This window comes from Streptomyces sp. 351MFTsu5.1 (assembly GCF_000383655.1).
In the GTDB taxonomy this organism is placed as follows: domain Bacteria; phylum Actinomycetota; class Actinomycetes; order Streptomycetales; family Streptomycetaceae; genus Streptomyces; species Streptomyces griseorubiginosus.
Genome location: NZ_KB911790.1, coordinates 1 through 221,423, shown reverse-complemented (window position 1 = coordinate 221,423; position 221,423 = coordinate 1). Strand labels below are relative to the sequence as shown.

Sequence of the window (221,423 nt, the reverse complement as noted above, 5' to 3'; positions counted from 1 at the left end):
CTCCAGGGTGAGGTCGCCGGTCAGCGGCTGCAGGGTGACCAGGCGGGTGGGGAGGTTGGGGCCGAGTGCTGCCCAGGCCTTGAGCTTGCCCTCGTAGGAGTGGGCGATGTGCTCGATGACGATGGGGGTGGCGACGAACGTGGCCTCGGGGAAGGCGTCGGCGATGACTTCGGCGCCGAAGTAGAAGTCGGGGTCGCCGTGGGAGACGAAGACGGTGGTCAGCGTCTTGCCGGAGTCGAGGATCTCGGCGACCAGGCGGTGGCCGTCGGCGCGGGTGAAGGCGGCGTCCACCAGCAGTGCTTCGTTCTCACCGGTGACGAGGGTGGCCGTCTTGTTCTTGCTGCCGGCCGGGAAGTCCAGGTCGAGAACCTTGAAGGAGAGAGTGCTCATGCGTGCTTCCTCGGGTGAAGGGTGATGGTCGGGGAAATCGCCTCGCGGCGAGGTGTACGGCGTGAACCGGGGGAGGCTGAGGGCGTGGGGTCGGACGAGTCGGCGCCGCGTGCATCGCCGAGGCGGAGGCGGAGGCGGTCCTTGTCACGGCCGATGCGGTTCTTGTCACGGCGGAGGGCGGCGCGGTCGTTCGGGAAGCGGCCGAGGCCGTACGCCTTCAGGGGGGCCTGAGCGAAGACGCGCTCGTGGCCGACGAGTGGGGCGACGTCCGTGCGAGCGCGCTTGTCCGCTCCCACGCGAATCTGGACGGCAGTCCGCTCAAGTACCCCCGCTTGACGGCGGCTTGGAACGGCGGTCGCGGAGGTGGCGGCCAGGGGAGCTGCGACGCCGAAGGCGGCCAGGACGCGCTTTCCCATGGGGCGGACTCCACATCTGCGGGGTGGACGAGACGCGATCAAAGTATCTGCCGATGCAGACAATATATCTGCTGCGGCAGAGTTTACAACAGCAGCTTCTTCCCCTCACGTCTATCTGTCATCCTTGAGGAGTGAATGAACAACTGCTGAACGATGACGACGTGACACTCTTCGGGCTCTTCGTGGAGGCCCACAGCCGTATCAAGCCGCTGGTGAACCGCGATCTCGACATACCGCACACCTGGTTCGAAGTGCTGCTGCGACTGGGCCGCACCCCCGGCCACCAGCTCCGCATGACGGACCTGGCAGAGGCCGTGTCGTTCAGCTCGGGCGGCTTCACCCGGCTCGCGGACCGCATGGAAAAGGAAGGACTCATCCGCCGCGACCCCGATCCCGCCGACCGTCGAGCCGCCCTCGCCGTCCTGACCGACAAGGGCGGTCAGGCACTCGACACCGCACTGACCGCCCACGTCTCGCACCTGCGCAACCACCTCGCCGGACCACTCTCGGCCGAGGACCGTCGCCACCTGGAGCGCATCCTGCGCACGCTCCGCGACGCGAACGCGTAAGGCCCTGCCCTGGATCCGGATCGCCATCGCGGGCTTCGGACGCCTCCACCCTGAGCCCCGCTCGGCCTACGGCGGCCGTCAGGGCCGGGTGCTGCGCACCCGACCCCCGCCCCGAGACGTCGGCCCACCAGGTCAGCGGCGCCCGGGAGGCGGCCGACGGGCGGGGCGGGCCGACGGCCGGCCCCGGCCTCTAGAACATGCCGTTGCCGTTGGCGGAGGTCTCCGGGACGTTCTGGATGACATCCCAGTGCTCGACGATCTTGCCGTTCCGCACCCGGAACAGGTCCAGGATCGCCGTGCCCCGGTCCCCGGGGTAGTTGACGTAGTCGCTGTGGATGGCCACCAGGTCGCCCTCGGCGATGACCCGCTTCGGGGTCACCGTCAGCTGCGGTGCCGAGGCGAAGTAGGCGCCGAGGCCGGCCTTCGCGGCGGGCACACCGCTCTCCATCTGCGTGTTGTGTTGGAGGTAGCCGGGGTCCCAGTAGCGGTCGAGGGCGGTCAGGTCCTTGTGGACGATGAGCTCGTCGAAGGCCTTGACGACCAGCGCCTCGTTGGCCTTGGTGAGCCGGTGGTCCAGGGGCTGCGAGACCTGCGGTGAACTCAGCGTGGAGAACATGTCGTTGCCGCTGGCCGTGGTGTCCGGCACGTTCTGGATCACGTCCCAGTGCTCGGCGATCTTGCCGCCCTGGAAGCGGAAGATGTCGATGACCGCCGCGCCCTTGGTGCCCGGGACCAGCACCACGTTGGAGTGGAGCATCACGAGGTCGCCCTGGGCGATGACCCGCTTGACGTTGTAGCGGGCGTCGGGGAACTGCTGGTGGATCGAGGTGGCCAGGGCCTTGAGGCCCGCCGCCCCGTCGGCCGCGGTCGGGTTGTGCTGGATGTAGTCCGGCCGTACGTAGCGGTCGACGACCGCGGTGTCACCGTGTTCGAACACCCTCTTGGTGACGGTGACGGCGATGGCCTTCTGGCGGCTGAGGCGGGCGGCGTCGCCGTAGCCGCCGTAACCGCCATGACCGTACGCCGCGTGGCCGGCGGCCGGGCCGTGCGGGGCCGCCACGGCGGGTACGGCGGCCGCGCCCAGGACCGCGCCGGCGGCGAGGAGGGCGACGACGGTCCGGCGGGCGGGGGTGGTGGGGGCAAGGGGGGGCATGGTGCGCTCCAAACGTCTCATGCGCGTAACGCAGACTAAATTGAAGTTTCAAAATCTTCTGCGGCAGATAATCACCGGAGGGCGGGGCATGTCAACCGTCTTTGCCGCCCCTTGCCGTTCCTTGACCGACTCTCACGCGGGGGCAGTTGCCGACGAGCTCGCGCGGTCGCATCGCGTCCCGCCTTATAACGCGCCCCTATAAGGCACATCGACATTGCGTCTTGGACGCGCTGCCCGGCCCGCTGCTGGAATCGGCCCTACGACGAACCCGGGACCTCCGCATCACCCACGTCCCCGGACTCCTGGCGTGACGTGATCAGGCGCGACCGCGGCTGACGTTCCCCCTCAACCACTCGTAACAGAGCAGGAATTCGCCATGTCCCCACCCCTCCCACCCCTTCATGCCCGGACGGGGCCCGTCCCCGAGGCAGCGGTGCTGGAAGGGCTGCCTCCGGTCCACGAGGTGAGCGCCGCGGAAGTGGCCGCCCGCATATCCGGCGGCCCCCGTCTCGTCGTTCTCGACGACGATCCCACCGGCACCCAGACGGTCGCCGACGTGCCCGTCCTGACGTCCTGGACGGTGGACGACCTGCGCTGGGCGCTGCGCCAGGACAGCGCCGTCCTCTTCGTCCTCACCAACACCCGCAGCCTGTCCCCCGAGGACGCGGCCGCCCGCAACCGCGAGGTCGTCCGCGCCCTGCACGCGGCGTCGGCGGCCGAGGGCACCGGCTACGTCCTGGCCAGCCGCGGGGACTCCACGCTGCGCGGTCACTTCCCGCTGGAGACCGATGTCCTCGCGGAGGAGCTGACGGCGCTGGGCGCGGGTGCTCCGGACGGCGTGGTGGTGGTCCCCGCCTACATCGAGGCGGGCCGGCTGACCGTCGGCTCCCGCCACTGGATGGGGACCGCCGACGGGCTTCTCCCGGTCGGCGAGAGCGAGTTCGCCCGCGACGCCACCTTCGGCTACCGCAACTCCTCGCTGCCCGAGTGGGTCGAGGAGAGGACGGAGGGACGCATCCCCGCCGACGAGGTCCTGCGCGTCACCCTCGACGACCTGCGCGGCGGCGGCCCCGCACACACGGCGCGGTTGCTGTCCTCGCTGCGCGGCGGACGTACGGCCGTGGTCGACGCGGTGTGCGACGACGATCTGCGGGTGCTGGCCCTGGCACTCGCGGAGGCGGAGGAGAACGGCACACGGCTGCTGTACCGGGTCGGGCCGTCCTTCGTGCGGGCCCGCGCCGGACAGGCGGCGCGGGAACCGCTCACGCCCGCCGAACTGCGGCCGCTGCGCGGCGACGCACCCCACGGGCTGATCGCCGTAGGGTCCCATGTCGCGCTGACGACACGGCAGTTGGACCGGCTGCGGGAGCGAGGCGGGATCGCCGAGTACGAACTCGACGTGGCCCGGCTGCTCGACGAGGAGCGGCGTGACGCCCACATCGCCGAGGTCGCGAGCGCGGCCGCCGGCGCCCTGGACTCGGCGGACGTCGTGATCCGTACCTCGCGCGTGCTGGTGACGGGTGCCGACGCGGACGACAGTCTGGCGATCTCCCGCCGGGTCTCCGCCGCGCTCGTTCAGGCCGTGCGCCAGGTCAGCGCCTCGCGGCGGCCCGCTTTCGTCCTCGCCAAGGGCGGGATCACCTCCAGCGACACCGCCACTGAGGGTCTTCGGATCCGCCGTGCCTGGGCCCGGGGCACGCTGCTGCCGGGCATCGTCTCGCTCTGGGAGCCCGTGGACGGCCCCGCCGCCGGCATCCCGTACATCGTCTTCGCCGGGAACGTCGGGGGCGCCGACGCCCTCGCCGACGCCCTCGACCTGCTCAGGAGTGCCTGATGCTGCTGCACGGAACCGATGCCCTGAAGGAGGCCGCGGCCGCCGGTCACGCTCTGCCCGGGTTCGTCGCCTACAACCTGGAGACGGTCCAGGGCATCACGGCCGCCGCCGAGGCCACCGGACGGCCGGTCGTCATCCAGGCGGGCGCCAGTCCCTTCAAGCACGCCGGGCGCGAGGCCCTGATGTGGCTGGCGCTGGACGCCGCCGCACGCTCCACGGCCCCTCTCGGGGTGCACCTCGACCACAGCCGGGACCTGGACGAGATCACCGCCTGCCTGGAGGCGGGCTACACCTCTGTCATGGTCGACGGCTCCCACCTGCCGTTCGCCGAGAACATCGCCTTGACGAAGGAGGCGGTCCGCCGGGCCCGCAGTCACGGTGCCTGGGTGGAGGCCGAGCTCGGTGCCCTGCCGGGCGACGAGGACGTCTCCACCGACGCCGTCGCGCAGGCCGCGGCGATGACCGATCCGCGGCAGGCGGCCGCATTCGTGTCCGCGACGGGCGTGGACGCGCTCGCCGTCGCCGTCGGCAACGTCCACGGCTTCACCAGGCACCCGGTCCGCCTGGACCTGGAGCGGCTGGCCGCGATCCACGAGGCCGTACCGGTCCCGCTCGTCCTGCACGGCGCCAGCGGTCTGCCCCTCGACGAGCTGCACGGCGCCCTCGCGCGAGGCGTCGCCAAGGTCAACGTCAACGCCGAACTGCGCCGCGCCTGTCTGGAGGCCACCCGTCTGGCCCTCCCGTCCGCGTTGCCCGGCTCCGACGTCGTCTCCCTGTGGGCGGCCGGCCGCGACGCGGTCCGGGACGCCGCTCTGGATGTCATGAGCCGCCTGAGCCCTCACGCCGAAGCGAGAGATGCCTGACCTGAACTCAGCTCCGCCGACCTGGACCGCGGCCCGCCACCTCACCCTGTAGGAGACACCATGTCCACCCCTGCCTCGATAGCCGTGCTGCACACCAGCCTGCTGTTCATCGACCCCGACTCGGTCATCAACGAGTACCTCGCGGAACTCGCGCCGGACGCCAAGGTCCTGCACTTCGTCGACAGCGACGTGCTCGCTGCCGTGGTGCGTGACGGCGAGGTCTCGCCCGCCAGCACGCAGCGCATGGTGCACCTGGCCCAGGCCGCGGAGGCCGCGGGGGCCGATGTCGTCTTCTCCGCCTGTTCCTCGGTCGGTCCGGCCATCGACGTGGCCCGACGCCTGGTCTCCGTCCCGATCGTCAAGATCGACGACGCGATGACCGCGGCAGCGGTCGAGACCGCCGACACCGTCGGCGTCCTGGCCACGGTCCCCACGACGCTGCCGCCGACCCGTGCCCTCGTCGAGGAGAAGGCCCGGGCGGCCGGTCGCGACATCACCGTCCAGGAACGGCTCTGCGAGGGCGCCTTCTCGGTGCTGACGTCCGGTGACCGCGACCGCCACGACGCGATGGTCCTGGACGGGGCACGGGCGCTGGCCACCGAGGTCGACGTGATCGTGCTGGCCCAGGCCTCCATGGCACGGCTGGCTCCCGCGATCGCCGAAGCCGTCGGCAAGCCCGTGCTCTCCAGCCCCCGCAGCGGAGCGGAGGACGCGGTGCGGGTACTGAACGAGCAGGCGGGCTGACCTGTTCGTGCCACAGCCAGAGCCTTCCAGACCACCAGACCACTGCTCTGGGCCGTCCCCGGCCGGAACACAGGAGCCAGCATGCCGAGGTTCGCAGCGAACCTGTCCATGATGTACACCGAGCACGATTTCCTCGACCGCTTCGCCGCGGCCTCGGCCGACGGTTTCGAGGCCGTGGAGTACCTCTTCCCTTACGCGTACGACGTCGCCGAGCTGCGCCGCCGGCTCGACGACCACGGCCTGGAGCAGGTGCTCCTCAACGCCCCTCCCGGAGCGTGGGAGTCCGGAGAGCGCGGGATGGCGGCACTGCCCGGACGCGAGGCGGAGGTGCGTTCCGGGGTGGACCGGGCGCTGGAGTACGCGGCGGCGCTGGGCTGTCCGCGGGTGCACCTGATGGCCGGGCTGGTCCGGCCGGACGCGTCACCCGTCGAGCGGGCCGAGCACCGTGACACCTACCTGGCCAACCTGGCCTGGGCCGCGGGGCGGGCCGCCGCGGCCGGCGTCGACATCCTGATCGAGCCGATCAACGGCCGTGACATGCCCGGGTACTTCCTGAGCACCCAGGGCGAGGCGCACGCCGTCGTGCAGGAGGTGGGGGCCTCGCATCTCAAGGTGCAGCTCGACCTCTACCACTGCCAGATCGTCGAGGGCGACCTCACCACGACCCTGCGCCGCGACCTGCCCACCGGCCGGGTCGGTCATCTGCAGATCGCGGGCGTGCCCGACCGGGGTGAGCCCGACCGGGGCGAGCTCAACGTCCGCCATCTGTTCGACGTGGTCGACGAGTTGGGCTTCGACGGGTGGATCGGCTGCGAGTACCGCCCCCGTGCCGGCACCAGCGAGGGTCTCCGCTGGCTCCACGACCACCGGAGCCGGCGAGGGGAGAGCGCATGAGCACGTCAGCGCTCCGGCCTCCCTCCTGACACAACGTCCGAACACCGTGCCCGCGACGGACAGATCACGCATGGGCTCCGTGCGGGGCGCCGGAAATACTCGCAGGACGCCTCGATGCCGATCTCCGCTTCCGATTTCCCCCGTCGCCACATCCAGTAGAGGAAAAGAAATGTCGCTCCTGAAGACCATCGATCCCGACCCCTCCTTCGCGCCCCAGGAGTCCGGCCCGCTGCCGGAACGCCTGATCTCCGGCAACCCGACGTACAAGACCTGGGCCCAGGACGCCGCCCGCGGCGAAACGGTCAAGACGGGCGTCTGGGAAGCCACGCCCGGCGAGACGCACTCGATCAAGGGCGAGCTCTTCGAGTTCTGCCACATCCTCTCCGGCGTCGTCGAACTCACGCCGGAAGGCGGCGAGCCGGTGATCTACAAGGCAGGCGACAGCTTTGTCATGAAGCCGGGCTACGTCGGTGTCTGGAAGACGATCGAAACCGTGCGCAAGATCTACCTGACCGTTTCATAGACCGGGCGCAGCGAAGCAGCATGGAGGGGACCGGGCGGCTGCCGCCCGGTCCCCTCCATGCTGCTCGCCCTCAGGCCGGGCGCGGGTCGTCGACCACGTATCCGCGCCGCTTGTCGACCACGTTGCGCAGCGGCCGGCCCTCGATGCGGCGGGTGAAGTTGTCGAGGAACACCTCGATGAGCGCCTCCCGCTCGCTGGTGGTCTCGCCGGCCGTGTGCGGGGAGACGATCACGCCGGGCATGTTCCACAGGGGAGACTCGGCAGGCAGCGGTTCCTGGGCGAACACGTCCAGGGCCGCGCCGGCGAGCCGTCCGGCGGCGAGGTGGTCGACCAGCGCCTCCTCGTCGACGAGTCCGCCCCGGCCTACGTTGACCAGCCGCGCCCCCGGCTTCATGGCGGTGAGCACGGAGGCGTCGACCATGCCCCGGGTGCCCTGGGTGAGGGGGGCGGCCAGGACGACGTAGTCCGCTTCCGTCAGCGCCTGGCGCAGGGTTTTCGCACCGTGGACCGTGCCGAAGTCGGGGTCGTCCGTGCGGGACTCGCGGCCCGCGCCGGACACCCGCATCCCGACAGCGCGGAGCAGCCGGGCGATGGCCCGGCCGATCGGCCCCGTGCCCCAGACCAGCACGGTGCGTCCGGTGATGCCGTCACTGGGGCGGGGACGCCACTCGCGGCGCCGCTGGTGCTCCCATGTGCCGGGGAAGTCCTTGGCGAGGGCGAGGATCAGGCCCAGGACGTACTCGGCGGTCGGCTGCTCGTAGACGCCGCGGGCGTTGGTCAGGACAAGGTGCGGATCGTCGACCAGGGCGGGGAACAGGAAGGAGTCCACGCCCGCGGAGGACGCGTGGACCCAGCGGGGCGCCTTCTGCGGATCATCGGGCCACGCCTCCCGGATGGCCGGGGTGATGGTCACCCAGGCCATGAGGACGTCGGCGCCGGGGAGGAGGTACGGCAGTTCCTCCTCCGTGGCGTAGACGGTGTCGGCGAGGCTCTCGATGCGTGCGGCGGCGGGGGGCCGGTTGCCGCGGTAGAGGACGACGAGTCGCTCGCGCATGTCAGGCTCCGACGGGAACGGCCATGTACTTGTACTCCAGGAACTCGTCGATGCCGACGAGTCCGCCCTCGCGGCCCAGGCCGGACTGCTTGACGCCGCCGAAGGGGGCGGCAGGGTTGGAGACCAGTCCGGTGTTGATGCCGATCATGCCGCTCTCGAGGCGTTCGGCGACCCGCAGGGCACGGTCGAGGTTCTGGGTGAACAGGTAGGCGGCCAGGCCGAACTCGGTGTCGTTGGCGGCGGTGACGGCCTCGTCCTCGGTCTCGAAGGTACGGATCGCGGCGACGGGGCCGAAGATCTCGTTGTCGACGATCGCGGCGTCGGGGGCGATGCCGGTGAGGACGGTGGGCGGGTAGAAGCAGCCCGGTCCCTCGGGGAGTTCACCGCCGGTCAGGGCGGTGGCACCGCGCTTGAGGGCGTCCCGCACCAGGTCGTGGGCCTTGCTGCGGCCGGCGAGGTCGATGAGGGGGCCGACATCGGTGCCGGGTTCGGTGCCGGGCCCGACGGTGAGGGCGGCCATGCGGGCGGTGAGGCGCTGGGCGAACTCGTCGGCGACGGAGCTCTGGACGAGGATGCGGTTGGCCGCGCAGCAGGACTCGCCCATGTTGCGCATCTTGGCGACCATGGTGCCCTCGACGGCGGTGTCGAGGTCGGCGTCGTCGAAGACGACGAGGGGGGCGTTGCCGCCCAGTTCCATGGAGGTGCGGATGACAGTGTCGGCGCACTGGGCCAGCAGGATCCGCCCGACCTGGGTGGAGCCGGTGAAGGAGAGCTTGCGGATCTTCCCGCCGCGCAGGAGGGGTTCGACGACGCCGGCGGCGTCGGTGGTGGTGACGATGTTCAGCACCCCGGCCGGCAGGCCCGCTTCGGCGAGGATCTCCGCCAGGGCGAGGCTGGTCAGGGGGGTCTGGGGGGCGGGTTTGAGGACGATGGTGCAGCCGGCGGCGACGGCGGGGCCGATCTTGCGGGTGCCCATCGCGAGGGGGAAGTTCCAGGGGGTGATGAGCAGGCAGGGGCCGACGGGCTGGCGGGCGACCAGCAGACGGTTCCTGCCGTCGGGGGCGGTCATCATGCCGCCGTCGATACGGACGGCCTCCTCGGAGAACCAGCGGAAGAACTCCGCGCCGTACGCCACTTCGGCACGCGCCTCGGCCAGGGGCTTGCCCATCTCCAGGGTCATCAGCAGCGCGAGGTCCTCGGTGCGCGCGATGATGATGTCGTAGGCGCGGCGCAGGATCTCGCTGCGCACGCGCGGCGGGGTGGCGGCCCAGGCGGCCTGCGCGGCGACCGCCGCCTCGACCGCACGCCGGCCGTCGGCGGGTGAGGCGTCGGCGACCTGGCACAGCTCCTCGCCGGTGGCCGGGTTGTCGACGGACAGGGTCCGGCCGGACTCGGCGTCCTGCCAGTCGCCGCCGATGAACAGCTGCTTGGGAACATCACGGACGACAGTCATCGTGGGTCTCCTTGTAGGTGTAGAGAGGCTGCCGACCGGTCAGCGAATGCGGTCGAGCGTCTTGTAGTAGGCGCCCGCGAAGGGCAGGAACCAGGCGGTGCCGTTGTAGAGGGGGATGCGGGGCGGGGCGATGTCGCGCACGGGGTTGGCCTCGGGGTGGCCGTCCAGCACCTCGGCCATGACGTGCCCCATGTGGGTGGCCATCTGCACGCCGTGGCCGGCGTATCCCATGGAGTAGTGGACGCCGTCCTCGGTCTGCCCGGCGTGCACGATGCGGTCCATGGCGAAGCCGACGGAGCCGCCCCACACGTACTCGATTCTGGTGCGGGAGAGCTGGGGGAAGATCTCGCACATCTCACGGAACAGGACGGCCCCGCTCTTCTTGTCCGAGGTGGGGTCGGACGGGGCGAAGCGCGCGCGGCCGCCGAACAGCAGCCGGTTGTCCGGGGTGAGCCGGAAGTAGTGGCAGACCTTGTTGGAGTCGACGATGAGGCGGGCCTTGGGGATGATGTCCCGGGCGAGTTCCTCACCGAGCGGCTCGGTGACGATGATGAAGCTGCCCACGCAGACCTGCTGGCGGCGCAGCCAGGGGAAGTTCTTGTCGGTGTAGGCGTCGGTGGCCATCATGACCTGCCCGGCACGGATGACACCGCGCTCGGTGCTGACCTCGAACCGGCCGGCGGCGGTACGCCGTATGCCGATGGCCGCGTTGCGCTCGTGGATCTCGACACCGGCGCGCTCGCACGCCTCGGCCATACCGCGCACGAAGCGGCCGACGTGCAGGGCGGCACTGAACGGGTCGAGGAGGCCGCCGTGGTAGATGTCGGAGCCGATCTCGGACCGCAGCTCGGCCTTGCCGATCAGTTCGGTCTCGTGTCCGAAGTGCTTGGCCAGGGCGCGCTGTTGGGCCTTCTTGGCTTCGAAGTGGGCGGGGCGGGAGGCTACGCCCAGGCGTCCGACGCGGCGGAACTGGCAGTCGATGGACTCCTCGTTCACGAGCCGCTCGACGGTGTCCACGGCCTCTCCGTAGGAGGTGTAGATCTCGCGGGCCCGCTCCAGTCCGTAGCGGCGGATGGCCTGGCCCACGCCGATGGTGAAGCCCAGGTTGGCCATGCCGCCGTTGCGGGCGGAGGCCCCGGAGCCGATCTGGCCCTTCTCGACGAGGGTGACGCGGGCGCCCTTGCGGGCGGAGTGCAGGGCGGTGGACAGACCCGTCAGGCCGGCGCCGACGACCACCAGGTCGGTGTCCTCGGTCAGCGGCTTGCCGGATCGGTCGGGAAACGCCCCTGCGGTCTCTATCCAGTAGGGAATGGTCTTCATGTCGGGTCCTTAGCGGGGAGTTTCGAAGGGGCGCGGCCGGGCAGCACCAGGGGCCCGGCCGACGGCGATGTCAGCGACGGTCGGATCGACGTCCGACTGGAGGGCGTTGCGGACCGGGACCAACAGGGTGCGGACGTCGTCGGTCCCAGCCGCTTCTACAGGACCCTTTCGAGGAAGGCCTGGGTTCGCTTCTCGCGTGGGTTGGCCAGCACTTCGCGGGCGTCGCCGCGCTCGACCGCGATGCCTTCGTCCATGAAGAGGACTTCGTCGGCGACCTCGCGGGCGAAGGCCATCTCGTGGGTGACGAGCAGCATGGTCATTCCGTTGCCGGCGAGGTCGCGCATGACGGCGAGCACTTCGCCCACGCGCTCGGGATCCAGCGCGCTGGTGGGTTCGTCGAACAGCATGATGGTGGGTTCCATCGCCAGCGCGCGGGCGATGGCCACGCGCTGCTGCTGGCCGCCGGAGAGCTGGGCGGGGTACTTGTGGCCGCAGCCCTTGAGGCCGACCCTGGCCAGCAGTTCCTGTGCCTGTTCCCGGGAGGCGGCGCGGTCCTTCTTCTGCACCAGTACGGGTCCGGACATGACGTTGCTCTCGGCGGTCATGTTCGGGAACAGGTTGAACTGCTGGAACACCATGCCGATGCGGGCGCGCTGTTCGGCGAGCCGCTGCGGGCGGACGGCGTGGTAGGCGTCGTCCTTCTCGACGTAGCCGAAGTCCTCGCCGTTGACGCGCAGGACTCCGCGGTCGACGGTCTCCAGGCCGTTGATGCAGCGCAGCAGGGTCGACTTGCCCGATCCGCTCGGCCCGATGATGCAGGAGATCTCCCCGGCCGCGACGGTCAGGTCGATGTCACGCAGGACCTGGTGACGTCCGAAGCTCTTGCACAGCTTGCGTGCGACGATCGTTCCGTCCGGGTTCACAGCAGGGACTCCCTCGTGGTGGGAACGGGCTGGGCCGCCCCCGGCTCGGCCGACGTGGCGGCCGGGGTCAGCCGTGCCCGGGTCGAGCGGGAGAACCGGCGCTCGATCATGGACTGCGGCACGCTCAGCACCAGCGTCATGATCAGGTACCAGAGACTGGCCACGATCAGCAGCGGGATCGTCTGGTAGTTGCGGGCGTAGATCGACTGGGCGCTGTTCAGCAGGTCGGCGACGCCGAGCACGCTCACCAGCGAGGTCTCCTTGAGCATGCCGATCACCTGGTTGCCGGTGGCCGGGATGACCGCCGGCATGGTCTGCGGGATGATCACGTGCCGGAGCTTGGTGAATCCCGACATGCCCAGGGACTCCGCCGCCTCGTGCTGTCCGCGACTGACCGAGGCGAACCCGCCGCGGATGATCTCGGACATGTAGGCGGCCTGGTTGAGCGTCAGCCCCACGACGGCCGCGGTCATCGGCGTCATGATCGCGTTCACGTTCACCGGTGTGGAGATGTCGGTGAACGGGATGCCGACCGAGAGGTGCGGGTACAGCGCCGCGATGTTGAACCAGAAGACCAGCTGTACGAGCACCGGGGTGCCGCGGAAGAAGGTGATGTACAGCTGCGCGAGCCCGGACACGGGCCGCTGGTGCGACATGCGCATCACCGCCAGCACCAGCCCGAGCAGCGTGCCCAGACCCATGCTCGCCACGGTCAGCAGGAGCGTGATCAGCAGGCCGTTGAGGATGGTCTCGGTGGTGAAGTAGCTGAACACCACCGGCCAGCGGTAGTTCTCGTTCGTCACCGCGGTGCACACCAGACCGGCGACGATCGCGACCGCGACGGCCCAGGCGACGTAGTCGCGCGGTCGTTTCGGCGTGATCCGCTTCTTTTCCTCGGCCCGCAGTGGTGACATCGGTCGGCTCCTGGTCTTCGTACCGATCAGATCCGTGGACATGTCAGTCCTGAGGGACGGCCATGGCCGCGGTCTTGATGCCGAGGTCCTTGAGACCCCAGCGGCCCAGCGCCTGGGTGTACTTGGGGTCGTCGATGATCGACTGGAGGGCGGCCTTCACCGCGGGGGTCAGCGGCGAGTCCTTCTTCAGCGCGACGGTCGCGGGCTTGGTGGCCACCAGGGGCTTGAGGACGTCGAACGTCTTCGGCTGCTGCGCGGCCGCCCACTCGAGCGAGATGAAGTCGTACATCACGGCGTCGATCCGCTTGGAGACCAGCTGGGTCAGCGCGTCGTTCACGCTGGGCAGGGACACCGACTTGATGGCCGGCTTGCCCTTGCTCGTACAGTCCTGCTTGGACAGCTGGGGCAGCCACTGGAGCTCCGCGGTGCTGCCGGAGGGGACGGCGACGCGGTGCCCGCACAGCGTGTGGGTGCTCAGCTTCTGCGGGTTGCCGTAGGGGACGGACACCCCGGTCCCGGAGTTGACGTAGTCGACCATGTCGAGCACCTTCAGCCGGTCGCTGGTGGCGCCCATGGTGGAGGCGGTGAAGTCGTACCGGTCGGCCTGCAGTCCGGTGATGATGGTGTCGAACTTGACGTTGTTGATCCGGAGTTTCAGGCCGAGCTTGGCGGCGATCAGCCGGGACATGTCCGGGTTGAACCCGATCGGGGTCTTGTTGTCCGATGCCATGAACGTGGTGGGCGGGTACGACAGGTCCATGGCCACCGAGAGCGTGCCCTTGGCCTTGACCGCCGCGGGCAGCAGTTTCACCGCGTTCGCATCCGGCTTGACGCCCACCGAGATGTCGTCGGTGTGCTCGGCGGACGCGCCGGCTCCCCCGCCCTGCGTCGTGCCCTTCGCCGCCGCGTTCTCCGCCGTGCCGGTCGCTCCGCACGCGGCGAGCGCGAGGGCCAGGGCGGTGGTGGCGATCGGGATGCTCAGATGCCTGTTGACCTGCAGGGCGGCAGCCCGGGCGCCTGCGGTGCGGAGTACGGATCTGCGGCCTGTCCTGGTGTTTTCCATGGCGGTGCCTCCTGGGGAACGCTGGGGGTACGGGGGTGGGACGGGGGTGGGACAGCGGGTACAGGGGGTGCGCGTCAGATGCCGAGCATCTGGTTGAGCTCGTCCAGGGACTTGACGGTCACGTAGTCGTAGCCGTGGGTGACCGGGTCGCAGCCACGGTCCAGCAGGACGAGGTTGCGGAAGCCCATGTCGTGCATCGGCATCAGGTCGTAGCGGGTGTGCGAGGAGACGTGCACGAAGTCCTCGGGGGACGCGTCGAGCTGGTCGAGCATGTACTCGAACGCGGCGTAGCGGGGCTTGTAGTAGCCGGCCTGCTCGGCGGTGAAGACGGCGTGGAAGTCGGCGCCGAGCCGGGGCACGCTCTCGGCGAGGACGGCGTCGTCGGCGTTGGAGAGGATCACCAGCTTGTAGTTCTCGCCCATCTTCTTCAGCGGTGCGGGCACGTCCGCGTGCGGGCCCCAGCTGCGCACGCCGTCGGCGAGCCGCTTGCCGGCGTCCGGGACCGCCTTGATGCCCCACTTGCGGCAGACGCCCTCGAAGGCGGCCTGCAGCGTCTGCTCGTAGGGGTAGTACTTGTCGAGGACCGAGTCGTAGCGGTAGCCGCGGAACTCCTTGACGAACTGGTCCCACTGCTCGGCGGGGATCTGGTCGCCGACGAGTTCACGCGTGATGGGGGTCATCGGCCACTCGATCAACGTCCCGTAGCAGTCGAACGAGACGTACTTCGGGCGGAACTGGAACGAGGGAATGGGCATGGACGTACTCCGCTTTCTTGCGTCGGGGAATTTCTTGCGTCGGGGAACCGGTCGGGGCCGGCGCGACCTTTATTGACATGCTCACGACAGGAACGTCGGAAGGGGGGATGACGACATCGGCGACCGCCGGGGTCAGGCGGCGCCGGCTCCTGCCGGAGCGAGGAAGTCGACGGGGTGCTGCGTGGCGCCGTCGAGCGCCAGGTCGGCGGCGATCTCGCCCATCGCGGGCGAGAACTTGAAACCGCTGCCGGAGAACCCGGCCATGACGATGATGTCGTCCTCGCCGGGGAGATGACCGACGAGCGGGTTTCCGGACTCCGTGTAGCCCTCCATGTAGGCCGACGTCCTGATGGGGTCGGGGTTCAGGTCGGGCATGAGCTCACCGATGAGCTCGCGGAAGACACCGAGTTCCTCGGGGCGGACGGTGCGTTCGAGCCGATCGGGCTCGGGCACCGGCGCGTGGTACTTGAAGGAGAGACCGAGCTTGACGGAGATGCCGTCGGGCGATGGGATCCCGAAGCAGTCGTGGGGTGCGGCGCGCACGAAGGATGGGGCACCGCCCGCGAACCAGTCGTGACGGGTCGGCAGATGCCAGGTACAGACCACCCGGCGGACGTCCACGGTCCGGGGAAGGTCGGGAAGCAGGGTGTTGATCCAGGGGCCCACGGTCACCACAGCGGCGTCCACGTGGTCCGTGCCCAGGTCGGTGACGATCCGCACCCCGCCGCCCGCCGCGGGGACGACCTCGCGCACCGTGGTGTAGCGGTGCAGCCGGGCGCCCAGCTGTTCGGCACGGGCGGCGGCGGCCTGGATCGACGCCTCGGGCCTGATGACGGCGCCCAGCCGGTCGAGGAGAGCGGTGTGTCCGTCCGGGAGCCGGTGCTGCGGGTAGCGGCGGCCGAGTTCCTCCCGGTCCAGGACCTCGTGGTCCAGCCCGTGGGCGGCGCTGGTGGACAGGAGGAGGCGCATGGACGGAGAGGCGGCCTCTCCCATCACGAGGCTGCCGCTGCGGCGTCGCAGGGACCGGCCCGTCTCCGCCTGGAGCTGCTCCCACATCCGGTCCGCCAGCCGCAGCAGCGGAACGTACGCGGGCTCACCGAGGTGGGCGGCTCGGTAGATGCGGCTCTCGCCCCCGGCCGCGCCGCGGTCGTGACCCGGTGCGTACCGGTCGTAGCCGATGACCTCGGCTCCGCGGGCGGCCAGTCGCCACATGGCCTGGCTGCCCATGCTGCCGGCACCGATCACGGCGACGCGCTTCGGAATGCGCATGAGATCGCTCCGCTCGATGGTGTGGTCTGGGTGGAAGTCGCCCCAGCACGCTGCGGATACCGCGCGGACCTTCGCAGTTCGGATCCTGCTGGGGATGGCGTTCACTTTCCGCCCCGCGGAACCCGCAGGTCAACCCACACTGTGTTCCGCTTCAGGGCCTTCTCGAGACGGTCTGTCACTGCGGACGACCGGACTGCCCAAATGACGGCCCGCCTCTTGTCACGATGAGTGGCCGGTGCGAAGGTGAGCCCCGTTCCCTCGGATGAAAGACCCCCTATGCCGCCCAGACACCATGCAAACGGGCACTTCCCTACCCTTAGGGAGGTACTGGGCCTGCCCGTGCTCGCCGAGGGCATGCCTCGCGTGCTGGCCGGCGAGGCACGGCTGGACAGCCCGGTGCGCTGGGTGCATGTCACCGAGCTGCTCAACCCCGCGGACTTCCTGGAGGGCGGCGAGCTGATCCTGACGACCGGCGTGCCGCATCCGGAGGACGCCTCCGAGCTGCGCGGCTACGTCGACCAGCTCGCGGACGTCGGCGCGGCCGGCCTGGTCGTGGAGCTCGGTTACCGGTACCAGAAAGTGCCCCAGGAGCTGGTGGCGGCGTGCCGTGCCCGTGACGTGCCGCTGGTCGAACTGGCCCGGGGCGTCCGGTTCGTCGACGTCACCCAGACGGTGCACGCGCTCATCCTGGACGCCCAGGGGGCCCTGCTGCGCCGCGGGCGGGACATCCAGGACATCTTCACGGCCCTGACGCTGCGGGGCGCGGGCCCCGAGGAACTGGTGCACACCACCGCGGAGCTCACCGGAGCCCCGGTGGTGCTGGAGGATCTCACCCACCGGGTCCTGATGTGCGAGCTGCTCGGCCGGCCGTACGAGCCGGTGGTGTCGGCCTGGTCGCGGCGGTCGCGGGCCGCCCCGACGCCGGAGAGGCTCACGCCGAGCGGCCCGGAGGGGTGGCTGATCGCGCCGGTGCAGGACCACCACGGCCCGTGGGGACGGCTGGTCCTGCTGGAGGACCGGCTGAGCCCCGAGCCCGACCCGGAACATGTCCTGGTGCTGGAGCGCGCGGCGGTCGCGCTGACCATGGCGCGTCTGGCGGGGCAGGCCTGGTGGGAGCGCCGGGCCCACCGCTCCGTACTGCGGGACCTGTACGAACGGCGTTTCCGCTCCCCCGCGGACGCCCGCGCCCGCGCCGAGGCACTGGGACTGCCCACCCTCGGGCACCGCCTCTTCGCCCTGGTCATCCGCCACCCGTACACCGGCACCGAGGCGGAACACCTCGACGAACGGATCGCGAAGGCGCTGACGAACACCGGTGTCCGCGCCCTGGTCGGCGAGACGGCCCCGGGCCGCATCGGGGTGCTCATGGCTCTGGCGCAGGCGAGCGCCTGGCAGCCGGTCGCCGAGCAGATAGGCCGTCTGACCCGGGAGGAGCTCGGGCCGCGGGCCGTCGTCGCCGTCGGCCCCGGGGTGACCGACCTCGGCGGGATCGCCCGGTCGTGGCAGGAGGCGGAACAGACGGCCGAAGCCGTCACGCCCGCCTCCCCGGAACGGTGGTTCTACGTCCCCGCCGACGTCCGGCTGCCGGAGTTGCTGGGCGTCCTCCGGGAGGACACCCGTCTGCAGCGGTACGCGGAGCGGCAGCTGACCCGCCTCATCGAGCACGACAACCGCAACAACGGCGATCTGCTCCCGGCACTGCGCGCCTATCTGGCGGCCGCCGGGAACAAGTCGGTCGCGGCGAAACGCGCCGGCATGTCCCGGCAGGCCTACTACCAGCGCCTGCACACCATCGAGCGGCTCCTCGGCTGCGACCTGGAATCAGGCCTGGAGCGCACGTCCCTGCACGTCGCGGTGCTGGTTCTGGACGCGGGTGAGGCTCCACCCGGCGCATGACCCCTCGCCCGGCAGGGACGCGCAACGGCCCCGGGAGACGGCTCAGAGGAGCTCGATCAGCCTGTCGGTGAACTCGGCGGTGGTCGCGGTTCCGCCCAGGTCGCGGGTGCGGGTGTCGGTCTTGGCCAGGACCGACGCGATCGCGTCCGTGATGTCCTTGGCCGCGGCCGGGTGGCCGAGGTGGTCGAGCATCATGGCCGCGGACCAGATCGCGCCCAGCGGGTTGGCGATGCCCTGGCCCGCGATGTCCGGCGCCGAGCCGTGTACCGGCTCGAACATCGAGGGGAACTCGCCCCCGGGGTTGAGGTTGGCCGCCGGGGCGACGCCGATCGATCCGGCGACCGCGGCGGCCAGGTCGCTGAGGATGTCGCCGAAGAGGTTGGAGGCGACGACGACGTCGAAGCGGGCCGGGTTCAGGACGAACTTGGCCGCCAGCGCGTCGATGTGCTCCTGGTCCCAGGTGACGCCGGGGTGTTCGGCGGCCCGCTCCGCGATCAGCTCGTCCCAGAACGGCATGGTGTGGATGATGCCGTTGGACTTGGTTGCGGAGGTGAGCCTCCCCCGGCGGCGGGCGGCGAGCGAGAACGCGTAGTCGGCGACACGGGTGACCCCGGCCCGGGTGAACACCGCCTCCTGGACGGCCAGTTCCTCGGCCGTTCCCTGGTTCAGCCGGCCGCCGATCTCGCTGTACTCGCCCTCGACGTTCTCCCGCACCACGACGAGATCGACCTCGCCCGGCCGCGCGCCGCGCACCGGACTGTCGATGCCCGCGAAGACACGGACGGGCCGGAGGTTGACGTACTGGCGGAAGCTGCGCCGTATAGGGATCAGCAGGCCCCACAGCGAGACATGGTCCGGGACCCCCGGGTAGCCGACGGCGCCCAGCAGGATCGCGTCCTTGTCGCGCAGCTGGTCGATACCGTCGGCGGGCATCATGGCGCCCTCCCGCAGGTACCGCTCGCACGACCAGTCGTACGACGTGTAGGAGAGGCTGAAGCCGTGGCGGCGGCCGAGAAGGTCGAGCACCTGCTGTGCTGGGGGCAGTACCTCGGCGCCGATGCCGTCGCCGGGGATCAGGGCAATGCGGTGGTTCGTCGTCATGCCGTCGATTGCAGCAAGGCGGTCCGCGGGGCGTCCAAGACGCAAAGCGGATATCCCTGATAAGCGGCGCCTATCAGCTGCCCGCAGCCGGGACGGCGGCCGCGAGGAACGCGGCAGCCGCCGGCGACAGGCTGCCGCGGCGGCTGACGAGAGCGATGTCCAGGCTGCTCTCCGGCTCGATGTCCAGCACGCGGGCGCCCAGCTGCCGGGCCAGGTCCCGCCAGGAGTCCATGACCACCGCGAGCCCGACACCGGCCAGGACCAGGGGCATGAGCGACACCCGGTGCTCGGTCTCGGCGGCGACGGTGAACTCGATGCCCTGGTCCCGCAGCGCGTCGACGTAGGCACGCATCCCGGTGCCCGGCTGCCCGACGATCAGCCGCTGTCCCGCGAGTTCCTGGCACCCCACCGCCGTCCGGCCGGCGAACGGGCCGTCGGCCGGGACCATCAGAACGAAGCGCTGCCGCCCCAGCGCACGGGAGACGACCTCCTTGTCGGAGAACGGCCCGGTGGACGCCAAGAGGCCCAGTTCCACGGCACCCGTGCGCACCATGTCGATCACGTCACGCGCGGTGAACGCCGCTTTGATGGCCACGGAGACGCCGGGATAGCGGCGGCTGAACGCGCTCACCAGACTCGTCAACGGCTCCACCGCCTGCGACGGCACGGATGCCACGTCCAGGCGCCCCTCGCGCAGCTCGTGCACGGCCGCGACACTCGCCCGCGCCGTCTCCAGACTCCGCACGGCCTCGCGTGCAGGCTCGATCAGGGCCCTTCCGGCCTCCGTGAGCACTGCCCTGCGCCCGATGCGATGGAACAACTCGGATCCGAGATCACGCTCCAGTGCCCGCACGGCCTGCGACAGCGACGGCTGCGACACGTACAGAGCCGAGGCCGCACGGTTGAACCCCCCACGATCGACGATCGCAAGGAAGTACTCCAGCTGCCGGATGTCCATGACGCACACTCTGCCCCTCGATGAAGCGAGCGACGACCGGGAGCGGTGTCGAGGCCTGTGCGGTGGGTCTGTTATCCCCGCGCCGCTCCCGATGTACCAGCCTCCACCGCGGCCGCCCATGCCTGGAGTCCCTGGTCCACCGCCGTCTCGTCGATCACCAGGGCAGGGATCATCCGCACGACCTGGTTCCAGGCGCCGCACAGAAGCAGGAGCAGGCCCTGGTCGACGGCGGCACGCTGCACGCGGGCGGCGGTCCCGGGGTCCGGGCTGCCGTCCTCGGTGACGAACTCGGTGGCGAGCATGAGCCCGAGGCCGCGTACGTCGCCGATGCCGGGCGTCCGGTCGGCCACCGCCTCCAGGCCCTGGCGCAGGCGCTTGCCCATCGCCTCGGCGTTCTCGACGAGCCTCTCGTCGCGGACGACGTCGAGGGTGGCGCAGGCCGCGGCGCAGGCGACGGCGTTGGCGCCGTACGTACCGCCCTGCGATCCCGGCCACGCCTTGGCCATCAGCTCGCCGGAGGCAGCGATTCCTGACAGCGGGAAGCCGCTGGCCAGGCCCTTCGCGGTGACGAGGATGTCGGGTGTGACGCCGAAGTGGTCGTGTCCCCAGAACCGGCCGGTGCGGCCCACTCCGGTCTGCACCTCGTCGAGGATCAGCAGGAAGCCGTGCCGGTCGGCCCGCTCCCGCAGGCCCTCCATGAAGGCGCGGGTCGCGGGCACGTACCCGCCCTCGCCGAGCACCGGCTCGACGATGACCGCGGCCGTGTCAGCGGGTGAGGAGATCGTCTGGAGTGTGTAGTCCAGCTCCTGCAGGGCGAAGCGTGTCGCGGTCTCCTCGTCCCAGCCGTAGCGGAAGGCCGAGGGGAAGGGAGTGACGACGACACCGCTCATCAACGGGGAGAAACCCGACCGGAAGCGGGTGCCGGAGGTCGTCATCGAGGCGGCGGCCACCGTACGGCCGTGGAAGCCGCCGTGACAGACCAGGATGTTCGGCCGGCCGGTGGCCTGCCGGGCCAGCCGCAGCGCCGCCTCCACCGCCTCGCTGCCGGAGTTGGTGAAGAACAGGCTGTCGAGTCCCTCGGGCAGGACCTCGCCCAGCTTGCCGACAAGGCGCCGCAGGGGCTCGTGCATGACTGTCGTGTACTGGCCGTGGACGAGGGTGCCCACCTGCTCCTGCGCCGCCGCCACGACCTTGGGGTGGCAGTGCCCGGTGCTGGTCACGCCGATGCCGGCGGTGAAGTCGAGGTAGCGGCGGCCGTCATCACCGTAGAGGTGGACGCCCTCTCCCCGGACCGCCACCACGGGCGTGGCCTGGCGAAGGTGCGGCGACAGTGCAGTCATGTTCGTCTCCCGGCGGGTCGTCGGTCTGGCTCCGGTCCGGTCGAGCATCTCCACGTTCCCCGCTGACGCCAACGCCCGAACTGTCCGGCCGCGCCGCGGCATCTGGACGTTGTGTCAGCCGCCCCGGGCACCATGCCCCGCTCGCGCTGCCCCGCGCGCCCTGCTCGCCCTGCTCACCTTGCTCACAGCGGCCCTTTCCGAGCTCTTGCGCAGGTCAGCGAGGCTTGTCAGGGTGACGGAGCACCAAGGGAGGTCCCATGCGCGAGAAACACCACACGGCCGCGAGGTCCGTCACCGACGGGCCTGGCCCCTCCTTGGCGGGCCCGGACATCCCCACCGTCGGCCGTCCGCTCACCGTCGCCGACGTTCTGGCCCTGCCCGTCCTGTCCGCCGGGCAGCCGCAGGTCCTCACCGGAGCAGACCTGCTCGACCGCCCCGTCCGCTGGGTCCACATGACCGAGCTGACCGACCCGGCCTCCTTCCTCAAGGGCGGCGAGCTCGTACTGACCACCGGTATGCCCCTGCCCGAGGAGCCGGCCGGCGTACGCCGTTACGTGAACGAACTCGCCGACATCGGCGCGGCGGCCCTGGTCATCGAATTGGTCCGCCGATATCACCGCCCGCCCGACGCCCTGGTCCAGGCCTGCGAGGCCCGCGGGCTCCCCCTCGTGACCCTGGCGAAGGACGTCAACTTCCTTGAGGTCACCCAGGTCGTCCACGCTCTCATCCTCGGCAACCAGGCCGAGGAGATGCGCCGGACCCAGCGCATTCACGAGGCGTTCACCGCCCTCACCCTGCGCGGCGCCGTGCCCGAGGAGGTCGTCCGTGCCGCCGCCGAGATGAGCGGCCACACCGTCGTACTGGAGAACCTGGCCCACCAGGCACTGATCTGCGCGCCCTCCGCGGACACGGTCGAGGCAGCGCTCGGCGACTGGGAACGGCGCTCACGAGCGACACCTCCCGCCGGTCACGCAGCCGTGTCCGGACCGGACGGCTGGCTCGTGACGTCCGTGGAGTACCAGGGCGAGAGCTGGGGCCGGGTGGTCATGCTGCCCGCCCCGTCGGGTCGGCCCACCCCCTCGGTGTTCGGCCCGACGGCCGTGACGGTCCTGGAGAGAGCTGCGATGGCCCTCACCATCGCCCGTGTCATCCAGCCCGTGCCCTGGGAACGCACCGCACAGCGCAATCTCCTGCGCGACCTCGTCGGACAACGTCACCACTCCCCTGCGGACGCCGAGGCCCGGGTCGCCGCACTGGGCCTGCCCGCCAAGGACTGCGGCTTCGTGGCCGTACTCGCGGACCTCCCTCAGGAGACCGACGCGACGACCTGCGAGGCACTCCTCTGCGAAGAGCTGAGGAAGCAGGGGACACAGGCCCTCGTCGGCGCCCTCGTCGGCGCCCTCGGCCCCACGCGCCTCGGCATCCTGCTGCCCCTGCGCCCCGGCCGGCCCGGCCCATCCGTGGTCGAGCACCTGAGCCGCACCGTGCGCGAGGTGGCGCCGGGGGCCGGCGTCAGCGCAGGCAGCGAGGCGGCGGACCTCTTCGATGTCGCCCGGTCCTTCCGCGAGGCGACCCGCGTCGCCGAAGCCACCGAGCCCGGCCGGCCGCTCCCGCCGGGACGCTCCTACCACGAGCCGTCCGACATCGGCCTGCGCCGCCTGCTCTTCGCGCTCAGGGAGGACACCCGGATCCAGGACTTCACCGAGCGTCGGCTCAGCCGGCTCCTCGACCATGACGCCCGCCACGGAACGGACCTGCTGACGACCTTGCGCCACTACCTCGACGCGGCAGGCAACAAGACCCTGGCAGCCCGCTCCGGCTCTCTGTCCCGCGAGACCGTCTACCAACGTCTGCGCAGCATCGAGCGGATACTCGACTGCGATCTGGAGTCCGGCGAACACCGCACGGAACTCCACGTGGCACTCACCGCGCTCGACGTCCTACGGGCCGGGTGAGCCGGAACAGCAACTCGCTGACGGCCTTGAATCCACGGCCCGGCCCGGCCCGGGCGGGCCGCAGGCTGTCGTGCCTGCGGCCCGCCCGGGTGTCGGGATCAGGACGGGTCGCCGTACTGCAGACCGCGTCCGTTGGTGCCGATGTAGACGCGGCCGTAGGTGTCGGGGTCGCCGGTGATGATGCCGATGCTGACGATGGCGCCCCACTGGTGGGCGTCGTCGTTGATGCGGAGCCAGGTGGCGCCCTTGTCGGTGGAGCGGAAGACTCCGGTGACGTCCTTGACGGTGCCGAGCAGGTACAGCGCCTGGTAGGAGGTGCCCGGTGCGGCCTTGCCGAAGCCGAGCGCGGAGGCGGACTGTACCGTGCTGAGCGTGGTGAAGGTGCGGCCGCCGTCGGTGGAGTGCAGCAGTCCCTTGCCGCTGCCGGAGAGCCACAGGTCACCCGCGACACCGGGGACGGCGCTGAGCTTCCCGCTCGGCAGGCCCGTGGCGCGGGCACCGAAGGTCGCACCGCCGTCGGTGCTGGCGTAGAGCGTGCCGTTGCTCAGCGAGTAGAAGGTGCCCGCCGAGGACCGGTCGGCGACGACCACGGCGTCGTTGCCGAGGCCGTTGACCCTCGACCAGCTCGCGCCCCGGTCGGTGGAGCGGTACGGGGCCTGGCCGGCCTCGGCCCAGACGATGCTGGAGCCGTCCGCCGCGATCGCGATGTGGCCGCTGTCCGCGCTGGGCACCGGCTCGCCCTTGAAGCCGTTCCAGGTGTGGCCGCCGTCGGTGGAGAGGGCGCCGTCCTGCGCACCGCCCCGGCCGACCCGGACCACCAGCGAGGGGTTGGACTGGGCGAAGTCGACGGAGGTGCTGTTGTAGATCTCCGGGTTGGTCAGCCGCCCGGTGGGCTCCTTCGTCACGTCGTCGTACACGAAGCCGCCCTGGTCGCCCAGCGAGGTGATGAGGGCGGCGGCGCCGGGCGGGGAGACCGCGTCGTAGTACGCCGTCTCCTCCAGCCCGCGGGCTCCGATGAACCAGTGGCTGGTGCCGCCGTTGTCGGTCGCGTTGGCGTCGTTGCTGGCCCAGATGCCGTTGCCGGTGCCGTACAGCACGTGCCCGGAGTCGAACGGGTCGATGGCCAGCGCGGTCATCCAGTGCCCGATGCCGGTGCCGAGGTACGGGGCGATGGAGGCGCTGCGCACGGACCTGTCGGACTGGGTCTTCCAGGTCGCACCGCCGTCGGTGCTGCGGTAGACCTCGTCCTGCGGCCACCAGCGGTCCAGCGTGGTGACCATCACCGTGGACGGCTTCTGCGGGTCGACGTCCAGACCGGCGAACCCGTAGTTGCCCTGCGACGGCGAGATGTTCTTCCACGCCCCGCCGGCGTACTTCCACACCGAACCGCCCGACACGTTGTTCGGGCCCGTGTTGTTGGAGTACGACACGTAGAGCGAGCCGTCACCGGAGAGCACGCCGTGCTGCGGCACCTGCCCGGTGGGCTGCCCGGAGACGGCCTGCCAGGAGTTGCCGCCGTCGGTGGACCGGTACAGGTTGGTGGACTTGTCCGCGACGCCGACGTAGACCGTGTTGCTGCCGGCCGGGCCGTACGTCACGAAGGAGATGCCGGTGCCGAAACTCGCGCCGTTCTTGACCGGGAACGAGGAGACCTGGTTCCAGGTCTTACCGGCGTCGGTGCTGCGCCACAGGCCGTTCTTGCGGGTGCCCAGCAGCAGGTTGTCGTGGTTCGCGGGGTCGATCACCAGGCGCTCGCCCGCCCCGCGGGCGTCCTCGTTGCCGCCCAGCTTGAACGGCAGGTCGGTGCGCTGGAAGGTACGTCCGCGGTCGGTGGAGCGCAGGAGCGCGCCGTTGCCGGCCCAGTCGTTGGTGTAGGTGCCGGCGGCGAGGTAGAGCCGGTTCGGGTCGACCGGGTCGGTGGCCAGCGACTCGATGCCCAGCAGGTTCCAGTCCTTCTCGCCGACCCAGTCGGTCAGCGGGATCCACTGCTCGGCCCCGGTGTCCCAGCGGTAGGCGCCGCCCATGTCGGTACGCGCGTACAGCAGGCCCTTCTCCTTCTGGTTGAACACCAGACCCGTGACGTAACCGCCGCCCGCCACCGGCGCGTTCTTCCACACATACGGCCCGGAGGCGGGCTTGGCGTCCGTGCCGGCCGTGCCAACCGCCGAGGGGTCGGCCATCTTCACCAGCTTCCACTGCTGGTTGGTGCTTCCCAGGCCGGGATACTGGATGACGACCGCCCCGTTGGCCGAGGAGCCTCCGGAGACGTCCAGCACCTGGCCGCTCCTGCGGGAGGTGAGGGTGACGGCGTCGGAACCGCTCACGTCGTCGATCCGCCACTGCTGCGACGGGGAGGAGTTTTCGGTCTGCTGCTCGGCGGTGGCCGCCCGAGCGGTTGAATTGCCCTCTATGCCCAGGACCTTGCCGCTGTTGCGGTTCACCAGCTCGTAGTAGCCGTCCCCCATGGGCTTCAGCTTCCACTGCTGGTTGGCGGTGCGCTGGTCGGTCCACTGCTGGATCCGGGTGCCGTCGGCGGTGGAGAAGCCGTTGACGTCCAGCACCTTGCCGCTGCGCACGGAGACCAGCTCGTAGTAGGCATTGCCGTCGACCGTCGCGGCCTGCGAGTCCTCCTGCACGAACAGGAGATACGGCACGACGGCGAGGGGCGCGCCGAGCAGCACAGCGGTGGCAGTCCAGCGACGGCGGTGACGCCCGCGGCGCTCGCCGTGCGGGGGGTTCTTCATGGGGAGGGGCTCTCCTTGCATACCGTTCACGGAGGAAAAGCGGATCGGGACCACCGGAACTGGCCGGATCCGACTCCTTGTGGTCACAGGCACCGCAATGGTTGCCGCGAGCCGAAAACTTTTTCGGCGGGACAGGGCAGGTGCCGGCGGAGGTTCCGCGAAGGCTTTCCGGACCGCCGCTTCGGACCAGCCGACTCATCATCAGAAGCCCGCTCGCGCACGTCTCCCACGCCGCTCATCGAAGCCGTTCCCACGGCGTGCACGTACGAACGGTCGGCGGCGGTCAGCCTGAGAGCCGGTAAGCGGCCGCCCGATACAGGCCGTCGAGGATGCCCACAAGGGCGCCGGCCACAGGGGCGCCGAGGCGGGGCGCAGGCAGGATCCGGGTTCACTGCTTGGCCCCGCGCCACCTCACACAGGCGCGGCGTTTCAGCCGGTCGCCGCTTCGGCGAACTCGTTGGCGTTGAACAGGTCGTTGATGTGTCCGCCGAGTTCGGACCAGTGGCGCCCGGAGAGTTCGGCGGCGGCGTGGGCGTCGCCGCCGGCGCAGACGGCGATGAGCTGGTCGTGGTGTTCGATGGTGTTGCGGCCGCCGAGCAGGGTGGAGAACTTGCGGTGGAGGATGCGGTGGATCTGCGGGTGGAGCTGCTCGACGATCCGGCTGAGCACGGGGTTGTCCGCGGCCGTGATGGGGACGGCGTGGAAGCGGTCGTCGGCGGCGAGTGCCGCGGCGGTGTCGTTGGCGGCGACGGCCCGTTCGAAGTCGCGGTTGGCCTCCCGCATGCGCTGCAGGTCCTGCTCGGTCATGACCGGAACCGCTGTCTCCACGGCGAGTTGGTCGAGGGAGCGCAGGACGGCGAGGGTCTTCGCCACGTCGCGGCGGTTGAGGGTGGTGATACGGGTGTAGACGCCGGGTTTCGCTTCGACCAGGCCGATGTCGGCGAGCCGGGCGAGCGCCTCGCGCACCGGGGTGCGACTGAGACCGAGGCGCTCGGCGAGCTCACCGTCCTTGACCTTCTCACCGGGGACGAGTTCCCCGCGCACGATGGAGTCGCGGAGCCGGTCGAAGACCTCGTCACTGAGGAGGCGGCGAGAGACTGGTCGGTCGAGTGACATATTGCGTACAGTACATCGCCGTTTCGCGTCCTATCCGTGCTCGTTCCCTCCAGGTGGGCCCCCGGTCGTGGCCCGGCGGACAAGGGCCCGGGCCAGGACCATCGCCGGGTCCACGAGGGGGACGTCCACGCCGTCGGCCGACAGGCCGAGCGGAATCTCGGTGCAGCCGGCGATGACCGCCTGCGCGCCTTGCTCGGTCAGGCGGTGTGCCGCGCGGGACAGAAGCTCGGTCGCCGCGCCGCCGTGGGTGCCCGCCTTGACCATGCGGATGGCGGTCATGACCTCGTGGTCCTGACTGGTGGCGTCGGGGAGCACTAGGCGGATGCCGAAGCGGTCCAGCCACTCCTGGTACAGGCCGGCCCGGACGGTGCCGGTCGTGGCGAGCAGTCCGGCGGTGCGGATGCGGGGGCTGAGCGTGGTGAGATGCCGGGCGACCTCGCCGATCATGTGGACGATGGGCAGGCCGACGTGGTCGGCGATGCGCGGGACGAAGGCGTGAGCCGTGTTGCAGGGGATGGCGATGACGGTGGCGCCGGCTTCGCGCAGGACGCGGCTGCCGTCGAGGAGCCAGGGGGTGGGATCGGGGCCGTTGCCCAGCAGGGCCTCGGTGCGGTCGGGGATGGTCGGGTCGGACCAGATGACCGTCCGGAGGTGGTCCTGGTCGCTGGAGCCGGGGGTCGTCGACACGAGTTTGGCGTAGAAGTCGGCCGTGGCTGCCGGGCCCATGCCACCGAGGATGCCGATGACCTCGGTGGGGGAAGCGGGGGTGGTCACTGTGCGGGTTCCTTGTGGAGGACATTGGTCTCGGGCTCGGCCGGGGTACGGGAGGCTTCCCGCCTGCGGCGTCGGGCTTCGCGCCGGTTCTCGGAGCTGTCGACGACGGCGGCTGCAAGGGAGTTGCCGATGACGTTCACGCCGGTACGGGCCATGTCGACGACGAAGTCGACGCCGAGGAGCAGGGCGATGCCCTCGGCGGGCAGGCCGATGGAGTTCCCTGCGGCGATGAGGACGACGATCGAGGCGGAGGCGACGCCGGCCATGCCCTTGGAGAGGATCACCAGCACGCCCACCATGAGCAGCAGGGCGGGCAGGGAGGTGTCCGCGCCGTAGGCGTTGGCGAGGAAGACCAGCGCTGCCGCCTGGTAGAGGACGGAGCCGTCGGTGTTGAAGGAGTAGCCGAGCGGGACGACGAACGAGGTCGTGGAGCGGCTGAGGCCGAATGCCTCGAGCTTGCCCATCAGAGGGGCCAGGACTGATTCGGAGCTGCGAGTGACGAAGGCGATCCCGGCCAGCCCGGCGATCGACTTCAGCAACTCGACGTAGCGGATGCGGTAGATCGCTGCGATGAGCGGGAAGAGGACGCCGACGACGATGACCAGACCCGCGTAGACCACGGCGATGAAGCCCAGCAGACTGCGCAGGTTGCCGAAGCCGTAGTGGGCGACGTCGTACGAGATGAAGCCGAGCACACCCAGCGGCGCGACCCGGATGACGTATCCGACGACCTTGAACATCACCGCGGCGACGGACTCCAGGACCGAGGCGAAGGGCTCGGACTTCTCCCCGATCGCAGCCATCGCCACGCCCACGAGGAGGGCGAAGACGATCGCGCCGAGCAGGTTGCCCTCGCCGAACGCGGCGAAGATGTTCTTCGGTACGGCGTGCAGGACCAGTTCGTGGAAGTCGATGCCCTGGCTCAGACCGTCCAGGTCCTTGGCGTCGGCCCCGTGGACGGGGGCGCCCTTGCCGATTCCCGTGAGCTTGGCCAGCCCCACCGCGATCAGCAGGACGACGGTGGTGACGATCTCGAAGTAGAGGATGGCCTTGCCGGCGATCCGGCCGACCTTCCTGACCGACTCCATGCGGGCGATGCCCAGCACGATGAGCGGGAAGACCAGGGGCAGGACGACGACCTGCACCAGGTTCAGGAACACGTCTCCGAGGATCTTCAGCTGCTCGCCCGCGGACGGGGCGAGGGTTCCGATGAGGGCACCGAGGCCGACGGCGATGACCGACTGGATGCCGATCGGCATCCGGAGGGGATGAGCGGTACGCATGATGCAGCTCCTGCCATATGCAATATATTGCGTTCTGCGTGTTGGTCGGCAACACTGAGGCCGGACGCGGTGGCCTGTCAAGGGGACCCGCGGCGGCGACGAGGAGCAGGAGCAGATGGCTCAGGGCACACGCATCGAGCACGATCTGGTCGGGGACAAGGAGGTACCCGCCGACGCCTACTACGGCGTGCACACGGTGCGGGCCGTGGAGAACTTCACGATCACCGGGTCGACCATCGCCCGGTTCCCCGACCTGATCGTGGCGCTGGCCGCGGTCAAGCAGGCTGCCGCCCAGGCCAACCGCGACCTCGGCCTGCTCGCCCCGGACATCGCCGGAGCGATCATCGGCGCGTGCGCCGAGATCCGCGCCGGACGGTTCACCGAGCAGTTCGTCGTCGACCCCGTCCAGGGGGGAGCCGGCACCTCCACGAACATGAACGCCAACGAGGTCATCGCCAACCGTGCCCTGGAGATCCTCGGTCACCCTCGTGGCCGCTACGACGTGATCCACCCTCTCGACCACGTCAACCTCGGCCAGAGCACCAACGACGTCTACCCCACCGCCGTACGCCTGGCCCTGGTGAGCTCACTGCGCCGGCTCGGCGACTCCCTGGGGGCGCTGGCCTCGGCGTTCACCGAGAAGGCGACGGAGTTCGCCGACGTACTGAAGATGGGCCGCACCCAGCTCCAGGACGCCGTGCCCATGACGCTGGGCCAGGAATTCACCACGTACGCGGTCATGATCGAGGAGGACCGGCAACGCCTCACCGAGGCCGCCGCACTGCTGCTGGAGTCCAACCTCGGCGGCACCGCGATCGGCACGGGCATCAACGGCCACCCCCGCTACGCGGAACTCGCCTGCGCGTATCTCGCCGGGATCAGCGGCGAACCGGTCCGGCCCGCGGGCGACTTCATCGAGGCCACCCAGGACTGCGGGGCCTTCGTCCAGCTCTCCGGCGTCCTCAAGCGCGTCGCCGTGAAACTCTCCAAGACCTGCAACGACCTGCGTCTGACCTCGTCCGGGCCGACAACCGGGCTCGGCGAGATCAACCTGCCGCCGGTGCAGGCGGGTTCGTCGATCATGCCCGGCAAGGTCAACCCGGTCATCCCCGAAGTCGTCAACCAGGTCGCCTTCGAGGTCATCGGCAACGACCTGACCGTCACCATGGCCGCCGAGGCCGGTCAGCTCCAGCTCAACGCCTTCGAGCCCGTCATCGCCTACAGCCTGCTGCGCTCACTGACCCACCTGCGCGCCGCCTGCGACACCCTCGCCACGCGTTGCGTCCCCGGCATCACCGCCAACCGCGAACACCTCCACGACAGCGTCCACCGCTCCGTCGGACTGGTCACCGCGCTCGCCCCGCACATCGGTTACGTCGCGAGCACCGCCCTCGCCCGCCGGGCCCTGGCCACCGGCCGCGCCGTCAGGGACCTCGCCGCCGAGGCCGGCCTGCTCACCGCAGACCAACTGGACACACTCCTACGGCCCGAGAACCTCACCGGGCACTCCACCCGCCCCTCGACGGCAGCCGCTCCGTAACGGGTTCGTTGTCGGCAACCGAGGTCGAACCCCCGGGCACCGCATCGATGCGTTCGTGCGCGCGCACAAACCGCAGCTCAGGAGCCCTTCGCCACCGGCTCAAGGATCGCCACACACTCCACATGATGCGTCATCGGAAAGATGCGGGCCTGAGTGAGTCACGGAAAAGACCAGGTCAGAGCAGCGTTATCGGCTCGCCGCCCAGCGTGAGTGCAACCAGAGCGTCAAACGAGCGTCACGGCCGACAGACCATCCCGCCCACTCGGACCAGACCGAGCTGCCAGGACCAGTTGCCCAGCAGGCTCCGTCCCGCTCACTCCAGAGGCTGGCTGGCTCGTCAGACCGGCCGAGTATTACAACCGGGAGCGGCCTCACTCGACGATCGGCTACATCACGCCGCACCAGGCAAGGAGGTGCTTCCATCAACGGCTGGACTTCGCGGCAAAAAGGGAAGTATCCGCACTTTTAGGGTCGCCTCAATCAAGCACGCCACCTTCCCAGCTACACCGTTGCGTATTGAACTGCACGCTCGGGCCGCTCGCGACTGTCCGCCGACCCCACGATCGAATTCCGCGCCCAGGCGACGTAATGGCGTCAGATCGTCGAGTTCATTCGATCACATACTGATCAACATCCAGCTCTGCCCCGATGAAGGAGATGAATTCAAGCGTTGCGGAATCCAGCGAGAATCCGGGGCCAGTCCTGTCTGCAGCAGAAAGGTACTGAATGACACTCACCATCACCTCGCACCCAGCGTCTCGTAGAGACCGAATTTCTTCACGAACGGGGCTGAGGCGTCCGCAAACCTGCCGAAGCATCTCATCAACATCTGCTGAATCGTCTCCGGACTCTATGACCTCCCACATGTTGCGCGACGCAGGCTTGCGCAGAACCGATCCCGATGGGACTTGCCCGATAGTCACTGTCCTGTCTGGATCGAGCCCAAGCAGTGCTGTGATTTGCGCGATTTCGATCACAGGACTATCGATCGAGAATTGAACTCTACGCAATGCTGTCCCGCTACCCACCGTCAGCCTCCTACCAGTTCACATTGTAGTACGTCGGGATAGGCGTTCCGCCACCCTTTGGCATGAGGAATAGGTAACCGCTAGACGTATCCTTGTACGTATCGAAGTGTGCGACCCTACCCCCCACCAGCTCCTTTTTGAATTGATGTACGTCCCCTACGGCTTTCTTCAACTGGCTGTCATTCATCTTCTTGAGGGATGACATGTCTGGGTTCTCTGCGGGATCCGGAGCAGCTCCTCCCGAGGTTTCGTCGGCCTCGTTGAACACTTTGCCGATATCGCTCGATAGGTTGTCTACGCCGTTTCCAGTGAGGGCAATGCCCGCGCCTACGCCTACGACGCCAGCTGCCGCTGATGGGCAGCCCACTATGCTTCCGACTCCAGTGACGCAGACAGCACCCCCTGCGATAGCCAGGTCCGAGCCGCCATCGATCAGTATGATACCGAGCGCTGTTTCGCCGCCATGGAGGACCAGGTCGGGAGCATTGTCCGCGACGGCGGAGCCCCAGTTCTTGACGCTGGTCCACCAGTGTCCGTGGTCGGCGTTGCGGGAAGTCCCAGTGCTGTGCTTGATCGTCTGATTTCTGTCACTGGAGGAGCAACCGGAGACGCACCCGCCGCCCGGAAGTGTTGTGCTGCCGCATTTGTGCGTGTCGCAGTAGTGGCTGGAGCCCTTATATTTCTTTGATCCGGGGTCGTTTTCGGCGTGGTACGTGCCGTAAGTGCCGTTATTGCCTGAGCAGAAGTGAACCGGGCCGCAGCTTTCCATGCCTGTGGGGTCGCTCTGGACGACCGGGTTGCTGCTGGCGTAGTTGTAGCCGCCGAGTTCTTGTGGACTGGTGGCTTCGAAGACGGGGTCCAGGCTAATAAAGCGGCCGAGTGTGGGGTCGTATTCGCGGGCTCCGATGTTGGTGAGGCCGGTGGTGGTGTCGGTGGTTTTGTTGAGGAAGGTGCGGTTGTCGGCCCAGGTTGTGGTGGTGCCGCGGGGGTTGCCGTAGGGGTCGAACTGGCGCCAGGTGGGGGTCTGGGCGGTGTTGTCGAGGTAGAGGGTGTTGGTGCCGTGCTGGTCGGCGGCGAGTTCGAAGCCGTAGTTGGTGCCGGTGCCGGTGCGGACGATGGTGGCGTCGCCGGGGGCGCTGTAGTAGCGCACTCCGGTGGCGGTGCCTGCGGAGTTGTCGAGGGTGATCTGCTCGCTGCCCAGATACAGCGTGGTGGTGGTCGGGTCGATCTGCAGGAGCAGGTTGCCGGCGGCGTCGTAGATGTAGCTGGTGGTGGCGCCGGTGGTGCTGTTGGAGACGCTGGTGAGCTGTTCGGCGTTGTTCCAGACGAGGGTTTGGTCGCCGGTGCTGGTGTGGCGGTTTTGGGTGTTGCCGGCGGCGTCGTAGACGTAGCTGGTGGAGCCGGTCGTGCCGCCGGTGGTGCTTGTGCTGGTCAGGGTGTTGGGCTGGCTGGTGGAGTAGCCGCTGGTGGTGACGGTGTCGCTGGCTGTGCCGGAGACGGTGTGCTGAGTCTGGGTGAGGCGGTTGCCGATGTCGTCGTAGGCCCAGCTGGTCCAGTACGTGCCGCCGGTGATGCCGTCTCCGACGGTGCTGTGACTGCTGCTGGTGGGGGTGGCGGCGCAGTTGTCGGTGGCGGTCCAGGCATCGGTGAGACGGTCGAGAGGGTCGTAGGTGTAGCACTGGGTCTCGGCCGTGGCGCTGGAGCCGGAGCGAGTTTCGGTCTGGTGGGTTATGTTGCCGGCGAGGTCGTAGCTGTAGGCGGTTTCGTCCACGCTGGCCGGGGTGGTGGAGCGGGTGACGAGCTGGTCCGTCAGGTTCCCGGTGTGCGCGTCATAGGTGTCGGTGGCGGTCGCGTAGGAGGTGGAGGAGCCCAGCTGGACCTGAGCGACCTGGTTGTAGGCGCTGTAGCTGACGCTTTGCAGGTAGCTGTAGGAGGTGGAGGCCAGACCGGTGAGTTCGTCCTCGTTGTTGTAGGCGTAGCCGACAGTCTCGGCAGGTAGCCCGGCACCGAGGGGGTAGCTGTCGGAGCGCAGCAGGCCCAGGACGCTTGTGTAAGCGTGGGTGATCTTCCACGTCTTGCCGAGCACCGAACCCTGTGCGGCGGAGGGGATGATGGTCTCTTCGCCCAGGGATTCGCCGAAGACGTTGAAGTTCACGGCCTGCTGGACGTAGGCGTAGCCGCCGCTGTAGGAGGTGGCGGTGGTGACGTGGCCGACCGGATAGGTCATGCCGGAGATCGCGGTGTTGGCGTTGTCGTAGACCCAGGACGCTGTCTGGTTGCCGGGCGAGCTAGCGGAGCTGTAGGGGGTCTGGTTGGCGGCGGCTGCGGCGTACTCGCCGGTTTTGCGGTCGAGGGCGTCGTAGGTGTAGGAGAGGTAGTCGCCGCGGGAGTCCTTGCTCTGCAGCAGATTTCCGTCCGCGTCGTAGGTCATGTTCGAGGTCGTGCCGGCGGTGGGGTCGGTCTTGGTGGTCACCTCCCCGGCCAGGTCATAGGTGTTGGTCCACACCTGGTTCTTGGCGTCGGTGGTACTGGCCTGCTGGCCGTGGCCGTCGTAGCCGTAGGTGGTGGCGGTGGTGGTGCCGCCGGTGAGGTAGAAGATGCCGGTGGCGCTGTTCAACGGTGTGGTCAGCGTGGGTGCGGCGGTGTACTCGTCGAGTTCGGTGGCGCGGCCGAAGGGATCTGTGCGGGTGGTCTTGGTGACGCCCCCGGTGGGCGGGATGACGGTGGTGGCATCGCCGTTGTAGACCGTCGTAGCGGTGGAGACGATGACCCCGTTCTTCTCGGAGCTGTCGTAGACGGGCCGGCCGAGCCCGTCGTAGGTGTACACGTCCTGGTCGGCGACCTGATTGTCGGCCACCGACTTCAGCGACAGCGTGGGAGTGGTGGCGGAGTCCCAGTAGTCGGTGTTCTTCTTCGCCGTCCAGCCGCGTGAGTCGTACAGGGTGTCATCGATGAGACGGCCACCCTGCGGGGTGTAGGTCTGGCTTTGGCGGTCCCGTCCCAGCGAGTCGACGATGCTGACCGAGGTGAGGTAACCGTTGTTGTCGTTGAGGGCGTTGGTCACCACGCCCGAAACAGCGCTGTTGGTCAGGGTGTAGGCGTAGGTCAGGTTGGCGAGCGAGGTGGTGGGGCGGGAGTCCTTCCACACCGAGGTTGCCCGGCCCAGTGCGTCGTACTGGACGGTCGTCACCACATGGTTGGCGTCCGTGCTCGTCAGGGTCAGCCCACGCTCCGGGTCGAATGTCGAGCTGCTGGTATGGGCGACTCCGCCGACGGTCGGCTGGGTGACGCTCTGTCCGGTGGTCAGATAGGCGGAGTTGACCGTGTAGCTGGTCGTGGTGGTGTTGCCGTTGCCGTTGGTGGTGCCCGACAGGCGGTGGTAGGTGCTGTCGTAGGTGTTCTTCGCGGTGGTGCGCCAGGTGAACGCGCCCGCCCCGTAGTCGGTGGCGGTGCGGGTCATGGTGACCAGGCCCATGGTCGGGGCGCTGGACTGCGGGAACGTGGTGGAGAGTGTCGCGTCGTCATAGAACGTACGGGTGGCAGAGACGACCTGGTCGGGCCGGTTGACGCTGGCCGGTGCGGCGAGGGTGTTCAGCCCGGCGGGTACGGAGGCGACGGAGCCTTCGGTGAAGCCGGAGCAGGCGACCGAGTCCTCTTCCGTGGACGAGACGAGGCCGACGAGGTTGGCGCTGGTGTTGGCCGGCGCATAGGTGGTGGCGGTGCACTGGTCGTAGTGGGAGTCGACCGGCACGGTGTGCTTGTAGTTATAGGTCGCCAGGCCGAAGTCGTCGTCCGAGCGGGTGGCGTCGTAGGTGGTGTCGTCCTCGACGTAGCGCCAGTTCGTGGTGCCGCCGTCGGTTAGCCGCTGACGGCTCCACACTTCGGCCGAGCCCATCGCGTTGGCGGTCAGGTCCGGCAGCCCGGAGCGGGTGCGGGTGGCGGTGGCAGCAGAGATCCAGTACGAGGTGATCGTGGAACTGTCGACGCCACCGCCGTTGCCCAGGTAGGACGTGGACTCCAGTACCTGGCCAGCGAGTTGGGGTGAGTCGGAGTGGTGACCGCCCTGCGAGTCAGTCAGCGAAATGCTGCGGGTCGAGGTGGACGACAGCCAGTCTCCATCCATGCCCTGGTAGTAGGAGTCGACCTGCTTGGTCTTGGCATCACCGGATCCGTTGCCAGTGGTGGTGGTCACCTGCTGGTAGCCGCGCCACTGCCCGTAGGTGCGGTACTTCGGCTTGGTGTTCTCGTCGTCGTCGTAGTGCCAGGCCGCGCCGCTGTAGGCGTAGTCGGATTCCTTCGTGGCCGAGCCGCCGTAGGTGTCGGTCTCCAGGACCTCTTGCACCGCATACTTGTTGAACCAGTCCAGCATCGGGCTGATGTAACCGCTGGGCGTCCAGTACTCAGGGAAGCAGGATGCGGTGTTCGAGGAGGGCGTGGCGGAGGTCAAGCAGGCAGTCGGAAGACCGTACGAGACACCGGTGACCCCGCCCATCTCGTTGGTGATCGCCGTGATGCGGTAGCGGAACAGGCCCGGGTAGGTGGCCGTGCTGACGCGGTTCTCCAGCGCCGAACCCGCGAACTTGACCGGAGGCATGGTGATGGAGGAAGTGGAGCCGCCGGCGGTGGTGTCCGATCCGGTGCTCTGGACGGAGGACAGCCACAGCGTTGCGCTGGTCGCGTCCCCGGTATTGGGCTCGGTCTGCGTCAGAGCGTAGGAGTCGACCGTCACGTACCCGCTGGATGAGGTGGAGTACTGCTGGGTGGTGATCGAGGTCAGACGGACGGTGGAGAAGAATGAGGGCCCGTGCGAGCTGCAGGTGGCCCCGGATGCGCAGACCAGGTCGTACGGCACGTCGGGGTAGTAGGCGGCGTTGGAGGAGGTTTCCGCGCTGCCGCAGTTGGTGCTGGTGGAGGTGCAGCGCACCGATGTGCCGTAGACGATCTTGTCGGGGATGGTGCCGTAGGGGCCGGTGGCGGTGGTGAAGCCGTAGTCGATGTGCGCGAGGTAGGAGTCGCGCACGTACTTGACCTGGGAGGCCCCGTTGTAGGCGCCGTAATAGTTAGTGTCCTGCTTGTAGTAGTACGCCATCGCCGCGCCGGTGGCGGTGGTGACGTAGTCGAGGTGCCACTTGTAGGCCATGGTGCAGTAGCTGCTTGTGGCCGTGGAGTTGTAGCAGGGGTCACCGGAGTGCGCGGCGTATACCCGCTCGGAGTCCACCGAGTTCGTCGTGTCGTTCCCGGAGGCCCAGCCGGGCAGTTGGTTGCGGCCGAAGTAGTACTTGGTGCCGTCCCGCTCCGTGATCACCCAGTACGAGGTGTCATACGTGCCGGATCCGTTCGACGAGCCGGTCACCTTGCTCACCGTCGCACCGTCGTCGTCGGCCAGCTTGTAGGTCGAGGTGTTCTTGTCGTAGACGATCGAGGTCGACGAGCCGTTCAGAGACATCGTCAGGACGGGCCCGTCGTAGCACTCGTCGGTGGTGGTCACCGAGCCCGCGCTGCCTTCCGGGGAGTCTGCGCAGGAGGTGAACTCCTGGCCGACGAAGGAGTCCTGGGTGTCCCACCCGTCGCCCACCCAGGACGACTGGGCCTGGGTGTTGGCGGTCTTGCCGTCGACGCTGCCGGAGTCGTACGACAGCGACGCGTCCGGCGCCAGCGACGTCGACGCGGATGGCGATTCCACCTTGTAGGTGTAGGTGAAGTCACCGGACGATCCGGACTGACCCCAGGAGCCGGCCGACGACAGCGTCGAAGCGTAATTACCGCCCGCCCCGCCCTCCTGGCCCGTGGAATCGGTCGCTGCGATCACCGTGGCCGCGCCCGAGGCCGAGGCCGCCTGCGCGGAGGCAACCGTGGAGGCCGCCCCCGTGAACACGGCCGAGACCGCAGATGCTGCCGCAGACCGGCCAGTTCCAGTTGCGGTGGGCCTGACCGTGGATTCCGCAGGAAGGGCGATGGCTGCCGATATGGCCGCGGCCTTGGAGTCATTAAGGGAGGTCAGAGGAGTCTGCTTGCGGCACTTGGCCAGTTGCGGCGTCGTCAGCGCGCAGCTGGGCAGTTGTACGAGACGCAGGCGGGAGGCGTAGTTGCCGCCGATCGCCTGGCGGAACGCGCCGTAGTCCAGGCCCACCTTCACACGGGCCGAGTCCGAGGATGCAGCTCCCGCTTCCTGTCCGGCGGCGAGCGACCATACCGGCCCGGACACGCCCAATCGGGCTGACAAGGAACGGGACTTCACCGACACCCCAAGCACCTTGGGGCCCATGTAGTCGCCCTTCGTTGGCGCGAAGGCCTGGGCCCAGACCGGAGTTCCTGCTGCGGCGACCTTGGCTCCCGTTGCGGCTGCGTGCTCCGGCGCCTTGAGGTGCAGGGTCCCGGCGTGAGCGGCCGGCCATGACTTCTGGGTGGGTGTGATGGTGCGCCGCGTGGCGTCCGAGATGCGCACGTGCTTGGGCGAGACGGACTTCAGGCCCGTGACCGAGTGGCCGAGGTCCGCCTTCGGCGGGGCAGCCCTCGTGTGCTGGGCCGCTGGCAGCGCGCTCGCCGTGGAGCCGAAGGCCAGGCTGAGACTCAGGGACCAGGCCAGGACCGCCGCCGAACCAACGAGCAGCCGCCGGACTGTGCGGCGACTCCGCGCCACACCCGCTGTGCTGTTTTTGCGCGCGCCTCTACCTGACACGACCCACCCCTCGCTACGACGACATGCTGAAATGCCAGACGCTCGTATGGGGCTCACGCATCTATGCCGTGCCGCGTGATCGCTCGTCCGCAGACAAAGAACTACCTGAATGCGCAAACTTCAAGAATAAGGAGCCGGTAAAAACGAACCGTGAAGAGCCGAGGAAGCAGAACATAAGCGTCCATATCGGCCATGCCTACGCTGTGATACAGGTCACAACACTCCCACGACCAGGCGCAACTACTCGTACGGTGACGCCCGTTCCCACCACCCAGTGCCACGCCAGCCGATCCTGCAGACCCCAGGAAGCCACCCATATAGACCGTCAAGGCAAGCCCAAAATTGCTTTACGAATACATGGCCCATCGCCGGCATTTCAATGATTGCCGCCGAAAAGACGCGCCGAAATTTTCATCAGCCTCAAGATTCGAGGAAAGAAAGTGCAAAAGAATAGGCGGACCCGTTTGCCCCTGTCATGGGCACGCCGGATGGTCGTCGGCGCTGCTGCTCTCGCGGTCACCGGGGCCTGGAGCGTTCCCGCTCTCGCCGACCCCGCTGGTTCATCGGAGCGCGCTGTCGCGCCGCACGCAGCGGCCAAGTCATCTGCTTGGCTGAGCGAAGACCAGGCGTTGGCCAGGGCACACTCTACGGGCAAGCCGGTCTTGGCAACGGCTGCCACGACGGACTCCTCCACGCTGACCGCAAATCCGAACGGCACACTGACGCTCAGACAGACAGTGGCGCCAGTACGCCGATTGGTACAGGGCAAGTGGAAGAATTTGGATCCCACCCTGGTCCGCCACGCAGACGGCACAATCTCCCCGAAGGTCACCACCGGCACGCTGTCCCTGTCCGGTGGCGGCACGGGTGCACCGCTGGCGAGCATGCGGGCAGGCAGCGGATCCCTGGCCGTCTCGCTCCCTGCAGCGTTCGCCCTGCGCACGCCCACCCTGTCCGGTGCGACGGCGACCTACCCGGACGTGCTGCCTGATGTGAACCTCGCTGTGACCGCTCAGGACACCGGCGGGTTCAGCGAAGTCCTCATCGTCAAGAACGCCGCGGCCGCCGCGAACCCCGCGCTGGCCGGTCTGAACCTGTCCACCAAGGCAACCGGGGTCACCCTGACCAGTGACCCGGCCGGTGACATCACCGCCAAGGACCGCGCCGGGCGCACGCTGTTCGCCGCAACTGCCCCCACCATGTGGGACTCCACCCGGCCCGCTGCGAACACGCCCAAGGCGACTGACCCGCATACCGGTCAGACTGTGGACAGGCGCAATGGCGCCCCCCTCTCCTCCAGTCCCACATCACCAGGCGACGCCGCCCACAAGGCGAGCCTCAAGGCCGCCTATCACGCGGGCCGCATCAGCCTGTCACCTGACCACAGCCTGCTGACGGGCAAACACACTGTCTACCCGGTCTATATCGACCCCACCTTCACACCCTCTGGGCAGACTGACACCGTCCAGGCATGGGCGTTCGTCGACAGTGAGTGGCCCGACACGGCCTTCTGGAAGCCCGCGGCTTCTACCCCCGGTCCGCTTCATGTCGGTTACACCGACTGGACCTCCGACGTCTCCACCAACCGCGCCTTCTACCAGACGAGCATCCACAGCAGTGTCTGGGGCGCGCAGGACGTGATCGACTCTCATATCTCCTTCTATGAGAACTGGTCGGCTTCCTGCACCGCCGAAGCCGTCGACCTCTACTGGACCGGATCGATCACTTCGAGCACGACCTGGAACCACCAGCCTGCGCGGCTCAAGTCCCTGGGCTCCCAGTCCGTCGCCCACGGCTGGTCCACGTCTTGCGGTCCCGCGGACGTCACCTTCGACATCCAAGATCTCATGAAGCAGGCCGCCGGCAGCAAGTGGTCCAAGGCCACCTTCGAGCTGAAGGCCGCTGACGAGGGCAACGATCTGGCCTGGAAGCAGTTCAGCAAGCAGGCCACCATCACGACCACCTACGACCACAAGCCCAACACTCCGAGCTCGCTGACCACCAGCCCCGCCACGAGCTGCACCGCCACGACACCCACTTCGCTGGGGCTGGGCGACGTGACCCTGCGCGCCGGGGTGTCCGACCCTGACGGCACCACCAGCGGCCTTACTGCGAACTTCACTCTGAAGAACATGGCGAGCGGCAGCACGTATACGCGGGCGATCGACGCCACCAGCGGGACCACAGCCAGTACCGCCTTCTCTCACACCAGCACCTCAGGGCCCTTCCAAGCCCTGACTGCCAAGACTGAGTTCGCCTGGTACCTCACTGTCACCGACCACGATCTGACCAGCGACCAGTCGACGACCTGCCACTTCTACTACGACCCCACCGCCCCGGGCGCTCCCACCGTCAGCCCTGACACGTCATCGTCCACAACCCCGTGCCCGGAACTCACGGATAGCCCCTCGGGCGGCAGCATGTGCACTGTGGGCACCTCCGCGAGCTTCACCATCACAGACACCAACACCACTACAACGCCCGGCAGTTACCGCTATCAGCTCAACGGCAGCAATCCCGTCAGCGTCACTGCTTCAAGCACCAGCCCCTACAGCGCAAGCATCTCGCTGAAGCCGACCACCCAGACCAACGTCCTGACCGTCACAGCCGTGGGCGCCAGCGGTAACGTGGGCGATACCTACAATTACCTCTTTATCGCCCAGGCCCCCGCCACCGCCACCAGCGACGACCTCAACGGTGACTCCAACGCCGACTTGCTGACCGTCGGCGGCAAAAACTCCCTGCCCGCCGGCCTCTGGCAGGCCACCGGCAACGGCAGCGGAAAGCTCAACCCCGCCGCACGCAACATCGGCATCGACGGCAACGGCGTCTCCACCGCCCAGACCGCCACCTCCTTCACCGGCACCCAGGTCATCACCGGCCACTTCTTCACCGGCAACGGCTTCAACGACGTCCTCGACTACAGCTACAACACCTCCACCGGGGCCATCCGCGGCGAGATCCTGCGCGGCCAAGGCGACGGCACCGACCTCCAGACACGAGCGGACGGCAGCGACCACACCCCAATAGCCGATTCCACGGCCACATTCGCATTCACCAACACGACCTTCAACGACGACGGCACCATCACCAAAACCATCACGCCGGCCACCTCTATCGCTAGCGGCGGCAGCCTGTACAACACCGTCAACGGCAATTCCGCCACCGGCTATCCAGACCTGCTGCTCCTGATCAACGGCTCGCTCTACGACGAGTCCACCTTCAGCGGGCGAGGCAACTACGTGGGTACGGACCAGGCCACCGACCTGGCCGACTACAACCCCTATTGCCTGGCCCAGAACACCAGCACCACCACCTGCACGACCGGCTGGAGCGGCTGGACGATCACCAGCACTCTCGACGCAAGCGGCCTGCCGCAGCTGTTCGCCCGTGACGCCAGCACCGACACTAGCGACCCCTCACATGGCCAGCTGTGGTATCTCAGCCCCGCCAATCTCCAATCCCTGACCTACGACACCCTGTCCAACGGTGCCACCGACACCACCCTTGCCTCCGTCGAGGCCGCCAGCAGCGGCTGGGACTCCGTCAGCCAGCCCACTCTTCAGGCCGCCGACATCAACAACGACCACTCCCCCGACCTTTGGACCATCAGCAGCACCGGCACCGCGACCGCCCATGAGATGACCCTCCCCGGTACCACCGCCAGCTTCACCACCCTCGCCGGTCAGGCCCTGAGCACCGACACCCACGACTGGCCGCTGAACGACTACGACACCACCGCACTCACCGCCGACGACACCGCGACCAGCGCGATCCCCCTCACCGGGACCAGCGGCGTCACCGCCCCGACCGGCGGCCTGTTCGACCCCGACATCCAACTCGACTCCGCCGACCACGACTACCTGCAGGGCAGCAAAGCCCTGGACCTGACCAAGTCCCTCACTGTCTCCGTCTGGGCCGACCCCACCGCCTACGGTGGCGCCGTGCTCTCGCAGAGCGGCAGCGCCGACTCCGGCATCCTGCTCCTGGCTACCACCGGCGGCTGGCAGTTCAGCCTCAACACAGGCTCCGGCACCGCCTGGACCTTCGACACCATCACCGGCGGCAGCGTCCACCTCGGCACCTGGGCGCACCTGACCGCGACCTACGACAAACCCACCGGCGTGATGAACCTCTACGTCGACGACGTCTTCGTCGCCACCGGAAACCACACCGCCCCCACCACCGGTGCCAGCGGCAACTTCCAGCTCGGCGACGCCCTCAACGCCTCCGCCCGTACCGACTACTTCACCGGTGAACTCGCCCGCGTCCGCACCTGGACCGGCTCGGCCGTACCACCAGCCCAGCCATACACCCCGGCCGGATACCACCAAGCCGTCACACCCACCCGCATCCTCGACACCCGCAACGGCACCGGCATCACCGGCACCGGCATCACCGCCGGTGCCAGCACCGTCACCTCCGACTCCGTCACCCACCTCCAGATCACGGGCGACAGCGTCACCTCACCCGTCAGCGGCGCCCTCACCACCGTCCCCGACTCGGTCACCGCCGTCGCCGTCGACGTCACCGCCACAGGCGAGAGCGACACCGGCTACGTCACCACCTACGCCGACGGAACCCAACGCCCCATCACCTCATCCACCAACTTCGCCGCCAACACCACCGCCACCGGCTACCAGATCGTCCCGGTCGGCAACGACGGCAAGATCGACCTCTACACCCACATCGACAGCGCCGGCGGCACCACGGCCCTGATCGTCGACCTCACCGGTTACTTCACCAGCGACGCCACCGCGCCCGGAGACCAGACCTACACACCGCTGACCAGCGCCATAAGGGCCCTGGACACCCGCTCCAGCATCGCCCACACCAACCTCACCAGCACCGGCACCGTGGCCGTCGGCACCAATTTCACCCTGCAGATCACCGGCCAGAACAACATCCCCGCCACGGCCACCGCCGTAGCAGTCAACCTCGCCGCCGCCAATGCCGCAGGAGCCGGTTACCTCCAGGCATACGCCACCGGCTACGCCCCCACCGCCGACACCAGCCTCAGTTTCACCAGCGGAAACACCATCGCCTCCCTGTCAGGCGACGTTCCCATCGGCACCTCCGGGACCATCACCATCTCAGTCCACGGCAACGCCACCGCCGTCCTGGCCGACATCTCCGGCTACTACACCACCACAACCACCGGCCAGAAATTCCACACTCTCAACCCCACCCGCCTCGTCGACACCCGCAGCGGCATCGGCGGAACCAAGGGCGCCGTCGCCGCAAACGGCACCTACACCCTCACCACCGCCACCACCCAGCAAGTCACCACGGCCACCACCCCCACCCTCGCCGCCATGCTCACCGTCACCAACACCGCCAGCGGCGGCTACGCCACCGCCTACCCCACCGCCATCGGCAAACCCGCTACCAGCAACATCAACTGGGGCACCGGCGACACCCTCGCAAACCTCACCCTCACCCCCACCGACACCAACGGACAGATCAGCATCTACAACAACAGCTCCGGAAGCACTGACTTCATCGTCGACTGCAGCGGCTACTACACCTGACACACAGCACTGACACTGACGCTGAAGGGCCAGCCTCTCCAGAGGCCGGCCCTTCGGCACAACGGCCGCTGGTCGCGTGCGACGACCAGTCACAACCGCCTCCACGACCCGGCGCCGTTCCGCGCATATACGCCTTCGCCCTGTCTACAGAGGACAGGGCGAAGGTCCGTTCATACGGCAATGACGAGCGGGGTTTCCATTCGCTGCCAGGCTCCAAGGACAGCCTTGTGGGCATCCGGCTGGAGGTGGGCGTAGCTCGCCGAAGTGGTAGGCGGCCTCGACGGCGGGCCACCAGGTCTGGCGGCGCCAGTTGCTGTCGGCGAGCAGGCGCCCGGAGCGGCCCTTGGTGATGGTGGTGAACACCACCGCGTCGCGGTCGAGGCGGTGGATGTGGCGTTCGAGGGCCTCCAGGACGTGGGGCGGGAGTGGGACTTCACGGCGGCTCTTGGAGCTCTTGGGGTACTCCTTGATGCCGCTCTTGGTGTTGACCTCCACCACGAACAGGCGCGAGCGCCGGGTGTCGATGCGGTGGCGGTGCAGGCCGGAGAGCTCGCCCCAGCGCAGGCCGGTGTAGAAGCCGAGCAGGCACATCGTCCGCCAGGCGGGGGCGAGTCCATCGAGGACGCTCTGCGCCTGGTCGGGCGTGAACCACTGCGGCGGCTTGACCGCGATGGGCGGCAGATCGATGCTGCGGCACGGGCTCACCGCGATCACATCGTCGTCGACCGCCGCACGCATGATGGACGACGTCAGGTTGTAGGCCCGTTTGATCGCGGCAGGGCCTGCGCCCTTCTCGACCAGGGAGCGGATCCAACTCTGGACGTCCATACGGGTGATAGCCCGCATCTCCCAGTCCGCCCAGTAGGGCATGACGTGGTTCCTGATGCTGGACGCGTCGCCCCGCAGGGTGTGGGGCTCGACGATGCGAGCGTTCCACCATCGGTCGTGCCATTCCTGGAACGCGATTTCGCCGGCCCGCGGGTCGCGCATGCCTCCGCGGGCGAACTGGGTCTCCAGCTCGATGCCCCAGGCGCGCGCCTGGGCCTTGAGAGGGAAGGATTCGCTGAACCGGTCTCCGGCCCGGTTGCGTACGGTCGCCTGCCACTTGCCGGACTTCAATTTGCGCAGGTACGCGGTACTACTCCTTGTTCAACGGGGACTGTGCCCACATCGCCAGGGTCAGCGGCGGATGGCCGGCGACAGAGACTTGACGGCGCGGCGGCTGATGAACTCGTCGAGACCGGCCGCGGGGACCCGCACGCGGGATCGCCCCGGTCCGGTACGGAGGTCGACGACAGGCAGATCGCCGGCGGCGATGAAGCGGTAGACGGTGCGGCGGTCGACGTCCAGGGCGGCGGCGACGGCGGGAATGGACAACAAGCGTGCAGGCATGGATAGGGAGCAATGCTCATGACTTGTGGATCGGTGCGGGGAGGGACGCGGAGGGCGTACCTTCCCGAATGATCCTGTGATGGTCACCGAGTAGGCCCGCGTTCGCAGCGCGGGTCGGGAAGGCACGCCCGTGCTCAGCGTAGTCACCGACAACGGCTCCACCCAGTCCGGCTCCCTGATCGACGAGATCGTCCGCGAGGGCGCCCGCCGCATGCTGGCCGCCGCGCTGGAAGCGGAAGTCAACCAGTACATCTCCGAGTTGGCGGCCGAAACCGACGAGCGGGGGCATCGACTGGTGGTCCGCAACGGCCACCACCGGTCTCGGACCGTGGTCACCGCGGCCGGCCCGGTCGAGGTCACCGCGCCTCGCGTGAACGACCGCCGCATCGACGACGAGACCGGCGAGCGCAAGCGGTTCTCCTCGAAGATCCTCGCGCCGTGGTGCCGCAAGTCGCCGAAGATCTCGGAGGTACTGCCACTGCTCTACCTGCACGGATTGTCGTCCGGGGACTTCGTTCCCGCGTTGGAGCAGTTCCTCGGCGGCGCGGCCGGGCTGTCGCCGGCGACGGTGACCCGGCTGACGAAGCAGTGGCAAGACGACCATGCCACCTTCCAGGACCGGGACCTGTCCGACCGCGACTACGTCTACGTGTGGGCCGACGGGGTCCACCCCAAGGTCCGGCTCGGCCAGGCGCACTCGTGCGTCCTGGTCCTGCTCGGCGTCCGGCTGGACGGCACCAAGGAGCTGATCGCGCTGGCCGAAGGGCTGCGGGAGTCCACCGAGTCGTGGGCGGACCTGCTGCGTGACTGCCGCCGCCGGGGCATGCGCGACCCGGAGCTGGTGGTCGGCGACGGCGCGATGGGCCTGTGGAAGGCCCTGGCCGAGGTGTTCCCGGCCGCCCGCCATCAAAGGTGCTGGGTTCACAAGGCCCGCAACGTCACCAACGCCCTGCCGAAGTCCGCTCACCCGGGTGCGACGAAGGCGATGCAGGAGATCTACAACGCCGAGGACCGCGTGCACGCCGAGAAGGCGATCGAGGCGTTCGCCAAGACCTACGGCACCAAGTGGCCCAAGGCCGTCGCCAAGATCACCGACGACGCCGAGGAACTGCTGGCGTTCTACGATTTACCGGCCGAGCACTGGATCCACCTCAGGACCACCAACCCGATCGAGTCCACGTTCTCCACTGTCAAGCTCCGCACGAAGGTCACCCGCGGTGCCGGCAGCCCGGCCGCGGCCCTCGCCATGGTGTTCAAGCTCGTCGAGTCCGCCCAGGCGCGATGGCGCGCGGTCACCGGCGCCCACCTGGTGCCGCTCGTCCGTGCGGGAGCCCGGTTCGAGAGCGGTGTCCTGGTCGAGCGGTCCGAGGTGGCCGCGTGAAGGATATGTCCGCTGCACTCGAAGCTCTGACTGACCGCGATCCGGACCGGCGGGACGTCGCCGCCGCCTCGCTCGGGGATCTCCTACGCGGCACCGCCCTCGACGCCGATACGGCCCGCCTCGTCGTCGGGCGTCTGGTCAGTCTGACCGTCAACGAACCCGTCACCCGGGTTCGGGAGTCCGCTCTGAACGCGGTCAGTGAGGCGTTCAACCACCACCGCCTGCCCCTTGACCTCGTCAAGCCGCTGGCCGCTGCCATGTCGACGATGGAGACCGAGACCCTTGGCCACACGATCTACATCCTCGGTGCCACGCACGCCCCCAAGGCGCTACCGATGATCGAGCCTTTCCTCAGCCACCCCGACCAGGACGTGCGCGAGGAAGCCCGCCTTGCCGCAGCCGAGATCACCGCGTCAAATCCAGAAGACACCATCCACAACTCTTGACGATTGCTCGGATAGGTCCTTGACGACGGATGCGGGATAGGAAGCTGGGCGAGTTGGCAGCCGGGCCATCGGCCGGTCCAGGACGAAGGTCAACCAGCCCCGTCAGGAGAGTGGGACCTCGCGTCACGGCCCCCTCCGCAGGGAGGGGGTTCACCATGTGACGGCGTCGATGCCGTAGGGACGGGCGAGATACGGGGAACGGGAAGTGTGTGGCGCCCGCGCTGTGGACGTCAGTCACGCACGGGACCATTCACCGTTCGAGCGAGTCCGGCAGGGCCACGGTCTTCGCCGGATGATCCTCCGAGTCGGTTCCGGCATCCTCCCGCTCGAAGCAGTACGGGTAGCGATGCTCCAACCAAACCGGGGTCAGGCCGGCCAGCTCGGCAACCGTGAAGGACGAGATGCCCAGCCTCAACCACGTCGCGAGGCAGGACTCACGGAGGATGGAGAAGGGCTCCCCCAGACGCCACGAGTACAGCTCGTCCCGCGGAACTGCCTCTTGGGCCTGCTGCCACACCCGCTGGCAGACGGAAACCGAGAGCCGCCCGCCGCGCCTTCCGGGAAACAGCAGATCGTCCTCCCGCAGACCAGCCCAGCTGATCCACTTACGCAGGAATTCAACGAACGAGGGCTGAAGGGGAACCTTCCTCGCTACTCCTCGATGACGAACTGTCAACTCGCCCCAGCCGTCCTCGGAGAGGATCACATCGCGAACTCGCAGAGCGCGAGCCTCGCCTGGACGCAGCGCCTGTTCGGCCACGGTGAGCATGAAGGGGTACACCGAGCGATCGGCGACAGCGTGCCCACGCGAGCAGCGATTGAACCTGCCCTGCGGAAAGCAACCACTCATCTTCCATTACGTCGACAGACACAGCTCTGAACTCCTCAGGAATAGGGACGGACACGCGCTACGTGGGGATCTGCGTGACAGGTGTAATACTCCGGACGATCCCCGGTTTCGGTAACCGGGGATCCCGTGCTATAAGGTAAACGGCCTGGGCACTCACGGGATCGGGTTCACGTCGAGAAGGATGAGCAGCACGTGGCCGCGCTTTCCAACAACCGGTCTAGGTTGACTTGCTCTCGACCGTCTATTCCAGTCCGTTCCGGCCCCAATGTGTCTGCCGTCGGCGAATCCCCATGACGCTCGCCGACATCGCGGAGTCCACCCCGCACGGACCGGCCTGGTACCGCCAAAACAGCAGAACAGAGCAGGCGCCTTCTAAGCGCCTGCTCTATCGCGATGGGTCACCACGCATGCAATAGCTGAGCAGGAACGGAATACTGATCTATCGCAACGCCACCAATTGGCCGCTTCGTGGCCTGGCCCTAGACGAACTAGGAGCGTGACGAGTCTCGCTGGCCCCGGTGCGCCATCGACTCTGTGAACACGCAACGAATCGGTCGGCGCTGTGAGAGGTGATCTCTTAATCCTGCGACGGATCTGATGCCGGGTCCTCCGAGCCTTCTGCCTTGACTGGATCGCTGGGCAAGGAAGAAATTGCGATCGTGAGGTAGCCGGATGCGGTGCCAACGAAAAGCAGGCCCTGGCCTGTCGCCAGTGCGTGAACGGGTTCCGCCAGGGGCAGCGTGTGCGCGGCATGTGTCCGCGGATCCCAGATCCGCACTGTTCTGTCGCTGCCGGCCGAAACCACGCGAGGACTGCCGTCAGCCGCCCTGAATATGGTCACCGCGTTCACCTCACTGACGTGGCCGGTCAGAGGCGGACCCTCCTGAGCACCCGTACCCGGATTCCAGATCCTCACCGTCCCATCGACACCGGCCGAAACGACGCGAGGACTGCCGTCAGCCGCTGTGAACACCGTCACCGCGTTCACCTCACTGACGTGGCCGGTCAGAGGCGGACCCTCCGCACCACTGTCCGGATCCAAGATCCGCACGGTCCCGTCACCGCCGGCCAGTGCCAGAAGTGTTCTGCCGTCAGCCGCAGTGAACACGGCAATTCCGTTCACCCAGTTGATGTGGACGAACAGGAAATTGTCGTTCTTCGCTCCGGTAGTCGGGTTCCAGATCCATACAGTCCTACTGGCACCGGCCCCGGCCAAGCGAGGAGCGCCGTCAGCGGCGGCAAACACCGTAATGGCGTTCACGAAGCCCATGTGACTGGCCGGCGACGGACTCTGCCTGGCTCCGGAGACCGGATCCCAGATCTGTACCAGTCCACCGGAGCCGGTTGCCAGGCGGGGGCTGCCGTCAACTGCGGCAAATACCGCCATGGCTTTCACCGGGCCGGCGTAACCGGTCTGGCGAGGACCGTCCTGAGCAACGGTAGTTGGGTTCCAGATTCGCACCGTTCCATCGCCGCTGGCCGAGACCAGGCGCGGGTTGCCATCGTCCGCGGTGTATGCCGCCACCGAGTTGACCTCTTGGTCGTGGCCGATGAGCGGTGGACGATCCTGCTCGGCGGTGGCGGGATCCCAGGTTCGCACCGCACCACTCGTGCCAGCCGAAATCAGACGAGGGCTACCGTCAGACGACGTATAGACCCCAACTGCTCTGAGTGCGCGGCCAGTTCTGGCGAAGAGCGAGCGGGTCCGGGTAGGGGTGGCCGGGTTCCAGATGCGCACCTCCCCGTCGTTGCCAACCGACACCAAGCGGGGGCCACCGTCGGGCGCAGTGAACACCGCGAGTGCGTTCACCCTGTCCAGGTGACCGACGAGAGGTGGTCGGTCTTCGGTGCCGGTGGCCGGGTTCCAGATCCGCACCCGCCGGTCATCGCCGCCTGTGGCCACGCGGGGGCTGCCGTCGGCAGAAGTGAACACCGCTACGGCGTTCACCCATTCATTGTGGCCGATCAGAGGCGGACTGTCCTGGGTGCCGGTGGCCGGGTTCCAGATCCTCACCGTCCCATCGGTGCCGGCCGAAACCAGACGGAGACTACCGTTAGCGACGGTAAACACCGCAACCGCCTTCACCTCCCATTCGTGGCCGGTCAGCGGTGGACGATCCTGGGCGCCAGTAGCCGGATCCCAGATCCGCACAGCCCCAGTGGTGCCGGCCGAAACCAGACGAGGACTGCCGTCGGGCGCAGCGAACACCGCCACGGCGCTCACCTTCCAGTCGGTGGCGATCAGAGGTGGGCCGTCCTGGACGCCGGTAGCCGGGTTCCAGATCCTCACCGTCCCATCCCTGCCGGCCGAAGCCAGGCGAGGACTGCCGTCGGGCGCAGCGAACACCGCCACCGCATTCACCGCGTCGGTGTGGCCGGCGAGTTGCAGATGGAGTTGTCGGCGCTGGACATTGCCAGCAATGAGGGTGGGGGGCCACTCAGGCGTACCCGGGGGCGGGGTCCCGATGCTGGGCGGGGCGCCTTGAATATAGGTGGTGCCGAGCAGACGCCACCATCGTCGCCATGCCGTGACATTGCCATCCGACAGATCCTGGGATGGGTCGCCTTGTGCCGCGTGTTGGAGGAGGGCGGTTCCGGCCATGGGGGTAGGAACCTCGGTCGGAGGAACGCTGTGATGCAGAGCTGCAGCGGTGATGCTTGTGAGGTCGAGGAGATCAAGAACGCCGGGATCGCCTGCGAGGTTGTAGAGGGCACCGGAAGTGTGACCGAGTCGGGCATGGGCGGCGAGATGGTGACGGATGTAGGGGCTGACGTCTGCCGGTGGTGGAGCCTCTCTGGTGCCGCTGTGATCCTTGGAATCGGACAGGAAACGGTGAGCCTGACGAGTGAGAGCCGTGACGAGGGAAGTGTGGGCCTGGTCGGTTTGCGGTGCGGTGGAGAAGTGTTCGGTGAAGGTGCGGTGTGCCAGGCGGTAGACGCTTTGGCCATGTTCCTGGTCGAGGGCCAGATAGGGAGCTGCGTCGCGTAGCAGCTGGGGGATGGTGCTGCCGATGTCGACGTTGGTGCTGGTCGGAGCGAGGGCCGCGGCGACGCAAGCCCAGATGCCGTCCTGGTCGGGGAGGCCGCGACCCTGGGCGAGCCCGAGAGCATGCAGGAGGGGGGTGTAGGCAGGGTTGGTGCGGTGAAGGCGTTGCAGTGCGCGGATGAACAGCTGGCGGTGGGTGCGCCCGATCAGTGGAGAGGGATCACGCAGGAGAGCGGGATCGTGCAGGAGCTCGTGGGCGGCGAGGCGGGCGTAGAGGAACTGCTGGGGCTGCGCGCCGTCGTGCTGTTGGTCAGTGGCCAGTCGGTGGACGGCGGTGGCGATGTGAGCGTCGTCGGCGCGCAGGTTGCCGCGCCGCTTCGCAGTGGCGAGTTTGGCGTGCAGGTACCCCGCGAGAGCGTCCGGGTCGCGGGATACCTCGACGTACTGCAAGTCGCCCGCGGCTCCTTGAGCGGTGGGGCGCGGGCGCAGGGCGTCAAGGATGTTCTCGTCGGCGGGGGTGGGCTGGTCGGGACCCTCGTTAGTGGAGCGGCGGGTGCCGACAACGACGCGAACGGTGGGTAGTTCGGCCAACGGACGTAGGAGGTTCGCGGCTATGGTGAGGGGTTGTTCGGCTTCATCTAGGGCGTCGAACAGGAGCGTGAGCGGGATCTGCCGGGAGCGCAGATGGCTGATGAGGCGGTCGGCCAGATCAGCGGGAGGCCGGCCGTCGTTCGCTTGCTGGGCGAGATCAGGTAGGCCGGCGGCGTGGGCGATGAGTTGGAGAGTGGTGCCGAAGGTGAGGCCGGAGAGGTGTGTGACGACATCGAATGGATCATCGGGGCACGGTGTACCGGCAGGCAGGGGCAGCAAATGGCCATGCCGGATGAGGATCTCGCGCAGGTGAGTGCGAGTGTGCAGGAGGACGTGGCCCAGGAGGGCTGATTTACCCGCTCCGGCGGGGCCGGTAACGACAAGGGCGCCGTGGCTGGTGGAGTTGAGCCAATGAAGGATGCGGCCGCGTTCCCTGGCGCGGCCGTGAAAGTACCAGGCGAGTTCACCTAGTTCGGCGCCGCTGGCCTTCGGCAGGAAGTGGCGCTGTTCGTCGATGGGCAGCTGATCAATGACTGCCTGAAGTTCCGCTAGCTGGTCCAGCGGCGCGGACACGGCTGCGGCCGCATCCGGGAGCATGCGGACGAGTTGGTCGCGGTGGTCGTCGACGGTGTCGCCGCGGAAGCCGCCAAGCTCATGGGCGAGGTGGAGGCCGAGGGTGGCGAGGCCGATGGCTGGCTGTCCCCGGAAAGTGACATTCAGGGCCCGGTCGAGCGCCCGGGTGAATGCGCCCAGTTCCGTGTAACCCTCGGCAGCGGTGGACAGCAGCAAGTAGCGGCTAGCGTCGGGGTGCCTGGTGAGAAGTTCGGCATGGACCGCCTGGGCGAAGCGGCGTGAGAAGCAGGAGTCGACGACGACGATCGCCCAGCGTCCTTCGGTGGCGGGGTGGAGCTGACGCGTGCCGATCGCACGGGCGATGTCGTACGCGCTTACACCGCCACCGCCTCGTGCCGGGCTGCGGTAGTGGACAAGGGCGTCGGTACTTCCGTGACCGACCCAGTAGAGAACAGTGTTCCCTCTGTGGGGAGGGACGGTGTCGCCGGACCAGACACCGAGCCGGTCGTCGACCGCCTGGCGGTCTCGCGCTTCTTCCGTGACTTCCCACGGGGTGACGTGCAGGCCGTAGGGAGCGAGTAGATCGGCGATCGCCCGGACGTGCTGGTTAGTCTTCAGGTGCGGGTGGTGCTGGTAAGCGGTGAAGTTCACCGGGAACAGCTCAATCGCACCGTCGATGCGGAGGGAGCCTACTGTGCGCTCACCGACAGCGGAGTCCGATGGGTCGGGTGGAGTGATCGAAGTGGCCATGTCGGGTCGCTGATCAGGCGTCAGGTGGAGCACTGACAAGGACTAGTTGGGCGATGGGCACGTGGCTTCCCGTGGCCAGGACCACGCGGTACAGGTCGGGCGCATCAGGGGTGAATCGGGCGGCCAAGGCTCCGTCGGGGCGGTCCGGGTCGCGCCGGAGGGTGAGCGGGTGGCCAACAACACGTCCTGTGGTGACGCTGCGGACAGTCAGGGTCACGCCTGCAGGGCTTTCGAGGCCGGTGACCCGAAAGGTGAGTGGACAGCCGAAGGCCCCACCGAGGCTCGGGGTTTCGAGGCCGGGCCCTTCGTTGCTGGACTCGGCACCGAGATGGATGCCCTGCGGGCGTTCCAAAGCGATACGACGCACCTGCCGCAAGACTTCGTCGTGACGCATCAACGTGCCGTGCTGGCCGAACACGTAGGTGATCGCCCCGGTGCCAGCCTGAGCGGACGGCCCATGAACAGTGCCGTCGCCGTACGTGTTGCGACGAGAGGGAATCCCGGTGCGCGGGTCCCGGACCAGGTTGCCGTCGTCGCCGACGTCGAAGGCATGATGACGGCCCACTACGACCGCTCTGCCCGTGCGTCTCTGCTCTTCAATGCTCTGCACGGTCGCCTGTGCCTCGCCAACGATCGATCGGTGGCCCGGCAGCACGAGTCTGTTCTCTCGGGCGTGCGTGTTCGCTGAGCGACCGTGCTGCGAGATGGGGGTCGCCACCGAACCGGGCGACCTCTGCCTCGGTGAGCCGCTCGACTGTCAGGCCCCGGTCTATGCAGCGGTAGCCAGGCAGCAGGTCGTGTACGCCGGGTAGTGTTGCCGCCATCTTCTGGACACTCTGGTTCAACCAGGTCGGCTTGGCTTCGGCTTGCTGGAGATTAAGTGCGAGGATGGCCTTCACCGAGCCTAGGAACGGCGTGCCAACGGAGATCACGGCCCGGGTATCGGCCGCGAGTTCCGGGTCCTGCTCCAGCGCGGCCCGCACCACGAGCCCACCCATCGAGTGGGCGGCGAACAGCAGCCGGGGCTGCCGCTCCCCTGCAGCACGCCACTCGGGCCGGGCAGCGACCTGCTCGCGCCACCGGGTGAGGTGGGCGCGGGCCTCTCGGGCCAGCACAGCCCCGTTGTACGAGACGGCCAGCCGCCAGTCGTAGGGGAAGGCGGCCACCGCATCGGGAGCCAGAGTGACGGTCCGCAGCGCCTGGCAGAGATCCGTGTAGGGATCGAGCCCCTCGAAGACGGGCAGCCACCACGGTCGGGCCAGCAGCAACGTGGCCCGGATCCGGGTCAGCGGCCTACTCCGGGCAGTGTCAGCGTCGGCTGCCTGCTCCAGTGCATTGGCGTGCAGTGCGCTGAACAGGCCGTTTCCGGTAAGCGAGTCTTGCAGCATCGCCAGGTCTACGCCCCATAACGGGCGGCTGGTGCTGCTCTCCTCCAGGAGACTACCCATGATGCCCGGCACCACGACGCAGGCGTCCCTGGTCCGGTCATCGAACACCGGTAACGTCCCGCCGAACGGCATGACGCCACCAAGCCTGTCGCTTTCATCCCCCGAAGTCCCCACATCTCCACGGTAATGCAGCACGCTGCCGCCTGTGCACGCTTCGCTGAGAACGCCGGTGCTCCAGGAGTCGTCCGCGACTCCTGATGACGGCGGTCGCCTGTACATTGGACAAGTCCGGCGCCCGTGAGCGGCTTGTATTCCCGCGTTCGGAAGGGTCGTTGATCGAACCAAGAGTTTGGGCGCGGCTGCGGCGCTTTCGGTGCCCTCATCGGTCCGCCCCGCCTTCGGCAGCGAACTCTCGCGGATGGCGGCCTAGGGCCTGTTGTGAAAATGCTGGTCACAGCCATTCGTTGATGGCTGCGATCAGCACTGTCGCTTCGTAGCGGACGGCGAGTTTTTCGATTGGCGCGTCCCTGGACGCGGACCGCACCGCGGCCACGATCGTGGCCGCCATCCAGGGCGGGGCGGTGATCCTGATGCCCACCGGCCGGATCGCCCACCTCGAAGCCGCACTCGACACCGTGATGGCCTTTCTCCGGACTACCGCCCCACAGGGGCGGCCCCGGCGGCGATGTCCCGGGCGGTTCGGGCCGCCCTGTCCGCGGTGGCGTCCAACGCCTGACCGGAGACGCCGAACAGCCCCTGCCGCAGGAAGACGGCAATGCCGTGGGCTGCGGAGGCGACGCGCAGCAGCAGGTCGTAGGCGGTCTCATCGTCCGGCGTGAGACGGGTCGCGGCGGGCAGGAGGGTGCCGAGCAACTCCTCGCCGGCGGCGGCGAGGCCCGGGTGCTCGGTCTTGTCCAGGCCGGCGGAGAAAGTGACGTCGAACAGGGCTCGGTCGTCCGCCGCAAAGCGGACGTAGGCCGCGGCGAACGCCGCCAACTGCTCGACCGGGTCCGCGGAGCCGGCCATGGCCAGGGTGAAGCGCTCGCGCTGCTCGCGGTAGCCGCGTTCGGCCAGGACAGCGAGCAGGGCGTCGCGGTCGGCGAAGTGCTTGTACGGCGCGGCGACACTGACCCCGGCTCGGCGGCTGGCCTCGGCCAGCGTGAAGCCGTGGGGCCCGCGCTCGGCGACCAGCGCGAGCGCCGCCTCCTCCAGGGCCCGCCGCAGGTCGCCATGGTGCTGGCCGGTGCGCCGCTTGACAGGGTGGGTCACACCCGTAAGGTTAACAGCATTCACCAGGTAAACGGCATTAACCTCGAAGGTGCTCGCCTTGCCGACCCCTACAGCCCGCTTTCATCACGTCAGCCTGTCCGTGGCCGACCTCGACGCCCTGGAGCGCTGGTACGGCGCCGCACTCGGCCTCGACCAGGTCGAGGAGCGCGTCGACCTGCCCGAGGCGGGCGTGCGCACCGCCGTCCTGTCGGACGGGCACGGCCTACGTATCGAGCTGATCGAGCGCGAGGGCTCCCAGCAGGTGTCCCGCCCCGATCCCCTGTCCGCCGCGGGCGAGCGAACCTACGGCCACCTCGCCCTGCAAGTTGTGGACCTTGACGCGGTGTTCGCCCGTCTGACCGACACCTTGGAGGCCGGAGCGGTGTCCGAACCCGGGCAGGGTGCCTCCGCCGGCATGCGCTTCGCCTACGTCCACGACCCGGAGGGCAACCTTCTCGAACTCATCGAGATCCGCGGCGGCTGAGCCGGGCCGGACCCGAAGGTTGCGGCCCGCCCCTGTTGTGAAAGTGCTGGTCACAGCCATTCGTTGATGGCTGCGATCAGCACTTTCGCCTCGTAGCGGACGGAGAGCTTGTCGTACCTCGTGGCGACGGCGCGGTGGCGCTTGAGGCGGTTGATCCCGCACTCGACCGCGTGCCGCTGCTTGCAGTCGTCCTTGTCGAACTTCGGAGGCCGACCGCCGCGTGAGCCGCGTTGTTCCCGATTGCGGACCCTGTCTGCCGGGATGGGGATCGTTACCCTGATCCCGCGCCTGCGCAGGTAGGAACGGTTGCTGCGGGAGTCGTACGCCTATCGGCTCTAACACGGTCCGGTCGCTTGCGCGGCCTGCCGAGGCCGAGCCGGGGCACCCGGATCGCTTCCAGGACAGCCTCGAACTGCGGCGAATCACCGCGCTGCCCGGCCGTGATCAACACCGCCAGGGGCTTCTGCCCCTGCTCGACCGCGAGGTGAATCTTGCTCGTCAGCCCGCCGCGCGAGCGTCCGAGTCCGTGGTCCGCAGGCTCGATGAAGACCCCGCCGGGCGGCTCCTTCTGGAGATCCCCCTTTTCACCGCTCCGGCCGCGTGCTGATGGGCCCGGCAGACGGTGGAATCCACGCTCACATCCCAGGTGATCAGGCCCTTGGCATCGGCCTCGGCCTGGAGCCGGGTCAAGATGCCGGCCCAGGTTCCGTCCCGCTGCCAGCGTCGGAAGAGGTCATATACCCGGTCCCACGGTCCATAGCGCTCGGGCACGTCCCGCAAGGGAGCACCGGTGCGGGTCCGCCACCGTATGCCGTCTATCAGCTGCCGCCGTGTCCACACCTGCGGCCGACCCGGCTTGATACCCCGCGGCAGCAGCGGCTCAACCCGGGCCCACTGGCCGTTCGTCAGATCCCCACGTCCCACAGCACGTGATCATCAACCAACAAGATCCACTTTCGCAACAGGCCCTAGTCGACGACGCGAACATGCGACTCGGGGGTCCGGGTGCTCGCGCCTCGGTGTCCGATCGCCGCATCAGAGACCATCTGAAGCGTCCACGACTGCACGGGCATGCTTCCCAGCCGCCCGCTCCAGCACCTCGCCCAGCTTGCCCGAGGTGTCCAATCGAATTCTCAACGAGCAGCGACCACGCAGACCTCTCCCTGCCTGAACTCGGCCACCTCCGCCCTACTCCGCCGGAGCGCGGGAGGGCTGTGCTGGCGGTCGGCCTCACCGGCCATAGACTTTTCGCCGCTGCCCCCGGCCAAGTGCGCGTCGACCGTGTCGTACAACTGCCGTGCCTCGGTGGACGCCGGCAGCTGCCGGGCGTCCCCGATGGCGATGCGCAGAACAAGCCCACGACGCCCAGAACGCTCACCGGTACGGGCAGGGCGGTCTCGCTGGCTTAGCTGTACTCGGCTGGGAGGCGCGTGACACGCCTGCTGCCGGTTGTTGCACAGTGGGACTGGTCTGGGACTTCCGGCTGTATCAACAAGCACGAGCATGGAACAGCCGAAAGGCCATCAGTATTGGTCAGCGGCTAAAAATTGCCTACCGCGGTAGCTCAGCGCGTTCGCTGGTCTCTTCTGGGACACCTGATCTCAGGTCCCGGCGACTCCACTCGGCATTGCATCGTAGCTCGCAGTTTTAACGCCGCCTGACCTGTCCAGCGTCCGCCTGACACCCCATCAGAACGAGCGTCAAATGAGCGTCACGAGCGTCATTTCGGCGTCAAGATATCGCCCGTAACGCCCACACCGCACATTATGCGCACAGGTAAAACCGCAGGTCAGGAGCCCTTGACGGCGGGTTCGAGGATGGCGACGCACTCCACATGATGAGTCATCGGAAACAGATCGAACACCCGAAGCGTCCGCACCCGGTACCCCCCGTCCCGGAAGTACCCCAGATCCCGGGCCAACGCCGCCGGATCGCAGGCGACGTACGCGATGCGCCGCGCCCCCAGGGACGACAGGTGCTGCACCGTCTTGCGGCCGGCGCCCGCCCGCGGCGGGTCCAGGACGATCAGGTCGACCTCGGTGATGCCCGTCCGCGGCAGGACGCTCTCGACCTTGCCCTGCTCGACGCGGACCCGGTCGAAGTCGGCGAGGTTGTGGCGGGCGTCCTCGACCGCGCGCTTGCCCGACTCGATGCCGAGCACCGCGCCCTGGTCGCCGAGCCGGTCGGCGAGCGCGCCCGCGAACAGGCCGACACCGCAGTAGAGGTCGAGCGCCATCTCGCCCTTGCGCGGCAGCAGACCCTGCATGACGGCCTTCACCAGGGTGTCGGCGGCCTGCGGGTGGACCTGCCAGAAGCCGCCGCTGCCCACCCGGTGGGTGCGGCCGTCGGCGCGCTCGCGCACGAACGCGCGGCCGTGGACGCGGTGGATACCGCCGTCCTTCTCCTCGACCCGCATGACGGAGACCGGCTTGTCCAGTTCGACCAGGGGCAGCCGGGCGCCCGGCCGGGGCTCCAGGATGACCATGCGGTCCTGCGAACCCGTCGCCGCGATCGCCTCCACCGACGCCATGCCCGACCAGTCGCGCTCCTCGATGCCCAGCTCGCTCACGCCCGGCGCGGCGATCATGCAGTGCTCGATCGGCTCGACCTCGTGCGAACGGTGGCGGCGCAGGCCCGCGTTGCCGTCGGCGTCCACCGCGTACTGCACGCGCGTGCGCCACGCCGGAACCTCGCCCGCCGGCAGCTTGTCGCCCTCGGCCGGCATCACGGTGCCGTCCCAGCCGGCCTCCTCGGGGGTGAGTCCCGCGAGCCGCTGCAGCTGCTCGGCCACCACCTCGCCCTTGAGGCGCCGCTGCGCCCCCGGCTTGGCGTGCTGCCAGTCGCAGCCGCCGCAGCGGCCGGGACCGGCGTAGGGACAGGGCGCCTCGATGCGGTCCTTGGACGCCTCCAGCACGGTGACGGCGTCGGCACGCAGGAACCGCGCGCCCTCCTCGCCCTCGGTCACCCGGGCCACCACCCGCTCACCGGGCAGGGTGTGCCGCACGAACAGCACCTGGCCGTCGGTTGTCCGGGCAATGCAGTGCCCGCCGTGGGCGACCGGGCCGACCTCGACCTCGAACTCCGTCCCCACCAGCGATTTCTTCGGTTCTGCCTGCATGGCGGGGTGACTCCAAAAAGGTGAGGGACACGCGTCCGCGAAAGTGGGCGACCCGCGTGGGGACAACAGCCGTCCAGTCTACTTCGGCTCCGACGGCTCCTTCGCCCGGTCCACGGCGGCCGGACCGCGCCGCACCGAACCCGGCGCGTTCCACTCCTGCCGCCTGCGGGCCCGCAGCTTCGCCGCCTCGGAGGACTGGAGCTGGTACGGCACCGAGGTCACCATGACCCCCGGCGTGAACAGCAGGCGCCCCTTCAGCCTGAGGGCGCTCTGGTTGTGCAGCAGATGCTCGTACCAGTGTCCGACCACGTACTCGGGGATGATCACGGCCACCGCGTCCCGCGGCGACTCCTTCCGCAGCCCCTTCACGTACTCGATGATCGGCCGGGTGATCTCGCGGTACGGCGAGTCGAGCACCTTCAGGGGTACGTCGATCCCGCGCCGCTCCCACTCGGCGCGCAGGGCCTTGGTCTCGGCCGGGTCCACGTTGACGCTGAGGGCTTCCAGCGAGTCCGAGCGCATCAGCTTGGCGTAGGCGAGGGCGCGCAGCGCCGGGCGGTGGATCTTGGAGATCAGCACGACGGAGTGGACCCGGGACGGCCGCAGGCTGTCGTCGCTCGGGCCCTCGGGCGCGGCGAGTTCCTCGGCGACGCGGTCGTAGTGCTTACGGATCGCGGTCATCGTCGCGTAGAAGATGCACATGCCGAGCAGGGCCACCCAGGCGCCGTGGGTGAACTTGGTGACCAGGACGACGACCAGGACGAGCCCGGTGAAGAAGGCGCCGAAGGCGTTGATCGCGCGGGAGCGGATCATGTGGGTGCGCTTGGCGGGGTCCTTCTCGGTCGCCAGGTGGCGGTTCCAGTGCCGGACCATGCCGGTCTGGCTGAGCGTGAAGGACACGAACACACCGACGATGTACAGCTGGATCAGGCGCGTCGAGTCGGCGCCGTAGATCCACACCAGCATCGCGGCCGCGCCCGCCAGCAGCACGATGCCGTTGGAGAAGGCGAGACGGTCGCCGCGGGTGTGCAGCTGACGCGGGAGGTAGCGGTCCTGCGCGAGGATCGAGCCGAGCAGCGGGAAGCCGTTGTAGGCCGTGTTGGCGGCCAGGAACAGCACCAGCGCGGTGGCCGCGGCCAGCACGATGAACAGGAAGCTGCCCTTGCCGAAGACGGCCTCGGCGACCTGGGAGATCACCGGGTTCTGGACGTAGCCGGAGCCGAGCGCGACGCCGTTGTGGATCAGGTCGGTGGCCGGGTTCTCGGCCATGCGGACGTTGGTCTCCATGGCCAGCGCGATGATCCCGCAGAACATGGTGACGGCGAGCAGGCCCATCGCCGCGAGCGTGGTCGCCGCGTTCTTGGACTTGGGCTTGCGGAAGGCCGGCACACCGTTGGAGATCGCCTCGACACCGGTGAGCGCGGCGCAGCCGGACGAGAAGGCGCGCAGCAGCAGGAAGACCAGCGCGAAGCCCGCCAGGCCCTGATGTTCGGCCTTGATGTGATAGTCCGCCGTCGGCGCCCGCATGGTGTCACCGAGCACCAGTCCGCGGAACGCGCCCCACGCGATCATGATGAAGACGCCCGCGACGAAGACATAGGTCGGGATCGCGAAGAGCGAGCCGGACTCCTTGACCCCGCGCAGGTTCATCAGCGTCAGCAGCACGATCACGGCGATCGCGCAGAGCACCTTGTGCTCGACCACGAACGGGATCGCGGAGCCGAGGTTCTCGATGCCGGAGGCGATGGAGACGGCGACGGTGAGGACGTAGTCGACGAGCAGGGCGCTGGCGACGGTGAGGCCCGCCTTGGGCCCGAGGTTGGTGGTGGCCACCTCGTAGTCGCCGCCGCCGCTCGGGTAGGCGTGCACGTTCTGCCGGTAGGAGGCGACCACGGTGAACATCAGCACGACGACCGCGACGGCGATCCAGGGGCTGAAGTGGTACGCCGACACGCCCGCGATGGACAGGACCAGCAGCACCTCGCCGGGCGCGTACGCCACGGAGGACAGCGGGTCGGAGGCGAACACGGGAAGCGCGATGCGCTTCGGCAGGAGCGTTTCCCCGAGCCGGTCACTGCGCAGTGCGCGCCCGATCAGGATCCGTTTGGGCACGTCGGTCAGTTTGGACACAACAGAGAAGCGTAAGCGTTCGAACGTGCGCTCAACCACCCGGCACCCCGCATCTGCTCTCCGGGTGAAAACCGGGCTCTCCCCGGCTGCGGATTCCGCGGGCACCCGGATCCGCATGCCTATATGACAAGACCCCGTCCGACCTCGCCCCCGGAGGCCTCATGTACACGACCGCCGAGCTGATCGGTGCCGCCGCCGCCCTCGTCGGCCTCGGAATCCTGACCCTCGCGAGCGTCCGCAGCATCAGCCGCCGTTGACGACGCGAAGTGGGGGCAACCGTGCACAGGGGTGCCCTCGTCCTACCGCGCGTGTGTAGCTTGGGCCTCTGTCTGAGACCCTGATGTGGCTGAGCAGTAGTTATTGACACCGGAAGGACGGTCGTGCACATCGTCATCATGGGCTGCGGGAGAGTGGGTTCCGCTCTCGCCCAGACCCTGGAGCAACAGGGGCACACGGTCGCCGTGATCGACCAGGACCCCACCGCCTTCCGACGACTGGGCTCCGGTTTCGGCGGCCGTCGTGTGACCGGAGTCGGCTTCGACCAGGACACCCTGCGCGAGGCGGGCATCGAGGAGGCCGGCGCCTTCGCAGCGGTCTCCAGCGGCGACAACTCCAACATCATCGCCGCGCGGGTCGCCCGCGAGATGTTCGGCATCGAGAACGTCGCGGCCCGTATCTACGACCCCCGGCGTGCCGAGGTCTACCAGCGTCTGGGCATCCCGACGGTGGCCACGGTCCGCTGGACGGCGGACCAGATGCTGCGCCGGCTGCTGCCGTCCGGCGCGGAGCCGCTGTGGCGCGATCCCACGGGCGGGGTCCAGCTGGCGGAGGTGCACGCCTCGTCCGCCTGGGTCGGCCACAAGATCAGCAGGTTGCAGGAGGAGACGGGCGTCCGGGTGGCGTTCCTGACCCGCCTCGGGGAGGCGATCCTGCCCACCTCGCAGACCGTGCTCCAGGAGGGTGACCTGGTGCACGTGATGATGCGTACGGACGACATCGAGAAGGTCGAGGCGTCCTTCGCCGAGGGCCCCGAAGAGGAGGGCGGTCACTGATGAGGGTCGCCATTGCCGGTGCCGGCGCGGTCGGGCGCTCGATCGCGGGCGAGCTGCTGGAGAACGGCCACGAGGTCCTTCTCGTCGACAAGGCGCCGACCGCCATCTCGGTCGAGCGCGTCCCGCAGGCGGAGTGGCTGCTGGCCGACGCCTGCGAGATCACGTCCTTGGACGAGGCCGCGCTCCAGCGCTGCAACGTCGTGATCGCCGCGACCGGCGACGACAAGGTCAACCTGGTCGTCTCCCTGCTCGCAAAGACGGAGTACGGCGTCCCGCGCGTCGTCGCCCGGGTGAACAACCCGAAGAACGAGTGGCTGTTCAACGAGTCCTGGGGCGTGGACGTCGCCGTCTCGACGCCCCGTCTGATGTCCGCCCTGGTCGAGGAGGCGGTGAGCGTCGGCGACCTGGTCCGCCTGCTCCGCTTCAGCCACGGCGACGCGAACCTCGTCGAGCTGACCCTCCCGGAGGAGTCGGCCCTGGCCGGCACCACGGTCGGCGACGTGGAGTGGCCCGAGGACACCTCCCTGGTGACCATCATCCGCGGCACCCGCGTCCTCACCCCGTCCCAGGACGACTCCCTGGAGGCGGGCGACGAACTCCTGTTCGTGGCGGCCCAGGCCCGCGAGGAGCAGCTGGAGGACCTGCTGTCGGTCCGCAAGGAAGAAGCGTCCTAGCGGTTACGACGACGGAGGGCGCCCTGCGTGATGCAGGGCGCCCTCCGTCGTCGTGGAGCGGTCTAGGCTTCCCGCCGGTGCCGCCCGCCCGCGGTCTCACCCTGCTCCGCACGCTCCGCCGCCAGCGCGGCCTTGCGCTCCTCCTCGGCCTTCTCCTCGGCCTCCATCTCCGCGAACACGTCGATCGGAGCGGGCGCCTTCGCGAGGAAGACCCAGGTCAGCCATACAGCCAGCAGGAAGGGCGGGATCTTCAGGGCGACCAGGACCCAGCCGAGCTGGGCGGTGTCGGCCCACCAGTACAGCGGGAAGAGGATCGCGCACTTGGCGAGCAGGATGCCGCCCCAGGCGTAACTGGCCTTGGCGTACGCCTTCTTGCGGCCGGGGTTGCGGGTCCGCCAGGAGAGGTTCTCCTTGAAGACCGGGCCGAGGATGAGCCCCATCAGCGGTACACCCGCGAGGGTGCTGATGACGTACGCCAGGCCCAGGCCCAGGGTGTACAGCATGCCGGGCAGGTAGAAGTTCTTGGCGTTGCCGGTCATCATCGCGAAGACGACACCGAAGGCGACGCCGAAGACCCCGCTGAAGGCGTGCTTGACGGTGTCGCGCATGACCAGGCGGACCACGACCAGCAGCAGGGACACCGCGAGCGCGGCGATCGCCGACAGGTGCAGGTCCTTGTTGATCGTGAAGATCGTGACGAAGAGCAGCCCTGGCAGGACCGTCTCGACCATGCCCCGGACGCCGCCGAACGCCTCGAACAGGGCGGCCTCGGTCACCGCCCGCGCGTCGTCGGTCTCAGTGTCTTCGGTCGGCTTGTCGAGAGACGTCACCGGCTACTCCCGTCCCACGGGTCGGAGTTCGTATTTCGGATTGAACAGCACCCGGCGGCCCCGGCTCATCGAGATCCGGCCCGACGCGATCAGCTTGCGGCCCGGCTCTATGCCCACGATGGAGCGCCTGCCGAGCCACACCACGTCCAGGGCGGCGGAGCCGTCGAACAGCTCGGCCTCCAGGGCGGGGACGCCCGCACGCGGTCGCAGGGTGACCGTGCGCAAGGTACCAGTAACGGTCACGATCTGGCGGTCGTGGCAGTCGCCGATCCGGGTGCAGCCGGCGGTCTCGGTGTCCTCGCGCAGCTCCTCGGACTCCAGGTCCTCCTGGGACGAGGACAGCCGGTCGAGCATGCGCCGGAACCGGCCCACCGGCTTCTCGGAACGCGGAACAGCACTCATGCTCAAAAGCGTACCGGGGCCCGCCGACAGCGTTGTACCCACGGCACTGGCGTTCGAACCGGCCCCTGGTCCCCGGGCCCTCACTTCTCGAACCGGTACCCCATTCCCGGCTCCGTGACGAAGTGCTTGGGGTGCGAGGGATCCGCCTCCAGCTTCCGGCGCAGCTGGGCCATGTAGACCCGCAGGTAGTTGCTCTCCGTGCCGTACGACGGCCCCCAGACCTCCTGGAGGAGCTGCTTCTGGCTGACCAGTCGGCCGGTGTTGCGGACCAGCACCTCCAGCAGGTGCCACTCGGTGGGCGTGAGCCGTACGTCCCTGCCGTGCCGCTGGACCTTCTTGGCCGCCAGGTCGACCGTGAACTCGTCGGTCTCCACCAGGACGTCGTCCTCGCCGCCCCCGGTGGGCTCGGCGCGGCGCACGGCGGCCCGGAGGCGGGCCAGCAGCTCGTCCATGCCGAACGGCTTGGTCACGTAGTCGTCGGCGCCCGCGTCCAGCGCCTCGACCTTCTCGTCGGAGGAGTGCCGGGCGGACAGCACGAGGATCGGCACCCGGGTCCAGCCGCGCAGCCCCCTGATCACCTCGACGCCGTCCATGTCGGGCAGGCCGAGGTCCAGGACGACCACGTCCGGGTGGCGGGCGGCGGCGAGCCGCAGCGCGGTGGCTCCGTCGTGCGCCGCGTCGACCTCGTACTTGCGCGCCTTGAGGTTGATCACGAGGGCGCGCACGATCTGCGGCTCGTCGTCGATGACCAACACCCTCGTCATGTGGCCTGCCTCTCGGGTTCCGCTTCCGTGCTTCCGGGTTCCGCTTGCGCGCGGTCGGGTCCTGCGTCCGCGAAGGGTTCTTCGGGGAGCTCCACGCGCGCGTGAGCGGCTCGGAGCGTCAGCACCATGGTGAGGCCTCCACCGGGCGTGTCCTCGGCGTCGAGGGTGCCGTGCATCGCCTCCGCGAACCCCCGGGCCACCGCGAGCCCGAGCCCCACCCCGGCACCGCGCGGGGCGTCGCCGTAGCGCTGGAAGGGCTCGAAGATGCGTTCCTTGGCCTCGTCGGGGACACCGGGGCCGCGGTCCACGACCCGCACCTCGACCCGGTCGGCGATGGCGCTGGCGGAGACCCTGACGGGCCGCCCGGACGGGCTGTACTTGACGGCGTTCTCGACCAGGTTGGCCACCGAGCGCTCCAGGAGGCCCGGGTCGACGGCGACCATCGGCAGGGTCTCCGGGACGTCCAGCTCGACGCTCCCGTCGGGCACCCCGCCGAGCGCCATCGGCACCACCTCGTCCACGTCGATCTCCCGGATGAGCGGGGTGACCGTGCCGGTCTGGAGGCGGGACATGTCGAGCAGGTTGCCCACGAGGTGGTCGAGCCGGTCGGCGCCCTGCTCGATGCCCTCCAGGAGTTCCGCCTGGTCCTCCTCGGACCAGGCGACGTCGTCGGACCTGAGCGAGGAGACGGCCGCCTTGATGCCGGCGAGCGGGGTCCGCAGATCGTGCGACACGGCCGCCAGGAGCGCCGTGCGGATCCGGTTGCCCTCGGCCAGGGCGCGGGCCCGGTCGGCCTCCTCCTGGAGGCGGCTGCGGTCCAGGACGACGGCGGCCTGGGCGGCGAACGCGGCCAGCACCCGGCGGTCCTCGGCGGGCAGCACCCGGCCGGTGAGCGCCAGCGCCATGTGGTCCCCGACCGGTACGTCGACATCGGCGTCCTCCGGCCGGTCCACGGCCGGTCCGAGCCCGGAGCGGCCCGCGCAGGTCCAGGGCTCGGTGTCGCCGGCCCGTTCCAGCAGGGCCGCCGACTCCATGCCGAAGGTCTCCCGGACCCGCTCCAGGAGCTCCTCCAGGCCGGTCTCCCCGCGCAGGACGTTCCCGGCGAGGAACGACAGGATCTCCGACTCGGCGCGCAGCCGGGCGGCCTGGTGGGTCCTGCGGGCGGCCAGGTCGACGACGGAGGCGACCGAGATGCCGACCCCCACGAAGATCACGATGGCGACGATGTTCTTCGGGTCGGCGATGGTCCAGCGGTGCAGGGGCGGTGTGTAGAAGTAGTTCAGGAGCAGCGAGCCGACCGCGGCCGAGGCGAGCGCCGGGAACAGGCCGCCGAGCAGGGCCGCCGCGACCACGACCGCGAGGAACAGCAGCATGTCGTTGGCGAGGCCGAGGTCGACGGCGCTGAGCAGGACGGTCAGCAGCACCGGCGCCGCCAGGCCGACGAGCCATCCCCACAGGATGCGGGCCCGGCCGAGCCGGGCACCCCGGGCGACGGGCAGTCCGCGCCCCTTGGCGACCTCGTCGTGGGTGACGATGTGCACGTCCAGGTCGGGCCCGGACTCCCTCGCGACGGTCGCGCCCACGCCCGGTCCGAAGACGTACTGCCAGGTCTTGCGGCGGGAGGAGCCGAGGACGATCTGGGTGGCGTTGACCCCGCGCGCGAAGTCGAGCAGCGCGGCCGGTATGTCGTCGCCGACGACATGGTGAAAGGTTCCGCCGAGGTCTTCCACCAGGGTCCTCTGCACGGCGAGTTCCTTGGGCGAGGCGGAGGTGAGTCCGTCGCTGCGCGCTATGTAGACGGCGATGACCTCGCCACCGGCGCCCTTCTCGGCGAGGCGGGCGGCCCGCCGGATCAGGGTCCGCCCCTCCGGCCCGCCGGTCAGCCCGACCACGATCCGCTCCCGCGAGCCCCAGATCCGTGAGACGCGGTGCTCGTTGCGGTACTGCTTGAGGTACTCGTCGACGCGGTCGGCCACCCACAGCAGGGCGAGTTCGCGCAGGGCGGTGAGGTTGCCGGGCCGGAAGTAGTTGGAGAGAGCCGCGTCGACCTTGTCGGGCTGGTAGATGTTCCCGTGCGCCATCCGCCGCCGCAGTGCCTCCGGCGACATGTCGACCAGCTCGATCTGGTCCGCCCGCCGCACGACCTCGTCGGGCACGGTCTCGCGCTGCCGCACCCCGGTGATCGACTCGACGACGTCACCGAGCGACTCCAGATGCTGGATGTTCACGGTCGAGACCACGTCGATCCCGGCCGCCAGCAGCTCCTCCACGTCCTGCCAGCGCTTGGCGTTGCGGGAGCCCGGGATGTTGGTGTGGGCGAGTTCGTCCACCAGGGCGACGGCGGGGGCCCGCCGCAGCACGGCGTCGACGTCCATCTCGGTGAACACGGCGTCCCGGTACCCGAGCTCGCGGCGCGGGACCTCCTCGAGGCCGTGCAGCATCACCTCGGTGCGGGGCCGTCCGTGGTGCTCCACGAAGCCCACGACGCAGTCGGTCCCCCGCTCGACCCTGCGGTGCGCCTCGGAGAGCATCGCGTACGTCTTGCCGACGCCCGGTGCCGCACCGAGGTAGATCCGAAGCCTGCCGCGTCCCATGAGCTCATTGTCTTCCGGTCGACCCTGCCTGCGCAGCGCCGACCCTACGTCCACCGATCCCGGCAAAGCGGCCATGCGCCGACCTCGGAGGGCCTCTTTGACGCAACTCTGACGCGGGGGCGGCGGCGGGGGCCGGGACCGGTCCTGCCGGAGCGTGACGGGATGCCGGGACGAGCGCGGCTCACCGTGACACCGCGGGGGGATCCGCACCGCGAGCCCGACCCGGGCGCTCGGCCCCCTCGCCCTGGAGCCCGGCTTGCACGGTGCGCCGGCCGGCCTGACTCAGGACCCGCCGGCAGCCGAGAACCCACGCCGAACGCCCGGACCCGCCGCCCCCCACCCACCCGGCTCCGCCACGTCGAGCCCCACAGTTCGGCCCCGCCGGCGACCGGTGCTGCTTCCACAACCGGACTCACATCAGCTTGGGACGGCCCCCGGCCGGGCACTGCACCGGCCGGACCCGAAACCGCCCTCAGCCCGCCACGATCTCCCCGTCCCCCACCTCCAGCACCCGGTCCGCCAGATCGAGGAGGGTCGCGTCGTGCGTGGCCACCAGCGCCGTCACGTTCTCACTGCGTACGACCGCCCGCAGCAGCTCCATCACCGCGTGACCGGTCTCCGCGTCCAGCTGGCCGGTCGGCTCGTCGGCGACCAGGAGGGAGGGGTTGTTGGCGAGGGCGCGGGCGATGGCGACCCGCTGCTGCTGACCGCCCGAGAGTTCCCCGGGCCGCTGCTTCGCGTGGTCCGAGAGACCCACCAGGGACAGCAGCAGCTCGACACGCTCCTCACGCGCGCGTGCGTCCATCCGCCGCAGCCGCATCGGCACGCCGACGTTCTCCGCCGCCGTGAGGATCGGGATGAGCCCGAAGGACTGGAAGACGAAGCCGATGCGGTCCCGGCGCAGCGCCAGCAGCCCGTCCTCGTCCAGCCCGGCGAGGTCGACCCCGTCGATCTCCACCCTCCCCCGGTCGGGCCGGTCGAGCCCGCCGACGATGTTGAGGAGCGTGGTCTTCCCGGAGCCCGACCGCCCCTTGAGGGCCACCAGCTCACCGCGCGGCACCTCGAAGGACACCCCGCGCAGTGCGTGCACCGCGCCGGCCCCCTCACCGAACGACCTGTGGATGTCCTCGACCCGCACCATGGTCTCGGTGACCGTCTGCGTCATACGTCCTCCCCCGTGAAACCGCGAACCGCGCGACCGGGCGCCAGTATCAACCGCGCGGCGCCCGGCCTACAACGCCTTCAGTTCGGGTTGTCCCCGTGGGTGAGCGTCTCCCACGCCACGAAGAGATGGTTGCTGCCCGCCGGACGGTTCCGCTCGGTCAGGGCCTGCGTGTTAGTCATGCCCATGCCAAGTCGATTATGCAGGGCGTTGTACCCGACCTCGGTGACCGGCCCGAGCCCCGGCTTCAGCGATCCCCCGCACAGCCAGCTCGGCACGACCGCCCCCAGCTCGTACTTGGACTGGAACCCCAGCGCCTGCCGCAACCGTTCGCCCACGTCGGTGCCGTACAGATCCTGCCCCTGGATGCGACTGGTCTCGGCGACGTGCGAGATCGCGGAGATGCCGTACCCGGTGTGCGTGAGGTCCCGGCAGGTCTCCTGGGTGAGCCCGGTGACGAAGGTGGACTGCCCCTGCCAGTAGTTGACGATCTTGTCCCGGGTGTCGAGGTTCTGGCTCGGCACGGTCTTCGGCAGCGCGCCGTCGGACTCCAGGTAGACGTAGGCGGCGGTGCGGGTGCGGAACTTCCCCATCGCCTTGTCGTACGACGCCTTGTCCTCCAGGAAGACGGAGATGCCGACGGCCGCCTCCATCATCGACAGTTCCCAGTTGCCGTTGGAGTTCGAGCCGTTGATGATCTCCGGCAGATAGACGTTCCGGAGCATGGCCGCGAAGCGCCCTGAGTTCGCCCAGCTCCCGGTGTACGTGTACTTGATGATCTCGGCGGCCCTGGGCCACGTCGAGCCGGCCCAGCCGGTCTGGAGGGGCGCGTTGCTGTTGGTGTGGTCCGTGATCACCCCCGACCAGGCGTCCATGAGCTGGATGGCCTTCCGGGCGTACCGGTCGTCCCGGGTGAGGTACCAGGCGAGCGCGTCGGTGTACGCGGCGATCGCGTCCTCGCGCTCGTCGGTGCAGCCGTAGTTGGGGTTCGAGTACGACCCGCACTCGACGACCGCGCGCGGCCTGGGCGTGCGGTTCAGGTCGGCGTACTTGCTCGCCAGCATCTGGTCGAGGGCGCCCTTCCAGGGCTGGGCACCGGCCTCGACCTTGCCGCGGACGAAGTCCAGCTGGCTCCGGGAAACGGTGACTCCGGGATGGACGAAGGTGGTGGGAGCGGCGTCGGCGGGCACCGCGAGGGCTCCGGCGGCCAGGGCCGCGACGGTGACGAGGAGAGCTGTTCTGCGCATGCGTGGGGGGCCTTTCGTTCTCGTACGTGAACGGAAAGCGCCTTTATGAACAGAGGCGTTGAGCGGAGACCGTAGGTACAGACCAATCTGCCGTCAAGGGTTCCCGCACGCGAAAGGGCCGCACCCCTGACGGGGTACGGCCCTCGATGTCGGGTACGACTAGCGGACCTCGGTGATCTCCGGTCCGCGCTGGAGCTGGCCCATGCCGCCGGAGAAGCGGGAGCCCTCGTCCTGCTGCTGGACGCCCTCGGGGACCATCTGGGCGTCGTTCGGCAGCTTGAGGACGATCGGGTCGCGAGGCGCCATCGGGCCCTCGCCGCGGACCACGACCGTGTCCCGGAAGATCTGCTCCAGAAGCCCGGCCGCCTGCGGCTGCACCGCGCCCTGGCCCGAGATCACACCGCGCAGGAACCAGCGCGGGCCGTCCACACCCACGAACCGCACGACCTGGAAGCCGCCCGTGCCGTCCGGCAGCTGCACCGGAACCTGAGCCCGCAGCTCCCAGCCCAGCGGACCCTCGACCTCGTCGATGATGCCGCCCTGCTGGGTGATGCCCGAGCCGATCTCCTCGCGCACCTCGCCCCAGATGCCCTCACGCTTGGGAGCGGCGAAGGCCTGGAGCTGGATGGCGCTGTCGCGCAGCACGACGGTGGCCGCGACGATCGCGTCGCCCGCGACCTCGACCCGCAGCTCCATGCCGTCGACGCCCGGGACGAACAGACCGCCCAGGTCGACCCGACCCTCGGCGGGGTCGCGCACCTCGGTGCTGTCCCATGGCCCGTCGGGCCGCGGCTCCGGCTCCAGCCGTACGCGCTCGCGCTCTACGTCGTCCGCCTCAGTGTCGACACTGTCGACGACCTGCTCGGCCTCGCCGGCCGCGCCCTCGGCGGCACCCTTCTTGTTGCGACGTCCGAACACGTCACTGTCCTTCCCGGTCGGATACGACCGATGCGTATCGATTCCCACCCGTTGTGCCGCCCACGGCGGCCTCACCGCTTGTATCGCCCCCGTCGCCCACGGCGGCGTGACCGCCGGTGGACCCGAAGCCCCCCTCGGCCCGCGCCGACTCGGGAAGCTCCGCGACCTCCTGGAAGCGGACCCTCTCGACCTGCTGGACGACGAGTTGGGCAATCCGGTCGAAGCGCTCGAACCGCACCGACTCGTACGGGTCGAGGTTCACCACGATCACCTTGATCTCCCCACGGTACCCGGCATCAACCGTCCCCGGGGCATTCACGAGAGCGACACCGCAGCGGGCGGCGAGGCCGGATCGGGGGTGCACGAAGGCCGCGTACCCCTCCGGCAGCGCCACAGACACCCCCGTGGGCAGCACGGCCCGCTCCCCCGGCTTGAGTTCACGGGGCTCGGTGGTCCGCAGATCGGCCCCCGCGTCACCGGGGTGCGCGTACGTCGGAAGCGGTACGTCGGGATCGACGCGCCGGATCAGCACGTTCAGGGGGTCACGGCTCACGGGTTCACCTCGAAGGCACGGGCACGCCGGACCTGGTCCGGGTCGTTCATGGCGGCCCGGATCTCCTCCGGACGGCCGTTGTCGATGAAGTGGTCCACCTTGACCTCGACGAACATCGCGTCGGCACGGACCGCGACGGGCCCCTCGGGGCCGCCGATCCGGCCGGTCGCGGTGGAGAAGATCTTCCGCCCGGCCACCGCCGTCACCTCGGCCTCCAGGTACAGCACCGTGCCGACCGGCACCGGCCGCACGAAGTCCGTCTCCAGGCGTCCGGTCACGGCGATCGTGCGCAGCAGCCAGTTGAGCGAGCCCAGGGTCTCGTCGAGGGCGCTCGCGAGCACCCCGCCGTGCGCGAGCCCGGGGGCGCCCTGGTGGGCGGGGCGCACGGTGAACTCGGCGGTGACCGAGACGCCGTCGCCGGCCCGTGCCTCCAGGTGCAGCCCGTGGGGCTGCTCGCCGCCACAGCCGAAGCACTGGCCGTAGTGCGCACCGAGCAGCTCACCGGGCGCGGGCGCGTCCGGGTGTCGCACGGGTCGCACCGCGTCGGCGGGAGGCTGGAGAGCCGGGGAAGTACCACTCACAGGCGCAGACCTTACCCGCGCGTCGGAGGTATCAGGACACCGTGCCAAGCTTGGTTTCATGCAGCCCTCCGCCGTCCCGTACGACGAACGCCTCACCGCCCCCCGCTCCTGGTGGCTGATCTCCTTCCTGGTCGGGGTCGCCTTCGCGCTGATCCTGCTGCCGTTCGGCCCGCTTCCGCTGCTCGGCGGCCTGGTCGGCGGCACCGCCGTCGCCGCGGTCATGGCGAGTTCCTACGGCTCGCTGCGCATCCGGGTCGTGGGTGACTCGCTGATCGCCGGCGAGGCGAGGATCCCGGTGTCCGCGCTGGGCGAGGCGGAGGTCCTGGACCCGGAGGAGGCCCGGGCCTGGCGGACGTACAAGGCCGACACCCGCGCCTTCCTGCTGCTGCGGGCCTACATCCCGAGGGCGCTGAAGGTGGAGGTCACCGATCCGGAGGACCCGACGCCCTACCTGTACCTGTCGACGCGGGAGCCGGAGCGGCTGGCCGAGGCGCTGAAGGCGGCCCGCAAAGCCGCCGCCTAGAACGTTCGTGCAGTACTTCACTCCGGGGCTGGGCCCGAAGACTTCTCACTGAAGTCTTACTCCTCCAGCTCCAGCGGGTTCGCCGGGGCCTCCAGGGCCGGCAGCGCGGGGAGCTGGTTCCAGGGGACCTGGATCCTGCGCAGGTCCTTGCGGATCCGTTCGGCGAGCTTCCTGGTGTCCCGGCGGTTCATGACCGCTCCGACGGCGGCGCCGACCAGGAACGGCATGAGGTTGGGCAGGTCGCGGACCATCCGCTTCATGATCTGCTGGCGCAGCTGATGCTTCATCTGGGTGTTGAGCGAGCCGCTCACGGTCGACGGCTTCTTCACGTCGATCCCGCGCTCTCCGGACCAGGAGTTCAGATAGGCGGTGCTGCGCTCCCTGAGGTTGCCCGGCGGTCGTACGCCGTAGACCTCGTGGAGCTCCGCGATCAGCTTCAGCTCGATCGCGGCGACGCCGGTGATCTCGGCGGCCAGTTCGGTCGGCATCGCCGGCGGCACGGGAAGCATCGCCGCAGCGCCGACTCCCGCGCCGACTGTCGCCGTGGCGCTCGCCGCACCCGTGACGAGCTTGTCGGCGAGTTGCTCGGGGCCGAGGCCGGGGAACTGACGGCGGAGGGTCGCGAGGTCCCGTACGGGCACACGCGGGGCAATCTCGATGATCCGGTCGGTGAGGTACGCCAGGCCCGCCCTGGCCCGGCTGCCGCCCTTGCGGACCCCTTCCCGGGTCTTGTCCCGGATCGCCGCCACCCTCCCCCACTCTCGGCTTCGCTCGAGCGGGGGGACCCCCGGTCCGGCGACGGACGCGGGCGTCCCGGCCGGATCGGTGGGCGCCGGGAGGTCGGCCCGGGCAACCACCGGTTCGAGCGAGGCTCCCGGATCGAAAGAGCCCCGCTCGTCGTCACGCGCGCGCTGAGGACCGACGGACGGCCCTTGGTCCGCCTTCCGCAGGGGAAAGCGGCGCTTCCTGGGAGGGGTCGAGCCAGTCATGCCCGACCCTCCCTCAGTCGCAGTCGCGGCAGATCGGCTGGCCGTTCTTCTCGCGGGCCAGCTGGCTGCGGTGATGCACCAGGAAGCAGCTCATGCAGGTGAACTCGTCCTGCTGCTTGGGCAGCACCCGGACGGCCAGCTCCTCGTTGGAGAGGTCTGCTCCGGGCAGCTCCAGGCCTTCCGCGGCCTCGAACTCGTCCACGTCGACGGCCGACGTCGACTTGTCGTTACGTCGTGCCTTGAGCTCTTCAAGGCTGTCCGAGTCGACGTCGTCGTCGGTCTTGCGTGGGGTGTCGTAATCCGTTGCCATGTCGCTCTCCCCCTCTGGGTGTCTGCGGTGTCTCCAGCGCACGTAACGCGTGAGAGGCCGGACTTGTGCCCGACCTGAGGCGGAGATTTTGCCTCACATCAAGGTCTGTTACTCAATCGACACCCAACCGGACTCCTCTTGAGTGATCGGGTTGGATGGCGATCGGGACCGTACACGGTCCGAATCCCGCACTTCAAAGGCGTCTCACCGTGTACTTCCCGTGATCAGGACCTGTGAAAACCCGGATTTTCCCGGCTTTCCGGCAAGGCGCATGATCACCGAGAGTGGATGCCCGGAAATTCTCCCTTGTGATCGATCACACACGGAACTGTCCGTCGGGTGCCCAGAAAATTCCGCGCAAAGCGAACATCCCTGTGCGTCGATCTCAGTGCGGGGGCCATGATCTCAGACCGGCAGGGTCACGCGCATCACGAGTCCACCCCCTTCGCGCGGCTGAGCCGAGATGTGCCCGCCGTGCGCCCGCGCCACGGACCGCACGATGGACAGTCCGAGCCCGACGCCCTTGTCGCTGCCGGTGCGGTCGGCGCCGCGCAGCCGCTTGAAGGGCTCGAAGAGATCGTCGACCTCGTACGCCGGCACGACCGGGCCGGTGTTGGAGACCGTGAGCACCGCCTGGCCGTGCTGGACCTCGGTGGTGACCTCGACCCAGCCGTCCTCGGGCACGTTGTAGCGCACGGCGTTCTGCACGAGGTTCAGGGCGATGCGCTCCAGCAGCACGCCGTTGCCCTGGACGACCGCCGACCTCTGCGCGCTGCGGAGCGCCACACCCTTGGCCTCGGCCTCGGCGCGCACCTGGTCGACCGCCTGCTCGGCGACCTCGGCGAGGTCCACGGGCTTGCGCTCGACGATCTGGTTGTCGCTGCGGGCGAGCAGCAGCAGGCCCTCCACGAGCTGCTCGCTGCGCTCGTTGGTGGCCAGCAGCGTCTTGCCGAGCTGCTGGAGCTCCGCCGGCGCGCCCGGGTCGGACAGGTGCACCTCCAGGAGCGTGCGGTTGATCGCCAGCGGTGTCCGCAACTCGTGCGAGGCGTTGCCGACGAAGCGCTGCTGGGCCGTGAAGGCGCGCTCCAGGCGCTCCAGCATGTCGTCGAAGGTGTCGGCCAGTTCCTTGATCTCGTCGTCCGGGCCGTCCAGCTCGATACGGCGGGACAGGTCCGAGCCGGCCACCGCGCGGGCGGTGCGCAGGATCCGGCCGAGCGGCGACAGGACGCGTCCCGCCATGGCGTAGCCGAAGGCGAAGGCGATGATCGCGAGGCCGAGCAGGGCCAGCAGGGAACGGCTGAGGAGGTCGTCCAGGGCGTGCTGGCGCTGGTCGTTGACACAGGCGTTGATGGCCCTGTTCATGACCTCGGGGGTGCCGCTCGACGGAAGGTTGCGGCAGATGTTGCTGGTGACGTTGCCCGAGGTGATCTCGAAGGGCAGCTTGCTGCCGACGTTCAGCGCCTGCGCGGCCACCAGGTAGATGATCGACAGCAGCAGGATGCCCGCGATCAGGAACATGCCGCCGTACAGCAGCGTGAGCCGTATGCGGATGGTCGGGCGCAGCCAGGGCAGCTGCGGTGCCGGCCGCCTGGGGTCCCAGGTGGGCTTCGGAGGGGCCTGGGGAGGAGCGGGAGTCGAAGCCACGGGTATCAGATCCGGTAGCCCGAGCCGGGGACGGTGACGATCACCGGGGGTTCGCCCAGCTTGCGGCGCAGGGTCATGACGGTCACCCGGACGACGTTGGTGAAGGGGTCGGTGTTCTCGTCCCAGGCCTTCTCCAGGAGCTGCTCCGCGGAGACGACGGCGCCCTCGGAGCGCATCAGGACCTCCAGGACGGCGAACTCCTTCGGCGCGAGCTGGACCTCCTTGCCGTCGCGGAAGACCTCGCGGCGGTTGGGGTCGAGCTTGATCCCGGCGCGCTCCAGGACGGGCGGGAGCGGCACGCTGGTGCGCCGGCCGAGGGCACGCACGCGTGCGGTCAGCTCGCTGAAGGCGAAGGGCTTCGGCAGGTAGTCGTCGGCGCCGATCTCCAGGCCCTCGACGCGGTCGCTGACGTCGCCGGACGCCGTGAGCATCAGCACGCGCGTGGGCATGCCGAGTTCGACGATCCTGCGGCAGACGTCGTCGCCGTGGACGAGCGGGAGGTCGCGGTCGAGGACGACCACGTCGTAGTCGTTGACGCCGATGCGCTCCAGGGCGGCCGCACCGTCGTACACGACGTCGACGGCCATGGCCTCCCGGCGAAGTCCGGTGGCCACCGCATCGGCGAGCAGCTGCTCGTCCTCGACGACGAGTACGCGCACGTCGCTTGTCCTTCCTGTGTCCACCCGCGTAGCGCGCTCAGGGCGCGCGACGGGCAGGAGTTCGGGTGAATGTTGCTCTCCATCCTGCCCTTTTCGGCCATAAGTCGGCGGTAAGGCGGATGAGGGGCAGCTGAAAGACGGGTGTGAGAGCGGGAATGCGGGATTTTCTCGCGTGGTTGAGGTTTCCGTCGGAAGGAGCGGGGGGAGGACGGCTTTACACCCCGCGATCACGCTCTGCATGTGCCGTACCACCATGCGGCACGACGTGCTCCCGTTTGTCCAGAGCGGGCGTGGGTGTCCGGCACCGTCGCCGCCCGGCAGGGCAGCGCTGGGCACCCGCAGGAGACGTGATCGCCCCTTCCGAACGGCACACCCCCGTGCCACCGACTCACGACCCAGGACGAGGGGGCGCAGCATGGACGCATTCACCGCAGGACTTCTGCAGCGCATAAGGGCGACCGAGACCGACCTGACGCGGGCTCGCAACGACGGCGACGACTTCCTCGTCGAGGTGGAGCAGGGCGAGCTCGACGACCTGCGCCGCCTCGCCGCCGAACACGGTGTGGAGGTCGGCGCCTAGCGTCTGATCGGCTTCGCGGCACGACAGCGGACCCCCGGCGAATCCAGCGCCGGGGGTCCGCTGCGTCCGTACGGAGCCGTGTTCACCTCATGTTCGCCCGGTGCACATGTGGTCGTACGGCGTCGTCCGCAGCTCAGTCGTGCCAGGCGCCGAAGTCCTCCAGGAGCCGCTGGAGGGGCTCGAAGACGCCCGGGGTGCCCGCGACCGTGAGGTCCCGGTTGGGGCGCTCTCCGGGGCGTCCTCCGGTCAGGGCGCCCGCTTCCCGGGCGACGAGGTCGCCCGCGCCGTAGTCCCAGGCGTTCAGGCCGCGCTCGTAGTAGCCGTCGAGGCGGCCCGCGGCCAGGTCGCACAGGTCGACCGCGGCCGATCCGCCGCGCCGGATGTCACGCAGGAGCGGGATCAGCCTCCCCGCCACCTCGGCCTGGTGGGTGCGGACCTCGGTGACGTAGTTGAAGCCCGTCGACACCAGGGCCTGCTCCAGCGGTGCCGCCGGCCGGCAGGTCAGCCTGCGCTCGCCCTCCCAAGCGCCGGTGGCCCAGGCGCCCCCGCCGCGGACCGCGTGGTAGGTCTCCCCGCGCATCGGCACCGCGACGACCCCGACGACGGTCTCGCCGTCCTGTTCGGCCGCGATGGAGACGGACCAGGTCGGCAGTCCGTAGAGGTAGTTGACCGTGCCGTCGAGCGGGTCGATCACCCAGCGGATCCCGCTGGTGCCCTCGGTGGAGGCGCCCTCCTCGCCGAGGAAGCCGTCGTCCGGGCGGCGCTCGGAGATCAGGTCGGTGATCAGCTTCTCGGCCGCGATGTCCATCTCGGTCACCACGTCGATGGGGCTCGACTTGGTCCTGGCCACCTCGAGGTCGGCCGGGCGGCCGTCCCGCAGCAGGGTGCCGGCGCTCCGGGCGGCCTCCTGGGCCAGTTCGAGCAGTTCCGCGTGCAGGGGGTCGGTCACGGCGCTCCTCACGCGTACGGGCTGTCGACGCCCGCGGCGGCGGGCCTGGGGGCGCGGGCGGGGCAGCAGCCGACCGGGCAGAGGTTGTGGCTCGCCCCGAGGGCGCCCAGGGCGCAGGGGGTGACCGCCTGGCCGCGCTCCACCGAGGCACGCTCCAGGACCAGGTCGCGGACCGCGGCGGCGAACCGCGGATCGGCGCCGACGGTCGCCGAGCGGCGCATCGGCAGGCCCAGTTCCTCGGCCTTGGCCCTGGCCTCGGTGTCGAGGTCGTAGAGGACCTCCATGTGGTCGGAGACGAAGCCGATGGGCGCGATCACCACGGCCGGGGCGCCGGAGTCGTGGCGCTCCTCCAGGTGGTCGCAGATGTCGGGCTCCAGCCACGGGATGTGCGGGGCGCCGGAGCGCGACTGGTAGACGAGCTGCCAGGGGTGGTCGACGCCGGTGCGCTCGCGGACGGCGTCGGCGATCAGCCGGGCGACCTCCAGGTGCTGCGCGACGTACGCGCCGCCCTCGCCGTGCCCCTCGGCCGGACCCGAGGTGTCCGCGGACGCGGTCGGGATCGAGTGGGTCGAGAAGGCGAGGTGGGCGCCGTCGCGGACCTCCTCGGGGAGCTCGGCGAGGGACTGGATCACCCCGTCGACCATGGGCTCCACGAAGCCGGGGTGGTTGAAGTAGTGCCGCAGCTTGTCGATCTTCGGCAGCTCCAGGCCCTCGGCCTCCAGGGCGGCCAGCGCGTCGGCGAGGTTCTCGCGGTACTGGCGGCAGCCCGAGTAGGAGGCGTACGCGCTGGTGGCGAGAACCAGGATGCGGCGGTGGCCGTCGGCGACCATCTCGCGCAGGGTGTCGGTGAGGTAGGGGGCCCAGTTGCGGTTGCCCCAGTAGATCGGCAGGCCCAGGCCGTGGTCGGCGAAGTCCTTGCGGAGGGCGTCCAGCAGGGCGCGGTTCTGGTCGTTGATGGGGCTGACCCCGCCGAACAGGAAGTAGTGCTGTCCGACTTCCTTCAGGCGTTCCTTGGGGATGCCGCGCCCGCGCGTCACGTTCTCGAGGAACGGGACCACGTCGTCCGGACCCTCGGGGCCTCCGAACGAGAGCAGGAGCAGGGCGTCGTAGGGGGTGGCATCGAGCGCGTCTCGCATGGACCGATCCTGTCATCCGGTACTGACAGCCGGGAAACGGCGGGGTGACCGGCCGGGTTCCCGGGCCGTTCGGACGGGTGCGTTAGGGTCACCTCACTCGTAAGCTGTATGAGCCGCGTTGACGCCTTACTTCGTGACCGCCCTCCAGCTGTCCCTTCTCCGACCGGAGACCGCCGTGCCCAGCCCTTACCGCGCCCTGTTCGCCGCCCCCGGCTCCAAGGGTTTCTCCGCCGCGGGCCTCGTCGGCCGGATGCCGCTGTCGATGATGGGCATCGGCGTGGTGACGATGGTCTCCCAGCTCACCGGCCGGTACGGCCTGGCGGGCAGCCTGTCGGCCACCATCGCGCTGGCCGCCGCCGTGATCGGACCGCAGATCTCGCGCATGGTGGACCAGCACGGGCAGCGGCGGGTGCTGCGCCCCGCGACGCTCGTCGCGCTCACGGCGGCCGCCGGGCTGCTGCTCGCCGCCCACTTCGGCTGGCCCGACTGGACGTTGTTCGTCTGCGCCGTCGGCATCGGGGCGGTGCCGAGCCTCGGCGCGATGATCCGCGCGCGCTGGGCGGCCCTGTACCGCGACACCCCGCAGCTGCACACCGCGTACTCCTTCGAGTCGGTGGTCGACGAGGTGTGCTTCATCTTCGGGCCGATCATCTCCATCGGTCTGTCGACGGCCTGGTTCCCCGAGGCCGGGCCGCTGCTCGCGGCCTGCTTCCTGGCGATCGGCGTCTTCTGGCTGACCGCGCAGCGGGCCACCGAGCCGGCGCCGCATCCGCGCACGGGACAAGGGGGCGGTTCGGCGCTTCGCTCCCCCGGCCTCCAGGTCCTGGTGGCCACCTTCGTGGCGACCGGCACGATCTTCGGGGCGGTGGACGTGGTCACCGTGGCCTTCGCCGACGAGCAGGGCCACAAGGCCGCCGCGAGCGTGGTGCTGGCCCTCTACGCGGCGGGTTCGTGCGTCGCGGGGCTCGTCTTCGGGCTGCTGCACCTGCCGGGAGCGCCGGAACGCCGCTGGCTGCTGGGCATATGCGCCATGGCCGTGAGTATGATCCCCCTCCTACTGGTCGGAAACTTGCCGTTTCTGGCCGTGGCGCTGTTCGTAGCGGGCCTGTCCATCGCTCCCACGATGATCACGACGATGTCCCTGATCGAGCAGCACGTACCACGCGCGCAACTGACCGAGGGCATGACCTGGATCAGCACCGGGCTCGCGGTGGGGGTCGCGCTCGGCTCCTCGGTGGCCGGCTGGGTGATCGACGCGGCCGGTGCGCGGACCGGGTACGGGGTTCCGGCGATCGCCGGGGCCGTCGCGGTCGCGGTCGGTTTCCTGGGGTACCGCCGGCTCAGCAGGCCGGCTCCACGTCGGGGAGGCACCGTTGAGCACGGCAGCGAGCGCGAAGAACGGCACGTGGCGTAACTGGGGCGGCAATGTCGTCGCGCGTCCCGCGCGGGAGGTCACACCCGCCTCGGTCGACGAGCTGGCGGCTGCCGTGCGGAAGGCCGCCGAGGACGGTCTGAAGGTGAAGGCGGTCGGCACCGGGCACTCCTTCACGTCGATCGCGGCGACCGACGGCGTGTTGATCCGCCCTCAACTGTTGACCGGCATCCGCAACATTGACCGGGACGCCATGACCGTCACGGTGGAGGCGGGCACTCCGCTCAAGAGACTCAACGTGGCTCTCGCGCGCGAGGGGCTGTCGCTCACCAACATGGGCGACATCATGGAGCAGACGGTCTCCGGGGCCACCAGCACCGGGACCCACGGCACGGGCCGCGAGTCGGGCTCGATAGCCGCCCAGATCAAGGGACTTGAGCTGGTCACGGCCGACGGTTCGGTGCTCAGTTGTTCGGAGAAGGAGAACCCCGAGGTCTTCGCGGCCGCGAGGATCGGCCTGGGCGCGCTCGGCATCGTCACCGCGATCACGTTCGCCGTCGAGCCGATCTTCCTGCTCACGGCCCGCGAGGAGCCGATGAGCTTCGACGAGGTCACCGGTGCGTTCGACGAACTCTGGGCCGAGAACGAGCACTTCGAGTTCTACTGGTTCCCGCACACCGGGTCCACCACCACCAAGCGCAACAACCGCAGCGCCGGCCCCGAGCAGCCGGTGCCGCAGCTGAAAGGCTGGATCGAGGACGAGTTCCTCTCCAACGGGGTCTTCCAGGTGGCTCAGTGGGTGGGCCGCGCGGCGCCGGGCACCATCCCCTCGATCGCCCGGATCTCCAGCAAGGCGCTGTCCGCGCGGACCTACACCGACATCCCGTACAAGGTCTTCACCTCGCCGCGCCGGGTGCGGTTCGTGGAGATGGAGTACGCCGTCCCGCGCGAGGCCGTGATCGAGACGCTGCGGGAGCTGAAGGCAATGGTCGAGCGCTCGCCGCTGCGGGTCAGCTTCCCCGTGGAGGTGCGCACCGCGCCGGCCGACGACATCACGCTGTCCACCGCGTCCGGCCGGGACAGCGCGTACATCGCCGTCCACATGGTCAAGGGCGCGCCGTACCAGGCGTACTTCACGGCCGCGGAGCGGATCTTCACGGCGCACGAGGGGCGCCCGCACTGGGGCAAGGTGCACACGCGCGACGCCGAGTACTTCGACGGCGTCTATCCGCGCTTCGGCGAGTTCACCGCGCTCCGGGACCGCCTCGACCCGGACCGCCTCTTCCAGAACGACTACCTGCGCCGGGTGTTGGGGCCGTAGCCGGAATGTCGGGGCCATAGGGGCCGCACCCGCCGTTCCGTTACCGGACATTGCGTGAAGGGCGTCGCATAGCGCGTGAAGTGCGCCACGTTCAAGATCGCCGATCCGCTCAACGGCGGGGCGGACATCACGTATTGAACGAAGTTGAGTGGCGTGCCAATCCACGCACGTGGCCCAAATGGAGTACTGTTGCGAGCCCTGGGTTCGATCTCCCGCCAGGGCGTCCGAGGCCATCAAGGGCGGCCGGGAGGGGGCTAGTTGCACAGGGTGACGGAGTTGGTCACTTAGCGTTGCGAATAGGTAACCGTGCCATAACGGCGATCCAGGGCCCGTGCCCGACACGCCGGGCAACTCGGCAAGGTTGTGGCAGGCTGCACCCGGGCAGGCCACACTCGACTAGCGGAAGCAGCGACGCACGTGACGTCGGCAGGCACCACCCGGGAGGTCCCCATGCCCGAACTGCGTGTCGTGGCCGTCTCCAATGACGGCACACGGCTGGTGCTGAAGGCTGCCGACTCAACGGAGTACACGCTTCCGATCGACGAGCGGCTGCGCGCAGCGGTGCGCGGCGACCGTCCACGCCTCGGTCAGATCGAGATCGAGGTCGAAAGCCATCTCCGTCCCCGCGACATCCAGGCGCGTATACGTGCCGGAGCCACCGCGGAAGAGGTAGCCCAGCTCGCAGGCATCCCCGTAGACCGTGTGCGGCGCTTCGAGGGCCCCGTGCTCGCCGAGCGCGCCTTCATGGCCGAACGGGCCCGCAAGACCCCGGTCCGCCGGCCCGGCGAGAACGCCGGACCGCAGCTCGGCGAGGCCGTGCAGGAGCGGCTGTTGCTGCGCGGTGCCGAGAAGGACACCGTCCAGTGGGACTCCTGGCGCCGCGACGACGGCACCTGGGAAGTCCTGCTGGTCTACTGCGTCGCGGGCGAACCGCACTCGGCGAGCTGGACCTACGACCCGCCCCGGCGGCTCGTCCAGGCCGTCGACGACGAGGCCCGCTCGCTGATCGGCGAGTCCGACGACCTCGCGGCGCCGGAGCCCAGCTTCCCGTTCGTGCCGCGGATCGCCAGGCTGCCGCGCGACCGTCCGCTGGACCGCGCCCTCGACCGGCCGAGCCTGCCCCCGGCCGAGCCCGTCGAGGAGACGGTCGCGGAACGGGACTCGCTGACCAGCCTGTTGGAGGCGGTGCCGAGCTTCCGGGGCGACATGGTCGTACCGGAGCGGCCGTCCGAGACGGCGACCGTCGACGAGCCCGACCCGGAGCCCGAGGCGGAGGAGCCCCCGGCTCCCGCGGCCTCGGCCGGCTCCGCCTACGCGGACGTCCTCATGCCGCGTTCGGTGGCCAGCCACCGTGACCGCCTCATCGGCGCGACCGACCGCCAGGCCGAGGCCGACGGCGTCCGCCCGGGACGCAGAGCGGCGGTCCCGAGCTGGGACGAGATCGTGTTCGGCACCCGGCGCAAGAAGCAGGAGTAGCCGGTTCCACGGCTGGTAACAGCCCGGTTCTACGGCTGAGAGCAGCCGGTTCCACGGCCGTGAGGGCCCGCCTCGTGAAGAGGCGGGCCCTTTCGCTGCCCGTGTGCCCGTGTGCCCGGGAACCGGCGTGTGGCTACTGGGGGTCCGGGCCCACCGCGACCGGGCGCTCCGGGTCCGAGGACCACTCCGACCAGGAGCCGACGTACAGGGCGGCCGGGATGCCGGCGACCGCCAGGGCCAGCACCTCGTGGGCGCCGGAGACGCCGGAGCCGCAGTAGACGCCGACCTCGGTGTCGTCGCCTGCCCCGAGGGACTTGAAGCGGGCGTGCAGTTCCTCGGCGGGCAGGAAGCGGCCGTCGGGGCCGACATTGTCCGTGGTGGGCGCCGAGCGGGCGCCCGGGATGTGGCCGCCGACCCGGTCGATCGGCTCCACGTCACCCCGGTACCGCTCCCCCGCGCGCGCGTCCAGCAGCAATCCCGCGCGGGCGAGTGCCGCGGCCTCGTCGGCGTCCAGAAGGCCCGTCGCGGCCGGCACCGGCTCGAAGTCGCCCTCGGCGAGCGCGGGGCCCGGCACGGAGGACTGGAGCGGGCCCTCCCAGGCCGTCAATCCGCCGTCGAGCACTCGCACGTCCGGGTGACCCGTCCAGCGCAGCAGCCACCACGCGCGGGCCGCCGCCCAGCCCTGTCCGCCGTCGTACACGACCACCGGCCGGTCCGCGGAGACACCCGCGCGGCGCATAGCGGCCCCGAACACGGCGAGGTCCGGCAGCGGGTGCCGCCCACCGCCGCCGGCCGGTCCCGCCAACTCCCGGTCCAGGTCGACGTAGACGGCGCCCGGAAGGTGGCCTGCCGCGTACGCGGCACGGCCGTCGAAGGGCGGCTCTCCGGCCGCCTTGGCCACGCTCAACTGCCAGCGGACATCGAGCAGGACGGGCGGCTTCGGGCCGGCCAGATCGCTCGCGAGTTCGGATGCGGAGATGATGGCGTTCATGGCCACCATCCTCGCGCACGGGGTGGCCGCGTCGTCCATGTCCGGCTACTCTGCTCGGCCGAGCAGGCCCGATCACCAGGCGTACGGGAACGGGCACATGCTGTACAGCCGATCGCCATCCGTCGGCCATCGCGCGCCACGGGACGGGCGGACGCCCGCCCGGCACGCCCGGGCACGGGAGTGCCGTGCGGCGGCGCGCCCGGAACGCGCGGCACCGCGGGTGGTGCGAGCATCGGCACGGAGGTCCGGACTGCGGACACGACACGGCCACCGCGAGGGGCCGAGGAGAGAGTGACGATGACCGAGGCAAGGGAGCCGGCCGCCAGGCCCGCTCGGTACACGCCCGGTACCCCCTGCTGGGTGAGTCTGATGGTGCACGGGATGGCCGCCACCCAGGAGTTCTACGGCTCCCTGTTCGGCTGGGAGTTCGTGCCCGGGCCGCCGCAGCTAGGGCCCTATGTCCGGGCCCAGCTCGGCGGCCAGGAGGTAGCCGGGATCGGCCAGCTGCCGCCCGACCGGCATCTTCCGGTCGCCTGGACGCCGTACCTCGCCTCGGAGGACATCGACCTGACGGCCGAGACGGTACGGCTGTGCGGCGGCACGGTCGGGGTGGGGCCGCTGGACGCCGGGGACGCGGGGCGACTGGTGATCGGCTCGGACCCCTCCGGTGCCGTCTTCGGTGTGTGGCAGGCGGCTGCGCACCTCGGCACGTCCGTCGCGGGTGTCCCGGGCACTCCGGCCTGGCACGAACTGCTGACCGTCGAGACGGAGGGCGTCGCCAAGTTCTACGAGACGGTGTTCGGCTTCGAGGAGGAGCCGGTGGTCTCCGCCGACCTCGACTACGTCACCCTCCACGCCGGCGGCCGCCCGGTCGCCGGCCTCCACGGCGTCGGCCACGACCTCCCCCGCGACCGTGGCCCGCACTGGATGACGTACTTCGAGGTCGCCGACGCCGACGCGGCGACCGGGCTCCTGGTGGACCTCGGCGGCCATGTGCTGCAACCGCCCCACGACAGCCCGCACGGGCGCGTCGCGACGGTGGCGGATCCGGAGGGGGCGCGGTTCTCGCTGATCGAGAACCCGCACTGAGAGAGGCGAGAGCCCGCGCGGGGCCCCGGTCACGGACGGGCTCCGCTCCGAGGTCCTCCGTCAGACGTGCGCCCCGGGCTGTTCGACCGGCAGCACGTCCGGGGACAGGGCGGCCGCCCGGGCCGTACCCGAGGTCATGCGGCGGCGGTGGTGGCGACGGCACAGGACCTCGTAGCCGATGTCGTCGGACTGGTTGACGTCACCGACGACCACCTGGGCGCCCTCGACGACCATCTCGCCGCCCACCGTACGGGCGTTGTGCGTGGCCCGGGCGCCGCACCAGCACAGGGCCTCGACCTGGAGGACCTCGACCCGGTCGGCCAGTTCGACCAGGCGCTGGGAGCCGGGGAACAGCTTGGAGCGGAAGTCGGTGGTGATGCCGAAGGCGTACACGTCGAGGTCCAGGTCGTCGACCACGCGGGCGAGTTGGTCGATCTGCTCCGGCACGAGGAACTGTGCCTCGTCCGCGATCACGTAGTCCGCGCGGCCGCCGCGCGAGAGGTGGTCGACCAGGTAGGCGTACAGGTCCTGGCCGTCCTCGACCTCCACCGCGTCGGTGACCAGGCCGAGCCGTGAGGAGAGCTTGCCCTCGCCGGCCCGGTCGTCCCGGGTGAAGATCATGCCCGTCAGGCCGCGCGCCGAGCGGTTGTGCTCGATCTGGAGAGCCAGCGTGGACTTCCCGCAGTCCATCGTTCCGGAGAAGAACACCAGCTCGGGCATGGCGAGTCGAGCACCTTTCGGCGGGAAGGGACGGGGGCGGGCTTCAGGAGCGTACTTCGAGCAGGGGGACCAGTTGCTCGGCGGGGGTCATGGAACCGTGGTTGCCGACCATCGCCGACTCCTTCGGCTCCCGCTCCGAGGCGATGAGCAGGACGTCGTCGCGGGCGGCGGCGATGACGTCTCCGATCCGGTCGTACACCCGCTCGTCGAAACCGTCCGGCGGCCCGAACCAGCCCGCCGCGATGGCCTCGTCCCGGGAGGCGACCCAGAACTGCTCGCCGAGGACCTCGCGCCAGCAGGTCAGCACGTCGTCCGCGGCGCCCGGCACCGCGTACACGTGGCGGGCCCGGCCCTCGCCGCCCAGCAGGGCGACCCCGGCGCGCAGTTCCCAGTCCTCGTCGAAGTCGATGCGGTGCTGCTCGTCGAAGGGGATGTCGAGCATGCCGTGGTCGGCGGTGACGTACAGCGCGCTGTTCGCGGGCAGTTGCTCGGCGAGACGCTGGACCAGGCGGTCGACGTACATCAACTGGCCGCGCCAGGTGTCGGAGTCGACGCCGAAGCGATGGCCCGCGCCGTCCACCTCGGCGTAGTACGTGTACACCAGGGACCGGTCGCCGGCGGCCAGTTGCTCGGCCGCGACGTCCACCCGGTCCTCGCCGGACAGCCGCCCGTGGAAGGTCCCGCCGCTGAGAGCGACCTTGGTGAGCGGGGTGTTCTGGAAGGTGGGCGAGGTGACCTGGGCCGCGTGCACCCCTGCCTGGTGGGCGAGTTGGAAGACGGTGGGGTACGGCTGCCAGACGGCCGGCTTGGTCCACGGCTGCCAGCGCAGCTGGTTCATCAGCTCGCCGGTGGCCGGGTTGCGCACGGTGTAGCCGGGCAGGCCGTGGGCTCCCGGCGGCCGGCCGGTGCCGACGGAGGCGAGGGAGGTCGCGGTGGTCGCCGGGTAACCGGTGGTCAGGGGGCGGCCGGTGCCGCCGCGTGAGCTCCCGAGCAGCGAGGTCATGAAGGGCGCCTCGTCCGGGTGTGCCTTCAGCTGCTCCCAGCCCAGGCCGTCGATCAGGAACACGCAGTTCCGGTCGGCGGGGGTGAGCTCGGTGATCGCGGCGGTCATGTCCGGTACGGCCATGCCGGCGGCCAGCGTGGGCAGCAGGTCGGCGAGGGAGCCGGTGCCGTACTCGGGGACGGGCGCGGTGTCGAGGGCGAGGGGTTCGGGGTGGTCCCAGGCGGCCGGCTGTGCCATCAGCGGGTGACGTCCGCGGTCGCCTCGGAGATGGCCTGCGCGAAGGCGAGCGCCTGGCGCACGGTGTCCGGGCCGTCGCCCGCCTCGCTGACGCGCAGGCTGAGGTCGTCGGCCGTGGAGCTGCCGGTGTAGCCGTGGTCCGCCTCGCAGTTGGGGTCGCCGCAGGCGGCGGGCTCCAGGTCGATGCGGGAGACGGCGCCCCAGCCGATGGTCAGCACGACCTCGCGGGGCAGGGTGCCCGGCTGGTACTGCTCGGGGTTGGCGACGACCCGGCTGACCACGACCGACGAGATCCGGCCGACCTTCACGGACTCCGTGGAGGTGGTGGCGTACGGCGTCGGGGAGGTGCTGTCCGCGGCCTGCTCGTCGGTGTGGCTGACGATGAAGCGGTGGTCGGTGAGGACGAGCACGGTCACGTGCCGGCGCACCTCGTTCTGGTCGAACGTCGTCTCCTGGTGGACCAGGTACGACCGGATCGGCTCGCCGCCGACGGCGGCCTCCACCGCCTCGGCCACGAGGGCCGGGTAGTAGCCGCTGCGCTCGATCGCCGCTCGCAGCCCCTGGGTCGTCGTACTGGTCTTGGCCATGACGTCCATCCTACGGGGGCGCACTGACTGCGAGGCACCGCTCGCCGCAGCTCAGTACGTGGGGAGTGTCCGCGGGCCGAGGTCGTCGCGGGCGGGCGGCGGCGCGAGCCGTACGGAGGCGCCGAGGACGCTCAGGCCGCGCGGGGCGACGACGACCGGCTCCAGGGTGACCGCCACGACCTCGGGATGGTCGTCGACCAGCCGGGACACCCGCAGCAGCAGCTCCTCCAGGGCGGGTGTGTCGACGGGCGTGGAGCCGCGCCAGCCGAAGAGGAGCGGGGCCGTCCGGATCGATCGGACGAGGCTCGCCGCCTCCCGGTCGGTGACCGGAATCAGCCGGTGCGCGGTGTCGCCGAGCAGCTGCGAGGCGGCTCCGGCGAGTCCGAAGGACAGCACGGCACCGGCGGCGGGGTCGATGACGGCCCGGATGACGGTGTCCACCCCGCGCGGGGCCATCCCCTGCACCACGAGCCGCAGTTCGTCGGGCGTGCCGAACAGTTCGGTCAGCTCGCTGTACGCCCGTCGCAGCTGCTCCTCGTCCGCGAGGTCCAGGCGTACGCCGCCGAGGTCGGCGCGGTGGCGCAGGTGCGGGGCGGTGGCCTTGAGGGCGACCGGGTAGCCGAGGGTGCGGGCGGCTTCCGCGGCGGCGTCGGGGGTGGGGGCGGGCAGCGCGCGGTGGACCTCGATGCCGTAGGCGGCGAGCAGCTCGCAGGTCTCGTCGCTGCCGAGGGTGAGGCCCTGCCCGCGTGTGAGCAGGCCGTCGATGAGGGCGGCGGCGCCCTTCTCGTCGACGTTGTCGTACTCGGGCACCTTGCCGGGTTCGGCGGCGTCCCGGCGCCACTGGGCGTACTCCACCACGTCGGACAGGGCCCGCACCGCGCGCTCGGCCGCGGGGTAGGCGGGGATGAGGCGTTCGGAGGTCTCGGGGGCGGGCGGCTCGGCGGGGGCCGGGGCGGCGCGCAGCCGGTCGAGGGCGCGGAAGGGGTGGTCGGCGCGGATCACGGGCGGGAGCGCGGCGGCCTGGGGTGCGGTGCTGGTCGCCGCGGACAGGGCCTCCGCGAGGCCGCCGAGCTCGACGTGGACCACGAGGACGGGCTTGCCGGGGACCTGCTCCGCCGCGGACCTGAGGGCCTCGGCGAGCGCGGCGTCGCCCGCCGATCCCCCGCCGACCGCCGGGATGGCCGTCACGATCACCGCGTCACTGGAGTCGTCGGCGAGCGCGCGCGCGAGGGCCACGTGGAAGTCCTCCGGCGTGGCCGCGGTGGTCAGGTCCAGCGGGGTCGCGGGCTTCAGGCCCTCGGCCACGCACGCGTCGTAGGTGAGCAGGCCGAGCGATTCGGAGTTGCCGAGGATCGCCACCTTGGGCCCGGTGGGCAGCGGCTGGCGGGCCAGCAGCAGGCCGGTGTCGACGAGTTCGGTGATGGTGTCGACGCGGATCACTCCGGCCTGCCTCAGCAGCGCGGACACGGTGGTGTGCGGCAGGCGCGTGGCGCGTACGGCGTGGCCCTGCGGGGCGGATCCGGCGCCCTGCACGACGACCAGGGGCTTCGCCGCCGCCGTACGCCGGGCGAGGCGGGTGAACTTGCGCGGGTTGCCGATGGACTCCAGGTACATGAGGACGACGTCGGTGTCTGGGTCGTCGTACCAGTACTGGAGGACGTCGTTGCCGGAGACGTCCGCGCGGTTGCCGGAGGAGACGAAGGTGGAGACGCCGGTGACGCCGGTGACCCCGCCGCCGCGGCGGTGCAGCCGGGAGAGCAGGGCGATGCCGATGGCGCCCGACTGGGCGAACAGGCCGATCCGGCCGGGGCGGGGGGTCTCGGGGGCCAGGGACGCGTTGAGCCGGACGTCCGGGTGGGTGTTGATGATGCCGAAGGCGTTCGGGCCGATGATCCGCATGCCGTACGCGCGTGCGTGCCGGACCAGTTCGCGCTGGCGCTCGCGTCCTTCGGGGCCGCTCTCGGCGTAGCCCGCGGACAGCACGACGAGTCCCTGCACGCCGTGCGCCCCGCACTCGGCGACCACGTCGGGGACGTGGTCGGCCGGTACGGCGACGACCGCGAGGTCGACGGGGCCGTCGATGTCGCTCACCGAGCGGTGGGCGGGGATCCCGTCGAGGTCCTTCTGCTCCTCGGGGAACGCCTTGTTCACGGCGTACAGGCGGCCCTCGAAGCCGTAGTCACGGATGTTGGCGAGGACGCTGCGGCCCACGCCGCCGGGGGTGCGGCCGACGCCGATGACGGCGACGGAGCCGGGGGCGAGCAGCCGCTGCACGGACCGCGCCTCGGCGCGCTGCTCGCGCGCGTACTGCACGGCGAGGGAGCGGTCGGTGGGCTCCAGGTCGAACTCCAGGCGTACGACGCCGTCCTCGAAGCTGCGCTTCTGGGTGTACCCGGCGTCGGTGAACACCTTGATCATCTTGACGTTGGCGGGCAGCACCTCGGCGGCGAAGCGCCGGATGCCGCGCTCGCGCGCGACCGCCCCGATGTGTTCGAGGAGCGCGGAGGCGACACCGCGCCCCTGGTGGGCGTCCTGGACGAGGAAGGCGACCTCGGCCTCGTCGGCCGGGGCGGAGGCGGGCATGCCGTCCTCGCCGATGCGGTCGTAGCGTACGGTGGCGATGAACTCGCCGCCGATGGTGACGGCGAGTCCCACCCGGTCCACGAAGTCGTGGTGCGTGAAGCGGTGGACGTCCTTGGCGGACAGGCGTGGGTAGGGCGCGAAGAAGCGGTAGTACTTCGACTCGTCCGAGACCTGCTCGTAGAAGCTGACCAGGCGATCGGCGTCGTCGACGGTGATGGGCCTGATGCGCGCGGTGCCGCCGTCGCGCAGCACTACGTCGGCCTCCCAGTGGGCGGGGTACTCGTGCCGGTCCGACGCGCTCTGCATGGGCCCCAGAGTACGGCTCGCGTACGACAACGGCGCGAGGCAGTCTGTGGACAACGCGCGAGCGGGTACAAGGACGGACGCCGGACCGAGGCCGCGGTCCGGCGGCTCACCCCGGGAGGGACATCGGGTCCCCTCCGGAGACGCTTCACGTGTGGGAAACTGGTCTAGACAACCCTGAACACCGAAGGGCAGCATCACATGGCTGAGCGCCGCGTCAACGTCGGCTGGGCCGAGGGCCTCCACGCCCGACCCGCTTCCATCTTCGTCCGGGCCGCCACGGCCGCAGGCATCCCGGTGACGATCGCCAAGGCCGACGGCAACCCCGTCAACGCGGCCTCCATGCTGGCCGTCCTCGGCCTCGGCGCCCAGGGCGGCGAGGAGGTCGTCCTCGCCTCCGACGCCGAGGGCGCGGACGCGGCCCTCGACCGGCTCGCCAAGCTGGTCGCCGAGGGACTCGAGGAGCTTCCCGAGACCGTCTGAGTTCTCCGGGGCACAGCGCGGTAAAACAAGTCGAAGGGCTCGTCCGGATTATCGGGCGGGCCCTTCGCATTTCCCTTTCACGGGCAGCAGAAATACTGCCCCACGAATTTCCCCCTCTTTGTATACGGCGCCTGTGTTAATGCCGCAGGCCCGTCACGTTTACAGGATGTTGCGAGGTCCTCACACGGTCCGCGCGGTCCGCCCCCGAAGTGAGCCGCAGCCGGTGCGCCGCACCCGAGCGCTCGGTGTGCAGTGCCGTGATCGCCCGCGCGCGCTCGCCGTCCCCGCGCGCCACCGCGTCCACGATCGCGCCGTGCTCCGCCCACGACTCCACCGGGTCGGCCGGTGCGTCCACGACGTACATCCAGGCGATCTTGTGCCGCAGCTGGGTCAGCACCGAGGTCATCGCCGGGCTGCCGGAGGCCTGGGCGAGCGTCTCGTGGAACCAGCCCCCCAGGGAGCGCAGATCCTCGCTGTTGCCCCGCCTGGCACGCTCCTGACCCAGCCGGACCAGGCCGCGCAGCACCTTCAGATGGGCCTCGGTGCGCCGCTGGGCGGCCCGGGCGGCGCCGAGCGGTTCGAGGAGCAGGCGCATCTCCAGGAGGTCCGCGCCCTCCTGCTCGGTCGGTTCGGCGACGCACGCGCCCGCGTGCCGCCGCGTCACCACGAAGCCCTCGGCCTCCAGGGTGCGCAGGGCCTCCCGGACCGGGACACGGGAGACGCCGTAGCGGCGGGCGAGCAGTTCCTCGGTGAGCCGGCTGCCGCGCTCGTGGACACCGGCGACGATGTCGTCCCGGATCGCCGTGCATACCGAGTGCGCCGGAATACGCATGTCCGACCTCCGTCTTAATCCCCGCGAAACGTCGCCGATTGACGTGTGTTCAGTGACTCTATTGCAATCAGCGGGAATTTCCGACGGCGGACCGGAATCCGGGGATATTTTTTGGACAAGGGGGCTCCGGAAACGACGAAACCCCGGCTCGGGGAGCCGGGGTTTCGCGGAGATCGCGCGGAGGTCTCGCGCGGAAGCGGTGTCAGACGTTGACGCCGTGCGAGCGCAGGTAGGCGACGGGGTCGATGTCCGAGCCGTAGTCGGGGCTGGTGCGCGCCTCGAAGTGCAGGTGCGGCCCGGTGACGTTGCCGGTCGCGCCGGACAGGCCGATCTGCTGCCCCGGGGTGACCGACTGGCCGACCGAGACGCCGATGGACGACAGGTGGCCGTACTGGGTGTACGTGCCGTCGGCCATCCTGATCACGATGTTGTTGCCGTACGACCCGCCCCAGCCGGCCTCCACGACGGTGCCGCGGCCGACCGCGTGCACGGAGGTGCCGCTGGCAGCGTGGAAGTCGACTCCGGTGTGGCTGCCGGACGACCAGATCGAGCCGCCGCTCTTGTAGCCGGTGGAGATGTAGGAGCCGGAGATCGGGGCGACGAAGGCGTTGAGACGCTTGCGCTCGGCCTCGCGGGCGGCGCGCTCCTTGGCCTCGCGTATCTCCTTGGCCCTGGCCTCGGCCTTGCGCCTGGCCTCGGCGGCCGCCTTCTTCTGCGCGGCGGCCTGCTCCTGGGCCACGGCCTGCGCGTCGATCTGCGCGGCGAGCGACTGGCCGGTGCTGACGACGGGCATGAGACCGCTCTGCTCCACGGCGGTGGCGGAGTTGTCGGCGGCGAGCGCCGGGGCGGCGACAGCGCCGATGACGCCGGTGGTGGCGAGGGCGGCGACGCCCGCGGCGCGGGCGGTGGTGCGCTTCATACGGCTGGGACGGCGGTGCTTCCCGGTGGCGCAGGTGAACGCCATGTGATGGCTGATCCTTTCCTTCCTTCTCGCCTACCGGGTTAGCTGACGGGTTCGGAGCAGGAAGGTCTCCTACGGGCCTCCGCGCGCTGCACGGACGTCCGATTCACCCCAGGGACTTGGTGTGGGTCCCCGGCTCCCCTGGCTCGCGCCGTACGGGGACTCGGCGATGGCTGTCCGGTGCCGCGGGCGCGGCGCAGTGCCTGACGAACAGCCCGGATGACGCTAAGCGGGGCGGGTTTCAAGACCCAAACGGATCACGGTGTTTGTAGCGCATCCCACAGGGCAGACAGGCAACCTCCCACCCAATTCGGACATCTAAGTGACCTGGGTGTCGAAGGGGCCCTGGTGACGCATCCGTCACCAGGGCCCCTCGACGGCACTTGCCCTACTCGGCCGTCACGACCTTGACCTCGCCGATGCCGAGGGCCTCCACGGGCGCCTTGATGGCGGCCGCGTCGCCGACCAGGACCGTCACCAACCGGTCCACCGGGAAGGCGTTCACGACGGCCGCGGTGGCCTCCACGGTGCCGGTGGCGGCGAGCTGCTGGTACAGCGTCGCCTGGTAGTCGTCGGGCAGGTGCTGCTCGACCTGGTCGGCCAGCGTGCTCGCGACGGCCGCCGCCGTCTCGTACTTGAGCGGCGCCACCCCCACGAGGTTCTGCACGGCGACATCGCGCTCGGCGTCGGTGAGACCGCCCTCGGCGAGCGTGCGCAGCACCTTCCACAGGTCGTCCAGGGCGGGACCGGTGTTCGGGGTGTCCACGGAGCCGCTGATGGCGAGCATCGCGGCCCCCGAGCCGTCCGGGGCTGACCTGAGGACCTGCCCGAACGCGCGCACGCCGTAGGTGTAGCCCTTCTCCTCGCGCAGGACCCGGTCCAGGCGGGAGGTGAGGGTGCCACCGAGGCAGTACGTGCCGAGCACCTGCGCCGGCCACACGCGTGCGTGCCGGTCGGCGCCGGTACGGCCGATCAGGAGCTGCGTCTGGACGGCTCCGGGGCGGTCCACGATGACGACCCTGCCGGTGTCGTCGGCGGTCACCGGCGGCACCGGGCGCGGCTGGGCCGCCGAGCCGGTCCAGGAGCCGAGGGTGTCGGCGAGCAGCGCGTCCAGGTCGATGCCGGTGAGGTCGCCGACGACCACGGCGGTCGCGGTGGCGGGGCGTACGTGCTTCTCGTAGAAGGCGCGTACGGCGGCGGAGTCGATGTTCTCGACGGTCTCCGCGGTGCCCTGGCGCGGACGGGACATGCGCGAGTCCGCCGGGAACAGCTCCCGGGAGAGCTCCTTGGCGGCGCGGCGGGACGGGTTGGCCAGCTCGTGCGGGATCTCGTCCAGGCGGTTGGTGACGAGCCGTTCGACCTCGCTGTCCGCGAACGCGGGCGCCCTGAGGGCGTCGGCCAGCAGACCGAGCGCCTTGGCGAGGCGGGAGGCGGGCACCTCGAGGCTGAGGCGGACGCCGGGGTGGTCGGCGTGCGCGTCGAGGGTGGCGCCGCAGCGCTCCAGCTCGGCGGCGAAGTCCTCGGCGGAGTGCTTGTCGGTGCCCTCGGAGAACGCGCGCGCCATGATCGTGGCGACGCCGTCCAGGCCGGCCGGTTCGGCGTCCAGGGGCGCGTCCAGGAGCACCTCGACGGCGACGACCTGCTGGCCGGGGCGGTGGCAGCGCAGCAGGGTGAGGCCGTTGTCGAGCGTTCCGCGCTCGGGGGCGGGGAAGGCCCAGACCTTGGGCTCGCCCGCCTGCGGCTGCGGGTGGAATTCCATCGCGGCGAGCTCGGTCACTTGGCCGCCTCCTCGTTCTCGTCGGTGGCTTCTACGGTCGCCGCGGCCTGCGGGTCCTCGGAGGCGTCCTCGGCGCTGTCGGCGATCTCGGCGGGTGCGGTGGGCTCGTAGACCAGCACCGCGCGGTTGTCGGGACGCAGCTTGGCCTTGGCGACGGCCTGGACCTCCTCGGCGGTCACGTCCAGGACGCGCTGCACGGCGGTGAGGGCGAGCTGCGGGTCGCCGAACAGGACGGCATAGCGGCACAGTTCGTCGGCGCGGCCCGCGACGGTGCCGAGCCGGTCCAGCCACTCGCGCTCCAACTGGGCCTGGGCTCGCTCCATCTCCTCGGCGGTGGGCCCCTCCGCGGCGAACCGGGCGAGCTCCTCGTCGATGGCGGCCTCGATGACCGGCACCTCGACGTCCCCGGAGGTCTTCACGTCCAGCCAGCCGAGGGAGGGCGCTCCGGCGAGGCGCAGCAGGCCGAAGCCGGCCGCGACGGCCGTACGGTCGCGTCGTACGAGCCGGTTGTAGAGGCGGGACGACTCGCCGCCGCCGAGGACGGTCAGGGCGAGGTCGGCCGCGTCCGCCTCGCGGGTGCCGTCGTGGGGCAGCCGGTAGGCGGCCATCAACGCGCGCGCGGGGACCTCCTCCTCGACGACCTCGCGCAACTGCTCGCCGATGGTCTCGGGAAGCGAGCCGTCGCGGGGTGCGGGCTTGCCGTCGTGCGAGGGGATGGAACCGAAGTACTTCTCGATCCAGGCGAGCGTCTGCTCCGGGTCGATGTCGCCGACGACCGACAGGACGGCGTTGTTGGGCGCGTAGTAGGTGCGGAAGAACGCGCGGGCGTCCTCCAGGGTGGCCGCGTCCAGGTCGGCCATCGAACCGATCGGGGTGTGGTGGTAGGGGTGGCCCTCGGGGTAGGCGAGCGCGGTGAGCTTCTCGAACGCGGTGCCGTAGGGGACGTTGTCGTAGCGCTGCCTGCGCTCGTTCTTGACGACGTCGCGCTGGTTCTCCATCGACTCGTCGTCGAGGGCGGCCAGCAGGGAGCCCATGCGGTCGGCCTCCAGCCAGAGGGCGAGCTCCAGCTGGTGGGTGGGCATGGTCTCGAAGTAGTTGGTGCGCTCGAAGCTGGTGGTGCCGTTGAGCGAGCCGCCCGCGCCCTGGACGAGCTCGAAGTGCCCGTTGCCGTGCACCTGCTTGGAGCCCTGGAACATCAGGTGCTCGAAGAGGTGAGCCAGGCCGGTACGGCCCTTGACCTCGTGGCGCGAACCGACGTCGTACCAGAGGCACACCGCCGCGACCGGGGTCAGGTGGTCCTCGGAGAGCACCACGCGAAGGCCGTTGGCCAGGCGGTGCTCGGTCGCTGTCAGGCCCCCGGTGCCTGCCTGGTCTGTGGCCGTGTGACCCATGGGCATGTACGTCCCTTCGATCGCGGTCGCGGTCGTTGAGAACCGCGGTTCGTGGAGCTGTTTTCCTGCCGGTCCTGCCACTGTATGCAAGCGTGCGGACCCTGGGTGAAGTTCCCGGGGCGCGTACGCCCACAGCGGATCGCGTAGCCTGCGGGCAACCGTGAGCGGGGCGCTGCGCGAGCGCCGGGCCGGGTGGCTCGGCGGTCGTCGGCGAGGCGGCGTGACGGTCGCCCGGTGGGGCGGCGTGGCAGTCGCCGGGTGGAGCGGCCTGGGGGGTCGTCGGCCGGGCGGCGTGCCAGCCGTCCGCCGAGCGGTTCAGCCGGGTCCTGGCCCGGACTGTCAGTGCCGCGGTCCACAATGGTCCGCGTCAGATCCTGTTCACGCTTCAGCAAGAGTGAGCCAAAGGGCCGATGTGAGCGACCCGTAGGCGAGCGACCAGAAAAGAGGAGCCGGCAGCGATGGCCCGCCGCAGCACGAAGACCCCGCCGCCCGACGACTCGTACGAGGAGCGGATCCTCGACATCGACGTCGTGGACGAGATGAAGGGCTCGTACCTCGAGTACGCGTACTCGGTCATCTACTCCCGCGCGCTCCCCGACGCCCGCGACGGCCTCAAGCCGGTGCACCGGCGCATCGTCTACCAGATGAACGAGATGGGCCTGCGCCCCGACCGCGGCTACGTGAAGTGCGCGCGCGTGGTCGGCGAGGTCATGGGCAAGCTGCACCCGCACGGAGACACGTCGATCTACGACGCCCTCGTGCGCATGGCACAGCCCTTCTCGATGAGCGTCCCGCTGGTCGACGGCCACGGGAACTTCGGCTCGCTGGGCAACGACGACCCGCCGGCCGCGATGCGGTACACCGAGTGCCGCGCCGCCGAGGCCGCGAGCCTGATGACGGAGTCCATCGACGAGGACACCGTCGACTTCGCGCCCAACTACGACGGCCAGGAGCAGGAGCCGGGCGCGCTGCCCGCCGCCTTCCCGAACCTCCTGGTGAACGGCGCCTCCGGCATCGCGGTCGGCATGGCCACCAACATGGCGCCGCACAACCTCACCGAGGTCATCGCCGCCGCCCGCCACCTGATCCGCTACCCCAACGCGGATCTGGACGCCCTGATGAAGCACATCCCGGGCCCCGACCTGCCCACCGGCGGCCGGATCGTCGGCCTGTCGGGCATCCGGGACGCGTACGAGACGGGCCGCGGCACCTTCAAGATCCGCGCCACGGTCGCCGTCGAGACGGTCACGGCCCGCCGCAAGGGCCTCGTCGTCACCGAACTGCCCTTCTCGGTCGGCCCGGAGAAGGTGATCGCCAAGATCAAGGACCTGGTCGGCGCGAAGAAGCTCCAGGGCATCGCCGACGTCAAGGACCTCACCGACCGCGCCCACGGCCTGCGCCTGGTCATCGAGATCAAGAACGGCTTCGTGCCGGAGGCGGTCCTGGAGCAGCTCTACAAGCTGACACCGATGGAGGAGTCCTTCGGCGTCAACAACGTGGCGCTGGTGGACGGGCAGCCCCTCACGCTCGGCCTCAAGGAGCTCCTGGAGGTCTACCTCGACCACCGCTTCGAAGTGGTGCGCCGCCGCAGCGAGTTCCGGCGCACCAAGCGCCGCGACCGGCTGCACCTGGTCGAGGGCCTGCTCACCGCCCTGGTCGACATCGACGAGGTCATCCGGATCATCCGCTCCAGCGACAACTCCGCGCAGGCGAAGGAGCGCCTGATCGAGCGCTTCTCGCTGAGCGAGATCCAGACGCAGTACATCCTGGACACGCCCCTGCGGCGGCTCACCCGGTTCGACCGCATCGAGCTGGAGTCCGAGAAGGACAGGCTCAACGCGGAGATCGCTGAGCTGACCCGGATCCTGGAGTCGGACTCCGAGCTGCGCAAGCTGGTCTCCGCCGAGCTGGCCGCCGTCGCCAAGAAGTACGGCACCGAGCGGCGCACGGTCCTGCTGGAGGCCGGGGCCACGGCGCCGGTGGCCGCCGTACCGCTGCAGGTGGCGGACGACCCGTGCCGGGTGCTGCTGTCCTCGACGGGGCTACTGGCCCGTACGGCGAACGGTGAGCCGTTGCCGGAGGAGGCCGGCGGAAAGCGCGCCAAGCACGACGTGATCGTCTCGGCGGTGCCGGCCACCGCGCGGGGCGAGATCGGCGCGGTGACGTCGTCCGGCCGTCTGCTCCGCCTGAACGTGATCGACCTGCCGCAGCTGCCGGAGGCGGCCTCGAACCTCTCGGGCGGCGCCCCGCTCGCGGAGTTCCTCTCCCTGGAGGACGGCGAGACGCTGATCTGCCTGACCACGCTGGACGAGTCCTCACCCGGTCTGGCGCTCGGCACCGAACAGGGTGTCGTCAAGCGCGTGGTTCCCGACTATCCGTCCAACAAGGACGAGTTGGAGGTCATCACGCTCAAGGAGGGCGACCGGATCGTCGGCGCGGTCGAACTGCGCACGGGCGAGGAGGACCTGGTCTTCATCACCGACGACGCGCAACTCCTGCGCTACCAGGCCTCGCAGGTACGCCCCCAGGGCCGTCCGGCGGGCGGCATGGCGGGCATCAAGCTCACGGAGGGCGCGAAGGTCATCTCCTTCACCGCGGTGGACCCGGCCGCCGACGCGGTCGTGTTCACGGTGGCGGGCTCCCGCGGCACGCTCGACGACTCGGTCCAGACGACGGCCAAGGTGACACCGTTCGACCAGTACCCGCGCAAGGGCCGCGCCACGGGCGGTGTGCGCTGCCAGCGGTTCCTGAAGGGCGAGGACTGCCTGTCGCTGGCCTGGGCGGGCCCCGTCCCGGCCCGCGCCGCACAGAAGAACGGCACCCCGGCGGAGCTGCCGGAAATGGACCCGCGCCGGGACGGATCGGGTGTGTCGCTGCCGAAGACGGTGTCGGTGGTGGCGGGGCCGGTGTAGGTCTGCCGGGCAGGTCCAGGCCGGCAGAGCTGATCTGTCCGGTCTAGCCGGCCGGTTCCTCGGGGTCCTCTTCCGTCCCCTGGACAAAGCGCAGGACGCCCCACATGCCGGCTTCGTCGGTGGCGTGCGGGGCGTCTGCCATGTCCGCCCGGCACGCCTCCAGTTCCTTGCCGAGGGCCTGGGTGTCGATACCCGAGCCGATGAGGACGAGCTGGGTGAGACGGTCGTCCCCGGCTCCCCAGGACTCGGGATAGAACCGCAGGAAGCTGCCGACGGCATGCACGGCGTACCGGTTGCGGGTGTCGTAGGGCCCGAAGTCGACGTACCCCTTGATCCGGTACAACCCGTCCGGCCTGCTGTCGAGGAAGGCCATGAGTCGACGGGGGTCCATGGGGACGTCGGAACGGAACGACAGGCTGTCGTAGCCGGAGTGCAGATGGTTTCCGTGAGGGTGGTCGCCCTCGTCCCCGTGGTGGTCGCCGTGGTCGAGGTCGTCGAGATCGTCGAGGTCGTCGAAGGAGAGCTGTCCGATGCGCTCCTCGCCGGGGCGGCAGTCGAAGAGGAACTCCGGGTCGATACGGCCGTACGTGGCGGGGACGACGGCGGCGTGGTCGACAAGCGTGTGCACGGTGGCCAGGACACGCTCGGCGTCCTGGGGGTCCGCCCGGTCCAGCTTGTTGACCACCACCAGGTCGGCGAGGGCGAGGTGGCGGTCGAGCTCGGGGTGCTTGGCGCGGGTGTCCTGAAACTCCGCGGCGTCGACGACCTCGACGAGACCGCCGTAGACGATGCCGGGCTCCTCGCTGGCGAGGACCATGCGGACGAGTTCCTGCGGCTCGGCGAGCCCGCTGGCCTCGATGACGATGACGTCGATACCGGCGTCGGGGTGGGCGAGCTTGGCGAGGTATCCGTCGAGCTCGCTGACGTCGACGGCGCAGCACAGGCAGCCGTTCCCGAGGGAGACGGTGGAGTCGCCGAGCGCACCGGCGACTGCCATGGCGTCGATCTCGATGGCGCCGAAGTCGTTGACGACGGCGCCGATTCGGCTGCCGCCGCTGCGGTGGAGGAGATGATTGAGGAGGGTGGTCTTGCCGGAACCCAGGAATCCGGCGAGGACGACGACCGGGATCTGCCGGGGGCTCCCGCTCGGCTGACTCAACGTACGACCTCTTTCGCGCTGCTGCGTGCACCGGATCGCGGTCCCGGCGCACTGACGAGCTCTGAATGCCGGACCAGGATACGAGCCGGAACAAACCCGCCGAAGTGAACGATTGTTAGCAGCACTTGCGGGGCAGACGTTGGGGAAGGCGCCGGTTCGTGCGACCCTCACTTCCCTCCGTGCGCCTCCTCTCCGCCTCCCCCGCCGATCAGAGCCGCTCGGCACCCTGGGAGACGGCAAGCGCCGCCCACCGCTCGCCGGTCCCCATCAGTCGACCCGCACCCCGACGACCGGCGGACGGCCGTTTGAATCGGGGGTTGACATGGCCACACAGAAGTCCGGGATACGGGGGCTGAGCTCCGCGGCAGCGGCAGGCCTCGGCCTGCTGGCGGGAACCCTGGCCGTCCTGGTCGCACAGCGCCGCACGATCGAATCGTTGCGCCTTCGACTCGAGCACCTGGAGCGGACCGCGCAGGCCCAGCACCACGCCAATCTCGCCACGCAGCAGAGTCTCCACTGGCAGCTGCTGAGCAAAGCGATCGACAACCCCGAACTCGCTGAGGTCCTGGACATTTTCGAGGTTTCCTCCTCACCGAAGAAGCGCGCGCAGTACCTGTTCGCCAACGCCCTGTACACGAACCAGCTCTTCGCCTATCGAGTCGGCAACATCAGCCGCGAGGAGTTCTTCGGGTTCGTCCGCGGCCTGCTCCAGAACCCCATCGTGAGGGAGTACTGGTACGCGACTCGGCACCAGCGCGCCACCATCGCCGACGACTCCGACGAGGCGGAGCTCGGTCGTTTGGTCGACGCATTGCTGCGCCAACTGGAGGAAACAGACATAGACGAATGGTGGGTGGTTGGTGAGCCGCCTCCGTCGGACGAATGACCGGAGCGAACCGTCGCCCTACGGGCAGCCAGCCGGGCTCCGGCCGTCAACATCACCCACTTCTCGGCGAGATCATGGATCCACTCGGCCCAGCGGCAAAGAAATGGCAAAGCCCCTGTGCCCCCAGCAGGATCACCAGAAACTGCTGCGGCACCCCGCATCACGGTGACCATCGTCAGGGTGACGTCGGGGAACCCTTTGTCCTCCTCGGAGTTTTCCCGGCGACAGGCCCAGGACGTTCGTGACCGCTCCACGGCCTGCGCTGCCAGAACTCCGCACAAGGACAAGGACAACAGCTGTGAGTCAGATCATCCGTCGCCTCGGTGTCCCCCCACGCGACCGGGGTAGCGCGGGAGGAGGAAACTGCCCGGACATCTTCGAACTGTCCGACGGACGCTTCGCCATCATCGGCACGGATGTCACCGACTCACTGGATGTCGACTTGCCCTCGGACGCTTCCCGCGCAGACTACGAGCGGATCGTGGTGATCACCCGCGAGACCCTGGTCAGGGCCAAGGCGGATATTCCGGACCAGTAGCCGCTACGCACCCATCACCGAGGCCGACCCGGAGCATCTGCGTGTCGGCCTCGGTCATGCCACCGGCACCGCCACCGGCGCCTCCGCCCCCACATACCGCGCCACAGGCCGAATGATCTTCGAGTCCGCCGCCTGTTCCAGGATGTTCGCACTCCACCCCACCACCCGCCCCGCGGCAAAGGTGGGCGTGAACATCTCGCGCGGCAGTCCGCACAGCTCCATGACCACGCCCGCGTAGAACTCGACGTTGGTGTGCAGCTCCCGCCCCGGCTTCAACTCGGCCAGGATCGCCTCCACCCGGCGTTCCACCTCGACGGCGAAGTCCACGCGCGGGCCACCGAACCGCTGCGCGACCTCCCGGAGCATCCGGGACCGAGGGTCCTCCGTCCGGTAGATCGCGTGGCCGAAGCCCATGATCCGGTCGCCGGCCAGTACACGTTCCCGGATCCAGTGGTCGATCCGGTCCCGCGTGCCGATCGCGTCCAGCGTGTCCAGCGCCCTGCTCGGCGCACCCCCGTGCAGCGGCCCGGACAGCGCACCCACCGCCCCGACGAGGCATGCCGCCACATCCGCCCCCGTCGACGCGATCACCCGTGCCGTGAAGGTTGATGCATTGAATCCGTGATCAATGGTTGAGATCAAGTACTGTTCGATCGCGCGGGCCCTCGCCCGCTCCGGCTCCGAACCCGTCACCATGTACAGGTAGTTCGCCGCGTACGAGAGGTCCTCACGCGGCTCCACGGGCTCCTGCCCCGCACCCAACCGGTGCAGCGCCGCGAGCAGCGTGGGTACGGCCGCGGCCGCCACGAGCGTGTCCCGTCGCCGCCCCTCGGGGTCGATGTCGTAGACGGGGCGGAATCCCTTCGCCGCCCCGAGCAGCGACAGCGCGCTGCGCATCCCCGCGAGCGGCCCCGACAACCCGCTCGCCGCCGCGATCGCGGGCAGCGCCGCCCGCACCTCGTCCGGCAACCGCCGCAACGCCGCCGTCTCGGCACGGAAGGCCGCACCCCGTGCCGCGTCCGGCAGTTCACCGTGGACCAGGAGATGCCACACGTCCTCGAAGCTGCGGGTCTGCGCGAGCTCGACGGCCGAGTACTGGCGGTAGTGATAGAAGCCCTCACGCCCTCGCACATCCCCGACCTCGGTGTCGGTGACGACGACTCCGGCGAGCCCTCGCGGCACCTCGATGAGAGTGGTTGCAGACCTGTTGACCGACATGATTCCTCCCTGGACTTGATTCGACTGTCCATGGTTGACTCATTAGCTGTCAATATTGATTGAATCAATGCGAAATCAATACGTACCATCAACCACTTCGGCTGCGGATACGGTGACCTCTTATGCGCGATCAAGACGCCCGCCCCGGCCCCGCCGAACACCGGCTCAGCACCAAGGAGGCCGCCGAACTGCTCGGCGTGAAGCCCGAGACCGTGTACGCCTACGTCAGCCGCGGCCAGCTCAGCAGCCGACGCGTGCCCGGCGGCCGGGGCAGCACCTTCGACGCCACGGAGGTGGAGACCCTCGCGCGACGCAACCGCCGGGAGAGCGGCGGGAGTCCGGGGAGCGGCGGCGAACTGTCGGTACGCACCCGCATCACGTTCATCGACCGCGACCGCTACTACTTCCGTGGCGTCGACGCCACTGAACTGGCCGCACGCCACTCCTACGAAGAGATCGCGGAGTGGCTCTGGACCGGACAGCTGCGCCCCGGCGTCACCTTCACGGCACCCGACCCCTCCGTGCAGGCAGCCCGCCGCGCGGTGGACGCGCTGCCCGAACACACCAGCCCCACCGACCGGTTGCGCGTCGCGGCGATCGCCGCGGCCGCCGCCGACCCGTTGCGATTCGACCTGTCCGAGGAGGCCGTGCTCGGCACCGCCCGCACCCTCATCCCCACGCTCGTCGCCGCCCTGCCACCCGTCACGCGCGACCGGCGCCGCGACGACGGCCCCCTGGCCCACCGGCTCTGGACCCGCCTGAGCGGCCGCAAGCCCGACGAGGCGTCCCTTCGCGTCCTGGACACCGCTCTCGGCCTGCTCGTCGACCACGACCTCGCCGCCTCGACCCTCGCGGTACGCGTCGCCGCGTCGGCCCGCGCGCACGCGTACGCGGCCGTCTCCGCCGGGCTCGGCGTCCTGGAGGGCCCGCTGCACGGCGCGGCCAGCGGGCTGGCCCACAAGCTGCTGCTCGACGTGCTCGACCGGGGTGACGCGGCCCCCGTGATCGCGGAGGAGCTGCGGGCCGGCCGGCGCATCCCCGGCCTCGGTCACCGGCTCTACCCGGGCGAGGACCCACGCGCGCGGGCCCTGTTCGAGCTTCTGGAGGAGATCCCACGCGCGGAGTCCGCCCTCCTCGCGGCCCGCGACATCGTCGCCACCACGGCCCGGCACGCCCCCCTGCACGCCAACGTGGACCTCGCCCTCGCCGTGCTGACCGCCTCCTCCGGCATGCCCTCCACGGCCGGCGAGACGGTCTTCGCCGTCGCCCGGACGGCGGGCTGGATCGCCCACGCCCTGGAGGAGTACGGGGAGCGCCCGCTGCGCATGCGCCCGAGCGGCATCTATGTGGGCCCCCAGCCACCGCAGCCGCTGCCCGAGCAGTGACTCCGCAGGAGGTACGGCCGCACCCCTCCGCGCCCCGGCTCCGGCCGGACCGAAAGTCGCCGCGCGCCAAGTCAGGTTAGGCTCACCTCTGTGAGTACCTGTACAACGGTCTCGCACGACCTCGACGAGCCCGTTTCCGGAACCGCGGCCACCGCGCGGACCTGGCTGCTCCTGGAGCAGCCCGGCCCCTGGGGCGCCAAGGCCCTCACTTCGAGCCACCTGGACCCCGCCCTCGGCCGCGCCCTGGAGGCCGCAGCGGAGGGCACGGGCGTACGCATCGCCCTGATCCGTCGCCCGGGCCGGCACGCGGACAGTCGCAGCCCCAGCGTCCGGCATGTGTACGCGGCCCACACCACGCCCGGCAACGTGTGGCTCCGCAGTGCGAGGACCCGTGACCCGCGGGACCTGCTCGACCTGGATCTCGCCGCGCTCGGCAGGGGTGACCACACCTCCTTCGACGCCGCCCTCCAAGGGCGCGCCCACACCGGCGATCCGCTCGCGCTCGTCTGCACCAACGGCAAGCGGGACCGCTGCTGCGCCCTCCTCGGCCGCCCTCTCGCCGCGGAACTGGCCGCCTCGGGGGTGGAGGGTGCCTGGGAGGTCACCCATCTGGGTGGTCACCGTTTCTCGCCGACGCTGCTCGTCCTGCCGTACGGCTACGCCTACGGCCGTGCGGAGGCCCACACCGTCAAGCAGGTCCTCCACAGCGTCCAGGAGGGCCGGATCGTGGTCGAGGGGTGCCGCGGGAGCTCCGCCTGGGAGCGGCCCGGCCAGGCGGCCGAGCTGGCCGTGCGCAGGGCCGTGGGCGAATACGCGGCGGAGGCGCTGACGGTCGTAGGGACCGACGGTGCGGCGCCGCACTGGGAGGTGACCGTCGCACACGTCGACGGCCGCCATTGGCGCGTCCTCGTGGCGCAGACCGCCTCACTGCCGCCTCGCCCGGAGAGCTGCGGAGCGTCCGTGCTCGGCTCGCCCGCGCGGATGGACGTCGTGACGGTGCGGGAGTTGACCACCTCGACGGCCCTGGCCAGCTGACCGCCCCAACAACCCCGTCCACATATTGATCAAGAGATCCATGCCACACCTCCGGCGATGGATCCGGCGCCCCCACGTACCTTCATGGGTATGAGCCGCACTCCCCCCGCCCGACGCCTGCGCCTGGGCCTGCCCCGTCGGGTGTTCTCCCAGGTGCTCCTGATGCAGCTTGCGATCGCCGCGGGAGTCGCGGTGCTCGCGACCGGGCTCTTCCTGGCCCCGCTGAGCAACCAGCTGGACGACCAGGCGATGCGCCGGGCGCTCGCCATCGCCCAGACCACCGCTGCCGAGTCGCAGATCGCCGAGCAGGTCAAGGACACGCCCCCGCTGCCCAGCGGCCCCGTCCAGAAGGAGGCGGAGCGGATCCGCCGGGCGACCGGGGCCGAGTACGTCGTCGTGATGGACTGGCGAGGCGTGCGCTGGTCGCATCCGACCCGCGGAGAGGTCGGCAGGACCGTCTCCACCGACCCCGGCCAGGCTCTGGCCGGCAAGGAGATCATGCAGATCGACAGCGGCACCCTGGGCCGCACCGCCCGCGGCAAGGTCCCGCTGTACGACAGCCACGGCAAGATCGTCGGGGCGGTCTCCGTCGGTATCGCCTACGACAGCGTGCGCGCCCGGCTGATCCACGCGATCCCCGGGCTGTTCGCCTACGCCGGCGGGGCCCTCGCCGTCGGTGCGCTGGCGGCCTGGCTCATCTCCCGCCGGGTCCAGCGCCAGACCCGCGATCTGGCCTTCTCCGACATCTCTGGTCTCCTCGCCGAGCGCGAGGCCATGCTGCACGGCATCAGGGAGGGTGTCGTCGCCCTCGACCGTGCCGGGCGGATCCGCCTGCTGAACGACGAGGCACGGCGGCTGCTGGGCATCGGCGACGAGGCCGTCGGCCGCTCCCCCGACGAGGCGCTCGGGGACGGCCGTACGGCCGACGTCCTGGCCGGACGCGTCACCGGCACCGATCTGGTCACCGTCCGGGGCCAGCGGGTGCTGGTCGCCAACCGCATGCCCACCGACGACGGCGGCGCGGTGGCCACCCTGCGCGACCGCACCGAACTCGAGCAGCTGGGCCGGGAACTCGACTCCACCCACGGCCTGATCGACGCGCTGCGGGCGCAGGACCACGAGCACGCGAACCGGATGCACACGCTCCTGGGGCTGCTCGAACTGGAGATGTACGAGGACGCGGTGGAGTTCGTCGGAGAGGTCGTCGGCGACCACCGGGCCACCGCGGAACAGGTCACCGAGAAGATCGAGGATCCGCGGCTCGCCGCCCTGCTGGTGGGAAAGGCCACCGTCGCGGCCGAACGCGGAGTCGCCCTCTGGGTCTCCGACCGGACCAGGCTGCCGGACCGGCTGGTCGATCCCAGCGGCCTGGTCACCATCGTCGGCAACCTCGTGGACAACGCCCTGGACGCCGCCGCCGGAGCACCGCACGCACGCGTGGAGGTCGAACTGCGCACGGAGGGCCGTACGGCCGTCCTCCGGGTGCGGGACACCGGGCCGGGGATCCCGGTGGAACAGCGGGAGTTGGTCTTCACCGAGGGCTGGTCGACCAAGGAGCCCCCGGCTCACCGGGGGCGCGGCCTCGGGCTCTCCCTGGTGCGCAAGCTCGCCGAGCGCCAGGGCGGCAGCGCGACCGTGGGGGACGCCGGCGGCGGGGGCGCCGAGTTCACCGTCGTCCTGCCCGACGCACTGGCCGAGCCGCAACCCGCTCTCACCGCACCGACGACCCTGCAGGCCGCCGAGGAGGAGTCGTGATGATCGAGGTCCTGGTCGTGGACGACGACACCCGCGTGGCGCGCGTCAACGCCGCCTACGTCGAGAAGGTGCCGGGCTTCCATGTGGCCGGTGAGGCGCACAACGCGGCGGAGGCGCTACGACAGCTGGAGGCGCTGCCGCACGTCGACCTGGTGCTCATGGACCACTATCTGCCCGACGAGACGGGCCTGGCGGTGGTCCAGGAGATGCGGCGGCGCGGCCACCAGACCGACGTGATCATGGTGACCGCGGCGCGGGACGTGACGACCGTGCAGGCGGCGATGCGGCACGGCGCGCTCCAGTACCTGGTCAAGCCCTTCGCCTTCGCCGGACTCAGAGCCAGGCTTGAGGCGTACGCCGAGCTGCGCCGCACCCTGGACGGAGGCGGCGAGGCGGAACAGGCCGAGGTCGACCGCATCTTCGGCGCCCTGTCCACGTCGGCGGAGCCCGACCTGCCCAAGGGACACTCCCCCACCACGGCGGAACTCGTCCGCAGGTCCCTGATGAACGCGGAAGGGCCCCTGTCGGCTCAGGAGATCGCCGACCGGACGGGGGTGAGCCGTCAGACCGCCCAGCGTTATCTGAAGCTCCTGGAGCGCACGGGACGGGCCAGGCTGACTCTCAAGTACGGCGACGCGGGCCGCCCGGAACACCGTTACGTGTGGGCGACCCGCGCGTGAGCAGGTCTCTCGGGCACAGCGCCGCGCTCAGCCCGCGTTCTGTGCGGCCTTCTCGACGAACTCCGTCGTGTACGTCTTGTCGAGGTCGACGTCGGCGTTCTGGATGGCCGGGTTGAACGCCTTGAGCACCTTCTCGACGGTCTCGGGACCGTTCTTGGGCATCACACCGTCCTTGGTGAACATGGGCAGCGTGTTCTTGATGGCCACCGCGTAGAGCAGCTTGTTGCCCTGCGAGTAGTCGGCGGGCATCTTGTCGGCGATCTGGGTCGCGCTGTGGGTGGACATCCACTGGAGCGTCTTGACGAATGCATTGGCCAACTTCTGCACGGTGTCCTTGTGACCGTTGACCCATTCCGTCTGCATGTACAGGCTTGACGAGGGATACGGTCCGCCGAGCGCCTCGTCGGAACCCTGGGGCGTGCGCATGTCCAACAGGACCTTGCCGGCCTTCTTGTCCAGGATCGTCGCGACGGTCGGGTCGGTCGTCATACCGCCGTCGATCGAGCCCTGTTGCAGGGCCGAGATGAAGGTCGGGCCCGCTCCGACGGCGACCGGGGTGAAGTCGCTGACCTTCACGCCGTTCTTGACCGCGAGGTACTTGGTGAGGAAGTCGGTCGAGGAGCCGAGGCCCGTGACGCCGAGCTTCTTGCCCTTGAAGTCCTTGGGCGAGGTGATGTCACCGGCCGCCTTGTTGGAGACGATCTCCACCTCGCCGGGCGCGTGCGAGAACTGCACGACCGACTCCACGTCCTTGCCCTTCACCTGAAGGTCCAGCGTGTGGTCGTAGAAGCCGACGGCACCCTGGACCTGGCCGGAGACGAGCGCGGTCTCGGCCTGGACTCCGGCGGGCTCGCTCAGCAGTTCCACGTCGAGCCCCTCGGAGTCGAAGTAGCCGAGCCGCTGGGTGAGCATCGCGGGCAGGTAGATGACCTTGTCGAGGCCGCCGACCATGATCTTGACCTTGGTTCCCTTGCCGTCGCCCTTGCTGCCGGAACCGGTCGAGGCGGTGCTCGATGCATCGTTGGCGCAGGCGGTGAGGGAGGAGAGGGCGAGCAGGCCGGCTCCGGCCAGGGAGGCGTATCGGGCGGACTTGCGCATGGGGTTCACGTCCTTGTGAGAAGAAGGGGTGCCGCGTCGGTTGCTCACGGGCGAGAGGGAGCGGCCGCCGAGAGGCGAGCAGGGGGCAGAAGAGGCCGTCGGCGTGGAAGGGAGGGCACGCCGACGCGGTCGTCAGCTGTCGGACCCCGAGGGCTTCCAGCGGAAGATGCGGCGCTCGGCGAAGGTGAGCAGCCCTTCGGCGAGGAGTGCGACCACGGCGAGGATGACCATCGCGGAGTACACACCGGCCGCGTTGAAGGTGCCCTGCGACTGAGCGACGAGCAGGCCGATGCCCTTGGTCGCACCGATGTACTCGCCGACGATGGCGCCGATGAGGGCGAAGCCGAAGCTGACGTGCAGGCTGGTGAAGATCCACGAGGTGGCGGACGGGATGACGACCTGAAGCGTCACCCTGCGATCGCTCGCGCCGAGGATGCGGGCGTTGGCGACCAGGTTGCGGTCGACCTCGCGGGCACCCTGGAAGGCGTTGAAGAAGACCGGGAAGAAGACCAGGACGACGGCGGAGGCCACCTTGGAGGCCGGTCCGAGGCCGAACCAGATCACAAAGATGGGTGCAAGGACAATCCTGGGGATTGAGTTGAGCACCTTGATGTATGGACCAAGTACGTCGGCCAGCAAGGTGATCCGCCCCAGCGCGATACCGAAGACCACACCGGCCACCACACCGAAGACCCAGCCCAGCAGCGCCTCGTGCAGCGTGTACCAGATCTGTTCGCCCAGCGATCCGAGCGCGGTGCCGTGGGTGATCCAGGTCCAGATCTGGTCCCAGATCTTCGAGGGCATGGAGAAGTTGAAGGGATCGATGACCTCGGTCCGGGCGAACACTTCCCACAGGCCGAGGACGGCCACCAGAAGCAGTACCCGGGACACGGTGACGACGATCCTGCGCCTGCGGGCGGCACGCGCGCGTGAGTGCGCACGGTCCGGCGGGGTCTTGGCCGTGTCCACGACCGGTGTGCTGAGGACCTCAGGCGACATGTGCGGCACCCCTCTCGCGGGTGATGCGGACCTCTTCGCCGAGGGACTCCCAGATCTCGCGGTAGATCTCGATGAACCGCGGCTCCAGACGGACCGACTCGACCTTGCGCGGTCGCGGCAGGTCGATGTCGAACACCTGCTTGACGGTGGCCGGCCCGGCCGTCATCACGACGACCTTGTCGGCCAGCGCGATGGACTCCTCAAGGTCATGGGTGACGAAGACGACGGAGGCGCCCGTGCCCTCCCACAGTTCGAGGAGTTCGTCGGACATCAGGGCCCGGGTCTGCACGTCGAGCGCCGAGAAGGGCTCGTCCATGAGCAGGATCTCGGGGTCGTTGACGAAGGTGGCGGCGAGCGCGACGCGCTTGCGCTGGCCACCGGAGAGCTGGTGGGGGTAGCGGTCCTCGAAGGCCGCGAGCCCGACCCGGGCCAGCCACTCCCGCGCCTTCTGCTTCGCCTCGGCCTTGGGGACGCCGCGGAACCGCGGACCCGCCATCACGTTCGAGAGCACCGTGCGCCAGGGGAAGGTGGCGTCCTGCTGGAAGACGAAACCGACCTTGTCCCCGACTCCGCGGACCGGCTCCCCGACCACCAGAACCTCGCCCTCCGAGGGCTCCTCCAACCCGCTGACCAGCGTCAACGTGGTTGATTTGCCGCAGCCCGTAGGGCCGACGACGGCCACGAACTCCCCACGCCCCACCGTGAGGTCGAGTCCCCTGACCGCCGTGTGCAGACCCCCCGACGGGGTCCGGAATGTCTTGCTCGCGCCCCGCAGCTCGATGGCGGGGCTGATGTCTGCGCTCATGGCCGGGGACGGTAGATGTGGCCCACGCCACGGCATCAGTCTTCTGGGCGCATGCCGTTCTTTTGCTTGCAACAGCCTGTTGTGCTCGTTTTGCGCGCGCTACAACAGCGGAGCCGAAACACGGGCGTTACGCCCGCCAGGCCTTGAGGGAAAGAGGCCCGATGATTGACGTCCTGGTCGTGGACGACGACTTCCGTGTCGCCGAGATCAACGCCAAGTACGTGGGGAAGGTTCCCGGCTTCCGGGTGGCCGCCCGCGCGCACAGCGCCGCCCAGGCGCTGTCCAACGTGCAGCGCGGGACCATCGACCTGGTCCTGCTCGACCACTACCTGCCCGACCAGACCGGCCTCGAACTCGTCCACCGCATGCGGGAACAGGGCCACGGCACCGACGTCATCATGATCACCGCGGCCGGTGACGTGGCGACCATCCAGGCGGCGATGCGTCTGGGCGCCCTCCACTACCTGGTCAAACCGTTCACCTTCGCGGCCCTGCGGACCCGTCTGGACTCCTACGCCGCCCTGCGCCGCACCGTCGACCGCGTCGGGGGCCGCGGTATCGCCGGCCAGGAACAGGTCGACCGGATCTTCAGCGCCCTGCGCATGACGTCGGCCCCGGCCTCCCCGGGCCTGCCCAGCGGCCACTCGGAACCCACGACGGACCTCATCTGCCGCGTCCTCCACCACGCCGACCATCCCCTGTCCGCCCACGAGGTCGCCGCCGAGACCGGCCTGAGCCGCTCCACCGCCCAGCGCTACCTCCGCCACCTCGAACAGGCCGGCCGCCTCCGCCTCTCACTCAGATACGGCGACACAGGACGCCCGGAGCACCGGTACGCATGGGTGGCGCCCTAGCCGTCCTTGCCCGCCGAGGACGAGCGGCTGGAGTGCCCGCGCACGGGATGCCGTACGTCTGGAGGAACCCAGCGCGGGATGTCGTACGACTAAGACACATGCCGTACGACGACGCAGGCGCCGCCCGCTCATCGCCGCGGACGCAGCGCGCTCACCGTCGCCGTCGCTACACGGCCCCCGCCCCCGTCAGTGACCGCACCTCGGTCTCCGCGTGTTTGGCCTCGTCGGCGACCTCCGCCGAGGTGATCGTGCCGAGCCAGCCCGCGACAAAGCCCAGTGGGATGGAGACCAGGCCGGGGTTCTGGAGCGGGAAGTACTGGAAGTCGAGGCCGGGGAACAGCGATTCGGGGCTGCCGGACACCACGGGCGACAGCAGCACCAGGGCCAGGGCCGGGACCAGCCCGCCGTAGACGGACCAGACGGCACCCCGGGTGGTGAACCCCCGCCAGAACAGCGAATAGAGCAGGACCGGCAGGTTTGCGGAGGCGGCGACGGCAAAGGCGAGGCCGACCAGGAAGGCAACGTTGAGGTCCCTCGCGAGCAGGCCGAGAGCGATCGCGACCACCCCGATCCCCACGGCGGCGGTCCTGGCCACGGCGACCTCGCTGCGCGGCTTGGCACGTCCACGCCGCAGCGAGGCGTACAGGTCGTGGGCGACGGAGGCCGAGGAGGCGAGCGTGATGCCGGCTACCACGGCGAGGATCGTGGCGAAGGCGACGGCCGCGACGATCGCGAACAGAACCGTTCCTCCCGTGGAGTCGGCACCACCGCCCAGGTCGAGGGCCAGCAACGGGACGGCGGTGTTCCCGGCGGCGTTCGATCCCCTCACCGCTTCGGGCCCGACGATCGCCGCGGCACCGAAGCCGAGGACGATCGTCATCAGGTAGAAACCGCCGATGAGCCCGATCGACCAGACCACCGAACGCCGTGCCGCGCGTGCGGTGGGCACGGTGTAGAAGCGGGACAGAATGTGCGGCAGCCCTGCCGTGCCGAGCACGAGCGCGAGTCCCAGGCTGATGAAGTCGAAGCGCGCGGTCCAGTCCCCGCCGTACTTCAGGCCCGGCGCCAGGAACGACCGGCCGTGGCCACTGCGTTCCGCCGCCGTGAGCAGCAACTGATCGACATCACCGTGGAACCGCACCAGCACCAGCGCGGTCAGCGCCACGGTTCCGCCGAGCAGCAGCACCGCCTTGACGATCTGGATCCAGGTGGTGGCCCGCATCCCTCCCAGGGACACGTAGATCACCATGAGCGCGCCGACCCCGATGACGGTCCAGGACTGTGCCGCCTCACTGGTGCCGCCGAGCAGCAGCGCGACGAGACTGCCCGCGCCGACCATCTGCGCGACCAGGTACAGCACGGACACGGTGACCGAGGAGGCCCCGGCCGCGATCCGCACCGGCCGCTCGCTCATCCGGGCCGCGACCACGTCGGCGAGGGTGAACCTCCCGCAGTTGCGGACCAGTTCGGCGACCAGGAAGAGCACCACCAGCCAGGCCACGAGGAAACCGACCGAGTAGAGCATCCCGTCGTACCCGAACAGCGCGATGAGCCCGGAGATCCCGAGGAAGGACGCCGCCGACATGTAGTCGCCCGCGATGGCAAAACCATTCTCCATGGGCGAGAACAGCCGGCCCCCCGCATAGAACTCCTCCGCCGAGCCGTGCCGGTGACGGCTCACCCACGTCGTGATCCCCAAAGTGACCGCGACGAACATGCTGAACAGCAGCAGCGCCAGAGTCTGGTGGTTCCCCGTCACGATGCAGCACCGCCCCGAGCCGTACGCGTCAGTTCCTGGGTGTCCCAGCGCAGTTCGAGCGCGGCCCGGTCCCGGCGCAGCCGCGCATGCCGGGCGTAGGCCCAGGTCAGCAGGAACGTGGTCAGGAACTGCCCGAGCCCCGCGAGCATCGCCACATTCACCGCGCCCGCCACGGGTCGCGCCATCAGCCCGGGCGCGCTCGTCGCCGTCACGACGTAGGCCACGTACCAGACGAAGAACCCGATGCCCGCCGGGACCACGAACCTCCGGTACCGGCTGCGCACCTCCTGGAAGGCCGCGCTGCGCTGCACTTCGAGATAGACATCGGCCGCGGCCGCCGCCCTGTCCGCGCGCTCCGCGCGTGCCGCCTCAACCGGGGCTACGGGAGTGCCGTCACCGCTCGTCTCGCCCCAGCCGGAGGCGAGCGCGTCGTACCAGGGATCGTCGTACCGCACCCCGGTCGCCTCGGCGCGAGCTTGATCTTGCCCGCCGTGGGTCTCGGCCGAACTCTCGGCGTCACCCCCGCTTCCGCGGGGACGAGCGTTGCTTGACTGCATGCTCAAGGATGGACAGAACGGGAAGATCCCCGACTCTTCTCCCCGCGCTCTTCACCCCATCAGGTGATTCCTCCCGTCGGTGGCCGCACAAGTCCCTTCGCATAGGCGTAACGCACCGCCTGTGCACGGTCCTTGAGTCCCGTCTTGGCGAACAGGTTGTTGATGTGGGTCTTCACGGTGGCGGTGGAGACGTGCAGTGCGCGGGCGATCTCCTGGTTGCTGAGCCCTTCGGCGATCAGCGCCAGTACCTCGACCTCCCGGGAGGTGAGCCCGTCGGGCGGTTCCACGGAGGTGACCGTCGGCTGAGGCGGCTCGGGTTGCGACAGCCGCTCCAGGAGCCGTCGCTGGATGCTCGGCGAGAGTCCCGCGTCCCCGGAGAGCACGCTGTGCACGGCCCGTACGATCTCGTCGCCTCCCGCGTCCTTGGTGAGATAGCCCCGCGCTCCCGCCTTGAGCGCGGGGAACAGCGAGTCGTCGTCCGCGTACGTCGTCAGCACCACGACCTGGGTGCCGGGGTGCTCGGCCCGGATCCGCCGGGTCGCCTCCACCCCGTCGCAGCGGGGCATGCGCAGGTCCATCAGCACCACGTCCGGGGCGAGTTCCGCGACAAGCTGCACCGCCTGCTCGCCGTCCCCCGCGGCGCCCACCACCTCGATCCCGGGCAGCAGGCCCAGCAACATCACGATGCCTTCGCGGACCACGGTCTGGTCGTCGGCGACGACCACCCGCGCGGGCTTCGTCTGCGCGCCCTCCGTCATACCGGCACCTTCAACGTCACCATGAACCCCTCGTCGTCCGGCCCCGCGTCCAGCGAACCGCCCAGCAGTTCGGCGCGCTCCCGCATCCCCCGCAGACCGTACCCGCCTCCGGTGGTGGTGAGTTCACCCGGCGAACCACCCGAGTCCCGGACCACCAGAGTCACCTGGTCCTCGCCGTACTCGAGCCGCATACGGACCTTGGCCCCCGGGGCGTGCTTGCGGACGTTGGTCAGGGCCTCCTGTGCGACCCTGCGCACCGCTTGCGACGCCTCCGCCGGCAACGGCCGACGCTCACCCGAAATGGTGGCTTCGGCTCCGTCGTCCGTGCCCACGAGCTGACTCAGGAAGTCCTCCAGCGGGGTCATGTCCCCCCGCAGGGCCGACAGTGCCTGCCGGGTCTCGGCGAGACCGTCGCGAGCCATGCCCCGGGCCGCGACCACCCTTTCGAGGATCTGGTCCCGGTCGGCTCCGCCCTCTATCAGCAGCCGGGCCGCCTCCAGGTGCACCAGCTGGGCCGAGAGGCTGTGTGCCAGCACGTCGTGGATCTCCCGGGCGATACGGGCCCGCTCCCCGAGTGCCGCGGACTCCGCCTCTGCCGCTCGGGCCGCCCGCTCCTGGGTGAGCAGCCGCTGGGCACTGCCGCGTGCCTCGGCATCCAGCCGCAGGACATATCCGGCCAGGGCGAGTCCCGCCGTGGTGGCCAGGGTGGTCAGCCATGCGTCGTCGTTGACCGCGGCGTACAGGGCGAGGGCGGCCACGGTCACCGGCAGGGCGGCGGCGATGGGCAGCCGCTCCAGCGCGGTGACGGCGCAGCCGCACCACAGGACCAGGGCGATCACTCCGAAGTCGGCGGCCTGGGCGGCGGCCGCGATCAACAGGAGGACGCCGTAGAGCACCAGGGAGGGCCGGAGCCGGTGCGCCAGGGTGGTGCGGAAGAGTGCCCAGCCGGCGACCGCGGCCGAAACGATCGCAGCCACCGCCACGAGCACGCCCCAGCCACGGACATGGGTGCCGTTGAAGGCCCCCCACAGGAGCATGGCGAGCACCAGAGACCGTGTGACCCAGCCGAGCACCCGCCGGGGGCGCGTGGCCGCCTCGCGGGTGAGCGCCTCCCGGGAGGGCCAGCGGGTCCAGCTGTTCTCCGTCACCCGCGTGCCTTCCCCGTGGACTCGAACATGCGCTCACCGTACGCCGGTGCGTGGGCGACGGCCGGGTGCAGGGACTGCGCACGCCAGACCAGGATCGCGGAGCGCACCAGGAGGGTGGCGGCCAGGGCGAGCAGCAGCGCGGAGGAGTCCTGGTGGACACCTGTCGCCGCACCGAGCGCGAAGAGGCCGACGCGCAGTCCGATGCCGACGCACCAGACGGCTCCACTCGCTTTGGTGCTCCTGCTCCACACCGTCCCGTCCGACTCGGTCCAGATGCGGCTCGTCCAGGCCCATCCGGCTCCGATGGCGAGTCCGGTGAGCAGCTCGGCGACGAGCAGGGTGAGCGATGCCGTGTGATGCCGGGGGTCCACGAGTCCCGCCTCCCGGAGCGCCACGACGGCCAGGATCACGGGGAGCAGCCACCAGCGCCGCCCGGTGTCGATCCTGTTTGCGCGGAACTGCCGGGCGATCACCACGATTACCGCGACCACGATCAGCAACGCATCGACGAGCCCGGACATCACAGCCTCCGTGAGCGAGGAAGGGACTGCCGGCAGCGGATGCCGCCGACACCTTCGAAGCTACGGAAATCCGCAGGTCGGGAGATCGGAGCCGGGGTGGATCACGGGTGGATTCCCGGGCGGTCGCGCCCTCCACCCTCGGGTGGAGACGCCCCGGTCTACAGCGGCTGGACCTGCACACGACGTGAGAAGAGACCGTCGAGTCGAACGCAGATCCGCCAGCCGTCGAAGCCGTCGCGTGGACGCCCGCCCCGCGGGCCTGTTCGGCAACGGAGTCGCCGAATGCGCATCAGCCGTGGCCGACACACGTTCGGCAGGCATCGACCGCCGACCGCCACCGACAGCTTCGGAGCCCGGCTCCGATTGGGCAGCCGGGCCCCGCTCCCGTTGCACCCGCGGCCATCACCCGGCCCCAAGGGCGAAGAGGTCGCGCCGACACTCACTCCGACGACACCCACGTAAGCCACCGGCCCCGACCGCAAAGACCGGAGGCACGCTGCGCGTAACCGCCACATGCGCCCGCAGCCCGGGCGAGGCCCGTCTCAGCCCCGCCCGAGCCCAGCGCAGCGACTACGCGTCGATGCGCGACCGGTCCAGTGTCGCGGCCGACCCGGAGATGAACTCCTTCCGCGGCGCCACGTCATTGCCCATCAGCAGATCGAAGACCTGCTCGGCCGCCTCGAGATCGGCGAGGTTGATGCGGCGCAGAGTCCTGTGCCGGGGGTCCATCGTCGTCTCGGCCAGCTGGTCGGCGTCCATCTCGCCGAGGCCCTTGTACCGCTGGATGGAGTCCTTGTACCGGACTCCCTTGCTCTGGAACTCCAACAGCTTCTCCCGCAGCTCACGGTCCGAGTACGTGTAGACGTACTTGTCCTGCCCCTTCTTGGGCTGGACAAGTTCGATCCGGTGCAGCGGCGGCACCGCCGCGAACACCCGGCCCGCCTCGACCATGGGCCGCATGTAGCGCTGGAACAGCGTCAGCAGCAGGCAGCGGATGTGCGAACCGTCGACGTCGGCGTCGGTCATCATGATGATCTTGCCGTAGCGGGCGGCGTCGATGTCGAACGTCCGGCCCGACCCCGCCCCTATGACCTGGATGATCGCGCCGCACTCGACGTTCTTGAGCATGTCGGTGACGGACGACTTCTGAACGTTGAGGATCTTGCCGCGGATCGGCAGCAGCGCCTGGAACTCGGAGTTCCGGGCGAGCTTCGCGGTACCGAGCGCGGAGTCTCCCTCGACGATGAACAGCTCACTGCGGTCCACGTCGTCGCTGCGGCAGTCGGCGAGCTTGGCCGGCAGCGTGGAGGACTCCAGGGCCGTCTTCCGGCGCTGGGCGTCCTTGTGCTGGCGGGCCGCGATGCGGGTGCGCGCGGCGGCGACCGCCTTCTCCATGACGACCCGGGCCTGGGCTGCGGCGTCCCGCTTCGTGGACGTCAGGAAGGCCTTGAGCTCTTTGGAGATGACGGTGTTCACGATGCGGCGAGCCGCCGAGGTGCCAAGGACCTCCTTGGTCTGGCCCTCGAACTGGGGCTCGGCCAGGCGGACGGTGACGACCGCGGTGAGGCCTTCGAGAGCGTCGTCCTTGACGATGTCGTCCTCGGCGACGCGCAGCAGCTTCTTGGCACGCAGCACTTCGTTCATGGTGCTGGTGACGGCCGTCTCGAAGCCGGCCACGTGGGTGCCGCCCTTGGGGGTGGCGATGATGTTCACGAACGACTTCAGGGTCGTGTCGTATCCCGTGCCCCAGCGCATCGCGACATCGACGTCGAGCTCACGGGTGACCTGGGTCGGGGTCATCTGGCCGTGTTCGTCCAGGACCGGGACGGTCTCCCTGAAGGTGCCCTGGCCGGAGAAGCGGAGGACGTCGTTGACCGGCTTGTCGGTGGCCAGGTACTCGCAGAACTCGCTGATGCCGCCGTCGAAGCGGAAGGACTCCTCGCCCTTGCTGCCGCCCTCGCCGAGACCGAACTCGTCGCGGACGACGATGGTCAGGCCGGGCACCAGGAACGCCGTCTGGCGGGCGCGCTGGTGGAGGTTCTCCAGGGAGAGCTTGGCGTCCTTGAGGAAGATCTGGCGGTCGGCCCAGTACCGCACGCGCGTGCCGGTCCGGGTCTTGGGGATCTTCTTGGTCTTGCGCAGGCCGCTCGTGGCGTCGAACTTGGCGTCGGGCCCGATCGCCGCGAAGGCACCCGGCACGCCGCGTCGGAAACTGATCGCGTGGGTGTGGCCACTGCGGTCGACCTCGACGTCCAGTCGCGCGGACAGGGCGTTGACCACGGAAGCGCCCACACCGTGCAGTCCGCCGGAGGCCGCGTACGAGCCACCTCCGAACTTGCCGCCGGCGTGCAGTTTGGTCATGACGACCTCGACACCGGACAGGCCGGTCTTGGGCTCGACGTCGACGGGGATGCCCCGGCCGTTGTCCCGGACCTCCACGGAGGCGTCGTCGTGGAGGATCACCTCGATGTGGTCGCAGTACCCACCGAGGGCCTCATCGACGGAGTTGTCGATGATCTCCCACAGGCAGTGCATGAGACCACGGCTGTCGGTCGAGCCGATGTACATACCCGGGCGCTTGCGTACGGCCTCGAGCCCCTCGAGGACGAGCAGGTGCCGCGCGGTGTAGTTGGAACCGTCCCGGTCTGCTCCTGCCAGCAGAGCTGTGGACGGCACGGACGTCTCGGCGGTCACGCGGTTCGCTCCTCGCTGAATTTCAGGTGGGGCCCTTCTGGGTAAGGGCGCGGCATCGGTAGCCGCCATGAGGGTACCGAGGCCTGGTAGAGCCGTTGTAACGCCACCCTCGTGCGGAAGACAGACTAATCCAGAGTCGCATACCTGTTCGATCCCTCGATGGGGTGAAGTACATATCACGTTCCCTCAGGGGCATGAACCATTTAGGCTCCGGGCACGTCCTCATGAACAACCGGCAACCCAGCCGGCGGGACCGACCTTGACCGACCAGCGCGAAACCGTAAGACACACAGACACGTAATACGGCACATTCGCCGCCAAACCGGCAGCAGCCAGCCGTCCGGAAAATTTCTCTCTGGGAGAAGCCCCGAGCGGGAACGTTTTGGGGCTGGTTGGATGTTGACCCTGGTACGACAGCTCGTCGAGCTAGAGAAGAGGCGACGTGACTACTGTTCTGACCCCCGCGAGCCCGCTGACGGCCGCAGACCGCTGCGACCGCTGCGGCGCACAGGCGTACGTACGCGTCGTCCTGATCAGCGGCGGAGAACTGCTCTTCTGCGCCCACCACGGTCGCAAGTTCGAGCCGGAACTCAAGAAGATCGCCGCTGAGATACAGGACGAGACGGAGCGGCTCACGGCTGCTCCTGCTACCGCCTCCGAAGAAGAGCGCTGACACTCGCGTCCACGACGAGCCGGCGCCGACACAGGTCGGCATAAGGGCGGCCGCCCCTGCTCCCAGGGGCAGCCGCCCTTGCTCATGGCTCGTGCGAGACCGCTCAGCGCCTCTGAGGCGCTCCTGCACCCTCCCGCGGTGCCGAGGCGGCCACTCGCAGCCCCTGTTGGTCCAGGGTCCGCATGACGTCGGACACACGCGTGTAGACGCCGGGCCAGCCCGCGCGCCCGCAGCCGTTCCCCCAGGACACGAGTCCGACCAGCTTGCCCTGCGCGACCAGCGGACCCCCGCTGTCGCCCTGGCAGGAGTCGCGGCCGCCACGCTCCTCCCCGGCGCACAGCATGCTGTCGGCGAGGTAGGTGCCCTCGGCCGTACCCGGATAGGCGTCACGGCAACGCGTGTCCGACATCACATGCACCTGCGCGGCCCTCAGGCTCCGGGCGTAGTCACCCCCACCCGTGATGTCGCCCCAGCCGTACACCGTGGCGGGCGTCCCCGCCGCGTATGCGGGATCACCACCGGCTGCCATGCCGATCACCGCGTTCTGCGGCACGGGCCGGGCGAGCGTGAGAACCGCGAAGTCCCCCGCATTGGTCTGCGGGTCGTAACCGGGATTCACCCGGACCTCGCGTACGGCGATCTCCGCTCCCTGGTCCGAGAGCAGGTCCGTACGGCCCGTGATGACCCGGAGGTCGCGCACCCGCTCCGGTGGCGCCCCCAACACGTTCTCGCCCATGCAGTGGGCCGCGGTGAGCACCGTGGTCGGGTCGACGGCGACGCCGCCGCAGAACTGCCCGGCGCGCGTACCCCCGAACCGGTCACGGCTGGACAGGGCCACCGTCCAGGGTGCCGTTGACACATCGACCGGGAATCCCCCGACGACAATGCTGTCGGCCGCCACGGGGGCGGCCGACACCAGCGGTATGGCCGCGGCCACGGCCGCCAGAACCAGCGGCCGGGTCAGCGTCCGGGCAATGGGACGACGCATGCATGCTCCTCACTCCGTGTGGTGATCGGAAACCCAGAGTCATGCAGCGCGCCTGTGCGCGCAGCACGAAGGCCCGGTCCCTGGGCAGGGACCGGGCCTTCGGTGTCGTACGGCTACGGCCTAGTCGAGGTAGTCGCGCAGCACCTGCGAACGCGACGGGTGGCGCAGCTTCGACATGGTCTTCGACTCGATCTGGCGGATGCGCTCGCGCGTGACGCCGTACACCTTGCCGATCTCGTCGAGGGTCTTCGGCTGACCGTCGGTGAGACCGAAGCGCATCGACACGACGCCCGCCTCGCGCTCGGACAGGGTGTCGAGCACGGAGTGCAGCTGCTCCTGAAGGAGCGTGAAGCTGACCGCGTCGGCCGGGACGACGGCCTCGGAGTCCTCGATGAGGTCACCGAACTCGCTGTCGCCGTCCTCGCCCAGCGGGGTGTGCAGGGAGATGGGCTCGCGACCGTACTTCTGGACCTCGATGACCTTCTCCGGGGTCATGTCGAGTTCCTTGGCCAGCTCCTCCGGGGTGGGCTCGCGGCCCAGGTCCTGGAGCATCTGGCGCTGCACACGCGCGAGCTTGTTGATGACCTCGACCATGTGCACCGGGATACGGATGGTGCGGGCCTGGTCGGCCATGGCGCGGGTGATCGCCTGACGGATCCACCAGGTGGCGTACGTGGAGAACTTGTAGCCCTTGGTGTAGTCGAACTTCTCGACCGCGCGGATCAGACCGAGGTTGCCCTCCTGGATGAGGTCCAGGAAGAGCATGCCGCGACCGGTGTAGCGCTTGGCCAGGGAGACCACCAGACGGAGGTTGGCCTCCAGGAGGTGGTTCTTGGCGCGGCGGCCGTCCTCGGCGATGATCTCCAGCTCGCGCTTGAGCTTGGGCGCGAGCTTGTCGGCGTTGGCCAGCTTGTCCTCGGCGAACAGACCGGCCTCGATGCGCTTGGCGAGCTCGACCTCCTGCTCGGCGTTGAGCAGGGGGACCTTGCCGATCTGCTTGAGGTAGTCCTTGACGGGGTCGGCGGTGGCGCCGGCGACGGCGACCTGCTGGGCCGGAGCGTCGTCCTCGTCGTCGTCGGAGAGGACGAAGCCCTTGTTCTCGGCCCCCTCCTCTTCCTCTTCGCCGGGCTTGATCTCCTCGAGGACCTCTTCCTCGATGACCTCGGCGTCGTCCTTCTTGGAGGTCGTCTTCTTGGCCGCCGCGGTCTTCTTGGTGGCGGCGGTCTTCTTCACGGCCGCCTTCTTGGTGGCGACCGCCTTCTTCACGGCGGGCTTCGTGGGCTCCTCGCCCTCGACAGCGGGCTCAGCGGCGGGAGCCGCAGGGGTGGCGGTGGCGGTGGCCTTCTTCGTGGTCACCGTCTTCGCCGCGACCGTCTTGGTGGCGGTGCGCTTGGCCGGACTCTTCGCTGCGACGCTCTTTCGGGTGCGCTTGGGCTCCGCGGCACTGACCATCAGCGTCACACCCTCTTCCTCGAGGATCTGGTTGAGGCTGCGCAGTACGTTCTTCCACTGAGTGGCCGGAATCTGGTCAGCTTCGAAGGCCCGACGCACGTCGTCGCCGGCGATCTGCCCCTCAGCCTTTCCCCGCTCAATGAGAGCCATGACAGAGACGGACTCGGCGATCTCCGGCGGGAGCGTACGGGATGTGCTGGCCGACACGAACAACCTCTCGGAACGTTGGAAAACGGCTTCCGGCCCCGTCCATGGCGGACAGGAGCCGACCACCGACCTGGGAAGGGCCGACGGCGCGGGCGGGGGCCGGGGAAGATGCACAGCGCCTTGAACGGCGTCCGTATTCCCTCCGCGGCTGTCACCTCTTAGGTCATCGCGCTGTTTCCACGAGCGTTACGCCCAATCTGCGTGGCCCGAGTCACACCCCGTAAGTAACCAAAAACGGTCAGACACGGGCAGACATGGTCAGCCGGTGGCTCCGGTCGGCGATGCCCGGAAATGCTCTCACCCCTGCGCGCCGTCGGACCCCGCAGGGTCCCTGTAGACCCTGCGGGGTCCGACGGCGGCGGTTCGACGGCCGAACGATGCTGCGGGAAGGGGAAGGCATCCCCGGCCGCGCCGCCCGCTGCGCGCGGTCAGTGCTCGCGCGGGGCAGGCACCACGCGCTCCACCTCGGGGTGGACGGTGAGCAGTTGCCGCATGGCCGCTTCGGCCGCCATGCCGTCGCCGGTGGCGAGTGCGTCGACGATCCGGCCGTGGTGCGCCAGCGACGACTCGTTCGGCCGGTCGCATCCGGTGACCGGCCCGCCGGAGACCTGGAGGGCGGCCGAGACGATCCCGGAGAGGTGCTCCAGCATGCGGTTGCCCGCGACCTGGATGAGCAGGGAGTGGAACTCGGCGTCGGCGCGGGAGAAGGTGAGCGCGTCGCCCTGGTTCATGGCGTGCCCCATGATCTCGACCATGTCGCCGAGGCGCTGCTGGACGTCGTCACGACCGTGTCCGGCGGCCAGGCGAGCGGCGAGCGGCTCGATCGTCCAGCGCAGCTCGCTCAGCTCGCGGCGCTGATCGTCGCGCTGCGGTCCGAAGGCCCGCCATTCGATGATGTCCGGGTCCAGGAGGTTCCAGTCGCTGACGGGACGCACGCGCGTGCCGACGTTCGGGCGGGCACTGACCAGGCCCTTGGCCTCAAGGACGCGGAGCGACTCACGGACGACGGTACGGGAGACCTCGAAGCGCTGGCCGATCTCCTCGGGGACGAGCGGGCGGTCGGCGCCCAGATCACCGGAGACGATCATCTGTCCGAGCTGCTGGACGAGTTGGCCGTGCAGTCCGCGCCCGCGGCTGCCGGCGGCTCGTCGGCCCACGCGGCCCAGCTCCGGGTCCGAGCCGTCCCACATGGAGGCTCCGACGCGGCCGGCGGCCGGGGCCTCGGCGTAGGGGTAGCGGTCGAGTTCGCCCGGGCCGGCCAGACCGGAGTCGGCGGAGCGGGCGGCGGTCATCATGGTGTGCGCAAGGGTACTCACGGATCCTTTGTCGGCGTCGCCTCCAACTCCCTTGAGGTCTTTGGTGAAAAGCACACGAAAGGGTGATCGCTCACCCCGTCGCAATTGACGCCTTATCGGAAAGAAATGCGCTTTCACCGGGGAGTTGTGCGCACGTCGGGACCGGAACGGCACGGACGGTCGTCATCGAACCCTGCCGCGCAGGCTCGTGAGCAGATATGCACACAGCAGGGCGGTCAGCGACAACGTCAGTGCACCACCCACAGGTTGGGCGATCACTCGTACCGCTCCGGCCAGATAGCGCCCTCCGCCAAAGGGCCACTGGACGAGGAAGACCTCACGCAACCGCGCGGGCAGTCCGGCCGCGGTTCGCACGGACGCCCCCTGCAGGACCCTCTGTACGAGGGGTACGCCGAGGACGGGCACTGAGACCACCGCGGCGAGCCCGGCCGTGGTCGACCGGAAGATGCCGGCAGCCAGGACGCCTGCCCAGGCGCACCCGATCACGAGTCCGATCCAACTCGCGCTCAACACCAACCAGTCGCCGGGAACTTCCGTGAGCTCCCGTCCGTAGACGAGGTACAGCGCTTCGGCGTCGCAGCCCACCGCGAACAGAGCCAGCAACAGCGCGGTGACCGCGGCGACGACGAGTTTCGCGGTGAGCAGCCCCAGCCGACGGGGTACGGTGCCGCGGTCCGCGGCCAGGGCGGGGTGGCGGAACTCGTCGCCGGAGGCGAGCGCGCCGAGGAGTCCCGCTCCGAGCGCCGCAGGAGGCAGCGGCAGTTCCCTGGGCCAGGCGGCCAGCAGGCGGGCCTGCGGGGTGTGACCGACCCGTGCCAGGAGTACGGCGGTGAGGGCGGACGTCACGAGTACGGCCGCGGCGATCAGGAAGCCGGTGCCGATCCCTGTCGCGCGCCGGAGTTCGTAGCGGAGAGGGCGAAGAGGGCTGGGGGCGGTCCTGACGGAGATGGGGGGCGGGAGGGGAGAGGTGGAAGGGGAGGGGAGGGCAGGGGCCCCCGTTGGAGACCCCGACGCTTGCCCGGCAGCAGAGCCGCTGCGGACGCTCTCTTCTACCGAGTCGCTGTGAGCCTCGGCCTCAGCGCCTCCCCCGGAACCGCCTGACCTCCCGGCCTCGGCCTCCGTGGCGCCCACACACAAGTCCGGGCTTCCTGGACGGCGGCCGCCACCCGGGGCCCCCTCCCCTGGGAGGAATCCCGCGCCCGGCCCCATGTCCCCGGTCTCGTCCGCAAGTTGGTGCACGAGAATGCCGTGGCGGAACGCGATCTCGCCGACTTCGGCACACGTACCGCCGTACACGGACAGCCGGTTGCCGTCCTCCCGGACGACCTCGACGGAGCGGTGTGCCGCCCGCGCCTCCTTGGTCAGCAGGGCAGCGAGGCGGACGGCGTGGGGACTCCGTACGGCGACACGGGGGCGCAGCCTGGTGCGCGCGAACTCCTGGGCCTCCTGGTCGGCGGCGAGTCTGCCCTGTTCGAGCGTGACGACCCGATCCGCCACGCGCGCGGCCTCCTTGGGCTCGGCCGTGGTGAACAGGACGGTGCCGCCTCGGACGGCGTGCGCTCGCAGCATGCCGTGCAGCCAGTGGCTCTCCCGACCGGAAAGGCCTTCGGCCGGATCGTCCAGGACGAGGCTGTGCGGGTTCGGCAACAGGGCACAGGCCAGACCCAGACGGCGGTCCATGCCGAGCGACAGCGTGCCGAGGCGCTCGTCGCGCAGACTGACCAGTCCCACCGCTTCGAGCACCTCGTCGGCGCGCCCGACCGGTACACCGGCCGCCGCGCACAGCATGCGCAGATGGCCGCGGACCGTGCGTGCGGGGTGGCCCGGGACATCGCCCAGGAGGACGCCGACCTCGCGCGAGGGATGGGCGATGCGGTGCAGCGGCCGCCCCCTGAAATGGGTGATGCCACGGCCCTGTTGGAGTTCGAGCATCAGTCTGAGCGCCGTGGTCTTGCCCGCGCCCGTCGCTCCGAGAAGCGCGGTGACGCGGCCCGGACGGGCTTCGAAGGACACGTCGTCGACCGCGGGCGGGAGGTCCTTGCGGGAGGTGCTGGTCAGTCCGAAGGCCTGGATCACCCGTAGCAAGATAGCGCGTTATGTCCGGTTTTCGATGGCGTCACACTTCGGGGCGCAGCATCGGAGGGTTGAGCAGAGTGGCCCCACCGGCACGGAAGAGCTGGGCAGGACGCCCGCCCTGCCGCGTGGTCGTACCACCGGTGGGGACCAGGAATCCCGGCGTACCCGTCACCTTGCGATGGAAGTTGCGCGGGTCGAGGGCGACGCCCCACACCGCCTCGTAGACACGACGCAGCTCACCGACGGTGAACTCGGGCGGGCAGAACGCGGTGGCCAGCGACGAGTACTCGATCTTCGAACGGGCTCGCTCCACACCGTCCGACAGAATCTGCGCGTGGTCGAAGGCCAGCGGCGCGATGGGTTCCCCGTCACGACCGTAACCGCCCTGCTGCAACAACTCCTCCACGGGCGCCCAGCGTGCGTTGCTGGCATCGCCACCTGCCCGGGGAGCGGGCAGATCCGGGGCCAGAGCCAGATGAGCGACGCTCACCACCCGCATCCGGGGATCACGCTTGGGGTCGCCGTAGGTCGCCAGCTGCTCCAGGTGCGCGCCGTTGTCCTGGACGGGGACGGCCGGGTCGTGCGCGCGCAACCCGGTCTCCTCGGCCAGTTCCCGCGCCGCCGCCTGCGCCAGGTCCTCGTCGGCCCGTACGAAGCCGCCTGGCAGTGCCCAGCGTCCCTGGAACGGCGGCTCGCCCCTGCGCACCGCGAGCGCGCACAGGGCGTGGCGACGCACGGTCAGTACGACCAGATCCACGGTGACGGCGAAGGGCGGAAAGGCTGACGGGTCGTAGGGCATGCGGCGATCATAGTCGTCTGCCTGACGATAAACACTCCCTTCGCCCGTCCCGGCAACGGTTGATCCACTGCGCTCCAGGGCGGATCCCCCACCTTGTTCGCGGCCACTGCCCGAGGCGATGTCGTACGAGGTCACGACCCCAGTTGTAGCCCTTCGGCAGCCTCCTCGACCATGGCGAGCCCGAGTCTGCTGACCCGTACCGAGAACGGGGCGCCCGCGATCTTCAGTCCGGTCAGTCCGATCTCGCCGAGAGGCACGCTGCGCAGGGGCCGCAGGGTGACGGTTCCCGCCGGGGCGTCCGGGCGGACTCCCACGAGGGCACTGAGCAACAACACCCCCGCAGCCGCCGCGGTCGCGGCGGGACGACAGGCCGCCGGATGAGGCAGCGGAGCGCTGCCCTCCGAGCGCTGTTCTCCGGCGAACATCTCAGGAAGCCGGTACCCGAAGGTCTCGGATGCCGCGAGCAGACCTCGCAGGAGGGAGCCGGCCTCCTTCTCGTACCCGGCGGCGGCCAGCCCCGCGACGGCGACAGCCGTCTCGTGGACGCGAACGGCGCCGGTGCGGTGACCGAAGGGGTTGTATCCCGCTTCGTTGGCACCCAGGCCACGCAGCCCCCAGCCCGAATCCATGGCCGGGCCACCCAGCAGCCGGGCGAGCTGCTCGGTCTGCACGCTGTCGAGGAGTCCGGGTGCCAGTTCGCCGCCGCCGAGCAGGCCGGTGTCCAGGAGATGGACGGCCGTGGCTCCGAGGTACGGCAGGAGGCGGCCGTCGGGAGCACGTGCCGCCGCCGGGCGGCCGCCGCCACGATCCTCGATCCAGAATTCCCGCCGGAAGGCCGTTCGCAGGTCGCGGGCCCATTGCCGCAGCGCGGCCCCACCAGGTCTGTCGAAGGCGTCGAGCAGATCCGCACCGAGGACAGCCGCGCGATGGGCGTGGGCCTGTGTCTCACAGCGGGCCGGACCACCCGGTTGCGGGTCGCGGAGATACGTCCCCTCCCCCACAGTCGCTCGCAACCAGCCCAGGCAGCGTTCGGCCGGCGGGAGCAGGTCTTCCGTCTCCTGTCGCGAGAGCCCCCACCGGAAGGCCTCCGCGAGCAGAGTGGGGAAGAGCAGGGTGGCTTCGGTGCCGGTACAGCCGGCCGGCAGATGTGCCCCCGCGTCCCGGCGTGGTCCGGGGATCATTCCGGACCACGCCTCGATCATTCCGGCCTTCCCTCGGTGTTGGGTACGGGCGAGGGTTCGGAGTGTCCCGGCGGCGAGCCCGGTCCCGAGCGGCAGGGCCATGCGGGCCGCGGCGAGTGCGTCGGCCGGGGCCAGTCCGCAGCGCCAGGGGACTCCGGCCGCCAGATGGATGTCGGTGGGGTGCGCCGGGTCGCGCAGCAGCAAGGACCGGAGGTCGTCGATGCTCGTGTGCAGGAGAGGCTGGAGCGCGGGGTGGTCTCCCGTCGCCCGGGCGGAAGCGAGGGGACTCGTCGACGCACGGCCCGCGGCCCGGACGGGAGCTGCGCCGTCGAGACGTACGCGCAGCTCCAGACCGGCCGTCCCGCCGGGCGGCAGCTCGAACTCCCAACGCAGCAGGCCGGCCGACGCCAGGGCGTCACTCGGGGGCGGGTCTGCTGTCACCGAGGCCCCACCGGAGGCGCCGGACCAGCGCAGACCGGAGTCGTGAACGCTCGCGGACAGTTCGGGTCCCGCTCGGCCCGACGCGATGGCGCCCAGGTCCGCCAGATCCGAGCCGAGTGCCACCTCCACGGGCAGCCGCAGGGGGCGGAGGGCGGCGCTGCGCAGCGTGATGTGTTCCGTCCCGTCGGCGTGACGGCTGCGTTCGACCACGACATCGGGGTCCGGGCTCGGGCCAGGGGAGACGCGGACCACGGCGACGAAGCGTGCGCAATCGGCCGCGGTCGCCCGTGCCTGGACAGCGAGCGGTTCGCGGCCGGCGATCCGGACCTGGCACCGGGAGAGCACCCTCCGGCCCGCGCGGTAGAAGCCCTCCAGACCTTGGCCGGTCAACTGCCCCTGGGCCGTGGAGATGGCGAGGCCCGGCAGTGCCACACAGATGATGGTCGAGTGCACAGGGGGGAGGCCGGGCGGTCCTCCGGGGCCTGGAGAGACGCCCTTAGGCGACGGTGGCCCGTACGGGACCGGTCCCGGTAGCCGGGCGGAGCGGCTCCCGACCGAAGCCGGAGTCCGGCTCGGCTCCACCGGCGCCGACTGACGTCGCGCGGGCCCTGCCAGTGGAGACGACTCGCCATCCCACGACGCCGAAGGCGTACTTCCCCATCGATCGGACGTCCCGCGCTCCGCGGTCACCGAGGGGTGCCCTGTGCCGGTCGGGAACCTCGGCTCGGGTGTGCCGGTGTCCGTGACCGCCCGCTGCGGCGGTCCGACGCTCCCCGTCCAAGCCGGCATCGGCGCGCCGCGGGCGGACAGGGTGTCGTCGGAGGGCGGAGTCGGCTGATGCAAGGGTCGCTTCCTCTGCGCTCTGCGCGGCACGGGCGAGTGCGGCGCCCGGTGCGGAATTACTGCCCGGTGCGGGGCTACTGAAGGACAGGTGCTGTGCGACGGCACCGCCCGGTCGGGCCTTCCGCCACCCAGGTGAACGGGGCGGGGCTGTTCCGGGTCACGCCTGCGACCGGGGAAGCCGACCGAATGGCAGCGAGTCAGGGGTGCCATCTGGCGACACAGACGGGACAGCCCGCGCGCGACCCGTTCCCAGCTGTCGCTCATCCCTCCCCCTCGGCGGCACCGCCAGTGGCACCACCTCCAGGCCGAGTGCCCTCGGGTCGGCATGTGGCGTCCTTCCCCGTGGCACGTCGGCGCACGGCACCGGGACGCGTGGGGCCGACCGCGCGGGACGGAGGGCGCGAGTCCTCCACGCCGGACGGTCGCCCCTCCCCTTGGCCGGGGTGCGCCAGGGCATCGCCGCGAGTGCCGCTGGGAGAGCCGCTGCGAGTCCGCTTGCGTCGGCGGGAGGCCGTGGGAGGCATGGACGCCGGGAAGGGCTCGAACAAGCGCGAGGGAAGAGTCCCCTCGGAACGGTGAGCCCGACTGCCGTCGGAGTCAGGCGTGCTCGGCGGCTCCGCATCCTCGACCGTCTGTGCCTCGTCGGACCGGCAGACTTCTGACGGGGCCCCTGTCTCACGCGACTGACGTTCCGCGCGCAGGCACCGACGGATCGACTCCGGGTCCAGTCCCTCGTTGCAGGCCTGGTGCAGAAGCCGGGCGAAGAGGTAGCCCGGATCCGCTCCGAGAGCCATGGCCAGCGCTTCCCTGGCCTCGATCTCGTCGCCCGCGGACCACGCGACCCACCCGGCGAGCGTGAGCGGCGCCGCCGCGTGTTCGCCGTACGGCCCGACGCACCGACGGGCCAGTGCCCGCCACAGCCGCAGGGCGGGCCCGGCCTCCTCAGCCTCCATCCACTCGGCTGCACGGTCCCGGGTGGTGCGGTCCTGAAGGCCGAGGATGAGTTGCGCCGCCTCCTCGTGCCCCAGCAGTTCGTCGTCCCGCAGGTCCGCCTGGAGGGTGCCGGAGACGGGTGGCGCTTCGGCGAAACGAGTCATGACGCGCCTCGCCAGCCGCACTGTCTCCTTCGCCACTTCCCTGCGGCTCGGCAGGTCGAGCATCCTGGGGATCAAGGCCATACCGGCGGTGTCCAGGGCGACCTCCTGCTCCAGGGCGGCAGCGGTCTCCCAGGGCTGCAACCTGCCGCGCACCTCACGCAGAGTGCCCCGCACCTGCAGCCCGGCGTACGTCGCCGCGGCCGCGAGCACGGAGGTGCCGGGCAGACCCATCGGGAGCCCCTCCGTGGGACAGCATTCCTCGCTCGGACAGCAGTACGACCAGTAGCGGCCGTCAGAGATGCACAACGCCTCGATCACGGGAACGTCGAGCCGGCCGCATTCCGTGCGCAGCAGGGTGGCGAGCGGTGCCAGCCGCTCCGTGATCTGCTTTCCGGTCTCGCCGGCTCCGGGTTCCTGGCAGAGGTAAGCGACCATCTGCTCGGGGCGGGCGCCCCTGCGCTCGCTGCCGGTGATCAGCCCGTGGGCCAACTGCCGGGCCACGGCCGCCCAGTCGTCCGTGTTGGCCGGGATGCCGAGCCGAGCTCGCCCGCCGAACCTGCCACGGCCGTCCCGGTCGTGCAGGGCGACCAGCACGATGCTGTCCTCCGGCCGGTATCCGAGGAGGTACGGCAGGGCATCGGCCAGCTCGCCCGGCGTCCGCAGAGTGACCTGGTGCTCGGCACCGTGCGCGTCGAATCCGACCCGCTCACCGCCCGAGTCGTCCCTGACCCGCTCACCGCCCAAGCCGTCCCCGACCTGCTCGCCGATGCCCGAACCGTCCCCGAACCGCTCCCCGATGCCCAAGCGGTCCCCGTCCTGCCCACCACCATCGCGGCCCCTGCCATCGCGTCCACTGCTGTCCCGGCCGCTACCGTCGCGGCCACCGCCTCCGCACCCACCACCATCGCGCCCATCGCCGCCCCACCCGTTACCGCTTCGTCCGCCAATACCCCGCCCGTCGTTATTGCCGCTTGCAGCCGATCCGGTCGTTTCGCTGTGATTCGTCATGCGCAGACGATCTCGCGGATCGCGATCCTCCGCTTGCCCCTGTGGATAACTCCGATCAGGACCACGACAACCACCCGATCCGCCGTACACGGATCGGCAGCCCACGGCCGCCCCCGTCTGTCCCTCGTCCACAGGCCGCCCGCCGCGGCGCCCGACTGTCCGAGCCGTCCTGTTGTATGGGAGGCATGACGCACACGACCAAGGACGAATTGCGCGAGGCCGCTGACGGCATCCTCGCCCGGCTCGTCGGGGACAGCACCGGATCGGCGCGGTTGCGCGAGGACCAGTGGCGGGCCATCGAGGCACTCGTCGCCGACAAGCGCCGCGCCCTGGTCGTGCAGCGGACGGGGTGGGGCAAGTCAGCGGTGTACTTCGTGGCGACGGCCCTGCTGCGGGAGCGCGGCGCCGGACCGACCGTGATCGTCTCCCCGCTCCTCGCTCTCATGCGCAACCAGGTCGACGCCGCCGCGCGAGCCGGCATCCGGGCCCGGACCATCAACTCCTCCAACCCGGAGGAGTGGGACACCATTCGCGCCGAGGTCGCCGCAGGCACCGTGGACGTGCTGCTGGTGAGCCCCGAGCGGCTCAACAACCCGGACTTCCGCGACAACGTCCTGCCCGAACTGTCCGCCGCCACCGGCCTTCTGGTCGTCGACGAGGCGCACTGCATCTCCGACTGGGGACACGACTTCCGCCCCGACTACCGCAGACTGCGGACCATGCTCACCGAGCTGCCTTCCGGCGTGCCGGTGCTCGCCACCACCGCCACTGCCAACGCCCGTGTCACCGCGGACGTGGCCGAGCAGCTCGGCACGGGCAGCGACTCGGACGCGCTGGTGCTACGGGGGCCCCTCGACCGCGAGAGCCTCAGCCTGTCCGTGCTCCAGCTCCCCGACGCGGCCCACCGGCTGGCCTGGCTGGCCGACCACCTGAACGATCTGCCGGGTTCCGGAATCATCTACACGCTCACGGTGGCCGCCGCCGAGGAGATCACCGCCTTCCTGCGTGAGTGCGGGCACACCGTCGCCTCGTACACGGGAAAGACGGAGAACGCCGAACGCCAGCAGGCCGAGGAGGCTCTGCTCGCGAACAAGGTCAAGGCGCTGGTCGCCACGTCCGCACTCGGCATGGGCTTCGACAAGCCGGACCTCGGCTTTGTCGTCCACGTCGGTTCGCCGTCCTCGCCCATCGCCTACTACCAGCAGGTGGGCCGCGCCGGACGTGGTGTCGAGCACGCCGAGGTGCTGCTCCTGCCCGGCCGTGAGGACGAGGCGATCTGGTCCTACTTCGCCTCCGTCGCGTTCCCGCCCGAGGAAGCTGTACGTCGCACCCTCGACGCCCTGGCCGGCGCGGACCGGCCGTTGTCGCTGCCCGCGCTCGAACCGCTGGTCGAACTGAACCGTACCCGCCTGGAGATCATGCTCAAGGTGCTCGACGTGGACGGCGCCGTCCACCGGGTCAAGGGCGGCTGGATCGCCACCGGGACGCCCTGGTCCTACGACGCCGAGCGCTATGCGTGGGTCGCGAAGCAGCGCGCCGCCGAACAGCAGGCCATGCGCGACTACGCCACCACCTCGGGCTGCCGTATGGAGTTCCTGCGACGGCAGCTGGACGACGAGGAAGCGGCTCCCTGTGGCCGCTGCGACAACTGCGCAGGGCCCCGATTCACCGCCGACATCTCTGCGGCCGCACTGGACACGGCAGGCGGCTCGCTCGCCCGGGCCGGGGTCGTGGTGGAGCCGCGTCGGATGTGGCCCACCGGGCTGCCGGCCATCGGCGTCGACCTCAAGGGCCGTATTCCGCCCGGGGAACAGGCCTCCCCAGGCCGGGCCCTCGGACGGTTGTCGGACATCGGCTGGGGCAACCGGCTGCGTCCGCTGCTCGCGCCCCAGACCCCGGACGCCCCCGTTCCCGACGATGTGGCGCACGCTGTCGTGACCGTGCTGGCCGACTGGGCCAAGGGGCCCGACGGCTGGGCCTCCGGCGCCGCGGACTCCCCCGCCCGCCCCGTGGGTGTCGTCACGCTGCCCTCGCGCACCCGGCCTCAGCTGGTCCAGTCGCTCGGGAGCCGGATCTCCGCGGTCGGCCGTATCCCGTTCCTGGGCTCCCTCGGCTACACGGACCACTCCGACGAGCTCTCGCTGCCGCGCTCCAACAGCGCTCAGCGCCTCCGTGCCCTGCACGGTGCGCTCATCGTGCCTCCGTCCCTGCGGGAGGCACTTGAGGCAGCCGGCGGTCCCGTGCTGCTCGTCGACGACATGACCGAGACCGGCTGGACTCTCGCCGTAGCCGCCCGGTTGCTGTTGCGGTCAGGTGCCCAGGGGGTGTTGCCGCTGGTGCTGGCGGTACGCGGCTGAGAGGCGCGGGAGTCGGCGCTGGTCCCTGCGCGCGTGCCGCTCGGGGCCTCGATGAGCCGGGCCGACGGCTCCGAGCGTCGCCCGGCAAAAGACGGGGTAGGGATATATGCCACCAACCATCCGATTCGGGTCGGTGGGCCCAATTGCTCGTTGCCGCAACCAAGTTCGGCAGGAAGAATTGAGGTCCGCTCCCCGCACGGCTCGTCCGTTGATCGGTAGGGCTCTGCTGCGGTGCGCGCTCCCCCAATCCGACCCCGCCCCCGCATGGGCGCGTAGCCGAAGGGAGGACCGTGACCTTCGGATTCGCTCCGTCCTCCGCGGCGTCCACGTCGTCAACCGACCTGTCCGCCGCATCCGCCAACCCTCTGGCCCGTCTGCTCGAACCCGCCGAGTGGGCCGAGGCCGGTATCCCGCTGCTGCGCAGTCCGCGCGAGGTCGTCAGCGGGCTGCATTCCCGGCACCAGCCCAAGCCGGCGACCGCGATCGTGGCGGTTCTCGATCCGGACGAACGGCTGCTGGCGAGTGCCTCGTTCACACGCCGCCCGGCACCGGCCGACGGCTGGATGTTCCGGAACACGCTGCTCTCGCAGCTGCGCCGGGTGATCCCGCACGACTTGCGGCGCCGCACCCCTGTGCGCACCGCCGTGCTGCTCTACTGCCGTGAGGGCGACGCGCGTTGGACGGAGGAGGACGGCGCCTGGATGTGGGGACTGCGTGACGCCTGCACCCTGCACGGACTGCGCTGTGGTGCGTACATCACCCTGACGCGGGACGGCTGGCAGGTCCTGGGTGAGGGGCGCGGCGGTCGGCGCCCGAACGCGAACTCCGCGCCGGAGCCCTTCGCCACGTCCGAGTCGCCGCCCCTGCTGCCTCGAACCGGCGGCGCCGCCTCGGAGGTCCTGCGGCGCGCCGCGGCTCGCTGAGGACCACGGATCCACCAGGGGTGCGCCCCGCCTGACACCGTCCTTCCGGCCGTACGTCACCGACGTACGGCCGGAGCGGGTTCGCCACTGGTTCACTACTACGCCCCAGTCACCGCCGTTGCCGCCCTGCACCGGTGGACGCTCCCCGCACACCCGCGCTCCCCGCGCCGGCGTTCCGCGCAGACGCGAGCATGCCAAATGGGCCGCCGTGCAGGTGCCGCACAAGCGGCACCATCGGTGACCCCGGGCGCCCCGAGTCTCCGGGAACGGCTCAGACGCCTGCGCCCAGTACCGAGTTGATCTGCTGCGGGTCACCGCAGACGATCAGCAGGGCACCGGCACGCGCATGAGCCAGAGGCAGGGCCTCGGCGGCAGCGGCGGCAGAACCGCCGTTCACGGCGACCACGACCACGGGGCGCGACGCGGCACGCGAGACGGCGGATGCGTCCGCGTAGAACACATCGTCGCCGGCGTCGTGCTGCGCCCAGTAGGCGGCTTCACCGAAGGACAGTTCGTGGGCGGCCCACGGATGCTGTTCTCCGGTGGTGATCACCAGCACTTCACCGGGGGCACGACCCGACTCCAGCAGCAGATCGACGGCCTCCTCGGCAGCGTCGAGCGCACCCGTGGCCGAGGCCGGGATGAGCTGGATCTGGGGAGTCCTCGAAGCCGGGGCGGGGGCCGGGGCGGAGGGGGCAGCGGGGCCCGGGAGACCGGGCTTGGCCACGGCCACGTCGTGCGGCGTCCGTTGCACCGGCGGCGTCGGCCGCAGGGGGCCGGGACGACCGGGGCGCGGCGGAGCCACGGGACGGGGGCCGGGTACGGGACGGGGGGTCGGCGCGGTGCGGCCGCTGGCCGCCGTGGCGCGGGGACCCTGGGCACTCTCGTGAATCTGAGGCTCCTCGGGAATGAGAGGCATGGGCTGATGTTTATCAAACGTCGGTGCGGCTCGCGTCAGCGGGTGGCACATCCGTGCGAGCGGAATCGTCAGAAATCGAAGCCGAGCTGACCCTCGATCCCAGGACTGCTTCCACTCGCCCAGGTGCGGGCCTTCTTGAGGTGCTGCCACTGAGGCAGCGCATCAAGATACGCCCACGACAGCCGGTGGTACGGGGTGGGGCCCCGGACCTCCAGTGCGGCCTTGTGCACGGGTGACGGATACCCGGCGTTGGCCGCGAAGTCGAAGTCTGCATGGTCGATACCCAGTTCGGCCATCATTTTGTCGCGCTGGACCTTGGCGATCACCGAGGCCGCCGCGACCGCCACACAGGACTGGTCGCCCTTGATGACGGTCCGGACCTTCCAGGGCGTGCCGAGGTAATCGTGCTTTCCGTCGAGGATCACCGCGTCGGGGCGCACCGGAAGGGCTTCCAGGGCGCGTACGGCGGCGATCCGCAGGGCGGCCGTCATCCCGAGGTCGTCGATCTCCTCGTGGCTCGCGTGACCCAGGGCGTACGACGTCACCCAGGTCCGCAGTTCCTCGGCGAGTTCGGTCCGGCGCTTGACGCTGAGCAGCTTGGAATCGGTGAGGCCCTGGGGCGGTCGGCGCAGTCCGGTGACGGCGGCGCAGACGGTGACAGGGCCGGCCCAGGCGCCTCGCCCGACCTCGTCGACACCGGCAATGATCTTCGCTCCGGTCGTGGCGCGGAGGGAGCGCTCGACGGTGTGAGTAGGCGGTTCGTACGGCATGGCGCCCTTAGCCTACGCCGCTCGGATCACCGTGCGACACCCCGGTTTGCCTGACGGCCGACGAGACACTCGCGAGCACCGGTCAGGAACCCGTCGGCCGCAGAAGGGGCAGGACCAACTGGTCGATCATCTCTTCCATCTCCAGGTCACCCCATTCGCTTCCGCGCATCTTGGAGCGGTACATCATCATGGCCGGAATCGCATCGAAGACGTAGTCGTTCGCCGCGTCAGGGCGGACCTCTCCTCGCTCTATTCCGCGAGTGACAATCTGGTGCAGCAGCTTGACGCTCGGCTCCACGACTCCGTTGAAGATGACTGCATGGAAGCGCTCGGCCTGAGCCTGATCGCACTCGTGAATGACCGCGCGCAGCGCGAAGCCGGGGCGGGAGAACATCGCCTCGCGGGCCTGTCGGCAGAGTTCGAGCAGGTCCTCGCGCACGCCTCCGAGGTCGGGCACGTCCTCGAAACGCGGCAGTCCGGCCCTGAGGGCGTCCGCGACGAGTTCCTCCTTCGACGGCCAGCGACGATAGACCGCGGCCTTGCCCGTCTGGGCCACGGCCGCGACACCTTCCATCGTGAGGCCGTTCCAACCCACCGTGCTGAGCTGTTCCAGGGCGGCGTCGAGGATCGCCCGTTCCAGCACCGGGCCGCGCCGACGGAGGGAAGCCGTCCGAGCGGGGGCGGCCGGCCAGCGCGAGGTAACCATCTGAATGTCTCCAGCGAACAGGGAAGCGGGGATTCCGGGGAGGACGGGCGGGCCGCGCGGCGACATAGGGGGATACGCCACGCGCCGACAAACTTAAGTGAACGCTTGCGTTCACTACTGGGGACTCACTACCGTAAGCGCGACAGTGAACGCCACCGTTCACTAAAGCGCTTGTGGGGGACTCATCGTGACAACCTCTCAGTTGACCAAGGATCAGAAGCCAGGTGCGGCCCGCCGGGAAGGGCGTCCCGGCATCGCGCTCGCCGTCATCGCGGCCTGCCAACTCATGGTGGTGCTCGACGCGACGATTGTGAACATCGCACTGCCGCACATTCAAGACGCGCTCAAGTTCAGCACCACCGACCTCACATGGGTCGTCAGCGCCTACACCCTCACCTTCGGCGGTCTGCTCCTTCTGGGCGGCCGGGCAGGTGACATCCTCGGGCGCCGCCGGGTCTTCCTGACCGGCATCCTGTTGTTCACCTTCGCCTCGCTGCTCGGCGGACTCGCCCAGGAGCCCTGGCAGCTGCTGGCCGCGCGCGTCCTGCAAGGCATGGGTGGCGCCATCGCGTCTCCCACCTCGCTGGCGCTGATCACCACCACGTTCCCCGAAGGGCCCGAGCGGAACCGGGCGTTCGGGGTCTTCGCCGCGGTCTCCGCGGGCGGCGGCGCGATAGGCCTGCTGGCGGGAGGCATGCTCACCGAGTGGCTCGACTGGCGGTGGGTGCTCTTCGTCAACGTGCCCATCGGCGTGCTGATCGCGGTACTGACCCCGCTCTACATCAGCGAGTCCGAACGGCACACCGGCCGCTTCGACATCGCGGGCGCCCTGACCTCCACGGGAGGCATGGCCCTGCTGGTCTACGGCTTCATCCGCGCCGCCGACGAGGGCTGGCGGGACAGCCTGACCATCGGGTCCTTCGGCGTCGCCGTGGTGCTCCTGCTGGCCTTCGCGTACATCGAGTCGCGAGCCAAGGAACCCATCACTCCGCTGCGGATGTTCGCCGACCGCAACCGCGCGGGAACTTACGTGATCATGCTGAGTCTGGCCGCGGCGATGTTCGGCATGTTCTTCTACATCGTGCTCTTCGTCCAGAACGTACTGGACTACACCCCGATCGAGGCCGGGCTCGCCTTCCTGCCGGTGACCGTGGTGATCGCGCTGGGCGCGGGTCTGTCGCAGCGGTTTCTGCCGGTGTTCGGTCCCAAACCGTTCATGCTCGCGGGGTCGGCTCTGGCGGTGGCCGGGCTCGCCTGGCAGGCGCTCATCAGCTCCGACAGCTCCTACGCGGGCGGGGTACTGGGCCCGATGCTAGTCTTCGGCTTCGGCATGGGGCTCAACTTCGTGACGCTGACGATCACAGCGGTCTCCGGTGTCGCTCAGCACGAGGCCGGAGCGGCTTCCGGACTGCTCAACGCCATGCAACAGGTGGGTGGTTCGCTCGGCCTGTCCATCCTGACGACGGTCTTCGGAACGGCCAGCAAGAACGAGGCGGAGAAGCAGCTGCCGAACTTCATGGCCGACGGTTCCGCCGAGCAGAAGGCGGAGTTCGCCAAGACGCACCAGCTGCCCGCCCCGTGGGGGCACGAGGTGCTCGCCCAGGGCATCTCCACGGGCTTCGTCGCGGCTGCCGCGATGGCCGTACTCGCCCTGGTCAGCGCCTGGTTGGTGATCAAGGTCCGCAAGAGCGATCTGGAGGCGCTCGCCGGCACGGCGGGTCCGGGCCTCGGCTGATCGCGCCGGGCTCACGCCGAGCTCCGGATGGCCGGGCGGGGACCCGAAGGCCCGCGACAGCCCGGCCATCCGCGCACGGAGCACTGACGACAGCACAGCGAGCACCGCCCCCGACACGGGCAGCAGTACCGACACCCACCACCCCACCAAAACCACCCCCGCGCCTGTCGCCCCGCGCCAACCGGCACACCCGTCGCACACCCATCGCATGGGAACTGCCACGACAACGAGAACGCGGTCACGCAGAGTTCCCGACATGCACGGAGAGTTTCCAAGCGCGGCGAGTGCTAGACCAGAACGAGTCTCAGAGCGCTGCGGTCTTCCGAACGAGGCAAGTCGTCGGCCGACTCCCCGGGGCCTCTCAACCCGCCACCCGCATCCACTCCGGAAAGCCCTCGGTCCGCGCCACCCACTCGGCAGGCGGTGCCCCGGCCTTCCCGCCGGCGATCACACCGCCCACGATGGCGCAGGTCGTGTCCACATCGCCGCCGACCTGGGCGGTCGTCCAGAACGCCGATTCATAGTCGCCGAGAGACCTGGCGGCCGACCAGAGCGCGAACGGCACGGTGTCATGGGCGGTCGTACGGCGCCCGCACCCCAGCACCGCGGCGACGGTCGAGGCGTCGCCGTAGTCCAGCATGTCCCGGGCTCTGCGCAGCCCCGCGCCGACGGCACTCTTCGGAACGAGAGCGATGACGCCGTCGAGGAGCGCCCCGGGACTCGGTGGCCCGCTGGGATCCGCAGCCAGGGCGGCTGCCGCGGCGACGGCCATGGCGCCGGCGACGGCCTCCCGGTGCTGGTGCGTGGGATACGCCGAGATCTCGGCCTGGTGGGTCGCCTGTTCCGGGTCGTCCGCGTAGTAGGCGCCGAGGGGCGGAATGCGCATCGCGGCGCCGTTGCCCCAGGATCCCTGTCCGTTGAAGAGGGCCGCGGCCAGCTCACGCCAGTCGCCGCCCTCGCGGACCAGCCGCAGCAGACGGTTGACGGCGGGGCCATAACCGCGGTCGAAGTCGTGGTGACGGGCGAAGGAGTGGGCCAGCGCGTCCTGGTCGATGCGGTGGTGGGCGCTCAGGACGGCCACCACGGAGCAGGCCATCTCGGTGTCGTCCGTCCACTGCCAGTAGCCGGACGGCAGCTCACGGTTCTGGAGGAGGGGGTAGTTCACCGGCACGAAGAACTGCGAGCCCAGCGCGTCTCCCACGGCCAGACCACGCAGACTGGCCAGGGCACGGTCGAGGCGCCCGTCGGTTGAGGAGTCAGCAGTCATCGGTCTGCCACTCTAGTCGCTGATCCCGTACGGTTCCGGATCCCGCCAACGATCGAACGGTCTGTCCATCACGTACTTGCCGTCGTCCCCGAGAACGAGCATCCGCATCTCCGCGTTCCCCGGGTTCGACAGCGACTCGAATTCCGCCACCGTCCAGTGGAACCAGCGCATGCAGAACAGCCGCATGGCCAGGCCGTGCGTCACGATCAGGACGTTGGGCGGGTGGTCGGGCGCCTCGAAGCTGCGGAACAGGCTCTCCAGGAAGCCGCCGACCCGGTCGTACACGTCGGCCCCGGACTCGCCCTGGGCGAACCGGTAGAAGAAGTGCCCGTACGCGTCCCGATAGGCCTTCTGAAGGCGTACGTCGTCGCGGTCCTGCCAGTTCCCCCAGTCCTGCTCCCGCAGCCGGGGCTCCTCACGCACCCGTATGAGCTCGGGGTCCAGATGGAAGGCGCGCAGCGTCTCGTGGGTACGGCGGTACGGGGAGACGTACACACTGACGCGTTCGCGGCCGAAGACGTCGCGCAGCCGTTTGCCCGTCTCCTCTGCCTGCCGCCAGCCCTGCTCCGTGAGGGCCAGGGCGTGGTCGGGCTCGCGTTCATACACGGTGTCATCAACATTGCCCGTTGACTCCCCGTGCCGGACAAGGACGATGCGCCGTGGTCGTGCCATGCCAAGACCCTAGATCGAGTCGGCCCGTAACGCGGACTCGTACGCGCTCCATACGGCGTAGGTCACATGGTTTCCGTACCAGGAGCCACTTATAGACCCACACGTACCGAGTTGGGATCTCAAACTATCCAGGCCGGCTCAAGGTCCACGATGTCACCCGTGAGAGCGGCGACGTCGGCCTCGGTCTGGGCGCGCAGGGCGAGGCGCTCCACCCTTTCGGTGCGGTATTTCCCGTGTTCGGCGGCCGACCGCCACATGGAGAGCACCAGGAACTCGTGTCCCGGAGCCTCGCCGAACAGTCCGCGGATCATGCCGGGCGAGCCGGCCATCGCCGGATTCCAGACCTTCTCCTGCATCAGGGTGAAATGCTCCGCGCGCTCCTCGTGGACGCGGCAGTGGGCGAACCGCACCAGGTCGGCGTCGGTGAAGCGGGGCTCGAAGCCCGTCTTCACGTCGAAGCGGTAGTCGAACAGCTTGACCTGGATGTCCTTGAACGTGCCTGACTGGGCCGCCGCGAGCCGGTCGTGGGAACGCGCCATGAAGGAGTCGTAGAAGGAACGGCTCTCCCAGAAGGAGAAGATGTGCGCCACACCCTGCCGCCCCCGGCTCCAGCCTCCGCCCTGTCCCCGAAACCCCGGCTCTCCCAGAAGCCCCGCCCACTTTCGCTGCCCCCGCTCGAACCCGCGGCGGTCCACCACGGTGCAGCGAATCCACTTGACCAGCACCGCGCCATCGTAAGGCCACCGGGCGTGGCGTCGGTCACGCTCGGCCGGAGAGCGCACCCCCAACTGTCCGACCCTCGTGGCAGGATGGACAACCGGTCTTGCCTGACCGGCAGTTCGGTCTGTGGACGCAGGGGGAAGGGGACGTCTGGTGAGCGCTGTCAACAAGGGGATCCGCAAGGTCGAGGTCGCGCTCAAGTGGGATCCGAGTCCGGCCGGGGAGCCGGACACCGATCTGGACATCGTTGCCGCGACGTACGTGGCGGACGCCCCGTACGGAGATCCCGCCTATGTGGTGCACTTCGACAGCCGCTCCCCGGACGGCACCATCTATCTCAACCGGGACAGCAAGGACGGCAAGGGCTTCGGCTGGGACGAGGTCATGACACTGGAGCTCGACCGGCTCGACGCGCGGTACACGCGTGTGGTGGTCGGTGCCGTCATCCAGCAGCGCTCCGTGCACCGCACCTTCGTCGGCGTGGCGAATCCGGCCCTGCGCATAAGGGAGGGTTACACGGTCCTGGCCGAGGACGACTTCGGCAGCGTCCTCGGGTCGACGGCCGCAACCATCGCCGAGTTCGTCCGCCAGGAATCCGGTTCCTGGGACTTCCATCCCGGGATCAGCGGCTTCGAGGACGACCCCGCCACCTTCACCCGGACCATGGGCCGCCAGTGACGCGTCCGCGGGCCACGGTCGGCAGGTGACGCGTCAGCCGGCGGTCCAGCCGGGGACCGTCGGCAGCACCGTCTCAGCGACGCGGAGCAGGGCGAAGTCGTCCGGTACGACGTCGTCCTGGCGCCATATGGTGACCTCGTAGAAGCCGCCGCCGTCCTTGGTGTCCTTGGCGACCACGAGGCTGCGGGCGATGCCGCCGGGACCGGTGTCGACCTTCCCGCCGCCGAAGTTGAACTGCAGGGCGATGGTCCGGTCGGAGTAGAGGACCGCCGGGTGCCCGCCTATCACCCTGTTCTCCGCCGTTTTCCCCAGGAAGCCCACCATCTCGGCCACCGGGGTGTCGTCCTCGGACGAGGAGAGCTTGACGGAGTACGTGGCCAGCTGGATCTCCGCCTCGGGCGTGACGGTCTTGGTGCCGTCGGCCCAGTTGCTCGAGGACTCCTTGCCGCTGGCGTTCATGGCGTACTCGTCCGGTGTACCGAGCAGTGTGGGCAGGTCCGCGCGGTTCAGAGCCGTGCACAGCTGCATCCCGGAGACGGGCTTCGAGGGCCGGGCGCCGTCCGACGCGTCACAAGCCGCCGGTTCGGGTTCACTGGCCTTCTGCTGAAAGGTCCCTGACAACAGAAGAGCGGCAAGGCCCCCGACCGCCACCAGGGCCAACAGGGCCTGCCCCCACTCGTTCATGCCCTTCTCGGGTCTGTCGACGCTCGTCGCCGCATCGGTGATCTGCTGCTCGCTCATGTCCCCCGTGTCCCCACCCTGCTCTTCGCGCCGGTCGTGCGCGGAGGGAGCCTAGCGCGTGATCGACTCGTGGAGAAACGGAAAAGAACAAGGGCGGTGCGGCCGGTTTCCCGACCGCACCGCCCTAAACGGCTAGTCCGACGTCAGCTGCAACCGCTGGTCGAGCCGCAGCCCTCGCAGATGTAGCAGGAACCGGCCCGCTGCATCTTCGTACCGCAGGAGAAGCAGAGCGGGGCGTCGGCCTGGATGCCCAGCTGCATCTCCACCAGCTCGGCGCTGGTGTGGGCCTGCTTCGGGGCGGGCTTGGCCGCCTCGACCTCGGCCTTCGGCGTGGCGACCGCCTTCAGCTCCTGGGTGCGCGGGGCCGACTGGGCCAGTCCCTCGACGTCGACCTCGTCCTCGGTCGGCTCGTACGAGCCGGTCTCCAGGTGGCGCTGACGCTCCTCGGCGGAGTGGATGCCGAGCGCGGAGCGCGTCTCGAAGGGCAGGAAGTCCAGCGCCAGGCGGCGGAAGATGTAGTCGACGATCGACTGCGCCATCCGCACGTCCGGGTCGTCCGTCATGCCGGCCGGCTCGAAGCGCATGTTGGTGAACTTCGAGACGTACGTCTCCAGCGGCACGCCGTACTGGAGGCCGACGGAGACCGCGATGGAGAAGGCGTCCATCATGCCCGCGAGGGTCGAACCCTGCTTCGACATCTTCAGGAAGACCTCGCCGAGACCGTCGTCCGGGTAGGAGTTGGCGGTCATGTAGCCCTCGGCGCCGCCGACCGTGAAGGAGGTCGTGATGCCGGGACGGCCCTTGGGGAGGCGCTTGCGGACCGGGCGGTACTCGATGACCTTCTCGACCGTCTCGCGGATGGCCGCCTCGGCCTTCTCGGTGACCTCGGCCTTCTCCTTCTCCTTGGTCTTCGCGGAGAGGGGCTGGCCGACCTTGCAGTTGTCGCGGTAGATGGCGAGCGCCTTGACGCCCATCTTCCAGGCCTCGAAGTAGACCTCCTCGACGTCCTCGACGGTCGCCGTCTCCGGCAGGTTGACCGTCTTGGAGAGCGCGCCGGAGATCCAGGGCTGAATCGCGGCCATCATGCGCACGTGGCCCATCGCGGAGATGGAACGCTCGCCCATGGCGCAGTCGAAGACCTCGTAGTGCTCGTGCTTGAGGCCGGGAGCGTCGACGACATTGCCGTTCTCGGCGATGTGGGCGACGATCGCCTCGATCTGCTCCTCCTGGTAGCCCAGGCGGCGCAGGGCCTGCGGGACCGTGCCGTTGACGATCTGCATCGAGCCGCCGCCGACCAGCTTCTTGAACTTGACCAGCGCGAGGTCGGGCTCAAGACCGGTGGTGTCGCAGGACATCGCGAGACCGATGGTGCCGGTCGGGGCGATGACGGACGCCTGGGCGTTACGGAAACCGTTCTTCTCACCGAGACGCAGCACGTCCTGCCAGGCCTCCGTGGCGGCGGCCCAGATCGGAGAGTCCAGGTCGTCCATGCGGACGGCCTTGGTGTTCTCGTCGGCGTGCTGCTTCATGACCCGCAGGTGCGGCTGCGCGTTGCGGGCGTAGCCGTCGTACGGGCCGACGACCGCGGCGAGTTCGGCGGAACGCCGGTACGACGTGCCGGTCATCAGGGAGGTGATGGAGCCGGCGAGGGCACGGCCGCCGTCGGAGTCGTAGGCGTGGCCGGTCGCCATCAGCAGGGCACCGAGGTTGGCGTAGCCGATGCCGAGCTGGCGGAACGCGCGCGTGTTCTCGCCGATCTTCTGGGTCGGGAAGTCGGCGAAGCAGATGGAGATGTCCATCGCCGTGATGACGAGCTCGACGACCTTCGCGAAGCGCTCGACGTCGAAGGACTGGTGGCCCTTGCCGTCGTCCTTCAGGAACTTCATGAGGTTCAGCGAGGCGAGGTTGCAGGACGTGTTGTCCAGGTGCATGTACTCGCTGCACGGGTTCGAGCCGTTGATACGGCCGGACTCCGGGCACGTGTGCCAGTGGTTGATGGTGTCGTCGTACTGGATGCCCGGGTCGGCACAGGCCCACGCGGCCTCGGCCATCTTGCGGAACAGCGCCTTGGCGTCGACCTCCTCGATGACCTCACCGGTCATGCGGGACGTCAGACCGAACTTGCCGCCCGTCTCGACCGCCTTCATGAAGGTGTCGTTCACGCGGACCGAGTTGTTGGCGTTCTGGTACTGGACCGACGTGATGTCGTCGCCGCCCAGGTCCATGTCGAAGCCCGCGTCGCGCAGGGCGCGGATCTTCTCCTCCTCCTTCACCTTGGTCTCGATGAAGTCCTCGATGTCGGGGTGGTCGACGTCCAGGATGACCATCTTGGCGGCGCGGCGTGTGGCGCCACCCGACTTGATCGTTCCTGCGGAGGCGTCGGCACCGCGCATGAAGGAGACGGGACCCGAGGCGTTGCCGCCGGAGGACAGCAGTTCCTTGGAGGAGCGGATCCGGGAGAGGTTCAGGCCGGCACCGGAGCCGCCCTTGAAGATCATGCCCTCTTCCTTGTACCAGTCGAGGATCGACTCCATGGAGTCGTCGACGGCCAGGATGAAGCAGGCCGAGACCTGCTGCGGCTGGGGCGTACCGACGTTGAACCACACAGGGCTGTTGAAGCTGAAGATCTGGTGCAGGAGGGCGTACGCCAGCTCGTGCTCGAAGATCTCCGCATCGGCGGGCGAGGCGAAGTACTTGTAGTCCTCGCCGGCCTTCCGGTACGTCTTCACGATGCGGTCGATCAGCTGCTTGAGGCCGGTCTCGCGCTGCGGGGTGCCGACGGCACCGCGGAAGTACTTGCTGGTGACGATGTTGACCGCGTTCACCGACCAGAAGTCGGGGAACTCGACGCCGCGCTGCTCGAAGTTGACCGAGCCGTCGCGCCAGTTGGTCATGACGACGTCACGGCGCTCCCAGGCCACCTCGTCGTACGGGTGCACGCCGGGGGTGGTGTGGATGCGCTCGATGCGCAGGCCCTTGTTCGCAGCCGCCTTGGTGCCCTTGGCGCGGGAACTCCGTGCCGGACCGCTCGCCGTCTCTGTCATGCCGCCTCCCTGGTACGGGCTAAAACGCCCTGAAGTGCCACGATGTTCCCGTGACACGGTGTTTTGTCTGATGCTGCGGGCACCCACTCGCTACCGCCCGCAACAGGTCTCGTTGGCCGCCGTCCGGCCGGCCCGGGGATCCTGGCCCGGTCCGGCCCGCCGATCAGTCGGCGGCGCGGGCGGGCTCGGGGACCTGAGAGGTCCCGCCGGGCCCGCGATCGTCTTCCTGGCTCCCCATGACGGCCTCATTGCCGCCCTCAGCCTCTCCGCGGTCCTCGTCGTCCGCGGCGGGGGGTCCCGTGTCTTCCCTCAGTTCCGCGATCGCGGCCTCGAAGTCCTCGAGCGAGTCGAATGCCCGGTAGACGGAGGCGAAACGCAGATACGCGACGAGATCGAGCTCCTGCAACGGGCCGAGTATGGCCAGCCCCACGTCGTGGGTGGTCAGCTCGGCGCTTCCGGTGGCCCGCACCGCCTCCTCGACCCGCTGGCCGAGCTGAGCGAGCGCGTCCTCGGTGACAGGCCGTCCCTGGCATGCCTTGCGCACGCCGTTGATGACCTTGGTACGGCTGAAAGGCTCGGTGACCCCGGACCGCTTGACCACCATCAGCGAGCACGTCTCCACGGTCGTGAAACGACGGGAGCAGTCCGGACACTGGCGGCGCCTGCGGATCGACGTGCCGTCGTCGGTCGTACGACTGTCGACGACGCGGCTGTCGGGGTGCCTGCAGAAGGGGCAGTGCATGGATTCCCAACCCTCCTCACAGCAGACTCAATAGCCTCGCTGGGCCCCATGAGCCCCTCGAAGCAGCCCCCAGCATAGGCGATGACAGCGGGCGCGGAGACCCGGGGGACCACAACTTCTGGGCTGCTGTAGCAATCCAAGCACTACATGTAGGGATTGGCGCGACATACACGCCGTACGCGCGTGTCGCGTGCGTATCGGCATGTGGCGCCCGACCGCTCCGGCCCGCGGCGAACACGACGCACAGCCGTATCGCCGCGCGGCATGCGGAGATACCGTGGGCGCGGCAAGGAGGGGACGTGGGATTCCCGCAGAGATGGGAGCCGGTGCCCGGCTGACGGGTCGCCTGGTGGCAGACTGGGCCAGCGGACCGCGAGGTCGCCACCGGCGGTGAAGAGTACAGCAATGGCCCCTTCAGTTCGGCGGTCGGCGCGTTAGCCATACACCCAGACACTTGATCGCGGCAGCCGATCCGCGATTTTTCACTCGAACGTGTGTTTGGCGCAACCTTTCGAAAGCAACTACCGTTGTCCAGCAGGGAGACCATCGAGAGGGGCCGACGTGACCACGACCGCAGACAGTGCCACCATCACTGCCCAGGACCGTTCCCAGGGCCGACTCGAGCCGGTGCATGCGATGAACGAAGCCGTGAATCCCGAGGGACACAAGCGCTCCCTGCCGGGCCGACCTCCGGGCATCAGGGCCGACAGCTCGGGACTCACGGACCGGCAGCGCCGAGTGATCGAGGTCATCAGGGACTCGGTCCAGCGGCGCGGCTACCCGCCGTCCATGCGGGAGATCGGCCAGGCGGTGGGCCTGTCGAGCACCTCGTCCGTCGCACATCAGCTGATGGCGCTGGAGCGCAAGGGCTTCCTGCGCCGCGACCCGCACCGTCCGCGCGCCTACGAGGTGCGCGGCTCCGACCAGGGCGCCTCGGCGCAGCCGACGGACACCGCGGGCAAGCCCGCCGCGTCATACGTCCCGCTGGTGGGCCGGATCGCCGCCGGTGGCCCGATCCTCGCCGAGGAATCGGTCGAGGACGTGTTCCCCCTGCCGCGTCAGCTCGTCGGTGACGGTGAGCTGTTCGTCCTCAAGGTCGTCGGCGACTCGATGATCGAGGCCGCGATCTGCGACGGCGACTGGGTCACCGTCCGCCGCCAACCCGTCGCCGAGAACGGCGACATCGTCGCCGCGATGCTCGACGGCGAGGCCACCGTCAAGCGCTTCAAGCGCGAGGACGGCCATGTCTGGCTCCTCCCCCACAACGCCGCGTACGAGCCCATCCCCGGCGACGACGCGACGATCCTCGGCAAGGTGGTGGCCGTTCTGCGGCGCGTCTGAGCACCGCGGCAGGCCTCGCCGATTCGACCGGGCCCCGGAACCTCTGCGCCGGTTCCGGGGCCCTGCGCTGTCCGGGCCCCGGCCCCTGCGTCGGGGGCATGGAGGCCCCCGACGGTCACTCCGCTTCCGCCTGCGCCTTCCCTGCCTCGGTCGCGAGTTCCGCCGCCTCGGTCACCTTCGCGGCGGCGTCGATCGCCGCGAGCGACTTCCTGACCTGGTTACGGTCCGTCGTGTACCAGAAGTCAGGCAGTGACGCCTTCAGATAGCTGCCGTACCGCGCGGTGGCCAGCCGCTGATCCAGTACGGCCACGACGCCCCGGTCCCCCGAGGCTCGGACGAGACGGCCCGCGCCCTGCGCCATGAGAAGTGCCGCGTGTGTGGCGGCGACGGCCATGAAGCCGTTGCCCCCCGCGTCCTCGACGGCCTTCTGCCGGGCGCTCATCAGAGGGTCGTCCGGACGCGGGAAGGGGATCTTGTCCATGACGACGAGCTGACAGCTGGGGCCGGGCACGTCGACGCCCTGCCACAGCGACAGGGTGCCGAAGAGGCAGGTCTTCGGGTCTGCCGCGAAGTTCTTGATCAGCTCACCGAGGGTCTCCTCGCCCTGGAGGAGGATCGGGAACTCGGGGATACGGGAGCGCAGTTCCTCGGCAGCCAGCTGGGCCGCCCGCATGGACGAGAACAGGCCCAGGGTGCGGCCGCCGGCCGCCTGGATGAGCTCGGTCAGCTCGTCGAGCATGTCCACGCGGTCACCGTCGCGCGCGGGGCGCGAGAGGTGCTTGGCGACGTACAGGATGCCCTGCCTGGGGTAGTCGAAGGGCGAACCCACGTCCACACCCTTCCACTTCGGCAGGTCATCGCCCTCGGTCCCCTCCGGGGCGAGCCCGAGGGACGCGCCCACCCCGTTGAAGTCGCCGCCCAGTTTCAGGGTCGCCGACGTCAGGACCACGGAACGGTCCGCGAACAGCTTCTCCCTCAACAGGCCCGACACCGACATGGGCGCGACGCGCAGGGAAGCACCGAAGCGGTCGTGCCGCTCGTACCAGACGACGTCCCACTCCGAGCCGTTCGTGATCCGCTCCGCCACGTCGTGAACCGACTCCACGGAGGCGAGCGCCTGCTTGCGGACCGCGTCCTCGTCCTGGACCGACTTGTCGCGGGTCGCGCCGATCGCGGAGATGACCGTACGCGCGGCGTCCCGCAGGGCCATGAGGGCGTAGCCGAGGTCCTCCGGAATCTCCTCCAGGCGGCCGGGCAGGGCGAGCTCCATCAGCCGCTCGAAGCCCTCGGCGGCGGTCTGGAGCTGGTCGGCCGCCTTTTCGTTGACCAGCTTCGCGGCACGGCGCACCGCGCGGTTCACCTGGCCGGGGGTGAGCTCGCCGGTGGCGACGCCGGTGACCCGGGAGACCAGCTCATGAGCCTCGTCGACGATCAGCACCTCGTGCTGCGGGAGGACCGGGGCGCCTTCGATGGCGTCGATCGCGAGCAGCGCGTGGTTGGTGACCACGACCTCGGCGAGTTTGGCGCGCTCACGGGCCATCTCGGCGAAGCACTCCGCCCCGTAGGCGCACTTCGTGGCGCCCAGGCACTCCCGGGAGGACACGGAGATCTGCGCCCAGGCCCGGTCCGAGACACCGGGAGTGAGGTCGTCACGGTCACCGGTCTCGGTGTCCTGGGACCAGTCCCGCAGCCGCAGGAGGTCCTGGCCCAGCTTGCTGGTGGGCGCGGCGGCCTCGAACTGGTCGAAGAGGCCCTCCTCCTCGTCCTGCGGCACTCCTTCATGCAGCCGGTGCAGACACAGGTAGTTCGACCGGCCCTTGAGCATCGCGAACTCGGGGCGGCGGCGCAGCAGCGGATGCAGCGCGTCGACCGTGCGTGGCAGGTCACGCTCGACGAGCTGTCTCTGGAGGGCCAGGGTGGCCGTCGCGACGACGACCCGCTCCCCGTGCGCCAGCGCGGGCACGAGATAGCCCAGCGACTTTCCGGTGCCGGTGCCGGCCTGCACCAGCAGATGGGAGCTGTCGTCGATCGCGTCCCTGACGGATTCGGCCATGGTCACCTGGCCGGGGCGCTCCGTGCCGCCGACGGCAGTGACGGCAGCATGCAGGAGTTCGGGGAGTGAGGGCTTCGTCATAGCGCGACCACCCTACGACCCGGCACTGACATCGGGGTGATCAAAGCGGGGACGAGAGCCGTGAGCAGGGGCACGATCAGGGCCGGGAGCAGCTCGGAGCAGTCGCGGGCCGGTACCGGATCGGCTCGACTCGGTTCGTATCGGACCGGATCTGGCGCGATGGGGTCGGGATCCGTCCGGCGAAGGCCGAAAGTGACACTCACAAAAAATTTCGGAGCGAGTGGAAGCCAGCCCGCCACGAGCGGTGCACCAAAAGTGATTACGCGATGACGCACTGCTACAGCAGATCGCGCAGGGCCCGCTCCCGGACCATGAGGGCCGCCCGCTTGGCCGGCAGGTCGATCTCGGCGGAGAAGCGGAAGCCTGCGCTCAGGAAGGCGGTGACGGACGGAATGTTGCGGAGGTCGGGTTCCGCGATGACGCGCGCGCAGGCGGGCCGCTTGTCGAGCACGAGATCGGCCAGGGCGCGGAGAAGTGTGCTGCCAAGACCGCGCCCCCGATGGGGGACTTCTCCGATGAGGAGGTGGATACCGGTGTCATGCGGTCGGGCCGGATAGTGGCGGGCCAACGGATCGAGGTCCGCACGGTAGATCTCCCAGTAGCTCATCGGCGTGCCCTCCAGCACTCCGAGGCAGGGCACGCTGCGTCCGTCACCGGTCAGCTGGGACCGCAGATGCTCCTCCGTCACGCTCTGGGGCCCGGCCAGCTCCCAGAACGCGGTGACGGCGGGGTCGTTCATCCAGCGGCTGACGAGAGGGAGGTCCCGCTCGACCTGCACGGGCACCAGGTGGAACACCCCTGCCGGGGTGGTGACCGGGCCCCAGTCGGCGATGTTGCCGAGCAGGTCCCCAGAGAGAGGGGTCAGTGCGGTGTACGGCGGGGTGGTGCCGTCGTCTCGGCTCGGTTCTCGGTGTCCGCCTCCGTCGATGCCCTCCGTATCGAGGAGCGCGAGGAATTCCTCGGGCAGACGCAGTTCCAGCGTGTCCTCGGTATCGGCGTCATCGCCGGCGTCGGCGTCAGCCGAGGGGACGGAAGCAGCGTTGGTGTGGGCACGGGTGGCTGACACTGCGGGCCTCTCAGGGGGTGCGGTGGGTCATGTTCCTCAGGAGTGAAGGGGGTTGGCGATGGTGACGTAGACGGACTGGGTGTCGACCGGACCGACGAGCTCGTCGAGACCGTGCACTCGGGTCAGCAGGTTGGCCTTGCAGCGCAGGACGGGTGAGTCGAGCAGGCGGCCGGGGAGGGTGCTGCGCAGTCGGTCGGCTCCGGAGGTCACGTCGTCCAGGAAGCGGCGGAAGGCGGCGAGCAGCAGCCGTTCGTCGGCCAGGTGCTGTGAGCCGAACGCACCGATGAGTCCGAAGACGTTGTTGATCGCCAGGTAGTAGGCGAAGCGCTCATCGGTGACTTCGTCGGAGACGAAGGTGTCGCTGTGTTGCCCGATGCCTGGCAACCGGGCATCGAGTTCCGCCCGTCGGGACTCGCGGAAGTAGTAGCCCTGGTTGTCGCGGTAGCGGCCGCCCGCGGGCCAACCGTCGGCGTCCAGCAGTACCAGGGTGTTCTGCTGGTGCGCCTCCAGTGCGATACCCGCCTCGCCGTCGAACCACAGCACCGGGCGGACGACATGCCGGAGGTAGCGCAGGAACCACTCGGCGGCGACGGCTCCCTGGGGCCGGCCGGTCCGGAAGGCAAGGCGGGTGACGAGCTCGGCCAACCGGGATCGCCAGGTCGTTCGGCCGGTGGCGGGGTCGGCGTGGGGGCGGGGCGAGACCAGTCCGGCGACGCAGGAGACGTCGTGCGACGGGGTGAACGGGTTGTGGCGGATCACCACGTCAAGGCCGGGGACGGGAGTGCCGTCGGGCGCGTCGACGGCGAGCCAGGCGGGGTCGCGCACGATGTCGAACGCGGGGTGGGCCGCCTGCCACTCCCTCGACAGGCCGGCACGCAGAAGTCGGTGCACCTCGACGCCGCGGTGGAGTTCCTTGCGGAGGTTCTCGCGGCGGGAGTTGGTGATGCGCAGGCCGAGCGAGAGCTTGAGCATGGCGGGAGCACCGGAGCGATGGACCGTACGTACGGAGGAGGTGGGATGCCAGAGGGAGCCGTGGTCACCGAGGTCCCGGAGCATTCCGGATGCGAAGAGCGGGGCGGCCTCGGGGCGGAGCCGGACCTCGCGGAGCTGCCAAGGGTGCATCGGCAGGGCGGTGTGGCCGTCGGGGAGCGGCAGGTCGGGTCCGGCCAGGCGCTGGGTGAGCTGGGCCGCGGGGACGGGGCGGCCGCGTTCGGTCCAGGCCGAGTCGGTGGCGAGGAGAGAGGGGTCGACAGCGAGCCAGCGCAGCGGGAAGGAGCCGCGCAGTTCGGGTGAGCAGGAGGCGGCTTCGGCTTCCGAGAGTCCTTCACGGCTCTTCGGGGCCGGGTGGAACGGGTGGCCGAGGACGAGTGCCTGTTCGGCGGCGAGGAAGAGGTCGGGGCCGTCGTCGGGGTGCTTGCGGCGCTCACGGAGGAAGGTCGCGGTGCGGCGAACGGAGTCGGCGACCCGGGCGGTGAGTTCGGCTCCTGCCGGAGCGGTGAGTTCAGCACCCGCGGGAGCGCTGAGTTCGGCACCTGTGGATGCGGGGTCCGTGGGCGTGGACTCGCGGGAGAGCAGTGCTGCGAGGGTGACCGCGTCCACCGGCGGGGCCTGCACGGGGGTGCCGCCGAGACGGGGACGGCCGAAGCGGTGCCAACCCGTCGGGGACCAGTACTGGACGGGAACGAGGAGGGAGGTGCCGCTTGCGGGAAGGGGGATGCGGAGGGCGCCGGTGCCGTGTGCGGGGGCCGGGAGGTCGCTCTCTCGGACCCAGCAGCGCAGCAGGTTCTCCACAGCTGCGGCCTCGGCTGCGGTGTGGGGGTCGGGGTGGTCCAGGAAGTCCGGGGTGGCATCAGGCAGGCGTTCTTGTCGTGGTGGGCCGGCCTGGGACGGGGTGCGGTGGGGCCGAGGTGACGTGGGGGGCGGCGTAGACGTGCGGTTGTCAGGAGTGGGGGTAGGAGCGGGGGTGGTGTTCACGTGCGCTGTTCCTCGGGCTGCCTGGGAATCGTTCTGGGATTGCGGGGAGCGTGCTGTGTCCTGGAGTGCGGGGAGGTTGGTGGACCGGAGGGGGTGGTGGTGGATGTTCCGCCTCTCTATCCCCCGCTTCGGCGGCGACGCTGTTGCTGCCTCCCACTCCCGGGGACGTGATCGCGGGCCACCGCTGCCACCGCGTCGGCGAGGCGGTCGAGGACGGCGGCTGCCTGTTCGTCGGTGATCGTCAAGGGCGGGAGCAGGCGGACGACGCTCGAGTGACGGCCACCGAGTTCGACGATCAGGCCCCGTCGGAGGCACTCCCGCTGGACGGCGGCGGCAAGTGCAGGAGAGGCGGGGCGAGGAAGAACAGGGCGAGGGGAACCGACCCCGCCGGCCCCGACGCCCCCACCCCCCCCCGGCCCTGCACCAACCCCCCACTCCTCCGACTCGCCCGGCTCCCCCGACTCCCCCGTCTCCACCATCTCCACCCCGATCATCAGCCCCCGCCCCCGCACATCGCCGATCACCGGGAACTCCTCGGCCAGGAGGCGGAGTTGGTTCAGCATGCGTGTGCCGAGGGCGGCCGCTCGTTCCGTGAGGGCGTTTTCGCGGACGTAGGCCATCGTGGCCGTGCCTGCGGCCATGGCGAGTTGGTTGCCGCGGAAGGTGCCGGCGTGGGCGCCGGGTTCCCAGACGTCGAGGTCGTCCCGGTAGACGACGACCGCGAGAGGCAGGCTGCCGCCGATGGCCTTGGAGAGCACCATGACGTCGGGGGTGATGCCGCTGTGCTCCACGGCCCAGAAGGCACCGGTGCGTCCGACGCCCGTCTGGACCTCGTCGGCGATCAGCGGGATCGAGCGGTCGGCCGTGATCTGCCGCATGCGCCGCATCCAGTCGTCCGGAGCGGGGAGAACCCCGCCCTCGCCCTGGACGGGTTCGAGGATCATCCCGGCGGGCAGCGGGACCCCGGACTTGGGGTCGTCGAGGACGGACTCGGTCCAGCGGGCGGCGAGTTCGGCGCCCTGGGGACCGCCCACGCCGAAGGGGCAGCGGTAGTCCTGCGGGTAGGGCAGCCGGGCGACCCGGACGTCGGAGGCGTGGCCGGAGGCTTCGAGGGCGCCGGAGGTCATGCCGTGGTAGGCGCCGGCGAAGGCGAGAAGTGCGCTGCGGCCGGTCGCGGCACGTACGAGCTTGAACGCGGCCTCGACCGCGTCGGTGCCGGCCGGTCCGCAGAACTGCACGCGCGCGTGGCCGGAGAGACCGGGCGGCAGGGTGCGGAACAGCTCGGTGATGAAGGCGTCCTTGACCGGGGTGGCGAGGTCGAGGGCGTGGAGGGGTGCGCCGGAGTCGAGGACCTTGCGGATCGCTTCGAGGACTACGGGATGGTTGTGCCCGAGGGCCAGGGTGCCGGCGCCGGAGAGGCAGTCGAGGTAACGGCGGCCGTCGGCCCCCTCGATGGTCAGACCGCGGGCGCGGACGGGCACGATCGGGAGGGCGCGGGCGTAGGTGCGGGCCGCCGATTCGCGGGCCGACTGGCGCCGCAGGATCCCCTCGTGCGCGGCCCGAGCCGCCGACGCGTCCTGGAGGGCGGTCGGTCCCGCCATGGCCTTCCCCGGTGCGGTCTCGGTCACGGCGGTCTCGGTCACGGCCATGGTTCTCCCGTCGTCGCGCTGTGCTGGGGCAAGCGGTTCCCTCGCGGACTCGCCCGCCCCGACATACGGAACCCCGTGAGCCTTTGCTCGACATCTCGGCACATCGATGACCCGATGGCTGGAAAGCCTCCGGGAATCGGGGCGCGGGAATCCGGCCGTCCGCAGGCAGGGTCGTGGGCAAGAGCCCCCACCGCTACCAACCCCGGACCGCTCACCGGGTTACGGGCGGTCCGGAGATCTTTGGAGTGACGTAACTGTTGCGATTCCGTCGGAAGTCGCCCACAGCGGGCGCATAGTGTGTGGTGCCGTTCCAAGACGTGGTGCCGGAGGGTGAACTCCCGGGACGTTCAAGGGAGTCGCCGGCCCTGGCATCCGGTTCGTCCGTACCAGGGGGAGGCAGAGCATGCGATCAGATCGGCTGTCGTTCACCGCTCGCGGCGAAGGCCTGAGGGGCGCGCGCCGCAGAGCCTCCTCCGTGCTGACCGCCGTGGCTCTCGCCTCGGTGCTGGCCCTGACCGCGACCGCCTGCGACTCCCAGGGCGCCGGCGCGGACGCGCAGGCCTCCGCGTCCGCAGCCTCGGCATCGTCCGGTGAGGGCGACGGCAAGATCACGATCCCCGACGACATCAAGGACCGGCTCAAGGAGCACGGGATCGATGTCGACCAGTGGAAGAACGGGGCCTGGAAGGACTGGGACAGGGACGACTGGCTGCGCGAGGCCCAGGACTACATCAACCCGATCATCGAGGGCCTGTGGGATCCGGACCGGATGCGCCGGGCCGAGGATCCCGACCGGGGTGTCCAGGAGAGCGACCTCTCGGGTGACCAGGGGGTGACCGACCCGGAGCCGGCACCGGTGGACGCGAAGGCCGTGTCGCCTACGTATCACGACACCGTCCCGGTGGCGGGCAAGGTGTTCTTCGACTCCCCCGAGGGCACGATGGTGTGCTCGGCGACGGTCGTGGAGGACCCGGCCGCTCCGGGCAGGTCCAACCTGGTCTGGACGGCGGGGCATTGTGTGCACGCGGGCCGGAGCGGCGGCTGGTACCGCAACATCGCGTTCGTGCCGTCGTACAACGACCAGGCCCTGTCGGGTGAGGAGTTGACGAGTGCGAGCGAGGACGAGCTGGCTCCGTACGGTGTCTGGTGGGCCGACTGGGCGGGGACCTCGGAGCAGTGGATCGCGCAGGGCGGGCCGACCGGCGGGGCCGGGGCGCCGTACGACTTCGCCGTGATCCATGTGACGCCCGAAGGGGGAGGCAGCGGCAAGTCGCTGGAGGAGACGGTCGGTTCGGCTCTGCCGGTGGACTTCGCCGCTCCGGCGGTGCCGCGGATGAAGACCATCACGGCCGGCGGGTATCCGGCAGCGGCGCCGTTCGACGGGGAGTCGTTGTACCAGTGCCAGGACAGGCCCGGGCGGCTGTCGATCAACGCCTCGGATCCGACCATGTACCGCATCGGCTGCACCATGACCGGTGGTTCGTCCGGCGGCGGCTGGGTCGCGGCCGGGGCGGACGGGCGGCCTGCGCTGGTGTCCAACACCTCCATAGGCCCGGTGACCGCGGGCTGGCTGGCCGGACCCCGGCTGGGTCAGGTGGCCGAGGGCGTGTACGACTCGGTCAGCCGGAAGCGCTCGGGACAGTGACCGCCCCCGGCCCTCACCTCCCCAGCCCCCCTTCGACACCCCTGAAAGGGCCTGAGAACCGCGCCTCGGAAAAGGCCTGAGGCCCGCCCCTCGCGAAAGGGACGGGCCTCCAGCCCACTCACGACAACTGACCCGGCAACCGGTTACGGACCGGTCCTCAGGCCACGACCGGCGTCGGTACGTACGGCGCCAGATCCGCGGCCAGCTCCTCGTGCACCCGCACCTTGAGCAGGGTGCCCTCCGCGGTGTGCTCCTCGGAGATCACCTCGCCCTCGTCATGAGCGCGGGCCACCAGCTTGCCGTGGGTGTACGGCACGAGTGCCTCGATCTCGACGGAGGGACGCGGCAGCTCGTTGTCGATCAGGGCGAGCAGCTCGGCGATGCCCTGGCCGGTGCGGGCCGAGACCGCGATGGCGCGCTTCTCGATCCGCATCAGCCGCTGGAGCGTCAGCGGGTCGGCCGCGTCGGCCTTGTTGATCACGACGACCTCGGGCACGTCGATGGCGCCGACGTCCCGGATCACCTCGCGTACGGCGGCCAGCTGCTCCTCCGGGTTCGGGTGCGAGCCGTCCACCACGTGCAGGATCAGGTCGGACTCGCCGACCTCCTCCATGGTGGAGCGGAACGCCTCGACCAGGTGGTGCGGCAGGTGCCGTACAAAACCGACGGTGTCGGCGAGGGTGTACAGGCGGCCGCTCGGGGTCTCCGCACGGCGGACGGTGGGGTCCAGGGTCGCGAACAGGGCGTTCTCGACCAGGACACCGGCGCCCGTCAGGCGGTTGAGCAGGGACGACTTGCCGGCGTTGGTGTAGCCCGCGATGGCGACGGACGGCACCTTGTGGCGCTTGCGTTCCTGGCGCTTGATCTCGCGGCCGGTCTTCATGTCCGCGATCTCCCGGCGCATCTTCGCCATCTTCTCGCGGATCCGGCGCCGGTCCGTCTCGATCTTGGTCTCACCGGGACCACGGGTGGCGAGACCGCCGCCCTTGCCGCCGCCCATCTGACGGGACAGCGACTGACCCCAGCCTCGCAGTCGCGGCAGCATGTACTGCATCTGCGCGAGCGCGACCTGCGCCTTGCCCTCTCGGGACTTGGCGTGCTGGGCGAAGATGTCGAGGATCAGGGCCGTACGGTCGATGACCTTGACCTTGACGACGTCTTCGAGGGCGATGAGCTGGCCGGGGCTGAGCTCACCGTCGCAGATGACGGTGTCCGCGCCGGATTCGACGACGATGTCCCGCAGCTCCATGGCCTTGCCGGAACCGATGAAGGTGGCCGCGTCGGGCTTGTCGCGGCGCTGGATCACGCCGTCGAGCACGAGTGCGCCGGCGGTCTCCGCGAGGGCGGCGAGCTCCGCGAGGGAGTTGTCCGCGTCCTGCGCGGTCCCCGTGGTCCAGACGCCGACGAGGACGACCCGCTCCAGACGGAGCTGGCGGTACTCGACCTCGGTGACGTCCTCGAGTTCGGTGGAGAGGCCGGCGACGCGACGCAGGGCCGCGCGCTCGGAGCGGTCGAACTGGTCGCCGTCCCGCTCTCCGTCGATCTCGTGGCTCCAGGCGACGTCCTCTTCCATCAGGGCATCGGCCCGAAGACCTTCGGCGTAGGTGTGCGCGAGGCGCTGCGTGTCCTGGGAAGGGGATGAAGAGGAGGTCATTGGGTCCTTACGTCGTTGGGGAGTCCGATACGGCGGCCACGGGTCCGTGGTAGTCACGACACCACCGCCGGTCACATCGGTCAACGCACGGGTACCCCGGGAGATTCCCGTGTCCCGTGCCGCGCCGACCTGAAGATGGTCGCACGGCACGGGGCGTCTCGTCACCGGCTTATTTCACCGGCACGGCGGCGGGGGCCACGGTCTTCCAGTCCGGGTGTCCGGGCATCGCCGGGGTCTTCTCGGCGTAGAGCCAGTCCTGGAGGAAGCCGTGGAGGTCGCGCCCGGAGACCGCGGAGGCGAGCCGGACGAAGTCCGCGGTCGTGGCCGTGCCGTCCCGGTGCTGCTGCACCCAGGCCCGTTCCAGGGTCTCGAAGGCCTTGCGGCCGATCTCCTGGCGCAGGGCGTAGAGGACGAGCGCGGCGCCGTCGTAGACGTTCGGCCGGAAGATGCCGATCTTCTGCCCGGGCTTGGGCGGCTTGGGGGCGGCTGGCGGTCCGCCGGCGGCGCGCCAGCGGTCGGAGGCGCCGTACGCGGCCTTCATACGGGCGTCCAGGGTCCGCCCCGCCTTCGCCTCCGCGTACAGGGCCTCGTACCAGGTGGCGTGCCCTTCGTTGAGCCACAGGTCGGACCAGGTGCGGGGGCTGACGCTGTCGCCGAACCACTGGTGGGAGAGCTCATGCACCATGATCGACTCGACGTACCACTTGGGGTAGGCGGGTTCGGTGAACAGGTCCTTCTCAAAGAGGGACAGAGTTTGAGTTTCCAACTCGAAGCCGGTGTCGGCGGCGGCCATGAGGATGCCGTACGTCTCGAAGGGGTACGGCCCGACCCTGTCCTCCATCCACGCGATCTGCGCGGGGGTCTTCTTGAGCCAGGGCTCCAGAGCAGCGCGGTCCTGGGTGGGCACCACGTCCCGTACGGGCAGTCCGTGCGGCCCGCTGCGACGCAGCACGGTGGAACGGCCGATGGACACCTGCGCGAGCTCGGTGGCCATGGGGTGCTGGGTGCGGTACGTCCAGGTGGTCGTCCGGCCGCCCCGGTCCACGTCGGTCGGCAGACCGTTGGCGACGGCCGTGTAGCCGTCCGGCGCCGTGACGCGGATGGTGAACATGGCCTTGTCGGAGGGGTGGTCGTTGCAGGGGAAGACCAGGTGGGCGACGTCGGCCTGGTTGGCCATGGCGAGCCCGTCCGTGGTCCGCACCCAGCCGCCGTCGCGGTCGCTCGCGGAGACGGGGTCGCTGGTGTGCCGGACGGTGATCCGCATCCAGCTGCCCCTGGGCAGTGGCCTGTCCGGGGTGACGACGAGGTCTTCACCGGCACTGCTGAAAGCGGCGGCCCTGCCGTCGACCTCCACGGCCTGGACGTCACCGTGCGCGAAGTCGAGGTTGACGCGGTCGAGCTCCGTCGTCGTCCAGGCGTCGATCGTCGTGACGGCCGTGAGCGGCTTGCTGTTGTCTCCGGCATAGGTGAAGGAGAGGTCGTACGCCGCCACGTCGTAGCCGGGATTGCCCAGGTACGGGAAGAGGCGGTCACCGACACCGAGCGGCTCGGCCGGGGCGCTCGCGGCGAGCAGACAGACGGAGACGGCGGAGGCGAGCAGCGCGGCCGCCTTGCGGCGCCGGGAGATTCCGGGGGCGGGCTGTCCGGGGGTGCGGCGGGTGTGGCTGCGGAAGGTGAGCGGCATGCACCACCGCTACCAGCGCGCGCGTGCACCGCGACGGCGACGCGCGATCACCCCACTCGAACGAGGTCTTCCGGTCCTGTCGAGGCGACGGGTCGGCAGAGCCGGCGTCGAGGAATCCCGGCCCCGTCGAGTCAGCGTCGAGGAACCCCGGCCCCGTCGAGCCTGCCTCGATGAACCCGGCCTATGCCTCCGCCTCCGCCCCGTCAGGCCCCCGGCGTCTGCGCCCGGCTCACGTCGTAGACGCCCGCCACGTTCCGCATGGCCCGCATCAGGGAGGGCAGCAGGGCCGCGTCCGGCAACTGGACGGTGTACGTGTGGCGCACGCGCTGCTGGCTGGGGGGTTCGACGGTCGCGGAGACGATCTCGGCGCCCTCGCCCGCCATGGCCTCGGTCAGGTCGGCCAGGAGGTGCGGGCGGCCGAACGATTCGGCGAACAGGGTCACCCGGCACTCGGCGCTGTCCCCCCAGCGCACGCCGACTTCCTTGCGCCCCATGCCCTGCATGCGCGCCACCGCGGCGCACTCGACGCGGTGCACGGTGACCACTCCGCCGCGCACGGCGAAGCCGATGATCTCGTCGGGCGGCACGGGTGTGCAGCACCCGGCCAGCCGTACGGTCGCCCCCGGCTGGTCGACGAGGGCGCTGGCGGTGCCGGGGCGGGTGGCCGGGGTCTGCCGGTCGGGAGCAGACGCGGACGCGGGCTCGGCGAGAGCCGCACGCGCGGGGTCGGCCGTGCCTTCGGAGGTCGAGGCGGAAACGCCCGGAGCGGAGGCGCGCGACACGGAGGGGTCCGGTGCAGGCACGCCCGACACGGAGGCGCCCGGAGCGGAACCCGCCACCGCGGCCGCCCCCTCGGCGACACCCGGATCGACGGCACCCTGCCCGGCCCCAGCAAGCCCATCGGCACCCCGCCCGGCCCCACCAGACCCGGCGGCACCCGGTTCGGTGACACCACGCTCGCCGACCACAGACCTGGCTGCGCCCTCTCCGGCCCCGTCCGCCGCGGCCGCACCCGGCACGAAGGACCCGCCCTCTCCCTCCGTGCCCCGCTCCGCCGACTCCTGCGTCGGATGCGTCGGATGCGTCGCGATCCACCGCTGGATCGCGATCCGGGCCGCGGGCGTGTGCGCGTGCTCCAGCCATTCCTTGGAGGGCTCGGCGGCCGGGTCCTGCCCCATGAGGAGCTGGACGGTGTCACCGTCCTTCAGGACGGTGCTCAGGGTCGCCAGCCGGCCGTTGACACGAGCGCCCAGACACGCGTGCGCGTCCTCGCCGTACTGCGCGTAGGCGGCGTCCACACAGGTCGCGCCCTCGGGCAGCCCCAGGGTGCCGCCGTCGGGCCGGAACACGGTGATCTCGCGGTCCTGGGCGAGGTCCTCACGGAGGGTGGACCAGAAGGTGTCGGCGTCGGGCGCGGCGGCCTGCCAGTCGAGCAGCCGGGAGAGCCAGCCGGGCCGGGTCGGGTCCACCCGCTCCTCGTCGACGGCACCGGGCTCCTCCGGGGAACCCACGTACGGATTGCCCAGCGCGACCACACCGGCCTCGGCGACCTTGTGCATCTGGTGCGTGCGGATGAGGACTTCGACGACCTGGCCGTCGCCGCGGGCCACGGCGGTGTGCAGCGACTGGTACAGGTTGAACTTCGGTACGGCGATGAAGTCCTTGAACTCCGAGACGACCGGCGTCATACAGGTGTGCAGTTCGCCGAGGACGCCGTAACAGTCCGCGTCCTCGCCGACCAGGACGAGCAGTCGCCCGAAGTCCGCGCCGCGCAGCCTGCCGCGCTTCCGGGCCGTCCGGTGCACGGAGACGAAGTGCCGCGGCCGGATGACGACTTCGGCCTGGATGCCGGCCTCGCGCAGCACCCCGCGCACCTCTTCGGCGATCTCGGCGAGCGGGTCGTCCTCGCGCGAGGCGTTGTCGACGATCAACTCCCGCGTGTGCTCGTACTCCTCGGGGTGGAGGATCGCGAAGACCAGGTCCTCCAGCTCGGTCTTGAGGGCCTGGACGCCGAGGCGTTCGGCGAGCGGGATGAGGACGTCCCGGGTGACCTTGGCGATGCGGGCCTGCTTCTCGGGGCGCATCACACCGAGGGTGCGCATGTTGTGCAGCCGGTCGGCGAGTTTGATCGACATCACGCGGACGTCGTTGCCGGTGGCGACCAGCATCTTGCGGAAGGTCTCGGGCTCGGCGGCGGCGCCGTAGTCGACCTTCTCCAACTTGGTGACGCCGTCGACGAGGAAGCGGACCTCGGCGCCGAACTCCTCGCCGACCTGATCGAGCGTCACCTCGGTGTCCTCGACCGTGTCGTGGAGCAGGGAGGCCGTCAAGGTGGTGGTCTCGGCGCCGAGTTCGGCGAGGATGAGGGTGACGGCGAGCGGGTGGGTGATGTACGGCTCACCGCTCTTGCGCATCTGGCCGCGGTGCGAGGACTCGGCGAGGACCCAGGCGCGGCGCAGGGGTTCGAGGTCGGCGTCGGGGTGGTGGGCGCGGTGGGCCTCGGCGACATGGCCGATGGCGTCGGGCAGCCGGTCACGGGCGGCGGGGCCGAGCAGGGCGGCGCGTCCCAGGCGGCGCAGGTCGATCCGCGCCCGCCAGCGGGCGGCCGCACCTGTCACCGGACCTGGGGTCGCGGGGTTCGTGGCCTCCGCACTCATGGGCACCTCCGGCTGTGGACCGGCGGACGGGGTGCCCCATGGCGGACACGGCTCAGGGGATGGCATTCCCCCGTCCGGGCCGGTGCTTGATGCTACCGAGCCCACCACGCCCGGCTGACCGCCTCTCGGCGAGCGTGAAACGGATCACCCATTCGAGCGACAGTTTGCAGGTTTACGATTTCGCGCCGCCTGAATGGCGGAGCACCGTGCTTTTGCATGGCACTCGGCGCCGAAGGCTTCGGTTTCACGCCTCCGGCGCTCCGGGTGCCGCCGTTCATATGGTCAACGAACCGCGTTTTCCAGCCACTCGCCGTCGATCTCGCCCTCGGCGACGATCACCGCGGGGCCGGTCATCTCGATCTCGCCGTCCGCCCGCTCGGTGATCACGAGGGTGCCCCCGGGCACGTCCACGGTGTACGTCACCGGGGTACCGGTGGCCGCCGGGTCGGTGCCGTCCCTGCGCGCGGTGGCGACGGCGACGGCACAGGCGCCGGTGCCGCAGGAGCGGGTCTCGCCGGAACCGCGCTCGTGCACGCGCATCGCGACGTGACGGGGGCCGCGGTCGACGACGAACTCGACGTTGACCCCGTCCGGGTAGGCGGCGGCCGGGCTGAAGGGCGGCGCGGAGTACAGATCACCGGCGTGCGCCAGGTCGTCCACGAAGGCGACGGCGTGCGGGTTGCCCATGTTCACGTTCCGCGCGGGCCAGCTGTGCTCGCCCACGCTCACCGTGACGTCGCCTTCGGGAAGCCGCGCCCTGCCCATGCCGACCGTGACGTCGCCGGCCTTGTCGATGTGCACCGTCTTCACCCCGCCGCGGGTCGCCACGGTGAGGTCGCCCTCGGTGACGTGTCCGGCGTGCTGGAGGTACCGGGCGAAGACGCGTACGCCGTTGCCGCACATCTCGGCGATCGAGCCGTCGCCGTTGCGGTAGTCCATGAACCACTCGGCCTCGGCCGCCAGGTGCGCCGCCTCGGGGTGCGCCGCGGATCGCACGACATGGAGAAGTCCGTCACCGCCGATACCGGCCCGGCGGTCGCACAGGGCGGCCACGGTCTCACGGGGCAGGTCGAGGGCGTTCTCGGGGTCCGGGATGATCACGAAGTCGTTCTCGGTGCCGTGACCCTTGAGGAAGGGGATCCGCGTGCTCATGGGATCGATGGTAGTTGTTCGGCTGCGGGCCGAGTGGGGGCTCGTCTCGCAGTTGCCCGCGTCCCTTGGGGCTTCAGCGCAGCCTTGCCACACGCCACACGGCGAGGACGATCACCACGGCCACCAGCAGCACGTAGGCCAGCAGGACCCGCCAGTCCGCGCGCCGGTCCGAACCCCTCGGCGGCAGCCCCGGCCACGTGTAACCAACGCGCCGCGCCGCCGTCATCCCCCAGCCCGCCGCGCACGAGCAGATCAGCAGGCCCAGCATCGCGATCACCGCTCCGCTGTCGCCGAAGTCGAAGGCCAGCGGGAAGGCGAACATGAGGGAGCCGACCGCGGCCAGCGCGACGATGGGAGCGAGCTGCCAGATCCGCAGACGACGCTGCGGGCGCAGCTCGACCTCGACCTCTTCCCCGGCCGCGAACATCTCCTCGGGCTCGGGGCCGTCGTCGGTCACACCGTCGGGCACCTCGTCGAGCGCTTCGGGGCCCGGACGGGTCCCGTCCTGCTCCGGTTCACCGTTCTCGACGGTGAGGGGCTCGGTGCCTTGTGCGGTGTCGCGAGGGCCGGCCTCCATCGCCACGCGCCCTCCCAACTCGGACTCCACTTGGTCGATCGAAGCTCGATGATGGCACGGCGCCGGAGGCTCGGATGACGGCCGGAGCGTCCCGATGCCAGGACGTGATCAGGCTGTGACCGGTCGTTCGACCAACGCCAGTGCGAGCTGCGGAAGTTCTGTGAGATGCGCCGCAGCCCCACTCAACCAATGCACCCGCGGGTCGCGCCTGAACCACGAATCCTGGCGGCGCGCGAAGCGTTTCGTGGCCCGTACGGTCTCGGCCCGCGCGTCCTCCATCGTGCACTCCCCCGCGAGCGCCGCCAGCACCTGCTGGTACCCGAGCGCGCGCGAGGCCGTGCGCCCCTCGCGCAACCCCTGCGCCTCGAGCTCCCGCACCTCGTCCACGAGTCCCGCGTCCCACATCCGGTCGACCCGGCGCGCGATGCGCTCGTCGAGCTCGGGCCGGGCCACGTCGACGCCGATCTGGAGGGTGTCGTAGACGGAGTCATGGCCGGGGAGGTTGGCGGTGAAGGGCTTGCCGGTGATCTCGATCACCTCGAGGGCCCGGACGATGCGGCGGCCGTTGCTGGGCAGGATCGCCCGCGCGGCACCGGGGTCGGCGGCGGCGAGGCGGGCGTGCAGCGCGCCGGAGCCGCGCAGGACGAGCTCGTCCTCCAGCCGGGCCCTGACGTCGGGGTCGGTGCCGGGGAACTCCAGGTTGTCGACGGCACCGCGGACGTACAGGCCGGAGCCGCCGACCAGGACGGGCCAGCGGCCCTCGGCCAGCAGGGCGTCGATCCTGGCGCGGGCCAGCCGCTGGTACTCGGCGACGGAGGCGGTGACCGTGACGCCCCAGATGTCCAGGAGGTGGTGCGGGACGCCGTCGCGCTCCTCGGGCGTCAGTTTGGCGGTGCCGATGTCCATCCCTCGGTAGAGCTGCATGGAGTCGGCGTTGACGACCTCGCCGCCCAGGCGCTGGGCGAGGAAAACGCCCAGATCGGACTTTCCGGCCGCGGTGGGTCCGACGACGGCGATGACGCGGGGGGCGGGGGGTGCGCTGCTCACGGCACCAGTCTCGCAAACCTCCGGACCCCGCCTCGAACGAGTTACGTGACGACCCCGGCCCGGCGTCGTTGCCAGTTGCGTGGTTTCCGCCGCCCTGTTCCCGGAGGCGGCGCTTCCGGGTGGCGCAAACGGGCGCACCGGACGACGCGGGTTTTCCCCCGCACGAGTAACGTATGGAGTGGATATGGGCGTTTTCGCACGACTTCTCCGGAGGTCGAAGACTACGGAGGAGGCGTCAACCGCCGAGACGCAGGCCGACACCAGTACGGCCGAGTCCGCGGCGGATGCGGTGGATGCGGCGGACGTGACGAGCGCGACGGACGAGGCGCAGGCGGCGAAGGAGCCGACCGACACCAAGGCCGACCGAAAGACCGGCGACAAGACCAGCCAGAAGGCCGACGACAAGGCCGAGGCCGGTAAGGCGTCCGGAACCGAGGGCGCTCGGGCGGACACGGAGGCCGCCGGGGAGGCGCCCGCCGACGACGTCGAGATCCCGAAGCAGCAGTCCGCCGAGGACGCGGCCGACCGTGGGGCCGGCGAGGGCGCCCGCACGTAACTGCCCCGCGTGGGAAGGCGAACGATGGGTCTCATGGACAGTTTCAGGGCCAAGCTCAGCCCGGCGAAGGACAAGGTCTCCGGTCTCGCGCAACAGCACGGGGACAAGATCCAGCACGGCCTCGACAAGGCCGCGAAGGTCGTCGACGAGAAGACCAAGGGCAAGTACAGCGACCGGATCCAGACGGGCACGGGCAAGGCCAAGGACGCCATGGACCGACTCGCGGCGCACAAGGACGGCACGAAGGGACCGGGCGGACCGGGCGGCGACACCGCTCCTCCGGCCTCACCGCCGCCCACGTCCTGAACGGCGGCACGGCGCACTGACGGACGGCCGGGGGCGGACGCCCCCGGCCGTCCGCCGTTGTGCAGGCGCTCCCGGACTCTCCCCCTACGGCCCCTCTGGGGCCCCGGGCCCCTCGACGGCCCCGCTACGCCCCCGTCACGACCAGGCCGCGACCACGTACCCCACGCCGTACGGCGCGTCCTCGTACAGCAGCGAGCCGCCCAGGCCGGCCTCCTCGGCCGCGCCCGCCAGGACCTGCCAGGGCGCGCGGCCGGAGGCCTTCAGCTCGTACGCCAGCTCGGCGTCCAGTGCACGCAGGGCCGCCACGTCGGCCGCACCGAGTGCCCGCGCGACCTCCGCGTCGAAAGGGGCCGCGCGCTCGTCGAGGTAACCGGGTGCCTTGAGCGTGCGACAGGCGCTCGCGTCGCCCATCACCAGCAGCGCCACCCGCTCGGCCCGGCCCGCGATCCCCCTCCCGGTCTGAATGCACCGCTCGGGCTCCAGTGGTTCCCCCACTCCGAGTCCCTCGATCGGGGCATCTGCCCAGCCGGTGCGCTCCAGCAGCCAGGCGGCGACGGCGAGAGAGGTCGGCAGCGGTCCTGACGCGTCAGCACCGCGATCGGCGCCCAGGCGTACGTCGACGTCCACGCCGAAGCCCCGGAACGACCCCCGGGCCCCCTCGGCGTGCGGTCCGCGCCCGCTCGGCTCCGCAGGGCCGACGACCACGAGGAGATCGGGCCGGGCGGCGGCGAGCACGCCCAGCGCGTCCGCGCACGCGGCCCGCGCGGTGTCCAGCTCGGATGCGGCGCCAGCGGCGACCTCGGGCACCAGGAGCGGCGGGCAGGGGCAGACGGCGGCGGCGACGAGCATGGTCGGCAGCCTACTTCCAGGCCCAGGGCCAGGACTCCGGATGGGTGCTCCACGCCAGTTCGGCGAGCCGGTACATCACCCGGTGCGTCGTCATCGCGCCCTCGATGTGGACGTAGTACGCGTCCCCGTCGCCGACTCGGTAGACCTGTCGGCGCTTCTGGCGCAGGCCGGCGCTCGGACGGTGGGTGCAGGCGATCTCGTACAGACGGGCCCGGGCCTCGTCCCGGGTCCCCTCGAAGTGCGCCACCTCGTCGACGTCGTTCTGGTTGCCGACATTGCGGTCCACGATCACCACCCAGCGCCCCATGCCCCGCCCTCTCCCCTGAGTCCCCTCAGATCCCCACCCGGCAGCCGGAGCCCCCGACGTCGCTCAGTGCGCCGCGCAGCCGCCCGTGGCCGCCGGCAGCGGCTCCGGGACGCCGATCTTCGGCAGCCCCAGGAGCACACCCGCAGGCTTGGCCGACTCCTCGGCGTTGCGCTTCTCCCAGGCGTCACCCGCGCGCGTGCGGCGCACGTCGAGGACGGCGCCCTCGGCGAGGAGGTGGTGGGGGGCGGCGTAGGTGATCCCGACCGTGACGACGTCGCCGGGGCGGACCTCCTGGTCGGGCTTGGTGAAGTGGACCAGGCGGTTGTCGGGGGCGCGGCCGGAGAGACGGTGGGTGGCGCCGTCCTTGCGGCCCTCGCCCTCGGCGACCATCAGCTCCAGGGTGCGGCCGACCTGCTTCTTGTTCTCGTCCCAGGAGATCTCCTCCTGGAGGGCGACGAGACGCTCGTAGCGCGACTGCACGACCTCCTTGGGGATCTGCCCCTCCATGGTCGCCGCGGGGGTTCCGGGGCGCTTGGAGTACTGGAAGGTGAAGGCGTTCGTGAAGCGGGCCTCGCGGACCACGTGCATGGTCTGCTCGAAGTCCTCCTCGGTCTCGCCGGGGAAGCCCACGATGATGTCGGTCGAGATCGCGGCGTCCGGCATGGCGGCGCGGACCTTCTCGATGATCCCCAGGTAGCGGTCCTGGCGGTAGGAGCGGCGCATCGCCTTGAGGACGGTGTCCGAGCCGGACTGGAGCGGCATGTGGAGCTGGGGCATGACGTTCGGCGTCTCCGCCATCGCCGCGATCACGTCGTCGGTGAAGTCGCGGGGGTGCGGGGAGGTGAAGCGGACGCGCTCCAGGCCCTCGATGGTGCCGCAGGCCCGCAGCAGCTTGCTGAAGGCCTCGCGGTCGCCGATGTCGGAGCCGTACGCGTTGACGTTCTGGCCGAGCAGCGTGATCTCGGAGACGCCCTCGCCGACCAGGGCCTCGATCTCGGCGAGGATGTCGCCGGTGCGGCGGTCCTTCTCCTTGCCGCGCAGGGCCGGGACGATGCAGAAGGTGCAGGTGTTGTTGCAGCCGACGGAGATCGACACCCAGGCCGCGTAGGCGCTCTCGCGCCGGGTCGGCAGGGTGGACGGGAACGCCTCCAGCGACTCGGCGATCTCGACCTGCGCCTCCTCCTGCACGCGCGCGCGTTCCAGCAGCACGGGCAGCTTGCCGATGTTGTGCGTGCCGAAGACGACGTCCACCCAGGGCGCCTTCTTGACGATGGTGTCGCGGTCCTTCTGGGCGAGGCAGCCGCCGACGGCGATCTGCATGCCGGGCCGCGTGGCCTTCCTGGGCGCGAGTCGGCCGAGGTTGCCGTAGAGCCGGTTGTCGGCGTTCTCCCGCACCGCGCAGGTGTTGAAGACGACGACGTCCGCGTCCCCGTCGGAGCCCTCGGGGGCGGGCACGTACCCGGCCTCCTCCAGCAGTCCGGACAATCGCTCGGAGTCGTGGACGTTCATCTGGCACCCGTAGGTGCGCACTTCGTACGTTTTCGGAGATGAAACGTCCACTGCCGGGCTCCGGTCGCTGCTGCTGGTCATGGCTCAAGGGTAGGCGCTCCGCGGAGCGGCCAGAATCGGCCTCCAGAGAGGGGCTTTGCATGACCATGCGTCGTGATGCATAATCTTCCTATGTCCAAGGTCCTCACGTCCCTCCCCGCCGGCGAGCGCGTCGGCATCGCCTTCTCCGGCGGTCTCGACACCTCCGTCGCGGTCGCGTGGATGCGCGACAAGGGCGCCATCCCCTGCACCTACACCGCGCACATCGGCCAGTACGACGAGCCCGACATCGACTCGGTGCCCGGTCGCGCGCAGACCTACGGCGCCGAGATCGCGCGTCTGGTCGACTGCCGTGCCGCGCTGGTCGAGGAGGGACTGGCCGCGCTCACCTGCGGGGCGTTCCACATCCGCTCGGGCGGGCGGGCGTACTTCAACACCACCCCGCTGGGCCGTGCCGTCACCGGCACGCTCCTGGTGCGGGCGATGATGGAGGACAACGTCCAGATCTGGGGCGACGGTTCGACCTTCAAGGGCAACGACATCGAGCGGTTCTACCGCTACGGCCTGCTCGCCAACCCGAACCTGCGGATCTACAAGCCGTGGCTGGACGCGGACTTCGTGACCGAGCTCGGCGGCCGCAAGGAGATGTCCGAGTGGCTGGTCGCGCACCAGCTGCCGTACCGGGACTCCACGGAGAAGGCGTACTCCACCGACGCCAACATCTGGGGTGCCACGCACGAGGCCAAGACCCTGGAGCACCTGAACACCGGCATCGAGACCGTCGAGCCGATCATGGGCGTCAGGTTCTGGGACCCGTCGGTCGAGATCGCACCCGAGGACGTGACGATCGGCTTCGACCAGGGCCGCCCGGTGACCATCAACGGCAAGGAGTTCGGCTCCGCCGTCGACCTGGTCATGGAGGCCAACGCGATCGGCGGCCGGCACGGGCTCGGCATGTCCGACCAGATCGAGAACCGGATCATCGAGGCGAAGAGCCGGGGCATCTACGAGGCGCCCGGCATGGCCCTGCTGCACGCGGCATACGAGCGGCTCGTCAACGCGATCCACAACGAGGACACCCTCGCCCAGTACCACAACGAGGGCCGGCGCCTGGGCCGTCTCATGTACGAGGGCCGCTGGCTGGACCCGCAGGCCCTGATGATCCGCGAGTCGCTCCAGCGGTGGGTCGGCGCGGCGGTGACGGGTGAGGTCACCCTGCGGCTGCGGCGGGGCGAGGACTACTCGATCCTCGACACCACGGGCCCGGCGTTCTCGTACCACCCGGACAAGCTGTCGATGGAGCGCACCGAGGACTCGGCCTTCGGTCCCGTGGACCGGATCGGCCAGCTCACCATGCGCAACCTCGACATCGCCGACTCCCGCGCCAAGCTGGAGCAGTACGCCGGTCTCGGCCTGATCGGCACCGGCAGCCCCACGATCGGCGCGTCCCAGGCCGCCGCGACGGGCCTCATCGGCACCATGCCGGAGCTTCCCGAGGGCGGCGCCGAGGCGATCGCGTCCCGCGGCGAGGTCTCGGAGGACGAGGCCCTGCTGGACCGGGCAGCGATGGAGTTCGGCACGGACTGACGCGCCGCAGCCGGAGAAGGGCCGGTACCCGCGCCGCCACCGGTGCGGGTACCGGCCCTTCGGCGTGTCCGGGGGCTGACGGAGTGCGACGCCGGAAACCGCCTGTCCGACAGCACGGCACACACCCGGGATTTCACACAACTTGCCGTGAATGAGCGGCAGTTGGGGTGAGGAAGTGAAGGAGTCGTCCGGGTCGGAACTGTGAAGCAAGGTTTCGAACAGGAACGGGAACGATAAGTTCCCTGCATGAACGCGCGGCTCGCTCTTCTCGGCACGGTCACCCCTGGCGCGACCGAGAGCGAGGTCTTCCGGCTCGCGCTCGGGCAAGCGGTGGGCGAGCTGAGCGCGCTCGGCGGCACGATGCACCTGCGCGGCCCGATGTCGGCGCTGCGGCTGGTGTCGTCCGTCGGCCTGCCGCCCGCCCTCACCCGCTCCTGGGAGATCGTCGACCAGGAGGGTCCGCTGGCCCCGGCCCGCGCGCTCCAGCAGGGCAAGGGCGTCTGGGTGCCGCTCTCCCCCGGCAAGGAGAACACCGGCCGGGACACCGCAGGCCGCGACACCCCCGGCCGGGACGCCCCCGACGACGTCCCCTGGCCCGGCACCGGCCTCGCCGCCCTCCCGGTGTTCAGCGGCAGACGCAGCGTCGGCGCGCTGACCGTCCTGGCCGGTGAACGGGGCGAACCCACCCCGGCGCACTGGGACTTCCTGCGGGACGTGGTCGCCTGGACCGAGGACCGGATGGCCCAGGCCCCGCCGGCGTCCGGCCCCACCCACGCGGAGCGGAGCGGCCAACGGCTGCGGCAGGCCCTCAAGGAGGTCCAGGTCGGCTCGTGGGACTGGGACATCCGCAACGGCGACCTGATCTGGGACGAGGCGGCCCTCGCCCTGTACGGCACCCGGCCGGCCGAATTCACCGGCAGGATCGACAACTGGATGCGGATCGTCCACCCCGACGACCTGGCCCCCACGCTCGCGGCGGCGCAGCGGGCCATCCTCGACCACTCCGTCTACGAGGCCGAGTACCGGGTACGGCGCCTGGACGGCACCTGGGGCTGGACCCAGGCCCGCGGCCGGGCGACCTACGACGAGCAGGGCGAGCCCCTCAGGATGATCGGGGTCGGCTGGGAGAGCAACGAGTCGCGCACCGCCCGGGACGCGCTCGGCAGGGCCCTCAGGCACATGAGCGACGGCTTCCTCGCGGTCGACGACGAGTGGCGGATCACCTTCGCCAACCTGGAGGCGGAACGCTTCCTCGGATTCTCCGAGGAGGAGCTGTTCGGGCGGCTGCTGTGGGACCTGTCGGCCACCCAGCAGGTTCCGGGGCTGAAGGAGGGCTGCCTGGCCGCCGCGGCCGAGGAGCGGCCCAGCGGCTTCGACGTGCACATCGCACTGTGCGAGCGCCGCCTGCACGTCCGGCTGGTGCCGGGTCCCGGCGGACGCACCCTGTACTTCCAGGACGTCACCGAGAAGCGCAGGCTCGCGGAGGAGCGGCAGGCGGCGGAACGGGCCGCTGCCGAACGGGCGTTGCGGATCGCGGAGCTGACCACGGAACTCGCCAAGGCGACGACCTCCCGGGACGTCGTGGACGCGGTCGCCCGGCGGGTGCTGCCGCCGTTCGCCGCCGCCGGGCTCATGGTCCAGGTCAGCGAGGGCGACCGGCTCCACCACGTGGGCGCGGCCGGCTACCCCGCCGAGTTCGTCGACCTGCTCGACAGCCGCCCGCGGGCGACGACCGGCGACCCGGCCTGGGACACGATCGAGACCGGCGTCCCGCTGTTCATGTCGTCCCCGCACGAGTACGCGGCCCGCTACCCCGCGCTCGCCGACTTCCCCGCCCGCGGCAACAAGCGGTCCTGGGCGTTCCTGCCGTTGACGGCCTCGGGGCACACCTTCGGGGTGTGCGTCGTCTCCTTCGACCGGCCCCGGTTCCTCGACGACGAGGATCGCGCCCTGCTCACCACGATCGCCGCCCTCCTCGCCCAGTCCCTGGAGCGGGCCCGGCTCTACGACGCCGAGCACACCCGGTCCCGGGAACTCCAGCGCAGCCTGCTCCCGCAGGACCTGCCCGACCTGCCCGCGTGCACGGCGGCCGCGCGCTATCTGCCGGCGGGGCCCGGCGCGGACGTCGGCGGCGACTGGTACGACATCATCCCGCTGTCCGGCGGACAGGTCGCGCTGGTCGTCGGCGACGTCATGGGCCACGGGCTGCCGGAGGCGGCCACCATGGGCCGGCTGCGCACCGCGGTGCACACCCTGGCCGACCTGGAGCTGCCGCCCGCCGAGATCCTCGGCCACCTCAACGACATCGTCAGCGCCATGGGCGAGGCGTCGTACGCCACCTGTCTGTACGCGCTCTACGACTCCACGACCCGCCTCTGTACCCTCGCCCGGGCCGGACACCCGCCGCCCGCCCTGGTCCACCCCGACGGCACGGTGCACTTCCCGGAGCCGGACGCCGACCCACCGCTCGGCGCTGCGAAACCGCCTTTCGAGACGGTCGAGTTCGAGGTGCCCGAGGGCAGCCTGCTGGTGCTGTACACCGACGGCCTGGTCGAGTCGGCGAAGCGGGAGATCGACGAGGGCATGGCCGAGCTGGCGCGGCTGCTCGGCGCCGCACACGCCGACGGCACGGCCGTAGACCTCGAGCGCCTGTGCGACACGCTGACGGTGGGGCTGCTGCCGACGGATCAGCAGGCGGCCGACGACGCGGCGTTCCTGGTCGCCCGCCTGCACGCGCTGCCCGCCGACCGGATGGCGTCATGGCGGCTGCCGGACGACCCGAAGGCCGCGAGCCAGGCGCGTCGGCACGTACGCGAACAGCTGGCCTCCTGGGACCTGGACGACCTCGTCCCCACCACGGAACTCCTGGTCAGCGAACTGGTCGGGAACGTGGTCCGGCACGCCCGGGGCCCGGTCCGGCTCCGGCTGCTGCACAGCGCCGGGCTGATCTGCGAGGTCTACGACGGCAGCCAGACCATGCCCCGCATCCGGCGCGCCACGGAGACCGACGAGGGCGGCCGCGGCCTCCAGCTCATCTCGGCCCTCTCCACCCACTGGGGCGCCCGCTACACCCCCACGGGCAAGTGCATCTGGACGGAGCAGTCGCCGCGCGGCCCCGAACAGTCGTCGGACCTGCTGTTCCCGAACGCCGCGGACTTCGGCGGGGACTTCACCGGAGACTTCGACGGGGACTGGGACACGCTGCTGTGACACCGCGCGCCCGTTCGGCCCAGCACCACGGGCCGATCCCCGGGCGCGTCCCTAGGGTCGCGGTGACGGCTGTTCAGGCCCCCGCCCGAAAGGCACCCGACCCATGGCAATACGCACCGCAATAACCGGCGCGGCAGTGGCCCTCCTGGCCACCGTCGGCCCCCTGACCGGCATCGCGCACGCCCAAACCGACCCGGGCTGCGCGGACTTCGCCAACCAGGAGCACACACAGGCGCAGTTCGACCGGAACCCGGCCGACCCCGACGGTCTCGACGAGGACCAGGGCTGGGATCAGGGCCAGGGTCGGGACGAGGACCCGGGCAGGGACCAGGGCCAGGGTCGGGACGAGGCCCATGGCTGGAACGATGGCTGGAACGACGGCATCGCCTGCGAAGCGCCGCCACGGCGGGAGTCCGCCGCCGATCTGCTGCCCCAGGACGACATCGACCCCGAGGTGTTCCTCCAGCCGGAGACCGCCCCAGAGGTGCTGCTCCAGCCGGAGACCACCGTCGCGGACGTGGCCACGGTCGCCCCCACCCTCGGCGTCCAGGGCGGCTCCGGAGGCAGCGTCGGCCCGGCAGGCTTCGAGCGGGCGATCGGCGTGGCACTGGCCCTCGCAGGCGCCGGGCTCGCGGGCACCTACGTGGTGAGGCGGCGGCGCGAGGCCGGCCGCCGAGGCAGGGCCGTGCGCGTCACGGGTCGATGAGCCCGGCTCTTATCGCGTACCGGGTCAGCTCCAGCCGGTCCTTCATGCCCAGCTTGGCCAGCAGGTTCGCCCGATGCCGCTCGACCGTCTTCGCGCTGATGAACAGCAGCTCACCGATCTCCTTCGTGGTGTGCCCCTCGGCGACAAGCTTGAGGATCTCCTCCTCCCGCTCGGTGACGGCCCGGGCGGGCAGGTCGACGCCGCGGTGCAGCCGGTCCAGGTACGATCGGACAAGGGCCCGCTCGGCCCCCGGATAGACGAAGGACTCGTCCCGTACGGCGGCCCGGCACGCCTCGACGAGATCGCGGTCGGCGACGGACTTGAGCACGTACCCGCTGGCGCCGGCCTTGAGCGCCTCGAAGAAGTACTGCTCGTTGTCGTACATCGTCAGGATCAGTATCCGCAGGTCGGGCAGGCGCCGGGACAGTTCGCGGGCGGCCTGGAGCCCGGTCATCCGGGGCATCGCGATGTCCAGCACGGCCAGATCGACCTCACGCGCGCGTGCCAGCTCCACGGCTTCCGCGCCGTCGCCCGCCTCGGCCACCACCGTGAGGTCCGGCTCGCCCTCCAGGATGAGCCGGACCCCGCGCCGGACGAGCGTGTGGTCGTCGGCGAGCAGCACTCGCGTCGGCTCCGCCATCACCGCACCTCCGCCGCGACCGGTATCCGCAACCGCACGTCGGTTCCCCGGCCGGGCCCGGGTTCCACGGAGAACGCGGCCCCCACCAGCAGTGCCCGCTCCCGCATGCCCTGTATCCCGGCGCCCTCGGCGGCCGTGCCCAGCCCGCGGCCGTTGTCCCGCACGAGCAGTTCGACACCGCCGGCGACCGCCTCGAGCCGCACTTCGGCGCGGTCGGCGGCGGAGTGCCGCGCGGTGTTCGTCAGTCCCTCCTGGGCCACCCGGTAGACGACCAGTTCCGACTCCTCGGTCAGCGGGGGCAGATCGCCCCCGAGGTGGTGGCGCACGGTCAGTCCGTGCGTGGTGAACTCGGCCGCGAGAGACCGCAGGGCGCTCGGCAGCCCCAGCTCCTCCAGCACCCCGGGCCGCAGCCGGCGCGCGATCCGGCGGATCTCGTCGAGCCCGGCCCGGGTGGCCTCCTGCGCCTGTCCGACCTCCTCCCGCAGCTCCCCGGGAGCCCGGTCGGCGACCCGCTTCAGCTGGAGGAGAACGGCGGTCAGGGTCTGCCCGACCTCGTCGTGCAGCTCGCGCGCGATCCGGTGCCGCTCCCGCTCCTGGGCGGACAGCGCATGGGCCGCGCCGGTCGCCCGCTCGGCCTCCAGGCGGTCGAGCATGGTGTTGTACGTCGTGATCAGCGCGGCTGTCTCGGCGGGACCGGAGACGGGGGCACGTACGCCGGGACGCAGCAGGTCGGCGGCGGCCATGGCCTGCCCCAGCCGCTGGAGCGGGGCGAGCCCGACCCGCAGCACCACGGCGTTGGCGACCAGCAGCAGCACGAGCCCGGCGAGGACGACGACGGCCTCCCCCTGCCGCACCGGCGTCGACACGGTGACCGGTCCCAGCAGCAGCGCGGCGGCCACGAGCAGACCCGCGGCGTTGAGCGAGAAGATCCGCCAGAACAACGACACGGCCGGACCTCCGCTCCTCTCCTCGGCTTCGCACGACGTTTCCGTGACCAGCTTCGCCGGGGCCCGTCGCTCGCGTATATCCGTCACGTCACCCATATCGCCACGGTACGGGGAGCTGACACCATGCGAACCCGGCACCGTGATCACCTGCATCGCTGATCAGTGATCACTCGATCCACCACTCGCTCCACCACTCGACACACAAGGGGAAGAAACGTGTCTGCTCCACGCCTCAGGGCGACGCCGCTGCCGGGCATCGGGGTCCAGTACGACCTCATCACCCGGGAGGACCGCCATCTGTCCGTGGTGGCCCACCGCGACGGCGCCCGCACGGTGAGCGTGTACCGGGCCGACGACCCCGACTCCTGCGCCCAGTCCCTGCGACTGACCGGCTCCGAGGCAGGCGCGCTGATCGACGCGCTCAAGCCCTCCCACCACAGCGCGAGCCTGCTCTACACGACCGACCTGGGCCTGGTGGCCGAGCGCATCGAGGTGGCGGCGGGCTCCCGCTGGAACGGCCGGGTCCTCGGCGACACGAAGATGCGCACCGACACCGGAGCCTCCGTCGTGGCGGCGCTGCGCCGCGCCGAGGCGATCCCGTCCCCCGCGCCGGACTTCCGCCTGGCGGGCGGCGACATCCTCATCGTCGTGGGCACCCGCGAGGGCGTGGACGCGGCGGCGGCGATCCTGGGTCGGGAGTAGGAAGCATGCACTCCGCGGTCCTCCTGATCGAGTTCGGCTCGATCATCCTCGGCCTGGGCCTCCTGGGCCGTTTCGCCGCCCGTTTCCGCCTCTCCCCCATCCCCCTCTACCTCCTGGCCGGCCTGGCCTTCGGCGAGGGCGGTCTGCTGCCCCTGGGCGCGAGCGAGGAGTTCGTCTCCATAGGGGCCGAAATCGGAGTGATCCTCCTCCTCCTGATGCTGGGCCTGGAGTACAGCGCGGGCGACCTGGTCACCAACCTCAAGGCGCACTACCCCTCCGGCCTGGTCGACGGCGCCCTCAACGCCCTCCCAGGAGCCGCGGCGGCCCTTCTCCTGGGCTGGGGCCCGGTGGCGGCGGTCGTCCTGGCGGGCGTCACCTGGATCTCCTCCTCGGGCGTCATCGCGAAGGTCCTCGGCGACCTCGGCAGGGTCGGCAACCGCGAGACCCCGGTCATCCTGAGCGTCCTGGTCCTGGAGGACCTGGCGATGGCGGTGTACCTGCCGATCGTCACCGCGCTGGTGGCCGGCGCAGGTCTCCTGGCCGGCAGCCTGACCCTCGCGATCGCCCTCGGCGCGGCCGGCCTGGTCCTCTTCGTAGCGGTCCGCTACGGCCGTCTGATCTCCCGCTTCGTCTCCAGCGACGACCCGGAGAAACTGCTCCTGGTGGTCCTGGGCCTGACGATCCTGGTGGCCGGAGTGGCCCAGCAGCTCCAGGTGTCGGCAGCGGTGGGCGCCTTCCTCGTGGGCATCGCCCTCTCCGGCGAGGTGGCGGAGGGTGCCCACACCCTCCTCAGCCCCCTGCGGGACCTCTTCGCCGCGGTCTTCTTCGTCTTCTTCGGCCTCCACACGGACCCGGCGAGCATCCCCCCGGTCCTGCTCCCGGCGTTGGCCCTGGCCGTGGTGACAGCGGCGACGAAGATAGCCACCGGCTACTGGGCGGCCCGCCGCGCCGGCATCTCCCCCAAGGGCCGCTGGCGCACGGGCGGCGCGCTGGTCGCCCGCGGCGAGTTCTCGATCGTCATCGCCGGCCTCGCGGTCTCGGCCGGCATCGAACCCTCCCTGGGCCCCCTGGCGACGGCGTACGTCCTCATCCTGGTCATCCTGGGCCCCCTCACAGCGCGCTACACCGAGCCCCTGGCAACCCGCCTCTCCGCCCGCCGACCCCCACGGGAGACCCCGGGCCCGCCGTCACCCCGGGTTACGGAGGCGACAGTGGGGAGGGACGGCGCCTAAGGGGGTGCCGGGTTCGGTTCGTGGGCGGGTTCGGGTGAGTGGGTGCTTGTCGCGCAGTTCCCCGCGCCCCTAGGGAGTTGCAGTCCACCTGCGCTACGACGGGACCGTCCGCCCCCACCGGAGGGTTGGCCGCGTACGGCGTGAAGGGGACGGGGTGGGGGGTGTCCGCCCGCAGCGGCCGGCGTCCGGAACCGGGCCCCTGATCGAGAGACCGAGGCGCCGGACCGAGGACGGATACCCCCCACCCCGGCACCGACCCACCCACCACACCGCACGCGCTACACACGCCCCCACCGAAGCCGGGCGGGCCGCCGCAGGCATCTCAGGGGCGCGGGGAACGGCGCAAGACGCCCGCCCCCACCAAGCCGCAGACAACCAGGCACCCCCAACCAACCAACCCTGGCCACCACCCCCACCCCCCTGGCAGGATCACCGCCATGCCCCACCCGCCGCCGCTCCCCCGCCTCACCCGCCTCGCCCGCCTCACCCGCCTCACCCGCCGCCAGTCGAAGATCCTCCAAGCCGTCGCCGCCACCCTCGTGGCCCTCGGCCTCCTCCTCTGGTGGCTGCTCCCCCTCGGCAAGACCCCCCCGAGCGGCACGATCATCTTCAGCACAGGCACCCGCGCCGGCGTCTACCAGAAGTACGGCGGGCTCCTCAACGACGCGATCCACAAGGACATGCCGGACCTGAAGGTGGTGCTGAAAGACACCGCCGGCTCCCAGGAGAACGTCAGCCGTGTCGCCAACGGACAATCCGACTTCGCCATCGCCGCCGCCGACGCGGTGGAGAACTACCTCCAGAACCACGCCCCCCACGCCGACACGCTCCGAGGAGTGGCCCGCCTCTACGACGACTACGTACAGCTCGTCGTACCGGCCGACTCGGACATCCGGACGGTGGAAGACCTCAAGGGCAAGCGCGTCTCGATAGGCGCCCCCGACTCCGGCGTACGCCTGATAGCGGACCGCGTGCTCAAGGCCACCGGCATCGATCCCGACAAGGACATCCAGCCCAGGGCCTACGGCATCGACACCGGCCCCAAACGCCTCGGCCACGACCTGGACGCGTTCTTCTGGTCCGGCGGCCTGCCCACCGACGGCCTGAGGAACCTCGCGGAACACTCGGCGATCCGCTTCGTCCCGATCCAGCCGGCCCTCGTGGCGAAGCTGCACGGGGAGGGCGAGTCAACCCGCTACTACCGCGCCACCAACATGCCCGCGTCGGCGTACCCGTCCGCCCAGAACAACGCGACGGTACCGACCATGGCCGTCTCCAACCTGCTGATCACCCGCAGCGACGTGGACCCCGAACTCGTCGAATGGCTCACCCGGACCGTGATCAACAGCAGGGACCGCATCGGCCACCACGTCCACTCCGCCCAGCTGGTCGACGTACGCACGGCGATCTACACGGACCCGGTCCCCCTCCACGAGGGCGCACGCCGCTACTACCGCTCGGTGAAGCCGTAACAGACGCCCAGGAACCTCAAGCACTCGAACCTCACACCGCAGGCCCACTGCGCGGCACAGCCACCGTCACCACCAGCCCGTGCGGCTCCTGGTGCCCGTACGAGATCGCCCCTCCCCCCGCCTCCAGCAACGCCCGCGAGATCGACAACCCCAGCCCGGACCCCTTGACGTTCTGATGCCGCCCACTGCGCCAGAACCGGTCCCCCACCCGCGAGAGTTCCTCGTCGGTGAGACCGGGCCCACGGTCGGCGACGACGACCGTCGACGTGTCCCCGTCCGCGGCGACGGTGACCGTCACGGTCTCGTCCTCGGGCGTGAACTTGAGCGCGTTGTCGATGACCGCGTCCAGCGCGCTGGACAGGGTGACGGGGTCGGCCCAGGCGGTGGTGGGCGGACAAGTACCCACCAGCCGTACCCCCTTGGCCTCCGCGGTCGGCGTCCACGCGGCGACGCGCTCGGCCGTGAGCTCCCCGATGTCGGTGATCCGCAGATCCGCCTCGGTGTGCTCGGCGAGCGCGAGGTCGAGGAGGTCGTCGAGGACCTGGGCCAGCCGCTTGCCCTCGGTCTGGACGGATGCGATCTCCTTGTTGCCCGGGGGGAGTTCGAAGGCGAGCAGCTCGATGCGCAGCAGCAGGGCCGCGAGCGGGTTCCTCAACTGGTGGGACGCGTCGGCGACAAAGGCCCGCTGCTGTTCCAGCACGTCCTCGACGTTGTCCGCCATCTCGTTGAACGACCGTGCCAGCCGCTGGAGTTCGGGGGGGCCGCCCGCCACCGCCACCCGGGACTTGAGTCGTCCGGTGGCGATGTCGTGGGTGGTGGCGTCGAGCACCCGCACGGGCCTGAGCACCCAGCCGGTGAGCCGCAGTGCCGCGCCGACGGCCAGCAGCATCGCCGCGAGTTCGCCCGCGAAGATGACGAGCCAGCCCTTCAGGATCCGTGAACGCATCGGCCCGCTGGGCGAGTCGGTCACGACGACCGCGATGACGTCCCCGTCGCGGATCACCGGAGAGGCGACGACCAGCCGGCCCTGCTGCCAGGGCCACACCTGCTTCGGGTCCTGACTGCGGCGGCTGAGGAGCGCCTCGTCGAACGCCTCGCGGACTTCGCCCTGGCGGGGGATCGACCAGGCCCGAGGTGCCGTGGCCATGGGCACCCTGCCGTCGTAGAAGACACCGACGCGAATGTCGTAGACGTTGTGGTAGCTGGCGAGTTCGCTCTTCAGGGTCTCCAGGCGTTCGTCGGAGGCGTCGCTGACGAACTGGGCGAGCGCGGCGAAGTGGGCGGTGTCGTCGATCCGGTCGACGACGACCTTCTGCTGCTGTGCGGCGGCGACGCCGATGGCGAGCGGCACGCCCAGCGCCAGCAGCACGGCGGCCATGAGGACGATGAGCAACGGAAGAAGACGTGTGCGCACGGTCCCGCCTACACCCCGTCCACCGACGAACCGAGGAACCACGGCCCCCGGCACACGCCCGCACGGACCCAAGAGCCCCCGCGGCTGTCCGCACCGGGGCCGCCACCCAGGGCACCGCACCCGCGGGAACCCACGCAGCCCCGCTCACCCGCGTCCACAGCCACCGTCCCTCTTCCGATTCCGGCCCGATCTCCTCGCCCCGAGCCTCGCACAGGTCCGCGCCGCACACCTCCACGCAGCGCCTTCACCTCGGCGGCGCGGTCCAGCCACCTGCCTCCCGACCTTGCAACGGCGCTCAGACCCCCGGCGCCACCAACCGGTACCCCACTCCCCGTACCGTCTCGATCAGCGCCGGCATCCGCAGCTTCGCGCGCAGGGACGCCACATGGACCTCCAGCGTCCGCCCGGTCCCCTCCCAGCTCGTGCGCCACACCTCGCTGATGATCTGCTCGCGCCGGAAGACCACACCGGGGCGCTGGGCGAGCAGCGCGAGGAGGTCGAACTCCTTGCGGGTGAGCTGGACGACCGTGCCGTCGACGCTGACCTGCCGGGTCGGCAGTTCGATGCGTACGGCTCCGAGGACGAGCGCGGTGTCGGCGCCGCCGGGGACGTCCTCGTGGACGGTGCGCCGGCTGACCGCGTGGATGCGTGCGAGCAGTTCGCCGGTGTCGTACGGCTTGACCACGTAGTCGTCGGCGCCGAGGTTCAGGCCGTGGATGCGGGAGCGGACGTCGGAGCGCGCGGTGACCATGATCACCGGCGTGCTGGTGCGCTTGCGGATCTTGCCGCACACCTCGTAGCCGTCCTGGTCGGGCAGGCCGAGGTCGAGCAGTACGACTCCGAAGCCGTCGCCCTCCGGGACGAGCGCCCGAAGTGCCTCCTCGCCGTTGCGCGCGTGCGTGACGTCGAACCCGTGACGGGCGAGCACCGCGGACAGCGCGGCGGCCACGTGGTTGTCGTCCTCGACGAGGAGAAGTCTCACGCCGGCCCCCTTCGATCCATCGGACGTACTATCTGAATATGTGCTGAACAGGCATGATGCGCCCGCCTACGCGCGCGTGCGCACCGTGCAGTCATGCTGATGGATGAGGACGGCGTCAAGAGGGTTCCGGTTGCGCCGCGGTTCCGTTATCCGGCTGATACGCACGCCGGATGCCGCTGGTCGCAACTGCTACGACACGTGTCCGATTGCTATCGGATCGTGATGCTCAGATTCCCCTCAATACTAATGACGCTGGTCGCATACGGTTACTACTGTCCTCCGAAACCGAGGAGGACGGAGCCAGAGAGCGATGACCGAAGTATCGGCGGCCAAGGAAGATGCGGTCGCGACCGGCGAACTGGTCGTCCTGAAGGGCGTCAACAAGCACTTCGGTGCGCTGCACGTACTCCAGGACATCGACCTGACCATCGCCCGCGGCGAGGTCGTCGTGGTCATCGGACCTTCCGGGTCCGGGAAGTCCACCCTGTGCCGCACCATCAACCGCCTCGAGACGATCGACACGGGTTCGATCGCCATCGACGGCAAGCCGCTGCCCCAGGAGGGCAAGGAGCTGGCCCGGCTGCGCGCCGACGTCGGCATGGTCTTCCAGTCCTTCAACCTCTTCGCGCACAAGACCGTGCTCGAGAACGTGATGCTGGGTCAGATCAAGGTCCGCAAGGCCGACAAGAAGAAGGCCGAGGAGAAGGCGCGCGCCCTCCTCGACCGGGTCGGCGTCGCCACCCAGGCGGACAAGTACCCCGCCCAGCTGTCCGGCGGCCAGCAGCAGCGGGTCGCGATCGCACGGGCGCTGGCCATGGATCCCAAGGTCATGCTCTTCGACGAGCCCACGTCGGCGCTCGACCCTGAGATGATCAACGAGGTGCTGGAGGTCATGCAGCAACTCGCCCGCGACGGGATGACCATGATCGTCGTCACCCACGAGATGGGTTTCGCACGATCGGCTGCAAACCGCGTGGTGTTCATGGCGGACGGACGCATCGTCGAGGAGGCTGCGCCCGACCAGTTCTTCAGCAACCCGCGCAGCGACCGCGCCAAGGACTTCCTGTCGAAGATCCTGCACCACTGACGTGCCACCCGGATCGACCACCGACAGCTCTCATCTCTTCACCACCCAAAGGATGTTCACCATGAAGCTCCGCAAGGTCACCGCCGCCTCGGCAGCCGTTCTCGCCCTCGCCCTGTCCGCGACCGCGTGCGGCGGCGACAGCAAGGACGAGGGCTCGGGCTCGGGTTCCGGCGGCGGCAAGATCAAGATCGGTATCAAGTACGACCAGCCGGGCCTCGGCCTGAAGAAGCCCGACGGTTCCTTCTCCGGCTTCGACGTGGACGTGGCCACCTACGTGGCCAAGCAGCTCGGCTACAAGCCCGACCAGATCGAGTTCGTCGAGACCAAGAGCGCCGACCGTGAGAACGCCCTCGCCCGCGGCGACGTGAAGTTCATCGCGGCCACCTACTCGATCAACGACGAGCGCAAGAAGAAGGTCGACTTCGCCGGCCCGTACCTGCTGGCCCACCAGGACCTGCTGGTCAAGAAGGACTCCAAGATCAGCGAGGCCACGGACCTCAACGGCGAGAAGCTGTGTTCCGTGACCGGCTCCACCTCGGCGCAGAACGTCAAGGACGACTTCGCCCCGAAGGCCCAGCTGCGTGAGTACTCCGGCTACTCGGAGTGCATCGCCGGCCTCCAGAGCGGCGCCGTCGACGCCCTGACCACGGACGACTCGATCCTCGCGGGCTTCGCCTCGCAGGACAAGTACAAGGGTCAGTTCAAGCTCGCCGGCCTCAAGCTGAGCAACGAGAACTACGGCATCGGTGTCAAGAAGGGCGACACCGCCACCGTGAACAAGATCAACGCCGCCCTGGAGAAGATGGTCAGCGACGGCTCCTGGCAGAAGGCCGTCGACGCCAACTTCGGCCCGGCCGGCTACAAGAACGAGCCCGCCCCGAAGATCGGCGTCATCGTCAAGTAACGCGGGAACCCACCAGCGCAGCGCCGCGACCGCGGTTCGGCCGCGCCCCTGAGGGGGCGCGGAGCGCCGGCCCGCGTGTGGCCGATCGTCGGCGGCACCTGCCGGCGACGACCGGCCGGCGGAACGTCTGCGCGGGGAACCCACCGGCACGCCGCCGTCCGCCGCGATCAGGGCGGCGGCGGGTCGCGCCCCTCATACCTCCGCCACACACCCGGAAGCGCGGGAGATCGTGTTCGACTTTATTTCAGACTATGACGACCCGAGCCTGTGGGGCGCCTTCTGGATGACGGTGAAGCTGACCTTCTTCTCCGGCATCGGCTCCCTCGTCTGGGGCACGCTGCTGGCCGCGATGCGGGTCAGCCCCGTCCCGCTGATGCGCGGGTTCGGCACCGCCTACGTCAACATCGTCCGGAACATCCCCCTGACGGTCATCATCGTCTTCACCTCCCTCGGCCTCGCCGACATCTTCCGCATCACGCTGGGCGCGGGCGACGACGTGAAGGTCATGAGCTTCCGGCTGGCCATCCTCGGCTTCATCGTCTACACCGCCGCGTTCGTCTGTGAGGCGATCCGCTCCGGCATCAACACGGTGCCGCTCGGCCAGGCCGAGGCGGCCCGCGCGATCGGGCTCAACTTCAGCCAGACCCTGCGCCTCATCGTGCTGCCGCAGGCGTTCCGCTCGGTCATCGGCCCGCTGGCCAACGTGCTGATCGCGCTGACGAAGAACACCACGGTGGCGGCCGCGATCGGCGTCGCCGAGGCCGCGTACCTGATGAAGACAATGATCGAGAACGAGGCTCAGACGCTGCTCATCGGCGCGGTCTTCGCCTTCGGTTTCGTGGTACTGACCCTGCCCACCGGCCTCTTCCTGGGCTGGCTGAGCAAGCGACTGGCGGTGAAGCGATGAGCTCGGTCCTCTACGACACACCGGGACCCCGCGCCAAACGGCGCAACGTCCTGCTGTCCGTCGTCTTCACCCTCCTGCTCGCCCTCGTGCTGTGGTGGGTGTGGCGGACCATGGACGACAACAACCAGCTGGAGTGGGACCTCTGGCAGCCCTTCACCACGGGCGAGGCCTGGACGACCTACCTCCTGCCCGGCCTCGCCGATACCCTCAAGGCCGCGGCGATCTCCATGGTGATCGCCCTGCCCCTGGGCGCGGTCTTCGGCATCGCCCGGATGTCCGACCACGCCTGGGTCCGGGGTGTGGCCGGCACGGTGGTCGAGTTCTTCCGGGCCATCCCGGTCCTGCTGCTGATGCTGTTCGCCAACGAGCTCTACGTCCGCTCCTCCCTGAACATCAGCAGCGAGGAACGCCCCCTGTACGCCGTGGTCACCGGTCTGGTGCTCTACAACGCCTCGGTGCTCGCCGAGGTCGTGCGGGCCGGAATCCTGTCGCTGCCCAAGGGGCAGACGGAGGCGGCCTACGCGGTGGGTCTGCGCAAGGGTCAGACGATGACCAGCATCCTGCTTCCGCAGGCGGTCACCGCGATGCTGCCGGCCATCGTCAGCCAGCTGGTGGTCATCGTGAAGGACACCGCGCTGGGCGGCGTGATGCTCGGCTTCACCGAGCTGCTCAACGCACGCCAGACGCTGGCGGCCAACTACGCCAACGTCATCCCGAGCTTCATCGTCGTGGCGATCATCTACATCATCGTCAACTTCATCCTCACCAGCTTCGCGAGCTGGCTGGAGCAGCGGCTGCGGCGCAGCAAGAAGAGCACGGGGGCGGTGCTCGGTGAGGACACGGAGATGAACCCGGCCGCGATCGGCGGCACCTTCGGGACCGGCGGTGAGGGCGGTGGCCCGAGCGGATTCACCTTCAACGACAAGCCGCCCCGATGATCTGATGCGCAGTCAAGTGACTTGAGGGGCATGGAGGGCAGTGGCATGATCGCCACTGCCCTCCGTCACTTGACGCAAGCACCGGCAATAGGTTGCATACGTTCTGTGATCGTGCACCCTGCTCCAACCTCCTGCTCACAAACGTCCCTCGGGACTCCGCCGCGGTCAGGAGGCGCCGCACCGTGGACCCGGTGATCATCGTCGGAGCGGGGCCCGTCGGGCTCACGCTCGCCCTGGCGCTGGCGCGTCAGGAGGTCCCCTCCGTGGTCCTCGACGAGGGACCCGGCAAGGACGAACCCCGCCTGGCCCGCACCGCCGTACTGCACGAGGACACCGCCGCCCTGATGTCCCGGCTGACCGGGGTCCCGGTCACCGGGCTGGGCGCGCACTGGGCCGGATGGCGGTCCATGCGCCGCAAGCAGGTGATGCGCGAGGTCGACTTCGAGGAGACCGGGCACGCCCCCCTGCACCTCGCCCAGCACGTCCTGACGAGCGCCCTGCGCACCGCCCTCGCCGAGGAGCGGCTGGTGAAGATCGTCACGGACAGCAGGCTCGACACCGTCGAGCAGGAGCCCTCGGGCGTCACCGCCCACACCCGCGGCCCCAAGGGCACGTGGTGGCGCGGCAGTTACCTGGTCGGCTGCGACGGCCCGCGCTCCACCGTGCGCAAACTGGAGGACATCCGCTTCCCGGGCCGTACGGCGGTGGAGCGCCACGCGGTCGCCGCCCTGCGCACCGAACTTCCCTTCGAGGACTGGGCGTTGCTGCACCGGACGCCCCCGTGGCGGACGTCGGGGCAGTCGGCCGGGGAGATCTCCGCCCGCCCGCTCCCGGAGGGCGTGTGGCGCCTGGACTGGCTCCTGCCCCCGGGCAAGGACCTGGTCACGCCCGAACTTTTGGTGACCCGCGTCCGGGAGACCCTCGCGGGCTGGACGGGCGGCCCGACACCGCCGTACGAACTCCTCGACACCGGCGTCCACACCGTGCACCACCGGCTGGCCCGCCGCTGGCGCGCCGGGCGGGTCTTCCTCGCCGGGGACTCGGCGCACTGCCTCGGCGCGCTCGGCACCCAGGGGCTCGACGAGAGCCTGAGGGACGCCGACAACCTCGCCTGGAAGCTGGCCCTGGCCTGGCACCACGGGCCGCACGAGGGGCTTCTCGACAGCTACCAGGCCGAGCGGCGCGCGATCGTCTCCGCGCGGCTGCGCGCCGCCGACCAGGCGCTGCCGCTGCTGCGCGGGGGCGGCGGCCTGCGCTCGGTCGTCCCGGGCTCGGCCCGCGGCCACGACGCGCTGCTCACGGACGGCCATCTGGGGCGCGGTCCGCTCGGCGCGCCGGGGTCGTACGCCCACTCACCGCTGGCACCCCGGCACCTCGAAGGAGAGGTACTGGTCGACACCCCGCCGGGCGCGTCGGTCACGGACGTACGGGTCACCGCCGAGGACGGTTCGTTCGTACGGCTGCACGAGCGCCTTGGCCGGGGCGCGCTGCTGGTCGTCCTGGTCGCGCCGGGCACCGGGGTGTGGGAGCGCAAGCACTGGGTGAGCGCCGGAATCATGCCCCGCCTGGCCGCGGCGGTGACCGCGCTGCCGCACTCCGCCGAGCTCCTGGTCGCCGAGGAGTACCCGGGTGCCGCCCCGCACACGGTCCTTCTCGTACGGCCCGACGGCTACCTCGTCACCGCCCTGAGCGGTGTCCGCCCGGCCGATCTGTACTCGGCGGCCGAGACGGCACTGGGCGGACCGTCGGCCAGGACCGAGGCGGGCACGGGGGCCGGCCCCCGTTGACGTGCTCACTGTCACTGTGCGTCCACATAGTGACAGTGAGTTGAAAGGTCCCTGGGCGTCATGGTGTACTCCGCATCGTGACCGACACCTGTGTGCGCCTGTGGCGGAGGGTCCATATGGACCTCGTCCGCTATGCGGGCTGCGTGTGTCGCCCGTCCTGCTGAATTCGCCACTTTCTTTCTCGCGTGCCGCTGCTGAGCGGCACTGCGGTTCCGCGAACTCTTCTCAGGACGGTACCCGTGTCTGCCCTCCCCTCTGTCTCCGCCGTCGCCGCGCCCACCCAGGCCGAACTCCTCGACTTCGTCCGGCGTACGGCCGCCGACACCGAGCTGATCGACTCGCTCCCGCTCGACCCCGAAGGCCGCACCTGGGTGCGCCTGGAGGGCCCGGGCGGCAGCGAGGCCTGGCTGATCGGCTGGCCGCCCGGCACCGGTACCGGCTGGCACGACCACGCCGAGTCGGTCGGCGCGTTCATCACCGCGGCCGGTGAGCTCAAGGAGAACTCCCTCGCCGCCCGGCTGCCCGCCGACGGCTGGAAGACCCTCGAACTCTCCGACGACGTGGACCGTGAGCGCCGCCTGCCCGCCGGCAAGGGCCGCTCCTTCGGACAGCACCATGTCCACGAGGTCCTCAACGAGTCCGCCGAGGTCCACGCGGTCTCCGTCCACGCCTACTACCCGCCGCTCCCCCAGATCCGCCGCTACAGCCGCACGGGCCAGATCCTGCGCCTGGAGCACGTGGAACGGCCGGAGGACTGGCAGTGAGCCCGCCCGGCCCGCCGTCGGTGCGGCCGGAATCCTGATCCCCCCGGATCTACCCCCGTCTCAGAAGCCCTCGTCGCCGAGGAACTCCGTCTCCTCCCCCTCCTGCTCCAGTGCCTGCCTGACTACCCGCAGGGCCATGCCCTCGGAGTAGCCCTTGCGGGCCAGCATCCCGGCGAGGCGGCGCAGCCGCTTGTCCCGGTCGAGGCCCCGGGTGGCCCGGAGCTTGCGCTCGACCAGCTCGCGCGCCGTCGCCTCCTCCTGCTCGGAGTCGAGCTGGGAGACGGCCTCGTCGATCAGCGTGGAGTCGACGCCCTTGGTCCGCAGCTCCTGGGCGAGCGCCCGCCGGGCGAGGCCCCGGCCATGGTGCCGCGACTCCACCCAGGCGTCCGCGAACGCGCTGTCGTTGATCAGCCCGACCTCCTCGAACCGCGACAGCACCTCCTCGGCGGCCTCGTCCGGGATCTCCCGCTTGCGCAGGGCGTCGGCGAGCTGCTTGCGGGTGCGCGGGGTCCCGGTGAGCAGGCGCAGACAGATCGCCCGCGCCCGCTCCACCGGGTCCGCCGGAGGCTCCCCCTTCTCGGCCCTCGCCGAGGAAGGACCGCCTCCGTCCTCACCGGGCGAGTCCCCGAAGCCGCGCCGGCGCTGCCGACGCCCACGGGGACCGCCCCGTCCGGGAGCGCCGCCGTCACCGCGACGCGAACCCCGTCCGGCTGCTCCGGCCGCCCCGAAGCCCTGCACGGCCGCCTCTTCACGGCCGTACACGGGACCGTCATCGCCGTGGGAAGAACCGTCGCCGTATGAGCTGTACGACGCGCCGTCTCCGTACGACCCGCCACCGCCGTACGACGGATCGTCACCGTACGGCTCACGGTCGTGCCCCGCGCCCCCGCCCGCCCCACCGCCTTGCGAGGCGGTGGCGCCGTCACCGGGGCGGCCAACCAGGTAGGGCCGGCCGTCGCCGTACCTCAGCGCATGGCCGAAGCCCCCGTCCACACCGCCTCCCGCCGGCCCGTCGCCGGCGGACCGGCGCGAGCCGCGCGACACCGGGCGGCCGTGTCCCCCGTCCGCCCTGTGCCCCGCACCGTCGTCCGCGTACTCGTCGCCGCCCGGCCCGGCAGAACCCCCGTCGCGCTCACCGCCCCGCCCTCGCGGGGCGTCCTCGTACTCGGCCCGGTCGGTTAGCCATGTCTCTGAATCAGGCACGGTAGAGGATCAGCTCTTGGCGGCCGGGGCCTTGGCCTTCGTCGCCTTCGCGGCCGCCGGAGCAGGCACCTTCGCGGCGTCGTCCGCGGCGGCGGACACCGCGGCGTCCGCACCCGGCTCGGCGGCCGGCTCCTGGGGACGCACGCCGACGCCCAGCTTCTCCTTGATCTTCTTCTCGATCTCGTTGGCCAGGTCGGGGTTGTCCTTCAGGAAGTTGCGCGCGTTCTCCTTGCCCTGGCCGAGCTGGTCGCCCTCGTACGTGTACCAGGCGCCGGCCTTGCGCACGAAGCCGTGCTCCACGCCCATGTCGATCAGACCGCCCTCGCGGCTGATGCCCTGGCCGTAGAGGATGTCGAACTCGGCCTGCTTGAAGGGCGGCGCGACCTTGTTCTTGACGACCTTGACGCGGGTGCGGTTGCCGACCGCGTCGGTGCCGTCCTTCAGGGTCTCGATACGGCGGATGTCCATACGCACCGAGGCGTAGAACTTCAGCGCCCGGCCACCGGTCGTGGTCTCCGGCGAGCCGAACATCACGCCGATCTTCTCGCGGAGCTGGTTGATGAAGATCGCGGTGGTCTTGGACTGGTTGAGCGCGCTGGTGATCTTCCGCAGGGCCTGGCTCATCAGACGGGCCTGGAGACCGACGTGGCTGTCGCCCATCTCGCCCTCGATCTCCGCGCGCGGCACGAGCGCGGCGACGGAGTCGATGACGATCAGGTCGAGGGCACCGGAGCGGACCAGCATGTCCACGATCTCCAGGGCCTGCTCGCCGTTGTCCGGCTGGGAGAGGATCAGGTTGTCGACGTCCACGCCGAGCTTGCGCGCGTACTCGGGGTCGAGGGCGTGCTCCGCGTCCACGAAGGCCACCTGGCCGCCGGCCCGCTGGGCGTTGGCCACCGCGTGCAGGGTCAGGGTCGTCTTTCCGGAGGACTCCGGGCCGTACACCTCCACCACACGGCCACGCGGGATGCCGCCGACGCCGAGCGCGACGTCGAGCGCGGTCGACCCGGTGGGGATGACCTCGATGGGCTCGTTCGGCCGCTCGCCCATGCGCATGACCGCGCCCTTGCCGAACTGCCGTTCAATCTGTGCGAGCGCGGCGTCGAGCGCCTTCTCGCGGTCGGTTCCTGCCATGGGTTCCACCCGATTTGCTTGAGTCGATCGCTTCACGTCAAAGACGCTAACGCCTGCCACTGACAATGCGCCCTGACGCCCGTCCGGCCTGTGGATAACTCGGGTACTTCTCCCGGCAAATCATGCCGAATGACCCGCCGTCGACTTGACCGGAGCTTCCATAAGAATGGATGTTCGATTTACGTGTCAAGCGCACCACGCGGCACCCGAGTGACTTCCCCCGACAGGCTCCCGACCGCCTTCAGAAGCCTCCGTCGACCGCCCTCTCCGGTGGGCCGGCTACTGCCCGCGGCGTACTCCAGGTGCCTTCGGCCGTACGACGACCCCCGGGGAGCGTCCTCGCCAGTCTTGAGCCATGAACACCCGGAAGACCAAGAACCTCCTCTCGTCGGAGGACTCCTCGCTCGTCGCCGCCACGGTCGCCGAAGTCGTCACGCCAATGCCGCAGGCCCCCGGTGTACGCCGCGTGGAGCGGCTCTGCCACGCCACCGGTCTCCTGCTCGTCGTCTCCGGGCTCGTTCACCTAGGGGTGTTCGCCGTGGACGGCGGCCCCTGGGACGGACCGGTCTCCTGGCGCAAGCCGGTGACGTTCGGGCTGTCCTTCGGGGCGACGCTGATCGCGGTCACCTGGGTGACGTCGTATCTGCGCGTCGGCGCACGCACGCGTGCCGTGCTGCTCGCGGTGTTCGCGGCCGACTGCGTGGTGGAGGTCGGCGGCATCACCCTCCAGGCGTGGCGCCGGGTGCCCTCGCATCTCGACATGGAGACGCCCTTCGACACGGCGGTGTCCATGACGCTCGCGGTGGGCGGGGGCGTCCTCGTGGTCCTGCTGACCGTGTTCGCCGTCGCGTCGTTCCGGCAGCGGCCCTCGGGCCCCGCGGGCATGGACCTCGCGGTGCGCTCGGGGTTCGCGATCCTGCTCGTGGCGCTCGCCTCGGGTGCCGCGATGATCGCGCGCGGGGTCGTCCTCACCCGAACCGGACACCAGGAGGCGGCCTACCACTCGACCGCCCCGCTCAAGCCGCTGCACGGTGTGAGCCTGCACGCCGTCCTGGTCCTGCCCGCACTGGCCTGGCTGCTGTCCCGGACGCGGTGGAGCGAGACGCTGCGGCGCAGGCTCCTGTACGCGGCGATCGGTGCTTACGTCACGGCCGTCGCCGGGGCCGGACTCTGGGCCGCCCTCACGTACTGAACCGGCGGACTCAGGCCGACTCGTCCCCGTCGGTGGAGTCATGCGTCCCCTGCCGCCGCTCCCACAGGGCACGCACGCGCGTGACCGGCGAGGGCCCCTCACCCCGCTTGCGGTGGCCGTGCACCCGCGGGTCGTCGGTGACGGCGTACCGCTTCACGTACGCCCCGAGGAACGCCTGGAGCGTGGCGACCGCCGGGATCGCGATCAGGGCACCGACAGCACCGAGGAGGGCGGTACCCGCGATCACCGAGCCGAAGGCGACCGCGGGATGGATGTCGACGGTCTTCGAGGTCAGCTTGGGCTGGAGCACGTAGTTCTCGAACTGCTGGTAGATCACCACGAAGACCAGGACCCACAGCGCGTACCAGGGGTCGACCGTGAAGGCGATCAGCATGGGCAGGGCGCCCGCGAGATAGGTGCCGATGGTCGGGATGAACTGCGAGACCAGGCCCACCCACACGGCCAGCACGGGCGCGTACGGCACCTCCAGGGCCTGGAGCAGGATGAAGTGCGCGACTCCTGAGACGAGCGCCATCAGACCGCGCGAGTAGAGGTAGCCGCCGGTCTTGTCGACGGCGATCTCCCAGGCGCGCAGCACCTCGGCCTGCCGGGCGGGCGGCAGGACGGAGCAGATCGCGCGGCGCAGGCGGGGCCCGTCTGCGGCGAAGTAGAACGAGAACAGCACGATCGTCAGCAGCTGGAAGAGCCCGCCGAGCACCTGGGCGGACACGTCCAGGACGCCGGTGGCGCTGTTCTGCACGTAGTTGCGCAGCCAGTCGGAGCGCAGCAGGCCCTCCTGGACGTCCACCCGCTTCAGGTCGGTGTGGAAGTGCCCGTTGATCCAGCTGATGACGGAGTCGAGGTAGTCGGGGAAGTCCTCGACGATCTTGATGATCTGCCCGGCGAGCATCGACCCGAGCAGCACGATGAAGCCCGCCGACACGATCAGCACCGCGAAGAAGACCAGGAAGGTGGCGAGTCCCCTGCGCATGCCCCGCGCGGCCATCTTGCTCACCGCGGGTTCTATGGCCAGGGCCAGGAAGAACGCGATGAGGATGTTGATCAGCAGCCCTATGAGCTGGTGGAAGGCCCAACTGCCGAGCTGGAACACGGCGATGAGAGCGAGCGCGAGCACCATGGCGCGCGGCAGCCAGCGCGGCATGCGGGCGTCCGGCCCGGCGCCTGCGGCCGGGGGCCGGGCGGGCGGCGTCGTGCCGGGCGGAGGTGCCTGCGGGGCTGTCTGCCCGGACTCGTCAGTGGGTGCCACGGAGCAAGTCTCACCCACGGCACTGACATTCGGCTGCCCTGCTGCGATCTTCGTGACCGGTCAGTGCTCTTCAGTGCCTCTCCGCGGGAACGTTCATCACGGTGCACACCACTCGCCACACGTCCTTGGCGTCCCAGCCGGAGTCCAGCGCCTCGTGCACCGTGCGTCCGCCGAGCTCCGTCATCACATGATCGCGCGCGAAGGTGTCGGCGTACCCCTGACCGAAGTGTTCCGCCATCCGCTGCCAGAAGACCGTCAACCGCATGACTCCAGTATCCCGCCCCTGAGAGTGGGCCTCGGCCGGGACCGCTTGTCGAGACCGCTTTCCGCCCTACGGTCTGTCGCATGCCCGAAACAGGAGCTTTCCCACTCCCCCAGACGCCACCGGCGCACTCCCCGCTCTTCCGCGCGGAGCACTTCGTCTGGCTCACCGCGCGCGTGCTGGAACAGCGGCTGTTCGCGTACCACTTCCTGAACGGCGGCCCCGACCCGGTGGAGACGGCTCTGGATGCCTACCGCAACCCGGACGGCGGTTACGGCCACGCCCTGGAGCCCGATCTGCGCGGCCCGGTCAGCCAGCCCCTGCACATCGCTCACGCCCTGCGGATCCTGGACGCCGTGGGGCGCTGCGGCGGACAGCGGGTGGAACGCGTGTGCCGCTATCTCACATCCGTCTCCACCCCGGACGGCGCCCTGCCCGCCGTCACTCCCGCCCAGCGCGGCTATCCGACGGCCCCGTTCCTGCCGGTGGTGGACGCCCCGCCGAGCGAGCTGCTCGCCACGGGTCCGGTGGTCGGCCTGCTGCACCGCAACGAGGTGTGGCACGCCTGGCTGTTCCGGGCCACGGACTTCTGCTGGCAGGCGGTGGAGTCCCTCCAGGTGTCCCACCCGTACGAGATCAGGGCGGCCCTGACCTTCCTGGACTCCGTCCCCGACCGCCCGCGCGCGCAGGCCACCGCGGACCGCCTGGGCCGGCTGGTGCGCGAGCGACGACTGGCCGTGCTGGACCCGGCGAACCTCGCCGCGTTCCCCGTCTCCCCGGGCTACGCGCCGGGCGAGCACCACTTCCCGCACGACTACGCGACGACTCCGGACTCACTCGCGCGCGCGTGGTTCACCGACGACGAGATGGCCCGCTCGCTGGACCACCTGGCGGCCGAACAGCAGGAGGACGGCGGCTGGCCGATCCGGTGGCGCCCCTGGGCACCGTCCACCACCCTCGAAGCGCGCCCCATGGTGACGATCGAGGCACTGCGCACCCTGCGCGCGTACGGCCGCGGCGTCGGCTGAGCCGCCCCGCGCGGGTGTGACCGCCCTTCAGGCACCCAGAGCCCGCACCCCCGCCGTCACGACCACCGCGGTCGCGACCACGACCAGGAACGGCGCCCGCAGGAGCAGTGCCAGGGCGGCCGCTGCCAGTCCCGCGGCCCGCGCGTCGAGCACCGGCACCCGCCCGTCGGCGAAGGTCTGCTGAGCGGTGAGCGCGGCCAGGAGTGCCACCGGCACCAGTGTGGCAAGGCGCTTCACCAAGGGCCGGTCGAGCACGCCCGCGGGCACGAGCAGTCCGAGAAGTTTGACGACGTAGCAACCGAGGGCGGTGACGCCGATCGCGATCCAGGTGCTCACCGCCCCTCCCCCTTCTCGCGCTCGCGACGCCCTCGCACCCACAGGACAAGAGGCGCCGCGAGGGCGGCCGCCAGCACCGGCACCCCGGCGGGCAGCACCGGAAGCAGCCCGAGCCCCAGCAGCACGGCGAGCCCGGCCACGGCCCGCTCCGTGCCACTCCTGACCATGGGCGCGAGCAGCGCGAGGAACACGGCCGGCCCGGCCGCGTCCAGCCCCCACGCGCGCGTGTCCCCGATCGCGTCGGCGCCCAGGGCCCCCAGCAAGGTGGTCAGGTTCCACAGCACATAGAGGGTGAGCCCCGTGACGGCGAACCCGATCCGACCGGCACGCCGCGTGGGCTGCGCCAGCGAGACCGCGGCGGTCTCGTCGATGACCCACTGCGCGGCGAAGGGCCGCAGGAAACGCGGAAGAGCAAGCAGCTGGGACAGCCGCAGCCCGTAGAACGCGTTGCGCACCCCGAGGAAGAAAGCCCCGGCCGCGGCCGTGAAAGGGCTCCCCCCGGCCGCGAGAGCGCCCACCAGAGCGAACTGGGACGCTCCGGTGAACACCAAAAGGCTGAGCGCACAGGTCTGCGGCAGCGTGAGCCCACTGCCGGCCGCGGTCACCCCGAAGGCGAAACCGGACAGTCCGACGGCCACCCCGACTCCGAGGGCGTCTCGGACGACGGCGGAGTCCGGCCTTCCGCCACCGTCGGGTTGGCGATCTGCGAGTGCGCTCTGTTCTGCCACCTCTCGGACGCTAGGAGCAGCGGTCCGGAAGAGTCTTGTACGTTCTTGCGCTCCCGCTGGTAGGCCCCGGGCGGCACACCGACGATCCGGGTGAAGTGCCGGTTCAGATGAGACTGATCGGTGAACCCCACCTCGACGGCGGCCACGGCCGGGCCGGCCCCCGCGTCCAGCAACCGCCGGGCCCGTCGCACCCGGGCATCGGTCAGCCACGTGTGCGGCGGCATCCCGTACAGCCCCCGAAAGGCACGCAACAGCGCGAACGGACTGGTCCCGAGATCAGCCGCCAGCTTCTCCAGAGAGGGCGGCTCGGCCATCCGCTCCTCCAGCACGGCCCGCGCCCGCACCGCCACCCGCGCTCCCGCGGACCGCACGTCCCGCTCCGGCAGAACCCCACCGTTCAGCCGCAGCAACCGCGTCACGGCCACCCGCAGCAGGGTGTCGGCGGCCAGCGCGTTCCCCTCGTCGGCGGCCCGCAGCACCTCGTGCACCAGACCCACGGCATACGGATCGTCGAGCACGGGCCGCACGAACCCCGGCGTACCGCGCAGCGAGGTGGTCTCGGCCGCGATCCCGGCCACCACCTCGGGCGACGGATAGACGGCCCCGTACCGCCACCCCTCGGGCACCCCGGCCCGCCCGGTATGAGCCGTATCAGGATTGACCAACGCCAGCGCCCCGGCCCCCGCGTGCTGATCGGCCCCCCGATGGTGAAAGACCTCGACCCCCTCGGCAATGGCAGCGATCACGAAGTTCTCGTGCGTATGCCGCACAAAGGTCTTCCGCACATACCGGGCCCGCAGCAGGTCGACCCCGGGCAACGCGGCATACCGCCAGTGCCTGGCCCGCTCGTCGGAACCCGCCATACGCCCATTCTGCCGGGTGAGGTCGTTGGACGCCCAAAGGTCCGTCGTGGCCGGTCGCGCAGTTCCCCGCGCCCCTGGGTGGGCCATGTGGACGCTCGTGCAGACGCGTACGGCGCGAAGGAAACCCACAACGCACCAGCACGCGGTGCACAAGCCCCCACCGAAGCCTCGCGGGCCGCCGCAGGCCCCAGGGGCGCGGGGAACTGCGCCCAAATACGCTCGCCCCCACCCAGCCGCAGACAAACCAGACCGCCGCCCCGATGTCAGTGCCCGGGTGCAGGATGGAACGCATGGTCAGCCCAGCACACCGCGCCCTCGACGCCTTCTCCCCCGCGACCCGCGGCTGGTTCACGGGTGCCTTCGACGCCCCCACCACCGCCCAGGCAGGCGCATGGCAGGCCATCGCAGAAGGCTCGGACGTACTGGTCGTAGCCCCCACCGGCTCCGGCAAGACCCTCGCCGCCTTCCTCGCCGCCCTGGACCAGCTCGCCTCCACACCCCCACCCGCCGACCCCAAGAAGCGCTGCCGGGTCCTCTACGTCTCCCCCCTCAAGGCCCTCGCCATGGACGTGGAGCGCAACCTCCGCAGCCCCCTCACCGGCATCCGCCAGGAATCCGTCCGCCTGGGCCTGCCCGAACCCGAGGTCAAGGTGGGCATCCGCTCGGGCGACACCCCCGCGGCCGAGCGCCGAGCCCTCTCCACCCGTCCCCCGGACATCCTGATCACCACCCCGGAATCCCTGTTCCTGATGCTGACGTCGGCGACCCGCGACGCGCTCACCGGCATCGAGACGGTGATCCTCGACGAGGTCCACGCCGTGGCCGGCACGAAGCGCGGCGCCCACCTGGCCCTCTCCCTGGAGCGCCTGGACGAACTCCTCCCGAAGCCGGCCCGCCGTATCGGGCTGTCCGCGACCGTCCGCCCGGTGGACGAGATCGCCCGCTACCTCTCCCCGAACCGCAAGGTGGAGATCGTCCAGCCGAAGTCGGGCAAGGAGTTCGACCTCTCGGTGGTGGTCCCCGTGGAGGACCTCGCCGAACTCGGCGGCTCCCCGGTCGCCGAGGGCAACGAGGGCGCCGAGCGTCCGTCGATCTGGCCCCACGTGGAGGAGCGCATCGCCGACCTCGTCCAGTCCCACCGCTCCACGATCGTCTTCGCGAACTCCCGCCGCCTCGCCGAGCGCCTCTGCAACCGCCTCAACGAGATCGCCTACGAGCGGGCCACCGGCGAACCCCTGGACGAACACCACGCCCCCGCGGAGCTCATGGGCGGCTCGGGCGCGGCCCAGGGCGCTCCCCCGGTCATCGCCCGGGCCCACCACGGCTCGGTCTCCAAGGAACAGCGCGCCCTGGTCGAAGAGGACCTCAAAGCAGGCCGTCTCCCCGCGGTGGTGGCCACCTCCAGCCTCGAACTCGGCATCGACATGGGCGCGGTGGACCTCGTGGTCCAGGTCGAGTCACCCCCCTCGGTGGCCTCCGGCCTGCAACGCGTCGGCCGCGCGGGCCACCAGGTCGGCGCCGTCTCCACCGGCGTGGTCTTCCCGAAGTACCGCGGCGACCTGGTCCAGGCGGCGGTCGTCACGGAGCGCATGCGGACCGGCTCCATCGAGTCCCTCAAGGTCCCCGCGAATCCCCTGGACGTCCTCGCGCAGCAGCTGGTCGCGATGACCGCGATGGACACCTGGCAGCTCGAGGACCTCCTGGCAACCGTCCGCAGGGCGGCCCCCTTCGCCTCCCTGCCCGAGTCCGCGTTCACCGCGGTCCTGGACATGCTCGCCGGACGCTATCCCTCGGACGCCTTCGCCGAGCTGCGCCCGCGCGTCGTCTGGGACCGCATCGCCGGCACGATCACCGGCCGCCCCGGCGCCCAGCGCCTCGCCGTCACCTCCGGCGGCACCATCCCCGACCGCGGCCTCTTCGGCGTCTTCCTCGCCGGCTCCGACCCCAAGAAGGGCGGCGGAAGGGTCGGTGAGCTGGACGAGGAGATGGTCTACGAGTCGCGCGTGGGGGACGTCTTCACGCTCGGCACCAGCTCCTGGCGCATCGAGGACATCACCCGCGACCGCGTCCTGGTCTCCCCCGCCCCCGGCGTCCCGGGCAGGCTGCCCTTCTGGAAGGGCGACCAACTGGGCCGCCCCCTGGAACTGGGCCGCGCGGTGGGCGCGTTCCTCCGCGAGGTCGGCTCGCTCCCCAAGGACGACGCCCGCCTGCGTCTCCTCACGGCGGGCCTGGACGCCTGGGCGGCCGACAACGTGCTGTCCTACCTCGACGAGCAGCGCGAGGCCTGCGGCCACATCCCGGACGACCGGACGATCGTCGTGGAGCGCTTCCGCGACGAGCTCGGCGACTGGCGGGTCGTCGTCCACTCCCCCTTCGGCGCCCAGGTCCACGCCCCCTGGGCGCTCGCCCTCGGCGCCAAGCTCTCCGAGCGCTACGGCATGGACGCCCAAGTCATGCACGCCGACGACGGCATCGTCCTCAGGCTGCCCGACGCCGACCTGATGAGCCTGGACCTCCTCGACCGGGACCCGGCCGCGATCGGCACGGAGTACGACGCGGAGCGGGCCCCGGTGGGCGCCGCGGACGTCGTCTTCGACAAGGGCGAGGTCGACCAGGTGGTCACCGACCAGGTCGGCGGTTCGGCCCTGTTCGCCTCCCGCTTCCGCGAGTGCGCGGCCCGCGCGCTCCTGCTGCCCCGCCGCAACCCCGGCAGGCGCACCCCGCTGTGGCAGCAGCGCCAGCGCGCCTCCCAGCTGCTCGAGGTGGCGAGCGAGTTCGGCTCGTTCCCGATCGTCCTGGAGGCGGTCCGCGAGTGCCTCCAGGACGTCTTCGACGTGCCGGGCCTCGTGGAGCTGATGGGCGACCTGGAGTCCCGCAAGGTCCGCCTGGTCGAGGTCACCACCCCCGAGCCCTCCCCGTTCGCCCGCTCCCTCCTCTTCGGGTACGTCGCCCAGTTCCTGTACGAGGGCGACTCGCCGCTCGCCGAGCGCCGCGCGGCGGCCCTCTCGCTGGACTCCCGCCTGCTGGCCGAGCTGCTCGGCCAGGCGGAGCTCAGGGAACTGCTCGACGCCGAGGTGCTGACCGAGCTGGAGCGGGAGCTCCAGTGGCTCACCGAGGACCGCCGCGTCAAGGATGCCGAGGGGGTCGCGGACCTCCTCCGCGTCCTCGGCCCGCTCACGGACGCGGAGCTGGCCCAGCGGGGCGCGGAACCGCACTGGGCGCAGGAGCTCGCCCGAGCCCGCCGCGCGATCAGGGTCCGGGTCGCCGGCGCCGACCACTGGGCGGCGATCGAGGACGCGGGCCGCCTGCGCGACGCCCTCGGCACCGCGCTGCCGGTCGGCGTCCCGGAGGCCTTCACCGAGCCCGTCAAGGATCCCCTCGGCGACCTCCTCGCGCGGTACGCCCGCACCCACGGCCCGTTCACCTCGGCAACGGTCGCGGCCCGCTTCGGCCTGGGCACGGCGGTCACCGAGGGCGCCTTGCAGCGGCTCGCCGCGAGCGGCCGCGTCGTACAGGGAGAGTTCCATCCGGCGGGCATCGGCCAGGAGTGGTGCGACGCGACCGTGCTCCGCCGGCTGCGACGCCGCTCCCTGGCCGCCCTGCGCCACGAACTGGAACCGGTGGCGCCCCCGGCCCTCGCCCAGTTCCTCCCGCAGTGGCAGCACATCGGCAAGGGCCACTCCCTGCGGGGCATCGACGGACTGGTGCGCGCGGTCGAGCAGCTCCAGGGCGCGTCCGTGCCCGCCTCCGCCCTGGAAAAGCTCGTCCTGCCGTCCCGCGTCACCAACTACACACCCGCCATGCTCGACGAACTCACCGCCGCCGGGGAGATCGTGTGGGCCGGAGCGGGCGCCCTACCCGGCAAGGACGGCTGGGTCTCCCTCTACCTCGCGGACGCGGCCCCCCTCCTCCTGCCCCCGCCCCACCCCCTGGAGCTGACGGCACTGCACCAGTCCGTCCTGGACGCCCTCGCCGGCGGCTACGGGCTGTTCTTCCGTCAGATCGCCGACCAGGTCCGCGCCACCACCCACCCCGAGGCCACCGACCCTCAACTCGCCGACGCCGTATGGGACCTGGCCTGGTCCGGCCGGCTCACCAACGACACCCTCACCCCCATGCGTTCCCTGCTGGGCTCGGGCCGCACCGCCGGCTCCACCGCCCACCGCGCCAAACGCAGCGTCCCGCGCGGCCGCTACGGCTCCCTCACCGCCTCGGCTCGCAGCGCCTCCCGCACCGGCCCGCCGACGGCAGCGGGCCGCTGGTCACTGCTGCCCCCACGCGAGCCCGACCCGACCGTGCGCGCCCACGCCCTGGCCCGCACCCTCCTCGACCGCCACGGCGTCGTCACCCGCGGAGCGGTCGCGGCGGAGGGCGTCGAGGGCGGCTTCTCGGCGGTGTACCGCATTCTCTCCGCCTTCGAGGACAGCGGCCAGGCCCGCCGCGGTTACGTGGTGGAGGGCCTCGGCGCCGCACAGTTCGCCATGGACGGAGCGGTGGACCGCCTACGAGCCGTCTCCAACGCCCGCGACCGGGGCGAGCCCGTCCCGGCCTCCGCTCCCGGAGGCCCGGGACTCGACGCCCCCGCCGATGCCGGCACCACGCCCGAGGACTTCGACTGGGCGGACGCCTTCGGCCCCTTCGACCCGTCCACCGACCTGGACCCCCAAGCCCCCGACGGTTTCCCCGCACCGGGACGCACACGGCCCTCCCCGGCCTCCCGGGACGAGTACATCTCGCCGCGGGACTACCCGCCGCCCACCCCCGGCTCGAGCTTCCCCCATCGCAGGCACACCACTGCGGACACCTCCCGGGCGGTCGTCCTGGCCGCCGCCGACCCTGCCAACGCCTACGGTGCCGCCCTGCCCTGGCCCGACCCCCCGACCGAGGCCGGCCACAAACCGGGCCGCAAGGCGGGCTCCCTGGTCGTCCTCGTCGACGGCGAGCTCACGCTCTACATGGAGCGAGGCGGCAAGACCCTCCTGGCCTGGCCTTCCACCCCCGACAGCACCCCCACCGACGACCCCCGCCTCCGTACGGCGGCCGAGGCCCTGGCCGCGGCGGCCAAGGCCGGATCCCTGGGCACCGTCACGGTGGAACGCATCAACGGCGCCGCAGCCCTGACGTCCCCCACAGGCACCCTCCTGGAATCAGCAGGCTTCATCGCCACGCCGCGAGGCCTCCGCCTGCGCGCATAGGCCCCCGCCCGACCATGCGCAAAGCCCCCAGGAGTCGCCCCGCCCCGGCGCCCCACCCTCATGCCACCCTTGACCCATGCCCGAAGGAGACACCGTCTGGCAAGCCGCGAGACGCCTGCACGAGGCCCTCGCCGGCAGGCCCCTGACCCGCAGCGACCTGAGAGTCCCGAAGTACGCCACCGCGGACCTCACAGGCCGCCGCGTCCTCGACGTCACCCCCCGCGGCAAACACCTCCTCACCCGCGTGGAAGGCGGCCTCACCCTCCACTCCCACCTCCGCATGGACGGAGCGTGGAAGGTGTACGCCAACGACCAGCGCTGGACCGGCGGCCCCGCCCACCAGATCCGCGCGATCCTGGGCAACACCGACCGCACGGCCGTCGGCTACCGCCTCCCCGTCCTGGAACTCCTCCGCACCGCCGACGAACACAAAGCCGTCGGCCACCTGGGCCCCGAGCTCCTCGGCCCGGACTGGAACCCCGAGCGCGCCCTCGCGAACCTCCTCCAGGACCCCTCCCGCGAACTCGGCGAAGCCCTCCTGGACCAGCGCAACCTCGCCGGCATCGGCAATGTCTACAAGAGCGAGCTCTGTTTCCTGCTCGGTGCCACGCCCTGGCTTCCCGTCGGCGCCCTCCCCGCCGACCGTGCGACCCACCTCCCCGCGCTCGCGAAGAAGCTCCTGGAGGCCAACCGGGACCGCCCGGTCCGCAACACGACCGGCCGCCGCGGCCAGGACCTCTTCGTCTACGGCCGTGCCCCCCGCCCCTGCCTGCGCTGCCGCACCTCCATCCGCGTGGCCGACCAGGGCGACGGCTCTCGCGAACGCCCCACCTACTGGTGCCCCCACTGCCAGACCGGCCCCACCCCGAGCCCCCGGCGCGGAGCACCGAGCGGCCACCCCGGAACCTCACGCCGTACGACCAATTGACGCTCCGTCAGAAACCCTCGTACGGTCGCTCCATGGCCGTCAGCGCGTACGACCTCACCGGACGCACCGCGTTCGTCACCGGCGCCGCGAGCGGCATCGGCCGCGCGTCCGCCGTCCTGCTCGCCCGGGCGGGTGCCACCGTGCACTGCGCGGACCGCGACGAGATGGGGCTGCACGGGACGGCGAGCCTCGTCAAGGAGACCGGCGGAACCGCGCACACGCACCCCCTGGACGTCACCGACCGCGAGCAGCTGCACCGGGCCGTCGCCTCCTGCGGGCACCTCGACATCCTGGCGGCGGTCGCCGGGATCATGCACAGCAGCCCGGTCCTGGAGACACGGGACGAGGACCTCGACCGCGTCCTGAACGTCAACTTCAAGGGTGTCCTGTACGCCTGCCAGGAGGCGGCCCGCGTGATGATCGCGCGCGGAACGCGGGGCAGCATCGTCACGATGGCGTCGGGAGCCGTGGACACCGGCGGCCCCGGCCTGCTCTGCTACGGCGCGGCCAAGGCGGCGGTGGTCCAGCTGACGAAAACCCTGGCCACGGAGGTGGGCCGCTACGGCATCCGGGTCAACGCGGTCGCCCCGGGCTGGATCCGCACCCCGATGACCGACCGCCACGACGAGGAGGCCCAGGCCCACACCGAGGCACTCATGTCCCGCATGTCACCGCTCAAGCGGGTCGGCGAGCCGGAGGACATCGCCCACGCGGTCCTCCACCTGGCCTCGGACGCCTCATCCTTCACCACAGGCCAGATCCTGCGACCGAACGGCGGAGTGGCAATGCCCTGGTGACCACGGCCCCCGCACACCCGCGCGCCGCACCCGTACACCTGCGCGCCGCACCCACACACCCGCGCGCCGCTCCCGGCCGGGCCACCTCAGCTCCCCCCGCCGAAATCCGCCCGCTACCTCTCTCCCGAAGCGCCCTCGCGGCACGGCAACGCCCCCACCAGCGCCGCTCACGGACCCCTCTCCGCCTTACCCGGCCGCACCTCCCCCACAGCCGGCCCCTGACCGCCGCCGTAACGCCGCGCACTCCCCGCCCCCCACGCCCGGCGCCACCGCCCTGCCCCCAGCGCTCCCAGAGCCCGCCCCTTCGGCACGCAGTGGACCGGCAACAGGCTCAACCCCCACCCGCCGGCCGCGACCGCCCCTTCGAGCGCCCCGGCATCGGGTGACAGCAGCAGCCGCGCCACGGCCCACCACCACAGCACCCCGAGCCCGAGAGCCACGCCCCGGCACACTGTCGGCCCCGCCATGCAGCCACCTCCAGCCCGGACGCTAGACCGCCGTCTCACCCACAAGGGAGGGCGCACCCCGGGCACACGGACGCACCGAGACGTCCACCGTCACCGAAGCAGCAACCAAGGCACCCGACAACGCCACCCGCACATCGCTCCAAGATGCACGAAAACCCCGACCCGCGCCTCTCCAGATCCACCGGAGAAGCCCGCTCGGGGCCTCGCACACTTCTTCTCAGCGCGCTGTCGGCACACGCTCACACCGGCGTGAGCGACCAGCCTGAGCGCTACGCCGCGACGACGTCCACCGCTTCGCTGGGCGCCTTGATGGTGACCCGTTCCGGTGGCACACCCTTGACCGAGACGGAACCCAGCATCGGGCGCACCGGCGCCGGTACGGGCTCGCTGGGGGTGGCCGCAGCGGACTGGGCCAGTTCGGCGAGGGCGAGCTCGTCGCTCACTTCCCGCATGAGTTCGGACATCCGTACGTCCAGCGCGTCGCAGATCGCGGAGAGCAGCTCGGAGGAAGCCTCCTTCTGCCCCCGCTCCACCTCGGAGAGATAGCCGAGTGAGACTCGGGCGGACGAGGAGACTTCGCGCAGAGTACGGCCCTGGCGTTGGCGCTGCCGACGCAGCACGTCACCCAGCAGGCGACGGAGCAGAATCATCGGTGGCTCCCTCCTCGGACCGCGTAGCCGCATCCTTCACGCCCCACCGTACCGCCTTGCGCCGCGGCCGTGCGGGGAGCGATGTCGTGTTCACTCAGGGCTGCAAACATCAAAACCCCCCGTTCCGTTCCGTATCCTGTGCCCGCTCATTTCCGGTCTGTTCGCCCGTAAGCTCTTCCAGGAGCAAAGCGAGTACGCTCCGTACACTCTCCATACGAATTTCCGCGCGGTCGCCGTTCAACCGCAGTGCGGTCACTTTCCCGCCACCAGTTGCCGCGGAAGCGCCCCCGGCGGGCCCGTCGACAGCCACGTACACCGTTCCGACGGGCTTGCCGTCCTGCGGTTCCGGGCCGGCGACTCCGGTGGTAGCGATACCCCAGTCGGCACCGAGCGCCTTGCGCACTCCGGCCGCCATCTGGGCCGCGACCTGCGGATCCACCGCCCCGCACTGGTCCAGCAGGGTGGCGTCGACCCCCAGCAGCTCGTGCTTGAGTTCGGTGGCGTAGGCCGTCACCGAGCCCCGGAACGCCTTGGAGGCTCCGGGAGCCGCTGTGATTTCCGCCGCAACCAGCCCACCGGTCAGCGACTCGGCGACCGCGAGCGTCTGTCCGTTCACAGCGAGTAGTCGTACCACCTGGGCGGCCGGGGAATTCACGCTTCCGCCTCCTCCAACGCCGCCTTGCGCTCAGCGATTCCCTGTCTGCGCAGCACGATGGCCTGTCTCACATAGTCGAGCCCGGTCGCGACGGTCAGCACGACCGCCACCGCCATCACCCAGAACCGCGCGGTGGCGAGCCATCCCGTCAGCGCCAGGATGTACATCCCCACGGCGATGCCCTGGCTGAGGGTCTTGAGCTTGCCGCCCCGGCTCGCCGGGATGACGCCGTACCGGATGACGAGGAAACGCAGCAGCGTGATCCCGAGTTCCCTGCCGAGGATGACGATCGTCACCCACCAGGGCAGGTCGCCGAGCGCGGAGAGACAGATCAGCGCAGCCCCCATGATCGCCTTGTCGGCGATGGGGTCGGCGATCTTCCCGAAGTCGGTGACGAGGTTGTAGGTGCGGGCCAGGTGACCGTCGAACAGGTCGGTGATCATGGCGACCGAGAAGGCCGCCCAGGCGAACGACCGCCACGCGGGGTCGTGCCCTCCGTCGGCCAGCATCAGGGCGACGAAGCCGGGCACCAGGACCAGCCGGAGCATGGTCAGCAGATTGGCGATGTTCCAGACGCTGGCCTGGTTGACGGCCGCGGCCGCGATCTTCTTGCCCGGCGAGGGCTTCGTGTCGGAGCTGCCCTCACGGTCCGGGGAGACGTCGGACACGACGGTGGCGCCGGGAGCGACACCCCCACCGGGGACGACACCCGCCCCGGTCGCCACACTCGCCCGCGCCTCGCCCGCCGTACCGGAGACCGCGTCCGAAGGAGTGCCGGGGACCGCGCCGGAGGCGGCACCGGGGACCCCACCCACCGGTCCACCCTTCGCGGCGGAGGGGCCACCTGCGGCGGACGCCGGAACTCCGGTCATCTGCCCGCCTCCTCACTACACGCGAGCGAACCGTCGAGCGGCTCGGCCACCAGGTCGACACCTTCCGTGCCGACCACCTTCGCCTCGACCATACGACCGACGCTCAGACCTTCGCCGCTCGTGAGCAGCACCTGGCCGTCGGTCTCGGGCGCCTGGTGCGCGCCACGGCCGAACACACCCTCGTCGTCGACCGACTCGACCAGCACGTGCACGGTCTCGCCGACACGCTCCTCGGCGCGCTGCGAGACCAGTTCCTCGGCGAGCCGGGACACGCGTGCCAGCCGCTCGGCGACGACGTCCTCGTCCAGCTTGTTCTCGTACGTCGCGGCCTCGGTGCCCTCCTCGTCGGAGTACCCGAAGACACCGATGGCATCCAGACGAGCGCCGTTCAGGAACCGCTCCAGCTCCGCGAGGTCGGCCTCGCTCTCGCCGGGGAAGCCCACGATGAAGTTGGAGCGCACGCCGGCCTCGGGGGCCTTGCCTCGGATGGTGTCGAGGAGTTCCAGGAAGCGGTCGGTGTCGCCGAAGCGGCGCATCGCGCGCAGCACGCCGGGGGCGGAGTGCTGGAAGGACAGGTCGAAGTAGGGCACGACCTTCGGCGTGGAGGTCAGCACGTCGATCAGGCCGGGGCGCATCTCGGCGGGCTGGAGGTAGCTCACGCGCACCCGCTCGAGGCCGTCGACCTCGGCGAGCTCGGGCAGGAGGGACTCGAGCAGGCGGATGTCGCCGAGGTCCTTGCCGTACGACGTGTTGTTCTCGGAGACCAGCATGATCTCCTTGACGCCCTGCTCGGCCAGCCAGCGCGTCTCGTTCAGGACGTCCGAGGGGCGGCGCGAGATGAAGGAGCCGCGGAAGGACGGGATGGCGCAGAAGGAGCAGCGCCGGTCGCAGCCGGAGGCGAGCTTCACCGAGGCGACCGGGGAGCCGTCCAGACGGCGGCGCAGGGGCGCGCGGGGGCCGGAGGCCGGAGCGAGGCCTTCCGGAAGGTCGGTGGGGGCAGGGGCCGCCTCTACGGCGGGACCGTGGCCCGGCAGGGCGACGCCCGCCGCCGACTCCTGGCGCTCGGCGGGGCTGATCGGCAGCAGCTTGCGCCGGTCGCGCGGGGTGTGGGCGGCGTGGATGCCACCGCTGAGGATCGTCTGGAGGCGGTCGGAGATGTCGGCGTAGTCGTCGAAGCCGAGCACGCCGTCGGCCTCCGGGAGGGCCTCGGCGAGGTCCTTGCCGTAGCGCTCGGCCATGCAGCCCACCGCCACGACGGCCTGGGTTCTGCCGTGACCCTTGAGGTCGTTGGCCTCCAGGAGGGCGTCGACGGAGTCCTTCTTGGCGGCCTCGACGAAGCCACAGGTGTTGACGACGGCGACGTCCGCGTCGGCGGCGTCCTCCACGAGATCCCAGCCGTCCGCCTCCAAACGGCCTGCGAGCTCCTCCGAGTCCACCTCGTTACGGGCGCAGCCAAGGGTGACGAGTGCGACGGTACGGCGTTCAGGCATGGGCTCAAGACTACTTCGTCCCACCGACACCCCATGTCGAAGGGGTTGGCCGATCTTGGCCAACCCCTTTGCGACGGAAACCGAACAGATGCCTAGCCGACCTGCGGGTCGCCCTTCGTGTACGTCAGGCGCTCCACGGCGCCGGGCTGCCAGTCGTCGTCGATCTTCTTGCCGTTCACGTACAGCTGGATGGCCCCGGCGTCACCGAGGACGAGGTTGATCTTGTCGCTGTCCTGGAAGGTCTTGGAGTCGCCCTGCTTGAGCAGTCCGTCGAACAGGGTCCGGCCGTTGTGGTCCTTGGCGAGGATCCAGCTCTTGCCGTCAGCGGCGCTGACCTGCACGGTCACCTTGTCCTGGGGTGCCGCCGCGATGGCGCTGTCGGACGGGGTCGGCTTGGGGTTCTTGGGGCTCGCCTGGTCGGACTTGGGAGTCGGGGACTCGCTCGTGGCGGGCGTGGTGCCGTCGGCGACCTGCGTCGTGCCGCCGTCGTCACCGCCCTTGAAGGCGGTGAACCCGACGAAGCCGACCACGGCCACGATCGCGGCGACCATGGCCGCGGTCCAGTTGGGTCCGCGGCGCTCGGGACGGATGCGTTCCGCCTCGAACAGCGGGGCGGCCGGGGTGGGGGCAGGACGTCCACCGCCGTGATCGGCGGCGTACTGGTCCAGCAGCGGAGCCGGATCCAGGTGGACGGCCTTGGCCAGGGTCCGGATGTGACCCCGGGCGTAGACGTCGCCACCGCAGGGAGCGAAGTCGTCCGCCTCGATGGCGTGCACGATGGCGATGCGGACCCTGGTGGCGCTGCTGACGTCGTCGACGGTCAGCCCGGCCGCGATCCGCGCCTGTTTCAGGGCGTGGCCGACGGAGAGGCGGGCTTCCTGCGGGTCGTCTTCGAACGGACGCTCGTCTTCAGGGGAGTTGCCGATGGACACGGGGGCGCCTTTCGAGCGTTTGAGCCACCTGTGCTGAGGGTTCAGTTTAGGGGGGGTACGAAAGGGTGGGGCAACCGGGCGGTAGGACTTTGTACGCCATCGGTATGGCCGGACACACCGATGGTGGAGCAGCAGCTTTTCGCTTCCCTCAACTTGACGTGCGCCGAAGGGAAACGGTTGCTCAATGATCCCTTACGGGTGAGTCACGATCGAACATCGGTGACCGCACCCGTTCCGTGCTCCCCTCAAGCCTCCCCGCGAATCACCGCGAGCACTCCGTCCAGCTCGTCAGCCTTCACAAGAACGTCACGAGCCTTGGATCCCTCGCTCGGCCCGACGATCCCCCGCGACTCCATGAGGTCCATCAGCCGCCCCGCCTTCGCGAACCCGACCCGCAGCTTGCGCTGGAGCATGGACGTCGACCCGAACTGCGTGGAGACGACCAGCTCGGCCGCCTGGCACAGCAGGTCGAGGTCGTCGCCGATCTCCTCGTCGATCTCCTTCTTCTGCTTGGTCCCCACGACGACGTCGTCCCGGAAGACCGGCGCCATCTGGTCCTTGCAGTGCTGGACGATCGCCGCGACCTCGTCCTCGGTCACGAAGGCGCCCTGCATACGGGTGGGCTTGTTGGCGCCCATCGGCAGGAAGAGCCCGTCGCCCTTGCCGATCAGCTTCTCCGCGCCGGGCTGGTCGAGGATGACCCGCGAGTCGGCGAGCGAGGAGGTGGCGAAGGCGAGCCTCGACGGCACGTTCGCCTTGATCAGACCGGTGACGACATCCACCGACGGCCGCTGCGTGGCGAGCACCAGGTGGATGCCGGCCGCGCGCGCGAGCTGCGTGATGCGCACGATCGCGTCCTCGACGTCCCTGGGCGCGACCATCATCAGGTCGGCGAGCTCGTCGACGATCACCAGCAGATAGGGGTACGGCTGGAGCTCGCGCTCACTGCCCTCGGGCAGCTTGACCTTGCCGTTCCTGATGGCCTCGTTGAAGTCGTCGATGTGCCGGAACCCGTACGCCGCCAGGTCGTCGTAGCGCAGGTCCATCTCGCGTACGACCCACTGGAGCGCCTCGGCGGCCCGCTTCGGGTTGGTGATGATCGGCGTGATGAGGTGCGGGATGCCCTCGTAGGCCGTCAGTTCCACGCGCTTGGGGTCGACGAGGACCATGCGCACGTCCTCGGGGGTCGCGCGCACCATGATGGAAGTGATCAAGCAGTTGATGCACGACGACTTACCGGAACCGGTGGCTCCGGCGACGAGCACGTGCGGCATCTTCGCCAGGTTGGCCATGACATAGCCGCCCTCGACGTCCTTGCCGAGCGCGACCAGCATGGGGTGGTCGTCCTCGGCGGCCGCCGCGAGCCGCAGCACGTCACCGAGGTTGACCATCTCCCGGTCGGTGTTGGGGATCTCGATGCCGACGGCGGACTTGCCGGGGATCGGCGAGATGATCCGCACGTCCGGGCTGGCGACGGCGTACGCGATGTTCTTGGCCAGCGCGGTGATCCGCTCGACCTTCACGGCGGGTCCGAGCTCGACCTCGTAGCGCGTGACCGTCGGCCCGCGGGTGAAGCCGGTGACGGCGGCGTCGACCTTGAACTCCGTGAAGACGTTCGTCAGCGACGCGACTATGGCGTCGTTGGCCGCACTGCGCGCCTTGCCCGGGCCGCCGCGCTCCAGGAGGTCCAGCGAGGGCAACGAGTAGGTGATGTCGCCCGACAGCTGGAGCTGCTCCGCGCGCGCGGGCAGCTCGCTCGGCGCCTCGGGAGCGGGCTTGGTGAGGTCGGCGACCTCGACCTTGAGCTTCTCCTGCTTGGGCTTCGCCTCCTGCTTGGGCCGCGCGGCCGGGACCGGGGTGGGCACCGGCGTCGTCTCCACCCGGTCCCCCACGCTCACCCCCTGGGTGAGGTCGGCGACCAGCGGCGACGGCGGCAGACCGTGCATGACGACGCCGTCCAGGTCCGCGGCGGCGGCCGCGGCGATGTCCACGGCGTCCATCTGCCGGTCCATCGCGGGCTGCGGCACCGCAGAGCGCCTGGGCCGCCCGCGACGCTGCGAGAGCGCTTCCTGCTCCGCGCCGTCGGGGTCGTACGACTCGGGTGCGGGACCGCGCCTGCGACCACGCGCGGGCAGCGCCTCGCGCCACTGCTCGTCGTAGCGCTCGTCGTCGTCACCGAACTCGTCCACCACCGGCTCATGCACGATCCCGAGCCGCACCCCGAGCTCCCGCAGCCGTCGCGGGATGGCGTTGACGGGGGTGGCGGTGACCACGAGCAGGCCGAAGACGGTCAGCAGCACCAGCAGCGGTACGGCCAGGACGTCACCCATGGTGTACGTCAGCGGGGTCGCCGCTCCCCAGCCGATGAGACCGCCGGCGTCCCTTATGGCCTGCATGCCGGCGCTGCGGGCCGGCGAGCCGCAGGCGATGTGGACCTGGCCGAGCACACCGATGACGAGCGCCGACAGACCGATCACGATCCGGCCGTTGGCCTCGGGCTTCTCGGGGTGCCGGATGAAACGGACGGCGACGACCGCGAGCAGTATCGGTACGAGGAGGTCGAGGCGGCCGAAGGCACCGGTCACGATGATCTCGACGAGGTCGCCGACCGGGCCCCGCAGGTTCGACCAGGTACCGGCGGCGACGATCAGGCCGAGTCCGAGCAGCAGGAGGGCCACGCCGTCCTTCCGGTGCGCAGGGTCGAGGTTCTTGGCACCCTGCCCTATGCCGCGGAACACCGCGCCGACGGCATGCGCAAGGCCGAGCCAGAGAGCCCGGACGAGCCGGAGGACGCCACCGGTGGGGCTGGGCGCGGGCCTCGGCGGCACGGCCTTCTTCGCGGGGGCCTTCCTGGCGGGCGCCTTCTTCGCCGGGGCCCTCTTGGCGGCCGCCTTCTTCGCCGGACCCTTCGCGGGAGCGGCAGCCTTCTTGGCGGGCTGCTTCTTGGCTGCGGAGGGACGTGAGGCCATAGGTGTGAGATTACCGGTGGAGAAGGCAACGGACACGTGTGCCCGGTGCTTCACCCGTTCGTGTCGCTTCTGAAGAAGCGCGGAACTGACGCACGCTTGTGGAGCCGGTGAATTGACGGATGCTCACCGGCGATCCCGCGTCAGTTCTGCGAGGACACCGACGGAGAGGGCCCGGTTCCGGGCTCCAGCGCGTCCAGTGCCCGCCGCAACCCCGTGAGTTTGCGTTCGAGATGGGCCGCTGTGGCCACCGCGGCCGCGTCCGCCGACTCGTCGTCGAGTTGCTTGGACAGCGCCTCCGCCTGCTCCTCGACCGCCGCCAGCCGCGCGGACAGCTCGGCGAGCAGACCGGCCGGCTCCTTGGCGTCTCCGGCCGCGGCCTTGCCGCCGCCCTCCAACTGGAGCCGCAGCAGCGCCGCCTGCTCACGCAGCTGGCAGTTCTTCATGTAGAGCTCGACGAACACCGAGACCTTCGCGCGCAGCACCCACGGGTCGAACGGCTTGGAGATGTAGTCCACCGCGCCGGCCGCGTAGCCACGGAAGGTGTGGTGCGGGCCGTGGTTGATCGCGGTGAGGAAGATGATCGGGATGTCGCGGGTCCGCTCCCGCCGTTTGATGTGCGCCGCGGTCTCGAAGCCGTCCATGCCCGGCATCTGGACGTCCAGCAGAATCACTGCGAAGTCGTCCGTGAGCAGCGCTTTGAGCGCTTCCTCCCCGGACGATGCCCGCACCAGTGTCTGATCGAGCGCGGAGAGGATGGCCTCCAGCGCCAGCAGATTCTCCGGCCGGTCATCGACCAGGAGGATCTTGGCCTTCTGCACCATGGCCCGCCCTCCTCGCCCCGGATGTGCACCGGGTGCCGCCCCTGGGGACGACTCCCTTTCGCCGCCCGTCCTTGTGCCGGTCATCGTAGCCGCACCCTGTCTGTCGCCACACCCTGTCACCGCGATGTCACTGTGCACACAGCACAAACGAAGCGGGAGACCAGAAGGTTCCCCGAATCCCGCAGTTCTACACGGCGTCGGACACACTCGGTCAGCAACTCCGCGTGAACTTCGCCGAATCCCATCACTCTCCCCGCATCCACTGTTGCATCACCGACAGCAGATGATCGGGATCGACCGGCTTGGTCACGTAGTCGGAGGCTCCCGACTCCAGCGCCTTCTCCCGGTCCCCCTTCATGGCCTTCGCGGTCAGCGCGATGATGGGCAGCCCGGCGAACTGCGGCATCCTGCGGATCGCCGTCGTGGTCGCGTACCCGTCCATCTCCGGCATCATGATGTCCATCAGGACGACCGCCACGTCCTCGTGCTGCTCCAGCACCTCGATGCCCTCACGGCCGTTCTCCGCGTAGAGCACGGACAGTCCGTGCTGTTCGAGGACGCTGGTGAGCGCGAACACGTTGCGGATGTCGTCGTCGACGATCAGCACCTTCTCCCCGCCGAACCGGATGCCCCGGCGCGGCTGCGGCGCGGACTGGTGCTCCACCGCCGACCACTGGTCCGGCTGCCCGATCCGCTGCTCCAGGGCGGGCGCGGTCCGGCGGCGGCGCCGGAACAGCGCCGCGGCGCCGTTCTGCGTCTCCTGGTACGACCTCACCTCGGCCGGCGTCTCCACCCCGGCCCCGGACATGCCGTTCTCCGACGTGGACGCCACGAGGTCGCCGGCCTCCAGGGCGGGCATGGACTGCTGGTAGCCCTGGGGCGGCAGTTCACTTGGGTGCAGCGGCAGATACAGCGTGAACGTCGATCCGCGTCCCGGCTCGCTCTGCGCGTGGATCTCACCGCCGAGCAGCTGCGCGATCTCCCGCGAGATCGACAGTCCAAGACCGGTACCGCCGTACTTGCGGCTGGTCGTGCCGTCGGCCTGCTTGAACGCCTCGAAGATCACCCGCATCTTGCTGGCCGCGATCCCGATGCCGGTGTCCGTCACCGAGAACGCGATCAGGTCGGCGTCCGCGTCCCGCAGCGAACCGGCCTCCAGCAACTGCTCCCGGATCGCCACCGGCACATCCCTCCCGGCGGGCCGGATGACCAGCTCGACGGCCCCGGAGTCGGTGAACTTCACCGCGTTGGACAGCAGGTTGCGCAGCACCTGGAGCAGGCGCTGCTCGTCGGTGTGCAGCGTGGCGGGCAGCTCGGGCGAGACCCGTACCGACAGGTCGAGCCCCTTCTCCGCGGTCAGCGGCCGGAAGGTGGCCTCCACGTAGTCCACGAGCTGCACGAGCGCGATCCGCGTCGGGGAGACGTCCATCTTGCCCGCCTCGACCTTCGACAGGTCGAGGATGTCGTTGATCAGCTGGAGCAGGTCGGAACCCGCCCCGTGGATCGTCTCGGCGAACTCGACCTGCTTCGGGGTGAGGTTGGAGTCTGCGTTGTCGGCGAGCAGCTTGGCGAGGATCAGCAGCGAGTTGAGCGGCGTCCGCAGCTCGTGGGACATGTTGGCCAGGAACTCGCTCTTGTACCGCATCGACACGGCGAGTTGCTCGGCACGCTCCTCCAGGACCTGCCGCGCCTCCTCGATCTCGGTGTTCTTCACCTCGATGTCGCGGTTCTGCTGGGCCAGCAGCTCGGCCTTCTCCTCCAGTTCGGCGTTGGACGCCTGGAGGGCCTTCTGCCGGTTCTCCAACTCGGCCGACCGCTCCCTGAGTTGCTCGGTCAGCTCCTGCGACTGCTTCAGCAGCACCTCCGTCTTGGTGTTGACGGAGATGGTGTTGACGCTGGTCGCGATCATCTCGGCGATCTGGTTGAGGAAGTCCTTCTGGATCTGCGTAAAGGGTGTGAAGGAAGCCAGCTCGATGACTCCGAGCACCTTCCCCTCGAACAGCACCGGGAGGACGATCACTTGCGCGGGCGGCGCCTCTCCGAGACCGGAGGAGATCTTCAGGTAGCCGCTGGGCGCGTTCTCCACCAGGATCGTGCGCTTCTCCTCGGCGGCCGTCCCGATGAGCGCCTCACCCGGCCGGAACGACGTCGGCATGGAGCCCATCGAGTAGCCGTACGACCCGAGCATCCGCAGCTCGTACTGGTCGTCGCTGTCGGCCGCGAGGTCCTTGCCGTCGAGCAGCGGCATGGCGACGAAGAACGCGCCGTGCTGTGCGGACACCACCGGCGTCAGCTCGCTCATGATCAGCGAGGCGACGTCCTCCAGGTCACGGCGGCCCTGCATGAGCGCCGAGATACGGGCCAGGTTGCCCTTGAGCCAGTCCTGCTCCTTGTTGGCGATCGTGGTGTCGCGCAGGTTGGCGATCATCTTGTTGATGTAGTCCTGGAGCTCCTGGATCTCACCGGACGCGTCCACGTCGATCTTAAGGTTCAGGTCGCCCCGGGTCACCGCGGTCGCCACGCGCGCGATGGCGCGTACCTGGCGAGTAAGGTTTCCTGCCATTTCGTTCACGGACTCGGTGAGGTCGCGCCAGGTGCCGTCGACGTCCCGCACCCGTGCCTGACCGCCGAGCTGGCCCTCGGTGCCCACCTCGCGGGCGACCCGGGTGACCTCCTCGGCGAAGGAGGACAGCTGGTCGACCATCGTGTTGATCGTGGTCTTCAGCTCCAGGATCTCGCCCCGGGCGTCGATGTCGATCTTCTTCGTCAGGTCACCCTTGGCGATGGCCGTGGTCACCATGGCGATGTTCCGCACCTGACCGGTCAGGTTGGACGCCATCTGGTTCACGGACTCGGTGAGGTCCTTCCAGGTGCCGGCCACGCCGGGCACCCGTGCCTGGCCGCCCAGGATGCCGTCCGTGCCCACCTCGCGGGCCACCTTGGTGACCTGGTCGGCGAACGAACTCAGCGTCTTCACCATGGTGTTGAAGGTGTCGGCGAGCTGGGCGACCTCACCGCGCGCCTCGATGGTCACCGTCCGCGTGAGGTCACCGTTGGCGACCGCGTTGGCGACCTGGGAGATGTTGCGCACCTGCATGGTCAGGTTGTTGGCCATCAGGTTCACGTTGTCACTGAGGTCCTTCCAGATGCCCGTGACACCCGGAACCCGTGCCTGGCCGCCCAGCTGGCCCTCGGTGCCCACCTCGCGGGCCACCCGGGTCACCTGCTCGGCGAAGGACGACAGCTGGTCGACCATCGTGTTGACGGTGGTGACGAGCTCGAGGATCTCGCCCTTGGCGTCGACGGTGATCTTCTTGGAGAGGTCACCCTTGGCGACGGCGGTCGTGACCTCGGCGATGTTGCGCACCTGGATGGTCAGGTTGTTCGCCATGAAGTTCACGGACTGCGTGAGGTCCTTCCAGGTGCCGGAGACTCCCTGCACCTCGGCCTGGCCGCCCAGGATGCCCTCGGTGCCCACCTCGCGGGCCACCCGCGTCACCTGGTCGGCGAAGCTGGAGAGCTGGTCCACCATCGTGTTGAGGGTGTTCTTCAGCTCCAGGATCTCGCCCCGGGCATCCACGTCGATCTTCTGCGACAGGTCACCCCGGGCCACCGCGGTGGCCACCTGGGCGATGTTCCGCACCTGGGCAGTAAGGTTTCCTGCCATTCCGTTCACGGAGTCGGTCAGGTCCCGCCACACACCGGCCACGCCGGGCACCTGCGCCTGGCCGCCGAGACGGCCCTCGGTGCCCACGTCACGGGCCACGCGGGTCACCTGGTCGGCGAAGGCGGAGAGCTGGTCGACCATCGTGTTGATGGTGTTCTTCAGCTCCAGGATCTCGCCCCGGGCGTCCACGTCGATCTTCTGGGAGAGGTCACCGCGGGCCACCGCGGTCGTCACCTGGGCGATCTGCCGCACCTGCGAGGTGAGGTTGCCACCCATGAAGTTGACGGAGTCCGTGAGTTCCTTCCAGGTCCCGGAGACCCCCGGCACCACGGCCTGACCGCCCAGACGCCCCTCGGTGCCCACGTCACGGGCCATCCGCGTCACCTGGTCGGCGAAGGCGGACAGCTGGTCCACCATCGTGTTCACGGTGTTCTTCAGCTGGAGCATCTCGCCGGAGACGTCCACGGTGACCTTCTGCGACAGGTCTCCGTTGGCCACCGCCGTCGTCACCTGGGCGATGTTCCGCACCTGACCGGTGAGGTTCCTGAACGCCGTGTTGACGGAGTCGGTGAGGTCCTTCCAGGTTCCGGCGGCCCCGGGGACCTGGGCCTGACCGCCCAGCTCACCCTCGACGCCGATCTCGCGCGCCACACGCGTGACCTCGGCACCGAACGCGGACAGCTGGTCCACCATCCCGTTGACGGTGTTCTTCAGCTCCAGCATCTCGCCGGCCACGTCGACGGTGACCTTCTGCGACAGGTCACCGTTGGCCACCGCCGTCGTCACGGCGGCGATGTCCCGCACCTGTGTGGTGAGGTTCCGGAAGACCGTGTTCACCGAATCGGTGAGGTCCTTCCACGTCCCCGCCGCACCCGGCACGTTCGCCTGCCCGCCGAGCTGCCCCTCGGCGCCGACCTCGTTGGCCACACGCGTGACCTCGTCCGCGAAGATCCGCAGCGTCTCGGTCATCTGGTTGATCGTGTCGGCGAGCTGTGCGACCTCGCCGCGTGCGGAGACCGTCACCTTCTGCGACAGGTCACCGCTGGCGACCGCCGTCGTCACCTGAGCGATCCCGCGCACCTGGGCAGTAAGGTTTCCTGCCATCAGGTTCACCGAATCGGTGAGGTCCTTCCACACACCGGCCACACCCGGCACCTGCGCCTGGCCGCCCAGCTCGCCCTCGACACCCACCTCACGCGCGACGCGGGTCACCTCGGACGAGAAGGACGACAGCTGGTCCACCATCGTGTTGACGGTGTTCTTCAGCTCCAGCATCTCGCCGGCCACATGCACCGTGACCTTGCGGGACAGGTCACCCTTGGCGACCGCCGTCGTCACCAGGGCGATGTCCCGCACCTGGGCCGTCAGCCGGTACGCCATCGTGTTGACGGACTCGGTCAGGTCCTTCCAGGAACCCGACATGCCCCGCACACGCGCCTGGCCGCCGAGCTTGCCCTCGGTACCGACCTCGCTGGCCACGCGGGTGACCTCGTCGGTGAAGGTCGACAGCTGATCGACAAGGTTGTTTACAGTCCGCCCGACCTTCAGGAACTCCCCGCGCAGCGGATGCCCCGTGCCGTCCGGCGCCTGGGTCCTGAGCTCCATGCGGGGCGAGAGGTCACCCTCCGCGACCGCCGAGAGCACCCGGCCGACCTCGGAGACCGGCCGTACGAGATCGTCCACCAACGCGTTGGAGGCATCGATGGCGGACGCCCAGGAGCCCTCGCAGGCGCCTGTTTCCAGCCTTTCCGTGAGCTTGCCCTCACGGCCCACCATGCGCCGCACCCGCGACAGCTCACCCGTCAGATGCAGATTGCGGTCGGCCACCTCGTTGAAAACAGCCGCGATCTCCGACATCGGGCCGTCGCCGGACACCGTGAGCCTCTTGCGGAAGTTCCCGTCCCGCATGGACACCAGAGCGGCCAGCAGCCGGTTCAGGGCAGCCGTGTCCACCGTGGTGGTGCCATTGCTCGGTTTGCGCTGGTTGCTCGGGGACTGTCCGCCTTTCGCGCGCGTCTTAGTGCCCCGCGTCGCTGCGCCAGACTCCACTGTGTCCCTCCCGCAGGGGTCGACCGTTACTGCTGTGCTCGGGTGGTGCCGCGCGGCATACCGGTTGCTGCCGCGCACTCCTGCTTACTACAGCGATATCTCAACCGGGCGAACAAAGCCGCACTACGGGCTGCTGCCCGTCTCACGCGGACGGCACTCGGCCTGCCCGAACCTTCTTCAGGAGCCTGCCCAGTGTTTCACCCAGGTTGAACCCGGCCATAACAGTTCGGCAGCTTCGCACATCGTCCGCACACCCTCCGGACGGAAACACTGCAGACCGGCATCCGCACAGCCGTCGAAGGTAAGTAACCTTGCATGCGGCTGTCCAGCCGAGCCGGTCCGTCCGGCCTGGGCGGTGGCACGAGCACGAGCGGGCATCGGAGGGCGGCCGCACACATGACCACCGGACTGGTCCCCGGGGGACAGAACCCGGACCCCCGGCCGACGGGCGGCCTGCCGCAGCAGCGGCACCACCCGGTCGGCCAGGCAGCCCTGCACGTCGACAACCGGTCGAGGAGTTCTGTGATCACCGCGCGCGCGGCCGCCAGCTTCGAGCCTGTCGGGCGATCGGTAGCGACCGCCCGCTCCTTCGTCCGGGACACCCTCCAGGGCTGGGGCTTCGCCGACATCGTCGACGACGCGGTGGTCCTGACCAGCGAACTCGTCACCAACGCGGTGGTCCACGCAGGCACCTCCGCGGACGTTCTGTGTCTGCGCAGTGACGAGGGCGTACGGATCGAGGTCGCCGACCGCTACCCCGAGCGCGAGATCCCCCTCCAGGGCCAGGCCGTCAACATGGGCAACCTGGACCGCGAGGGCGGCCGCGGCCTCCAGCTCTGCGCCGCGCTCGCCAGCCGCTGGGGCGTCGAGTACACCCCCACCCAGAAACAGGTGTGGTTCCGCCTCGACCTGCCAGAACGCCCGGTCGGCACCCGTACGGCCGGTCCGTCGCTGCCCGCCGACCTCCTCCCGCTGGCCGACGGCCGCGTCCGCGTCGCCGTGGTCCAGATCGACCGCACGTGCGCCATCACTTCCTGGAACGAGGACGCCGAGGAGCTCTTCGGCTACCCCGCCGAACAAGTGATCGGCAAGCCCCTCACCGACCTCGCGGCCTGGCCGCACACCCCCGGCACCGGCACCGGCATTGCCGAGGCCCTGCGGCTCTCGCGCTGGGAGGGCAGTTACGGCATCAGGGCCGCCAACGGCCGCGTCACCTCGGTGTACGCCTCCCACCTGCGCGTTCGTGACTCCGGCGGCGAGCCCTCCACGGTCTGCCTGCTGGTCCGCGACCACGAACGGGCCGTACTCCAGACCCCGTTGCGCGTCGCGGCCTCGGACACGACCACGTCCCCCGACGGCCAGAACACCGACCCGTTCGAGGTGTTCATCGGCTCCCCCGCCCCCGACGACCTCGACGGCCTCCTCCAGCGCACGGTCGAACGCGCCCGGGACATGCTCGACGGCGACTCCGCCTTCCTGCTCCTCGCGACCGACGACGAGACGGAACTGGAGGTCCGCGCCTCGACCGGCCTGCCGTCCGCGCGCCAGCGCTTCGCGCGCGTGCCCGTCGAGGCGGGCCCCGGCCGCTACGGCTCCGCCCGCATGCCGGCCGTCCACGACGACCTGTCGGCCGTACCGGGCGCCGTACCGCTCCTCAGCGGCACCGGAATGCGCTCGGTCGTCACCGTGCCGCTGAAGGTCGAAGGCCGCCTCACCGGCTCCCTCGGCGTGGCCGCGGAAGCCCCCGGCAGATACTCGAACGAAGAGGCCCTGCGCCTGCAATTCGCCGCCGACCGCATCGCGTTGGCCGTCGAGTCGGCCCGCCTGGGCGAGCTGGAACGCCTGCGCCGCGGCTCCCTGAGCTTCCTCGTCGAGGCCTCCGACCTCCTCGCCGGCACCCTGGACCGCGACCAGACACTGGCACTGATGGCCCAGATGACCGTCCCGACCCTGGCCACCTGGTGCGCCGTCTACACGATCGCCGACCAGGCCTCGGAGCCCTATCTGTCGTACGTCCTGCACGAGGACGAGGAACTCATCGACGGCATCAAGTCGTTGCTGTCGAAGGTCCAGCCGCCGGACCCGGTCCCCACGCCCGGCGCCCGCGTCTGGTCGGCCCCCGGCGAGGCCGCCCACCAGGCGGCGCTGCGCAGCTCCATGCGCAGCCTCGGCCTCAGCGGCGGCCAGACCCACCAGCTCGCCTCCGGAATCGGCCCCACGCTCGCCACGGCCTCCGCGGTGGGCGGCGAGACCGTCGTCCTCCCCCTGGTCGCCCGCAACCGCGTCATCGGCATGCTGACCCTCGGCAAGCCCACCGACGAACACTTCCGCCAGGAAATCCTGGAACTGGCCGAGGACTTGAGCCGCCGGGCCGCCCTCGCCCTGGACAACGCCCGCCTCTACTCCGAGCGCACGGCGATCAGCCAGTCCCTCCAGCGCAGCCTCCTGCCCCCGGAACTCCCCGAGATCGACGGCGTCGAGGTCGAGGTCATCTACCGCGCGGCCGGCGAGGGCAACGAGGTCGGCGGTGACTTCTACGACCTCTTCCCCATCAGCGACGGCGCCTACGGGTTCGCCATCGGCGACGTCTGCGGCACGGGCCCGAACGCGGCGGCGGTGACGGGCCTCGCCCGCCACGCCCTCCGCCTGCTGGCCCGCGAGGGCCTGAGCGGCCCGGCGGTCCTGGAGCGCCTGAACTCCGCCATCCTCGACGAGGGCGCCCGCAGCCGCTTCCTGACCCTCCTCTACGGCGAGTTGTGGCCCCAGGAGGACGGCAGCGCCCGCCTGAAGGTCGTCTGCGCCGGCCACCCGCTCCCGCTCCGCCTGCGCCAGGACGGCACCGTCGAACCGGCGGCCGAGCCCCAGCCGCTCCTGGGCGTCATGGAGGACCTGGAGCTCTACGAGGAGACAGTCACCCTCGACCCGGGCGATGTGCTCCTCTGCGTCACCGACGGCGTCACCGAACGCCGGGAAGGCACCCGCATGCTGGGCGACGACGGCCTCGCCGACGTCCTGACCACCTGCACGGGCCTGACGGCCGGTGCGGTGGCGGCCCGCATCATGCGCGCGGTCGAGCGCTTCGCCTCCGACGCCCCGTCCGACGACATGGCGATTCTGGCGATGCGTGTCCCGGGCCTCCACAAGGACTGAGAGAAAGCACGAAAAAGGCCCCGCCCGAATGGGCGGGGCCTTTTGGCTGGAGCCCCCTAACGGAATCGAACCGTTGACCTTCTCCTTACCATGGAGACGCTCTGCCGACTGAGCTAAGGGGGCCTGTCGCCTTTTCGAGGTTTCCCTCGCGGCAACGGAATAGATCATACCCCGAACAGACCCGTGCTCCCAACTCGCTCAGAACGCAGGCTGAAGCAGTCCCCCGAGCGCATTGCACGCGGCCACGACCCGCTGCATGTCCCGCTTGGTCAACGAGGCGTCCACCGGCAGGGCGAGCGTCTCGTCGGCGGCCCGCTCGGTCTCCGGCAGCGACACACAGCGCCGGAACTCCGGCAGCCGGTGCACGGGCGTCTTCACCGGCACCCGACAGTCAACTCCCTTGCCCCGCAAGGCCCGAGCGAAGGCGTCCCGATCCGGCCGCCCGTTCCCCGGCACCCGCACCACGTACTGCTGATACGTGTGCCCGTCGCCACCGTCAGGCGTACGCACCCCGCGCAACTTCCCGTCCAGGTAGCAGGCCCGCTCCCGCCGCTGCGCGACCTCGTCGTACGGCGCCTCGGACTCGCCTTCCTGGAGAACGAGCAGCCCGTGCCGTTGCCCGACCTCGAGCAGCCGCCGCATATCGGCGGGCCGACCGAAGCGGTGCACGACAACGACGGCCGCCGTCCGCGGAGTTACGGCCGCTTCGACAGCGGACGCGTCAAGGCAGTAGGTCGACGGATGTATGTCCGCGAACACCGGAAGCGCACCCGCGAGTGTCACCGCCTCGGCGACCTCGACGTTCCCGAAGGCCGGTACGACGACCTCGTCACCGACTCCGACGCCGGCGGCCCTGAGCATTGCAGCAGTACCCATGCTTCGGATGGTGATTGCGCAACGTGAACTTCAAGTGACGCACAACAAAAAAGGGTTGGACCCCGAACCGAAGTTCAGGATCCAACCCTTTGAATGATTGTTCGGCGGTGTCCTACTCTCCCACAGGGTCCCCCCTGCAGTACCATCGGCGCTGTAAGGCTTAGCTTCCGGGTTCGGAATGTAACCGGGCGTTTCCCTCACGCTATGACCACCGAAAC

At 70.1% G+C, this 221,423-nt stretch carries 172 protein-coding genes, 1 tRNA gene, 1 rRNA gene, 1 pseudogene and 1 riboswitch; of the genes and pseudogenes, 58 read left to right on the top strand and 117 right to left on the bottom strand.

The window, feature by feature from the left end; all coding sequences use genetic code 11:
* A partial coding sequence (locus H295_RS0131150; protein ID WP_020139261.1) for an MBL fold metallo-hydrolase occupies positions 1–390 on the bottom strand: 390 nt, incomplete at its 3' end.
* Positions 391–967: 577 nt separating this feature from the next.
* On the opposite strand from H295_RS0131150, the gene H295_RS0131140 reads away from it, so the two are divergent.
* The gene (locus tag H295_RS0131140) at positions 968–1,375 is read left to right on the top strand and encodes a MarR family winged helix-turn-helix transcriptional regulator (protein ID WP_234021712.1); all 408 of its coding nucleotides are present in this window, start codon (positions 968–970) and stop codon (positions 1,373–1,375) included.
* Positions 1,376–1,565: 190 nt separating this feature from the next.
* Here H295_RS0131140 and H295_RS0131135 read toward each other — a convergent pair whose 3' ends face one another.
* The gene (locus H295_RS0131135; protein WP_043218248.1) at positions 1,566–2,528 is read right to left on the bottom strand and encodes an ester cyclase; all 963 of its coding nucleotides are present in this window, start codon (positions 2,526–2,528) and stop codon (positions 1,566–1,568) included.
* Positions 2,529–2,904: 376 nt separating this feature from the next.
* On the opposite strand from H295_RS0131135, the gene H295_RS0131130 reads away from it, so the two are divergent.
* From H295_RS0131130 to H295_RS0131110, 5 genes are all read left to right on the top strand, one after another.
* Positions 2,905–4,362: a four-carbon acid sugar kinase family protein gene (locus H295_RS0131130; protein ID WP_234021711.1), complete on the top strand. Its 1,458-nt coding sequence runs from the start codon at positions 2,905–2,907 to the stop codon at positions 4,360–4,362.
* Positions 4,362–5,225 carry a class II fructose-bisphosphate aldolase gene (locus tag H295_RS0131125; RefSeq protein WP_020139256.1) on the top strand — a complete coding sequence of 288 codons (864 nt, stop codon included), beginning with the start codon at positions 4,362–4,364 and terminating at the stop codon, positions 5,223–5,225. The genes H295_RS0131130 and H295_RS0131125 overlap by 1 nt, the downstream gene beginning before the upstream one ends.
* A 60-nt stretch (positions 5,226–5,285) precedes the next feature.
* Positions 5,286–5,969 carry an aspartate/glutamate racemase family protein gene (locus H295_RS0131120; protein ID WP_020139255.1) on the top strand — a complete coding sequence of 228 codons (684 nt, stop codon included), beginning with the start codon at positions 5,286–5,288 and terminating at the stop codon, positions 5,967–5,969.
* Positions 5,970–6,050: 81 nt separating this feature from the next.
* Positions 6,051–6,863 (top strand): 2-oxo-tetronate isomerase, encoded by an 813-nt coding sequence (gene otnI / locus H295_RS0131115; protein WP_020139254.1) that lies wholly within the window; start codon positions 6,051–6,053, stop codon positions 6,861–6,863.
* Positions 6,864–7,032: 169 nt separating this feature from the next.
* Positions 7,033–7,386: a cupin domain-containing protein gene (locus tag H295_RS0131110; protein ID WP_020139253.1), complete on the top strand. Its 354-nt coding sequence runs from the start codon at positions 7,033–7,035 to the stop codon at positions 7,384–7,386.
* Positions 7,387–7,456: 70 nt separating this feature from the next.
* Here H295_RS0131110 and H295_RS0131105 read toward each other — a convergent pair whose 3' ends face one another.
* The 8 genes from H295_RS0131105 to solA form a co-directional block, all read right to left on the bottom strand.
* Positions 7,457–8,440 (bottom strand): D-2-hydroxyacid dehydrogenase, encoded by a 984-nt coding sequence (locus H295_RS0131105; RefSeq protein ID WP_020139252.1) that lies wholly within the window; start codon positions 8,438–8,440, stop codon positions 7,457–7,459.
* A 1-nt stretch (position 8,441) separates the two neighbouring features.
* Positions 8,442–9,893: an NAD-dependent succinate-semialdehyde dehydrogenase gene (locus H295_RS0131100; RefSeq protein WP_020139251.1), complete on the bottom strand. Its 1,452-nt coding sequence runs from the start codon at positions 9,891–9,893 to the stop codon at positions 8,442–8,444.
* Positions 9,894–9,932: 39 nt separating this feature from the next.
* On the bottom strand, positions 9,933–11,213 hold the full coding sequence (locus H295_RS0131095; protein WP_020139250.1) for an NAD(P)/FAD-dependent oxidoreductase: 1,281 nt from the start codon (positions 11,211–11,213) through the stop codon (positions 9,933–9,935).
* A gap of 155 nt (positions 11,214–11,368) precedes the next feature.
* Positions 11,369–12,136: an amino acid ABC transporter ATP-binding protein gene (locus H295_RS0131090; RefSeq protein ID WP_020139249.1), complete on the bottom strand. Its 768-nt coding sequence runs from the start codon at positions 12,134–12,136 to the stop codon at positions 11,369–11,371.
* Positions 12,133–13,050, bottom strand: coding sequence for an amino acid ABC transporter permease (locus tag H295_RS0131085; protein ID WP_020139248.1), 918 nt, complete (start codon positions 13,048–13,050; stop codon positions 12,133–12,135). Before H295_RS0131085 ends, H295_RS0131090 begins: the two co-directional genes overlap by 4 nt.
* 43 nt (positions 13,051–13,093) lie before the next feature.
* Positions 13,094–14,113, bottom strand: coding sequence for an ABC transporter substrate-binding protein (locus H295_RS0131080; protein WP_020139247.1), 1,020 nt, complete (start codon positions 14,111–14,113; stop codon positions 13,094–13,096).
* A gap of 74 nt (positions 14,114–14,187) precedes the next feature.
* The gene (locus tag H295_RS0131075) at positions 14,188–14,868 is read right to left on the bottom strand and encodes a haloacid dehalogenase type II (RefSeq protein WP_020139246.1); all 681 of its coding nucleotides are present in this window, start codon (positions 14,866–14,868) and stop codon (positions 14,188–14,190) included.
* Positions 14,869–15,000: 132 nt separating this feature from the next.
* Positions 15,001–16,137, bottom strand: a complete 1,137-nt coding sequence (solA, locus tag H295_RS0131070; RefSeq protein ID WP_020139245.1) for an N-methyl-L-tryptophan oxidase — start codon at positions 16,135–16,137, stop codon at positions 15,001–15,003.
* 276 nt (positions 16,138–16,413) lie between these two features.
* Here solA and H295_RS0131065 point away from each other — a divergent pair, with 276 nt between their 5' ends.
* Positions 16,414–18,033 carry a PucR family transcriptional regulator gene (locus tag H295_RS0131065; protein ID WP_078616800.1) on the top strand — a complete coding sequence of 540 codons (1,620 nt, stop codon included), beginning with the start codon at positions 16,414–16,416 and terminating at the stop codon, positions 18,031–18,033.
* Between the two features lie 42 nt (positions 18,034–18,075).
* Here the strand turns inward: H295_RS0131065 and H295_RS0131060 are convergent, their stop codons facing one another.
* The 3 genes from H295_RS0131060 to H295_RS0131050 all read right to left on the bottom strand — a co-directional run bounded on the left by H295_RS0131060 (position 18,076) and on the right by H295_RS0131050 (position 21,432).
* Positions 18,076–19,134: a tartrate dehydrogenase gene (locus H295_RS0131060; RefSeq protein ID WP_020139243.1), complete on the bottom strand. Its 1,059-nt coding sequence runs from the start codon at positions 19,132–19,134 to the stop codon at positions 18,076–18,078.
* Positions 19,135–19,207: 73 nt separating this feature from the next.
* The gene (locus H295_RS0131055) at positions 19,208–20,092 is read right to left on the bottom strand and encodes a LysR family transcriptional regulator (RefSeq protein ID WP_020139242.1); all 885 of its coding nucleotides are present in this window, start codon (positions 20,090–20,092) and stop codon (positions 19,208–19,210) included.
* A gap of 71 nt (positions 20,093–20,163) precedes the next feature.
* Positions 20,164–21,432, bottom strand: a complete 1,269-nt coding sequence (locus tag H295_RS0131050; protein ID WP_028809910.1) for an aspartate aminotransferase family protein — start codon at positions 21,430–21,432, stop codon at positions 20,164–20,166.
* A 257-nt stretch (positions 21,433–21,689) separates the two neighbouring features.
* Here H295_RS0131050 and H295_RS0131045 point away from each other — a divergent pair, with 257 nt between their 5' ends.
* The gene (locus tag H295_RS0131045; RefSeq protein ID WP_020139240.1) at positions 21,690–23,387 is read left to right on the top strand and encodes a PucR family transcriptional regulator; all 1,698 of its coding nucleotides are present in this window, start codon (positions 21,690–21,692) and stop codon (positions 23,385–23,387) included.
* 98 nt (positions 23,388–23,485) lie between these two features.
* Here the strand turns inward: H295_RS0131045 and H295_RS0131040 are convergent, their stop codons facing one another.
* The 4 genes from H295_RS0131040 to H295_RS43730 all read right to left on the bottom strand — a co-directional run bounded on the left by H295_RS0131040 (position 23,486) and on the right by H295_RS43730 (position 29,304).
* Positions 23,486–26,131, bottom strand: a complete 2,646-nt coding sequence (locus H295_RS0131040) for an RICIN domain-containing protein (protein WP_020139239.1) — start codon at positions 26,129–26,131, stop codon at positions 23,486–23,488.
* Between the two features lie 429 nt (positions 26,132–26,560).
* Positions 26,561–27,247, bottom strand: coding sequence for a GntR family transcriptional regulator (locus tag H295_RS0131035; RefSeq protein ID WP_020139238.1), 687 nt, complete (start codon positions 27,245–27,247; stop codon positions 26,561–26,563).
* Positions 27,248–27,277: 30 nt separating this feature from the next.
* Complete coding sequence (locus H295_RS43735; RefSeq protein ID WP_020139237.1) at positions 27,278–28,021, bottom strand: aspartate/glutamate racemase family protein; 744 nt, start codon at positions 28,019–28,021, stop codon at positions 27,278–27,280.
* A complete protein-coding gene (locus H295_RS43730) occupies positions 28,018–29,304 on the bottom strand; it encodes a dicarboxylate/amino acid:cation symporter (RefSeq protein ID WP_234021709.1) in 1,287 nt (428 codons plus the stop codon). The genes H295_RS43735 and H295_RS43730 overlap by 4 nt, the downstream gene beginning before the upstream one ends.
* A 115-nt stretch (positions 29,305–29,419) precedes the next feature.
* On the opposite strand from H295_RS43730, the gene H295_RS0131020 reads away from it, so the two are divergent.
* Entirely contained in the window at positions 29,420–30,844 is a 1,425-nt protein-coding gene (locus H295_RS0131020; RefSeq protein ID WP_020139235.1) for an aspartate ammonia-lyase, read from the top strand.
* A gap of 608 nt (positions 30,845–31,452) precedes the next feature.
* Here the strand turns inward: H295_RS0131020 and H295_RS45850 are convergent.
* Positions 31,453–31,821, bottom strand: coding sequence for a DUF4279 domain-containing protein (locus tag H295_RS45850; RefSeq protein ID WP_158691083.1), 369 nt, complete (start codon positions 31,819–31,821; stop codon positions 31,453–31,455).
* A 61-nt stretch (positions 31,822–31,882) separates the two neighbouring features.
* Positions 31,883–38,512 (bottom strand): RHS repeat-associated core domain-containing protein, encoded by a 6,630-nt coding sequence (locus tag H295_RS48455; RefSeq protein ID WP_158691082.1) that lies wholly within the window; start codon positions 38,510–38,512, stop codon positions 31,883–31,885.
* 818 nt (positions 38,513–39,330) lie between these two features.
* On the opposite strand from H295_RS48455, the gene H295_RS0131010 reads away from it, so the two are divergent.
* Positions 39,331–44,082 carry a LamG-like jellyroll fold domain-containing protein gene (locus tag H295_RS0131010; RefSeq protein ID WP_020139233.1) on the top strand — a complete coding sequence of 1,584 codons (4,752 nt, stop codon included), beginning with the start codon at positions 39,331–39,333 and terminating at the stop codon, positions 44,080–44,082.
* Between the two features lie 144 nt (positions 44,083–44,226).
* Here the strand turns inward: H295_RS0131010 and H295_RS43720 are convergent, their stop codons facing one another.
* Positions 44,227–45,201 (bottom strand): tyrosine-type recombinase/integrase, encoded by a 975-nt coding sequence (locus tag H295_RS43720; RefSeq protein ID WP_020139232.1) that lies wholly within the window; start codon positions 45,199–45,201, stop codon positions 44,227–44,229.
* A 60-nt stretch (positions 45,202–45,261) separates the two neighbouring features.
* Complete coding sequence (locus tag H295_RS0131000) at positions 45,262–45,474, bottom strand: helix-turn-helix domain-containing protein (protein ID WP_028809909.1); 213 nt, start codon at positions 45,472–45,474, stop codon at positions 45,262–45,264.
* Positions 45,475–45,604: 130 nt separating this feature from the next.
* Here H295_RS0131000 and H295_RS0130995 point away from each other — a divergent pair, with 130 nt between their 5' ends.
* Together H295_RS0130995 and H295_RS0130990 are read left to right on the top strand one after the other, a co-directional pair.
* Positions 45,605–46,855 (top strand): IS256 family transposase, encoded by a 1,251-nt coding sequence (locus tag H295_RS0130995; RefSeq protein ID WP_020139230.1) that lies wholly within the window; start codon positions 45,605–45,607, stop codon positions 46,853–46,855.
* Positions 46,856–46,860: 5 nt separating this feature from the next.
* Positions 46,861–47,301, top strand: a complete 441-nt coding sequence (locus H295_RS0130990) for a HEAT repeat domain-containing protein (RefSeq protein ID WP_106960983.1) — start codon at positions 46,861–46,863, stop codon at positions 47,299–47,301.
* Positions 47,302–47,551: 250 nt separating this feature from the next.
* Here the strand turns inward: H295_RS0130990 and H295_RS0130985 are convergent, their stop codons facing one another.
* The 6 genes from H295_RS0130985 to H295_RS0130950 form a co-directional block, all read right to left on the bottom strand.
* The gene (locus H295_RS0130985) at positions 47,552–48,151 is read right to left on the bottom strand and encodes a site-specific integrase (RefSeq protein ID WP_078616798.1); all 600 of its coding nucleotides are present in this window, start codon (positions 48,149–48,151) and stop codon (positions 47,552–47,554) included.
* A gap of 577 nt (positions 48,152–48,728) precedes the next feature.
* Positions 48,729–53,051 (bottom strand): WD40 repeat domain-containing protein, encoded by a 4,323-nt coding sequence (locus H295_RS45845; RefSeq protein WP_158691080.1) that lies wholly within the window; start codon positions 53,049–53,051, stop codon positions 48,729–48,731.
* Between the two features lie 13 nt (positions 53,052–53,064).
* Entirely contained in the window at positions 53,065–53,661 is a 597-nt protein-coding gene (locus tag H295_RS44815; RefSeq protein ID WP_158691079.1) for a hypothetical protein, read from the bottom strand.
* On the bottom strand, positions 53,648–54,634 hold the full coding sequence (locus H295_RS43715) for a lipase/acyltransferase domain-containing protein (RefSeq protein ID WP_158691078.1): 987 nt from the start codon (positions 54,632–54,634) through the stop codon (positions 53,648–53,650). The genes H295_RS44815 and H295_RS43715 overlap by 14 nt, the downstream gene beginning before the upstream one ends.
* Positions 54,635–54,890: 256 nt before the next feature.
* Positions 54,891–55,037 carry a hypothetical protein gene (locus H295_RS47280; RefSeq protein WP_020139222.1) on the bottom strand — a complete coding sequence of 49 codons (147 nt, stop codon included), beginning with the start codon at positions 55,035–55,037 and terminating at the stop codon, positions 54,891–54,893.
* Positions 55,038–55,093: 56 nt separating this feature from the next.
* Positions 55,094–55,708, bottom strand: coding sequence for a TetR/AcrR family transcriptional regulator (locus tag H295_RS0130950; protein ID WP_020139221.1), 615 nt, complete (start codon positions 55,706–55,708; stop codon positions 55,094–55,096).
* Between the two features lie 58 nt (positions 55,709–55,766).
* On the opposite strand from H295_RS0130950, the gene H295_RS0130945 reads away from it, so the two are divergent.
* Complete coding sequence (locus H295_RS0130945) at positions 55,767–56,192, top strand: VOC family protein (RefSeq protein ID WP_028809907.1); 426 nt, start codon at positions 55,767–55,769, stop codon at positions 56,190–56,192.
* 50 nt (positions 56,193–56,242) lie between these two features.
* Here the strand turns inward: H295_RS0130945 and H295_RS45835 are convergent.
* From H295_RS45835 to H295_RS0130925, 3 genes and pseudogenes are all read right to left on the bottom strand, one after another.
* Positions 56,243–57,116: pseudogene (locus tag H295_RS45835) on the bottom strand (IS5 family transposase).
* Between the two features lie 865 nt (positions 57,117–57,981).
* Positions 57,982–59,310, bottom strand: a complete 1,329-nt coding sequence (locus tag H295_RS0130930; RefSeq protein ID WP_020139218.1) for a class I SAM-dependent RNA methyltransferase — start codon at positions 59,308–59,310, stop codon at positions 57,982–57,984.
* Between the two features lie 78 nt (positions 59,311–59,388).
* The gene (locus H295_RS0130925) at positions 59,389–61,440 is read right to left on the bottom strand and encodes an APC family permease (protein ID WP_020139217.1); all 2,052 of its coding nucleotides are present in this window, start codon (positions 61,438–61,440) and stop codon (positions 59,389–59,391) included.
* Positions 61,441–61,820: 380 nt separating this feature from the next.
* On the opposite strand from H295_RS0130925, the gene H295_RS0130915 reads away from it, so the two are divergent.
* Positions 61,821–62,492: a potassium channel family protein gene (locus tag H295_RS0130915; protein WP_020139215.1), complete on the top strand. Its 672-nt coding sequence runs from the start codon at positions 61,821–61,823 to the stop codon at positions 62,490–62,492.
* Positions 62,492–63,166: a potassium channel family protein gene (locus tag H295_RS0130910; RefSeq protein ID WP_020139214.1), complete on the top strand. Its 675-nt coding sequence runs from the start codon at positions 62,492–62,494 to the stop codon at positions 63,164–63,166. The genes H295_RS0130915 and H295_RS0130910 overlap by 1 nt, the downstream gene beginning before the upstream one ends.
* Positions 63,167–63,228: 62 nt before the next feature.
* Here the strand turns inward: H295_RS0130910 and H295_RS0130905 are convergent, their stop codons facing one another.
* The 9 genes from H295_RS0130905 to H295_RS0130865 form a co-directional block, all read right to left on the bottom strand.
* The gene (locus H295_RS0130905) at positions 63,229–63,996 is read right to left on the bottom strand and encodes a DUF3159 domain-containing protein (protein ID WP_020139213.1); all 768 of its coding nucleotides are present in this window, start codon (positions 63,994–63,996) and stop codon (positions 63,229–63,231) included.
* A 3-nt stretch (positions 63,997–63,999) separates the two neighbouring features.
* Entirely contained in the window at positions 64,000–64,398 is a 399-nt protein-coding gene (locus tag H295_RS0130900) for an OB-fold nucleic acid binding domain-containing protein (RefSeq protein ID WP_037710883.1), read from the bottom strand.
* Between the two features lie 80 nt (positions 64,399–64,478).
* Complete coding sequence (locus H295_RS0130895; protein ID WP_020139211.1) at positions 64,479–65,162, bottom strand: response regulator; 684 nt, start codon at positions 65,160–65,162, stop codon at positions 64,479–64,481.
* On the bottom strand, positions 65,159–67,756 hold the full coding sequence (locus tag H295_RS0130890; RefSeq protein WP_020139210.1) for a sensor histidine kinase: 2,598 nt from the start codon (positions 67,754–67,756) through the stop codon (positions 65,159–65,161). Before H295_RS0130890 ends, H295_RS0130895 begins: the two co-directional genes overlap by 4 nt.
* 472 nt (positions 67,757–68,228) lie before the next feature.
* Positions 68,229–68,921 carry an ABC transporter ATP-binding protein gene (locus H295_RS0130885; RefSeq protein ID WP_020139209.1) on the bottom strand — a complete coding sequence of 231 codons (693 nt, stop codon included), beginning with the start codon at positions 68,919–68,921 and terminating at the stop codon, positions 68,229–68,231.
* A 77-nt stretch (positions 68,922–68,998) separates the two neighbouring features.
* Entirely contained in the window at positions 68,999–70,165 is a 1,167-nt protein-coding gene (locus H295_RS0130880; protein ID WP_020139208.1) for an alginate lyase family protein, read from the bottom strand.
* A gap of 159 nt (positions 70,166–70,324) precedes the next feature.
* Positions 70,325–71,083 (bottom strand): DUF3710 domain-containing protein, encoded by a 759-nt coding sequence (locus H295_RS0130875; protein WP_020139207.1) that lies wholly within the window; start codon positions 71,081–71,083, stop codon positions 70,325–70,327.
* Position 71,084: 1 nt separating this feature from the next.
* Positions 71,085–71,636 (bottom strand): dUTP diphosphatase, encoded by a 552-nt coding sequence (gene dut, locus H295_RS0130870; RefSeq protein ID WP_020139206.1) that lies wholly within the window; start codon positions 71,634–71,636, stop codon positions 71,085–71,087.
* Positions 71,633–72,217 (bottom strand): PaaI family thioesterase, encoded by a 585-nt coding sequence (locus tag H295_RS0130865; RefSeq protein ID WP_028809905.1) that lies wholly within the window; start codon positions 72,215–72,217, stop codon positions 71,633–71,635. Before H295_RS0130865 ends, dut begins: the two co-directional genes overlap by 4 nt.
* Before the next feature lie 58 nt (positions 72,218–72,275).
* Here H295_RS0130865 and H295_RS0130860 point away from each other — a divergent pair, with 58 nt between their 5' ends.
* Complete coding sequence (locus H295_RS0130860) at positions 72,276–72,740, top strand: DUF3093 domain-containing protein (protein ID WP_020139204.1); 465 nt, start codon at positions 72,276–72,278, stop codon at positions 72,738–72,740.
* 56 nt (positions 72,741–72,796) lie between these two features.
* Here H295_RS0130860 and H295_RS0130855 read toward each other — a convergent pair whose 3' ends face one another.
* The 4 genes from H295_RS0130855 to H295_RS0130840 form a co-directional block, all read right to left on the bottom strand.
* The gene (locus H295_RS0130855) at positions 72,797–73,729 is read right to left on the bottom strand and encodes a hypothetical protein (RefSeq protein WP_078616794.1); all 933 of its coding nucleotides are present in this window, start codon (positions 73,727–73,729) and stop codon (positions 72,797–72,799) included.
* 13 nt (positions 73,730–73,742) lie between these two features.
* Positions 73,743–74,039 carry a DUF4193 domain-containing protein gene (locus H295_RS0130850; protein ID WP_005481602.1) on the bottom strand — a complete coding sequence of 99 codons (297 nt, stop codon included), beginning with the start codon at positions 74,037–74,039 and terminating at the stop codon, positions 73,743–73,745.
* 405 nt (positions 74,040–74,444) lie between these two features.
* Positions 74,445–75,683: a sensor histidine kinase gene (locus H295_RS0130845; RefSeq protein WP_020139202.1), complete on the bottom strand. Its 1,239-nt coding sequence runs from the start codon at positions 75,681–75,683 to the stop codon at positions 74,445–74,447.
* A 5-nt stretch (positions 75,684–75,688) separates the two neighbouring features.
* The gene (locus H295_RS0130840) at positions 75,689–76,342 is read right to left on the bottom strand and encodes a response regulator transcription factor (protein ID WP_009191109.1); all 654 of its coding nucleotides are present in this window, start codon (positions 76,340–76,342) and stop codon (positions 75,689–75,691) included.
* Positions 76,343–76,757: 415 nt separating this feature from the next.
* On the opposite strand from H295_RS0130840, the gene H295_RS47580 reads away from it, so the two are divergent.
* Positions 76,758–76,922, top strand: coding sequence for a hypothetical protein (locus tag H295_RS47580; protein ID WP_020139201.1), 165 nt, complete (start codon positions 76,758–76,760; stop codon positions 76,920–76,922).
* A 133-nt stretch (positions 76,923–77,055) separates the two neighbouring features.
* Here the strand turns inward: H295_RS47580 and H295_RS0130830 are convergent, their stop codons facing one another.
* On the bottom strand, positions 77,056–77,871 hold the full coding sequence (locus tag H295_RS0130830; protein WP_020139200.1) for an inositol monophosphatase family protein: 816 nt from the start codon (positions 77,869–77,871) through the stop codon (positions 77,056–77,058).
* A gap of 8 nt (positions 77,872–77,879) precedes the next feature.
* A complete protein-coding gene (locus tag H295_RS0130825; protein WP_020139199.1) occupies positions 77,880–79,007 on the bottom strand; it encodes a ferrochelatase in 1,128 nt (375 codons plus the stop codon).
* A 175-nt stretch (positions 79,008–79,182) separates the two neighbouring features.
* Here H295_RS0130825 and H295_RS0130820 point away from each other — a divergent pair, with 175 nt between their 5' ends.
* The 3 genes from H295_RS0130820 (at position 79,183) to sepH (ending at position 83,176) form a co-directional block, all read left to right on the top strand.
* The gene (locus H295_RS0130820; RefSeq protein ID WP_028809904.1) at positions 79,183–80,421 is read left to right on the top strand and encodes an MFS transporter; all 1,239 of its coding nucleotides are present in this window, start codon (positions 79,183–79,185) and stop codon (positions 80,419–80,421) included.
* Entirely contained in the window at positions 80,381–81,700 is a 1,320-nt protein-coding gene (locus H295_RS0130815) for a D-arabinono-1,4-lactone oxidase (RefSeq protein ID WP_020139197.1), read from the top strand. The genes H295_RS0130820 and H295_RS0130815 overlap by 41 nt, the downstream gene beginning before the upstream one ends.
* A 450-nt stretch (positions 81,701–82,150) precedes the next feature.
* Positions 82,151–83,176: a septation protein SepH gene (gene sepH / locus H295_RS0130810; RefSeq protein WP_020139196.1), complete on the top strand. Its 1,026-nt coding sequence runs from the start codon at positions 82,151–82,153 to the stop codon at positions 83,174–83,176.
* Positions 83,177–83,309: 133 nt separating this feature from the next.
* On the opposite strand, the gene H295_RS0130805 is transcribed toward sepH, so the two are convergent.
* On the bottom strand, positions 83,310–84,167 hold the full coding sequence (locus tag H295_RS0130805) for a sulfurtransferase (protein ID WP_020139195.1): 858 nt from the start codon (positions 84,165–84,167) through the stop codon (positions 83,310–83,312).
* Between the two features lie 297 nt (positions 84,168–84,464).
* On the opposite strand from H295_RS0130805, the gene H295_RS0130800 reads away from it, so the two are divergent.
* Positions 84,465–85,256, top strand: coding sequence for a VOC family protein (locus H295_RS0130800; protein WP_028809903.1), 792 nt, complete (start codon positions 84,465–84,467; stop codon positions 85,254–85,256).
* Between the two features lie 60 nt (positions 85,257–85,316).
* On the opposite strand, the gene H295_RS0130795 is transcribed toward H295_RS0130800, so the two are convergent.
* The 4 genes from H295_RS0130795 to H295_RS0130780 are packed head-to-tail and all read right to left on the bottom strand — an operon-like array spanning position 85,317 to position 90,692.
* Positions 85,317–85,976, bottom strand: a complete 660-nt coding sequence (locus tag H295_RS0130795; RefSeq protein ID WP_020139193.1) for a thymidine kinase — start codon at positions 85,974–85,976, stop codon at positions 85,317–85,319.
* A 43-nt stretch (positions 85,977–86,019) separates the two neighbouring features.
* Entirely contained in the window at positions 86,020–87,216 is a 1,197-nt protein-coding gene (locus H295_RS0130790; protein WP_020139192.1) for an alkaline phosphatase family protein, read from the bottom strand.
* Complete coding sequence (locus tag H295_RS0130785) at positions 87,216–87,812, bottom strand: DUF5998 family protein (RefSeq protein WP_043218223.1); 597 nt, start codon at positions 87,810–87,812, stop codon at positions 87,216–87,218. The genes H295_RS0130790 and H295_RS0130785 overlap by 1 nt, the downstream gene beginning before the upstream one ends.
* 42 nt (positions 87,813–87,854) lie before the next feature.
* Positions 87,855–90,692: a bifunctional GNAT family N-acetyltransferase/acetate--CoA ligase family protein gene (locus tag H295_RS0130780; protein ID WP_020139190.1), complete on the bottom strand. Its 2,838-nt coding sequence runs from the start codon at positions 90,690–90,692 to the stop codon at positions 87,855–87,857.
* Positions 90,693–90,890: 198 nt separating this feature from the next.
* Here H295_RS0130780 and H295_RS0130775 point away from each other — a divergent pair, with 198 nt between their 5' ends.
* Positions 90,891–91,172: an HPr family phosphocarrier protein gene (locus H295_RS0130775; RefSeq protein WP_020139189.1), complete on the top strand. Its 282-nt coding sequence runs from the start codon at positions 90,891–90,893 to the stop codon at positions 91,170–91,172.
* 136 nt (positions 91,173–91,308) lie between these two features.
* Here the strand turns inward: H295_RS0130775 and H295_RS0130770 are convergent, their stop codons facing one another.
* The 4 genes from H295_RS0130770 to H295_RS0130755 form a co-directional block, all read right to left on the bottom strand.
* Positions 91,309–92,004, bottom strand: a complete 696-nt coding sequence (locus H295_RS0130770; protein ID WP_020139188.1) for a GntR family transcriptional regulator — start codon at positions 92,002–92,004, stop codon at positions 91,309–91,311.
* A gap of 202 nt (positions 92,005–92,206) precedes the next feature.
* Positions 92,207–92,968: a M23 family metallopeptidase gene (locus H295_RS0130765; protein WP_020139187.1), complete on the bottom strand. Its 762-nt coding sequence runs from the start codon at positions 92,966–92,968 to the stop codon at positions 92,207–92,209.
* A gap of 13 nt (positions 92,969–92,981) precedes the next feature.
* Positions 92,982–93,144: riboswitch (cyclic di-AMP (ydaO/yuaA leader) on the bottom strand.
* A 209-nt stretch (positions 93,145–93,353) separates the two neighbouring features.
* The gene (locus H295_RS0130760; RefSeq protein ID WP_020139186.1) at positions 93,354–94,742 is read right to left on the bottom strand and encodes a M16 family metallopeptidase; all 1,389 of its coding nucleotides are present in this window, start codon (positions 94,740–94,742) and stop codon (positions 93,354–93,356) included.
* Positions 94,739–96,139: a M16 family metallopeptidase gene (locus H295_RS0130755; protein ID WP_028809902.1), complete on the bottom strand. Its 1,401-nt coding sequence runs from the start codon at positions 96,137–96,139 to the stop codon at positions 94,739–94,741. Before H295_RS0130755 ends, H295_RS0130760 begins: the two co-directional genes overlap by 4 nt.
* Positions 96,140–96,591: 452 nt before the next feature.
* Here H295_RS0130755 and H295_RS0130750 point away from each other — a divergent pair, with 452 nt between their 5' ends.
* Positions 96,592–99,045 carry a DNA gyrase/topoisomerase IV subunit A gene (locus tag H295_RS0130750; RefSeq protein WP_020139184.1) on the top strand — a complete coding sequence of 818 codons (2,454 nt, stop codon included), beginning with the start codon at positions 96,592–96,594 and terminating at the stop codon, positions 99,043–99,045.
* A 43-nt stretch (positions 99,046–99,088) separates the two neighbouring features.
* On the opposite strand, the gene H295_RS0130745 is transcribed toward H295_RS0130750, so the two are convergent.
* Positions 99,089–100,204, bottom strand: a complete 1,116-nt coding sequence (locus tag H295_RS0130745; RefSeq protein ID WP_020139183.1) for a CobW family GTP-binding protein — start codon at positions 100,202–100,204, stop codon at positions 99,089–99,091.
* Between the two features lie 322 nt (positions 100,205–100,526).
* On the opposite strand from H295_RS0130745, the gene H295_RS0130740 reads away from it, so the two are divergent.
* Both H295_RS0130740 and H295_RS0130735 read left to right on the top strand, forming a co-directional pair.
* Positions 100,527–101,090 carry a DUF6082 family protein gene (locus H295_RS0130740; RefSeq protein WP_020139182.1) on the top strand — a complete coding sequence of 188 codons (564 nt, stop codon included), beginning with the start codon at positions 100,527–100,529 and terminating at the stop codon, positions 101,088–101,090.
* Between the two features lie 298 nt (positions 101,091–101,388).
* On the top strand, positions 101,389–101,628 hold the full coding sequence (locus tag H295_RS0130735) for a hypothetical protein (protein WP_020139181.1): 240 nt from the start codon (positions 101,389–101,391) through the stop codon (positions 101,626–101,628).
* Positions 101,629–101,682: 54 nt separating this feature from the next.
* Here H295_RS0130735 and H295_RS0130730 read toward each other — a convergent pair whose 3' ends face one another.
* Positions 101,683–102,846, bottom strand: a complete 1,164-nt coding sequence (locus tag H295_RS0130730) for a citrate synthase/methylcitrate synthase (protein ID WP_020139180.1) — start codon at positions 102,844–102,846, stop codon at positions 101,683–101,685.
* Positions 102,847–102,968: 122 nt separating this feature from the next.
* Here H295_RS0130730 and H295_RS0130725 point away from each other — a divergent pair, with 122 nt between their 5' ends.
* From H295_RS0130725 to H295_RS0130710, 4 genes are all read left to right on the top strand, one after another.
* A complete protein-coding gene (locus tag H295_RS0130725; protein ID WP_020139179.1) occupies positions 102,969–104,231 on the top strand; it encodes a citrate synthase in 1,263 nt (420 codons plus the stop codon).
* Between the two features lie 90 nt (positions 104,232–104,321).
* Positions 104,322–105,266, top strand: a complete 945-nt coding sequence (locus H295_RS0130720) for a sucrase ferredoxin (protein WP_020139178.1) — start codon at positions 104,322–104,324, stop codon at positions 105,264–105,266.
* Positions 105,267–105,356: 90 nt separating this feature from the next.
* Positions 105,357–107,021 carry a sensor histidine kinase gene (locus tag H295_RS0130715; RefSeq protein WP_020139177.1) on the top strand — a complete coding sequence of 555 codons (1,665 nt, stop codon included), beginning with the start codon at positions 105,357–105,359 and terminating at the stop codon, positions 107,019–107,021.
* On the top strand, positions 107,021–107,701 hold the full coding sequence (locus H295_RS0130710) for a response regulator (protein WP_020139176.1): 681 nt from the start codon (positions 107,021–107,023) through the stop codon (positions 107,699–107,701). Before H295_RS0130715 ends, H295_RS0130710 begins: the two co-directional genes overlap by 1 nt.
* A 27-nt stretch (positions 107,702–107,728) precedes the next feature.
* Here the strand turns inward: H295_RS0130710 and H295_RS0130705 are convergent, their stop codons facing one another.
* The 3 genes from H295_RS0130705 to H295_RS0130695 form a co-directional block, all read right to left on the bottom strand.
* Positions 107,729–108,799: an ABC transporter substrate-binding protein gene (locus tag H295_RS0130705; protein WP_020139175.1), complete on the bottom strand. Its 1,071-nt coding sequence runs from the start codon at positions 108,797–108,799 to the stop codon at positions 107,729–107,731.
* A gap of 132 nt (positions 108,800–108,931) precedes the next feature.
* Entirely contained in the window at positions 108,932–109,798 is an 867-nt protein-coding gene (locus tag H295_RS0130700; RefSeq protein ID WP_020139174.1) for an ABC transporter permease, read from the bottom strand.
* Positions 109,788–110,603 carry an ABC transporter ATP-binding protein gene (locus H295_RS0130695; RefSeq protein ID WP_020139173.1) on the bottom strand — a complete coding sequence of 272 codons (816 nt, stop codon included), beginning with the start codon at positions 110,601–110,603 and terminating at the stop codon, positions 109,788–109,790. Before H295_RS0130695 ends, H295_RS0130700 begins: the two co-directional genes overlap by 11 nt.
* A 161-nt stretch (positions 110,604–110,764) precedes the next feature.
* Between H295_RS0130695 and H295_RS0130690 the strand changes: the two genes are divergently transcribed.
* Positions 110,765–111,457, top strand: coding sequence for a response regulator (locus H295_RS0130690; RefSeq protein WP_020139172.1), 693 nt, complete (start codon positions 110,765–110,767; stop codon positions 111,455–111,457).
* A gap of 166 nt (positions 111,458–111,623) precedes the next feature.
* On the opposite strand, the gene H295_RS0130685 is transcribed toward H295_RS0130690, so the two are convergent.
* From H295_RS0130685 to H295_RS0130660, 6 genes are all read right to left on the bottom strand, one after another.
* The gene (locus tag H295_RS0130685) at positions 111,624–113,216 is read right to left on the bottom strand and encodes a cation acetate symporter (RefSeq protein WP_020139171.1); all 1,593 of its coding nucleotides are present in this window, start codon (positions 113,214–113,216) and stop codon (positions 111,624–111,626) included.
* Positions 113,213–113,773, bottom strand: coding sequence for a DUF485 domain-containing protein (locus tag H295_RS0130680; protein WP_028809901.1), 561 nt, complete (start codon positions 113,771–113,773; stop codon positions 113,213–113,215). Before H295_RS0130680 ends, H295_RS0130685 begins: the two co-directional genes overlap by 4 nt.
* A 59-nt stretch (positions 113,774–113,832) precedes the next feature.
* Entirely contained in the window at positions 113,833–114,531 is a 699-nt protein-coding gene (locus tag H295_RS0130675) for a response regulator transcription factor (protein ID WP_020139169.1), read from the bottom strand.
* The gene (locus H295_RS0130670; RefSeq protein ID WP_020139168.1) at positions 114,528–115,679 is read right to left on the bottom strand and encodes a sensor histidine kinase; all 1,152 of its coding nucleotides are present in this window, start codon (positions 115,677–115,679) and stop codon (positions 114,528–114,530) included. Before H295_RS0130670 ends, H295_RS0130675 begins: the two co-directional genes overlap by 4 nt.
* Positions 115,676–116,200 (bottom strand): CcdC protein domain-containing protein, encoded by a 525-nt coding sequence (locus tag H295_RS0130665; protein ID WP_020139167.1) that lies wholly within the window; start codon positions 116,198–116,200, stop codon positions 115,676–115,678. The genes H295_RS0130670 and H295_RS0130665 overlap by 4 nt, the downstream gene beginning before the upstream one ends.
* 570 nt (positions 116,201–116,770) lie before the next feature.
* On the bottom strand, positions 116,771–118,894 hold the full coding sequence (locus H295_RS0130660; protein ID WP_020139166.1) for a DNA gyrase/topoisomerase IV subunit B: 2,124 nt from the start codon (positions 118,892–118,894) through the stop codon (positions 116,771–116,773).
* Positions 118,895–119,336: 442 nt separating this feature from the next.
* Between H295_RS0130660 and H295_RS0130655 the strand changes: the two genes are divergently transcribed.
* Positions 119,337–119,567, top strand: a complete 231-nt coding sequence (locus H295_RS0130655) for a DUF7455 domain-containing protein (protein WP_020139165.1) — start codon at positions 119,337–119,339, stop codon at positions 119,565–119,567.
* A gap of 103 nt (positions 119,568–119,670) precedes the next feature.
* Here H295_RS0130655 and H295_RS0130650 read toward each other — a convergent pair whose 3' ends face one another.
* The 7 genes from H295_RS0130650 to H295_RS43710 form a co-directional block, all read right to left on the bottom strand.
* Positions 119,671–120,555 carry a serine protease gene (locus H295_RS0130650; protein WP_020139164.1) on the bottom strand — a complete coding sequence of 295 codons (885 nt, stop codon included), beginning with the start codon at positions 120,553–120,555 and terminating at the stop codon, positions 119,671–119,673.
* A gap of 120 nt (positions 120,556–120,675) precedes the next feature.
* Positions 120,676–122,214, bottom strand: coding sequence for an RNA polymerase sigma factor (locus H295_RS0130645; RefSeq protein WP_028809899.1), 1,539 nt, complete (start codon positions 122,212–122,214; stop codon positions 120,676–120,678).
* Positions 122,215–122,642: 428 nt separating this feature from the next.
* Positions 122,643–123,530, bottom strand: a complete 888-nt coding sequence (locus H295_RS0130640; RefSeq protein WP_078616792.1) for a FadR/GntR family transcriptional regulator — start codon at positions 123,528–123,530, stop codon at positions 122,643–122,645.
* A 162-nt stretch (positions 123,531–123,692) separates the two neighbouring features.
* Entirely contained in the window at positions 123,693–125,606 is a 1,914-nt protein-coding gene (locus H295_RS0130635; RefSeq protein ID WP_020139161.1) for an ATP-binding cassette domain-containing protein, read from the bottom strand.
* 40 nt (positions 125,607–125,646) lie between these two features.
* Positions 125,647–126,405: an NUDIX hydrolase gene (locus tag H295_RS0130630; RefSeq protein ID WP_020139160.1), complete on the bottom strand. Its 759-nt coding sequence runs from the start codon at positions 126,403–126,405 to the stop codon at positions 125,647–125,649.
* A gap of 131 nt (positions 126,406–126,536) precedes the next feature.
* Positions 126,537–128,459 carry a glycogen debranching N-terminal domain-containing protein gene (locus H295_RS0130625; protein ID WP_234021706.1) on the bottom strand — a complete coding sequence of 641 codons (1,923 nt, stop codon included), beginning with the start codon at positions 128,457–128,459 and terminating at the stop codon, positions 126,537–126,539.
* 671 nt (positions 128,460–129,130) lie between these two features.
* The gene (locus H295_RS43710) at positions 129,131–130,771 is read right to left on the bottom strand and encodes a DUF4192 family protein (RefSeq protein ID WP_020139157.1); all 1,641 of its coding nucleotides are present in this window, start codon (positions 130,769–130,771) and stop codon (positions 129,131–129,133) included.
* A gap of 389 nt (positions 130,772–131,160) precedes the next feature.
* Between H295_RS43710 and H295_RS0130610 the strand changes: the two genes are divergently transcribed.
* On the top strand, positions 131,161–133,332 hold the full coding sequence (locus H295_RS0130610) for a RecQ family ATP-dependent DNA helicase (RefSeq protein ID WP_020139156.1): 2,172 nt from the start codon (positions 131,161–131,163) through the stop codon (positions 133,330–133,332).
* Between the two features lie 290 nt (positions 133,333–133,622).
* On the top strand, positions 133,623–134,255 hold the full coding sequence (locus H295_RS0130605) for a hypothetical protein (RefSeq protein ID WP_020139155.1): 633 nt from the start codon (positions 133,623–133,625) through the stop codon (positions 134,253–134,255).
* Between the two features lie 271 nt (positions 134,256–134,526).
* Here the strand turns inward: H295_RS0130605 and H295_RS0130600 are convergent, their stop codons facing one another.
* The 3 genes from H295_RS0130600 to H295_RS0130590 all read right to left on the bottom strand — a co-directional run bounded on the left by H295_RS0130600 (position 134,527) and on the right by H295_RS0130590 (position 136,650).
* On the bottom strand, positions 134,527–135,174 hold the full coding sequence (locus H295_RS0130600; RefSeq protein ID WP_078616791.1) for a hypothetical protein: 648 nt from the start codon (positions 135,172–135,174) through the stop codon (positions 134,527–134,529).
* A 68-nt stretch (positions 135,175–135,242) separates the two neighbouring features.
* A complete protein-coding gene (locus H295_RS0130595) occupies positions 135,243–135,944 on the bottom strand; it encodes a ribonuclease HII (RefSeq protein WP_020139153.1) in 702 nt (233 codons plus the stop codon).
* A gap of 82 nt (positions 135,945–136,026) precedes the next feature.
* A complete protein-coding gene (locus tag H295_RS0130590; RefSeq protein ID WP_028809897.1) occupies positions 136,027–136,650 on the bottom strand; it encodes a TetR/AcrR family transcriptional regulator in 624 nt (207 codons plus the stop codon).
* A 187-nt stretch (positions 136,651–136,837) separates the two neighbouring features.
* On the opposite strand from H295_RS0130590, the gene H295_RS0130585 reads away from it, so the two are divergent.
* A complete protein-coding gene (locus H295_RS0130585; RefSeq protein ID WP_028809896.1) occupies positions 136,838–138,385 on the top strand; it encodes an MFS transporter in 1,548 nt (515 codons plus the stop codon).
* Between the two features lie 361 nt (positions 138,386–138,746).
* Here H295_RS0130585 and H295_RS0130580 read toward each other — a convergent pair whose 3' ends face one another.
* The 3 genes from H295_RS0130580 to H295_RS0130570 all read right to left on the bottom strand — a co-directional run bounded on the left by H295_RS0130580 (position 138,747) and on the right by H295_RS0130570 (position 141,049).
* On the bottom strand, positions 138,747–139,652 hold the full coding sequence (locus H295_RS0130580) for an ADP-ribosylglycohydrolase family protein (protein ID WP_020139150.1): 906 nt from the start codon (positions 139,650–139,652) through the stop codon (positions 138,747–138,749).
* A gap of 12 nt (positions 139,653–139,664) precedes the next feature.
* A complete protein-coding gene (locus H295_RS0130575; protein WP_028809895.1) occupies positions 139,665–140,324 on the bottom strand; it encodes a histidine phosphatase family protein in 660 nt (219 codons plus the stop codon).
* A 119-nt stretch (positions 140,325–140,443) separates the two neighbouring features.
* Positions 140,444–141,049 carry a YdbC family protein gene (locus tag H295_RS0130570; protein WP_028809894.1) on the bottom strand — a complete coding sequence of 202 codons (606 nt, stop codon included), beginning with the start codon at positions 141,047–141,049 and terminating at the stop codon, positions 140,444–140,446.
* A 148-nt stretch (positions 141,050–141,197) separates the two neighbouring features.
* Between H295_RS0130570 and H295_RS0130565 the strand changes: the two genes are divergently transcribed.
* Positions 141,198–141,722, top strand: a complete 525-nt coding sequence (locus tag H295_RS0130565) for a TerD family protein (protein ID WP_020139147.1) — start codon at positions 141,198–141,200, stop codon at positions 141,720–141,722.
* A 33-nt stretch (positions 141,723–141,755) separates the two neighbouring features.
* On the opposite strand, the gene H295_RS0130560 is transcribed toward H295_RS0130565, so the two are convergent.
* The 3 genes from H295_RS0130560 to nrdR form a co-directional block, all read right to left on the bottom strand.
* Positions 141,756–142,463, bottom strand: coding sequence for a DUF6215 domain-containing protein (locus H295_RS0130560; protein ID WP_020139146.1), 708 nt, complete (start codon positions 142,461–142,463; stop codon positions 141,756–141,758).
* Between the two features lie 143 nt (positions 142,464–142,606).
* Positions 142,607–145,507 carry a vitamin B12-dependent ribonucleotide reductase gene (locus H295_RS0130555; protein WP_020139145.1) on the bottom strand — a complete coding sequence of 967 codons (2,901 nt, stop codon included), beginning with the start codon at positions 145,505–145,507 and terminating at the stop codon, positions 142,607–142,609.
* A 163-nt stretch (positions 145,508–145,670) separates the two neighbouring features.
* Positions 145,671–146,249 (bottom strand): transcriptional regulator NrdR, encoded by a 579-nt coding sequence (nrdR, locus tag H295_RS0130550; protein ID WP_020139144.1) that lies wholly within the window; start codon positions 146,247–146,249, stop codon positions 145,671–145,673.
* A gap of 561 nt (positions 146,250–146,810) precedes the next feature.
* Between nrdR and lexA the strand changes: the two genes are divergently transcribed.
* Entirely contained in the window at positions 146,811–147,590 is a 780-nt protein-coding gene (gene lexA / locus H295_RS0130545) for a transcriptional repressor LexA (RefSeq protein ID WP_020139143.1), read from the top strand.
* Between the two features lie 115 nt (positions 147,591–147,705).
* Here the strand turns inward: lexA and H295_RS0130540 are convergent, their stop codons facing one another.
* From H295_RS0130540 to H295_RS0130525, 4 genes are all read right to left on the bottom strand, one after another.
* The gene (locus tag H295_RS0130540; protein ID WP_020139142.1) at positions 147,706–149,724 is read right to left on the bottom strand and encodes an ATP-dependent DNA helicase; all 2,019 of its coding nucleotides are present in this window, start codon (positions 149,722–149,724) and stop codon (positions 147,706–147,708) included.
* A 277-nt stretch (positions 149,725–150,001) separates the two neighbouring features.
* Positions 150,002–150,790 (bottom strand): GNAT family N-acetyltransferase, encoded by a 789-nt coding sequence (locus tag H295_RS0130535; protein WP_020139141.1) that lies wholly within the window; start codon positions 150,788–150,790, stop codon positions 150,002–150,004.
* A gap of 36 nt (positions 150,791–150,826) precedes the next feature.
* On the bottom strand, positions 150,827–152,764 hold the full coding sequence (locus H295_RS0130530) for an IucA/IucC family protein (RefSeq protein WP_028809892.1): 1,938 nt from the start codon (positions 152,762–152,764) through the stop codon (positions 150,827–150,829).
* Between the two features lie 116 nt (positions 152,765–152,880).
* A complete protein-coding gene (locus H295_RS0130525) occupies positions 152,881–154,365 on the bottom strand; it encodes a diaminobutyrate--2-oxoglutarate transaminase family protein (protein WP_028809891.1) in 1,485 nt (494 codons plus the stop codon).
* Positions 154,366–154,816: 451 nt separating this feature from the next.
* On the opposite strand from H295_RS0130525, the gene H295_RS0130520 reads away from it, so the two are divergent.
* Positions 154,817–156,058: a trypsin-like serine peptidase gene (locus H295_RS0130520; protein WP_028809890.1), complete on the top strand. Its 1,242-nt coding sequence runs from the start codon at positions 154,817–154,819 to the stop codon at positions 156,056–156,058.
* 157 nt (positions 156,059–156,215) lie between these two features.
* Here H295_RS0130520 and hflX read toward each other — a convergent pair whose 3' ends face one another.
* The 6 genes from hflX to miaA form a co-directional block, all read right to left on the bottom strand.
* On the bottom strand, positions 156,216–157,712 hold the full coding sequence (hflX, locus tag H295_RS0130515; protein ID WP_020139137.1) for a GTPase HflX: 1,497 nt from the start codon (positions 157,710–157,712) through the stop codon (positions 156,216–156,218).
* Positions 157,713–157,881: 169 nt separating this feature from the next.
* The gene (locus H295_RS0130510) at positions 157,882–159,396 is read right to left on the bottom strand and encodes a M1 family metallopeptidase (RefSeq protein WP_020139136.1); all 1,515 of its coding nucleotides are present in this window, start codon (positions 159,394–159,396) and stop codon (positions 157,882–157,884) included.
* Between the two features lie 203 nt (positions 159,397–159,599).
* The gene (locus tag H295_RS0130505; protein ID WP_020139135.1) at positions 159,600–162,053 is read right to left on the bottom strand and encodes a RelA/SpoT family protein; all 2,454 of its coding nucleotides are present in this window, start codon (positions 162,051–162,053) and stop codon (positions 159,600–159,602) included.
* Between the two features lie 282 nt (positions 162,054–162,335).
* Positions 162,336–163,205, bottom strand: a complete 870-nt coding sequence (gene dapF / locus H295_RS0130500; protein WP_020139134.1) for a diaminopimelate epimerase — start codon at positions 163,203–163,205, stop codon at positions 162,336–162,338.
* 73 nt (positions 163,206–163,278) lie between these two features.
* Complete coding sequence (locus H295_RS0130495; protein ID WP_020139133.1) at positions 163,279–163,782, bottom strand: hypothetical protein; 504 nt, start codon at positions 163,780–163,782, stop codon at positions 163,279–163,281.
* Between the two features lie 108 nt (positions 163,783–163,890).
* Positions 163,891–164,829: a tRNA (adenosine(37)-N6)-dimethylallyltransferase MiaA gene (gene miaA / locus H295_RS0130490; RefSeq protein WP_020139132.1), complete on the bottom strand. Its 939-nt coding sequence runs from the start codon at positions 164,827–164,829 to the stop codon at positions 163,891–163,893.
* 304 nt (positions 164,830–165,133) lie between these two features.
* Between miaA and H295_RS0130485 the strand changes: the two genes are divergently transcribed.
* On the top strand, positions 165,134–165,385 hold the full coding sequence (locus H295_RS0130485) for a hypothetical protein (RefSeq protein ID WP_324606086.1): 252 nt from the start codon (positions 165,134–165,136) through the stop codon (positions 165,383–165,385).
* A gap of 24 nt (positions 165,386–165,409) precedes the next feature.
* The gene (locus H295_RS0130480) at positions 165,410–165,691 is read left to right on the top strand and encodes an antitoxin (protein ID WP_020139130.1); all 282 of its coding nucleotides are present in this window, start codon (positions 165,410–165,412) and stop codon (positions 165,689–165,691) included.
* 135 nt (positions 165,692–165,826) lie between these two features.
* On the opposite strand, the gene H295_RS0130475 is transcribed toward H295_RS0130480, so the two are convergent.
* The 3 genes from H295_RS0130475 to miaB form a co-directional block, all read right to left on the bottom strand.
* Entirely contained in the window at positions 165,827–166,540 is a 714-nt protein-coding gene (locus H295_RS0130475; RefSeq protein ID WP_020139129.1) for a class III extradiol dioxygenase subunit B-like domain-containing protein, read from the bottom strand.
* Between the two features lie 10 nt (positions 166,541–166,550).
* On the bottom strand, positions 166,551–166,847 hold the full coding sequence (locus tag H295_RS0130470; protein WP_020139128.1) for a hypothetical protein: 297 nt from the start codon (positions 166,845–166,847) through the stop codon (positions 166,551–166,553).
* A 63-nt stretch (positions 166,848–166,910) separates the two neighbouring features.
* Complete coding sequence (gene miaB / locus H295_RS0130465) at positions 166,911–168,437, bottom strand: tRNA (N6-isopentenyl adenosine(37)-C2)-methylthiotransferase MiaB (protein WP_028809889.1); 1,527 nt, start codon at positions 168,435–168,437, stop codon at positions 166,911–166,913.
* A 90-nt stretch (positions 168,438–168,527) separates the two neighbouring features.
* On the opposite strand from miaB, the gene argG reads away from it, so the two are divergent.
* The 3 genes from argG (at position 168,528) to H295_RS43705 (ending at position 173,898) form a co-directional block, all read left to right on the top strand.
* Positions 168,528–169,982: an argininosuccinate synthase gene (gene argG / locus H295_RS0130460; protein ID WP_020139126.1), complete on the top strand. Its 1,455-nt coding sequence runs from the start codon at positions 168,528–168,530 to the stop codon at positions 169,980–169,982.
* Between the two features lie 246 nt (positions 169,983–170,228).
* Positions 170,229–173,192: a SpoIIE family protein phosphatase gene (locus tag H295_RS0130455; RefSeq protein WP_020139125.1), complete on the top strand. Its 2,964-nt coding sequence runs from the start codon at positions 170,229–170,231 to the stop codon at positions 173,190–173,192.
* A 103-nt stretch (positions 173,193–173,295) separates the two neighbouring features.
* Entirely contained in the window at positions 173,296–173,898 is a 603-nt protein-coding gene (locus H295_RS43705) for a hypothetical protein (RefSeq protein ID WP_051135635.1), read from the top strand.
* Here the strand turns inward: H295_RS43705 and H295_RS0130445 are convergent.
* Together H295_RS0130445 and H295_RS0130440 are read right to left on the bottom strand one after the other, a co-directional pair.
* Positions 173,885–174,538 carry a response regulator gene (locus H295_RS0130445; RefSeq protein WP_020139123.1) on the bottom strand — a complete coding sequence of 218 codons (654 nt, stop codon included), beginning with the start codon at positions 174,536–174,538 and terminating at the stop codon, positions 173,885–173,887. The genes H295_RS43705 and H295_RS0130445 overlap by 14 nt on opposite strands.
* Positions 174,538–175,581: a HAMP domain-containing sensor histidine kinase gene (locus tag H295_RS0130440; protein ID WP_028809888.1), complete on the bottom strand. Its 1,044-nt coding sequence runs from the start codon at positions 175,579–175,581 to the stop codon at positions 174,538–174,540. The genes H295_RS0130445 and H295_RS0130440 overlap by 1 nt, the downstream gene beginning before the upstream one ends.
* A 120-nt stretch (positions 175,582–175,701) precedes the next feature.
* Between H295_RS0130440 and H295_RS0130435 the strand changes: the two genes are divergently transcribed.
* The 3 genes from H295_RS0130435 (at position 175,702) to H295_RS0130425 (ending at position 178,891) form a co-directional block, all read left to right on the top strand.
* Entirely contained in the window at positions 175,702–176,187 is a 486-nt protein-coding gene (locus H295_RS0130435) for a cation:proton antiporter regulatory subunit (protein ID WP_020139121.1), read from the top strand.
* Positions 176,188–176,192: 5 nt separating this feature from the next.
* Complete coding sequence (locus H295_RS0130430) at positions 176,193–177,419, top strand: cation:proton antiporter (protein ID WP_020139120.1); 1,227 nt, start codon at positions 176,193–176,195, stop codon at positions 177,417–177,419.
* Between the two features lie 437 nt (positions 177,420–177,856).
* The gene (locus H295_RS0130425; RefSeq protein WP_020139119.1) at positions 177,857–178,891 is read left to right on the top strand and encodes a TAXI family TRAP transporter solute-binding subunit; all 1,035 of its coding nucleotides are present in this window, start codon (positions 177,857–177,859) and stop codon (positions 178,889–178,891) included.
* A gap of 31 nt (positions 178,892–178,922) precedes the next feature.
* On the opposite strand, the gene H295_RS0130420 is transcribed toward H295_RS0130425, so the two are convergent.
* Both H295_RS0130420 and H295_RS0130415 read right to left on the bottom strand, forming a co-directional pair.
* Positions 178,923–180,305 carry a sensor histidine kinase gene (locus H295_RS0130420; RefSeq protein WP_028809887.1) on the bottom strand — a complete coding sequence of 461 codons (1,383 nt, stop codon included), beginning with the start codon at positions 180,303–180,305 and terminating at the stop codon, positions 178,923–178,925.
* A 295-nt stretch (positions 180,306–180,600) separates the two neighbouring features.
* Entirely contained in the window at positions 180,601–181,287 is a 687-nt protein-coding gene (locus H295_RS0130415; RefSeq protein WP_020139117.1) for a response regulator transcription factor, read from the bottom strand.
* Between the two features lie 310 nt (positions 181,288–181,597).
* Between H295_RS0130415 and H295_RS0130410 the strand changes: the two genes are divergently transcribed.
* The 7 genes from H295_RS0130410 (at position 181,598) to H295_RS0130385 (ending at position 187,674) form a co-directional block, all read left to right on the top strand.
* Positions 181,598–182,374, top strand: a complete 777-nt coding sequence (locus H295_RS0130410) for an amino acid ABC transporter ATP-binding protein (protein WP_020139116.1) — start codon at positions 181,598–181,600, stop codon at positions 182,372–182,374.
* A 61-nt stretch (positions 182,375–182,435) separates the two neighbouring features.
* Positions 182,436–183,278 carry a glutamate ABC transporter substrate-binding protein gene (locus H295_RS0130405; RefSeq protein ID WP_020139115.1) on the top strand — a complete coding sequence of 281 codons (843 nt, stop codon included), beginning with the start codon at positions 182,436–182,438 and terminating at the stop codon, positions 183,276–183,278.
* Between the two features lie 229 nt (positions 183,279–183,507).
* Positions 183,508–184,185 (top strand): amino acid ABC transporter permease, encoded by a 678-nt coding sequence (locus H295_RS0130400; RefSeq protein WP_028809886.1) that lies wholly within the window; start codon positions 183,508–183,510, stop codon positions 184,183–184,185.
* Positions 184,182–185,123 (top strand): amino acid ABC transporter permease, encoded by a 942-nt coding sequence (locus H295_RS0130395; RefSeq protein ID WP_020139113.1) that lies wholly within the window; start codon positions 184,182–184,184, stop codon positions 185,121–185,123. Before H295_RS0130400 ends, H295_RS0130395 begins: the two co-directional genes overlap by 4 nt.
* A 182-nt stretch (positions 185,124–185,305) precedes the next feature.
* Positions 185,306–186,910 carry an FAD-dependent monooxygenase gene (locus tag H295_RS0130390; RefSeq protein ID WP_020139112.1) on the top strand — a complete coding sequence of 535 codons (1,605 nt, stop codon included), beginning with the start codon at positions 185,306–185,308 and terminating at the stop codon, positions 186,908–186,910.
* A gap of 116 nt (positions 186,911–187,026) precedes the next feature.
* Positions 187,027–187,074, top strand: a complete 48-nt coding sequence (locus H295_RS48760; RefSeq protein ID WP_309506048.1) for a hypothetical protein — start codon at positions 187,027–187,029, stop codon at positions 187,072–187,074.
* A 75-nt stretch (positions 187,075–187,149) separates the two neighbouring features.
* Positions 187,150–187,674, top strand: a complete 525-nt coding sequence (locus tag H295_RS0130385) for a cysteine dioxygenase (protein WP_020139111.1) — start codon at positions 187,150–187,152, stop codon at positions 187,672–187,674.
* A gap of 60 nt (positions 187,675–187,734) precedes the next feature.
* Here H295_RS0130385 and recX read toward each other — a convergent pair whose 3' ends face one another.
* Together recX and recA are read right to left on the bottom strand one after the other, a co-directional pair.
* Positions 187,735–188,616 carry a recombination regulator RecX gene (recX, locus tag H295_RS45805; protein WP_106960980.1) on the bottom strand — a complete coding sequence of 294 codons (882 nt, stop codon included), beginning with the start codon at positions 188,614–188,616 and terminating at the stop codon, positions 187,735–187,737.
* A gap of 270 nt (positions 188,617–188,886) precedes the next feature.
* Complete coding sequence (gene recA / locus H295_RS0130370; RefSeq protein ID WP_020139108.1) at positions 188,887–190,011, bottom strand: recombinase RecA; 1,125 nt, start codon at positions 190,009–190,011, stop codon at positions 188,887–188,889.
* A 439-nt stretch (positions 190,012–190,450) separates the two neighbouring features.
* Here recA and H295_RS0130365 point away from each other — a divergent pair, with 439 nt between their 5' ends.
* Positions 190,451–191,203: a hypothetical protein gene (locus H295_RS0130365; protein ID WP_028809885.1), complete on the top strand. Its 753-nt coding sequence runs from the start codon at positions 190,451–190,453 to the stop codon at positions 191,201–191,203.
* 10 nt (positions 191,204–191,213) lie between these two features.
* Here the strand turns inward: H295_RS0130365 and H295_RS0130360 are convergent, their stop codons facing one another.
* Positions 191,214–192,470, bottom strand: a complete 1,257-nt coding sequence (locus H295_RS0130360; RefSeq protein ID WP_078616788.1) for an AI-2E family transporter — start codon at positions 192,468–192,470, stop codon at positions 191,214–191,216.
* 70 nt (positions 192,471–192,540) lie between these two features.
* Positions 192,541–192,735: a DUF3046 domain-containing protein gene (locus H295_RS0130355; protein WP_020139105.1), complete on the bottom strand. Its 195-nt coding sequence runs from the start codon at positions 192,733–192,735 to the stop codon at positions 192,541–192,543.
* 80 nt (positions 192,736–192,815) lie between these two features.
* On the opposite strand from H295_RS0130355, the gene H295_RS0130350 reads away from it, so the two are divergent.
* Complete coding sequence (locus H295_RS0130350; RefSeq protein ID WP_028809884.1) at positions 192,816–193,760, top strand: hypothetical protein; 945 nt, start codon at positions 192,816–192,818, stop codon at positions 193,758–193,760.
* A gap of 27 nt (positions 193,761–193,787) precedes the next feature.
* Here H295_RS0130350 and H295_RS0130345 read toward each other — a convergent pair whose 3' ends face one another.
* The 3 genes from H295_RS0130345 to H295_RS43700 are packed head-to-tail and all read right to left on the bottom strand — an operon-like array spanning position 193,788 to position 195,687.
* On the bottom strand, positions 193,788–194,096 hold the full coding sequence (locus H295_RS0130345) for an AzlD domain-containing protein (RefSeq protein ID WP_020139103.1): 309 nt from the start codon (positions 194,094–194,096) through the stop codon (positions 193,788–193,790).
* On the bottom strand, positions 194,093–194,734 hold the full coding sequence (locus H295_RS45800) for an AzlC family ABC transporter permease (protein ID WP_020139102.1): 642 nt from the start codon (positions 194,732–194,734) through the stop codon (positions 194,093–194,095). Before H295_RS45800 ends, H295_RS0130345 begins: the two co-directional genes overlap by 4 nt.
* A complete protein-coding gene (locus H295_RS43700; protein ID WP_020139101.1) occupies positions 194,698–195,687 on the bottom strand; it encodes an AraC family transcriptional regulator in 990 nt (329 codons plus the stop codon). The genes H295_RS45800 and H295_RS43700 overlap by 37 nt, the downstream gene beginning before the upstream one ends.
* Positions 195,688–195,977: 290 nt before the next feature.
* Between H295_RS43700 and H295_RS0130330 the strand changes: the two genes are divergently transcribed.
* The 3 genes from H295_RS0130330 to H295_RS0130320 all read left to right on the top strand — a co-directional run bounded on the left by H295_RS0130330 (position 195,978) and on the right by H295_RS0130320 (position 202,607).
* The gene (locus H295_RS0130330; protein ID WP_020139100.1) at positions 195,978–200,882 is read left to right on the top strand and encodes an ATP-dependent helicase; all 4,905 of its coding nucleotides are present in this window, start codon (positions 195,978–195,980) and stop codon (positions 200,880–200,882) included.
* Between the two features lie 76 nt (positions 200,883–200,958).
* The gene (locus tag H295_RS0130325; protein ID WP_020139099.1) at positions 200,959–201,810 is read left to right on the top strand and encodes an Fpg/Nei family DNA glycosylase; all 852 of its coding nucleotides are present in this window, start codon (positions 200,959–200,961) and stop codon (positions 201,808–201,810) included.
* A 32-nt stretch (positions 201,811–201,842) separates the two neighbouring features.
* On the top strand, positions 201,843–202,607 hold the full coding sequence (locus tag H295_RS0130320) for an SDR family NAD(P)-dependent oxidoreductase (RefSeq protein WP_020139098.1): 765 nt from the start codon (positions 201,843–201,845) through the stop codon (positions 202,605–202,607).
* Between the two features lie 167 nt (positions 202,608–202,774).
* On the opposite strand, the gene H295_RS48085 is transcribed toward H295_RS0130320, so the two are convergent.
* The 9 genes from H295_RS48085 to H295_RS0130280 form a co-directional block, all read right to left on the bottom strand.
* Positions 202,775–203,074 (bottom strand): hypothetical protein, encoded by a 300-nt coding sequence (locus tag H295_RS48085; RefSeq protein WP_078616787.1) that lies wholly within the window; start codon positions 203,072–203,074, stop codon positions 202,775–202,777.
* 269 nt (positions 203,075–203,343) lie between these two features.
* The gene (locus H295_RS0130315) at positions 203,344–203,724 is read right to left on the bottom strand and encodes a helix-turn-helix domain-containing protein (protein ID WP_007385114.1); all 381 of its coding nucleotides are present in this window, start codon (positions 203,722–203,724) and stop codon (positions 203,344–203,346) included.
* Positions 203,725–203,833: 109 nt separating this feature from the next.
* Complete coding sequence (locus H295_RS0130310; protein WP_020139097.1) at positions 203,834–204,379, bottom strand: CinA family protein; 546 nt, start codon at positions 204,377–204,379, stop codon at positions 203,834–203,836.
* A complete protein-coding gene (gene pgsA, locus H295_RS0130305; RefSeq protein ID WP_020139096.1) occupies positions 204,376–205,251 on the bottom strand; it encodes a CDP-diacylglycerol--glycerol-3-phosphate 3-phosphatidyltransferase in 876 nt (291 codons plus the stop codon). The genes H295_RS0130310 and pgsA overlap by 4 nt, the downstream gene beginning before the upstream one ends.
* Positions 205,248–206,741: a 30S ribosomal protein S12 methylthiotransferase RimO gene (gene rimO / locus H295_RS0130300; protein ID WP_078616786.1), complete on the bottom strand. Its 1,494-nt coding sequence runs from the start codon at positions 206,739–206,741 to the stop codon at positions 205,248–205,250. The genes pgsA and rimO overlap by 4 nt, the downstream gene beginning before the upstream one ends.
* A gap of 92 nt (positions 206,742–206,833) precedes the next feature.
* On the bottom strand, positions 206,834–207,673 hold the full coding sequence (locus tag H295_RS0130295) for a helix-turn-helix domain-containing protein (RefSeq protein WP_020139094.1): 840 nt from the start codon (positions 207,671–207,673) through the stop codon (positions 206,834–206,836).
* Between the two features lie 245 nt (positions 207,674–207,918).
* Complete coding sequence (locus tag H295_RS0130290; RefSeq protein ID WP_020139093.1) at positions 207,919–210,642, bottom strand: DNA translocase FtsK; 2,724 nt, start codon at positions 210,640–210,642, stop codon at positions 207,919–207,921.
* Between the two features lie 140 nt (positions 210,643–210,782).
* A complete protein-coding gene (locus H295_RS0130285) occupies positions 210,783–211,463 on the bottom strand; it encodes a response regulator (protein ID WP_020139092.1) in 681 nt (226 codons plus the stop codon).
* 244 nt (positions 211,464–211,707) lie between these two features.
* Positions 211,708–217,179, bottom strand: coding sequence for a HAMP domain-containing protein (locus tag H295_RS0130280; protein WP_106960978.1), 5,472 nt, complete (start codon positions 217,177–217,179; stop codon positions 211,708–211,710).
* Between the two features lie 396 nt (positions 217,180–217,575).
* On the opposite strand from H295_RS0130280, the gene H295_RS0130275 reads away from it, so the two are divergent.
* Positions 217,576–220,329: a SpoIIE family protein phosphatase gene (locus H295_RS0130275; protein WP_020139090.1), complete on the top strand. Its 2,754-nt coding sequence runs from the start codon at positions 217,576–217,578 to the stop codon at positions 220,327–220,329.
* Between the two features lie 47 nt (positions 220,330–220,376).
* Here H295_RS0130275 and H295_RS0130270 read toward each other — a convergent pair.
* The 3 genes from H295_RS0130270 to rrf all read right to left on the bottom strand — a co-directional run bounded on the left by H295_RS0130270 (position 220,377) and on the right by rrf (position 221,421).
* Positions 220,377–220,452 (bottom strand) — tRNA-Thr (locus tag H295_RS0130270).
* Between the two features lie 75 nt (positions 220,453–220,527).
* On the bottom strand, positions 220,528–221,190 hold the full coding sequence (locus H295_RS0130265) for a DegT/DnrJ/EryC1/StrS family aminotransferase (protein WP_020139089.1): 663 nt from the start codon (positions 221,188–221,190) through the stop codon (positions 220,528–220,530).
* Between the two features lie 114 nt (positions 221,191–221,304).
* Positions 221,305–221,421: ribosomal RNA gene (gene rrf, locus H295_RS0130260) — 5S ribosomal RNA — on the bottom strand.
* Positions 221,422–221,423 lie beyond the last annotated feature (2 nt).

What these genes read in the sequence shown, in the direction of transcription:
- H295_RS0130480 (WP_020139130.1), top strand. Translation starts at nt 165,410, where the DNA reads ATGGGTCTCATGGACAGTTTCAGGGCCAAGCTCAGCCCGGCGAAGGAC.
- H295_RS0130440 (WP_028809888.1), bottom strand. Translation starts at nt 175,581, where the DNA reads ATGGGTGACGTGACGGATATACGCGAGCGACGGGCCCCGGCGAAGCTG.
- H295_RS0130630 (WP_020139160.1), bottom strand. Translation starts at nt 126,405, where the DNA reads ATGCCCTACGACCCGTCAGCCTTTCCGCCCTTCGCCGTCACCGTGGAT.
- H295_RS0130505 (WP_020139135.1), bottom strand. Translation starts at nt 162,053, where the DNA reads ATGAGTGCGGAGGCCACGAACCCCGCGACCCCAGGTCCGGTGACAGGT.
- H295_RS0130285 (WP_020139092.1), bottom strand. Translation starts at nt 211,463, where the DNA reads ATGGTGCAGAAGGCCAAGATCCTCCTGGTCGATGACCGGCCGGAGAAT.
- H295_RS0131000 (WP_028809909.1), bottom strand. Translation starts at nt 45,474, where the DNA reads ATGCCTGCACGCTTGTTGTCCATTCCCGCCGTCGCCGCCGCCCTGGAC.
- H295_RS0130805 (WP_020139195.1), bottom strand. Translation starts at nt 84,167, where the DNA reads ATGAACGCCATCATCTCCGCATCCGAACTCGCGAGCGATCTGGCCGGC.
- H295_RS0131020 (WP_020139235.1), top strand. Translation starts at nt 29,420, where the DNA reads ATGGCTCAGGGCACACGCATCGAGCACGATCTGGTCGGGGACAAGGAG.
- H295_RS0130885 (WP_020139209.1), bottom strand. Translation starts at nt 68,921, where the DNA reads ATGACGCAGACGGTCACCGAGACCATGGTGCGGGTCGAGGACATCCAC.
- H295_RS0130895 (WP_020139211.1), bottom strand. Translation starts at nt 65,162, where the DNA reads ATGACGAGGGTGTTGGTCATCGACGACGAGCCGCAGATCGTGCGCGCC.
- H295_RS0130405 (WP_020139115.1), top strand. Translation starts at nt 182,436, where the DNA reads ATGAAGCTCCGCAAGGTCACCGCCGCCTCGGCAGCCGTTCTCGCCCTC.
- H295_RS0130495 (WP_020139133.1), bottom strand. Translation starts at nt 163,782, where the DNA reads ATGGAGGCCGGCCCTCGCGACACCGCACAAGGCACCGAGCCCCTCACC.
- H295_RS0130675 (WP_020139169.1), bottom strand. Translation starts at nt 114,531, where the DNA reads ATGACGGAGGGCGCGCAGACGAAGCCCGCGCGGGTGGTCGTCGCCGAC.
- H295_RS0130470 (WP_020139128.1), bottom strand. Translation starts at nt 166,847, where the DNA reads ATGGGGCGCTGGGTGGTGATCGTGGACCGCAATGTCGGCAACCAGAAC.
- H295_RS0130600 (WP_078616791.1), bottom strand. Translation starts at nt 135,174, where the DNA reads ATGCCTCTCATTCCCGAGGAGCCTCAGATTCACGAGAGTGCCCAGGGT.
- H295_RS0130520 (WP_028809890.1), top strand. Translation starts at nt 154,817, where the DNA reads ATGCGATCAGATCGGCTGTCGTTCACCGCTCGCGGCGAAGGCCTGAGG.
- H295_RS0130715 (WP_020139177.1), top strand. Translation starts at nt 105,357, where the DNA reads ATGAGCCGCACTCCCCCCGCCCGACGCCTGCGCCTGGGCCTGCCCCGT.
- H295_RS0131075 (WP_020139246.1), bottom strand. Translation starts at nt 14,868, where the DNA reads ATGCCCATTCCCTCGTTCCAGTTCCGCCCGAAGTACGTCTCGTTCGAC.
- otnI (WP_020139254.1), top strand. Translation starts at nt 6,051, where the DNA reads ATGCCGAGGTTCGCAGCGAACCTGTCCATGATGTACACCGAGCACGAT.
- H295_RS0130430 (WP_020139120.1), top strand. Translation starts at nt 176,193, where the DNA reads ATGCACTCCGCGGTCCTCCTGATCGAGTTCGGCTCGATCATCCTCGGC.
- H295_RS0130595 (WP_020139153.1), bottom strand. Translation starts at nt 135,944, where the DNA reads ATGCCGTACGAACCGCCTACTCACACCGTCGAGCGCTCCCTCCGCGCC.
- hflX (WP_020139137.1), bottom strand. Translation starts at nt 157,712, where the DNA reads ATGACCTCCTCTTCATCCCCTTCCCAGGACACGCAGCGCCTCGCGCAC.
- H295_RS0131125 (WP_020139256.1), top strand. Translation starts at nt 4,362, where the DNA reads ATGCTGCTGCACGGAACCGATGCCCTGAAGGAGGCCGCGGCCGCCGGT.
- H295_RS0130790 (WP_020139192.1), bottom strand. Translation starts at nt 87,216, where the DNA reads ATGGCACAGCCGGCCGCCTGGGACCACCCCGAACCCCTCGCCCTCGAC.
- H295_RS0130825 (WP_020139199.1), bottom strand. Translation starts at nt 79,007, where the DNA reads ATGCGAGACGCGCTCGATGCCACCCCCTACGACGCCCTGCTCCTGCTC.
- solA (WP_020139245.1), bottom strand. Translation starts at nt 16,137, where the DNA reads ATGCGCATTCCGAAGCGCGTCGCCGTGATCGGTGCCGGCAGCATGGGC.
- H295_RS0130590 (WP_028809897.1), bottom strand. Translation starts at nt 136,650, where the DNA reads ATGGTTACCTCGCGCTGGCCGGCCGCCCCCGCTCGGACGGCTTCCCTC.
- H295_RS0131105 (WP_020139252.1), bottom strand. Translation starts at nt 8,440, where the DNA reads ATGCGCGAGCGACTCGTCGTCCTCTACCGCGGCAACCGGCCCCCCGCC.
- H295_RS0130850 (WP_005481602.1), bottom strand. Translation starts at nt 74,039, where the DNA reads ATGGCAACGGATTACGACACCCCACGCAAGACCGACGACGACGTCGAC.
- H295_RS0130765 (WP_020139187.1), bottom strand. Translation starts at nt 92,968, where the DNA reads ATGGCGTTCACCTGCGCCACCGGGAAGCACCGCCGTCCCAGCCGTATG.
- argG (WP_020139126.1), top strand. Translation starts at nt 168,528, where the DNA reads ATGTCCAAGGTCCTCACGTCCCTCCCCGCCGGCGAGCGCGTCGGCATC.
- H295_RS0131080 (WP_020139247.1), bottom strand. Translation starts at nt 14,113, where the DNA reads ATGGAAAACACCAGGACAGGCCGCAGATCCGTACTCCGCACCGCAGGC.
- H295_RS0131130 (WP_234021711.1), top strand. Translation starts at nt 2,905, where the DNA reads ATGTCCCCACCCCTCCCACCCCTTCATGCCCGGACGGGGCCCGTCCCC.
- H295_RS0131055 (WP_020139242.1), bottom strand. Translation starts at nt 20,092, where the DNA reads ATGGACATCCGGCAGCTGGAGTACTTCCTTGCGATCGTCGATCGTGGG.
- H295_RS0131085 (WP_020139248.1), bottom strand. Translation starts at nt 13,050, where the DNA reads ATGTCACCACTGCGGGCCGAGGAAAAGAAGCGGATCACGCCGAAACGA.
- H295_RS0130525 (WP_028809891.1), bottom strand. Translation starts at nt 154,365, where the DNA reads ATGGCGGGACCGACCGCCCTCCAGGACGCGTCGGCGGCTCGGGCCGCG.
- H295_RS0130320 (WP_020139098.1), top strand. Translation starts at nt 201,843, where the DNA reads ATGGCCGTCAGCGCGTACGACCTCACCGGACGCACCGCGTTCGTCACC.
- H295_RS0130445 (WP_020139123.1), bottom strand. Translation starts at nt 174,538, where the DNA reads ATGGCGGAGCCGACGCGAGTGCTGCTCGCCGACGACCACACGCTCGTC.
- H295_RS0130910 (WP_020139214.1), top strand. Translation starts at nt 62,492, where the DNA reads ATGAGGGTCGCCATTGCCGGTGCCGGCGCGGTCGGGCGCTCGATCGCG.
- H295_RS0130275 (WP_020139090.1), top strand. Translation starts at nt 217,576, where the DNA reads ATGACCACCGGACTGGTCCCCGGGGGACAGAACCCGGACCCCCGGCCG.
- H295_RS0130730 (WP_020139180.1), bottom strand. Translation starts at nt 102,846, where the DNA reads ATGTCGGTCAACAGGTCTGCAACCACTCTCATCGAGGTGCCGCGAGGG.
- H295_RS0130555 (WP_020139145.1), bottom strand. Translation starts at nt 145,507, where the DNA reads ATGACAGAGACGGCGAGCGGTCCGGCACGGAGTTCCCGCGCCAAGGGC.
- H295_RS43705 (WP_051135635.1), top strand. Translation starts at nt 173,296, where the DNA reads ATGGCAATACGCACCGCAATAACCGGCGCGGCAGTGGCCCTCCTGGCC.
- H295_RS0131045 (WP_020139240.1), top strand. Translation starts at nt 21,690, where the DNA reads ATGCGCGAGAAACACCACACGGCCGCGAGGTCCGTCACCGACGGGCCT.
- H295_RS48085 (WP_078616787.1), bottom strand. Translation starts at nt 203,074, where the DNA reads ATGGCGGGGCCGACAGTGTGCCGGGGCGTGGCTCTCGGGCTCGGGGTG.
- H295_RS0130475 (WP_020139129.1), bottom strand. Translation starts at nt 166,540, where the DNA reads ATGCTCGTCGCCGCCGCCGTCTGCCCCTGCCCGCCGCTCCTGGTGCCC.
- H295_RS0130740 (WP_020139182.1), top strand. Translation starts at nt 100,527, where the DNA reads ATGGCCACACAGAAGTCCGGGATACGGGGGCTGAGCTCCGCGGCAGCG.
- H295_RS0130775 (WP_020139189.1), top strand. Translation starts at nt 90,891, where the DNA reads ATGGCTGAGCGCCGCGTCAACGTCGGCTGGGCCGAGGGCCTCCACGCC.
- H295_RS0130855 (WP_078616794.1), bottom strand. Translation starts at nt 73,729, where the DNA reads ATGACTGGCTCGACCCCTCCCAGGAAGCGCCGCTTTCCCCTGCGGAAG.
- H295_RS0131065 (WP_078616800.1), top strand. Translation starts at nt 16,414, where the DNA reads ATGCCGCCCAGACACCATGCAAACGGGCACTTCCCTACCCTTAGGGAG.
- miaB (WP_028809889.1), bottom strand. Translation starts at nt 168,437, where the DNA reads ATGACCAGCAGCAGCGACCGGAGCCCGGCAGTGGACGTTTCATCTCCG.
- dapF (WP_020139134.1), bottom strand. Translation starts at nt 163,205, where the DNA reads ATGAGCACGCGGATCCCCTTCCTCAAGGGTCACGGCACCGAGAACGAC.
- H295_RS0131040 (WP_020139239.1), bottom strand. Translation starts at nt 26,131, where the DNA reads ATGAAGAACCCCCCGCACGGCGAGCGCCGCGGGCGTCACCGCCGTCGC.
- H295_RS0130880 (WP_020139208.1), bottom strand. Translation starts at nt 70,165, where the DNA reads ATGCGCAGAACAGCTCTCCTCGTCACCGTCGCGGCCCTGGCCGCCGGA.
- H295_RS0130690 (WP_020139172.1), top strand. Translation starts at nt 110,765, where the DNA reads ATGATTGACGTCCTGGTCGTGGACGACGACTTCCGTGTCGCCGAGATC.
- H295_RS0130710 (WP_020139176.1), top strand. Translation starts at nt 107,021, where the DNA reads ATGATCGAGGTCCTGGTCGTGGACGACGACACCCGCGTGGCGCGCGTC.
- H295_RS0130510 (WP_020139136.1), bottom strand. Translation starts at nt 159,396, where the DNA reads ATGCCGCTCACCTTCCGCAGCCACACCCGCCGCACCCCCGGACAGCCC.
- H295_RS0131095 (WP_020139250.1), bottom strand. Translation starts at nt 11,213, where the DNA reads ATGAAGACCATTCCCTACTGGATAGAGACCGCAGGGGCGTTTCCCGAC.
- H295_RS0131060 (WP_020139243.1), bottom strand. Translation starts at nt 19,134, where the DNA reads ATGACGACGAACCACCGCATTGCCCTGATCCCCGGCGACGGCATCGGC.
- H295_RS0131100 (WP_020139251.1), bottom strand. Translation starts at nt 9,893, where the DNA reads ATGACTGTCGTCCGTGATGTTCCCAAGCAGCTGTTCATCGGCGGCGAC.
- H295_RS43700 (WP_020139101.1), bottom strand. Translation starts at nt 195,687, where the DNA reads ATGGCGGGTTCCGACGAGCGGGCCAGGCACTGGCGGTATGCCGCGTTG.
- H295_RS0130665 (WP_020139167.1), bottom strand. Translation starts at nt 116,200, where the DNA reads ATGTCCGGGCTCGTCGATGCGTTGCTGATCGTGGTCGCGGTAATCGTG.
- recA (WP_020139108.1), bottom strand. Translation starts at nt 190,011, where the DNA reads ATGGCAGGAACCGACCGCGAGAAGGCGCTCGACGCCGCGCTCGCACAG.
- H295_RS0130700 (WP_020139174.1), bottom strand. Translation starts at nt 109,798, where the DNA reads ATGTCGCCTGAGGTCCTCAGCACACCGGTCGTGGACACGGCCAAGACC.
- H295_RS0130455 (WP_020139125.1), top strand. Translation starts at nt 170,229, where the DNA reads ATGAACGCGCGGCTCGCTCTTCTCGGCACGGTCACCCCTGGCGCGACC.
- H295_RS0131035 (WP_020139238.1), bottom strand. Translation starts at nt 27,247, where the DNA reads ATGTCACTCGACCGACCAGTCTCTCGCCGCCTCCTCAGTGACGAGGTC.
- H295_RS0130860 (WP_020139204.1), top strand. Translation starts at nt 72,276, where the DNA reads ATGCAGCCCTCCGCCGTCCCGTACGACGAACGCCTCACCGCCCCCCGC.
- H295_RS0130330 (WP_020139100.1), top strand. Translation starts at nt 195,978, where the DNA reads ATGGTCAGCCCAGCACACCGCGCCCTCGACGCCTTCTCCCCCGCGACC.
- H295_RS0130540 (WP_020139142.1), bottom strand. Translation starts at nt 149,724, where the DNA reads ATGACGAAGCCCTCACTCCCCGAACTCCTGCATGCTGCCGTCACTGCC.
- H295_RS0130780 (WP_020139190.1), bottom strand. Translation starts at nt 90,692, where the DNA reads ATGCAGAGCGCGTCGGACCGGCACGAGTACCCCGCCCACTGGGAGGCC.
- H295_RS0131110 (WP_020139253.1), top strand. Translation starts at nt 7,033, where the DNA reads ATGTCGCTCCTGAAGACCATCGATCCCGACCCCTCCTTCGCGCCCCAG.
- H295_RS0130425 (WP_020139119.1), top strand. Translation starts at nt 177,857, where the DNA reads ATGCCCCACCCGCCGCCGCTCCCCCGCCTCACCCGCCTCGCCCGCCTC.
- H295_RS43730 (WP_234021709.1), bottom strand. Translation starts at nt 29,304, where the DNA reads ATGCGTACCGCTCATCCCCTCCGGATGCCGATCGGCATCCAGTCGGTC.
- H295_RS0130695 (WP_020139173.1), bottom strand. Translation starts at nt 110,603, where the DNA reads ATGAGCGCAGACATCAGCCCCGCCATCGAGCTGCGGGGCGCGAGCAAG.
- H295_RS0130610 (WP_020139156.1), top strand. Translation starts at nt 131,161, where the DNA reads ATGACGCACACGACCAAGGACGAATTGCGCGAGGCCGCTGACGGCATC.
- H295_RS0130560 (WP_020139146.1), bottom strand. Translation starts at nt 142,463, where the DNA reads ATGAGCGAGCAGCAGATCACCGATGCGGCGACGAGCGTCGACAGACCC.
- H295_RS47580 (WP_020139201.1), top strand. Translation starts at nt 76,758, where the DNA reads ATGGACGCATTCACCGCAGGACTTCTGCAGCGCATAAGGGCGACCGAG.
- H295_RS0130410 (WP_020139116.1), top strand. Translation starts at nt 181,598, where the DNA reads ATGACCGAAGTATCGGCGGCCAAGGAAGATGCGGTCGCGACCGGCGAA.
- H295_RS0130930 (WP_020139218.1), bottom strand. Translation starts at nt 59,310, where the DNA reads ATGCAGGCAGAACCGAAGAAATCGCTGGTGGGGACGGAGTTCGAGGTC.
- H295_RS0130705 (WP_020139175.1), bottom strand. Translation starts at nt 108,799, where the DNA reads ATGCGCAAGTCCGCCCGATACGCCTCCCTGGCCGGAGCCGGCCTGCTC.
- H295_RS0130990 (WP_106960983.1), top strand. Translation starts at nt 46,861, where the DNA reads ATGTCCGCTGCACTCGAAGCTCTGACTGACCGCGATCCGGACCGGCGG.
- H295_RS0130795 (WP_020139193.1), bottom strand. Translation starts at nt 85,976, where the DNA reads ATGCCCGAGCTGGTGTTCTTCTCCGGAACGATGGACTGCGGGAAGTCC.
- H295_RS0130800 (WP_028809903.1), top strand. Translation starts at nt 84,465, where the DNA reads ATGACCGAGGCAAGGGAGCCGGCCGCCAGGCCCGCTCGGTACACGCCC.
- H295_RS0130755 (WP_028809902.1), bottom strand. Translation starts at nt 96,139, where the DNA reads ATGCCCATGGGTCACACGGCCACAGACCAGGCAGGCACCGGGGGCCTG.
- H295_RS0130725 (WP_020139179.1), top strand. Translation starts at nt 102,969, where the DNA reads ATGCGCGATCAAGACGCCCGCCCCGGCCCCGCCGAACACCGGCTCAGC.
- H295_RS0130770 (WP_020139188.1), bottom strand. Translation starts at nt 92,004, where the DNA reads ATGCGTATTCCGGCGCACTCGGTATGCACGGCGATCCGGGACGACATC.
- H295_RS0130785 (WP_043218223.1), bottom strand. Translation starts at nt 87,812, where the DNA reads ATGGACGTCATGGCCAAGACCAGTACGACGACCCAGGGGCTGCGAGCG.
- H295_RS0130290 (WP_020139093.1), bottom strand. Translation starts at nt 210,642, where the DNA reads ATGGCCTCACGTCCCTCCGCAGCCAAGAAGCAGCCCGCCAAGAAGGCT.
- H295_RS0131135 (WP_043218248.1), bottom strand. Translation starts at nt 2,528, where the DNA reads ATGCCCCCCCTTGCCCCCACCACCCCCGCCCGCCGGACCGTCGTCGCC.
- nrdR (WP_020139144.1), bottom strand. Translation starts at nt 146,249, where the DNA reads ATGCACTGCCCCTTCTGCAGGCACCCCGACAGCCGCGTCGTCGACAGT.
- H295_RS0130575 (WP_028809895.1), bottom strand. Translation starts at nt 140,324, where the DNA reads ATGGCACGACCACGGCGCATCGTCCTTGTCCGGCACGGGGAGTCAACG.
- H295_RS0131120 (WP_020139255.1), top strand. Translation starts at nt 5,286, where the DNA reads ATGTCCACCCCTGCCTCGATAGCCGTGCTGCACACCAGCCTGCTGTTC.
- H295_RS0130580 (WP_020139150.1), bottom strand. Translation starts at nt 139,652, where the DNA reads ATGACTGCTGACTCCTCAACCGACGGGCGCCTCGACCGTGCCCTGGCC.
- H295_RS0130985 (WP_078616798.1), bottom strand. Translation starts at nt 48,151, where the DNA reads ATGAGTGGTTGCTTTCCGCAGGGCAGGTTCAATCGCTGCTCGCGTGGG.
- H295_RS0130325 (WP_020139099.1), top strand. Translation starts at nt 200,959, where the DNA reads ATGCCCGAAGGAGACACCGTCTGGCAAGCCGCGAGACGCCTGCACGAG.
- H295_RS0130355 (WP_020139105.1), bottom strand. Translation starts at nt 192,735, where the DNA reads ATGCGGTTGACGGTCTTCTGGCAGCGGATGGCGGAACACTTCGGTCAG.
- H295_RS0130680 (WP_028809901.1), bottom strand. Translation starts at nt 113,773, where the DNA reads ATGCAGTCAAGCAACGCTCGTCCCCGCGGAAGCGGGGGTGACGCCGAG.
- H295_RS45845 (WP_158691080.1), bottom strand. Translation starts at nt 53,051, where the DNA reads ATGGCCACTTCGATCACTCCACCCGACCCATCGGACTCCGCTGTCGGT.
- H295_RS0130365 (WP_028809885.1), top strand. Translation starts at nt 190,451, where the DNA reads ATGCCGCAGGCCCCCGGTGTACGCCGCGTGGAGCGGCTCTGCCACGCC.
- H295_RS0130750 (WP_020139184.1), top strand. Translation starts at nt 96,592, where the DNA reads ATGGCCCGCCGCAGCACGAAGACCCCGCCGCCCGACGACTCGTACGAG.
- H295_RS0130395 (WP_020139113.1), top strand. Translation starts at nt 184,182, where the DNA reads ATGAGCTCGGTCCTCTACGACACACCGGGACCCCGCGCCAAACGGCGC.
- H295_RS0130350 (WP_028809884.1), top strand. Translation starts at nt 192,816, where the DNA reads ATGCCCGAAACAGGAGCTTTCCCACTCCCCCAGACGCCACCGGCGCAC.
- H295_RS0131050 (WP_028809910.1), bottom strand. Translation starts at nt 21,432, where the DNA reads ATGACTGCACTGTCGCCGCACCTTCGCCAGGCCACGCCCGTGGTGGCG.
- H295_RS0130315 (WP_007385114.1), bottom strand. Translation starts at nt 203,724, where the DNA reads ATGATTCTGCTCCGTCGCCTGCTGGGTGACGTGCTGCGTCGGCAGCGC.
- sepH (WP_020139196.1), top strand. Translation starts at nt 82,151, where the DNA reads ATGCCCGAACTGCGTGTCGTGGCCGTCTCCAATGACGGCACACGGCTG.
- H295_RS0130890 (WP_020139210.1), bottom strand. Translation starts at nt 67,756, where the DNA reads ATGGGACGCGGCAGGCTTCGGATCTACCTCGGTGCGGCACCGGGCGTC.
- H295_RS0130265 (WP_020139089.1), bottom strand. Translation starts at nt 221,190, where the DNA reads ATGCTCAGGGCCGCCGGCGTCGGAGTCGGTGACGAGGTCGTCGTACCG.
- H295_RS0130650 (WP_020139164.1), bottom strand. Translation starts at nt 120,555, where the DNA reads ATGCGTCGTCCCATTGCCCGGACGCTGACCCGGCCGCTGGTTCTGGCG.
- pgsA (WP_020139096.1), bottom strand. Translation starts at nt 205,251, where the DNA reads ATGACCGGAGTTCCGGCGTCCGCCGCAGGTGGCCCCTCCGCCGCGAAG.
- H295_RS0130900 (WP_037710883.1), bottom strand. Translation starts at nt 64,398, where the DNA reads ATGAGTGCTGTTCCGCGTTCCGAGAAGCCGGTGGGCCGGTTCCGGCGC.
- rimO (WP_078616786.1), bottom strand. Translation starts at nt 206,741, where the DNA reads ATGCCTGAACGCCGTACCGTCGCACTCGTCACCCTTGGCTGCGCCCGT.